General features: G+C 59.9%; 202 protein-coding genes, 1 pseudogene and 2 riboswitches (1 of these 205 cut by a window edge). Of the genes and pseudogenes, 108 read left to right on the forward strand and 95 right to left on the reverse strand.

Annotated elements, in window-relative coordinates; translation table 11 throughout:
* Nucleotides 1-362: 362 nt before the first annotated feature.
* The 3 genes from GA0061101_RS16490 to GA0061101_RS16500 form a co-directional block, all read right to left on the reverse strand.
* Nucleotides 363-1034: a Crp/Fnr family transcriptional regulator gene (locus GA0061101_RS16490; protein ID WP_051964317.1), complete on the reverse strand. Its 672-nt coding sequence runs from the start codon at nucleotides 1032-1034 to the stop codon at nucleotides 363-365.
* A 258-nt stretch (nucleotides 1035-1292) separates the two neighbouring features.
* On the reverse strand, nucleotides 1293-2513 hold the full coding sequence (locus tag GA0061101_RS16495) for a polysaccharide pyruvyl transferase family protein (RefSeq protein ID WP_092574203.1): 1221 nt from the start codon (nucleotides 2511-2513) through the stop codon (nucleotides 1293-1295).
* Nucleotides 2510-3934 carry an O-antigen ligase family protein gene (locus tag GA0061101_RS16500; RefSeq protein WP_063835658.1) on the reverse strand — a complete coding sequence of 475 codons (1425 nt, stop codon included), beginning with the start codon at nucleotides 3932-3934 and terminating at the stop codon, nucleotides 2510-2512. The genes GA0061101_RS16495 and GA0061101_RS16500 overlap by 4 nt, the downstream gene beginning before the upstream one ends.
* Before the next feature lie 149 nt (nucleotides 3935-4083).
* Between GA0061101_RS16500 and GA0061101_RS16505 the strand changes: the two genes are divergently transcribed.
* The 5 genes from GA0061101_RS16505 to GA0061101_RS16525 all read left to right on the forward strand — a co-directional run bounded on the left by GA0061101_RS16505 (nucleotide 4084) and on the right by GA0061101_RS16525 (nucleotide 19407).
* On the forward strand, nucleotides 4084-4926 hold the full coding sequence (locus tag GA0061101_RS16505; protein ID WP_037201156.1) for a glycoside hydrolase family 16 protein: 843 nt from the start codon (nucleotides 4084-4086) through the stop codon (nucleotides 4924-4926).
* A gap of 320 nt (nucleotides 4927-5246) precedes the next feature.
* Nucleotides 5247-7166: a non-ribosomal peptide synthetase gene (locus GA0061101_RS16510; RefSeq protein WP_037201159.1), complete on the forward strand. Its 1920-nt coding sequence runs from the start codon at nucleotides 5247-5249 to the stop codon at nucleotides 7164-7166.
* Complete coding sequence (locus GA0061101_RS16515; RefSeq protein WP_092574204.1) at nucleotides 7163-15274, forward strand: hybrid non-ribosomal peptide synthetase/type I polyketide synthase; 8112 nt, start codon at nucleotides 7163-7165, stop codon at nucleotides 15272-15274. Before GA0061101_RS16510 ends, GA0061101_RS16515 begins: the two co-directional genes overlap by 4 nt.
* On the forward strand, nucleotides 15271-17754 hold the full coding sequence (locus GA0061101_RS16520) for a condensation domain-containing protein (RefSeq protein WP_092574206.1): 2484 nt from the start codon (nucleotides 15271-15273) through the stop codon (nucleotides 17752-17754). Before GA0061101_RS16515 ends, GA0061101_RS16520 begins: the two co-directional genes overlap by 4 nt.
* Nucleotides 17755-17805: 51 nt before the next feature.
* A complete protein-coding gene (locus GA0061101_RS16525; RefSeq protein ID WP_047639133.1) occupies nucleotides 17806-19407 on the forward strand; it encodes a glucosamine inositolphosphorylceramide transferase family protein in 1602 nt (533 codons plus the stop codon).
* A gap of 102 nt (nucleotides 19408-19509) precedes the next feature.
* Here the strand turns inward: GA0061101_RS16525 and GA0061101_RS16530 are convergent, their stop codons facing one another.
* The gene (locus GA0061101_RS16530) at nucleotides 19510-20217 is read right to left on the reverse strand and encodes a 4'-phosphopantetheinyl transferase family protein (protein ID WP_047639066.1); all 708 of its coding nucleotides are present in this window, start codon (nucleotides 20215-20217) and stop codon (nucleotides 19510-19512) included.
* A 1-nt stretch (nucleotide 20218) separates the two neighbouring features.
* Nucleotides 20219-21403: a DegT/DnrJ/EryC1/StrS family aminotransferase gene (locus tag GA0061101_RS16535; RefSeq protein WP_037201170.1), complete on the reverse strand. Its 1185-nt coding sequence runs from the start codon at nucleotides 21401-21403 to the stop codon at nucleotides 20219-20221.
* Between the two features lie 266 nt (nucleotides 21404-21669).
* Between GA0061101_RS16535 and GA0061101_RS16540 the strand changes: the two genes are divergently transcribed.
* A complete protein-coding gene (locus tag GA0061101_RS16540; RefSeq protein WP_244655289.1) occupies nucleotides 21670-23343 on the forward strand; it encodes a GMC oxidoreductase in 1674 nt (557 codons plus the stop codon).
* A 118-nt stretch (nucleotides 23344-23461) separates the two neighbouring features.
* Here the strand turns inward: GA0061101_RS16540 and GA0061101_RS16545 are convergent, their stop codons facing one another.
* From GA0061101_RS16545 to GA0061101_RS16575, 7 genes are all read right to left on the reverse strand, one after another.
* Nucleotides 23462-24274, reverse strand: a complete 813-nt coding sequence (locus GA0061101_RS16545; RefSeq protein ID WP_047639065.1) for a class I SAM-dependent methyltransferase — start codon at nucleotides 24272-24274, stop codon at nucleotides 23462-23464.
* A gap of 233 nt (nucleotides 24275-24507) precedes the next feature.
* Nucleotides 24508-25329: a methyltransferase, TIGR04325 family gene (locus GA0061101_RS16550; RefSeq protein WP_080760668.1), complete on the reverse strand. Its 822-nt coding sequence runs from the start codon at nucleotides 25327-25329 to the stop codon at nucleotides 24508-24510.
* Nucleotides 25330-25342: 13 nt separating this feature from the next.
* Complete coding sequence (locus tag GA0061101_RS16555) at nucleotides 25343-26818, reverse strand: oligosaccharide flippase family protein (protein ID WP_245297490.1); 1476 nt, start codon at nucleotides 26816-26818, stop codon at nucleotides 25343-25345.
* 484 nt (nucleotides 26819-27302) lie between these two features.
* Nucleotides 27303-27995: a sugar transferase gene (locus GA0061101_RS16560; protein WP_047562002.1), complete on the reverse strand. Its 693-nt coding sequence runs from the start codon at nucleotides 27993-27995 to the stop codon at nucleotides 27303-27305.
* Between the two features lie 133 nt (nucleotides 27996-28128).
* A complete protein-coding gene (locus GA0061101_RS16565; RefSeq protein WP_092574207.1) occupies nucleotides 28129-29433 on the reverse strand; it encodes a glycosyltransferase family 4 protein in 1305 nt (434 codons plus the stop codon).
* Between the two features lie 4 nt (nucleotides 29434-29437).
* Nucleotides 29438-32698, reverse strand: a complete 3261-nt coding sequence (locus GA0061101_RS40100) for a nucleotide-binding protein (RefSeq protein WP_113102583.1) — start codon at nucleotides 32696-32698, stop codon at nucleotides 29438-29440.
* 36 nt (nucleotides 32699-32734) lie between these two features.
* Nucleotides 32735-34072 carry a polysaccharide biosynthesis/export family protein gene (locus GA0061101_RS16575; RefSeq protein ID WP_092574209.1) on the reverse strand — a complete coding sequence of 446 codons (1338 nt, stop codon included), beginning with the start codon at nucleotides 34070-34072 and terminating at the stop codon, nucleotides 32735-32737.
* Between the two features lie 315 nt (nucleotides 34073-34387).
* On the opposite strand from GA0061101_RS16575, the gene GA0061101_RS16580 reads away from it, so the two are divergent.
* The 14 genes from GA0061101_RS16580 (at nucleotide 34388) to GA0061101_RS16645 (ending at nucleotide 49175) form a co-directional block, all read left to right on the forward strand.
* Nucleotides 34388-35584 (forward strand): glycosyltransferase, encoded by a 1197-nt coding sequence (locus tag GA0061101_RS16580; RefSeq protein WP_081999545.1) that lies wholly within the window; start codon nucleotides 34388-34390, stop codon nucleotides 35582-35584.
* A 432-nt stretch (nucleotides 35585-36016) separates the two neighbouring features.
* Entirely contained in the window at nucleotides 36017-37057 is a 1041-nt protein-coding gene (locus tag GA0061101_RS16585) for a hypothetical protein (RefSeq protein ID WP_141694085.1), read from the forward strand.
* Between the two features lie 190 nt (nucleotides 37058-37247).
* Entirely contained in the window at nucleotides 37248-38378 is a 1131-nt protein-coding gene (locus GA0061101_RS16590) for a helix-turn-helix transcriptional regulator (RefSeq protein WP_092574213.1), read from the forward strand.
* Between the two features lie 191 nt (nucleotides 38379-38569).
* Nucleotides 38570-38929 (forward strand): hypothetical protein, encoded by a 360-nt coding sequence (locus GA0061101_RS16595; protein ID WP_047639060.1) that lies wholly within the window; start codon nucleotides 38570-38572, stop codon nucleotides 38927-38929.
* A 61-nt stretch (nucleotides 38930-38990) separates the two neighbouring features.
* The gene (gene csgH / locus GA0061101_RS16600) at nucleotides 38991-39305 is read left to right on the forward strand and encodes a curli-like amyloid fiber formation chaperone CsgH (RefSeq protein ID WP_092574215.1); all 315 of its coding nucleotides are present in this window, start codon (nucleotides 38991-38993) and stop codon (nucleotides 39303-39305) included.
* Nucleotides 39306-40019: 714 nt separating this feature from the next.
* The gene (locus GA0061101_RS16605; RefSeq protein ID WP_092574217.1) at nucleotides 40020-40370 is read left to right on the forward strand and encodes a hypothetical protein; all 351 of its coding nucleotides are present in this window, start codon (nucleotides 40020-40022) and stop codon (nucleotides 40368-40370) included.
* A 518-nt stretch (nucleotides 40371-40888) separates the two neighbouring features.
* Nucleotides 40889-42592: a putative bifunctional diguanylate cyclase/phosphodiesterase gene (locus GA0061101_RS16610; RefSeq protein WP_092574219.1), complete on the forward strand. Its 1704-nt coding sequence runs from the start codon at nucleotides 40889-40891 to the stop codon at nucleotides 42590-42592.
* A 35-nt stretch (nucleotides 42593-42627) separates the two neighbouring features.
* Nucleotides 42628-43143: a hypothetical protein gene (locus tag GA0061101_RS16615; RefSeq protein ID WP_047561709.1), complete on the forward strand. Its 516-nt coding sequence runs from the start codon at nucleotides 42628-42630 to the stop codon at nucleotides 43141-43143.
* On the forward strand, nucleotides 43140-44315 hold the full coding sequence (locus GA0061101_RS16620) for a class I SAM-dependent methyltransferase (RefSeq protein ID WP_047561708.1): 1176 nt from the start codon (nucleotides 43140-43142) through the stop codon (nucleotides 44313-44315). The genes GA0061101_RS16615 and GA0061101_RS16620 overlap by 4 nt, the downstream gene beginning before the upstream one ends.
* Entirely contained in the window at nucleotides 44312-46672 is a 2361-nt protein-coding gene (locus GA0061101_RS16625; RefSeq protein ID WP_092574221.1) for a SpoIIE family protein phosphatase, read from the forward strand. The genes GA0061101_RS16620 and GA0061101_RS16625 overlap by 4 nt, the downstream gene beginning before the upstream one ends.
* A gap of 4 nt (nucleotides 46673-46676) precedes the next feature.
* Complete coding sequence (locus GA0061101_RS39845; protein WP_037191840.1) at nucleotides 46677-47231, forward strand: slr1658 superfamily regulator; 555 nt, start codon at nucleotides 46677-46679, stop codon at nucleotides 47229-47231.
* A gap of 20 nt (nucleotides 47232-47251) precedes the next feature.
* Entirely contained in the window at nucleotides 47252-47590 is a 339-nt protein-coding gene (locus GA0061101_RS16635) for a slr1659 superfamily regulator (RefSeq protein WP_034512334.1), read from the forward strand.
* 200 nt (nucleotides 47591-47790) lie between these two features.
* Nucleotides 47791-48267 (forward strand): transposase, encoded by a 477-nt coding sequence (locus tag GA0061101_RS16640; protein ID WP_092574223.1) that lies wholly within the window; start codon nucleotides 47791-47793, stop codon nucleotides 48265-48267.
* Between the two features lie 362 nt (nucleotides 48268-48629).
* Nucleotides 48630-49175, forward strand: a complete 546-nt coding sequence (locus GA0061101_RS16645; protein WP_312865302.1) for a hypothetical protein — start codon at nucleotides 48630-48632, stop codon at nucleotides 49173-49175.
* A 325-nt stretch (nucleotides 49176-49500) separates the two neighbouring features.
* Here GA0061101_RS16645 and GA0061101_RS40105 read toward each other — a convergent pair whose 3' ends face one another.
* The 3 genes from GA0061101_RS40105 to GA0061101_RS16660 form a co-directional block, all read right to left on the reverse strand.
* Nucleotides 49501-49764, reverse strand: coding sequence for a hypothetical protein (locus tag GA0061101_RS40105; RefSeq protein WP_244655290.1), 264 nt, complete (start codon nucleotides 49762-49764; stop codon nucleotides 49501-49503).
* A gap of 448 nt (nucleotides 49765-50212) precedes the next feature.
* The gene (locus GA0061101_RS16655; protein ID WP_092574227.1) at nucleotides 50213-50470 is read right to left on the reverse strand and encodes a DUF2934 domain-containing protein; all 258 of its coding nucleotides are present in this window, start codon (nucleotides 50468-50470) and stop codon (nucleotides 50213-50215) included.
* A gap of 272 nt (nucleotides 50471-50742) precedes the next feature.
* The gene (locus GA0061101_RS16660; protein WP_051963258.1) at nucleotides 50743-51084 is read right to left on the reverse strand and encodes a hypothetical protein; all 342 of its coding nucleotides are present in this window, start codon (nucleotides 51082-51084) and stop codon (nucleotides 50743-50745) included.
* Between the two features lie 145 nt (nucleotides 51085-51229).
* On the opposite strand from GA0061101_RS16660, the gene GA0061101_RS16665 reads away from it, so the two are divergent.
* From GA0061101_RS16665 to GA0061101_RS16675, 3 genes are all read left to right on the forward strand, one after another.
* A complete protein-coding gene (locus GA0061101_RS16665; RefSeq protein ID WP_092574229.1) occupies nucleotides 51230-51880 on the forward strand; it encodes a UdgX family uracil-DNA binding protein in 651 nt (216 codons plus the stop codon).
* 63 nt (nucleotides 51881-51943) lie between these two features.
* Entirely contained in the window at nucleotides 51944-53086 is a 1143-nt protein-coding gene (locus GA0061101_RS16670) for an HlyD family secretion protein (protein ID WP_081999543.1), read from the forward strand.
* Between the two features lies 1 nt (nucleotide 53087).
* Nucleotides 53088-54695, forward strand: coding sequence for a DHA2 family efflux MFS transporter permease subunit (locus GA0061101_RS16675; RefSeq protein ID WP_092574231.1), 1608 nt, complete (start codon nucleotides 53088-53090; stop codon nucleotides 54693-54695).
* 10 nt (nucleotides 54696-54705) lie between these two features.
* On the opposite strand, the gene GA0061101_RS16680 is transcribed toward GA0061101_RS16675, so the two are convergent.
* The 6 genes from GA0061101_RS16680 to GA0061101_RS16705 form a co-directional block, all read right to left on the reverse strand.
* Complete coding sequence (locus GA0061101_RS16680) at nucleotides 54706-55584, reverse strand: NmrA family NAD(P)-binding protein (RefSeq protein ID WP_092574233.1); 879 nt, start codon at nucleotides 55582-55584, stop codon at nucleotides 54706-54708.
* Nucleotides 55585-55684: 100 nt separating this feature from the next.
* Nucleotides 55685-56548: a helix-turn-helix domain-containing protein gene (locus tag GA0061101_RS16685; protein ID WP_092574234.1), complete on the reverse strand. Its 864-nt coding sequence runs from the start codon at nucleotides 56546-56548 to the stop codon at nucleotides 55685-55687.
* A 425-nt stretch (nucleotides 56549-56973) separates the two neighbouring features.
* On the reverse strand, nucleotides 56974-58266 hold the full coding sequence (locus tag GA0061101_RS16690; protein ID WP_092574236.1) for a peptidoglycan L,D-endopeptidase MepK: 1293 nt from the start codon (nucleotides 58264-58266) through the stop codon (nucleotides 56974-56976).
* A 258-nt stretch (nucleotides 58267-58524) separates the two neighbouring features.
* On the reverse strand, nucleotides 58525-59520 hold the full coding sequence (locus GA0061101_RS16695; protein WP_092574237.1) for an ABC transporter permease: 996 nt from the start codon (nucleotides 59518-59520) through the stop codon (nucleotides 58525-58527).
* A 29-nt stretch (nucleotides 59521-59549) separates the two neighbouring features.
* On the reverse strand, nucleotides 59550-61091 hold the full coding sequence (locus GA0061101_RS16700) for a sugar ABC transporter ATP-binding protein (RefSeq protein ID WP_092574238.1): 1542 nt from the start codon (nucleotides 61089-61091) through the stop codon (nucleotides 59550-59552).
* A 117-nt stretch (nucleotides 61092-61208) separates the two neighbouring features.
* The gene (locus GA0061101_RS16705; RefSeq protein WP_037191814.1) at nucleotides 61209-62171 is read right to left on the reverse strand and encodes a sugar-binding protein; all 963 of its coding nucleotides are present in this window, start codon (nucleotides 62169-62171) and stop codon (nucleotides 61209-61211) included.
* A 464-nt stretch (nucleotides 62172-62635) separates the two neighbouring features.
* Here GA0061101_RS16705 and GA0061101_RS16710 point away from each other — a divergent pair, with 464 nt between their 5' ends.
* Together GA0061101_RS16710 and GA0061101_RS16715 are read left to right on the forward strand one after the other, a co-directional pair.
* Nucleotides 62636-63706 (forward strand): LacI family DNA-binding transcriptional regulator, encoded by a 1071-nt coding sequence (locus GA0061101_RS16710; RefSeq protein WP_244655298.1) that lies wholly within the window; start codon nucleotides 62636-62638, stop codon nucleotides 63704-63706.
* A gap of 315 nt (nucleotides 63707-64021) precedes the next feature.
* The gene (locus tag GA0061101_RS16715) at nucleotides 64022-64672 is read left to right on the forward strand and encodes an HD domain-containing protein (RefSeq protein WP_037191811.1); all 651 of its coding nucleotides are present in this window, start codon (nucleotides 64022-64024) and stop codon (nucleotides 64670-64672) included.
* Nucleotides 64673-64679: 7 nt separating this feature from the next.
* Here the strand turns inward: GA0061101_RS16715 and GA0061101_RS16720 are convergent, their stop codons facing one another.
* From GA0061101_RS16720 to GA0061101_RS16730, 3 genes are all read right to left on the reverse strand, one after another.
* On the reverse strand, nucleotides 64680-65642 hold the full coding sequence (locus GA0061101_RS16720; protein WP_037191810.1) for a GlxA family transcriptional regulator: 963 nt from the start codon (nucleotides 65640-65642) through the stop codon (nucleotides 64680-64682).
* Between the two features lie 260 nt (nucleotides 65643-65902).
* Nucleotides 65903-66463: a GNAT family N-acetyltransferase gene (locus GA0061101_RS16725; protein ID WP_037191807.1), complete on the reverse strand. Its 561-nt coding sequence runs from the start codon at nucleotides 66461-66463 to the stop codon at nucleotides 65903-65905.
* 22 nt (nucleotides 66464-66485) lie between these two features.
* A complete protein-coding gene (locus GA0061101_RS16730) occupies nucleotides 66486-68843 on the reverse strand; it encodes an Orn/Lys/Arg family decarboxylase (RefSeq protein WP_037191806.1) in 2358 nt (785 codons plus the stop codon).
* Nucleotides 68844-69295: 452 nt separating this feature from the next.
* On the opposite strand from GA0061101_RS16730, the gene blh reads away from it, so the two are divergent.
* From blh to GA0061101_RS16750, 4 genes are read left to right on the forward strand one after another with little or no spacing between them, the layout of a single operon-like run.
* Nucleotides 69296-70591 carry a bifunctional sulfur transferase/dioxygenase Blh gene (gene blh, locus GA0061101_RS16735; RefSeq protein ID WP_037191804.1) on the forward strand — a complete coding sequence of 432 codons (1296 nt, stop codon included), beginning with the start codon at nucleotides 69296-69298 and terminating at the stop codon, nucleotides 70589-70591.
* Nucleotides 70585-70929 carry a sulfite-sensing transcriptional repressor BigR gene (gene bigR / locus GA0061101_RS16740; protein ID WP_092574240.1) on the forward strand — a complete coding sequence of 115 codons (345 nt, stop codon included), beginning with the start codon at nucleotides 70585-70587 and terminating at the stop codon, nucleotides 70927-70929. The genes blh and bigR overlap by 7 nt, the downstream gene beginning before the upstream one ends.
* On the forward strand, nucleotides 70926-71333 hold the full coding sequence (locus GA0061101_RS16745) for a YeeE/YedE family protein (protein WP_047561672.1): 408 nt from the start codon (nucleotides 70926-70928) through the stop codon (nucleotides 71331-71333). The genes bigR and GA0061101_RS16745 overlap by 4 nt, the downstream gene beginning before the upstream one ends.
* Complete coding sequence (locus GA0061101_RS16750) at nucleotides 71330-71770, forward strand: YeeE/YedE family protein (protein WP_092574242.1); 441 nt, start codon at nucleotides 71330-71332, stop codon at nucleotides 71768-71770. The genes GA0061101_RS16745 and GA0061101_RS16750 overlap by 4 nt, the downstream gene beginning before the upstream one ends.
* Nucleotides 71771-71877: 107 nt before the next feature.
* On the opposite strand, the gene GA0061101_RS16755 is transcribed toward GA0061101_RS16750, so the two are convergent.
* The 3 genes from GA0061101_RS16755 to GA0061101_RS16765 form a co-directional block, all read right to left on the reverse strand.
* Nucleotides 71878-73512: an acyl-CoA synthetase gene (locus tag GA0061101_RS16755; RefSeq protein ID WP_280951430.1), complete on the reverse strand. Its 1635-nt coding sequence runs from the start codon at nucleotides 73510-73512 to the stop codon at nucleotides 71878-71880.
* Between the two features lie 493 nt (nucleotides 73513-74005).
* Nucleotides 74006-75331, reverse strand: a complete 1326-nt coding sequence (locus GA0061101_RS16760; RefSeq protein ID WP_037191794.1) for an MFS transporter — start codon at nucleotides 75329-75331, stop codon at nucleotides 74006-74008.
* A gap of 580 nt (nucleotides 75332-75911) precedes the next feature.
* On the reverse strand, nucleotides 75912-76499 hold the full coding sequence (locus GA0061101_RS16765; protein ID WP_037192058.1) for a helix-turn-helix transcriptional regulator: 588 nt from the start codon (nucleotides 76497-76499) through the stop codon (nucleotides 75912-75914).
* Nucleotides 76500-76855: 356 nt separating this feature from the next.
* Between GA0061101_RS16765 and GA0061101_RS16770 the strand changes: the two genes are divergently transcribed.
* On the forward strand, nucleotides 76856-77215 hold the full coding sequence (locus GA0061101_RS16770; protein ID WP_092574244.1) for a hypothetical protein: 360 nt from the start codon (nucleotides 76856-76858) through the stop codon (nucleotides 77213-77215).
* Here the strand turns inward: GA0061101_RS16770 and GA0061101_RS16775 are convergent.
* On the reverse strand, nucleotides 77188-77901 hold the full coding sequence (locus GA0061101_RS16775) for a methyltransferase (protein ID WP_092574245.1): 714 nt from the start codon (nucleotides 77899-77901) through the stop codon (nucleotides 77188-77190). The genes GA0061101_RS16770 and GA0061101_RS16775 overlap by 28 nt on opposite strands.
* A 257-nt stretch (nucleotides 77902-78158) precedes the next feature.
* Nucleotides 78159-78416, forward strand: a riboswitch (cobalamin riboswitch).
* Between the two features lie 165 nt (nucleotides 78417-78581).
* Between GA0061101_RS16775 and GA0061101_RS16780 the strand changes: the two genes are divergently transcribed.
* The 4 genes from GA0061101_RS16780 to GA0061101_RS16795 all read left to right on the forward strand — a co-directional run bounded on the left by GA0061101_RS16780 (nucleotide 78582) and on the right by GA0061101_RS16795 (nucleotide 82310).
* The gene (locus tag GA0061101_RS16780) at nucleotides 78582-79598 is read left to right on the forward strand and encodes an ABC transporter substrate-binding protein (RefSeq protein WP_037191788.1); all 1017 of its coding nucleotides are present in this window, start codon (nucleotides 78582-78584) and stop codon (nucleotides 79596-79598) included.
* Nucleotides 79599-80636 carry a FecCD family ABC transporter permease gene (locus GA0061101_RS16785; protein ID WP_037191785.1) on the forward strand — a complete coding sequence of 346 codons (1038 nt, stop codon included), beginning with the start codon at nucleotides 79599-79601 and terminating at the stop codon, nucleotides 80634-80636. It abuts the gene before it with no gap.
* On the forward strand, nucleotides 80633-81397 hold the full coding sequence (locus GA0061101_RS16790; RefSeq protein ID WP_037191782.1) for an ABC transporter ATP-binding protein: 765 nt from the start codon (nucleotides 80633-80635) through the stop codon (nucleotides 81395-81397). The genes GA0061101_RS16785 and GA0061101_RS16790 overlap by 4 nt, the downstream gene beginning before the upstream one ends.
* A 262-nt stretch (nucleotides 81398-81659) precedes the next feature.
* Nucleotides 81660-82310, forward strand: a complete 651-nt coding sequence (locus tag GA0061101_RS16795) for a glutathione S-transferase family protein (RefSeq protein ID WP_037191780.1) — start codon at nucleotides 81660-81662, stop codon at nucleotides 82308-82310.
* Between the two features lie 74 nt (nucleotides 82311-82384).
* Here GA0061101_RS16795 and GA0061101_RS16800 read toward each other — a convergent pair whose 3' ends face one another.
* Nucleotides 82385-83314: a LysR family transcriptional regulator gene (locus GA0061101_RS16800; RefSeq protein WP_037191777.1), complete on the reverse strand. Its 930-nt coding sequence runs from the start codon at nucleotides 83312-83314 to the stop codon at nucleotides 82385-82387.
* Nucleotides 83315-83400: 86 nt separating this feature from the next.
* Here GA0061101_RS16800 and GA0061101_RS16805 point away from each other — a divergent pair, with 86 nt between their 5' ends.
* The 3 genes from GA0061101_RS16805 to GA0061101_RS16815 all read left to right on the forward strand — a co-directional run bounded on the left by GA0061101_RS16805 (nucleotide 83401) and on the right by GA0061101_RS16815 (nucleotide 85713).
* A complete protein-coding gene (locus GA0061101_RS16805) occupies nucleotides 83401-84297 on the forward strand; it encodes a DMT family transporter (RefSeq protein WP_092574246.1) in 897 nt (298 codons plus the stop codon).
* Nucleotides 84298-84459: 162 nt separating this feature from the next.
* A complete protein-coding gene (gene fdxA, locus GA0061101_RS16810; protein ID WP_037191774.1) occupies nucleotides 84460-84801 on the forward strand; it encodes a ferredoxin in 342 nt (113 codons plus the stop codon).
* Nucleotides 84802-84822: 21 nt separating this feature from the next.
* Nucleotides 84823-85713 (forward strand): dihydrodipicolinate synthase family protein, encoded by an 891-nt coding sequence (locus GA0061101_RS16815; RefSeq protein WP_037191772.1) that lies wholly within the window; start codon nucleotides 84823-84825, stop codon nucleotides 85711-85713.
* Between the two features lie 18 nt (nucleotides 85714-85731).
* On the opposite strand, the gene GA0061101_RS16820 is transcribed toward GA0061101_RS16815, so the two are convergent.
* From GA0061101_RS16820 to GA0061101_RS16910, 19 genes are all read right to left on the reverse strand, one after another.
* Nucleotides 85732-87126 carry an amidohydrolase family protein gene (locus tag GA0061101_RS16820; RefSeq protein WP_037192055.1) on the reverse strand — a complete coding sequence of 465 codons (1395 nt, stop codon included), beginning with the start codon at nucleotides 87124-87126 and terminating at the stop codon, nucleotides 85732-85734.
* Between the two features lie 12 nt (nucleotides 87127-87138).
* A complete protein-coding gene (locus GA0061101_RS16825; RefSeq protein WP_037191769.1) occupies nucleotides 87139-88062 on the reverse strand; it encodes a LysR family transcriptional regulator in 924 nt (307 codons plus the stop codon).
* Nucleotides 88063-88097: 35 nt separating this feature from the next.
* Nucleotides 88098-88874 carry an enoyl-CoA hydratase-related protein gene (locus tag GA0061101_RS16830; protein ID WP_037191767.1) on the reverse strand — a complete coding sequence of 259 codons (777 nt, stop codon included), beginning with the start codon at nucleotides 88872-88874 and terminating at the stop codon, nucleotides 88098-88100.
* Nucleotides 88871-90028 carry a CaiB/BaiF CoA transferase family protein gene (locus GA0061101_RS16835; protein WP_037191763.1) on the reverse strand — a complete coding sequence of 386 codons (1158 nt, stop codon included), beginning with the start codon at nucleotides 90026-90028 and terminating at the stop codon, nucleotides 88871-88873. Before GA0061101_RS16835 ends, GA0061101_RS16830 begins: the two co-directional genes overlap by 4 nt.
* Nucleotides 90025-91383: an FAD-dependent oxidoreductase gene (locus tag GA0061101_RS16840; protein ID WP_037191761.1), complete on the reverse strand. Its 1359-nt coding sequence runs from the start codon at nucleotides 91381-91383 to the stop codon at nucleotides 90025-90027. Before GA0061101_RS16840 ends, GA0061101_RS16835 begins: the two co-directional genes overlap by 4 nt.
* A 30-nt stretch (nucleotides 91384-91413) precedes the next feature.
* A complete protein-coding gene (locus tag GA0061101_RS16845; protein ID WP_037191759.1) occupies nucleotides 91414-92247 on the reverse strand; it encodes an ABC transporter permease in 834 nt (277 codons plus the stop codon).
* Nucleotides 92244-93056, reverse strand: a complete 813-nt coding sequence (locus tag GA0061101_RS16850; protein WP_092574248.1) for an ABC transporter ATP-binding protein — start codon at nucleotides 93054-93056, stop codon at nucleotides 92244-92246. Before GA0061101_RS16850 ends, GA0061101_RS16845 begins: the two co-directional genes overlap by 4 nt.
* Before the next feature lie 4 nt (nucleotides 93057-93060).
* Nucleotides 93061-94095 carry an ABC transporter substrate-binding protein gene (locus GA0061101_RS16855; protein ID WP_037191755.1) on the reverse strand — a complete coding sequence of 345 codons (1035 nt, stop codon included), beginning with the start codon at nucleotides 94093-94095 and terminating at the stop codon, nucleotides 93061-93063.
* A gap of 249 nt (nucleotides 94096-94344) precedes the next feature.
* Nucleotides 94345-95064, reverse strand: coding sequence for a ParA family protein (locus GA0061101_RS16860; RefSeq protein WP_037191751.1), 720 nt, complete (start codon nucleotides 95062-95064; stop codon nucleotides 94345-94347).
* A gap of 150 nt (nucleotides 95065-95214) precedes the next feature.
* A complete protein-coding gene (locus GA0061101_RS16865) occupies nucleotides 95215-96297 on the reverse strand; it encodes a protein-glutamate methylesterase/protein-glutamine glutaminase (protein ID WP_037191748.1) in 1083 nt (360 codons plus the stop codon).
* Between the two features lie 3 nt (nucleotides 96298-96300).
* A complete protein-coding gene (locus GA0061101_RS16870; RefSeq protein WP_037191746.1) occupies nucleotides 96301-97152 on the reverse strand; it encodes a CheR family methyltransferase in 852 nt (283 codons plus the stop codon).
* Between the two features lie 12 nt (nucleotides 97153-97164).
* Nucleotides 97165-97674: a chemotaxis protein CheW gene (locus GA0061101_RS16875; protein WP_037191744.1), complete on the reverse strand. Its 510-nt coding sequence runs from the start codon at nucleotides 97672-97674 to the stop codon at nucleotides 97165-97167.
* Nucleotides 97675-99384 (reverse strand): methyl-accepting chemotaxis protein, encoded by a 1710-nt coding sequence (locus GA0061101_RS16880; RefSeq protein ID WP_037191742.1) that lies wholly within the window; start codon nucleotides 99382-99384, stop codon nucleotides 97675-97677.
* Between the two features lie 24 nt (nucleotides 99385-99408).
* Nucleotides 99409-99921, reverse strand: a complete 513-nt coding sequence (locus GA0061101_RS16885) for a chemotaxis protein CheW (protein WP_037191739.1) — start codon at nucleotides 99919-99921, stop codon at nucleotides 99409-99411.
* Nucleotides 99918-101951 carry a chemotaxis protein CheA gene (locus tag GA0061101_RS16890; protein WP_092574249.1) on the reverse strand — a complete coding sequence of 678 codons (2034 nt, stop codon included), beginning with the start codon at nucleotides 101949-101951 and terminating at the stop codon, nucleotides 99918-99920. The genes GA0061101_RS16885 and GA0061101_RS16890 overlap by 4 nt, the downstream gene beginning before the upstream one ends.
* Nucleotides 101948-102316 (reverse strand): response regulator, encoded by a 369-nt coding sequence (locus GA0061101_RS16895; protein ID WP_034509986.1) that lies wholly within the window; start codon nucleotides 102314-102316, stop codon nucleotides 101948-101950. The genes GA0061101_RS16890 and GA0061101_RS16895 overlap by 4 nt, the downstream gene beginning before the upstream one ends.
* A complete protein-coding gene (locus GA0061101_RS16900) occupies nucleotides 102313-102639 on the reverse strand; it encodes an STAS domain-containing protein (protein WP_092574250.1) in 327 nt (108 codons plus the stop codon). The genes GA0061101_RS16895 and GA0061101_RS16900 overlap by 4 nt, the downstream gene beginning before the upstream one ends.
* Nucleotides 102636-103739, reverse strand: coding sequence for an HD domain-containing phosphohydrolase (locus GA0061101_RS16905; RefSeq protein WP_037191729.1), 1104 nt, complete (start codon nucleotides 103737-103739; stop codon nucleotides 102636-102638). The genes GA0061101_RS16900 and GA0061101_RS16905 overlap by 4 nt, the downstream gene beginning before the upstream one ends.
* 245 nt (nucleotides 103740-103984) lie before the next feature.
* A complete protein-coding gene (locus GA0061101_RS16910) occupies nucleotides 103985-104947 on the reverse strand; it encodes an AraC family transcriptional regulator (protein WP_052224419.1) in 963 nt (320 codons plus the stop codon).
* Between the two features lie 243 nt (nucleotides 104948-105190).
* Between GA0061101_RS16910 and GA0061101_RS16915 the strand changes: the two genes are divergently transcribed.
* From GA0061101_RS16915 to nrdF, 6 genes are all read left to right on the forward strand, one after another.
* A complete protein-coding gene (locus tag GA0061101_RS16915; RefSeq protein WP_037191726.1) occupies nucleotides 105191-106927 on the forward strand; it encodes a hypothetical protein in 1737 nt (578 codons plus the stop codon).
* 580 nt (nucleotides 106928-107507) lie between these two features.
* Nucleotides 107508-108653 (forward strand): acyltransferase family protein, encoded by a 1146-nt coding sequence (locus tag GA0061101_RS16920; RefSeq protein WP_081938673.1) that lies wholly within the window; start codon nucleotides 107508-107510, stop codon nucleotides 108651-108653.
* A gap of 258 nt (nucleotides 108654-108911) precedes the next feature.
* Nucleotides 108912-109132: riboswitch (cobalamin riboswitch) on the forward strand.
* A 253-nt stretch (nucleotides 109133-109385) separates the two neighbouring features.
* Entirely contained in the window at nucleotides 109386-109607 is a 222-nt protein-coding gene (nrdH, locus tag GA0061101_RS16930; RefSeq protein WP_037191719.1) for a glutaredoxin-like protein NrdH, read from the forward strand.
* An 11-nt stretch (nucleotides 109608-109618) separates the two neighbouring features.
* Nucleotides 109619-110014 carry a class Ib ribonucleoside-diphosphate reductase assembly flavoprotein NrdI gene (nrdI, locus tag GA0061101_RS16935; RefSeq protein WP_037191717.1) on the forward strand — a complete coding sequence of 132 codons (396 nt, stop codon included), beginning with the start codon at nucleotides 109619-109621 and terminating at the stop codon, nucleotides 110012-110014.
* Entirely contained in the window at nucleotides 110002-112212 is a 2211-nt protein-coding gene (gene nrdE / locus GA0061101_RS16940; protein WP_092574251.1) for a class 1b ribonucleoside-diphosphate reductase subunit alpha, read from the forward strand. Before nrdI ends, nrdE begins: the two co-directional genes overlap by 13 nt.
* A gap of 32 nt (nucleotides 112213-112244) precedes the next feature.
* A complete protein-coding gene (gene nrdF, locus GA0061101_RS16945; protein ID WP_202032847.1) occupies nucleotides 112245-113213 on the forward strand; it encodes a class 1b ribonucleoside-diphosphate reductase subunit beta in 969 nt (322 codons plus the stop codon).
* A gap of 51 nt (nucleotides 113214-113264) precedes the next feature.
* Here nrdF and GA0061101_RS16950 read toward each other — a convergent pair whose 3' ends face one another.
* Nucleotides 113265-114191, reverse strand: a complete 927-nt coding sequence (locus GA0061101_RS16950) for a LysR family transcriptional regulator (RefSeq protein WP_037191712.1) — start codon at nucleotides 114189-114191, stop codon at nucleotides 113265-113267.
* Between the two features lie 281 nt (nucleotides 114192-114472).
* Here GA0061101_RS16950 and GA0061101_RS16955 point away from each other — a divergent pair, with 281 nt between their 5' ends.
* From GA0061101_RS16955 to GA0061101_RS16975, 5 genes are read left to right on the forward strand one after another with little or no spacing between them, the layout of a single operon-like run.
* Nucleotides 114473-115255, forward strand: coding sequence for a 5-oxoprolinase subunit PxpA (locus tag GA0061101_RS16955; RefSeq protein ID WP_037191711.1), 783 nt, complete (start codon nucleotides 114473-114475; stop codon nucleotides 115253-115255).
* A gap of 9 nt (nucleotides 115256-115264) precedes the next feature.
* Nucleotides 115265-115507 (forward strand): acetyl-CoA carboxylase, encoded by a 243-nt coding sequence (locus tag GA0061101_RS16960; protein ID WP_037191710.1) that lies wholly within the window; start codon nucleotides 115265-115267, stop codon nucleotides 115505-115507.
* Complete coding sequence (locus GA0061101_RS16965; RefSeq protein ID WP_037191709.1) at nucleotides 115504-116889, forward strand: acetyl-CoA carboxylase biotin carboxylase subunit; 1386 nt, start codon at nucleotides 115504-115506, stop codon at nucleotides 116887-116889. Before GA0061101_RS16960 ends, GA0061101_RS16965 begins: the two co-directional genes overlap by 4 nt.
* On the forward strand, nucleotides 116889-117764 hold the full coding sequence (locus GA0061101_RS16970; RefSeq protein WP_037191708.1) for a 5-oxoprolinase subunit B family protein: 876 nt from the start codon (nucleotides 116889-116891) through the stop codon (nucleotides 117762-117764). Before GA0061101_RS16965 ends, GA0061101_RS16970 begins: the two co-directional genes overlap by 1 nt.
* On the forward strand, nucleotides 117754-118725 hold the full coding sequence (locus tag GA0061101_RS16975; protein ID WP_037191706.1) for a 5-oxoprolinase subunit C family protein: 972 nt from the start codon (nucleotides 117754-117756) through the stop codon (nucleotides 118723-118725). The genes GA0061101_RS16970 and GA0061101_RS16975 overlap by 11 nt, the downstream gene beginning before the upstream one ends.
* Nucleotides 118726-118850: 125 nt before the next feature.
* Here GA0061101_RS16975 and GA0061101_RS16980 read toward each other — a convergent pair whose 3' ends face one another.
* Entirely contained in the window at nucleotides 118851-119129 is a 279-nt protein-coding gene (locus GA0061101_RS16980) for an HU family DNA-binding protein (protein WP_037192047.1), read from the reverse strand.
* Nucleotides 119130-119504: 375 nt separating this feature from the next.
* Here GA0061101_RS16980 and GA0061101_RS16985 point away from each other — a divergent pair, with 375 nt between their 5' ends.
* Entirely contained in the window at nucleotides 119505-119726 is a 222-nt protein-coding gene (locus tag GA0061101_RS16985; RefSeq protein ID WP_037191705.1) for a hypothetical protein, read from the forward strand.
* Nucleotides 119727-119775: 49 nt separating this feature from the next.
* On the opposite strand, the gene GA0061101_RS16990 is transcribed toward GA0061101_RS16985, so the two are convergent.
* Nucleotides 119776-120492 (reverse strand): hypothetical protein, encoded by a 717-nt coding sequence (locus GA0061101_RS16990; protein WP_037191703.1) that lies wholly within the window; start codon nucleotides 120490-120492, stop codon nucleotides 119776-119778.
* Between the two features lie 490 nt (nucleotides 120493-120982).
* On the opposite strand from GA0061101_RS16990, the gene GA0061101_RS16995 reads away from it, so the two are divergent.
* From GA0061101_RS16995 to GA0061101_RS17020, 6 genes are all read left to right on the forward strand, one after another.
* Nucleotides 120983-121975: a Tim44 domain-containing protein gene (locus tag GA0061101_RS16995; protein ID WP_037191701.1), complete on the forward strand. Its 993-nt coding sequence runs from the start codon at nucleotides 120983-120985 to the stop codon at nucleotides 121973-121975.
* A 308-nt stretch (nucleotides 121976-122283) separates the two neighbouring features.
* Nucleotides 122284-123108, forward strand: a complete 825-nt coding sequence (locus GA0061101_RS17000) for a class I fructose-bisphosphate aldolase (RefSeq protein ID WP_037191699.1) — start codon at nucleotides 122284-122286, stop codon at nucleotides 123106-123108.
* A gap of 21 nt (nucleotides 123109-123129) precedes the next feature.
* Nucleotides 123130-124284, forward strand: a complete 1155-nt coding sequence (locus tag GA0061101_RS17005; protein WP_037191696.1) for a Gfo/Idh/MocA family protein — start codon at nucleotides 123130-123132, stop codon at nucleotides 124282-124284.
* Entirely contained in the window at nucleotides 124284-124952 is a 669-nt protein-coding gene (locus GA0061101_RS17010) for a D-lyxose/D-mannose family sugar isomerase (RefSeq protein WP_092574253.1), read from the forward strand. Before GA0061101_RS17005 ends, GA0061101_RS17010 begins: the two co-directional genes overlap by 1 nt.
* Nucleotides 124953-124954: 2 nt before the next feature.
* Nucleotides 124955-126016, forward strand: coding sequence for a carbohydrate kinase family protein (locus GA0061101_RS17015; RefSeq protein ID WP_037192044.1), 1062 nt, complete (start codon nucleotides 124955-124957; stop codon nucleotides 126014-126016).
* A 110-nt stretch (nucleotides 126017-126126) separates the two neighbouring features.
* The gene (locus GA0061101_RS17020; protein ID WP_037191689.1) at nucleotides 126127-127137 is read left to right on the forward strand and encodes a zinc-dependent alcohol dehydrogenase family protein; all 1011 of its coding nucleotides are present in this window, start codon (nucleotides 126127-126129) and stop codon (nucleotides 127135-127137) included.
* A 50-nt stretch (nucleotides 127138-127187) separates the two neighbouring features.
* Here GA0061101_RS17020 and GA0061101_RS17025 read toward each other — a convergent pair whose 3' ends face one another.
* Nucleotides 127188-128207 (reverse strand): LacI family DNA-binding transcriptional regulator, encoded by a 1020-nt coding sequence (locus tag GA0061101_RS17025; protein WP_037192042.1) that lies wholly within the window; start codon nucleotides 128205-128207, stop codon nucleotides 127188-127190.
* Between the two features lie 242 nt (nucleotides 128208-128449).
* Between GA0061101_RS17025 and GA0061101_RS17030 the strand changes: the two genes are divergently transcribed.
* The 13 genes from GA0061101_RS17030 to GA0061101_RS17085 all read left to right on the forward strand — a co-directional run bounded on the left by GA0061101_RS17030 (nucleotide 128450) and on the right by GA0061101_RS17085 (nucleotide 142416).
* On the forward strand, nucleotides 128450-129358 hold the full coding sequence (locus GA0061101_RS17030) for a TIGR03571 family LLM class oxidoreductase (protein WP_197070349.1): 909 nt from the start codon (nucleotides 128450-128452) through the stop codon (nucleotides 129356-129358).
* 315 nt (nucleotides 129359-129673) lie between these two features.
* The gene (gene kdpF / locus GA0061101_RS17035) at nucleotides 129674-129763 is read left to right on the forward strand and encodes a K(+)-transporting ATPase subunit F (protein WP_007691771.1); all 90 of its coding nucleotides are present in this window, start codon (nucleotides 129674-129676) and stop codon (nucleotides 129761-129763) included.
* A gap of 32 nt (nucleotides 129764-129795) precedes the next feature.
* Nucleotides 129796-131499, forward strand: a complete 1704-nt coding sequence (gene kdpA / locus GA0061101_RS17040; RefSeq protein WP_037191684.1) for a potassium-transporting ATPase subunit KdpA — start codon at nucleotides 129796-129798, stop codon at nucleotides 131497-131499.
* Between the two features lie 12 nt (nucleotides 131500-131511).
* Complete coding sequence (locus GA0061101_RS39425) at nucleotides 131512-131673, forward strand: hypothetical protein (protein WP_156143622.1); 162 nt, start codon at nucleotides 131512-131514, stop codon at nucleotides 131671-131673.
* 47 nt (nucleotides 131674-131720) lie between these two features.
* Nucleotides 131721-133808 carry a potassium-transporting ATPase subunit KdpB gene (gene kdpB / locus GA0061101_RS17045; RefSeq protein WP_037191682.1) on the forward strand — a complete coding sequence of 696 codons (2088 nt, stop codon included), beginning with the start codon at nucleotides 131721-131723 and terminating at the stop codon, nucleotides 133806-133808.
* Nucleotides 133809-133819: 11 nt separating this feature from the next.
* On the forward strand, nucleotides 133820-134425 hold the full coding sequence (locus tag GA0061101_RS17050; RefSeq protein ID WP_037191680.1) for a K(+)-transporting ATPase subunit C: 606 nt from the start codon (nucleotides 133820-133822) through the stop codon (nucleotides 134423-134425).
* 59 nt (nucleotides 134426-134484) lie between these two features.
* Nucleotides 134485-137196 (forward strand): sensor histidine kinase, encoded by a 2712-nt coding sequence (locus GA0061101_RS17055; RefSeq protein WP_037191672.1) that lies wholly within the window; start codon nucleotides 134485-134487, stop codon nucleotides 137194-137196.
* On the forward strand, nucleotides 137193-137885 hold the full coding sequence (locus tag GA0061101_RS17060; RefSeq protein ID WP_037191670.1) for a response regulator: 693 nt from the start codon (nucleotides 137193-137195) through the stop codon (nucleotides 137883-137885). Before GA0061101_RS17055 ends, GA0061101_RS17060 begins: the two co-directional genes overlap by 4 nt.
* 101 nt (nucleotides 137886-137986) lie before the next feature.
* Entirely contained in the window at nucleotides 137987-138442 is a 456-nt protein-coding gene (locus GA0061101_RS17065) for a PTS sugar transporter subunit IIA (RefSeq protein ID WP_037191668.1), read from the forward strand.
* 161 nt (nucleotides 138443-138603) lie between these two features.
* A complete protein-coding gene (locus GA0061101_RS17070) occupies nucleotides 138604-139632 on the forward strand; it encodes a sulfate ABC transporter substrate-binding protein (protein WP_037191666.1) in 1029 nt (342 codons plus the stop codon).
* A 6-nt stretch (nucleotides 139633-139638) separates the two neighbouring features.
* Nucleotides 139639-140496 (forward strand): sulfate ABC transporter permease subunit CysT, encoded by an 858-nt coding sequence (gene cysT, locus GA0061101_RS17075; RefSeq protein WP_037191664.1) that lies wholly within the window; start codon nucleotides 139639-139641, stop codon nucleotides 140494-140496.
* Entirely contained in the window at nucleotides 140486-141358 is an 873-nt protein-coding gene (gene cysW, locus GA0061101_RS17080; protein ID WP_037191662.1) for a sulfate ABC transporter permease subunit CysW, read from the forward strand. The genes cysT and cysW overlap by 11 nt, the downstream gene beginning before the upstream one ends.
* A gap of 11 nt (nucleotides 141359-141369) precedes the next feature.
* Complete coding sequence (locus tag GA0061101_RS17085) at nucleotides 141370-142416, forward strand: sulfate/molybdate ABC transporter ATP-binding protein (protein WP_037191660.1); 1047 nt, start codon at nucleotides 141370-141372, stop codon at nucleotides 142414-142416.
* A gap of 28 nt (nucleotides 142417-142444) precedes the next feature.
* Here the strand turns inward: GA0061101_RS17085 and GA0061101_RS17090 are convergent, their stop codons facing one another.
* From GA0061101_RS17090 to GA0061101_RS17100, 3 genes are all read right to left on the reverse strand, one after another.
* Nucleotides 142445-143242, reverse strand: a complete 798-nt coding sequence (locus GA0061101_RS17090; RefSeq protein WP_037191658.1) for an NAD-dependent epimerase/dehydratase family protein — start codon at nucleotides 143240-143242, stop codon at nucleotides 142445-142447.
* A gap of 170 nt (nucleotides 143243-143412) precedes the next feature.
* Nucleotides 143413-144252 carry an endonuclease/exonuclease/phosphatase family protein gene (locus GA0061101_RS17095; protein WP_037191656.1) on the reverse strand — a complete coding sequence of 280 codons (840 nt, stop codon included), beginning with the start codon at nucleotides 144250-144252 and terminating at the stop codon, nucleotides 143413-143415.
* 124 nt (nucleotides 144253-144376) lie between these two features.
* Nucleotides 144377-145840 carry a phospholipase D-like domain-containing protein gene (locus tag GA0061101_RS17100; RefSeq protein WP_037191654.1) on the reverse strand — a complete coding sequence of 488 codons (1464 nt, stop codon included), beginning with the start codon at nucleotides 145838-145840 and terminating at the stop codon, nucleotides 144377-144379.
* A gap of 349 nt (nucleotides 145841-146189) precedes the next feature.
* On the opposite strand from GA0061101_RS17100, the gene GA0061101_RS17105 reads away from it, so the two are divergent.
* The 5 genes from GA0061101_RS17105 (at nucleotide 146190) to GA0061101_RS17120 (ending at nucleotide 148840) form a co-directional block, all read left to right on the forward strand.
* Nucleotides 146190-146462, forward strand: coding sequence for a DUF2934 domain-containing protein (locus GA0061101_RS17105; protein ID WP_037192035.1), 273 nt, complete (start codon nucleotides 146190-146192; stop codon nucleotides 146460-146462).
* A gap of 277 nt (nucleotides 146463-146739) precedes the next feature.
* Complete coding sequence (locus GA0061101_RS39430) at nucleotides 146740-146913, forward strand: hypothetical protein (RefSeq protein WP_167669566.1); 174 nt, start codon at nucleotides 146740-146742, stop codon at nucleotides 146911-146913.
* A gap of 60 nt (nucleotides 146914-146973) precedes the next feature.
* Entirely contained in the window at nucleotides 146974-147288 is a 315-nt protein-coding gene (locus GA0061101_RS17110; RefSeq protein WP_037191651.1) for a hypothetical protein, read from the forward strand.
* Between the two features lie 239 nt (nucleotides 147289-147527).
* The gene (locus tag GA0061101_RS17115) at nucleotides 147528-148265 is read left to right on the forward strand and encodes a glutathione S-transferase (RefSeq protein WP_037191650.1); all 738 of its coding nucleotides are present in this window, start codon (nucleotides 147528-147530) and stop codon (nucleotides 148263-148265) included.
* Nucleotides 148262-148840 (forward strand): methyltransferase family protein, encoded by a 579-nt coding sequence (locus GA0061101_RS17120; protein ID WP_037191649.1) that lies wholly within the window; start codon nucleotides 148262-148264, stop codon nucleotides 148838-148840. The genes GA0061101_RS17115 and GA0061101_RS17120 overlap by 4 nt, the downstream gene beginning before the upstream one ends.
* A 2-nt stretch (nucleotides 148841-148842) precedes the next feature.
* On the opposite strand, the pseudogene ligD reads toward GA0061101_RS17120, so the two are convergent.
* Nucleotides 148843-149729, reverse strand: a pseudogene (gene ligD, locus GA0061101_RS17125) (non-homologous end-joining DNA ligase).
* Between the two features lie 90 nt (nucleotides 149730-149819).
* Nucleotides 149820-150614 (reverse strand): SDR family NAD(P)-dependent oxidoreductase, encoded by a 795-nt coding sequence (locus GA0061101_RS17130; RefSeq protein ID WP_047555482.1) that lies wholly within the window; start codon nucleotides 150612-150614, stop codon nucleotides 149820-149822.
* Between the two features lie 231 nt (nucleotides 150615-150845).
* Here GA0061101_RS17130 and GA0061101_RS17135 point away from each other — a divergent pair, with 231 nt between their 5' ends.
* The 9 genes from GA0061101_RS17135 to GA0061101_RS17175 all read left to right on the forward strand — a co-directional run bounded on the left by GA0061101_RS17135 (nucleotide 150846) and on the right by GA0061101_RS17175 (nucleotide 161737).
* Entirely contained in the window at nucleotides 150846-152771 is a 1926-nt protein-coding gene (locus GA0061101_RS17135; protein ID WP_037191636.1) for a S9 family peptidase, read from the forward strand.
* A gap of 180 nt (nucleotides 152772-152951) precedes the next feature.
* Complete coding sequence (locus GA0061101_RS17140; protein WP_051963252.1) at nucleotides 152952-153347, forward strand: RidA family protein; 396 nt, start codon at nucleotides 152952-152954, stop codon at nucleotides 153345-153347.
* Nucleotides 153348-153870: 523 nt separating this feature from the next.
* Nucleotides 153871-155565 (forward strand): ABC transporter substrate-binding protein, encoded by a 1695-nt coding sequence (locus tag GA0061101_RS17145; RefSeq protein ID WP_037191634.1) that lies wholly within the window; start codon nucleotides 153871-153873, stop codon nucleotides 155563-155565.
* 22 nt (nucleotides 155566-155587) lie between these two features.
* Entirely contained in the window at nucleotides 155588-156568 is a 981-nt protein-coding gene (locus GA0061101_RS17150; RefSeq protein ID WP_037191631.1) for an ABC transporter permease, read from the forward strand.
* Nucleotides 156568-157470, forward strand: coding sequence for an ABC transporter permease (locus GA0061101_RS17155; protein WP_047555486.1), 903 nt, complete (start codon nucleotides 156568-156570; stop codon nucleotides 157468-157470). Before GA0061101_RS17150 ends, GA0061101_RS17155 begins: the two co-directional genes overlap by 1 nt.
* Complete coding sequence (locus GA0061101_RS17160; RefSeq protein WP_037191624.1) at nucleotides 157467-158282, forward strand: ABC transporter ATP-binding protein; 816 nt, start codon at nucleotides 157467-157469, stop codon at nucleotides 158280-158282. The genes GA0061101_RS17155 and GA0061101_RS17160 overlap by 4 nt, the downstream gene beginning before the upstream one ends.
* Complete coding sequence (locus GA0061101_RS17165) at nucleotides 158279-159205, forward strand: ABC transporter ATP-binding protein (RefSeq protein ID WP_037191621.1); 927 nt, start codon at nucleotides 158279-158281, stop codon at nucleotides 159203-159205. Before GA0061101_RS17160 ends, GA0061101_RS17165 begins: the two co-directional genes overlap by 4 nt.
* Before the next feature lie 12 nt (nucleotides 159206-159217).
* Complete coding sequence (locus GA0061101_RS17170) at nucleotides 159218-159688, forward strand: GNAT family N-acetyltransferase (RefSeq protein WP_037191618.1); 471 nt, start codon at nucleotides 159218-159220, stop codon at nucleotides 159686-159688.
* A gap of 27 nt (nucleotides 159689-159715) precedes the next feature.
* Nucleotides 159716-161737, forward strand: coding sequence for a beta-N-acetylhexosaminidase (locus GA0061101_RS17175; RefSeq protein WP_037191612.1), 2022 nt, complete (start codon nucleotides 159716-159718; stop codon nucleotides 161735-161737).
* 89 nt (nucleotides 161738-161826) lie between these two features.
* On the opposite strand, the gene GA0061101_RS17180 is transcribed toward GA0061101_RS17175, so the two are convergent.
* Nucleotides 161827-163050, reverse strand: coding sequence for an ROK family transcriptional regulator (locus GA0061101_RS17180; RefSeq protein WP_037191606.1), 1224 nt, complete (start codon nucleotides 163048-163050; stop codon nucleotides 161827-161829).
* Between the two features lie 293 nt (nucleotides 163051-163343).
* Between GA0061101_RS17180 and GA0061101_RS17190 the strand changes: the two genes are divergently transcribed.
* Nucleotides 163344-163592 carry a hypothetical protein gene (locus GA0061101_RS17190; RefSeq protein WP_037191599.1) on the forward strand — a complete coding sequence of 83 codons (249 nt, stop codon included), beginning with the start codon at nucleotides 163344-163346 and terminating at the stop codon, nucleotides 163590-163592.
* Nucleotides 163593-163752: 160 nt separating this feature from the next.
* Here the strand turns inward: GA0061101_RS17190 and GA0061101_RS17195 are convergent, their stop codons facing one another.
* The 6 genes from GA0061101_RS17195 to GA0061101_RS17220 all read right to left on the reverse strand — a co-directional run bounded on the left by GA0061101_RS17195 (nucleotide 163753) and on the right by GA0061101_RS17220 (nucleotide 170612).
* Complete coding sequence (locus GA0061101_RS17195; RefSeq protein ID WP_047555491.1) at nucleotides 163753-165405, reverse strand: GMC oxidoreductase; 1653 nt, start codon at nucleotides 165403-165405, stop codon at nucleotides 163753-163755.
* 30 nt (nucleotides 165406-165435) lie between these two features.
* Nucleotides 165436-166518, reverse strand: coding sequence for an ABC transporter ATP-binding protein (locus GA0061101_RS17200; protein ID WP_092574255.1), 1083 nt, complete (start codon nucleotides 166516-166518; stop codon nucleotides 165436-165438).
* A 4-nt stretch (nucleotides 166519-166522) separates the two neighbouring features.
* Nucleotides 166523-167407, reverse strand: a complete 885-nt coding sequence (locus tag GA0061101_RS17205; RefSeq protein WP_092574256.1) for a carbohydrate ABC transporter permease — start codon at nucleotides 167405-167407, stop codon at nucleotides 166523-166525.
* On the reverse strand, nucleotides 167407-168294 hold the full coding sequence (locus GA0061101_RS17210) for a carbohydrate ABC transporter permease (RefSeq protein WP_037191591.1): 888 nt from the start codon (nucleotides 168292-168294) through the stop codon (nucleotides 167407-167409). The genes GA0061101_RS17205 and GA0061101_RS17210 overlap by 1 nt, the downstream gene beginning before the upstream one ends.
* Before the next feature lie 71 nt (nucleotides 168295-168365).
* Nucleotides 168366-169598, reverse strand: a complete 1233-nt coding sequence (locus tag GA0061101_RS17215) for an ABC transporter substrate-binding protein (RefSeq protein WP_092574258.1) — start codon at nucleotides 169596-169598, stop codon at nucleotides 168366-168368.
* Between the two features lie 60 nt (nucleotides 169599-169658).
* On the reverse strand, nucleotides 169659-170612 hold the full coding sequence (locus tag GA0061101_RS17220) for a sugar phosphate isomerase/epimerase family protein (RefSeq protein WP_092574260.1): 954 nt from the start codon (nucleotides 170610-170612) through the stop codon (nucleotides 169659-169661).
* Between the two features lie 219 nt (nucleotides 170613-170831).
* Here GA0061101_RS17220 and GA0061101_RS17225 point away from each other — a divergent pair, with 219 nt between their 5' ends.
* The 3 genes from GA0061101_RS17225 to GA0061101_RS17235 all read left to right on the forward strand — a co-directional run bounded on the left by GA0061101_RS17225 (nucleotide 170832) and on the right by GA0061101_RS17235 (nucleotide 174745).
* On the forward strand, nucleotides 170832-171908 hold the full coding sequence (locus tag GA0061101_RS17225) for a LacI family DNA-binding transcriptional regulator (RefSeq protein ID WP_037191580.1): 1077 nt from the start codon (nucleotides 170832-170834) through the stop codon (nucleotides 171906-171908).
* Between the two features lie 139 nt (nucleotides 171909-172047).
* Nucleotides 172048-173628: a diguanylate cyclase domain-containing protein gene (locus GA0061101_RS17230; RefSeq protein ID WP_037191577.1), complete on the forward strand. Its 1581-nt coding sequence runs from the start codon at nucleotides 172048-172050 to the stop codon at nucleotides 173626-173628.
* Between the two features lie 154 nt (nucleotides 173629-173782).
* Nucleotides 173783-174745: a S1C family serine protease gene (locus GA0061101_RS17235; RefSeq protein ID WP_092574263.1), complete on the forward strand. Its 963-nt coding sequence runs from the start codon at nucleotides 173783-173785 to the stop codon at nucleotides 174743-174745.
* A 12-nt stretch (nucleotides 174746-174757) separates the two neighbouring features.
* Here the strand turns inward: GA0061101_RS17235 and GA0061101_RS17240 are convergent, their stop codons facing one another.
* From GA0061101_RS17240 to ltnD, 6 genes are all read right to left on the reverse strand, one after another.
* On the reverse strand, nucleotides 174758-175534 hold the full coding sequence (locus tag GA0061101_RS17240; protein ID WP_092574265.1) for an SDR family oxidoreductase: 777 nt from the start codon (nucleotides 175532-175534) through the stop codon (nucleotides 174758-174760).
* Nucleotides 175531-176517 (reverse strand): D-erythronate dehydrogenase, encoded by a 987-nt coding sequence (gene denD / locus GA0061101_RS17245; RefSeq protein ID WP_037191570.1) that lies wholly within the window; start codon nucleotides 176515-176517, stop codon nucleotides 175531-175533. Before denD ends, GA0061101_RS17240 begins: the two co-directional genes overlap by 4 nt.
* A gap of 124 nt (nucleotides 176518-176641) precedes the next feature.
* Nucleotides 176642-177406, reverse strand: coding sequence for a hydroxypyruvate isomerase family protein (locus GA0061101_RS17250; RefSeq protein WP_092574267.1), 765 nt, complete (start codon nucleotides 177404-177406; stop codon nucleotides 176642-176644).
* Between the two features lie 2 nt (nucleotides 177407-177408).
* A complete protein-coding gene (gene otnC, locus GA0061101_RS17255) occupies nucleotides 177409-178059 on the reverse strand; it encodes a 3-oxo-tetronate 4-phosphate decarboxylase (protein ID WP_047555501.1) in 651 nt (216 codons plus the stop codon).
* Nucleotides 178056-179330: a 3-oxo-tetronate kinase gene (gene otnK, locus GA0061101_RS17260; RefSeq protein ID WP_092574269.1), complete on the reverse strand. Its 1275-nt coding sequence runs from the start codon at nucleotides 179328-179330 to the stop codon at nucleotides 178056-178058. The genes otnC and otnK overlap by 4 nt, the downstream gene beginning before the upstream one ends.
* A 3-nt stretch (nucleotides 179331-179333) precedes the next feature.
* Entirely contained in the window at nucleotides 179334-180230 is an 897-nt protein-coding gene (gene ltnD / locus GA0061101_RS17265; protein ID WP_092574271.1) for an L-threonate dehydrogenase, read from the reverse strand.
* Nucleotides 180231-180409: 179 nt separating this feature from the next.
* Between ltnD and GA0061101_RS17270 the strand changes: the two genes are divergently transcribed.
* Together GA0061101_RS17270 and GA0061101_RS17275 are read left to right on the forward strand one after the other, a co-directional pair.
* The gene (locus GA0061101_RS17270; protein ID WP_092574366.1) at nucleotides 180410-181453 is read left to right on the forward strand and encodes a LacI family DNA-binding transcriptional regulator; all 1044 of its coding nucleotides are present in this window, start codon (nucleotides 180410-180412) and stop codon (nucleotides 181451-181453) included.
* A 100-nt stretch (nucleotides 181454-181553) separates the two neighbouring features.
* Nucleotides 181554-181967, forward strand: a complete 414-nt coding sequence (locus GA0061101_RS17275; RefSeq protein WP_092574272.1) for a hypothetical protein — start codon at nucleotides 181554-181556, stop codon at nucleotides 181965-181967.
* A gap of 12 nt (nucleotides 181968-181979) precedes the next feature.
* Here the strand turns inward: GA0061101_RS17275 and GA0061101_RS17280 are convergent, their stop codons facing one another.
* Complete coding sequence (locus tag GA0061101_RS17280) at nucleotides 181980-182621, reverse strand: GntR family transcriptional regulator (RefSeq protein WP_037191551.1); 642 nt, start codon at nucleotides 182619-182621, stop codon at nucleotides 181980-181982.
* A gap of 179 nt (nucleotides 182622-182800) precedes the next feature.
* Here GA0061101_RS17280 and GA0061101_RS17285 point away from each other — a divergent pair, with 179 nt between their 5' ends.
* The 9 genes from GA0061101_RS17285 to GA0061101_RS17325 all read left to right on the forward strand — a co-directional run bounded on the left by GA0061101_RS17285 (nucleotide 182801) and on the right by GA0061101_RS17325 (nucleotide 191617).
* A complete protein-coding gene (locus tag GA0061101_RS17285) occupies nucleotides 182801-184225 on the forward strand; it encodes a M20 family metallopeptidase (RefSeq protein WP_037191549.1) in 1425 nt (474 codons plus the stop codon).
* Complete coding sequence (locus tag GA0061101_RS17290) at nucleotides 184218-185894, forward strand: M28 family peptidase (RefSeq protein ID WP_047639718.1); 1677 nt, start codon at nucleotides 184218-184220, stop codon at nucleotides 185892-185894. Before GA0061101_RS17285 ends, GA0061101_RS17290 begins: the two co-directional genes overlap by 8 nt.
* 65 nt (nucleotides 185895-185959) lie before the next feature.
* A complete protein-coding gene (locus GA0061101_RS17295) occupies nucleotides 185960-186814 on the forward strand; it encodes a transporter substrate-binding domain-containing protein (protein ID WP_047639719.1) in 855 nt (284 codons plus the stop codon).
* 81 nt (nucleotides 186815-186895) lie between these two features.
* Nucleotides 186896-187615, forward strand: coding sequence for an ABC transporter permease (locus GA0061101_RS17300; RefSeq protein WP_092574274.1), 720 nt, complete (start codon nucleotides 186896-186898; stop codon nucleotides 187613-187615).
* A complete protein-coding gene (locus tag GA0061101_RS17305) occupies nucleotides 187615-188352 on the forward strand; it encodes an ABC transporter permease (protein WP_092574276.1) in 738 nt (245 codons plus the stop codon). Before GA0061101_RS17300 ends, GA0061101_RS17305 begins: the two co-directional genes overlap by 1 nt.
* Complete coding sequence (locus GA0061101_RS17310; RefSeq protein ID WP_092574278.1) at nucleotides 188349-189116, forward strand: ABC transporter ATP-binding protein; 768 nt, start codon at nucleotides 188349-188351, stop codon at nucleotides 189114-189116. The genes GA0061101_RS17305 and GA0061101_RS17310 overlap by 4 nt, the downstream gene beginning before the upstream one ends.
* A gap of 35 nt (nucleotides 189117-189151) precedes the next feature.
* Nucleotides 189152-190009, forward strand: coding sequence for a transporter substrate-binding domain-containing protein (locus GA0061101_RS17315; RefSeq protein ID WP_092574280.1), 858 nt, complete (start codon nucleotides 189152-189154; stop codon nucleotides 190007-190009).
* 226 nt (nucleotides 190010-190235) lie between these two features.
* Nucleotides 190236-191060 (forward strand): hypothetical protein, encoded by an 825-nt coding sequence (locus tag GA0061101_RS17320; RefSeq protein WP_037191520.1) that lies wholly within the window; start codon nucleotides 190236-190238, stop codon nucleotides 191058-191060.
* Between the two features lie 125 nt (nucleotides 191061-191185).
* Entirely contained in the window at nucleotides 191186-191617 is a 432-nt protein-coding gene (locus GA0061101_RS17325; RefSeq protein WP_047639722.1) for a hypothetical protein, read from the forward strand.
* 9 nt (nucleotides 191618-191626) lie between these two features.
* Here GA0061101_RS17325 and GA0061101_RS17330 read toward each other — a convergent pair whose 3' ends face one another.
* On the reverse strand, nucleotides 191627-191857 hold the full coding sequence (locus GA0061101_RS17330) for a hypothetical protein (RefSeq protein ID WP_092574282.1): 231 nt from the start codon (nucleotides 191855-191857) through the stop codon (nucleotides 191627-191629).
* Nucleotides 191858-192171: 314 nt separating this feature from the next.
* Here GA0061101_RS17330 and GA0061101_RS17335 point away from each other — a divergent pair, with 314 nt between their 5' ends.
* Nucleotides 192172-192528, forward strand: a complete 357-nt coding sequence (locus GA0061101_RS17335) for a hypothetical protein (protein WP_047555513.1) — start codon at nucleotides 192172-192174, stop codon at nucleotides 192526-192528.
* Nucleotides 192529-192821: 293 nt separating this feature from the next.
* On the opposite strand, the gene GA0061101_RS40110 is transcribed toward GA0061101_RS17335, so the two are convergent.
* The 3 genes from GA0061101_RS40110 to GA0061101_RS17350 form a co-directional block, all read right to left on the reverse strand.
* Nucleotides 192822-193070 (reverse strand): VOC family protein, encoded by a 249-nt coding sequence (locus GA0061101_RS40110; protein ID WP_244655292.1) that lies wholly within the window; start codon nucleotides 193068-193070, stop codon nucleotides 192822-192824.
* Between the two features lie 223 nt (nucleotides 193071-193293).
* A complete protein-coding gene (locus GA0061101_RS17345; RefSeq protein WP_037191508.1) occupies nucleotides 193294-193515 on the reverse strand; it encodes a hypothetical protein in 222 nt (73 codons plus the stop codon).
* Nucleotides 193516-193793: 278 nt separating this feature from the next.
* Complete coding sequence (locus GA0061101_RS17350; RefSeq protein WP_037191506.1) at nucleotides 193794-194945, reverse strand: helix-turn-helix domain-containing protein; 1152 nt, start codon at nucleotides 194943-194945, stop codon at nucleotides 193794-193796.
* Between the two features lie 457 nt (nucleotides 194946-195402).
* Between GA0061101_RS17350 and GA0061101_RS17355 the strand changes: the two genes are divergently transcribed.
* The 3 genes from GA0061101_RS17355 to GA0061101_RS17365 all read left to right on the forward strand — a co-directional run bounded on the left by GA0061101_RS17355 (nucleotide 195403) and on the right by GA0061101_RS17365 (nucleotide 198437).
* Nucleotides 195403-196326, forward strand: a complete 924-nt coding sequence (locus GA0061101_RS17355; RefSeq protein WP_092574367.1) for an alpha/beta hydrolase — start codon at nucleotides 195403-195405, stop codon at nucleotides 196324-196326.
* A gap of 161 nt (nucleotides 196327-196487) precedes the next feature.
* Nucleotides 196488-197531 (forward strand): P1 family peptidase, encoded by a 1044-nt coding sequence (locus GA0061101_RS17360; RefSeq protein ID WP_092574368.1) that lies wholly within the window; start codon nucleotides 196488-196490, stop codon nucleotides 197529-197531.
* Nucleotides 197532-197570: 39 nt separating this feature from the next.
* A complete protein-coding gene (locus GA0061101_RS17365) occupies nucleotides 197571-198437 on the forward strand; it encodes a D-amino-acid transaminase (RefSeq protein WP_092574284.1) in 867 nt (288 codons plus the stop codon).
* A gap of 25 nt (nucleotides 198438-198462) precedes the next feature.
* Here the strand turns inward: GA0061101_RS17365 and GA0061101_RS17370 are convergent, their stop codons facing one another.
* The 7 genes from GA0061101_RS17370 to GA0061101_RS17400 all read right to left on the reverse strand — a co-directional run bounded on the left by GA0061101_RS17370 (nucleotide 198463) and on the right by GA0061101_RS17400 (nucleotide 206029).
* Nucleotides 198463-199347 (reverse strand): LysR family transcriptional regulator, encoded by an 885-nt coding sequence (locus tag GA0061101_RS17370; protein WP_037191495.1) that lies wholly within the window; start codon nucleotides 199345-199347, stop codon nucleotides 198463-198465.
* Nucleotides 199348-199415: 68 nt separating this feature from the next.
* Nucleotides 199416-200924, reverse strand: a complete 1509-nt coding sequence (locus GA0061101_RS17375) for a serine hydrolase domain-containing protein (RefSeq protein ID WP_092574286.1) — start codon at nucleotides 200922-200924, stop codon at nucleotides 199416-199418.
* A 20-nt stretch (nucleotides 200925-200944) separates the two neighbouring features.
* A complete protein-coding gene (locus GA0061101_RS17380) occupies nucleotides 200945-201694 on the reverse strand; it encodes an ABC transporter ATP-binding protein (protein ID WP_092574288.1) in 750 nt (249 codons plus the stop codon).
* On the reverse strand, nucleotides 201691-202518 hold the full coding sequence (locus tag GA0061101_RS17385) for an ABC transporter ATP-binding protein (protein ID WP_092574289.1): 828 nt from the start codon (nucleotides 202516-202518) through the stop codon (nucleotides 201691-201693). Before GA0061101_RS17385 ends, GA0061101_RS17380 begins: the two co-directional genes overlap by 4 nt.
* A 3-nt stretch (nucleotides 202519-202521) precedes the next feature.
* Nucleotides 202522-203424 carry an ABC transporter permease gene (locus tag GA0061101_RS17390; protein ID WP_092574291.1) on the reverse strand — a complete coding sequence of 301 codons (903 nt, stop codon included), beginning with the start codon at nucleotides 203422-203424 and terminating at the stop codon, nucleotides 202522-202524.
* Nucleotides 203421-204434 carry an ABC transporter permease gene (locus GA0061101_RS17395; protein WP_092574293.1) on the reverse strand — a complete coding sequence of 338 codons (1014 nt, stop codon included), beginning with the start codon at nucleotides 204432-204434 and terminating at the stop codon, nucleotides 203421-203423. The genes GA0061101_RS17390 and GA0061101_RS17395 overlap by 4 nt, the downstream gene beginning before the upstream one ends.
* Nucleotides 204431-206029, reverse strand: coding sequence for an ABC transporter substrate-binding protein (locus GA0061101_RS17400; protein ID WP_092574295.1), 1599 nt, complete (start codon nucleotides 206027-206029; stop codon nucleotides 204431-204433). The genes GA0061101_RS17395 and GA0061101_RS17400 overlap by 4 nt, the downstream gene beginning before the upstream one ends.
* A 214-nt stretch (nucleotides 206030-206243) precedes the next feature.
* Between GA0061101_RS17400 and GA0061101_RS17405 the strand changes: the two genes are divergently transcribed.
* Nucleotides 206244-207281 (forward strand): dipeptidase, encoded by a 1038-nt coding sequence (locus tag GA0061101_RS17405; RefSeq protein ID WP_092574296.1) that lies wholly within the window; start codon nucleotides 206244-206246, stop codon nucleotides 207279-207281.
* A gap of 85 nt (nucleotides 207282-207366) precedes the next feature.
* On the opposite strand, the gene GA0061101_RS17410 is transcribed toward GA0061101_RS17405, so the two are convergent.
* Nucleotides 207367-208371: a glycoside hydrolase family 5 protein gene (locus GA0061101_RS17410; protein WP_092574298.1), complete on the reverse strand. Its 1005-nt coding sequence runs from the start codon at nucleotides 208369-208371 to the stop codon at nucleotides 207367-207369.
* A 67-nt stretch (nucleotides 208372-208438) separates the two neighbouring features.
* On the reverse strand, nucleotides 208439-209806 hold the full coding sequence (locus tag GA0061101_RS17415; RefSeq protein WP_047555521.1) for a cytochrome P450: 1368 nt from the start codon (nucleotides 209804-209806) through the stop codon (nucleotides 208439-208441).
* A 105-nt stretch (nucleotides 209807-209911) separates the two neighbouring features.
* Between GA0061101_RS17415 and GA0061101_RS17420 the strand changes: the two genes are divergently transcribed.
* On the forward strand, nucleotides 209912-210583 hold the full coding sequence (locus GA0061101_RS17420; RefSeq protein WP_092574301.1) for a TetR/AcrR family transcriptional regulator: 672 nt from the start codon (nucleotides 209912-209914) through the stop codon (nucleotides 210581-210583).
* Nucleotides 210584-210620: 37 nt separating this feature from the next.
* Here the strand turns inward: GA0061101_RS17420 and GA0061101_RS17425 are convergent, their stop codons facing one another.
* The 7 genes from GA0061101_RS17425 to GA0061101_RS17455 all read right to left on the reverse strand — a co-directional run bounded on the left by GA0061101_RS17425 (nucleotide 210621) and on the right by GA0061101_RS17455 (nucleotide 219301).
* A complete protein-coding gene (locus GA0061101_RS17425) occupies nucleotides 210621-212009 on the reverse strand; it encodes an LLM class flavin-dependent oxidoreductase (protein WP_092574303.1) in 1389 nt (462 codons plus the stop codon).
* A gap of 34 nt (nucleotides 212010-212043) precedes the next feature.
* Complete coding sequence (locus GA0061101_RS17430) at nucleotides 212044-213021, reverse strand: ABC transporter permease (RefSeq protein WP_092574305.1); 978 nt, start codon at nucleotides 213019-213021, stop codon at nucleotides 212044-212046.
* 2 nt (nucleotides 213022-213023) lie between these two features.
* Nucleotides 213024-214043: an ABC transporter permease gene (locus GA0061101_RS17435; RefSeq protein WP_092574307.1), complete on the reverse strand. Its 1020-nt coding sequence runs from the start codon at nucleotides 214041-214043 to the stop codon at nucleotides 213024-213026.
* Nucleotides 214033-215583 carry a sugar ABC transporter ATP-binding protein gene (locus GA0061101_RS17440; protein WP_092574309.1) on the reverse strand — a complete coding sequence of 517 codons (1551 nt, stop codon included), beginning with the start codon at nucleotides 215581-215583 and terminating at the stop codon, nucleotides 214033-214035. Before GA0061101_RS17440 ends, GA0061101_RS17435 begins: the two co-directional genes overlap by 11 nt.
* A 61-nt stretch (nucleotides 215584-215644) precedes the next feature.
* On the reverse strand, nucleotides 215645-216649 hold the full coding sequence (locus GA0061101_RS17445; protein WP_037191451.1) for a sugar ABC transporter substrate-binding protein: 1005 nt from the start codon (nucleotides 216647-216649) through the stop codon (nucleotides 215645-215647).
* A gap of 115 nt (nucleotides 216650-216764) precedes the next feature.
* Nucleotides 216765-217820, reverse strand: coding sequence for an ABC transporter permease (locus tag GA0061101_RS17450; protein WP_092574311.1), 1056 nt, complete (start codon nucleotides 217818-217820; stop codon nucleotides 216765-216767).
* Nucleotides 217817-219301: a sugar ABC transporter ATP-binding protein gene (locus GA0061101_RS17455; protein WP_092574313.1), complete on the reverse strand. Its 1485-nt coding sequence runs from the start codon at nucleotides 219299-219301 to the stop codon at nucleotides 217817-217819. The genes GA0061101_RS17450 and GA0061101_RS17455 overlap by 4 nt, the downstream gene beginning before the upstream one ends.
* Before the next feature lie 234 nt (nucleotides 219302-219535).
* Between GA0061101_RS17455 and GA0061101_RS17460 the strand changes: the two genes are divergently transcribed.
* The 4 genes from GA0061101_RS17460 to GA0061101_RS17475 all read left to right on the forward strand — a co-directional run bounded on the left by GA0061101_RS17460 (nucleotide 219536) and on the right by GA0061101_RS17475 (nucleotide 225144).
* Nucleotides 219536-220579, forward strand: a complete 1044-nt coding sequence (locus tag GA0061101_RS17460; RefSeq protein ID WP_092574315.1) for a substrate-binding domain-containing protein — start codon at nucleotides 219536-219538, stop codon at nucleotides 220577-220579.
* A 71-nt stretch (nucleotides 220580-220650) separates the two neighbouring features.
* The gene (locus GA0061101_RS17465; RefSeq protein WP_047639731.1) at nucleotides 220651-221856 is read left to right on the forward strand and encodes an acyl-CoA dehydrogenase family protein; all 1206 of its coding nucleotides are present in this window, start codon (nucleotides 220651-220653) and stop codon (nucleotides 221854-221856) included.
* A gap of 369 nt (nucleotides 221857-222225) precedes the next feature.
* Complete coding sequence (locus tag GA0061101_RS17470; RefSeq protein WP_037191433.1) at nucleotides 222226-222993, forward strand: SDR family NAD(P)-dependent oxidoreductase; 768 nt, start codon at nucleotides 222226-222228, stop codon at nucleotides 222991-222993.
* 180 nt (nucleotides 222994-223173) lie between these two features.
* Complete coding sequence (locus GA0061101_RS17475; RefSeq protein WP_047639732.1) at nucleotides 223174-225144, forward strand: ABC transporter ATP-binding protein/permease; 1971 nt, start codon at nucleotides 223174-223176, stop codon at nucleotides 225142-225144.
* Between the two features lie 304 nt (nucleotides 225145-225448).
* Here GA0061101_RS17475 and GA0061101_RS17480 read toward each other — a convergent pair whose 3' ends face one another.
* Together GA0061101_RS17480 and GA0061101_RS17485 are read right to left on the reverse strand one after the other, a co-directional pair.
* Nucleotides 225449-225847, reverse strand: coding sequence for a DUF1236 domain-containing protein (locus GA0061101_RS17480; protein ID WP_047639733.1), 399 nt, complete (start codon nucleotides 225845-225847; stop codon nucleotides 225449-225451).
* A 195-nt stretch (nucleotides 225848-226042) separates the two neighbouring features.
* Nucleotides 226043-227125: an extracellular catalytic domain type 1 short-chain-length polyhydroxyalkanoate depolymerase gene (locus tag GA0061101_RS17485; protein WP_092574317.1), complete on the reverse strand. Its 1083-nt coding sequence runs from the start codon at nucleotides 227123-227125 to the stop codon at nucleotides 226043-226045.
* A 521-nt stretch (nucleotides 227126-227646) separates the two neighbouring features.
* On the opposite strand from GA0061101_RS17485, the gene GA0061101_RS17490 reads away from it, so the two are divergent.
* Complete coding sequence (locus GA0061101_RS17490) at nucleotides 227647-228018, forward strand: COG4315 family predicted lipoprotein (protein WP_037191418.1); 372 nt, start codon at nucleotides 227647-227649, stop codon at nucleotides 228016-228018.
* 324 nt (nucleotides 228019-228342) lie between these two features.
* Here the strand turns inward: GA0061101_RS17490 and GA0061101_RS17495 are convergent, their stop codons facing one another.
* Together GA0061101_RS17495 and GA0061101_RS17500 are read right to left on the reverse strand one after the other, a co-directional pair.
* Nucleotides 228343-229854: an oligosaccharide flippase family protein gene (locus GA0061101_RS17495; RefSeq protein WP_092574319.1), complete on the reverse strand. Its 1512-nt coding sequence runs from the start codon at nucleotides 229852-229854 to the stop codon at nucleotides 228343-228345.
* Between the two features lie 78 nt (nucleotides 229855-229932).
* Nucleotides 229933-230686 carry the 3' portion of a CheR family methyltransferase gene (locus GA0061101_RS17500; protein WP_167669568.1) on the reverse strand. It continues 56 nt past the right edge of the window, so the window shows 754 of its 810 coding nt (coding positions 57-810); its start codon lies off the right edge, out of view — the gene reads right to left on this strand; the stop codon is at nucleotides 229933-229935.

Here is a 230686-nt window from a genome sequence, read left to right on the forward strand (position 1 = left end):
GAGGCAACAAACGGCCTCAATGAATCCGGTGTTCGAACTGAAATGATGCGAGCTGCTGTTTCTGAAGCGAATTTCTCATTCGTTAATGACTGTCCGTTCATGGTCGATACCCCCAACCTTTAGTGTGACCCTTATTCTTCTTGTGACCGCCCGAATATTTCTATTCTTTGGATAGCAAAGCCCTTGTCTAAATTTCAGCATTGCTTCTTGCTTCATATTGCTCCCCTCAATCTAGGTTTATCTTATTACAAACTAATACTATATATATTTTTGCGCGCATTAACATATGTTAATAAAAACTAGGAATATTGAGGTCACGAATTCTTACAACTCGAATACAACAATAATCTTGGCCGACTTGTTCACATCACATGCTTATCAAAATAGGACTCATCGAAATCGACGAGCTCCATGAGGCGTTGACGATCGAGAAACGCAACGACACCGTTGCGGAACGAAAGAAGGCCTGCCTCGCGCAGATCCCTGAGCACACGGTTTATATGTACGGTCGATAGACCGACGGCGTCGCCGATGTCGGCTTGCGTCAATGGGCAGTCGAAGCCGTCGGAATTCCGATGCTGCCGCGAGGCTCCAATCCGGGTCGCCAACTCGAGTAAAAGATAACCGGTTCTCTCCATTGCATCGCGCCGGCCGATATTGGCAAGCCCCTCGGACATACGGGCCTGGCGTCGCATTAATTCCGTGAGGACAACGCGATAGAAAGAGGCGGGCGCTTCGATCTTCGGAAGCGATGTGAAGTCCGGAAAGACTATGACGCTGACATTGGTGATCGCCTGTACCGTCTCGCGTGAGAGCACGGTCAGCGGGGTCGAAACCATGTCGCCGCGCAATACGAATTCGGTGACGATGCGCGTGCCATTCGGCATCATCTTGCTGGAGGCCGCCCATCCCTCCTGGATAAAGAGGAGGCGCGGCGCATCGCTCTCATAATCGCAGATGATGTTACCGGCAGCAAAGGTACGCGGAACGCCACCTAAACTCTGTATATGATCGATCGAGATCTGCGCTGCCATGATATCGGCCCCTCAAACCGAAAGCATATCCTGAACGTTCAAAAAGACCATTCGCAAATATAAATCTCGCTATCCGCGGCAATTTTATATCATATAAAATCAGATGTGTCTTTGATCGAAATCGATCTACAATCATGACCGCGCTGCACTATTATAAGTATATGAAATACACTTTCTGTAAAGAATAAAATAGGATGGTGAAATAGGAAAATCTGAGCGAAGAAACTCACATTAAAGTATTACATGTGGCTGCCTTGATTATACTTTGTGCATGGCCTGCAAGTCATCCCCGATCAGATGTCGGCGCATATTCATGATTCCGGCTTCGGCTTCGGCCACGGTGGTACGATGACGATTCGATTCGATTCCCTCGGACTCCGCGGCTTTCAACAACCAAGCGATATGAGGGGGGAACAATGCTGCGTTGCCGACGAAATATGCCTCTCGCCCGACCGAATTGAAGAAGCCTTCGACCTTCCCGTCCCAGCCCAATCCTACATGCGGAATCCTCAGAGCATAGGCGGCGATACAAGCATGCAGCCTGTGCGCCAGAATAACGTCGGTCGAATGAAGTATCCGGACCAAATCATCTGGAACCCGCGGGCGTTCAGCGAGATCCAACATTCCGGCTGCAATGACACGATGCATCGAGACTGAATTCCGAATCTGCTCGGCAAAGACTTGATCTTCTTTGGCGCCGTTACAGAACAGGATCACCCGATAACCATCATCAAGAAGTAGTCCGATCAGATCCCGATAATCTCCAATATTGCAGAATGGGATTTTCGACATGTTCCGGCTGGCGTGTCGCTGCAGGATCATAGGATCCGTCACGCAGAGGCCGACCGTCGGTTGGAGCCCTTGCGATGGCATGCGACGTTCATGGCCGGAAAATGCCTGGACCAACAATCCCGGATCGCGAACAATCTTGGCGGCTGGCCCTTCAGGAAAATGCTCGCGCCAATTATCTTGGGCGAAGCCGTCACGCACGGAAAGATGGACGAGCTGAGCCTGCTTCAGTCGAGCGAAGAGATCATACGCTTTCTTCGACCAGCGCTCGCTGACGCCCACTGCGTAGATCGCCAGTGGCCGATTGTGGCGACAGACGCAGTCAAGGACCTGGCCGACTTTCAATGGAAAATTGAGATCGTCATCCTGGAACAGATTACCGCCGCCGATCACCACCGCATCCGCCGCCGCAATCTTGGCGTCCCACTGGTCATGGAGTTTGCGCAACTTCCGCTCCAGCATGAAGCGAACCAACCGTTGCCGCGCGAAGACAGGTAGCCGCTGTAGCAGCTTGAGCGCATATCGGCGTTGCCCGCCGCGGCCTGTCCCGAAATCCTGTCGCCCCGCAAGATCGACGGTCTCGACTTCTATATGGTCCGCCCTGTTCCTCAATGCGGTCTCGACGCATTGCGCCAGAAGCCCGTCGCCCAGATTTTCGCTGTATTTGACGTTGAAGACGACAATCTTCATTGCAGTTCTCCGACAACACCGAACTGCGGCTTGCGCGCGATACTCATCTGGCTTGCTGTGGCTGTCAGGGCGGAAATACCGCCTGCAAGGATGTAGAACATCAATCCCAGATCATAGACGGTGCCGGAGGTTGCAGCCGAAATCAGGACGGTGATGAGCCCGGCTTTGGCTGCGCGCACAACCGCGGAAACCTTACGGGACGGCAAATGTCTGGATCGCGTGTCGGCTGCCATCAGCATGGCGACGAAGCTTGCAAAGATCAGTGTGCCGATGACCCCGATATTGGATAGGAGCACGAGGCCGAAACTCGACGCCCGGGCGCTGCCGAGGCCGGCGCCGAAGCCACTCGTGTCGAGGAATGCCTGGTAGGCCATGGCGTTCCACATAAAGCGTTCGCGCCCGGACTGGCTGTCGGCCTTCGAGAAGAGCATCTCGTCGAGAAAATCATGCAGGTTATGAGCAAGATCAGGCATGACGATCAAGACGAAAAATACGACGAGCGGCATCGCCGCCAGAATCGACACAATCATGACAGGTCGCCCCGCGCCCGGTTCGCGACGAGAAGCCAGAAAGGATTGCAGACAAAGGATCGGCAGCAAGACAGCGAGCCCAACCAGTGCTGTCGCCGACGTCGAAAGGATCAGCGCTGCAAGCAATAGCCCGGCGACAATGCCTGTCGTGGTGGAGCGGATACCGCTCAGCCACAGGCTGGTTGTCATAGCAAAGAGAACAAGCGTGAAGTCCGCAAAGGCGGAAGCTTCGGGAAACGTCCCTGAAATCCGCTTGAGGCCACCCTTCTCGGCGCCGGTCAACAGAGCGTAATTGGCCGTTCGGACGAAGCCGAGAAGAAAATCGGTGTGGGTGAAATGGGTGACGATATCGGCAAGCGCGAAGCCGAGGTTGACACTCGCCACAACCAAAATGCCGTTGATCAGGATTCCAGGGGTGCCGTTGCTTCGGAAGAAGGCAAAGGTCGCGGCGAAGCAGATGAGGCCCCCCACCGCATAGACGGATTGGGTAATATTGTTCGACGAGAATTTCAGCGGCACCAGCGCAATGAGATTACGTGCGCCGATTGACCGCTCGACCGACATAGTCTGCGTCACGCCCTGAAACAGGCGCGGAAAGAAAATGGCCGTTGCCAAGCCAAAGGCGGTCAGAAGCAGTAGGAGGAAGCCCGGACGCGGGGGTGCCAGGGCGGCAAGGAACGGCCCTTCTCCATGCGCCATGAACAACCGTGCCGTGAAAAATAACAGAAAGAGGCTCGGCACCAGAACCGATGCGCCGCCGAGGCCGGGCACGCTGAAGGCCGCGGCTGCGCCGAAGATCGTCGACAGTATCATGACAACGAACGACCACCGCACAGGTGCGGCCAGCATCGCAATGCCAACGATCAATGTCACCAGTCCCATTAAATTCATAGGTTGTAGCCCCGAGTTCCTGCCTCATTGTTGCCACAAGCTATCATGCCGGTATGCTGCTGTATTTCCGCCATGCCTAAGCCTTTTGGTGGACGCGCTAGCCGAAAAACGTTCTATGCCGGACGAGCTGCGCCGTTCATGCTGGCAACATGGATCACACCTCGCGCAGACATATCTGGCCATGCTCGAACGACCGCCGCACATTTCTCCGCGCCGGGCTCGTAGCGGCATTTGCCGCAATCGCAGGTATTCCGGCCGCACATGCCAGTGATACCGGAGATGGGCTCGACCTTGGCGCTATGGCGCTGACATTCGAGGACAATTTCGACAACCTGAGCGTTTCCGCTTGGGGGCCGGGCACTCGCTGGATTGCTCATACGCCCTGGAACGGCGACTTTGGCGGCGCGCGCTTCTCCGATCCGAACGGCGACTTTCCCTTCACGGTCGAAGACGGCATGTTGCGCATTACCGCGGCGCGTGATGGCAAGGGCGTCTGGCGCTCGGGCCTGCTTGCCTCTGTCGATAGCAAGGGCAATGGCTTTTCTCAGCAGTATGGCTATTTCGAAATGCGTGCCCGCTTGCCCGACGGCCCGGGTGTGTGGCCAGCCTTCTGGTTGATCGGCAAGGACCGATCGAAATCCACCGCCGAAATCGATGTCGTCGAATATTATGGCGACAAGCCGGGCGCTTACTCATCGACCGTTCACGTCTGGCACAAGGACGGCCGACACGATTCCGATTATGCCCGCATCAAGGTCTTTGGGGCGGCAAGCCCCTCGGAAATGCACAGCTATGGCGTGAAGATCGATTCCGACTTCATTCGCATGTATTTCGACGGCGCGCTGGTCTGGAAAACCAAGGTTCTGCCGGAACATCGCCAGCCCATGTATATTCTCGTCGATCTCGGCATTGTCGAGGGAGTGACGCGGATGGTCGCCTCCGATCCTTCCTTCATGTTCGTCGACTATGTCAGGGCCTACCAGTTCAAGTAGCTGTCGCCGCAACAATATCCCTCCCCAAACCGTCTCCTGGCCCGCGTGCGCTCCACATCGCGGCAACATCCACATCCCTGCCAGAAATTGGTGTGTTCCTCTTGCCGGCGCCGTCCATAATGCTTTCGGTCAGGTTGCAACTGCTCCTTCGATCTCTTTCGACGAAATGGCTACATCACCTAAGGCTTAAGACTTTTGTGGGTGGCAATGGTCATCCCAATGATCAACTGGTGATTTTCCGGCAGCGTGAAATTCTGCGGATGGCGATGAGGCACGCATGTCGTGCCAGCGCCGGCCGCAAGACAACCCGGAGGGTAGCAATGATCGATCGCGAGTCTCTTAAAAATGCAGTTGGTGCTGCAAGTATGCATTACGATCGCAACCGCTGCCTTCACGACATGGTGCACGCCCAGGCAGAGGCCGCGCCACAGGCAACGGCCCTGGTTTTCGGCGACACCACGGTGAGCTACCGCGACCTCGATCGGCTTTCCGACGCGCTTGCGACGTATCTTATAAAGCTCGGCGTCCGGAAGGCAGATATCGTTGGCCTGTTCCTTCCACGCAGCCTCAACGCCATCATCTGCAAGCTGGCCATTCTCAAGGCCGGCGGCGCGTACCTACCTCTCGATCCCGCCTTTCCAATCGAGCATCTCGACCATGTCATCGGCGAATGTCAGCCGAAGGTCATTTTTGCCGATGCAGCCCATGGCGAAACGCTCGGCTCGGTTCCCAGCATGGCCGCAAGGGTTATCGAGGCCGGCGCCATCATCGCGGAGATGGCAAATCGAGCCCATGCTCCCGCCCCAGCCGTCAAGGTCGGCGGCGACGATCTCGCCTATGTCATGTACACGTCCGGTTCGACCGGCAGGCCGAAAGGCACCATGATCTCCCACCGCAGCATTGCGCGGGTCGTGCTCGATCAGACCTATGTCGACTTTCGGCCTGAAGACGTCGTTCTTCACACCGCCACCATCGCCTTCGACGCCTCGACCTTCGAAATCTGGGGAGCCCTGCTCAACGGCTCCGCCTTGGCAATCATGCCGGACACCAGCTTCTCCGTCGCCCGCCTGTGCGATTTCATGCGGACGACCGGTGTCAGCATCACCTTCCTGACGACCGGGCTGTTCAACGTGTTCGCCGATCACGCCCGCGGACCTCTGCCGAAGCTTCGCCATGTTCTGTTCGGCGGCGACGTTGGGTCGGCGGTTCATGCCCGGCGCTTTCTTGAGCGTCATCCCGGCTGCAAGCTCACCAATGCCTATGGCCCGACGGAGACGACCGTCTTTGCGACCGCGTTCCAGGTGCTTCCGAACTTCTCCGACAAGGAACTGCCGATCGGCAAGGCGATCGCGCATACCGGTATTGCCGTCCTCAACGAGGAATTGCGCGAGGTTGGCCGGGGAATCGAAGGTCAATTGGCGATATCGGGCGACGGCCTGGCGATCGGCTATTTCAAGCGGCCCGAATTGACGGCCGAGAAGTTCGTGACGATCGACACGAAAAACGGCAGGACCCGCTACTATCTGACCGGTGACATCGCCTTCCTGCAGGCCGACGGCACGGTTGCCTTCAAGGGTCGCCGGGACCGTCAAGTCAAGATCAATGGCAAGCGCATCGAACTGGATGAGATCGAGGCGGCGCTGAGACGCGATCCGCGTCTTGCCGACGGCATTGTTCTTTGTCATGAGCAGGGTCCAAATCTGAAACGGATCGTCGCCTATCTGTGCCCGAAAGAGGATCGCGCGGGCGCGGGTCCCGATCTGGGGCCGAGCGTCATGGCGGCGCTGCGCGCGGTACTTCCGGCCTATATGATCCCGAGCGCCGCCGTTATCGTCGATGCTTTGCCATTGACGCCCGCCGGCAAGGTCGATCGCTCCAAGCTTACTCCGCCGGCAATTGAACCCATCGCGACGCCCATGGGCGCAATTGCCAAAAGCCGGACGGAAGAGCTGCTGACGACGCTGTGGCAGGACGCATTGGGCCTCGGCGCAGTTGAAATCGACAGGAACTTCTTCGATCTCGGCGGAACCTCCCTTCAGCTGATGGAGATCCACGCCGGCCTGGAAACGGAGCTCGACCATCCCATCGACGTGGTCGCGCTGTTCCGCCATCCGACAATCCGGGAATTGGCGCGTCACCTCGACGGTAAGGCTCCGGACCCGATACGAGCAGCGGCGGCCGCTCAGCGCGCTGCACTTCAGCAAAAGGCAATATCCCAATTCCGCAGGAGCTCCTCATGAAGGCAAGTCACCATGGCCAGGGCGAAGAGCCTGATTTCTTGGATAGTGAGGATCTGGTCGGGCAGGGTTCCGGGCACATAGCCATTATCGGCATGTCCGGTCGCTTCCCAGGCGCGCCTTCGGTGGACGAGCTATGGCAATTGGTTTGCGAAGGGCGGGACGTCTTTTCGCGTTTTTCGCCGGACGAGATCGAAGACGCCTTCACGGACGAAGAGCGGTCGCAGCCGAACTATGTTGCGGCAAGACCTCATCTTCCTGACGTCGGGATGTTCGATGCGGAGTTCTTCGGCATGTTTCCGCGGGAGGCGGCGGTGACCGATCCGCAACATCGGGTCTTCCTGGAAATCTGCTGGGAGGCGCTTGAAAGCGGCGGATACGATGCGCAGCGCTACAACGGCATGATCGGCGTCTTTGCCGGATGCTCCATGCCGACTTATCTCATCAACAATGTTCTGCGTGACCGCGCCAAGGCGGAGGAATTCACCTCCAATTACCAGATCGGCTGCTTCCATGAGCTTGTCGGCGCTCTCAATGATACGCTGGCAACGCGCGTCGCCTATAAGCTCGATCTTCGCGGCCCTGCTTTCACGGTACAATCGGCTTGCTCGACCTCGCTTCTGGCCGTGTCGCAGGCCTGCCAGAATCTGCTCACCTATAGCTGTGACATGGCGCTGGCCGGTGGGGTGTCGATCACCATTCCGCAAAGGCGGGGCTATATGTACCAGGATGGCGGCATGGCCTCTCCGGATGGAACATGCCGACCTTTCGACGCGAACGCTGCCGGAACGGTGTTTGCAAGCGGCGCCGGCGTCGTTCTTTTGAAGCGTCAGGAAGATGCACTGCGCGACGGCGACCATATCTATGCGGTCATTCGCGGCTATGGCATCAACAATGACGGCAGCGACAAGGTCGGCTTCGTCGCGCCGAGCGCCGAGGGGCAGGCCGAGGCAATCGCCGCAGCACTCGCCAATGCTGCCGTGGAGCCGTCGACAATCGGCTATGTCGAATGTCACGGCACTGCGACACCGCTTGGCGACCCCATCGAGTTCAACGGGCTGAAGAGGGCTTTTGCACAGAATCCGCCGACGGCCGCAAGTTGTGCACTTGGCTCGATCAAGGGCAATATCGGACACATGGACGCCGCCGCTGGCGTCACCGGCCTGATCAAGGCGGCGCTGGTGCTGGGCTCCGCCAAGATCCCGCCGATGGCCAACTACAAGCAACCCAATCCGCACATCGATCTCGACCACAGCCCCTTCTACATCCCGACAGCAATGATCGACTGGCCACAGGGGCAAGGTCCCCGGCGGGCCGGCGTCAGCTCTTTCGGCGTGGGCGGCACGAATGTCCATGTTGTCCTAGAAGAGCCGCCGCGCAGGCGCCTTCAAGCCGAAGAGCTTGGAAGACGATATATTCTGCCGCTCTCGGCGCGCAGCAAGCCCGCCCTCGCGACGATGCGGGCCGCTCTTGGCGATCATCTCGCCAAGAACCCGAAAATTTCCGTGATGCAGCTTGCCCATACGCTTCAGGAAGGGCGCCGCGAGTTCAGCCATCGCCTCGCTATCTCTGCCAGCAGTGTCGAAGACGCCATCGGTCGGCTGACAACGGAGAACTATCAGTCTTTCATTGCAGCGGACGAACCGCCCGTCGCCTTTATGTTTCCAGGGCAAGGCGCACAATATGTCGGCATGGGCGCTGGCCTTTATAGGTCGGAACCCGAATTCACCCGCTGGATCGATCGTGGCGCCGAGCTTCTGAAGATGACGCTCGGGCTCGATCTGCGCGACTACATCTGCCATACCGGGCCGGTAACCCAGGCGATCACCGATGAGCAGCGCGAGACGCGCATCGCCCAACCCTGCCTCTATCTTGTCGAATATGCGCTGGCACGGCTGTGGCTCAGTCGTGGCGTGAAGCCCTATGCCATGATCGGCCATAGCGTCGGCGAATTTGTTGCCGCCACGCTTGCCAACGTCATCTCGTTCGAAGACGGCTTGCGGCTGGTCGCCAATCGTGGGCGCCTGATGCAGCATCAGCCGCAGGGAGCCATGGTTTCGGTTCGCGCGGATGTCGAAACGACCAGCTCATACTTGCGGGGCGAAGTCGAAATCGCCGCAATCAACGCGCCGAAACTCTGCGTCATCTCGGGGCCGTTTGCCGATATCGATAGGGTTTGCGGCGAACTCGAATCCGCCAATATCGCCTTCAGCCGCCTGCACACATCGCATGCCTTCCATTCCGCGATGATGAACGACGCCGCCGAGGCACTGCGTCAGGAAACGGAGAAGGTTACCTATGGCACTGCCACCATGCCCTTCATCTCCTGCGTCACCGGCGACTGGCAGACAGGGGAACTAGGAACCTCGCCCGACTACTGGGCCATGCATTGCCGCGACACTGTCCGCTTCGCCGATGGTCTGGCGACGCTATGCCGTGACCGCAAGCCAATCCTTCTTGAAGTTGGCCCGGGGCGCACGCTTTCCGTCTTTGCCGCGCAGACAATCGCGCGTGACGATCTGGCGGCGGTGGTGCAATCACTGCCTGAACACGACCGCGCTTCCGCTGCGGCCGAAACGCTCGCCGAAGCACATGGCAAGCTCTGGATGGCGGGTTGTTCGCTCGTCTGGCCAGCTCTCCCGATCGCCGCCAAACAGCGACTGGTCTTGCCAACCTATCCTTTCCAACGCCAGCGCCATTGGATCGACGCCCCCGCATCGGCACGACGGGCGTCGGCACAGCAGATCAGCGCCATGCCAGGCAATCCCACCATCACCATCCCCGTCGCCTCAGACGTCAACCTCGCCGAGGAGAACAAATCAATGAATGTCGCAGCACCAATCTCCGCTTCCCACCGCGTTCTCACATTGGAAACCAGCCTCTTGACCCTGCTCAGCGACATGTCGGGAGAGACGCTCGGTCCGGATGAGCGGGCGGTGACATTCCTGGAGCTCGGCTTCGATTCACTCTTCGTCGGACAATTCGCGCAACGAATCGAGAAAGACTACAAGATCAAAGTTTCTTTCCGGGAGTTGCTCAGCGCGATACCCTCGGTCGCGGATCTGGCGCTCTATCTTGACGAGCAGATGCCACCGGACGCGGTAAAGGTGCCCGAGCCGCCGATGGTCGCGACACCTGTCGCAGTTGCACCGGCATCGGCTGCACCAATGCCCGTACAACTGCCGATACCAACGACGATTGCCGCCGCTCCAATACAGGCGATGCCGGGTGCTGGGTCGGATCTTGCCACGGTAATGCAATCGCAGCTCCAGATGGCGCAGTCCCTGTTCGCGCAACAATTGCTGATGCTGCAATCCATGCAGGGCGGCTCTCAACCCGTTGCCGCCCCCGTGCCCGAGCCGGTAGCCGTAAGCCCACAGGCGGCACCGCCCGCACCCATGCCGGCACCCGCAGCTGCTGAGCGCGTCCCTGCCGTTACCGTCGAAAGCGATTTCGGCACCGAACGCATCAAGCTGTATCGCCCGAACGCAAAGAGCCTGGCACCGGAGATCTCCGCGACCAAACAGGCCTTCATTGCCGACCTGACGGCGGCCTATGAAACCAAGAACGCCAAGTCGAAGACCTTCACGCAGGAACATCGCAGCCACCTGGCCGATCCACGCTCGGCTTCGGGCTTCCGGGCGGACTGGAAGGAAATGGTGTTCCCGATCGTCTGCGAGCATTCGAAAGGCGCTTACATCTGGGACGTCGACGGCAATAAATATGTCGATCTGGTCAACGGCTTCGGGCAGACGGCCTTCGGTCACGCGCCCGATTTCGTGATCGATGCCATCAAGGATCAGGCTGACCGCGGCTTTGCCATCGGCCCACAGACGCCGCTGGCCGGCGAGGTGGCGAAGATGATCGCCGAGGTCACGGGCCATGAGCGCGTCACCTTCTGCAATACCGGTTCGGAGGCTGTCATGGCTGCCATGCGGCTTGCCCGCGCCGTCACCGGCCGCGACCGTGTCGTGGTCTTTGCCAACGATTATCACGGCCAGTTCGACGAAGTGCTGGTCAAGGGCCGCAACCGCTCCGACAAGCCGATTGCCTTGCCGGTCGCCTCCGGCATCCCGATGGCGTCCGTCTCCAATATGACAGTGCTGCGCTATGGCGCGCCGGAAAGCCTCGATTTCATCCGCGCCAATGCCGACGAGATTGCCGCCGTCATCATCGAGCCGATCCAGAGCCGCCATCCGGAATTGCAGCCACGGGAATTCGTCCTCGAGCTGCGCGATATCGCCACCAAATCCGAATTCGCCCTGGTCTTCGATGAAGTCGTCACCGGCTTCCGCGTCGATCCCGGCGGCATGCAGAAGATCTGGGGGATCAAGGGCGACATGGCGACCTATGGCAAGGTTGTCGGCGGCGGAATGCCGATCGGCGTGCTGGTCGGAAGCCCACGCTTCATGGATGCGCTCGATGGAGGCTACTGGGCTTATGGCGACGAGTCCGTCCCCATGACCGCTCCGACCTTCTTCGCCGGTACCTTCGTGCGTCATCCATTGACGCTCGCAGCCGCCCACGCCGTCCTGCATCACATCAAGGGCGAAGGATCAGCCCTTTACGGTCGGGTCGTCGAGCGGACGGAAGCCTTGGTGGCAGAGATCAGGGCCGATCTTGCCCGGCGCGGCATGGCCGATGTCGTTCATGGTTACAAGAGCTGGTTCGCGACCGACTTCTCCAGCCAGGATGCGCTCGGGGCGCTCTTTTATGCCCAGATGCGCCTCAATGGCGTCCACATTCAGGACGGCTATCCCTGCTTCCTGACAACGGCGCATAGCGAGGAAGATTTCCGCGCGATTGCCAAGGCTTTCCGCGACAGTCTCGATGCCATGCAAGCAGTCGGGATCTTCACGCCCATCCAAGACCACATCGCCCCTCCGGAGCAGATCCGGGCTGCGGTCCCGGCACCCATCTCGCCACCTCAATCCGCGCCGCTGACGGAGGCGCAAACGGAGATCTGGCTGGCGGCCCAGGCAGGCGATGAGGCATCCTGTTCGTTCAATGAGTCCTTCTCATTGACGCTGGAAGGGGCTTTCGATGAGAACGCATTCCGCAAGGCCTTCGACACGGTCGTTGCCCGCCATGATGCGCTTCACATCCGCTTCGATCGGAGCGGCGAGCACTTTCAGTTCATCCCTGGTTTCAAGCTCGATCTGCCGTCTTTAGATGGTGTCGACCAGGCAGGCCTCGCTCAGATCCTCGATGATGAGGCTCATACACCCTTCGATCTGATCAACGGACCGCTGGCGCGCGCCTGCGTCGTCAAGCTTGCGGCCGATAAGCATGTGCTGGTCTTCACCGCCCATCACATCATCTGCGACGGCTGGTCGATCAACACTTTCGTCGATGAACTCTCAACCGCCTATGGCGCCTACCAGGCGGGCACCGCGCCGCAGTTCCAACCGGCTTTGTCCTTCGCCACCTACTCGACGGACCTCGCACCCAGACCGGAGAAATCACAGGTCACCGAACAATTCTGGCTCGATCAGTTCAAGACGGTTCCGGACTTGCCTGACCTGCCGCTCGACCGGCCTCGGCCGGAATATCGGAGTTTCGCTGGTGGAACCTGCACGGGCTACATCGACGCCGATGTCTACAAGGCTCTGAAGAAGAGAGGCGCGAAATCCGGGGCGACGCTGTTTTCCACGCTGCTCGCCACGCTGCAGGTGATGATCACGCGTCTGTCCGGTCAGGACGATATCGTGATCGCGATCCCCTCGGCCGGTCAGAGCCTGCTCGACGGGCAGATCCTTGTCGGCCATTGCGTCAATCTTCTGCCGCTGCGTCAGGCAGTGGCACAGGCAGAGCCCTTCCTGGCCCATCTGAAGGCAACGCAGCAGCTGGTTTTTCAGGCCTTCGAGCATCAGGACTACACCTACGGCACGCTGGTGCGCCGGCTGAACGTAAAACGCGACTCGCGGCGCCTGCCCCTCACCGAAATCCAGTTCAATCTGGAGCGCATCGCCGGTGGATCGGCCTTCGGCAACCTCAAGCCAACGATGGAGCCGAATGCCAAGGCGTTCTCCAACTTCGACCTGTTCTTCAACATGATCGAAGCTGCCGATCACATTCGTATCGATGTCGATTACAACGCCGACGTTTTCGACCGCACCACGGTTGAACGATGGATCGGCCATTTTTCGACGCTGGCTGCGGCTCTGGCAAAGGACATGGATCGGAAGATCTGCGAGCTGCCGTTGCTGTCGGCACAGGAGCAATCCTGGTTGATCGATGACCTCAACCATACGGCGGTGCCCTACGATCACGATCAGTTCATGTTCTCGCTCTTCGCCAGAAGGGCCGCCGAGAGCCCGAATGCCGTCGCCGTTCAACATGCTGGCCAGGCAATGACTTACGGAGAACTCGAGGCCCGCTCGAACCAGCTCGCCCTTTACCTGCAGATGGCAATTCCCGAGCCCGGCCGACGTGTTGCGCTTCTGGTCGAACGGTCGCTAAATATGATCGTCGCCCTTCTCGCCGTCATGAAGGCAGGGCATGTTTATGTGCCGATGGACCCGGGCCATCCCGAGGCGCGCCTGCGTCAGACGCTGGATGTCGCCCGCATCGGGGGCCTGATTTGCGACAGCGACGACATGGCTCGACTGGTCGCCGCCAACACCCCCGTCATCCGCCTTGACAAGGATGCCAAGGCGATCGGCTCGATGACCGGCGCGCCCTTGAAGACCTTATCCTTCGACACGTCGGGTCCGGCCTACGTCATCTTCACCTCCGGCTCCACCGGCATGCCGAAGGGGGTCGAGGTCTCTCACCGGGCGCTCACCAACTTCCTTCTCTCCATGGCAAAGGAACCCGGCTTCAGCGCCGAAGACACGCTCGTTGCGGTGACGACGATCTCCTTCGACATTGCTGGGTTGGAGCTCTACCTGCCGCTGATATCGGGCGGAAAGGTCGTCATCGCCGACCGCAACCAGGTTCAGGACGGCTTCGCACTTGTGAAGCTCATCGAGGAGCACGACGCCACGGTCTTGCAGGCGACGCCAACGCTTTGGCAGATGCTGGTGGAGGCCGGTCTCAAGGAGCGGAAGACGCTGAAAATGCTCTGCGGCGGGGAACCCTTGCCGCGGGAGTTGGCGAGATCGCTGTTGGCGATCGGAGGCCAGCTGTGGAACATGTATGGCCCGACGGAAACGACGATCTGGTCATCGTTGCAGCGCATCACGGATGCCGATCAGCCGATCACCATTGGCCACCCGATTGCCAACACGCAACTCTACATTCTCGATCGGAGCAATAGTGTTGCGCCGATTGGCGTCATCGGCGAGCTGCATATCGGCGGCGATGGATTGGCGGAAGGATATTTCGATCGCCTTGATCTCACCGAAAAGGCCTTCGTCCCGCATTGCTTTACCGTCGGCAAGCCGAAGCGGCTCTATAAGACCGGTGATGTCGGCCGGCGTCTTGCCGATGGATCCTTACAGTTGCTTGGCCGGCGCGACCAGCAGATCAAGCTGCGTGGCTTCCGCATCGAACTCGGCGATATAGAAGCCGTCGTCGCGAAAGCGGAAGGCGTGCGTCAATGCGCCGTCGTCCTGGCCGAAAACCAGAAAGGTGACCGCTCGCTCGTCTGCTACATTGTGCCGGCCGCCAACGGCAAGGATATCTCCTCTGCCGATATCGCCGCCCATGCGCAGTCCAGCCTCCCGGCTCATATGGTTCCGGCCTTCTGGGTGATGGAAAGCGAGCTGCCTCATACCGCCAACGGCAAGCTCGACCGCAAGACGCTGCAACAACGTGGGGTGCCGCAGCGTGAAGTGGCCCAGACCAAGGCCCCGCCAAAAACCGAGATGGAAGAGCGGCTGCTGACGATCTGGCAAGATGTGCTCGATCTCGGCGACATCGGTGTCGACGACAATCTCTACGCACTGGGCGCCGATTCACTTACCATCTTCCGCATCGCTGCCCGGATGCGCGACGATGGCCTGCCGCTGGAGGCAAAGCACTTGCTTCGCCATCCATCGATTGCGGCGCTGGCGGCCTTTGCCGGCAGCTTGGAAGAGGCTTCACCCGATCCTATTCAGCTCCACGTTCCATCCTTGCGAGATTTTCGTAACGGCGCACGCCGCGGCCTGGGGACAGCACTATGAGCATCTTTGACAACAGCCCCGACGGTTCGCGTACCGAACCGCAAATCATCGGCGAGTTTCCGTGCACGCAGACGCAATTGCGTTGCTGGATTATCGACCAGCTCAGCCCGGGCAATCCCGCACTCAATGTCGCGGTTCGCTGGGAAATCCGCGGCGCCTTCAAGGCGTCAACCCTTGAGGCGGCTTTCCGCAAGGTGGTTCAGCGCCATGAGATTCTCAGAACTCGCTTCGTCGAACGGAATGGCCATCCCTTCCAGCAGGCAGTCAGCGAGATCAATTTCAAGATGTCGGTGATCGATCTTCGAGGCATGGCGCCCGAGCAGCGCCAGGCAAGAATCCTGTCGATCGGCGAGGAGACGGCGCAAGCCCCGTTCGACCTGAGCACGCCCGGCCTGTTTCGCGTCACCTTGCTGATGGCCGAAAACGAGCGCGGTGTCTTGCTCATAACAGCTCATCAGAGCTGCTTCGACGGCTGGTCGATCCGCGTCCTCGGGCGGGAGGTTGGTGAAATCGCCGCGGCGATTGATGCCGGCAGGCAGCCGGTATTGCCCGAGCTGCCGTTGCAGTATGGCGACTACGCGCTCTGGCAGCAGGAGTACCTGCAAGGCTACGGCTTCGAGACGGAAAAAACGTTCTGGCGAGAGACGCTGAAGGATGCGCCCTATTTCGAGGTCGCTCCCGATCGCCCGCGCGGCGCCGTCAAGACCAGTCACGGCAATATCCTGTCGATCGCCCAGCCTCTCGCCTTCAGCGAGCGCATGGATGCCGCCGCCCGCGCACACCGTGTTTCGCAGTACAGTTACGGCGCGGCCATCGTCAGCGCTGTCCTCCATCGGCTGACGCAGGCCCCGACCGTCCTGTTCGGCTCGCAGGTCGCCGGCCGCGAGCACAGTGATCTGGAAGATCTGATCGGCGTCTTCATCAACAATCTGGTGCTGCGTTTCGATTTTGCTTCCGATGTTTCCTTCGCCGAGCATATCCACGCGGTCAGCGAAACGGTCGAAGGGGTTTTGAACCATCAGCGTATGCCGTTCAACAAGCTGGTCGAGCTGATCAACCCCGTTCGTGATCCCGCCCGCAATCCGCTGATCTCTGTGAATTTCAATCTGCAGAAAGCGTTTCTGGAGGATCGTCGCTATGGCGGCTTCGAGCTGATCAGCTCGGCCTCGCAATCGCCCGGCGTCATCTACGATCTCAGTTTCATCATGATCGGCCGACCGACCGGCTGGCGCATGTCGATCGAATACAATGCCGATCTCTTCGAGGTCGAGACGATAGAAAGCCTCTTACAGTTGTGGCGGCAAGCTTATGAAATTGCTCTCGAACACCCAGAGGCGCCGCTTTCTTCGCTCATTGCGCCTGAGCGGCAAACGGCGACCCACGTCAAGGATGCGTCGGTCGGCGGCTCCACCGCAAGCAGCCCGTCAACCGATACACAAATGGAAACGCTTGCTGCTCTCTGGAGAGACATCCTACAAGTTCAGCAGATACGACCGGAAGATGATTTCTTCGCGCTCGGCGGTCATTCGCTTCTGGCGCTACGGCTTCTTTCGGCAGTCCGAACTACGTTCAATGCTCCGGCGACACTGGAACTTCTATTCAAAAAGCCGACGTTTGCTGGCTTTGCTGCAGCGATCTTCGACCGCGGGGAAGCGCAGGCGTCCCGCGAAGAAGCCGCGAACCCGTGGGAGTTAGTCACCTGCAAGCAGGGTACCGGAACGGCGGCGGTTTATACGCTCAACCATCCGTTTCTCTATTACCGTTTGGCCAACGAATTGCCGGCTACGGTATCGGTCCACAACGTCAACATGTTTCATGCGGATCTCGAAAGCGGCCTGGCCGATCTCCCGATCGAAGATATCGCACGCCATGCGATAGACACCATGCAAATCGATGCGAGCGCCGGGCCCGTCGCGATCGTCGGCCTCTGCGTCAACGGCATCGTCGCGATGGAGGTAAGCCGGCAGTTACGCGAAAAGGGCATCGAGGTCGGCTTTACCGCAATGATCGATGCATGGGCGCCGGGCTATTTCGCCTCGCTGCCGAAACGGGAGCAGAAACGTTGGGGTCGGGAGCGGCGGAGCAAGCGCCTTGCCTATTTCACCAAGAAACTGCTGCTGGGACGCATTCGTCTGATCGACTATCTCAAGGAGTTCGAAATCTCTCTCGCTCTTCTGAGGCTGTTTGGCGTCAAGGCAGGTGAATATTCCCCTGAGGAGCAGGCCAACGACGCTGTCACCAAATTACTGGTGATAGCCGCACGTCGCTACAAGCCGGCACAAGTCAGGGACCCCAGCGTGATCCTGTTGCGCAGCCGCGCCAACCATCCCCGGGCTCGCAAGTTGTTGTTTGGCTGGGGCGAGGCCGTCGCGGCAGACACCATGGTCGTCGATATCGATGGCTGGCACGAGGATTCGCTTACCAGCAACGGTATTCGCGATCTGGCATCGATCTTCTCTCAAAAGCTCATCGGCAAGTAGATGTCAGTAGTTTGGGCGGCAACGGGCGAGGCCACGCAAGGAAACACAATTATGGATGTGACCAAGCCGTTGAGGATTGGCGTTCTCATTGCGCACGGGCGCGCGTTCGAGAATTGGGAACTCATGGTTCTCGATCGGATCCTTGCCGATCCGCGTTTGGAACTCGCGGCAGTGCTCATCCATCATTGCGCGTTCAATGAGCACAAGACCTCACGACTATTGTCGTGGGGTGCGTGGCTGGAGGCGAAAGCCTTCGCCAGACAGCCGGCCTATGTCTCAAAGCACTTCGACACCAGCCGCCATTTCATAGATTGCTACGACGCCGTCGCCAATCAAGACGGCACCGGCGGCAACATGACGCCGGCATTCCTGCAGCGCCTGAACCTCGATCTCGTCATACGCACGACGCCGGAAGGCATGCCCGATGACGCGATCCGCCTGCTGCCGTTCGGCGAATGGGCCTTCAATTTTTCCGACCAGCGGTCCGTAGATACAGACTGGTTCGGCTATGCCGACATTCTCGCCAAAGCTCCGACAACCAACCTGCTGCTCTATGCGAAATACGGCGGCGAGGCCACCAGGGTCGAGATCGCCAGAGCGGCATTCAACATCAAGCTCAGCGCCGCCAGGGGCAGTGCCGTCGTGCGCGAGCGAGGTGTAACGCTCCTGCTGCGTGAGCTCACGCGTCTGGCCGATACCCGTCAGTTCGACCTGCCTCGCGTCTACGGGCAGCCGGATGTTCCCGCCCCATCATTCAGCGATCTCCTTCGCTACGCCCGTATTTTGACAGGTTCGGTCTCAGCCAGAGCATTCAGAGCCATCAAGGCTCGACTTCGTTCCGATTCCGCCATCTGGACACTTTATACGGGTCGCGGGCACATCGGCGATTTCGATCCAAGCCAGGCGATCGAAATCCCTCCGTCCGAAAGCAGCATCAAGGCCGATCCGTTCCTGTTCCAGCATGAAGGCGAGTGCTATCTGTTCTACGAGGCCTACGCGCGCGGCGACCGCAAGGCGCATATCGCCGTCGGCCGCTTCAACGGTGATACAGTCGAACAGGTCGGCGTGGCGCTGGAGCGCCCGTATCATCTTTCCTATCCCTGCGTGTTCCGCGACGGTGATCAGATCTTCATGATACCGGAAACCCATCAGGCGCGGCGTCTCGAGGTTTGGCGCTGTAGCCAATTTCCCCTGAAATGGGAACTTCATGCTACCGCTCTCGAAGGACAATCGCCTGCCGACAGCGTCCTGACGCGGCACGACGGCAAATGGTGGCTGTTCACCAACCTCTCGGATTATCATGCCTATGAGGACCACTGCAGCGAGCTCTATGTGTTCGAGGTCGACGGTCCCGAACTGACGCGCATCGAACCGCATAAACACAATCCCGTCGTGATCGGCAGCACCGTGGCCCGGGGTGCGGGGCGCATCTTCGAACACGACGGCAGGCTCTTGCGGCCGTCGCAGCGCAATACAAACGGCGTTTACGGCTACGGGCTTAACATCATGGAAATTGAAGAGCTTACGCTCGACGATTATCGAGAGCGTTGCATTCGCACGATCACACCCGGATTCAAACCCGGATTGCGCGGCTGCCATCATTTCGATGCGACAAACGGCCGTTACATTCTGGACGCCAGATTAGGCACATAGAGCATTTCCAGAAAAAGTGTGAAGCGGTTTTCCGTGCGGAAATGCGCAAGAACAAAAGGATAGAGCGCTGCCGTGACCTTGTTTGGAACGGAAGCGCTGTAGCTACATGTCCGCGTCTCGATAACGCAGATGGACGGGATGCCCTTTTGTCGAGGCGACGACGGCACCGGCAAAATTGACCGGCGTCTCAAGCTCCAGGATGCTCCAGTTCGATGGCGCATCCGGATCGCCTTCCAGCCGCTCAAGTCTTGGCTCGCCGAACCCGTCGAACGTGACGTCGAAGCTGTCGAGCGGTAGCGACAATCCGCGTCCATGTGCCTTGACGAATGCCTCCTTGCGCGTCCAGCAGCGATAAAAGCCATCAAGGTAAGTTGCCGCCGGCAGGGCTCGCAGGGTCTGATATTCCTTACGCGAAAAGAAACGCCTTGCGATGTCCTCCTTCAGGAAGCGGATCTCCTCTATATCGACGCCAAGGTCATAGCAATCGGATATGGCAAGGACCGCAAGGTCGGCGCTGTGACTGAGATTGAAGTAGAAGGGCGGGGTACCGTCGATGGTAAGGTACGGCTTCCCATAATCGCCATAGGTGAAGCATATCGACTGTGGCGAGAGTCCGAGATATCGTCCCAGCACGGAACGCAGTTGCGCCCTTGCGGCGACGAAACGCCGCTTGTCGCGTTCACGGGCGAAGTGCATGGCTCTCGCGCATTCATCAACTGATAGCAGCACGGTGCAGGCGCCAAGTGCAGGCGGCGGCACGTCCAAGCTCCAGGTCCAGACGTCGATCGTATCGGGGCCAATGACTTCCATGCTAGGTCGTTGCGTAAAAGAGGCTGCCAGCGGTCGGTGGCGTCGATCTCGCCATGCGTCGCGCCATGTAGGCGACCAGGGTCACCGGGTAGTTCTCGCCAAGGCTGATGCGACAGGTGCGCTTCAAGATATCAAGCGTTTGCGCGCAGGACTCGGGCGTATATTCGATCCGGCGATCCGTCCAGAGAAAGGGATTCATCGCTGGGTGGCCGGTGCGCTGCTGCAAGACCGGCTGCCAGTTGGTGTAGACGTGACGGCTGGAATCATAGAGGCGATAGACGCCACGCTTGTTTTCCTCGGCAAATTGCTTGGCATCGTCAGACGTTTCGAAAATGACGTGCAGCCCGGCAGCGTTGCCGATGTCATTGTGCGGGCCAATGCGCAGCCGCTTGTTCTTCGAAAGAATTTCACTCATGACGTCGTAACGCTCGCGCATGCGCGCGATCATCGGGTCGAGCCGTTTCAATTGTACGTTCAACATGGCGCCCTGGATCTGGCTCGCCTTGAAATTCACGCCGAGCATGGGTGGCTCATTGGCATTGTCGAGATGGCCGCGAAACATCGAGCCGATGTCGTGATACATCCGCGCACGCGCAAACAAGCGCGTATCGTTCGTAACGACGGCGCCGCCCTCGCCACAATTTATATTCTTGAACTGATTGAAGCTGAACGCACCGAAATCGCCGATCGTGCCGACCCGCTTGGTCTTGTAGCGCAATCCCACAGCCTGACAGGCATCCTCGATAACAGCCAGATTGTGTTCTCGGGCAATGCGCATGATGGCGTCCATGTTGCAAACCATGTTCGACATATGGACCGGAATGATCGCGCGAGTCTGGGGTGTAATTTTTCGAAGGATGTCGGCGGGGTCCATGGTCAGCGTCTGGTCAACATCGACCAGGATCGGGACCGCGCCGGCAGCCAATGGGGCGGCGGCTGTTGCAATCCAGGTATAGGCCGGCACCAGCACTTCGTCGCCAGGGCCGACGCCGGCGGCGATCAGCGCCGAAATCAAGGCTCCCGTGCCGCTGCTCATCGTCAGCGCATGGCGCACGCCAAACTTGGCGCAGAAATCAGCTTCAAAGCGTCCGAGCGGGCCACCGGTCTCGTCGCTGTAACGCGCGAGCTTCCCGGAAGCAAATACCGGCGCAAGCGCCAACCATTCACGTAACCCCACTTTGGCCATAACTCTCACTCCCCAGGGAAATCGACATTTTCCTGAAGAGCCTAGCGCTTGTTCCCGCCGTTTTCAGCATGGCTTTCCGACTAAGAAGGGCGCGATGTTCGATGAATATACCTATCCGAAATCGGTAGTCGTCGTCGCCGCCTATGCCAATTGAACGATTATCCGGATCGCTGCGATGCTGGTAGAAAGTAAAATAACACGCGGGAATACACGGGAATACTATGATGGCGATCGTCGATCTCAGATCAATATTAGATAATATTCAGATGGCTGCGGATGTGGCTATCATCGGCGGTGGGCCGGCAGGTATCGCCATCGCTCGAGAGCTTGCCGACACACGGATTCGCGTCCTTGTCATCGAGAGCGGCGGTACCGACTACCAGGCAGAGACCCAGACATTGAGTGCGGTTGAGAATATCGGGGAACCTCGAGCCTCAAAAAGCGTCGAGCCGACGGGACGCGGCTATGCCGGCAACCTGGCATGGCTGAACGACGTAGCGGCCTTCGAGCTGCGCGACCGTATCCTGGGTGGCAGCAGCCATACCTGGATCGGCAAGTGCGCCGCCTTCGACGAGATCGACTTCGCCCACCGGCCCTGGCTCCCGCTTTCCGGTTGGCCGATTGCACGCTATCAACTGCTGACAGCCCTTGATCGGGCAGGGGAACTGCTCAACCTTGGCCCCAATTTCTATGATAAACGGCTCTTTGGCCTGCTCCATTCGCGCCCAAGCGAACTTGGCTTGGACGAACAGTTTCTGCGTCCCTTCTTCTGGCAATTCAGCCACACGTTGGATCGACACGGTGAGCCGACACGCTTCAACCGCCTCGCCTGCGATATCGCTGCGGCAAATGTAGATTTCTTGACGCACGCGACGGTGACTCAGATCAATCTCGACGATCAGGGCCTGAGGCCGACATCGCTGAGCGTGGAAAGCCTCGCCGGCAAAAAGGCGACCGTCCATGCGAACACGATCGTCCTTTGTGGCGGAGGTATCGAGAACGCGCGTCTGCTGCTGGCCTCAAATTCGGTGATGGGTGCAGGCATCGGCAATCAGCACGACGTTGTCGGCCGCTATCTTTGCGACCACCCGCGCACCTCGCTTTGCAGCTTCACCGGGCATGACATCGACGCCATCGCCGAGCATTTCAATTTCTACGGTCTGACGCATGAAGGCCGGACGCATTTCTATCTGAGGGGATTGTCCTTGAGCCCCGAAATGCAGGAGCGGGAGGGTCTTACCAATTGCGCTGCCTATCCCGTGCAGATCCACGCCGATCACGACCCCTGGGGGGCGCTCAAACGCTTGGCCCATGGTTCCAGCAGGGCATTCATGCAGGATCTTTTCGCGATCGGAACGTCTCCGGCCCTGATCACGTCCGGCCTCTACAACCGGCTGATCCGCAAGCGGGGTCTGCCGCATCGCTCCACAGAACTGCGTTTCGACGCGATGGCGGAACAACGGCTCGATCCTGAAAGCCGCGTTACGCTCTCGAAGCAACGGGATCGGCTTGGCCAGCCTTTGGCACGCGTCGATTGGAAGATCGGCTCCTGCGAAATCGAGAGCATCAAGCGGTTCGCGCAAATCATGGTGGACGAATTTGATCGCGTTGGTTTGCCGCGGCCGCAATTGGCGGACTGGATCGAAGCCGACGACGGTGGCGCTGCCGCCTTCATGGACATGGCCCATCCCTCATGCACGACCCGCATGGGTACCGATCCATTGACCAGCGTCGTCGATCCCAACGCCATGGTCCACGGTATCGACGGATTGTTTGTCGCCGGCAGTTCGGTGTTTCCCACACCCGGCCATGCCAATCCGACATTGATGCTGCTGACGCTGGCGATCCGGCTTGCCGATCATATCAAGCGCCGCCACGAGATCGAGCAGTCGCCTAAGGCGTCTATCCGCGACCGGCAGCTATCGACGCATCACACCTAGGGCTAGGGCTAGGGCGTGTACCCACAAACTCGGTTCATGTGCGCTTCATTCCGAAAGCGACGCAATTGCTGCTTGGCAGCGGAATGTCGCGAACTGCCGGAATGGCATATTGCAACACCTAGACCACGGCCACGATGACGTGGGCCTGGATCTTGGCAGCAACCTCGCCGGGACCGTGTCTAGCTGCGATCGCGGATGCAGCGCAGTCGGTCGCAGCCTCCAGGCTTCCCGCTTCCCTGGCCTCGATTTCGTTGCGAAGAACAGTTCCCTGACAATAAGCAACGGCCGGAACGCGGGGCGAGGATGCACGGCTTTGTTCGGCTCTCGTTTCGATCACCACACGGGAGAAACCCGCGTCCGCCAACTCGGTGCGGATCAGCTCCGTATCGTGGTAGCCGTGCGGCGTGCGTGCCAGAAAGCGCGGCGGATCGTTCGGAAAAATCTCTGCGAGAGCATTCGTCACCTCATCCGCAAATACATTCTCCTCGATGCGATCCCACACGTTGAACAAAAAACGTCCTCCGGGCTTTAGAACCCGCCTTGCCTCCCGGTAGGCAGCCGAGCGGTCGGGGAAGAACATCGCGCCGAATTGACAACAAACGAGGTCGAAGACCGCATTTTCAAACGGCAGCGCCAGAGCGTCCGCTTGGCGCCATTTGATGCGGGTGTCGGGAGCTTGCCGCGAAGCGGCGTAGTCGAGCATCGGTTGATTGAGGTCGGTGACGATATAGCTTGCGCCGGCGGACAGTTTTGGCGCCAACGCGCGCGTGACAACCCCGGTGCCCGCGGCGATTTCCAAAACAGCGTTTGGCGAAAAGGACGCTGCTCGTTGTGCAAGATCCGCGGCGAACGGCTCGAAAATCAACGGCACCATATAACGGTCGTAATTTTCCGGAATCGAGCCAGCGAATACCTTGTCCGTTTCCAACATTGGCACCACCCTCCGTCCGTTTGGTAGCTCGTGAGATTAGCACATAATCGTCCGCTTTTGTCGGTTTCGACCGAGAGGCGTCAAACGGCATATGCGGCTATAGCTCCGCGAACACGGAAGCAAAATCAGGCTATCGGTGCTGTCATCATGGATGCGGTGGGTTGATGATAGCGCCGGCGCGTTCGTCAGGCTCGTTTGCATCCGCCTATGGCTGCGCGTTGTGAGTCCGCGGCCTAGTCCAACCGAAAGTAGAAGCCGGCGCTTTCGCTGCGTCCCAGCTCCGGATGCGTGTCGATCACGTGCGACAGCGAGGGGATCGACCAGCGATCGACCAGCCGGTAGCCGAGCCGGGTTACATCATCGATAAAGGTAGCCTCGTCGCGCATATGATAAGGCACATGAGTCTTACCGATCCGCTCGAGCGTAACAACGGCTCCGCCCTTGCGAAGGGCAACCTTGTTGAGGATCAGGTGGGGCGGCAGACTTGGTAGGCGCTTCAGCAGATCGGATAGTGGCATATCAAGATATTGCATCAGCCCGGACCCTAGGAACAACGGCGTTGCGCCGGCGTCCTCGATCCGGTCGACAAAGGAAAGGCCGGTCAATCCGTCACGCTCGGCCAGGCTTCGGCCGGCTCGAACGATGGCTGCCAGATCGTAGACGATCCAGCGAAAGGAGCCATCCAGCGACAGCAACGGCCGAAAGGCGCGATATTTCGTTCCCATGTGCCCGCCGGCATCGATGAGACCATCCACTGTCGGCATCAGGCTCCGCATCCAGAACAGCACCGGATAGTCCCATGGCGCCACCTGGCACATTTTGGCAAAGGAGACGCTTGCGATTTCCTCGTGATCATAGCCGGCCATCGGCTGCCGGCGGGCGGCTGTCATGGCCGCCTCAAAGGTGCCGTAGGCGCCTGTAAATCGTCGTGGGAGAGGCGAAAGATAGTGCAGGCGCCCGACTGCCGCCCGCAGGGGTGAAAACGCGTGTGCAGCCCTCTGTGCCGCGCCCTTGAGAATAGAACGTGTGTTGCCGGACACGGATAGGGTTGTCATCGTGATCTCCTCGTTACGGTTGGCTGGGCGACAGGATCGAAGCCGTGTCCCCGATCAGCTTCTTTAGAGCCGCAAGCACCAGGACGTAGATCGCTCCTCCGATCAGCACTTGCAGCATGAGCGTCAGGATCCGCCGCATGTTCCAGACTTCGGCGCAGCAGCCGAGCCCATAGACTGTTGCCGCCATCAGTAGGATCGCCACGGCGATGTAGCCGCTTTTGCGCATGACGCGCCCCCAGCCAAGGCCGCCGTAGTTTCGCTGCAGATGCATCGACGTCAGAAAGGAAATCAGGGCGGCGGCACATTGGCCCCAGGCGGCCGCTTCGACACCGAAGGGCGCCAGAAGCAAGATGAGGCCAACCGAGGCCGCGGCATTGAGCAGCATGGTCGGAGGCATGCGGCGGATATTGCCCGATAGCGACAGGAGCGCCTCGGTGACGTAACCCGGCGTCAGCAGGACCTGCTTCATCGACAGGATCGTCACGAGAATTGCCGCCGGCGCCCATTTATCGCCAAGCACGATGTCGATCAGATTGGACGAGATGAGCGAGAGGCCGAGATAGATCGGCGCAGAAATCGCCATGAGGACTGTCATGAAAGCCGTTGCGGATGCGCCGATATCGCGCTTAGGCGTTCCGTTGGAATCCGGTATCATCGCGGAACGGCGAAACAGCGTCCAGGCAAGCATGCGCGCCGGCTCGCCTATGAGCTCGGAAAAGGCCGCAATGATGCGCTCGGCGACGCGGTAGTAGCCTGCCTCGGCAAGGCCTAGAAAACTGCCGATCGCCAGCGTGCCGGAATAGGAGCGCAGGAAGAGGATCAGCCGGTTCGACAGGATATGACCGGAGAATTCGAGAATCTCCCGCGCGAAAGGCCATGTCAGGTGGAGCTTTGGATACCATTTGAGCACAATGGCGGACGCGCCGAGGCAAACCAATTGCGCTGCAAGCCGGCCGGCTGCGAGCGAAAATACACTCCATCCCGCCCATAGGCCGAGCATGGTCACGCAAAGTCCGACCACTTCGCTCGCTATGCGGATGGCGGCCTGTTTGCGCAAAAGCCCTCGCGCAACCAATAGCCCGTCATAGACGACATAGAGTGATGACGGCAGGAACCAGCAGCTGAAGAGAACAAGGAGAAGCGCCTCGTCGGATCGTGGCAAAAGGAACCAGGCGAGAGCAGCAGCCGACAGGCCGGCAATCGTGACCAGCACGCCGGCGATGATCGATATCGTCCCGATCTGATCGAGTTCACGATCGGTGCAATCCCTCTTCATCACGAACTCGCCCCATCCGCCTTCCGCGATGACGACGAGCATGACCACGATGGCGGAACTGTAAGCGTAAAGACCGAATTCGGCCGATTCCAGCATGCGTGCGGCAACGAGGAAAACGAGCAGCTGCACGATCTGCGAGACGACCTTCGAGCCGAGCGTCGAAGCACCGTCCCCGACTATTGATGGCAGGCGGGAAAGAAGCCACCGCTGCACTCTGGTTCGGCTGGAAATTTTGGGATGCAACGGCAGGCCGTCCATCAGCGCACCGCCTGTCCCAGGTCGCGAAAGAACAATATGTCCCTCTCGACCCTTGGCCTCCCAATATTGGTACTATATTGAGTGAATATCGGTGGAATAATCCAGTTTTGCGTCAGAAAAAATTTGTAGGGTTCCCATTCAGGACATGATTCCATGCCATGGGGTGCTGCGTCTAAGAGGGAAAAGCCGAGACTATACGACTTTGTTTTATAGAAAATACCGCCTTGGGAGCCGCGACCGGATCGGGTTTGTCGGCCAGAGAGAATGGGCTTGTCGGTAACTATCATGAAACACCATGCAGAGCAGCGTATGAAAGACGACAACCAGGATCGCGATCGCATCATCGAAGGGCGGGCACGCCCATCACATCGGAAATACGCGGTTCGTTGGATGATCGTGATATTCTGCCTGATTGTATGGATCGCCGTTGCCATGTTCTTCATTTGGTAAGACGTTCTTTTTCATTGCGGGCAAGCAGCACGACGCCGACGGTTCTGATGAGAATAGCCAGGTCGATGCGCAGCGAGCGGCTGTGGTAATAATCCACATCGAATTGCACGCGCTCTTCATAGGTTGTCTCCGCGCGGCGATTGACCTGCCAGAGGCCGGTTATGCCCGGTTGCAGTGCCAGATAGCAGTAGAGGTGCGCGCCATAGCGTTCGAGTTCCGAGGCCACGACTGGACGGGGTCCGACCAGGCTCATCTCGCCGCGCTGAACGTTCAATAGCTGCGGCAGCTCGTCCGCGCTGCTCATGCGCAAATATTTCCCAAGCCAGTGCACGCGCGGATCGTTCATCAGTTTCTGTGTCGAAAGCCATTCCTGTTTTCGCTGCGCATCTCGTTCGAGCAGTTCCGCCAGCCGCCGGTCGGCGTCCTTGCGCATGGTGCGGAATTTCAGACATTCAAATGGTCGGCCGTCACGGCCGATGCGGGTGTGGCGATAGATGATGGGACGGCCGTCAACCAGGAGCAATGCGACTGCAATGACGAGAAACGCCGGTGCAAGAAACAGCAATCCCGCGCCCGAAAGAATAAGGTCGACAAGGCGTTTCGAACGGCTGCGCCGTACTGTCCGTTTCAAATCGCGAAGCGATTGCTCGCCATGGGCAAAGCCATCAAAAGCCGATAGCATGTTTCAGACCCCTTACCACCTGCTGAATCCTTTTCTCAAAGCTGGCAGTTGCCATCGCCCTTTACAATTGACCCTACGGGCATTGACCTAGTCCCATTGGCGTAGAGCCGCGAACACAAGGCTGACCGCCAGCTTAGCTTGTCTCGTCGACAACCTGACGGGCGACCGGAAAATCACTGAGCGCGGGCACATTTTCGCCCGTCCTGGTGGTGTTTGCCCGCTTCAGGATGTGCTCGTAGAGGACGAGCAGCGCATCGCGCCATGATGCCGGCGTGTGCGCCAGCTCGCCGGACTGGCGGATGCAATTGACGCTCATCCAACGAAGCAGCATGTCGTCATTGGCCAGCCGACGCATCCCGCTCGCGAGCGTTTCCACCTTGCCGCTCTGAAAGGTCAGCCCGCATCCAAGCGCCTCGAGCTCGTCGCCCAGGAGCGCTGCATCCGGAAGGATGACCGGGATGCCGCTGGTCACGGCCTCCAGCGCGGCAAGCCCGAAAGGTTCCGGAACGCGCGAGGACACGACGAGCGCGCGCGCTTGAGCAATGATGTCCCGAATCTCATCCTTGGTTTTCCAGCCGTGAATGACGACTTCGGGATAGTCTTTTTCCAGACGCGCGCGGCCGGCACCGTCCCCGATGACGTGGAGTTTCACGCCGGCAAGCCGGGCTGCGATCGCAGCGTCTTCAAATCCCTTTTCGGGCTCCAGCCGGCCGACAAAGAAGAAATCGCGTTTCTTCCAGGGATCCATGGGGTGTTTCAGAAACGGTTCGACGGGATTGCGGATTATTTCAATATTGGCTGTCCGCATCTGGCCGCGCTCGAAATAATCGAGCATGCGCTGGTGCACGACAACGATATTGGCGGGTATCTGCCGTGTGGGATAAAAATACTCCCGCAGCAGATGACGCGCCGACCGCCAGACTTTCTCATCGTATCCGCGCTTGTCGCAGTTCGTCGTCAGACATTGGACCGACATGGGCGTCAGCGGACAGACCTGATTCTTGCGATAGTTGGCAAATCCGCCATTCGGACAGGACAGGAAATAGTCATGGGCGTGCAGGATGACACGCTCGCGCACAGGCCACAGCGCTCGAAAGATCGAAGGCGACAGAATCTTCGTCCAGCCGTGCACATGGTAGATGGTGCCAGGTGTATCGACGCGGGCGATAAGGCCCTGGAGGGCGGCATAGGCATGCCGGCTGTATAGGCCGCTGACGAGGGCGTGCATACGTGCCTGTTGCATCAGCGGCTGGGCGTCGAGATTGATGGTATCGGCCGCCGGCGGATCGGAGCCGGCGGCATCTCCGGCAAAATAGGTTACCGGTATCCCTGCGTCCTGCAGCAAACCAGCCGAAAGGATTGCAAGGTTCGATGCCCCCCCTATCCTGGCGGAGCGATCGTTAATGATGACGACGCGATCGAGATTGGCGGGGCGCACGGGGCTATTCCAGCATTTCGATGTTTTGTGGCGCCAGCCTGCCCTTCAGCAGGTCGTGGAAAGCCATGATGTTACCCTTGAGCCGTCCCTTACGGTCGACCCAGGGCTCCGGCCGCCAGGTTTTGAAGAGATTGGCGACCAGGTTGCGGCCGATCTGCGCCGTTGCGTGCGGCACGCTCATGGTACGCTTGCGCATCAGGTAGAGGGGGTTGGCAATCTGAGAATAGCCAAGACGGACACCGGCCGACCGGCCGCTCTTGGTGCCGAGATGAACACCTTCGAGCTGCTTGGCACTGACCACCTGACCATAATGAGCGGCAAGCCGGCTGAAGTCGACGTCCTCGAGCCAGCCATAGGATGGCAGGTTCTCGTCAAAGCGCAGGCCGGTAGCGTTGATGATGGCCATCCGGATTGCCATGTTGCAACCATAGGCGTTGTAGACCGGCTGAACCTGCATCGTAGGCTCCGAGCGCCGTCGGCGCTTGGCTTCGACCAGCCGCAAGCCGTCCCGAACGGAAATGCCGGGGCCGGTGATACCGTCGGCCAATACTGTGCCCGTGCACATGACGACATCGGGCTGGAACTGAAACAGCCGTTCGGCTTCTTCGATATAGGTCGGCGTCATCAGGAAGTCGTCGTCGAGGAAGAGGACGATATCCGCATCCCGAATATTGTCGAGGATGCGATTGCGTTGACGGCAAAGGCCACGTTCGGAGATGAGCACCCGCACGGGGAAGTCGAGATTGCGAAGGCAGCTCGGATCGATATCCTCCGGCGACGAAAGGCAGACGACGACCTCGTCCGGCTTGCGGCTCTGGTTGGCGATATGGGGAAGGATGGACGACAGGATGTCCCGCCGGCCGGTGCTGGCGATGCCGACGACGACCTTGAGAGGGCGACCCGCCGTATAACCCACGAGGCGTCTGGTAGAAAAGCGCGTCTCGCGGCCCCGTGACTTGCGCCACCAACGGCGACGTTCGCCATGTTGCCGCTTCTCGTAGCTGCGGTTCGCGATGATGCCGAGGATGTTGATCGACGTGGTGCCGAAGCTTGCGAGCGCATCAGACAGCCGCTCGACCGTCATCTTGTTGGTCTGCCCGACGACAACGACGATACCTTCGAGATAGGCGCAGATGACCCGCGTATCGGCGGAGTCCTCGAAGGCGGACATGTCGACGATGACGACCTTGTATCGCCGCCGCAACAGGTCGATCTCAGCCTTCAAGGCAGGCAGGTGCCCGTACCGCTGGAAGGAGGCGACCGACTTCTCCGTCTCGTCGACGGTGACGACAGGAACACCGCCGTGGGCCTGCGCGGAGGACCTCTCGGCCTCGGGCTCATGATCGGTCTTCGCGACCAGCATGCCGCTTTCATGCGCTACGGCATAGCGGCGCGGCACATCATTTACGCTCAGCACCTCCATCCCGAAATCCATGCCGGATTCCATCGCCACGCAACTCAGCCGCGCGTTGAGAAAATCGGCATCGATCAGCACCACGGAGGCGCCTTCGTGCTGATAGAGTTGCGCAAGATTGGTCGCGACCGTCGTCTTGCCTTCGCCGGTGCCGACCGAGGTGATGCCGATCACCATGGGTGCATTGGGCGGGAAGGAGGAATCGATCGAGTGCTTGACGCCACGCAACGCTTCGGAGAATTGCGAATAGGGCGTGTCGAGCACGGACCTCAGCGGCAACATGGTTCGCCGCCATGAAGAGCCTCCTGCCACTATATTGCCGGGCACGAAAGATGGGCTGGTATAGACGGGGACATGACCAAGCAAACTGAGCCCCAGCTCCCGCCGGAGCTTCTCGCTTGAACTGACGCGTCGATCCAGGCCATCCCGCAGGAGTGCCGCCATCAGGCCGGCCGTAAGGCCCAGCATGGCGGAGAAGGGGATTACAAAGGACGATTTCGGCCAGGCCTTGGTCAGCGGTGCGGCGGCGGCCGTCACAACTCGGACGTTGCCGAGCGGGAAGGATTCCTTCTGCATGGCGCCGATCAATTGCTGGAGAATGCTTTCATACATGCGGCGATATGTCGTTGCCCGGCTTTCCATTTCGGACAGTTCCACGCGTGCGAGGTTCTTGTCCGTCCCGGTTTCCTTCAGCGAGGTCAATTCATCACCCAGAAGCCCTTCCCGGGTCTTGGCGACCTCAAGATTCGCGCTATAGACGGCTTGGATACGGGCAAATTCCTTGCGCATTTCGTTCTTCTGCCGGTCAATTTCCTGCTGCGCGGCGATAACGGCGGGATTGTCGGCGTCATATCGGCTGATAAGGTTGTTGAGCTTGGTGGTCGCCACACCGAGATCTTCCTGCAGCTTCTGGATGCGGGGATTGTTGATTGTCTCGTCGACGTCGCCCTCGACCTTGCCGCCCGCCAGCAGCTGGTTGAGCGTGGCAAGCTTGGCGGACTCAGCCGCTGTCTGCGCCTTCGCCGCGACTGCCTGGCTGCTGATCTCGGACAATTGTTGCTGATCGAGTGATGAAGAGTTGCTGATCTCCATAATGCCGTTCTTGGCGCGAAACTCTTCCACACTCATGGCCGCTTCGCGTGCCTGCCGACCGACCTCGATGAGCCGTGTTTCAAGCCATTTGGCACCACTTTGCGCCGCGGAGGCGCGTTCCGACAACCCCGTCTTGATATAGGCCTCGGCGATCGCGTTCGCCGCCAGCGCAGCCTTTTCCGGATCGATGGAACTATAGCCAATCTCAAGAATGTAGGATTGGCCGACCCGGGTGACGGAGACCCTTGAGAGAAAGGAGGCCATGGTGCGGCGCATCAAGTCATCGTCGCTCGGCACGGCCTTGGCGCTGGCATCGCCGTGCTTGAAAAAGCTGATGAAGGCGCGCAGCTTGTCGTGGAAGGCCGCTTGCCACGACACGCCTCCGACGATCTCCGGATCCTCGCTGAGATTGAGTTTCTCGACCACGGCGCGCGCGGTCGCTTCGGACTTGACGATCTCGACTTGGCTGGCAATTTCGGCTGCCTCGATGATGACAGTGCCCGTGAACGCATCCTGGGACACGATACGCCCCTGGTCCGGGTCCATGACGACGCGCGTTGTTGCCAGATAGACCGGCTGTGTCGTGGCCATATAGAAGCCACCGATGCCGAGTCCCGCCGAGGTGAAAATGGCGAAGATCAACCAATGACGCTGCAGAAAGCGCCAGATATCGCGAAACGAGATGTATTCGCTGCCCCCCGAGCGCTTGGTATCCGATGGCGTACCGCGCAAGCCCTTACCGATCTCGTGAACTGCCATAATTGTTCCCCAACCTTGGTTTGATTGTCTTGATTGTCATTGGGATTGCGTGGGATCGACCGAGGACAGCACCGTACCGTCCAGGTTTCCGGAAATGTTGTAGCGAACGTCCAGAACGTCTCCGGGCTGCAATTCCGTCGTTTCCGACACTTGGGTAGCGGCGGCGTCGCCGCCGCCTCGCGTAATCCAATATTCGCGCGGCTGAAGATCGAGCGACTGGATGCTCTGGCTGCGGGAGAGCGATGCGCCGGCGATCTGGAGCAGCTGCAGCGTCGTATTGCGCTTGAGTTTCGTGTCCTCGATATCTGTCTCGGTCGTCTGCAGTTGCTGCCCGGCTTCGGTCTTGCGCTGACCTTTGAGGTTCAGGGCGTCGCGTTCGGTTTCGCTCAGCTTCTGCTTGGCCTGCATCGACGCGACGACGAGGTCCAGCTTGCCGGCCTGCATCTCGGCAACGATCCGCTCCAGCGAGGTCTTGCGTGACGTCGTCAGGATCTTGGTATCGACCAGCTTCGTAATATCGCTCAACTCGTCCTGGGCGATCTTCACCTGCTCGTCCTGCGAGCTCATCTTCTCATCGAGAATGTTGATTTCGTTGTGCAGCAGCGTCTCGAGGTCCCCCGCGGATACGAGCTGCTGACGCAGGGCGTCGGCACGGGCATTGAACAGATCGATCTCGCTTATCATGATCTGCTTGATGACCGACCCATCCGGTGCGGCCTTGATCTCCGGCGGGAATGTGATGGTCGGCTGATCGTTGAGTTCGGCCATCAGACGAGCGCGCCGGGCACTGAGCTGCTTCAATTGCAGCTCCATGCGATTGATCTCGCCGGCATAGCTGATCTGCTGCGCCTCGGAATAGTCGCCCGTCTGACTGGAATGGCGCTGGCTACCACCGGCCATGGCGATGGCCTGTTTGACTGTCAGGCCCGGACGGAATTCCAGTTCGCTTGGCTTTTCGACAGCACCGGAGACGTAGATCATCGGATATTTGACCACCTCGACCGAGGCGGTGGGCGCGACGGCAAGACCGGTGATCTGCTTCAGCTTGTCGCCGATGTCGGCGCTGACGATGCTGGTCGTCTTGTCGTTGACCTGCATTTCCCCGATCATCGGAATAGAGATCATACCGGATTGCGAAACGACATATTCGCCGTTCAGCGCCGTCCATTCCTTGTATTCGCCTGTCGCGGCGATCCATTCGACGATCGCCACCTTGATCCGCGTCTGCGGTCTGATGTGGTAGGCCGTGTCGGCCGCAGCGCTGGCTGTGTCGAGCAAACCTGCCCCGGAAAGCGCCAATGCCAACACCCATGGCACCAGGGCTCCAGAGGGCTTGCGGCCGAATCGGGGAGAGAAAACGGAAGTTGAAAGCATGGGCGAGATCTCGTTGTTATGTCGCTTGCGTCGCCACAAACCGGGACAAGCGCTATGCAACGAGATCATCAGCTGAACGCATAACGTGTAAATACCCCGCGGCAGCGCTTGGGCTAATCACTTCTGGCAGGACATACAGGCGCCTCGAACATCCCTAGGCCGGCTTGCACATCCTTGCGTGCAGGCTTTCCTCGTCAGTTAACTCTTTCGGCTGCCCACTTCGGCCATTTGGATGCGATGGCGGACCGATATGGGTTCTGTCGCAAAGGTTGCCGCCCGCACAATGTTGTTGCGACCCAAGGAGGGAAAAGAACAATGCGGGTAGCAATCGTTCATTATTGGCTTGTGTCGATGCGCGGCGGCGAAAAGGTGGTCGAAGCCCTCTGCGACATGTACCCGGATGCCGACATCTTCACCCTTGTCTATGATGAAAGTCGCGTCTCGGAGAAAATCCGCAAGCATAAGGTCACCACATCCTTCCTGCAGCGTATCCCGGGCGCCATCAAAGCATACCAATCGCTCCTACCGCTGATGCCTTTTGCGCTGGAGAGCTTCGATCTCACCGACTACGATCTGATCATTTCGAGCGAATCGGGTCCGGCCAAGGGCATTATCCCCCCGCCACACGCAACACATGTCTGCTATTGCCATTCACCGATGCGCTACCTTTGGGATCACTATCACTTCTATCGGTCCCATGCCGGTCTGGCGTCGCGGCTGATGTTGCCCGTGCTGGCGCCGTTACTGCGGTCCTGGGATGTCAGCACAAGTTTGCGCGTGGATCGCTTCGTCGCCAATTCGCACCATGTCAGCGACCGCATCAGCAAGTATTATCGCCGCCCGGCAACCGTCCTTCATCCGCCCGTCAGCGTAGACGATTTTACGCCGTCAGCTGTCATCGACGACTTCTATCTCTGCGCTGGCCAATTGATCCCCTATAAACGTATCGACCTGGCGGTAGAGGCCTTCACCCGAATGAACCGCAAGCTGGTGGTGATCGGCGAAGGCAAGGAGATGGAGCGCCTGAAGCGAGCCGCAGGCCCCACCATCACCTTCCTCGGGCGCGCGCCGTTTGCGGTGTTGAAGGAAAAGCTTTCCCGCTGCCGTGCGTTGATCTTTCCGGGCGAGGAGGATTTCGGCATTGTTCCAGTCGAAGCCATGGCGAGCGGCAGGCCCGTCATCGCCTATGGCAGCGGCGGCGCACTGGAAACGGTCGTTCCGGGCCTCAGCGGCATGCTGTTTGGCGAGCAATCCGTCGAAGGCCTGATCAAGGCCGTGCGTGATTTCGAGGAGAATGAGCATCTTTTCCATCCCGAGGCGCTACGGGCGCATGCAGGTCAATTCAGTCTTCGCAATTTCATGGTGGGTATGCAGGCCATCATCGATGAGGAACTGATGATGCGAAAGACGGTCCAGCACCGCAGAGATTACAACATCGCCGCCATGCAACGCGCGTTCGAAGCGCAGTTGCCGGCGCTCGTCACCGAGCCACGTAGTGCAACGCTTCAATAGATCCGGTAGCCTCTCGATTGCGAGCGGTCATGCTGCTCTCATGTGTAAGCCGCAAGCTTGAAACCGCCGTCGGCAAGAAGAACAAGCGGGGAGCGAGTTCAGCGGATGGATCCGCATGGTCATTATACCTTTGGCGTAGGCGGTTGTTGTTCCCTATCCAAAAGGCGTACAAAGAAATAGCATGTTCACCGATATTTTATGATAGCTTGCGATAAGAGAATCTCGTTTTTCATACTGTGGGGGGATCAAACGCGTATTCTCACTTTGGGATCGAAGGCTTGTCTGGGCTCTTTGCTGGCCATTTTTGCTGTTTGCGCAAAACAGGCTTCGGCCCAGGACCAAGCCGTTTTCGCCGGCCAGGTCGACTTTTCCTGGCAACAATTCTCAATTCCGTCCGTAGGTTCCGGCACGCTTCCAATGGGAGAGAAGAGCGTGACGGCTTCCGGGCCGACAACGGGATTTTCGGCAGGCGTTCGTCTATCGCCTGACCCCGATGCCTTTTCCCTGATGTGGACCGGAAGCTATTTTGATCTTTCGGGGCATTCCAGTTCGACGAACGCTATTTCGAGCAACCCGTTCATTATCACGGTTGGCTCGCCGGGTTCCGGCGAAATCGATCTCTCTACGATTACGGACAGCTCCGGCGCATCAGCGCTTGCGAATGTCAATTTCACCGATAGCACCGGTGCGACGACCGCAATTTCCAGTTCCGCCTCCTCTCCGGCGGGTCCGAATTCCGTAACGCAATATGCGGTGAGCCCGACTGCCGCCGGCGCTGCGTTTGCGGCGCTGGTCACTGACGGCAGGGGACCGAGCGCTGCGTCCTACGGCGCCTTTGCGGATGGCCAGGGTTTGATTTTCGCGGGCGTCGGAGATTTCGGCGCGAGCACCGTCCGCACATGGTCTTTCGTCCATGCGACAGGCTATACCCAGACCGTCTGGCTTGCAAAGCCACTCGCGCCGGACAGGGATTTCACGCTCAAGGCTGGATTGACTTATCGCCGTAGCCGCGAAAGCTATGGAAACGGCATGGCCTTCGACCTGGCCAGCAGCGTTTCGGGTACGAGCATACCGACCGTAAGCCTGTCGGAGGCCGGCAAGTTTAACGTCGAAGCAGGCGGCCCCGTCGTTGGTTTCGACGCGCGTTTCCATCCGCCCGCTCCTTTCATGATCGGCGTCAGCGGTACGGCGGGAATGGCGTTCTTCGGAGCGCGATCGAGACTGACCCACACGGTCGTCCTGCCTCAGGTGGCTGCAATCGAAGATACGGCAAGCGTGCGGCGCGACAGCGGTGTGATGGGGCTCACCGGCATGGAAGTCAGCCTCATCTTCCCCTTGGAGGAGCGCGTTGAACTCCGCGTGTCCGGCAGCGTTCAGTCAACATTCGGCGCACCACGGCCGACAGCGGGCGATATCAAACGGTACAATACCAGCCAATATGGAGTAGGAGTGTCCTTGGCGGCGCGGTTCTGAAATAGAAGCGAGCGCTTTCGGACGCGCCGGCAATTTTGTCAGCAAAGACACACAGGAGACGAAGCAGATAGAGATAGCTGGTCTCGAATATCGCCCGATTTGCCGCCGGACGCATGCAGCAGCCCATATGATGACCGCGCTGCTGCCGTGTCCTTTTGGCAAATCGCCAGAATAATTCGGGGAGAGAAACATGGCCGAAGAATTCAAACGAAGGATGCATCTCTACATCATTCAAACGATCTATGAGGCCGTTTGCAACCCCGAGGGATGGAGCGATGTCGTTGGCGAAATCAGGAAGATCACAGGCGCAACCAGCGCCTTTTTCATGGGAATAGGCCCCGGCGCGGAACAGAATGCCAGTGTCGTCAGCAAGCACGTGGACAGGAATCTGCTCATCAGAGCCGATTTCGTCGACATCGTCCATACCGTAACAGCAAGTCTCGGCCAGGGTGGAACCGTCGCCCTTGATATCAAGCGGAATGGCTCCACCTGGCAGGCATATCTTGCCGACATGTTTGATTGCGAGGGGCAGCTGGTCATTGCCATTATTACCAAAGAAGGGCAGCGGCGTTTCATTCTCGGCCTGAACTTCAGCTACGAAGATCAAGCCGATGTCAGGCTTGCCAATGAATTACTCATGGCACTGACCCCACATCTTCAAATCGCAATGGGCATTCATCGACAAATGCTGAAGGATCGGGAGAAGGCTGAACGGCTCGACCACTTCTTTTCCCAGTCCGCGACGCCCCGCGTTATTGTCAGCGATGATTTCAGGATTATCGAAAGCAATAGGGCCTTCGAGCGTCTGATCGAGAAGAACGGTTCGTTCCTGAAAAGATCGGAAGGCTTTCTCACGGTGGCTTCATCGGCTCTGCGTCAGGAGATCGACAGGCTTCTGGCGCGATCGCAGCAGCATGCTGAAACGGGCCATGCCAATATCGCCTGGGTAAAGGAGGCGGAAGGTGGTTTTGGTTGGTTGTTGAAAGTTGAGCCTCTTGGATCCAAGTCGCTCAATGTGACGCCATTTGCGAATCTCGGTTTCGGCAACGACGCGAAGTCCATGCTGAGTTTCTGCAAGATGGGAGACCGCAACGGATTGACACCCGCCGTAGTCGGCAGCGTGCTTGGTTTGACCACGGCCGAGGCCAGCCTTGCCTGCGAACTTGCGCAGGGAAATGCCCCAGCAGAGATCGCTCATGCTCGCGGCGTCGCCAAGAACACGGTCCATAATCAGCTGACTTCGATCATGGCGCGGCATGGATTTCATCGACAGGGGCAACTGCTCTCTTTTCTGTCAACGCTGTCTCTCTTTATCGGATAGTCCATCTCCACCAGGCGGCAGGCTGTTTTACCTACGCTGCGAAGTGTTGAGGCAGCCCCTCATGAACGTCAGCCCAAGTCATCTCTTAAAACCGCTATTAGCTTAGCCTGATTGAGGCACTGCAGAACGCCGGGGACGTCGATAGCCTGCAATAACCGTCAATGGGGACGGATATTGAAAGGGGAACATCCATGTCCATGAAAACTCTGATTCTTTCCGCCGCTATCGTATTTGCCTCGACTGCGGCCTTTGCCGGCGGCAACGTGTCTGTAACGTCGCAGAGCGGCACAGGCAATATGGCTGCGACCGGACAAGTCGGCCACGGCAATTTTTCTGGCATCGGTCAGGTCGGCAAAGGAAATTACGCCCAATCGCTGCAGAGTGGCAAAAACAATATCTCGGCAACGGCTCAGTTCGGCAAGGCCAATCAGTCCTATACGAACCAGGCTGGCAAGGCCAACCTCTCGGCGACTGTCCAGTTCGGTCATTCCAACTATTCTGAAACGGATCAGTCTGGCAAGGGCAACATGTCCGTGACGGTCCAGCACTAATGCGCTTGGGAGAGCCGGCGCTTCGCCCGGCTCTCCCAAACTGTAAGGAGCTCGAAGTTCGATGGTAAACGCCCTACCGCCCGCAGACACTTGCAAGATCGAGTACCAGGATATCGGTGGCATGACGCATCTTGCCGCCGTGCTGATCCCCGCCAAGGCACGCGAGGGAAGCTACCAGTTTCAGGTCCAGTCGACTTCGGAGGGAGGCGTGTCCTCCAACATGCAAGGGGGAGAGTTTTCTGCCAAGGGAGGACATCGCGAGGATCTGTCCAAGACTATCGTCGGCAGCACACCCAGTAGCTGGGCCGCGGAGCTGCAGGTCTTCGATGCATCCGGAAATCTGATTTGCCGTTTTGCCTTGCCGGAAAAAAAATAAGCGAGACGCGATGAGGCACCGAGCCATGGTCCGAAGAAAATCGCGCAGATATTGTAACTTTCAAGACGCTCGCCAAAGCCCCCGGCTCGTTCGGGGGCTTTTTTTGTTGGGTGCATGATAATGGATCACACGCAAGCATAAGCTTGACCTGTACTGGCATTCCGCGCGCCGTCACCATCGATCTCCTCGGCAATGATGGGGTATCCGCGCCGTCTGACTTTCCACCTTTCATTCAGGCTATGCGGGGCGGAGGATATGCGGGCGGGTGGCAAGGTCGATGCGACCAGGCTCGACGAGCATTCCCGACGTGGAGCATCACATCAACAAGGACTAGAGCAGGCGGTTGGACGTACCTCCAAATCGATTAGATGCAACGTGCAATTCCGACCAAATATCCTGTCTTTGGAGGGGGCGTCGAATATGAACCTGCTGGATATAGTCTAAGTGATTAAGTTGCTTGCGCAATTGGTGTCATGCTCACGGCGCGTCCATCGCTCTCCCCCTTCCTTTTGCTGATTTGACAGGTCCGGCAGTGTCGTCGCTAAATTCGGATCAAGAGGCCCGATTTATTGAGGCAAGCGGGCTCACTCGCCGGCTTGCTTCGTATCTGAATAATGACTTGCAGATCGGCACTTTGTCATCCTGACAATCCGGCATGCGGTACTCAACCAAACAGCGGTCTCAATAATAACATTAAAAAAGGGAGCAATTGCAATGCAGGCACGAGACATCGGAACGCCCCGGATCCTCCCAGCCCGACGTGCCGGCATCGTTGAGCATCCAACTGCCATCGTCATGGCCGGCGACAAGACCGGCAGCCCCGGCATCAATCCCAGCCGAAGAGAAGTCCTTTGGGGTGTATTGGAGATAGGCGATATCGATCTCGGTTTCGATGACGGTTTGAGTTTCGAGATCTCCCAGCGATCACTGAGGGATGCAAATCGGAACCGGCCGGCCTCCACCGTCGGCACAAATGACACGAATAACTATGCTGACAGATCCTACCGGGCGGTCGATCAATCCGGCCGGCAACTTCTTCCCAACCGGCGTAATTCGAACAGTTAATTCCGATGCCCGTTAATGGCGACCTTGGTCGGTGGAGCAGCCATTGCGCGTTCAGCAGGGACAGGGCTGAGATAGGCAGGCGCAAGCAGCCAGATCATGCTATAGGAAGTGCCTGGAAGCACAGGCAACGCCTTTCGATTCTTTCGTGTTAAAATATACTAACGCTTTAAACTTGCACAAAAGCGCGCTGCACATGCTTGCAGAGTGACGCTTGCTTTCGGCGAGGTCGAGAAGGTTGCTTTTGACTATCGGTAAGGGTTCCGGCGAGCGTGGCTCCGTTAGCGATTTGTCAACAGCTTTTTCGCCCGTATATGTTGTAGCGCCAATTAGCTATTTTCTAATTAAACATCTGGTAATATGTTAATTTAAAATAGTCGCCAAGCGCCGATAAAGTTATGCCTGCGCCCGTACGATTGATGTGACTGCGATAATGGATGCATAAGCGCCGATGCGAACGGGCTAGTTCAAGTTGGATAACGGCCACACGCCGGGTGGCTGTTTTGGGAGGACTAGGCCCTATGCCCGAAAGCCGTGTGGATCGGTCGCAGCTCATTCCACAAGAGTCCGAATCTGAGAGCGGTTTCGACGCGTTGATCTCACTCTGGGACCTCGATCTCAAACTGGTCGATTCCTCCAAGAAGTTTAAGGAGCATGTTGGTCTTGGATCTCGGACAGGCATAACGTTGCGGCAGGCCTATCCTGCCTTGGCGAAGCCCGCCCTTGCGGCCATCGTCCAGCTGGTGATTGATACCGGCCAACCGCGAACCATCCGGCTCGACGCTTCAATGCCCAAGAAATGCGACCTGTTGTTGTTTTATATCCGGACCGGTCTTTTGGTCATCGAGATCGACGGTGCGGATGCCAAGAAGAAAACGTCGTCTGAAGACGGTGAACGGGCACGGCTCATTCATCAGGCAACACATGATGTTTTAACCGGATTGCCGAATCGCCGCCAATTCAGCGCGGAGTTGGAAAAGCTGCTGCCGGCCAGCGGAGAAGCAGGACCTGCCCTGATGCAGCTCGATCTGGACGACTTCAAGCCCGTCAACGATACGTTGGGGCACGGCGCCGGAGATGTCATCCTTCAACTTGCCGCCGAAAGAATAAAAAAAACCCTCGGTCGAAATGGGACGGTCTACCGCCTCGCCGGCGATGAGTTCGCCATCATACAGGTTGGTTCGCAACAACTCTTCGAGGCTGAAAGATTGGCGGACGCTCTGGTCGCCGAATTCAAGAAGCCGTTTGTCGTCAACGGTATCTCGTTGTTCGTCGGCGTCAGTATCGGGGTTGCCGTCGCGCCACGAGACGGCAATGAGGGAGAGCAGCTGATGAAAGCTGCCGACGTTGCCCTCTATGCGGCCAAGAAGGAAGGCCGGCGTAGGGCGCGAACATTCGATCCGAGCATGCTGGTCGTGGTGGAGCAAAGGGAGTTGCTGCGTCGCAGTCTGCGCGTGGCGCTCCAACACGATGAGTTCTTCATCGAGTACCAGCCGCTGGTCGAGCCTCCATTCACCGTCGTCGGCTTCGAGGCGCTGATGCGCTGGCGGCATCCCACCCTGGGGATCATTCCTCCGGCAGCCTTCATTCCCATGGCAGAGGCCGACGGCCTGATGAGTGAAATCGGCCAGTGGATGTTCGAGGAAGCATGTAGGGAGGCCCTTACGTGGCCCGTGAACTACAGCCTGGCCGTCAATCTTTCCCCTGCGGAATTCCTGACGCCGGGTTTCACCGATCGGGTCTCGCAAACACTCGACGTGGTCGGATTTCCCGCCGAGCGCGTCGAACTCGAAATCACTGAAGGAGTTTTATTGGAGCGCACCATCAACAATCTCGATACTCTGAACACGCTCAACGTGCTCGGAATCCAGATTTCACTAGACGACTTTGGGACCGAGTATTCTTCCCTGAGTTACCTCAAGAATTTCCCGTTCGATAACATCAAAGTCGACCGGTATTTTATCAGGGACCTTTTGCAGGACAAAAAGAGCCAGACCATTGTTCGCTCTGTGATCACTCTGGCACATGGCTTGAACATGCGCGTAACCGCGGAGGGGGTCGAGACGGCGCAACAGGCCGCCTGGCTCCAGGGCGAAGGCTGTGACCGATTGCAGGGATATTTTCTCAGTCCGCCGCTCGATGTCGACCGGCTTCATGACTTTATAAAGCAAAGGGCGCGCGTGCACCCGGCCGTGACCTTTGATGAGGTCGAGGCCAGACCCTGATTTTTCTGAGGCACATTTCATCTAGGAGGTTTCGCTTGAACACCACGGAAACGCCGGCAGATGCTGCCTTCGAGCCGATGCTCGAGCTGGAAATGAAGATGGCCGCCTTTACGGCGGATTGGCTGAACTGCGATCAATGCTCGACCTATGTCGCCGGTATGGTCAGTCTTGATCGTCACGATCCCATCCGCCACGCCAATGTGCTTTCGTCGGCCCTGAATGAGCTCTTCGAGATGTCGTTCCACGCTCGGGAGCGCGATGGTGCTTTTGTCTGTCGCTTCTACCGACGCGACGAAACGGAGCGGATAGAACTGACCTTTCCCTGTTCGCCTGAGAAACGTCGCTTCTACGATGCGGTCGTGACGGGCTTGAAGAGCGACGAGGCGCTTGCGAATTATCTCGATGTGATCACGAGTGGTGCCGCGCCAGCCGAGCATGCGATCCTTCTCGGTCTGGCCATCAACTACGACGCCGACATCACGCTCTTCTATAGGGATACCGGAATGTTGACCTTTGTCGTGGATCTGCCGCTCGAAAGGCTACTCAATTGAGCACCTATTCGTCCCACCGCTTCACGGCGCAATTCGACGTCAACAATCAGGAGTTCTCTCTCTGCGGAGTGCTCAGACCCCATTCGGTCTCGGAACTCGCCGATGATCTGGCCCTACTGCGAAACGGCGTCGAAACGGTGAAGGGCGTCTGCTATATCAATTTGAAGCGTGTCACCCATATGAACAACACGGCGTTCCGCGCCTTGGCGCATGTCCTCATCGACGCGACCCGCTCAAGGCCGGATATCAAGCTTACCGTGGTTGCGTCGAGCGTCGTCGCATGGGCGTCCCGGTTGTTCCGCCATCTAAACGATCTCTCGCCCAATATCACCGTCGAGATCTACGACTCTGCCTTCTATCCGGGTCAGACATTCGTCGAGAACCAGAGTTTCATCCCGATCCTCAGGACTCAAACCAAGATGACCTGGCGGCATGAGCGCGAGATATTGCCGCGCCACGGGCTTCGCGAGGGTATGCATATTGCCGATATTTGCTGCGGGATCGGCGATTTTGCGATGCTCTTGAGAAAGGACTTCAAACCGGCCCGGATCGTTGCACTCGACCACTCGATTCCAAGCCTCGCCTACGCCCGGACAGTGGCGGAAAATTTCGACGTCCAAGACATCGAATATACCTATGGTGACGCATCGCAGATGCTGTTCGAGAGCAACCAGTTCGACTTTGTGACCTGCCGGCACTCTTTGCAAATCTTCGACCGCCCGGATGTGCTGCTGCGGGAGCTCTATCGTATCTGCAAACCGGGTGGCAGGGTTTACATCACCAACGAGAAGAACTCCCATTGCCTTGGAGAGCCGAAAGCCGAGAGCATCCAGTGGACATATAACGAGGTTGCCAAGCTATTCGCTCATTTCGACATGGATGTCGAAATGGGACCGAAAGGTCGTCGCATGTTGTTGGATGCCGGTTTCAGGAACGTGCAGATGGAAAGTTTCATGGTGACCAATCTCGACGACGATCCCCAGGACTTCGCTGACATCATCACGGCATGGCGGAATGTCTATGCCGATGAGATGGCGGTCAGGAGAGGCGATTCACCTGAATTCATCGATCGGTTTAAACAGGGATTCGAGGACCACATCTTTGCCGCGCTTCACCCAAGAGGCTATGCCGGCTGGCCTATCTGGGCCTCATCGGGACAAAAGCCGCTATGACGATGCCACCAACCGCTAAACCGAGACTCGGTCTGCGTTCCTTTCGCGCCAAATTCCTCATCGTTGTCGGAGGTGCCGTCCTTTTCGACCTGCTGGTCAGCGGCGGTCTTGCACTTTGGAATGTGCAGCGTCTCTCCCGCAACGCGACCGCCCAAGTGGGCGAAGGCCTCGAAAAGGCGAGCCAGGATTATATCCGCTCCTATACCAATTCCACGGCCGCCCAGGTCGGTCTGCTTCTCGACCAGGTGCATTCCGATGTGAGCGCGCTGGCAGGGGTGCTCCAGGGTCAGATCGATCATCCCACAAGGAATGGAAATGTCGGCACAGCCTTGGCCAAAGCTGCCCCCGATGCCGTGACGGTGACCTACGATCCCGTTGGCCAGTGGGCGCAAAATCTTCCGGGAGGGCCCTCCGTCATCAGTGTTTGGGGTTACATGCTGGACAAGGACCACCATCCCTTTCCGCAGGTACAGGCCGACATTGAGACGAGCGCCATACTTGATCTTGTCGCTCCATCGCTGCTGCATAACGGCGCGTCGAAGCTGCAAATGTACTATATCGGTCCCAGGGAGCGCCCGATCTTCCGGACTGCGCCTTACACGACGCAGGCGCAGACTTTCGACCGGCTCTACCCAGGCCACAACAGTGCTGATTTCTGGACTTTCTTTTTTCCTGGCCTTTATGAATCCTGGCAGCAATGGGCTTTGTCTCCCTCGTCGCGGCCGGTTGCCAATTACATTACCCAGACCGCTCCCTACACGGACGCGATTACCGGAAAACTGATCGTCAGCTTCTTCCATCCGCTTTGGACAGCGGACAGGCATGGAGTGGCAGGTGCCGCCGGCGCCGATATCACCCTTACTCAGCTTGCCGAGATCGTCGAGAATGTGAAGGTTGCCCAAAGCGGCTTCGGCTTCTTGACCATGTCGAATGGAAATGTCGTCGCAATCAATCCGGTCGGAGAGAAGGCCATCGGTTTGCGAGCGGCGAATGACGCCGCCAACAAGGGCGTCACCGGTCTCGACCGCTCGCTGCGGAACAGCACGCAAAAGGCCATTGCGACCATGCCGCTTGATGCCGATGGTGCCATCCAGCACATCTCGCTCACCGAACACGGCGAAGAGGTTCCTTATCTCGTAGTCGTCAAGCAATTGCGTCCCACCAATCTCTGGGTGAGTGGGCCCATACAGCGCGAGGTCATGTCGCTTGGAATCGTCGTGCCAGAGCGCGAGATCTATGCTTCGCTGATTGCGGCCAAGGAGGAGATATCACGCGCGACCAACAGGATTTTGCTTTATCAGATCCTCGCGGTTCTCGTGTCGCTGATGATCGTCACCGCTGCGGTCTTTGCGGCGTCGAAGCGCATCACCGGCGGTATCAGCGCGCTGGCGGGTGCCGCCAAGCGCATCCAGGCAAAAGACTACTCCGTCAGGGTCGACATTCCAACCAGGGATGAGGTGGCTGAAGCCGGCGTCGCATTCAACCGGATGGCCGAGGAGATCAGCTTTCACACCGAAAATCTCGAGAAGCTGGTCGTGGAGCGGACGAAGGAGATAGAGGCGGCAAAGGAGGAGATCTCCACGCTCGCCAATCAGTTGAAGAGCGAGAACCTGCGCCTTGGTGCGGAACTCGATGTGGCGCGGCATATTCAGCGCATGGTTTTGCCGCGTGCCAAGGAGCTGACAGCCTTCAAGCATCTGGAAATCGCCGCCTACATGCGCCCGGCCGATGAGGTCGGCGGTGATTATTATGATGTCCTGCAGCATGGAAACAATCTGAAGATCGGTATTGGCGACGTGACCGGCCACGGGCTTGAGAGCGGCGTGCTGATGCTGATGGTTCAATCGATCGCTCGTGCGCTGCAGGAGGCCGGCGAAATGGATCCGGCAAAATTCCTGGCCGACCTCAACCGCACGATTTTCAAGAACATCGAACGAACGGAGACGGACAAGCACATCACCTTATCCTTCCTCGACTATGACGGTAAGAGATTGACGATATCGGGCCAACATGAGGATATGATCATTATCCGCCAGAACGGCGAGGTCGAGCGCATAGATACCGGCGACCTCGGTCTTCCGGTTGGCCTCGAAGCCGATATTACGCAGTTCATCGACACGCGGGAAGTATCGTTTGAGAAAGGTGATATGGTCGTCCTACATACGGATGGCGTCACCGAAGCTGAAAATCCCAGCGGCGAACTGTTCGGCTTCGAGCGGCTTTTGCAGGATGCGCGTCGCTTGCATGGCGGAACCGCGGAAGAGGTAGTCAAGGGGATACTCGACGATCTGATGGCCTACATCGGCACGCAAAAGATTCATGATGACATTACCCTCGTCGTCATGCGGCATAGGTGAGAGCATGACAGTCGTACTATATGGCCAAGAAAATCTCGTTTCTTTCGATACAAGCCAAGCTCTGCGGCTTCGCCTGCTTGACGGACCGCTACGGCTCGCGTGGCGGCATTCAGCTATAACCTCGGACTTTATCGCAGAAACGATAGCGCTCGGCTTTCGGTCTTCCGAACGCCACTACAAGACCATAAGGCATGACATAGGCTATCTTACGAATGAGCTGATCGAAAACGCCATCAAGTTTCGCACTTCCGGTGAGATCGTTATCGAGGCTCTGACGGATGCCCATAACTTTAGAATGCGGATAGCGAACTTCGTCGACGACGATACTACCGCTCGATTTCAACAATTGTTGTCGAGGGTGATAGCCGGCGATCCGAACGAGCTCCTCATAGAACAGATCGAGGCGGCTGCGCTTGAAGGTGGCAACACATCCGGATTGGGACTGTTGACTTTGATGAGCGATTACCAGGTTCATCTAGCCTGGCGTTTCGAGGAAGATCGGCCGCACAGGCGAACTAAGCTGGAAACCTATGCTGCGATGGCAATTGCGCTATCGTGAACCCGCGAGAGGCATGTTGTATGGAAATCAAAGAAGAAGCGTTCCGCGTCTGGTCCGAAGGCAGCACCTTGTATTTTGATGGAACCATGCGCCTGGCGGGTCCGGATGCCTATGCGCCGGTTTATGATCTGGCTAAAAAAGTGCTCGACGAGGGCGGTGGCAAGGCTACTTTCGATCTGACCGGCCTGCACTTCTTGAATTCTTCTGGTATCAACTTGCTTGCCAAACTGACGATCGAGGCGCGCAAGCATCCAGACATTCACCTTACCGTTTGCGGCTCTTCACAGATTCCATGGCAGATGAAGTCACTGCCAAATCTGAAGAAGCTTCATCCAAGCCTGGATCTACGTCTGACATAGTGGCCTCAAGCAATGAGCTAGGCCAAGTGATGTTGACGTCACATATTCTGACGTGCCCGGCACACATTTTATCCGCAAGGGCTGCATGACCACGCAGCATGGGTCCCGGATCAATCATCCGTAGAGCACCGGGCTGGCGGTTGAGTTGACTCTGTCGTTCACTCGGCAGACAACAGGCAATGGCTAAGGAGGAAACACTGATGGCTGACGAGACTAACACGGGACCGCTTGCTGCAGTTACGGGGATAGAGGCAGAGGTGAAAACGCCGAAGGTCAAGAAGCCGAGAGCGCCACGGCGCCAGAAGGCGGTTGCCACACCGGTTCAGGCTGAAGCAAAGGCGACTGATGCAACGTCGGCTGTGCCAGCTGCAAAGCCCAGGAGATATAGCGAGCAGGAAAGAGGCGAAAAGCTCAAGCTGATAGGAACGCAGGTCGCCGGGGGTACAAGTACGCTCAGGGACGCGATCAAGAACGCCGGCATATCGGAGCAAACCTACTATCAGTGGAAACGGACAGTGAAGGCCGTTGACCAAGGAGGGGATAAGCCTGTTTCGGTCGGCAACGGGTTGGCCGATCTCGTTCAACTCGAAGAAGAGAACCAAAGGCTTCGCAAGATTCTGGCGGAAAAGCTGCGCGCAGAAAATGCGGAGCTGCGCAAGAGGCTCGGACTGGACTAATCCAAGATCGGAATGGAGTGGGCGGTCAGTCTCTCCATTGAATGCCGGACATTGTTTGACGCCGGCATTTTGTAGGCTCGCCTCCAGCGAGCTCCATCAAGGTGGACAATCGAAAAGACAAATGTTTCGCTTGTGGAATCACGTCAGCTACGAGACTGTTGATGCGCTGGGCAAAACGTCGCCCTTGCGCTCCAACCAGTTGAAGCGCGCGGTGAGGAGCTATATTTGTCCGCCAGCAAAATACAGCGGCGCCGATCGGCGTCGGTTTTTCACCAGTTGCTTAAGGTTGGGAATATATGAGAACGCCACAACGGAGTTTCGTTGTTGAAGTCAAGTCGGGGCGACGACAGTCAAAGACACGGGTGAGCTCGATTTGGGGAGACACTGACCTCAAGGCTCTGGCCCGCGAAGTCCATGATAAGCCATCGCATCCGTTCAGCTCGAATGACGTATCCGGCACGCCGGATGCGGGTGAAGACAAGCTACCTGATCCGAGCAATGCGGGTTCTGTCGGCGAAGATGCGGAAGATCTCGATGTTGCACAAACGTTGATACCGTCGACCGTGGCTACGGAGTTTGACGCGCCGAAGCAGCAGGCGGATCGCCCGAACGTCGAAGCTGTCGCACAGATGCAGGAGAGCGAGCCGGCACCGCAGCCTCAAGCGGCTTCGGCGCGCGCTGCGAGGAAACGCACCAGGCACGGCTCCACTCATGCGAATGCGCAGGCTTCCACGGGTGCACACGAGAAGCAAAGCGCGCGATCCGCGACTTTCGAGGATCCGACTTCCTTGGACGAAGTGACCGCGCTTGAGGCAGAAAACAAGCGGCTCAAGAGGCTGCTGGCTGAACAGCTTCGAGCCGAGAATTTGCGGCTTAACAAGATGCTTGAGCGGTTTGATGTCACATGAGGAAACCGCGTCCTTCAATGGCCGTGGCGTTTACCCTGCTGATGTATCCTGAGTGTTCCTCAGCTTGATCGTATAGCAGCTGAGGGGCTTGGTTATGATCGGTATCAATAGCCGCTATCATGGACGACGCCCATAATCTCTCCGCGGCGGGATACGCTCACCAGGAGATTGTCGTCGCCTCGCGTTGCCTCGACCAGGTAGCGAATTTCGACGTGATTTACGTTTTTTACGCGATAGCCACGGCCCCCAGGAGACGGATCACATCGTCCGGACCGAAGTTGCCGCGGCGCTCTCCCCACCTGTTACGCGCATCGTGATGGTTGTTTCAGGCATGAAGGAAATTCTGCTCCGTGTCATCCTGGGCGGAATAGTCGTCCGACGACTGATCCTGGTGAATGACGACTTGAGCAAGTGCCGGGGTGATAGGGCCAATTATCGTGGCGGCAGCCAGGCCCAGCGTGATGAAGGCAGCCTTCATGGGTATAATGAAGGCTCGTAAGTCATGTCCGCGGCCACGGCAGGCACCGCGGAAGAGAGAGCCAAGGCGGCGATAGCGAATATCCTGAAATGCATTATTGAGATGCCTCATCTTTGTTCTGCAAAAGAGAGGGCACTTGCGAAACGCATCAGCCCGCCTCGTGACGAGTCACTATGTGCCGGGCCCATGTTGCGGAGAGGAATCCGAGGCCACTTCGTGTCCGCCTCATCAATCGCGTAAGGAAGACTCTGCGCTCGCAGTTTGATCCAGATTTTCGATCAGCCGCTTCCCAGATGGTTCCTGTGTAGCCTTCGTAAGCACGATGCAGCTACTCCGACCGTCGAGCCGACGGCGGAGGGATTGAAAATTGCGCCATCGAACGGCTCGGCTCCGACACCTATGCCTATGTCGTTCATGGTGGCTATCAACTGACGACCGTCCGGCTGCCGGGCAATGTTCAACTAAGCGTTGGCCAGTCTGTCAGTCTCACCATCGCTCGGGAGCAATTCCATCTTTTCGATAGAGACGCCCATTGCATTTCGGTGAGCCATTAGGCCGGCTATGAAATACGATCTGCCATGATGCGCTCGTCTCCGTCTTCTGGTTGCAAAGCTTGATCCGGATTGGGAGGAGTTGCCTTCTGTCGAAATCTAAGAAGCAACTCCTCTCCATCTACGGACGCTCGCGAACGCTCCATGATATCGCGCTCGGCAGCAGCTTGCTTCCAATGTTCCTGATCGCATCCAGACGGACGCCCGGCCGCTTCCCAGATGGCGTAAGCACGCTTGCTAATCCATGCAAATCTGTCGTCAGCCATGTTTGCTCTTCCTCTGGCAACGTGGAACCTTGATTGAAGGACAGCCGGTCCAATGGGCTGCGGCTTCATGATGCTATGCTTGATTTTTCCATCACATACGCATTGTGCGCGCCGACGACGAAGACATCGTGAACGTCCGTCTCTGTCATGATGTCTTTCGTCGGTCGGTTGCCCTCCGAACTCTGACCCGCACCAATTGTTCCCGAGTGTTCCGCCTGGAAGTGCACATGCCGGCTATGCCAGTGCCTGGACGGTCAACCAGGCTCTCTCCCTCACTCGCGCTCGTCGAGGTCGATCTGGCCTTTCTCAGCCAGGATCGGCAGGGCGATGTTGTGCTGCTGCTCGTTCACCTGCACGGTCACCAGCGTTCCGCCGCGTTCGAGAGCTGTGGCATAGGCGGCGCGCTGCTTCTCATGGAAGAAGATTCCCGTCAATGCGTCGAGAAAGCCGAGATGGTCGATAGGGTCCGTGTCAGGGCGGTTACCCGGCGTCATGGTGACGGCATCCTTGGGTATGCCGGCATCCATCAATGCTTCGGCCGCAGCCTCCGCATCATATTCATCGTCGAAGAACGCGGTCAGCGTGTAGGAGCCGGTCTTGCCTTCGCTGCTCATAGTATCTCCTCCATGTGCATGATTTCTTCGTCATAACGAAGATCGGAGGTGAGGGTTCCCGAGTAAAGAAATCGGCCGGCATGGAACAAAAAGAACCGCGATCAGTTCGTCTTGCGATAGCTTTTAAAACCGTTGCGAGCCCCCAATGCTCGAAAAACTTCCTTTGTCCATCACTGGCCCGTCGCTCGCGCGCGATCATGCCGAAGCGGCGACGCTCGATGATCTGCGCCGCGATGCAGATGCCTGTATGCGCTGCGATCTCTATCGCGATGCGACGCATCTTGTCTTCGGCGAGGGGCCGCAGAATGCGGAGATCGTACTTGTCGGCGAGCAGCCCGGCGACAAAGAGGATCTGGCAGGCAAACCGTTCGTCGGGCCGGCTGGCCGTCTTTTGGATCAATGTCTGGAAGAGGCTGATGTCGATCGGGGCCGCTGCTACGTCACCAACGCCGTCAAGCATTTCAAATACCAGATGCGCGGCAAGAAGCGTCTTCATGCAAGGCCCAATGCCGGGGAGGTGCAGCGTTGCGCCTGGTGGCTGGGGGCTGAACTTGAGCTCCTGAAGCCGAGGCTGGTGGTGGCGCTCGGTGCAACAGCGGTATCCTCGCTGCTCGGCTCGAAGATCAAGGTCATGCGCGACCGCGGTCACATTATTCGCCCAGCAGGGGAGGTTGATATTCTGGTGACCATTCATCCCTCGGCGCTTTTGCGGATCAGGGAGCCGGACGAGAAGGAAAGAAGTCGGCTCGCCTTCATTCGAGATCTGAAGAAGATCCGAAGTTTTCTGCGGCATTGACCACCGCCATCTGCCTATCAGCCGGGAACCGAACCGTGCAGGACAACAATCAAAGGTCATGTCATGGCTGACAATCAACCCAATATCATGGAAACCAAGCCAAATCGGCCCAAGCAGAAGATCCCCGCGAATGCGGATAGTCCAACCCCTGCGCCGGAAACGAAGCGGCCGTCTTTCATCCGTCGCCACCCCTTCTGGGTTTTGTGCGGCATTGTGGCGCTGGCGGCCTCGATCGTTGCGTCGTGGTTTGCCTGGCGGGTCTATTTCTATCCCTACGAATCGACGGATGACGCGTTCGTCGATGCACGCAGTTTTTCGGTTGCCGCCAAGGTCTCCGGCTATGTGGCGGTTGTTCCGGTGACCGATAACCAGCATATGCAAGCTGGCGACGTCATCCTGAAGATCGATCCGCGCGATTACCAGATCGCACTCGATCAGGCGAATGGGCAGATTGAAGTCGCCAATGCCTCGGTCCAAAGCACCAGCGCACAAATCGACGCGGCCGACGCTGCTATCGACGTGGCAAGAGCGCAACAAAATTCGGCAACCGCGGCCCTTCAATATGCGCAGCAGGAAGCCAATCGTCAGCAGCAGCTGGTCAAGAGTGGATCAGGCAGCGTGCAGTCGGTGCAACAGGCAACCGCGACTTTGCAGCAGGATCAGGCGAGCCTTGCACAGATGCAGGCGAACGTCACGTCGGCGCTGAAGAACAAGGCGGTCTCGGAGGCCCAGAAATCCAGTGCGCTTGCCAGCCTCAAGCAAGCCCAGTCGCAGGCCGAGGAGGCGCAACAAAACCTGAGCTATACGACGATCACCGCAGCCCAGCCGGGTCGCGTCGTTCGCCTCACCGGCGCCAAGGGTCAATATGTCGAGGCGGGGCAGGCGATCTCGATGTTCGTTCCCGACGAAATCTGGATCACCGCGAACTTCAAGGAGACACAGCTGACGGACATGCGGCCGGGCCAGCCGGTGGATGTGACGCTCGACGCCTATCCCGATCACACGCTGCACGGCAAGGTCGCCTCCGTCCAGCCCGGTTCCGGCACGGCGTTCTCGCTGCTACCCGCTGAAAACGCCACCGGCAACTATGTGAAGGTTACCCAGCGCGTGCCGGTCAAGATCATCGTCGACACATGGCCTGCCGATGTCGCCATCGGTCCCGGCATGTCCGTGGTCCCGACGGTTACGGTTCGCCCGAGGAACTGAGATGAGCGGGGCAAGCTCAGCCGCCGGCGGGACAGGAGTTGCCGCCCACGCCACCAATCCGTGGCTGATCGCGATCGTGGTGTCGCTTGCGACCTTCATGGAGGTGCTGGACACCACGATTGCCAATGTCGCGCTGCGCTATATCTCCGGCGGTCTTGCGGTTAGCTCCGACGAGGCATCCTGGGTGGTGACGACCTATCTGGTGTCCAACGCCATCGTGCTTGTTGCCAGCAGCTATCTTTCCGAGCGGTTCGGGCGGCGACGGTTCTACCTCCTGTGTCTCGCGACATTCACGATCGCCTCTATCCTGTGCGGTCTTTCCTGGAACCTGCAGACATTGCTGATTTTCCGGGTCATCCAGGGGTTTGCCGGTGGCGGTATGATCCCGACCTCGCAGGCCATCCTCGCCGATGCCTTTCCGCCGGCAAAGCGCGGCCAGGCCTTCGCGCTTTTCGGCGTGGCCGTCGTGGTCGCACCGGTCGTGGGTCCGACGCTTGGCGGCTATCTGTCGGACAACTTCTCCTGGCACTGGTGCTTCCTTATCAACGGTCCTGTCGGCGTTTTCGCCTTCGCCCTTGTCTACATCTTGTTGAAGGAGAGCCCCGAGACGGCGCAGAAACGTCAGGAGTTCCGAAAGAAGGGAGTCCGTTTCGATCTCGTCGGCTTTTTGCTGGTCGCGACCTTTCTAGGCTCGCTCGAACTTACCCTCGATCGTGGGCAGACGGAGGATTGGTTCGGTTCCGGCTTCATCATTGCGACGACGGCGATATGTATTTTGGCGTTTGCTCTCGCAATTCCCTGGGTGCTGACGAAGGCCAACCCGATCGTCGATGGATGGCTGCTTGGCACCCGGCAATTCGGATCCTGTTTCATCGTGATGATGGCAACCGGCGCGATCCTGATCGCTACCACACAGTTCATTCCGCAGGTCGTGCAGCAGAACTATGGATACACGGCAACCTGGGCCGGTTTGGCGCTGTCGCCCGGCGGCCTCGTCACCATGGTGATGATGTTCGTCACAGGTCGCCTGAATTCGTTGATCCAGCCGAAATATCTGATCGCCGTCGGCGCGGCGATTATCGCGATGTCGATGTGGCAGCTGACGCGGCTTTATCCCGGCCTGAACTTCGGTTTCTTCGTCTGGTCTCGCCTCTATATCGGCCTCGGCCTGCCGCTGATCTTTATCCCGATCACCTCGGCCTCCTACTATGGCCTCAGACGGGATCAGACCAATCAGGCGTCTGCCATGATCAATGCTGCCCGCAACATCGGCGGCTCTATCGGCGTCTGTATCGCTTCCAACGTGCTGGCGCATCGCCAGCAATGGCATCAAAGCCGGCTGGTGGAACATATCGTGCCGTCCTCGCCCGCCTACCACGAAACGCTGCAGACAATGTCGCGCTATTTCGCGGAAAGAGGAGCAACGACGGCGGATGCCACAGCCCAGGCGACTGCCTGGATCGGCCAGCAAGTGCAAACCCAGGCAAGCTTCCTGGCCTATATTGATGTGTTTCACGTGCTGATGCTGGTAGTGCTCTGCGCCATCCCGCTCGCTCTGATCCTCAGCAACGTCAACCTGAAGGAAGGCGGCGGTGGAGGAATGCATTGAGGCTGTAAGCTCACCTTTGTGCGCCGAGAAGCGGCCGCAGCGCGTCCACCAACTCAATCTTGCCGCGGCGGATCTCGCCTACATCGCTTTCCGCATCTATCCTGCCGGCATTGTGGGCGACATAAAGCTCGACCAGCAGCCGTGCATAGTCCTCGGAAAGACCCGCTCGTATCAGCACGGTCCGCCATTCCGTTTCGGGCAGCGGCTGGGCGACGACGTTGCGGCCGGCCAGAAGGCCAATGGCGGCGGCGACGTCATTTGGCGTGTAGCGTCTCGGACCCTCAGCGTGGACGATTCTGAGTTTTGCGTTACTGTTATCCAGCAGCAGTTCGGCTGATATCGCCCCCACATCGAAGGCAGAGACGGTGGGGAGCAGCTTGGTCAGCGGATGATAGAAGCTTGGCAATCGGCCACTTTCGGCGGCGGCTTTTGCAAGACGTGACCAATTCTCCATATGTTCGGCCGATCGCAGGAGGATAAGCCTGGAAGGCAGCTTTCGCAGCCGCGTCTCCAACGCGTGAAAGATCAAGGTGACGCCTGTGCCGGAGCTTTGCTCCGCGCCGTAGTCGGAGATGGCGAGGACGAGCTGAGGGTTGGCTGCCGCCAAAGCCTCGCCCAGTGAATCGATCAGTTGCAACATTCGCGATTGCGCATGCTCCGCACGAATATCGACCGGGCAGATGACCTGGACGGCGCGGGCGCCATTCATTGCCGTCGCCAGGGCCCGGCGATCATGCAGGTCGGCAATGGCGATCTCGCAGCCGAGGTCGGAAAACTCCCGCGCTTGCGAGGGATCGCGCAGCACGGCGCGGACCGGCGCCCCGGCTTTGCGCAGGGCGGCAATAGTCGTGCGGCCGATTTTCCCAGTGGCGCCTAGAATGACGTGCATCGTGTCTTCTCCTGTTCGTCTGCCAGCAAACCTATCCATTGACGCACGCTGGTTCGCGCAGGTTCGGACAGCCTATTGCAGGTTCGGACGACAATCGATGTCAGGAATGCATTCGGGTTATCATGCCGGGCGTGAGCCCGAGAATGCGCCGCATCCAGTGCGCCATGTGGCTTTGGTGGGCAAAGCCGGTCTCCAATGCGGCCTGAGCGACGGGTATGTTTGCAGCCATAAGAAGCAATCTGGCGCGCTCGACCCGGCGCGTCAGGACATATCTATGGACCGGCATGCCGAAGGTGGCGCGAAACAGTGGTTTCAAATGCGATACACTGAGCCCTGCGACCGCGGCGAGATCGGCAAGAGACAATGATTGATCGATATGATCCTCGATGAATTCCGCGAGACGTCGTTGTTGTCGGCTGGTCAATGTCGCGCGTGCGTCGGCAGGCTCGAACCGCTTTTGCCCGTCGCTTTCCACCAGGCGGATTGCGAGAGCCATGCCCAGCATGTCCGCATAAGTCCTGTCGGATGGTATGATCGCCTCGATCTCCGCCTTGATGGCCCAGGCTATCGACTCGATCCGTGGATCACGAAGCTGGAATTTAGGTGCCAGCGAAACGGTTTCCGGATCCCGGCCGAGCTCGCGGGCGGCGGCATTGAGGAGTTCCGGCCGGATGTTCAGCCGCAGAATGGTGCAATCGCGATCATCTTCCCACCAGCCATCCAGTCCCGCGGGAACGACGTCGATATCGCCGTGTTTCTGCTGCCGGCGATAATGCCGGCCGTCGCACTGGCAGTGGGCATTCACGGCGCGTCCAAAATGAATGCCCAGCCGGTGCGTTCGCGATCCGGGCACATGTGTGCGGCCGGCCTGAATATGCAGGAACTCTGCCTCCAGACCTGTCCAGCCGCGATCCCTGCTGGAAAGAAGGGTACTGGCGGCATTGGCGTTGCTGAACCGATCCATGATGTCGTCTTCCGGCTAGATCCGACGCCCACAGTCTGGGGCGACCTTATTTCTCGAATATAGGGACGCCCGCGCATCCGGTCGAGCCGTGTTCTAGCTCCTTATAGATCTGGGAGAGGTTGCCGATCGGATGGGTGAGAAGCTCGCCTGCCATTTCGTTGGCTATGGAGAGAAAGCGGAAAAATCTCCATATTCTTCGGTGCCATCGCGTCCGCTTGGCACGACCTGCAACCTCATGAGGCTAACGTCGGACTGAGCGCGATGTTCCGATTTGAGCATGTAGGGATCGGTGAGCTCATCCTTGGTGACGATCCAGGGCCCGAGCACATTGACACCGCCGAAGCTCTTGCCCTTGGAGCCGCGCCTTTACGAGGTAACGCGGGCACTCGGGTTTTCACGCGCAAAACCGCGGCCGCGAGCGAAGTTCAGCCCTCGAAGCCAAATCTTTCGCTGTCGAATTTATCCTCGGCAACCGCGGAAGCACTGTGCCCGGCGTCTGTTGCATCTGCTTCCATGGGGAGCGGCGCACCGACCAGATCGGGAAGCGTCATTTCCATCGCAGTGCCCGGAGGCTGCAAGGCCCATGCGACAAGGGCCCCTGTGGACATGGCACCGACCCCGGCCGATACCTCCTGTGCGGCGGTGGTCGGCAGATCCGCCATGGGCTGCATCCTCGCCATGGCATCGTTCAGCGAAGCTCCCGAGCGATCCGCAACGAGCAGGTTGCCCGCATCGTTGCGTCCCACCACCAGGCTCGCAAGGGCCGTGGGGACGGTTCTTTCAGGGGCGGATGTCGGGATCACCACGATGCTGTTCGGTCGCGAAGCCGGCAGTGGGACGGTATAGGATGCGAGGTCGGCGAAGGGTCGAATTTCATTCTCTTCCGCTATCCGTTTGCCGAGTTGAAGCTCCAGTCCATTGCCGGCCCGGCTTCGCGGCGTCGGCAGCATGGCGGTGACAAGGCTTCTGCCGGCCAGAGGGTCGGAGGAGGTCGCCGGGGTTTCGGCGTCATCGTCCTCATCCGCAATGGCCGCAATCCTGCTTCCCGCCAGGCGGACGCGTTTCTTTGATTCCGCGACCGCGACTTCGTAACCCGGCAGCGGCCTTCCATCTGCTGGCAGATGCATGGTCTGCCCCGTTGGAAAGAGCCGCGCGAGCTCCTGGCGCGACATTCTGGGCCAGGCACGGACATTGCCGACGTCCAGATGCACGAACGGCGATCCGGATGTCGGATAGAAGCCGACGCCGCCGACCTGCATCTGCATGGCCACTGCGCGCAGGGTCGCAAGCTTCACGCCCGGTATGTAGAAGTCCATCGCCTTGCCAAGCGTGTGCTGGCTGTGTTTCGCGACACCGGAACTCCGCGATCGGTTTCGCAGCATGCTGTTTGTCGAAGGCGAGCGATAGGCCGAGACGACGTGAATGGGTTCCCTTGCGCCACTGCGGCGATAGACTTCCCAGACCAGATCGAGCAAGTCCGGATCGATCCTGGTCGGCTCGTTCTTCCGCCAATCGCGCAGGAAGCGGTTGATCTGCGCCAGGCCCTTCGGATCGAATTTGCCGCCCCGCTTGAAGACGATGGTTGCCCGTTCGCCGGTATGCGTGAAGAAGAGCTTGAGTGCTCGGTCGTCTGCCGCTGCCTGCGCAGTTCCGGCTAAAGCGCCCAGCACCAGCACTGCAATCAGCGCCACTCGGCAAGCGACGAAGGACAGGGCCATTGCTAAAGTTGTCGTCGGAATGGAAAGGATCGCTAGGTGCACGGATACGACTTTCGCCCTTGGTAAAAGACACAGGAAATCAGAGGCGCCGCATCTGCGACATCGCTTTCGCTACAATTATGGTCAACAAATGCCTAACGGATGGTTTATGGCGCATAGACGCGACGTAAACCGTCGGCCTGGCGCTGCGGAAGCAGGCTGGTTCCGGTCCGAGCAGCATCGGCCTGCGCGGCTAATCGGGCCTAAAGGTGACTGCGCTTACTCGGCGAGCAGCCGCGCGTCAGGCCGGCGGGCGGCCGATATCAGGAGCCGCCTTGCGCGGATTGCGGTCCATTGCTGGTCGATCAGCACCCCAATCAGGATAACGCCGCCCATGACCGCGAAGTTGAGCGAGGAGGGGATGCCGAGAAGATTGACGAGGTTCTGCAGCTCCTGCAGCAGGATCGTGCCCAAGACCACGCCGATCAGAGATCCTTCGCCGCCGCGCAGCGAAAAGCCGCCCAGCACCGCCGCTGCAATGGCGTAGAGCTCGTAGAACTGCCCATGGCTCGCCGGCGAGATCGAACGGGTGTACATCGCGAAATAGATCGCGGAGAGCGCCGTCAGCACGCCGCATATGACATAGGCGATCATCACCATCTTGGCGGTGCGAATGCCGGAATATTTCGCGGCTTCCTCGTTCTTGCCGATGGCATAGAGATAGCGTCCATACACGGAGCGATGAAGGACGATCCACATGACGGCCGCGATAATCACCAGCGCGATGAAGGTGTTTGGCACGCCGTAAAATCGGCCGGCGGTCAGGAATTCCAAGTCGGGAAAGTTTTGGCCGAAGGCGAAACCTGCCGTGCCATCAGCCGTATAGAAACGCGCCGCCCCGCGATAGATCAACAAGCCGCAAAGAGTGACGACGAAGGGCTGGAGGTTGAGCCGCGTAATGAGCCAGCCGTGGATTGCACCGAAAATGCCACCAAGGATCAGGATCACTGGCAGCGCGATGGGCCAGGGCATGTTCTGGACGGCGACGAAATCGATGAAGAGTACGCCGAGGAAGGCAACGAGGGAGCCAACGGAGAGTTCGATCCCGCCGGTGATGATCACGAAGGCTTGCCCGATCGATAATATCCCGAAAAGGCCGATGAGATTTGACGTATTGGCCAGGTTGATCGGCAGAAGGAACCGCGGATTGATGATCGCGACGACAATGCCGACGGCGATGATCAACAGGAGCAAGCCCAGATCTTTCTTACTCATCGTATATCCATTCGATTTGGCCGCAGCCGTTAGTGTATCGCCTTGCCGACGGCCAGCAAAAGCACGTTTTCCTGACTGAACTTATCTTTCTCGAGTATCCCGGCGATTTGCCCCTCATGCATGACCGCGATACGGTCGGAGACGCCGATGACCTCCTCCATGTCGCTTGAGATCATCAGGATCGCCACGCCGGCGTCGGCGAGTTTGCGCATCAGGCCGTAGATTTCATTCTTTGCCCCGATATCGATGCCGCGGGTCGGTTCGTCGAAGATCATCACCTTCGGATTCATCGATAGCCACTTGGCCAGGACGACCTTTTGTTGGTTGCCGCCCGAAAGCGTGCCGGTGCGGGTCGACACGGAAGGCGCCTTGATACCAAGCCGCTTGCCCTGGATTTCCGCGGCGGCATTTTCCCGCTCCGACGAAACCATGAACCGAGACGCGTGAACGGGAAGATTGGGCAGGGATATGTTCTGCGAGATCGGCAGATCGAGAAGGATGCCGTTGAGCTTGCGGTCCTCCGGCACCAGGAAAATGCCATTGGCGACCGCTTTCGTCGAAGAGGTAAGCTTGACGTCTTTGCCATCAAGCGCCGTGGAGCCGCCATAGTTTTTGTCGATCCCGAAGAGCACACGAGCGAGCTCCGTTCGGCCCGATCCGACGAGGCCGGCCAGCCCAAGGATCTCTCCATAGTTGATGGCGAGATCGACCGGCCGGGTCGGATAAGCGGCGGTGCGAATGGCCGTGACCTTCAGCGCGACATTGCCCGGCGGCCGGTGGGCTTCCGCAACACGCGCGGTCAGTGCCCGGCCGATCATCAGCTTTACCATCCGGTCGTGATCGATCAGGTTTTTGGGGAGCGTCCCCGCGAGCGTTCCGTCTCTCAGAACGATGACGCGATCGGCGACGCGCTCGACCTCATGCAGGCGGTGGGAAATGAAGATGACGCTGATGCCATCTGCCTTGAGCGCCGAGATGACGGCAAGAAGCTTTTCGGTCTCGGCAAGCGGCAAGCTGGATGTCGGCTCGTCAAGGATCACAAGGCGAGCGTTGATGGACAGCGCCTTTGCGATCTCGACCATCTGCTGTTGAGCAAGCGACAGCGAGGCCACCGGCGTGTCCGCCGAAAAATTCGCGCCGACGCGCTTCAAGAGCGGCGCGACCATCATGCGCAGGCGGCGTCGGTCGACAAGCTTCAGGGGGCCGCCGCGCAGCGGCTCGCGGCCGAGGAAAATATTGGCTGCAACGTCGAGATTTTCGAACAGGTTGAGCTCTTGATGCACAAAGGCAATTCCAGACGCGATGCTGCTTTCAACGCTAAGGGCAGCATGTTCCGCTCCGTCGAGCAGAATGGTTCCGCGGTCGGGCTTTACGACGCCACCCAGGATCTTCATCAGCGTCGATTTGCCGGCGCCGTTCTCGCCGACGAGCCCGATCACTTCGCCGGGGCTGACATCCATCGAGAAGTCATCAAGCGCAACGACGCCAGGATAGGTCTTGCCGATGCCCGAGAGGCTGAGAAAGGGCGCCGTCGTTTCTGTTGATACCAGTGTGTCTGATCGTTGGTTCATAACGGATATAGAGCCTGCAGGATATGCGATGCGGCTTGAATGCCGATCTCAGCTTCGCGCGCGATCAAGGTGTAACAGCGCCGGATCAATGGCCGGCGCTGTTACAGGAGATGATCTTCAGTTGCCGGCCATCGCCTTCAAATTTGCGGCATAGGCGTCGACGTCATCCTTGCCGATAATCTTCGTCGGGATGATGATCAGCTTTCCAGCAGGAATACCCGATTTGTCGCCCTTCAGATAGGCGGCCATCAGTTTCATGCCCTGATAGGCCCACAGGTAGGGCTGCTGCACCACCGTGGCGGCAATCGTGCCTTCCTTGACACCGCCGAGCGTGATCGGATCGTCATCGAAGCCGACGACGGTGATCTGGCCGAGCTTGCCCGCTTCGCGCAGCGCCTCGTAGATGCGTGGCGTATTGTAGGAATAGAAGCCGACCATGCAGGTGACGTCAGGGCTGGCAACAAGTGCATCCTCGACGTTCTTCTTGGCTCTGGTCTGGTCGATATCGTCGCCGCGCACGTCTGTCAGCTCGATCTTCGTGCCGGCGATACCGTCCTTCATGCCCTTGATACGCTCCTTGGCATTGTCGGCACCGAGCAGGCCGACGAAGCCGATGCACTTGCCACCGTTCGGCATGGCCTTTTTGGCGATTTCGGCAGCTTGCTTGCCGGCATCGACATTCGACGAGCCGATATAAGCGACGCGGTTCGTATCCGGCGCATCGCTATCAGTCGTAAACAGGGCGGTCTGCGAGCCGATCTTGTTCAGGCCATCCGTCGAGGTCTTGGGATCGACAGCCGAAACCATGATGCCCTTGACGCCAGCTGAAACCAGGTCTTCCATCAATCGCTGCTGAATCGCGACGGAAGACTGCTCGGGATATTTCAGTTCCAAGTTGAAATCCGGCAGCTCGGCCTGTGCCTTCTTGACGCCGGCTTCGGCGGCCTTCCAGAAGTCGGACGCGCCGTTGACGACGAATGCCAGCGTCGGCTTGTCGGCAGCATAGGCGACCGTGGCCGTTGCATAGCTCAGCATCAGCCCTGCCGCAAAGGCGGCAGCACCACGTGTTACGTATTTCATGATAATCCTCCCATAGACCCGTTAGCAGGATCCAGTTGCAACTCGCGGCAGACCGGTCCTGAACCCCCTCCTAGGGCCTCTCGCAAGCGAGACACGGCACGTCCAACCACGCGGTCAACGGTATACAACTAATTTCAATTAGTAAATAGTATTACCTTAATGACCATGGGGCATTTCCTCCGACGTTGCGACACAAGTGTCGTTTTCCATCAAGCTTTTGGGCAAAGGACGGCTTTGATACGTTGACAATTCGCTATTCTACCCTTCGACAGTTGCCGAAATCCTCTCAACAGTGCTAATAAAAATTAGCGCGGGGCAAGGCGGTGGGGAAATGTCCGCCAGTTTCGCTTCAGGGGAGACGAGATATCGCTATGAAAAGAACAATCGCCGCAGACGGTGGGCAAGCGGCCGACGGCAACACGGCGCCGAAGCGGAAGGGCCGCCGTCTGGGCAGCAGGGTTACGATGACAGACATAGCCAAGGCTGCCGGATGTTCGCAGGCTGCCGTCTCTTTCGTCCTCAACAATACGCCCGGCATGCGCCTGTCACAACAGACCCGCGACAGGGTCATCGAAGCGGCCCGTCAGCTCGGTTATGTCGCCCCGGTGTTTACCACGCCGCCGGCGCTTGCATCCCAGTCGAAACTGGATGGCGTCATCGGCTTTGCGGTCGACCAGCTTGCAACCAGCCCGGAGGCGGTCGTTGCCATAGAAGGCGCGCGTCAGGCGTCGTGGAATGCCGGCAATGTCCTGCTCGTCGCCCAGACGATGAGCGATCCGGTCATGGAGCCGCGGGCAATAAAGGCGCTTACCAATAGCGGGATTTCGGCCCTTATCTACATGACGATATTCACCCGCGAGGTGGAACTCCCCGACTATTTGTACGACCTCAATATTCCGCTTGTTCTCCTTAATTGCTACACCTCGGACTATGCGTTTCCGGCGGTCATCCCGAGCGAAATCGCGGGCGGCCAGACGGCCACCCGGCATTTGATCTCGCACGGCCATCATCGGATCGCGACGATCACCGGCGAGCCATGGATGCAGGCGGCTCAGGACCGGCTGACGGGCTATCGCAGGGCTCTGGCAACGGCCGACATTCCATTCGACCCCGAACTGGTGATCGAGGGCGACTGGTCGGCGAGTGCCGGCTATTCCGCGACGATGAAGTTGCTCTCGCTTGCCGAGCGCCCGACTGCAATCTTCTGCCAGAACGACCGCACCGCCATCGGATGTTATGAGGCTCTCAAAGAGGCGGGGCTGCATATCCCGAAGGATATGTCAGTGATAGGTTACGATGACGAAGACATTTCCCGTCATCTCGTGCCTCCTCTGACGACCTCCGTCCTTCCGCACATGGCAATGGGCCAATGGGCGATCGAACATCTTGAGACAGCGATATTGCCGCGGGAGCGCCGTTATCAGATTACCAAGCTGGAATGTTCGCTTGTAAAACGGGCGTCCGTCGCTGCCCCCGCCGGTGTGCATGCGATTGCTGGCGCAAGGGCGGCCAATCGCAGAGCGCGAAAAGTCTGATGCATTGGCAGCTCGGCTTTCGCGGAAAGACGAGATCGCTCTCCACATCGGTGGATTGTCTAGGGGCTAAGCCCATTGGCCGCCAAGCCACAGCATCGCTTCATCGGCAATCCTGAACTGCACGGCGACTTCTTCAGCATATGCCATCGGCCGAAAACGGGCTCGAATTGGCAGGAACCGCCCCCTCGGATCGATTGCCGAGGGCGGGTGCCGACTGCCATGTTGCGGCCAACGAGACGGTTCGCCCCGCAGCCTTTTCAGCACCCGGCAACCTCGATCTCGGTATCGTTCAATCTTTCTCAAAGGAACCCATCGATGGCAGACGAACCGAAGATGATCGCGGGCATCGCTATCCCGGACAGCGCAATGACAAGGGCCGCAACCGAGCTGGTACGGGATACGGAAACGGATCTCCTCTACCACCACTCGCGTCGCGTTTTCCTCTTCGGCGCCCTGGCGGGCAATCGAAAGGGGCTCGGTTATGATCCGGAGCTTCTCTATATCGGCGCCATGTTCCATGACATGGGCATCATGGACGAATATGCCAGCGAGACGGACCGCTTCGAGGTCGACGGCGCAAATGCAGCCCGAGCGTTCCTGACCTCCTATGACGTCTCCGAGCGCGATGTCGATGACGTCTGGGATTCGATCGCGCTTCATACCACTCCCGGGATCCCGCAGCACAAGAGACCAACCGTGGCGCTCGTGACCGCCGGCGTGGAAATGGACGTGCTGGGCATCGGCTATCATGACGTCAGCGATGGCCAGCGCGAAGAAGTTTGCCGTTGCCATCCGCGCGGGCTGAAGTTCAAGCACGGCATCCTGACGTCCTTCTGCCTTGGCACGATCCGTAAGCCTGAAACGACGTTCGGCAACGTCAAGGCCGATGTGCTTTCCAAGATGGACCCGACCTACAAGCGCGGAGATTTTGTCGAGATGATCCTCAGCTCTCCGTGGGAAAGTTGATCGGGCTTCACTTCGGAGCCTTGAACTGATCTCGGTATTGCACCGGCGAGATGCCGAGATTTCGTGCAAAGACCTGACGCATGCGCTTCGGGTTGCCGAAGCCGCATTCGTACGCGATCACTTTGAGAGGGTCGTCCGTTCGCTCGAGCATGTTGCGCGCGGCGTCGATGCGGGCCTTTTCGAGGAATTCGGCTGGGGGATGTCCCGTGCCGGCAACGAATGCCCGCGCAAAGCTGCGGACGCTCATGGAGGCGGCAGTGGCAAGGTCCGCCACCGAGAGCCGCTCTCTCAGGTTGGACATGACAAACGCAGCCGCAACGGAGATCGGAGATTTCTCGTCCGAGAGCGTTTCCACATAGGGGCTGAACTGCGATTGGCCGCCCTGACGCTGGGCCACGACGACCAGTCGCTTTGCGACAGAAAGCGCCAATGCTGATCCGTGATCGTCGCGGATCAGCGACAGGGCAAGGTCGATGCCGGCCGTCACTCCGGCGGAGGTAATCATCGGCCCGTCGCGCAGATAGATCCGGTCGACTTCAACATCCGCCTTCGGAAAGGTGGATGCAAGACGCCGCGCATTTTGCCAGTGCGTGGTAACCTTGCGCCCATCGAGAAGCCCTGCCGCTCCCAGACAGAATGCCCCGGTGCAAACCGAACCGAAGATCCGACTGGCGGCGGACAGGCGGCGGACGCAATCGATCAGGTTTTGCGGGAACTCGGTATCCGGAAGGGCGGGGCCGCCCGCGATCAGGAACAGGTCGTAGGGCCCGGCTGCTTCGTCATAGGATAGATCCGCGACCAGCGTCATGCCATTCGATGCGCGAAGGGGAGCTCGGTCGGGACCAATCAATGTCACCTGGTATCCATCGTCGCCGGTGAGAAAGACGGTCGCCTCGGCGAAGACATCGAGAGGTCCGGCCACATCCAGCATCTGAACGCCGGGAAAAATCAACATTGCTACCGTACGCATCCGCATCCCCATCACGCCCCTTGGCCACTTTTGGGTGCGTAAAGCCAATGTAAAATCGGCCACGGCTAAAATGCCAGCATATTCATGATGGTCCGCTCAAGGCAGCCGCTTGCCGCGTACCGGCTCGAACAGATGCGCTTTCTTCACATCAATCTTGAGCGAGACGGACTGGCCTGGCGACACCGAGGGGCGGTCCCTGACGGCCGCGACTCCTGGGATAGAGATGTCAGCATACTCATCGCGCATCATTCCCGTTCGTTTCAGCGGGTTGAAAGCGCTGGCGGCGGCGGCGCAGCGGTTGTGCCGGAGCCGAGCGAGCGCTGGACCATCACGCTGTCGGCCCAGCGGCCGTAACGATAGGCGACGCCTGGCAATAAACCAACGCGCGCGAAGCCGAACCGTTCGTGCAGGGCGAGCGAAGCAACGTTATCGGCATCGATATAACCGATCATCTGCCGGAAACCGGCGGCTGCGCAGGCGTCGATCAGCCCGCGCATGAGCAGGCTCCCAACGCCCTGGCCGATATGGTCGTGATGCACATAGATCGAGTGCTTGACGGTGTAACGATAGGCCGGGCGTTTGCGGAACAGCACCACATAGGCGTAGCCTACCACCACTCCGCCTTTGATCGCGACGACATGGGGGAAGCGGCGGTTCTTCAAATTCTTGCGCCGCTCCCGCAGATCGTCCGGTTGCGGCGTGTCGCTATCGTCCACCCCATCCTCGATGCCGCGGCGAATATGGCGGCGATAGATCGCCAACATGGCATCAACGTCGGTTTCCCGGGACGGGCGAATGACGATTGTTTTGTCCTGCTCCATGATCGAACCCGAATTTCCCAGCCTATTCGGCAACGACATAGGTATAGAGCCGGACGCGGCCAGATGCATCGGTCTCGCGATAGAGCCCTTGAATCTCCACCTCAAATCCGGGGAAGGTGTTGAAGCTGGTCTCAAACATCTTGAGATAATCGATCATGGGTTGTGCCTTGTCCGTCAAGCGTTCGCCCGGCACAATGGTGGCGATGCCCGGGGGATAGACCACGAACGGCGTTGTCGCGATGCGGCCGGCGATGGCGTCGATCGGCAGATACTCCACATCATTGCGCACCAGGCAGCGCGCCGCATCATGGGGCGAGAGGACGATCGGCGGTAGGTGCGCAGCGGAAAACTGCATTGCCTGAAGCGCGCTGACATTGGCTTGGCGGAAGAAGCGGTGCATTTCTCCGCACAGATCGCGTAGCCGCACCCCTGCATAGCGGTCCGGCCGGCGGCGATAGAATTCGGGGATTGCCTCCTCCAGCAGCGCATTGTCGTCGTGGAGTTTTTTGAAGGCGACGAGGCCGCTGATCAACGTACCGGCTTTACTGGCTTCCACGCCGGGGGTGAGGAGGAACAGCAGGGAGTTGAGGTCGTTCTTCTCCGCCACGATACGGTTTTCCCGCAGATATTGCGCGACCACAGGCGCTGGGATGCCATGCTCGGCATAGGTGCCGTTCGCCCGATCAAAGCCCGGGGTGAGCAGGGTGAGCTTGTTGGGATCTGTCATGGCGAAGCCCGGTTCCATGCCGGAAAACCCGTGCCATGCCGCATCGGGAGTCAGGTGCCAGAAGGCAGGATTGGTGGCGAGTTGATCGGTGGTGACGCTCTCCCAAGGCACATCATGCGCCGCACCGGGGCTGGACACATCCGGGATCGCCACCCGGTCGGGCACGAAAGGTTCGAAGAACCAGCGACGCTCGGGGCGATGCTCCTTTTCCTCAAACTCGCGTCGCACGGCCCGGATCTTCTTGCGCAGCTCGATGCCGAGACGGATCGTGTCGTCCCACAACACCACGCCCGAGCGACCCTTCATCATCTGCGCGCCCACGTCGAGCGAGGCAAACAAGGGGTAGAAGGGCGAGGTCGAGGCGTGCTGCATGAAGCTCTCGTTGAACCGCCGATGCTCCACGCGGCGCTTCTGGCCGGAGATATGCCGATCCTTCATGTGTATCTGGGACGCCTGCGAGAAGCTCGCGAGCTGTTTATGGGTAGATTGCGTGGCGATGATGCCCGGCGCGTCGGGGCCAAGATCACCAAGGCCCATGGCAAAGCGTCCGGCATATAGCGGGTGAAATTTCATGAAGCCCGCCCATGCCTCGTCGAAGAGGATATAGTCGCACAGGTGCCCGATGCGCTTGAGGATCATCTCGGCATTGTGGATCGTGCCGTCATAGGTGCACTGCTCCACCACCGCGACGCGGAACGGACGCGGCTTCTTATAGGCATCGGGATCTTTCACCAGCGGATGAGTACGGATGCGCTCTCGCAGGGCCTCCTCGTCCAAGGCTGAGAAATCTATCGGACCGATCAGCCCATGGACGTTGCGTTTGGTCGGCAGGTAGACCGGAATGCCGCCGGAGATCATCAGAGCGCCATGATGGGCGGCTTTGTGGTTGTTGCGGTCGAACAGCACCAGATCGCCGTCGGTCACGAGTGCGGAGAGCGCAACCTTGTTGGAGGTGGAGGTGCCGTTCAGTACGAAATAGGTCTTCTCGGCGCCGAAGATCTTGGCTGCCTCCTTCTGTGCAGCAAGTGCCGGCCCCTCGTGGGTCAGCAGGTCGCCGAGGTCGAGCACCGAATTGTCGAGATCGTCGCGGAACACCGCTTCGCCCAGATGCTCCATGAACACCCGACCGATGGGGCTGCGGCTGTAGAACACGCCGCCATTGTGCCCAGGGCAGGTCCAAAGCTGGTTGCCTTCCTCGGCATAGTCTACCAGCGCGCCGAAAAACGGTGTCTTCAGCGTCTCGGCATATTGCTTGAGCCGGCTGATAAGGTTCTTGGCGATGAAGGCAGGCGTTTCCTCGGAGAGGAAGACATAGCCGTCGATGAAGTCGAGCACCTCCACCGGCACGTCCTCGAAGCGTTTACGGCGGATAAGCAGGATGATCGGGAATTCGAGGCCGCGGCGGCGCATCAAATTGATGAGAGAGGCAGTCTTGCCCTCGAGCCCCTTCTTGCCCCAATCGACCATCATGCAGCCGATGGCGGCGTCCGTCTGTACGGCGATCTCTGCGTCTTCCAGATTGCGCGCGCGCACAACCTCGAAACCTGAGCGTTCGATTTCCTCAACGATCTGGTTATAACGGGTTCCTTCCAAATCCTCGTTGTCGAAGGCCGGCGTCGCGAACAAAAAGTTAAAACGTCTGAAATATTCCATCTGGCCACCCGTTCTTGATTCGGCACGAGGTGTCGACGCATTTCATGACATGGTTGTGACAGGGTACCGAATGTCCGAGAGACCGCAACAGTCTTTTCGGAGACAGAGCCGTGAGGACTGCAAATCTCCGCACTTGGCGCGAAGGGACAGCTATCTCTGTGAAAAAGCATCGAAGAAAGACCCCGTCGAGAGGGCGCTTAAGCTATTGAAATAGATTCGGCTTTCCGGACTGATAGGGATCACGACAGGCGTCGGTCACGATCTCGCAGATGACCTGATTTTGCTGTCAATTTCAAATCGTTGTCGAGATTTTCAACGGGTCGGCGTTCCGAACCTGTTTACACTGATGTGTGGCGGGCAAGCGCTTTATGCTGGTCCGGGGCTATGAAGGGTCTTGTAAACAATCAATATATATTATATGAAATTATATAATGACTGTTTGGAGCCGTGTTATGAACCTTGTTAACGTCAACGACCTGGTGACTGTGTCGGATCAACCAGACCCAACTGCCTTCGTTTCCCTTGTCGAACAGGGGTTTGCCGCCGTCATTAACGCCAGGCCGGATGGTGAAGAGGCAGGCCAACCGGGCAATGCCTCGGAATCCGCCGCTGCGCGATCGGCCGGCCTTGGCTATGCGTTCGTGCCGGTCACGGGTCGGACCATCACCGAGGCCGATATCCGCGCCTTCCAGAAAGCGATAACCGATGCGAAAGGGCCAGTCCTGGCCCATTGCAAGAGCGGGACACGGGCGCTCACGCTCTACGCGCTTGGTGAGGTGCTCGATGGGCGGATGAAGAGCGAGGATATCGAACTTTTCGGCAAAGGCCACGGCTTTGACCTGTCCGGCGCGGCAGGCTGGCTTAAGCGGCAGGCCGGGAAAGCGCCGCGCGTCAGGGGTTTCTACGATGCACGCACCGGCAGCATCCAGTATGTCGTCACCGATCCGGCGACGAGAGCCTGCGCCATTATCGATCCCGTGCTCGACTTCGACGAGAAGTCCGGCACGACCGCGACCGTTCATGCCGATGCGATCCTGGACTATGTGCGGGCCGAGGGGCTTACGGTCGAATGGATTCTCGACACCCACCCCCATGCCGACCACTTCTCGGCTGCACACTATCTGAAGCAGAAGACCGAAGCGCCAACCGCGATCGGCTCCCGCGTGGTCGACGTGCAGAAGCTCTGGAAGGGCATCTACAACTGGCCGGAGTTGGCCACGGACGGCTCGCAATGGGACAGGCTTTTCGCCGATGGCGACACATTCAGTGTCGGTAGCCTTGAAGGCCGCGTGATGTTCTCGCCCGGCCACACACTCGCCTCCGTCACCTATGTCATCGGCGACGCCGCCTTCATCCACGATACGATCTTTATGCCAGATTCGGGTACGGCACGCGCGGATTTCCCAGGCGGCAGCGCCAAGGCTCTTTGGAACTCGATCCAGCGGATTCTGGCGCTTCCCGACGAAACGCGGCTTTTCACCGGCCACGATTACCAGCCGGGCGGGCGAAATGCGAAGTGGGAAAGCACGGTGGGCGAACAGAAGCGCGACAACGCGCATTTGTCTGGCATGACGGAGGACCGATTCGTCGCGCTTCGCGAAGCACGAGACCGGACGTTGCCGATGCCGAAGCTGATCCTCCATGCGCTTCAGGTGAATATTCGCGGCGGTCGGTTGCCGGAACCGGAGGATAACGGTCGGCGCTACCTCAAATTTCCGCTTGACGCGCTGGAGGGGGCCGCATGGTGACGGGAATCGAAAGATCGGCGCCCGCCGCTTTGGCGCCTGAGGAGATGGCAGGCCGGGCAGGCGAGGTCGCGAAACTTTTGAAGACGCTGGCGCATCCCGTGCGGCTGATGCTCGCCTGCGCGCTCGCCGAAGGCGAATATTCGGTTAGCGCGCTGGAGGAGAAACTTGGCATCCATCAGCCGACACTCTCCCAGCAACTCGGCGTGCTGCGTGAGGCGGGCATCGTCGAAACACGCCGGGAGGCCAAGCAGATCTTCTATCGTCTGACGGAAGAGAAGGCGGCGCAACTCATCCAAGCGCTCTACGCTATTTTCTGCGGACCGGAGGGGCGGAGATGACGCCTTATCTACCCTCACTTTTCGGCGGGATGCTCCTCGGTGCCTCCGCCGTTCTGCTGCTCGTTGTCAACGGTCGGATCGCCGGCATCAGTGGGATCGTCGGCCGTCTCCTCGGCGGATATCAGGTTCCAGCCAACATCGCGTTCGTCGTCGGTCTCATGGCCGGCCCGCTCCTTTACGCCGCAACCTATGATCGTTACCCCGCAGTGACGATCGCGGCCCCTTGGTACCTTGTGCTTGCCTCCGGGCTGCTTGTCGGCATCGGCACCCGCATGGGCTCAGGTTGCACCTCCGGTCATGGGATTCTCGGCCTCGCTCGTTTCTCGAAGCGCTCCTTCGCGGCGACCGCGACCTTCCTGGCCGCGGGAATCATCACGGCGACCACCATGGGGATACTGAGATGACAGGTCTATCCTACGCGCGCCTCGCTGTTGCCTTCCTTTCGGGGATGATCTTTGGCTTCGGCCTGTCGCTCTCCGGAATGGTCGACCCCGCGCGCGTCCTCGGCTTCCTCAATTTGGCCAGTGGCCATTGGGATCCGAGCCTGATGTTCGTGCTCGGCGGTGCGGTACTCATCGCGGTACCGGGCGTCATGCTCCAGCGCCGCATGAAAAAGCCCGCCCTGGACACGCGGTTCCACCTGCCTGAAAAGTCCGCCGTCGATACGCGCCTCATCGTCGGCTCTGCGATCTTTGGCATCGGCTGGGGAAGTGCCGGCTTCTGCCCGGGGCCGGCTGTCTCCGCGCTTTCGATCGGGCTGCCGTCCGTCCCGCTGTTCGTTGTCGCCATGGCGGCGGGCATGATCCTCCATGATCGGCTCTTGACGAGGAAGCGGCTGTGACGACCGTTTCCATTCTCGCAGCAATCGGCTCGGCCGGCTTCACCGCTCTTTGAGATCAGGCAAGGACGTCGCGCCGCTTTCTTCCGACCGACTGGACATCGATGAGGTCAGATCGGCATCCGACGCAGAAGGAACTTCTGAATCTTGCCGGTGGACGTCTTCGGTATCTCTGCAAACACGATGCGCGTGGGGCATTTGAAGCGGGCGATGATTGTTTTGCAGTGGTCTATCAGCTCCTGTTCGGTTGCTTGCTCGCCGGGCTTGAGCTCCACATAGGCAACCGGAGTTTCCCCCCATTTCTCGTGAGGCTTGGCCACAACAGCGGCTACCGCAACGGCCGGATGCTTGTAGAGAGCATCCTCGACCTCGATCGACGAGATGTTCTCGCCGCCGGAAATAATGATGTCCTTCGAGCGGTCCTTGATCTGGACATAGCCGTCCTCGTGCATCACGCCAAGATCGCCTGAGTGGAACCATCCACCGGCAAAGCACTCGTCATTCGCCGCCGGATTTTTGAGGTAGCCCTTCATCACCATGTTGCCGCGAAGCATGACTTCGCCAATGGTCGTTCCATCCGCCGGCACAGGGGTCATGGTTTCGGGATCGATGACATTCAGTTCGGAGAGGGCGATATAGGCAACTCCCTGCCGTGCTTTCTTGGCAGCCTGCTCGGCGCTGCTAAGGTTATCCCAGGCAGTGTTCCATTCATTGACCACGGCCGGACCATACGTTTCAGTCAGTCCGTAAAGGTGTGTCACTTCGAAGCCCGCATTGGCCATTGCTGCCAAAACTGCTTCCGGCGGCGGTGCCGCGGCCGTATTGAAAACGACCTTCTGGGAAAATGCGCGCCGATCGCTGTCCGGCGCGTTGACCAGCGAGGACATGACGATGGGTGCACCACACAGATGCGTAACGCCGTGATCGGCAATGGCATCGAATATCGGCTTGGCGCGCACCCATCGCAGGCAGATATGCGTGCCGGCCTGCACCGCGACCGTCCAAGTGAAGCACCAGCCATTGGCGTGAAACATCGGCAGTGTCCAGAGATAGACGGGATGCTTGCCCATGCCGGCGTGAATGACATTTCCGAGCGATGCAAGTGCGGCACCGCGGTGATGGTAGACTGCGCCTTTGGGATTTCCGGTGGTGCCGGATGTGTAATTCAGGGAAATGGCATCCCACTCGTCAACGGGCTCGGCCCATTCGAATGCCTCGTCACCACCAGCTCGAAACGCCTGATAATTCATGGTCCCTATTGGCGCACCCTTCTTGAACGGTGCGTCCGCAGGAAATTCGGCATCGTCGAAGCCGATCACCAGCGGGGTGACCGCGGCGTTCTCCAGCGCCTGCCGCATGACGTCGGAAAACTCGGTATCCACGATGACGACCCTGGATTCGGCATGGTCGAGCTGGAATGCGATCGAGTCCGCATCCAGCCTTGTGTTGATGGAGTGCAGCACGGCGCCGCCTGCCATCGGCACGCCGTAATGCGCTTCCAGCATCGGTGGCGTGTTGGACAGCATCACCGTCACCGTATCGCCTTTTCCAACGCCGTGACGTGATAGCGCGGAGGCGAGCTTCCGGCAATTCTTCCAGAATTGCGAGTAGCTTATTCGCTGGCTTCCGTGAATGACTGCCGTTCGCTCGGGAAATGTGCGGGCAGCCCGCTCCAGATAGGATATAGGCGTCATCGGGCTATGGTTTGCCTCGCGCCGACCCAGATTGTCGTCATATTTGTTCACTGTTGCGCTCCTCCCAGATTGCAATGAGACTAGACGGCCGCTGTACCCCTCATGATATTTTGTGATGGCGACCGTCGCCCCTCCACCCCCAATCATATGCAATATCTTCGCTTCGGGATGATATCTTCCGCAAGCATGTTACGATTGATTGTAGCGTCGATCTTAGTGATCACGCCCGAAGCCTTTTAAATCAAGGTTTTTCGTGAAAGATCGCCAAACGCTTCCGCTGCGGTCAATGCCATTCGAGGCCAGCGTCGAAAGCTCCGGCACGCTTTATCTGGGGGCTTCCGCAATCTCGCTCTAAGCGATGTCGATAGGTGCTGGCATTGCAGGCGCGGTCGGTGGCACCGTCCATTGCCGTAGGAGCGCTCCTGAGGCACCCTTGCTTGATCGCTCTCGATCCGTCGATCATCGATCCCTGCCTCATCCCGATGCGATCGGGATGAAGGCGACGGTGTCGGGTAAGGATAATCAGGCCGCCGCCATTGTCATCTCAGTGCGTGCTGCTGTTGCCGGCGGCCGGTTGGCTGTCGACGATCCAGCGGCGGTGCGGGCCGAGCGCCAGCAGGAGCACAACGGAGAGGAAGCAGCAGCCGGCGAGAATATAGAAGCCGATATCGCCATTGCCGGTCGCGGCATCGACATAGGCCTTGATCTGCGGCGAGGCGAAGCTGCCGAGATTGCCGAGCGAGACGATGAAGGCGATGCCGCTTGCGGCACCGACGCCACCGAGATAGCGGGTCGGCATGCTCCAGAACACCGGCTGCGATGAGGCGAGCCCCGGCACCGCGATGCAGGCGGCAATTACCATGACCCAGGGGTTCATGGTGAGCCCGATCATACCCAGTGCAATGGTCCCGACCGTCAGCATGGCGATGCAGACGATGCGGTGATTGTCGTGCCGGTCGGCATAAACAGTGAAGAAGCGCGTTGCGATCAGGGCGCAGAGCCACGGCAGACCCAGCAGCACGCCGACCCAGGTATTGACGCCGCCGCCCATGGCCTGCGCCAGCCGCGCCGGCAGGTAGAAGGTGATCGGGCCGACGCCCACCTGAATGAAGAGATAGATGCCGATGAAGGTTAGGACCCGCCAATCCCTAAGCACGCTGAAGACGGAATGCTTCACCTCGGAGAGCTTGCCGCGCTCTTCCGATTCGATAACGGTGACGAGCGCCTTTCTTTCCTCTGTGGTCAGCCATTTCGCTTCGCCGGGGCGGCTCGTCAGGAAGAACAGCGCCAGGATGCCGACGATCGTCGCCGACAGGCCTTCGACCGCAAACATCCATTGCCAGTTGGTAAGACCCAGCACGTCGTGATGGGTGAGAAGCCAGCCGGAAAGGGGCGCGCCGATCACCAGCGCCAGGGGCACGCCGAGATAGAAAAGACCGGTCGCCCGCGCCCGTTGCTTGGCAGGGAACCAGTAGGTCAGATAGAGCAACACGCCCGGATAGAAGCCGGCTTCGCAGACGCCGAGCAGGAAACGGACGATGTAGTAGCTCGTCGCCGTGTGGGCAAAGACCATGCAGGCCGAGACGATACCCCAGGTGATCATGATCCGACTGAGCCAGAGACGGGCGCCGACGCGCTGCATGATCAGGTTGCTCGGTACTTCGAAGGTGGCGTAGCCAAGATAGAGAATACCGGCCCCGAATGCATAGGCCGCATCCGAAAGACCAGTGTCGGCCTGGTAGGCCGTCTTGGCGAAGCCGACATTCGATCGATCGAGAAAATTAAGGATCAGCATCAAGCCCAGGAAGGGCAGAAGACGGATGGTCGCCTTGCGGACGGCGCTCTGCAGCGCCGGATTGTCGTCTGTCATGTCACTCCTCCCGGAACGCGGCGCCTCCTGCCCGAGACCGCTTTCCGTCCTCACACCGGACTTGACAGGTCCGGCACCTCCACATCGGCCCGCCATGGCGGTTTGCCAATTTGCATATACGCAGACTATATTCATCTGTGAAAAGGTCAATAGGAGTCGTTTCGCGTGATCGAAGCACCGGGGAAAGCCGTGAAACGAGGACGCAGCGCCGTTGCGATGCTCCCAAATCCACCAATGTTGCTTCTTGAGGGGGTGTGATTGACTGGTTTTGATCGTTCACATAGGGCTTGCGACGAGCGACCCGCATTCGCATGCGGGCAGGGTCAAAGTCCCGGAGCATACCATGCGTCCTGCCGGAATCGAACGCCCGCTGATGAAGGCGACGGTCGGCCGACTAGCCTATCAGCCACCAAAACAGCGTCCCGAATACACAAATGTACAACGCGATGCGGACGAGACCCTCGTTCACGTTGCCTTTTCCAACGATGAATGTGGAACAGTCTTCTTGCATAATTGTCCCGCCTTGCTTGACAACGCTCTAACGAAATTTCTGTCGTGGCGGTCGCGCCTCAGCCGGCGTCTAGTGCGGCGAAATGCGATAAGCGCAACGGCGAGCGCCGTGAAGAATGTGCTCCTCACGTTCTACCGTGCAGCCGTCGCCAAGGACATCGCGAAACACCGCCAGTTCCGATCTGCAGAAGCCCTGGCAGGTCGTTGCGGCCGCGCATATCGGACAGTGGTTCTCGATCAGGAGCCATGCGTCGCCTTCATTCGTCCGACGCCATTCGGCCATATAGCCTTCGGCGGATCGTTGCGCCGCAAGGGCTGCAATGCGCGCCTCGAGATCATCGACGCCTTCGAGGACGGCCGAATAGGTGGCTCGCGTCTCGCCTTCTCTTGCGGCAATCAATTGGTCAAGCGCGGCTTCACCGAGCGTGTTGCGAACCGCCTTGATCAGGCTGACGGCAAGCTCTCCATGCGTATCGGGAAAAAATCCGTGCCCGCGCTCCGTCAGCTCCCACTCCTGTTGCGGCCGGCCGACGCCCTTGGCTTGAGAACGAGCCTCGACGAGGCCATCCGCTGCCAGCTTGACAAGCTGCTGGCGCGCATTCTCCCCGGTTGTTCCAAGAGCAGTGCCAAGCGCCGCAGAGGTTTGCGAACCGCGCATCTTCAAAAGCGTGAGAATCCGCTCGGATGCGGGCCGCCCCTGGCGCTTCTCCGCTTCCGTGTCAGTCGAGCCAGCGAGGTAATATTCCAAAGCCATGCTTGGTATATAGTCGAGCCGCGAACAGCCATCAATCCCGATGGGCACCTCTAACTCGACTTTGGATGATGATTCAATTTCACCGCGCACAGATGCCTGACCGGATTGCCTCTCCATCAACTCGATATTCGAGCCGGAGCGATACCGTTATATGCGGAAAAATATAATGCTAGCGGTTAGGCCTCTTCCAGGAGAATCCCATACTCAGACTCCATCGCCCGATCCCCGTCGCGAAAATCGCTATTGCACTCGGCAGCATAGTGTTCTCGACGCCCGCCTGGGCTGACCGTGTGGTGACCGATCAGATCGGCCGTCAGGTGCATATTCCGGATGTCGTGAACCGCGTCATCATCCTGCAGCACCAGACCCTCAACATCGCCGTCCAGCTCGAACCGCTCTGCGGCATCGCGGTTCGTTCGGCGAAACTCGGCAGCGGCCGGTGGGAGGAAACCGCTTTCGCGCCGCTGTGCCGGCAAAGGGACAGGAAAGGAAGCTGTCGCGACAGGGGCAGGAGATATTGCGAGACGCCGGATTTGTTTCGATCGACTGATCCGAATAGCCTGCCTGTGCATCGAAATGCCCGCTGGTGGGATCAAGCCCTGACGATGTGGATCCCGTAACTCCTCACGCTCTCATCTCCCACGATGTCCCTCATATGCAAGGGCACGTCCGATTCCACCGACCAGCGGTCTTTTACAACAAGGTGCTCTGGAAGATGGTCGACGATGCCCGAGATGACCTTTTCGTAGTCTACAATGATCGCTTCGCGACCGATCAGGCGATCGATCAAACTGGCATCGCTCGCCACGTGGCCGTTTTCGCAAAACCAATAGGATATGAGGTCCAGCTCCGAATTCGACGGCAAATCGGGAGGCAGGGTCTGGTTGAGAAAGCTGAAATCGCCGGCGCAACCGGAATCCGTCAGCACCGTTTGCGCGATGTTCAAGTGTAAGGGCGATTGATCGACGAAGGTCAGGTGCAGCCTCGGGTTCGTAGCGAGAAATGCGAACGTCAATCCGAAGACGCCCGAGCCGCAGCCTAGGTCGCGCACGTTTTCGTATTTCACCGGTTCGATATTCGCGGAGAGCAAAGCTAGGCAGCATTTGAGAGCGTTTTTAATTCCATACGCTTTCGTAAAAGTCTCAGCCTGCGTCTCGTGGTCAAATATGAAAATTCTTGCTGCGCTTTCGACCTCTTCTCTGAGCGCCAAAGCCTCCTGATCGGCTTTGAAGATTCCCGACTTTGCCTGCAACGCCGCGGCCAATTCAGCCAGCTCGACCGGAAACGTCCCCTGTTGCATTTTCATCCATCATTTTGGTTAGGCTCACGCCGTCTGGTGAGCAGTGATAATGTCGATATATTGGCCCGCAGGGCGTTTTAGATATGAATTCTATTATGCAGATCGATAAATGAACTTCGCCGGATGTGAACGCATCCATTTCATTCTCATACAACGAGACGAGCGTGTTCTTCAATGTCGAGCAACTCGTCGTCGAGGTGGAGAAGAGAAGAAACATTGCGCGGCTTTTGTCGATGGATGTGCTTGACGGCGAGCGGTCGTCCGACATAACTGGATGCGACGGTTCCCCAAGGAAGACTCTACGGGGATTAATAGGGAACACGGTGAGGGCGACCCAAAGGGGACCTAGACCGTGGCTGCCCCCGCAACTGTAAGCGGATTGCCGGTCATCCCGGAGCGACCAGCTTGCTGGTCATCTCCCAGGGTCTTCGGACCATGCCACTGCGCGGAAACGGCGCGGGAAGGCAGATGATTGTCAGACATCCGCGAGCCAGGAGACCTGCCGTCAATCACGATCCAATCAGCCGGGCGGGGATGCCCGGAAAGGGACAGAGAATGATTGACCTGAGCCTTCGATATTACCCGGCACTCTTCGTTCTTGATTGGGATTTCCGCAACCGGCTGCGGTGTGCCTGAGCGCTGTTGCGCTGACGTCACTCAGTTTTTCATCCCTATCGAGATCTTTCATGCGCCATTTTCTGACGACCATTACATTTGCGCTCGGCCTTGCCGGCTTCGCAGCTCCCGGTTTTGCAGCGACCCAGTATCCCCTCACCATCAACAATTGCGGCCAGCAGGTCACCTTTAAAAAGGCTCCAGCTCGGATCCTGTCTATCGGTCAAGGCATGACCGAGATCCTGCTGTCGCTCGGCCTTGCCGACAAGATCGTCGGAACGGCCGTCTGGGTCGGGCCTGTTCTGCCACAATATGCGGAAGCCAACGGCAAGATCCCACGTCTTGCCGATAATGACCCGAGTTTCGAAGCGGTTGTCGGCAAGGAACCGGACCTCGTTGCCGCCGAATTCGAATGGCATGTCGGTCCGCAAGGTTCGGTCGGCAAGCGCGAGCAGTTCTCCGGGCTTGGCATCAACACCTACATCGCGCCGACCGACTGCGTTGCCAAGGTCAATGCCGACGGCGGTGACGGCGTGCGCAAGGAACTCTTCACGATGGACCTGATCTATCAGGAGATCGATGAACTCGCGCGGATTTTCGACGTCGGGGATCGCGGCGATGCGCTGATCGCTGACCTCAAGAAGCGTCAGGCGGAAGCAGTGGCTTCAATTGCCGGCGCACAGGCCAAGAACCTGCCGATCGTGTTCTGGTTCTCGAGCAAGGAAGTCAACGGCGATGCCTTCATCGCCGGCAAGAACAGTGCGCCGGCGTATATCCTCAAGACACTCGGCGCCAGGAACGTCGTGACGACGGAGGAGGAATGGCCGCTGGTTGGATGGGAGACGATCGCGCAGGCCAATCCGGCCGTGGTCGTCATCGCGACGATGGATCGCCGGCGCTACGCGGCCGACGATCCCAAGGTCAAGCTCGATTTCCTCGAGAAGGACCCGGTCACGAGCCAGCTCGATGCAGTCAAGAACAAGCACTTCGTGATGATGGACGCGCAGTCGATGAATCCCACCATCCGGACCATCGACGGCATCGAGACCCTGGCCAAGGGCATCAAGTCCTTCGGCCTGGCGCAATAAATGCGCGGGATCGCAAGACGGCAGAAGCGGTGGGCGCTATTGGCGCTCACCATCGCCGCAATCGTGCTTCTGGCGCTCATGATCAGCCTTGCCGTGTCGATCGGCGAGATTTCCATTCCGCTGGCCACCACAGCCAAGGCCGTTGCGAACCGGCTGCTGGGGACGGATTTCGAGTTGAGCCGTATCCATCAGGGTATCGTCTGGGACTACAGGCTCAGCCGGGCGCTTGTGGCCGCCAGCGCCGGCGCCTCATTGGCGCTGAGCGGCGTGATCCTGCAGGCCATGCTGCGCAATCCGCTCGCCGAACCCTATGTGCTCGGCATTTCAGCAGGCGCCTCGACCGGCGCGGTCTGCGTCATGATCCTCGGTCTCGGCTCGGGAATCCTGGGCCTTTCGGGCGGGGCCTTCCTCGGCGCGATCGCGGCCTTTCTCTTCGTCGGCCTCCTGGCTACGGGCGTCGGCGGCACAAGCGAGCGGATTATCCTGTGCGGCGTCGCCGGCTCGCAGCTCTTCAATGCACTCACCTCCTATATCGTCACCACATCGGCGAATGCCGAGCAGGCAAGGGGTGTCATGTTCTGGCTGCTCGGCTCGTTGAGCGGCGTGCGCTGGCCGGATGTCTATCTTTCGGGGCCGGTTGCCATTGTCGGCTTTGCAATCTGCATGGGACATGTCCGGGTTCTGGACGCCTTCGTCTTTGGCACCGATGCTGCGGCTTCGCTCGGCATTGCGGTGCGGCGTGCACAGATCGTCCTGCTTGGGACGACGGCGCTCATGACGGCTGCGGTCGTCAGCATCGTCGGCTCGATCGGCTTTGTCGGTCTCGTCATCCCGCATGCGGCCCGTTTTCTGGTCGGCCCCAGTCATGATCGGCTGCTGCCGGCGGCGGCGCTTGCCGGCGCGATCTTCATGGTCGGCGCCGATATCGTCTCGAGGATCATCATCCCTCAGCAGATCCTGCCGATCGGCGTGGTCACCGCCTTGTTCGGTGCCCCGGCCTTCGCAATCATTCTCTATCGCGCCCGGAGGACGGCATGAGCATCGCGGTCGACAAGGTAACCTTCGCGGCCGGCAACACGCTGATCGTCAACGGCATCAGCCTGACGGTGGAGAAGGGAAAGGTCCTCGGTCTGCTCGGACCGAACGGTTCCGGGAAGTCCAGCCTCCTGCGGCTGATCTGCCGCTTGAGAAAAGTACGCAGCGGCATCATCCGGCTCGGCGGCAACGATATCGCGGCCATCCCGCGCGGCGATATCGCCCGCCGGATCGCGCTGGTCGAGCAGCAGGCGACGACGGAGACGCAGGTGACCGTGATAGACGTGGTTCGCCTTGGTCGCACGCCGCATCGCGGCCCATTGTCGGCCTGGAGCGCTCGTGACGATGCGGTCGTCCTCGATGCGCTTGGGCGTGTGGGCATGCAGGGCAGGGCGGCGCAGTTCTGGCAGACCTTGTCGGGTGGCGAGCGTCAGCGCGTCCATATCGCCAGAGCCCTTGCGCAGACCCCCAGCGAACTGCTCCTGGACGAGCCGACGAACCATCTCGATATCCAGCATCAGCTCGATATTCTGGGACTGGTCTCGAAGCTCGACGTCACCTGCATCATTGCCCTGCACGATCTCAATCTGGCGGCCATGTTCTGTGACAGCCTGGCCGTGCTGCAGGAGGGCGAGGTGGTTGCGGCCGGAGCTCCCGAAGATGTTCTGACGGAGGAACTGATCGGCCGGGTCTTCGGCGTGCGCGCCCATGTCCAGAAATCTTTGGTCCACGGCCGCTGCAACATTCAATACATGACGGGTTGAATGTATTCGAACAGTCACGATACCGCGTGGTTCCACGCGAATGGAGTTCGGGCCAATGTTCGACTTTCGCAGTGTCGTCTTTGCACGCCGCCCATGTCGTTTTCACCGGCGCCGTGCGCGTGTAGAAGGATGCTGGCTGATGTGCATGGAGCGCATCCTTTGAGCTGCATTTGAACCGACCGTGACGGCTATCTCGAGCATGTCGTGTCGGAATCTCGTTTAGCCAATCGTCTTCAAGACAGACAAGCTATGGAGAACGGCGATGACGATTACTATTACCGCCTTTGAACGGTCGCCCGATCGCGGCAAGGGTCTGGCGCGTGACATGCGCGTTCGTTGGGCGCTCGAAGAAGTCGGTCAGCCTTACGACGTTCGTCTTCTTTCGTTCAAAGCGATGAAGGAACCCACACACCTCGCGCTTCATCCGTTCGGGCAGATTCCGACCTATGAAGAAGGCGATCTCGTCCTGTTCGAGTCGGGGGCGATCGTGCTCCATATCGCGGAGCACTATCAAGGCCTGCTGCCGGACGATGCCAAGGCCCGGGCGCGCGCCATCACATGGATGTTTGCCGCGCTTACCACGATGGAGGCGCCGATCGTCGATCGCGAAGTCGCCAAGCTCCTGGAGCGTGACGAGACCTGGTACGAGCAGCGCCTGCCCATGGTCGAGGAACGCATCCGCAAGCGGCTGAGCGAACTTTCCGGTCACCTCGGCGATGCCGACTGGCTCGACGGCAAGTTCAGCGCCGGTGACCTTCTGATGGTGTCGGTGCTGCTCAGGTTGAAAAGCTCGGGTCTACTGGACGAATATCGGAACCTCTCCGCCTATGTTGCTCGCGGTGAGGCGCGGCCCGCATACAAGCGTGCTTTCGAGGCTCAGTTGGCGGTTTTTACCGCCGTGTCGACCGGCTGACGAAGGTTCGCTCTGGGCCAGGTGTTGCCGTTAGCGGCACTTGCTGCATTGGATCGGAACAATATGGCGTCTTCCTATGCGCGCGCCCGCGTCGGTGCGGTGAAGGCTGCGATCGTCGCCTCGTCATGGCCCGCTTCGCCGAGGAGGCGCTTTGCAAGTTCCGTGGCGGGGCCGCTCAGGGCACTGTCGGGCCGGATCAGGTGAAACGAGACGTGGTAGTCTATCGCCCTGTCGGAAACCGGTACCAGCCTGCCGCTTTCAATTGCCGCATCCGATAGCGGCGGTCGTGCCAATGCAACGCCCACGCCCTGAACGCAGGCATCGATGACGAGATTGTAGTCCTCGAACCGCCGGTCCTGTCCACGCGGCAGGTATTCGACGCCCTCCGGAGCGAGCCAGCGCCGCCAGCCCTCGATGTTCGAATCGTGCAGGATCGGCATGGCGAGCAGCGATTGCGCATCGCGATTCTGCCCAAGCCTTTCCGCCAGCGAAGGCGCAGCGATCGGAAAGGATCTTTCGTGCCAGAGGGGCAGAGCGCGCACACCGGCCCACGGCCCCTTGCCGCAGCGGATGGCGAGATCCGTTCCCTCGCCAAAGTCCGCCAGACGATGTTCAAGGATCAGCTCGAGATGAATGTCGTTGCCTTCGAGCTTCGGCAGGCGGGAGAACAGCCATAACGACGCGACGGAAGGTGTGAGGGAAAGACGAACCGTCGCCTTGTTGCGCCGGGGAAGCCAGCGCTCGCCGCTGTCGCTGAGAAGGGCAAGGGCCTCCTCAGCGCGGGCAAAGAAGCGCATGCCCTCCGGAGTGAGGCTCACGCCGCGCGGCTGCCGCGCAAAGAGCCGCACACCGAGCCAGCGCTCCAACCGCGATATCTGTCTTGAGACGGCGCCATGGGTGATGCCGCCTTCTTCGGCAGCTGCCGAAAAGGAGCCAAGGCGGGCCGCGCGTGCAAAGGTTTCAAGTGTATCGAGCGGCGGCAGTGCTTGCGAGCTGTGAACCATAAACACAGCTGATCATTGATTGCGGTGCTTTTCAAGCACGTATTGGGGGCCTATTCCACTCCCATGCAAATGGATGGGAGTCGAGCATGAGCATGTTGACGAGCGACGTGGGGGTAAAGGGCAGGTTTGATCTGGTGGCCTTTTCGGCTGTTGTCGTCACGATCATCTTCTGGGCTTCTTCGTTCGTCGTCATCCGCATCTGTCTCGGGCCCCTGACGCCGATAGAACTTGCGACGGCCCGTTATGTGACGGCGGGCGTCGTCGCTCTTGGCTATCTGGCATTCAGATGGAGCGTCCCGACAAGAGGGGATCTCCTGCGGATCTCGATTGCCGCAATCCTTTTCATCGCCACCTATGCGGTGCTGCTGAATACAGGCGAACAGACCGTGCCGGCGGGGCCTGCGAGCTTCATCATCAACACCATGCCGGTGTTCACGGCATTGATCGCCATGTTTGCTCTCGGAGAGCGCTTCGGCTTCTGGGGGTGGATCGGCACGGCGGTTTCCTTCGGCGGCGTGGCGTTGATCGCTGCCGGAACGGGCGATGGGTTCAGCTTCGATCCAAACGCCATGCTGATCCTCGGCGCTGCTCTTTGCTCGGCAATCGCCAGCGTCCTGCAAAAGCCCGTTCTCGGGCGGCTGCCGGCATTGACGGTGACTGCCTGGGTGCTGTTCATCGGCTCCATTCCGCTTCTTCCGGCCGTGCCCGCCACCCTCAGAGCCTTGGCCGCCGCGCCGGCAGATGTGAACTGGGGCGTTGCCTATCTCGTGATCTTTCCGACCGCGGTCGGCTACGTTACCTGGGCCATCGCCCTGAAGCGGCTTTCGGCTGCACGGGCATCCAACTTCCTCTACGGGGTACCGCCGACAGCAACGCTTATCGGCTTCCTCTGGCTGGGAGAAACTCCCTCGACGATCGGCGCGATCGGCGGCGCCCTGGCGATCTTTGGGGTCGTCGTCGTCAACATGAGACGGCGGAAGTAGAGAGCGTGGCGTAGATGACAGCCGGCACCATGCTGCATGTCTGCCGTTTTACCGTTGCCGTTTCGGCAATGAAAGAGCCGCAAATCAGCGCTTCTTCAGAACGCCTTTGTTTGTCATAGTTTGGCTCAAGGCGGCCGCAGAGCGCGCCGCGAGGCGAATTTCATGGCTTATGTCATCACCGAACCCTGCATCGATATCAAGGATGGCGACTGCACCGTCGCCTGTCCTGTTGACTGCATCTACGAAGGCGGCCGGATGTTTTATATCCAGCCGCAGGAGTGCATCAATTGCGGGCTCTGTCTTTCCGTCTGTCCCGTCGACGCTATTCTGTGGGATCAGGAAATGCCGGCGGAGCGGCTGTTCCTCCGTGACGTCAACCGTGATTTCTTTGCCGACGAAGTGACCGGCTGGGGTGCCCCCGGCGGCTGGGACAAGAGCCGGACGACCAGCCAGGACCATCCCTTTGTCGCCGCCTATCGCGGACCTTCCGAAAACCGCTTGTGAGACCATGTGAGGAGCCTTCTCGTGACGCAGACCCGGATAGCCGGCGTGATTGCCGCCGTGCCAACTCCTTTTGACCATCACGGCGATATCGATGGCGATGCTTTCATCGAGCATGCTCGCTGGTGCCTGGATAATGGCTGCGATTTTTTGAACGTGCTGGGGACGACCGGGGAGGCCAATTCCCTCTCGGCCTCTCAGCGCAGTGCGCTGATGGCGACCGCGGCCCGTGGGCTGGACGGCGGCAGAATGATGGTCGGCACCGGTACACCGGATCTGGAAACCACGGTCGCGCTGACGAGGCGGGCCTTCGACCTCGGCTTTGCCGCCGCTCTCGTCCTGCCGCCCTATTATTATAAGCCCGTGGACGAGGATGGGCTGTTCGCCTGGTTTGCCGAACTCGCGAGGATGACGGCCGAGACGCCGATCGCGATCTATCTCTATAATTTTCCGCAATTGACCGGCATCGAATTCTCGCCAGCGCTTTCGGCGCGGCTCGCACAGGCCTTTCCGGAGCGGATCAATGGCGCAAAGGACAGCTCCGGCAATCTCGCCTATGCGCGCGAGCTTGCAAGGATCAGCGATTTTGCCGTCTTTCCCAGCAGCGAGGCGGCGCTTGCCGATGCCGATCGCGATGGCTATGCCGGCTGCATCTCGGCGACGGTCAATATCGACCCTCGCTCGTCGCAACGGCTATGGCGTGATCAGCAGGATGCGTTGCTCTCCGAACGCGTTCGCAATCTGCGGCAAGCCATTGCTTCCCACCCCCTTATTCCCGCCGTCAAATATCTCGTCGGCAAACGGAGCGGAAATGCGATTTGGAACAAGGTGCTTCCGCCGCAATTGCAGATCACCGATAGGGCCAGGCTCGAGAGCCTCGATGCATTGCGGATTGGAGCGTCGGTCGATGCATGAGGCTCCAGTGGAGCAACATCAGGAGACACCAGGCCAGGCCGCGTAATAGGCTCTCGTCGCTTCGGACAAGGCGCGGACGAGGGGGCGTTGCTGCTCGAGCCTAGGCAAATCGGTCTTCGCCTGTGCTTTCAACTCCCGCAGGGCGGCATCGAAATCGACGCCAGTCAATTTCCCGTCGCGCATCACCTCACGTCCCGAAACAATCAGTCCCTTGGCATATGCGGCGCTCATGCGCGTCAGCAGGACTTCCGCCTCGTCGATGTCGTCGAATAGCGCGTCAGCGATCATGGCCTGATAGTCGACGACGGTAAAATCATCGGCGTCTTGTGCATCGATGACCTGGGCACCGGTCCGGATGGCGGCGTCGAATAGCTGTCCTGCCGTCAGCCGGCGGATCAGTCCGCGGCCTCCATGCACGAGATGGAGCAGCCGCATCTCCCGCCAGAGGTCCTGATCGTCGTCAAACCCGGTGCCGTCGAGGCCGATGGCGAAGACAGGGCCGCCGGCTTCGGCGATCGCAGCGACCGGCGCCACCCCAGAACGCAGGCGCAGGTTCGCTGTAGGATTGCTGACAAGCTGGACGCCGCGCTCGGCCAACAACGCATATTCGTCGGGGCGCAATTGCACACCATGCGCGACTGCCAGGCGCGGCGACAGGAAGCCGATCCTGTCGAGATAGTTGACCACGCCTTCAGGAAAGCGTCGGTCGAGCCAGATACGTTGGCGCGGACTTTCCAGCAGATGCATGTGGATGCGCCTGTTGCTTACGGCGGACGCCTCCGCAATCGACTCAAGCAGCGCGTTTGAGCACCATTGCGGCCCGATGGGTCCATATTGCACATCGACCAGCGAGCTGGAGTTTGCTGCCGCAACTGCCTCGACCGCTGCAAGTTGCGTGCGGATCGGCGCATAGGCAGGAATGGTCGGCTCCAAGGCCTGCCAATCGCTTGCCGACAGGAAGGATTTGAGCCGTTGCGGCCCTCCGTCATAGGCCCAGGCATCACGGTCGAGCAGCGGGCAGGACAGCGCAAGCCGGATGCCGATATCGCTGGCGGCGCGCATGACATCCTTTGCCTCGTCGACAAGGCGGTCGACATTCAGTGAATTATGGCAATGCATGGTGGCGCCGACGCCGGTTCTGGCGAGCCGGCCGAAGGCGACGAGGGCCTCCAGATAAGGGTCCGTGCGCGGACGCAGTCTCAGACCCGGTATCCATACTTCCAAAGCATCGTCGAGGGCGCCGAAATCCATTGTGCGGATACCGTAGCCGTGATCATGCGCGTTGACCGGCGAGGGCAACACCAGATCGCCGGATCCGACGTTGGCGGCTTTCAGCGCCGGCGGTAGCTCCGCCTCGCTCTCGATCCTTCGGGCCGGCGCATGGCCGGGATTGAGCAGCAACCGCACCGATATCACCGCTTTCCTTTATCTTCCGACCACGGCATTGATCTTTTCGCCGAATTTCGCCAGCTCCTCGCCCATCGCCTTGGCGACGACCTCGGTCGCGTGGGTGAGCTGGCGCCTGCGCGACACGACGATGCCGACCTCAAGATTGTGCAGTTTCGAGCCGGCGATCGGGATCGCGACGGCCTCTCCCGCCTCCAGCTCGCGCAGGAGGCCGAGCGGCGTGAAGAAGGCGACGCCTTCGCCGGAGAGGATCAGGGGCTTGAGCATCATCTGATTGTTTGTGGCGACCAGCGTGCGGCCGACTCGGTTGAGCGCGCCGAGCTCAACCGCGATCATCGAGCTCATGACTTCGTTATCGAGCTGCAGCAGCATGTTGAACTGGGCGCATTCCTGCAAGGTCACCGACCTTTGCCGCGCGAGCGGATGGGTTCTGGAAACGATCACCATCAACGGCATGGGCACGCCATGGATGAGCTTCATGTCATGCGGACGGGCGAGATCGAAGGTCACGCCGATATCGACGTCTCCCTCGGCGAGGAAGCGGAAAATATTGTTGTAATTGTCGGTGCGGATCCGAAAATCCACTGCCGGATGCTTCTTGTGGAAGCTGGACACGAATTCCGGCAGGAACTGAATGGCGAGGCTGTCGAGCGCGGCGATGTGGACGCGGCCGGTGCTTTTGCCGTGGAGATCGCCGAGATTGGATTTCATGATCTCGTATTCATGCAGCGTTTCCTTGGCGTGCCGCAGCACGATTTCTCCTGCCGACGTCAACCGCAAGCCATCGGAGAAGCGCTCGAACAGCGGTGTGCCGAGCTCGTCCTCCAACTTCTTGATCTGGCGGCTGACGGCGGAGGTTGCGACATGCAACTCGTCGGATGCCTTGCGGATCGATCCGGAGCGCGCGACCTCGGCGAAATACTTCAGGATGCTGGCATGCATGAAAAGCCCTCGGCAATCTCGAAGCTATAGCATGCCTACTTGCCGCGCCAAATCGGAGCGCGCTTCTCCTTGAAGGCAGCGACACCCTCCATGGCATCCTCGCTTTTCAGTGCCTTGATCAGGGCCGGCGTTCGCAGGGCCTGGGCTTCCGCCGGGCTCAGATGGGCGGTGCGGTTCACCGTTTGCTTGATGGCGCGCAACGACAGCGGCGCGCAGGCGACGATATCCGAGATCCAGCGATCGACGGCGGCGTCAAGCTCTGCAGCCGGCACGACCTCGTTGACGATGCCGAAGCCCGCCATCTCGTCGGCGCTGAATTGCCGTCCGGTCAGCATGACGGCCATGGCGCGATTGAAGGCGATCTTGCGCTGCAACAGGATCATGCCGCCATCGAGCGGCATGCGGCCGACGCGCGCCTCAGGCAGGCCGAAGCGGGCGGTTTCCACGGCGACGACAATATCGCAGCCGAGCACCATCTCGAAGCCGCCGCCGAGCGCATAGCCGTTGACGCGGGCAATGACAGGCACGTCGAGCGAGCGGCGAAAAGCGAGGCCACCAAAGCCGTTCTCGCGTCCGACAGCCCAATAGTCGACCCCGGAACTGCCGCTGCCGCCTTTTAGGTCGGCGCCGGCGCAGAAGGCTCTCTCGCCTGCACCGGTCAGGACAACGCAGCTGATATCGTCGCGCCGTTCTATCTCGGACCAGATCGCCTCAAGCTCCGCCTCGGTCTCGGCGTCGACGGCGTTCATCCGGTCCGGCCGGTCGAGCGTCACGCGCGCAACCCGATCCTCGACTGAAAAGGCGACGCTCATGCCGCGTCTCCCTGGAGTTCGGAAAGCGAAGCCAGGATTTCGTCATTGTGCTGGCCAAGTCGCGGTGGCGCGATCCGCACGGTCACCTGCGCTGAAGACATATCGATCGGCGAGCCGATGAGGCGGATCGGACCGGCCGCCGTCTCGCCGGCCTCGAGGATCATCTTGTTGATGACGGTTTGTTCGTCCTTCAGCGCTTCCGGCAGTGAGCGCACCGGCGCGCAAAGGATATCGACACCCTCCAGCCGCTCGATCCAGTGCGCCGTACTGTTTTTGGCGAAATTGTCGCGGAAGATTGCCTGCAATTCCGGCCGCAGCGCCATCTGGGCGTCGAAATCCTTGTAGTGCGGATACTGCGACAGGTCCTCAATTTCAAGCGCCTCGCAGATATCGCGCAGCGGATTTGGCTTGAAGGCCCCGACCATGACGATGGCGCCATCCGTGGTTTCGAAAACGCCGGTCAGCGGGAAGGCGCCCCAGTTCAGGTCCTTCTGCCGCATCAGATGCGTCGTGCCTTCCTGCATCTGCATGGCGATCATGGAATTGTAGAGGCTGACGGCCACCTGCTGGCCTTCGCCTGATTTGTCGCGCTGCAGGAGAGCGAGCAGGATCCCCTGGACAAGATGCATGCCGGCCGAATAGTCGGCGAGCGGCGTCGCGTAGATTGACGTCGGATGGCTGCTGTCGGACTTGCGGCGCATGACGCCGGAGACGGCCTGCGCCAGCACGTCCTGGCCGCCCTTGTGCTGGTAGGGGCCGCTTAAGCCGAAGCCGGTGCCGACGGCATAGATCAGGCGCGGGTTGATCTTTTTCAGGTCTTCGTAGCCGAAGCCCATGCGTTCCATGACGCCAGGGCGGAAATTGTTGACGACGACATCGGCCGTCTCGATCAGCGTCAGCACGGACTTTTGTGCCGTCGGATCTTTCAGGTCCAGCGCCAGGCTCTTCTTGTTACGGTTCAACGAGCAGAAGACGGGATTGTTAAGGCCGTCCGGATCGGAGCCGAGCGACCAGCGGGAGAGATCGCCAATCTTGACCTTCTCGATCTTGATGACCTCGGCACCATAATCCGCCAGGACCTGCGTGCAGGATGGGCCAAGCATCACCTGCGTAAAATCGATCACGCGAATTCCGTCGAGTGGCAAAGTCGTCATTCTGCAGCCTCCAAATATGTCGCGTTCTCCGAGGGAATGTCGCCGGGATCGGCTCCCTGAGCCCGCATCTGCTTCTGTATTGCGCTGACATCGGCCTTGCGGACGGTCGTTCCCGCGTTGAGGGCGACTGTTGCCGCGACCCCTGCCGCCTCGCCCATCGCCATGCAGGGCGGGATTTCACGGCTGGCCTTCTGTGCTTGCGGGGTTGCCGAATAGTGCCGGCCGGCGACGATCAGTTGATCGATCTCCTTCGGCAGCATCGCCCGGTAGGGCGTGTAGTAGTCGCGGCCGCGGCAGACCGTATCGGCGAAGTGACGGCGCGACATGACGTCGTCCTTGGTGACGACGTAAGCGCCTTCCAGCTGTCGTGTCTGGCGCACGCCGGTCTGCGGTGCGAAATCGACGACATAGGCATTCTCGAAGCCCGGCATCTTCTGGCGGGCAAATTCGAGCAGCTTGGCTATGCGCGAGCGGCCTTCGATCTCGGCCTTGGTCAGATCCGCCACTTTCAGGCCGCTCAGTGTCGGCATATGCGGGCAGTTCAGCCAGACGATGCCCGGCAGCGGGGTTTTCAGCCACCAGAAGGACCAGCAACCGCCGATCAGCCGCTTGGCCTCATGATCGAGCGCCTTGAAGGCTTCGGGCTCCTGCCGCTCGAAGCGCTCGGCGGCCTCCGTATCGACGCCGCCCCAGCGCGAAACCGTCGTCAGGATGAAATTGGATTCGATATGTGCAGCGCCGGCGCTGGCGGCCACATCCAGATCGCCTGTCGTGTCAATGACGACGTCGCCGAGGATGGCCTGCATGCCTTCCTTCGTCTGGCAGATCACGCCCTTGATCGTCCCATCCTCGACGATAGCCGAGGAGAACCAGCTATGGGTTCTAAGCTTGATCTTGGCTTCACCGATCATGTCGTAGGCGGCGCGCTTGAATGCGTCGGGATCGAATGCCGCCGAAAAGCAGATCGGATGCGGCATCGCCTGGGTGTGGAAGTCGAATAGACCCCAACGCGCCCAGCGCTGCCAGGCCTCCGGCGTCTCCCTGAACTCGATCATGCGGTCGCGATCGGTCGGCGTGACGCAAAGGCCCCAGACCTTCATCCGCTCGATCATTTCCATGCAGATGCCGCGCACGGTAATCTCAAGCTCGTTGATCATGTCGTCGAGCACCAGCACCATGCCGCCGGCGGCAAGGCCGCCGACATAGGGATAGCGTTCGAGAAGCGTGACGCTTGCGCCGTTCCTGGCGGCTGATACCGCTGCTGCGATGCCGGCCGGGCCGCCGCCGACCACCACCACATCGGAGCGATCGACGACAGAGATATCCCGTGCAGGCTGATGAATAACCTGTGTCATTGGTGTTTCCTTGATGTTGTTCTTGAGCGCTCAGTGCTGGCCGGCCGGTTTCCAGCGGACCATCTTCGCCTCGGCGATCGACACGATGAAAAACAGGATCACGGCGAGCAGGGCGGCAATCACCACCGTTGCGTAGAGAAGCGGCGAGCGGAAATTATAGGTTGCCTCGATGATGAGCGCGCCGAGCCCGAAACTGGACCCGATCCATTCGGCCACGATCGCCCCCATGACGCTGCTGGTCGCCGCGATCTTCAGGGCGGCGAAGAGGAAGGGCAGCGAGCTTGGAAGACGAACCTTCCAGAGGATTTCGGAATTGCTGGCCGAAAGAACCCTCATGAGATCGAGCATTGCGGGGCTCGCCGAGCGAAGCCCCTGAACCATGTTGACCAGCGTCGGGAAGAAGCAGATGAGGCCGGCGATGATGATCTTGGGGGCGACGCCGTTGCCGAAGATCAGGACCAGGATCGGCGCGACGGCGATGATCGGGATCGCCTTGATGAAGACCGCAATTGGATAGAAGGCCTTCTCTGCGGTTGCGCTGTGAACGAACCAGATCGCCAGCAGGATCGCAACGAGATTGCCGAAGACGAAACCGAGGACGGCTTCGAGCAGCGTCGGCAGGAGGTTGCGCGTGAGAGTCGCGGCATTGTCGCGAAACGCATAGAGGACATCGACCGGCGCTGGCGCCATGAAGGTCGGGATCTTGAAGATCCAGATGACGGCCTGCCACAGCACGATGCAGCCGAGTGCGGCGAGGATCGCCGGCATGTTCGAAGACAGGACGCCGATGGTCGCGTCGAGGAGAGCCACCTTGCGCGGCGCCTTGGTGACCCCACGGATTTCGGAGTGCACGGCGTTGCTCATATGCATTCCTCCAGCAGGGCGCGCAGATGGGCTGTAACCCTGATGAAATCCACCGTGTCACGCATGGAAAGCGCACGGGGATAGGGCAGGTCGACCTTCATAAAATCCTTCACCCGGCCGGGATGGGCCTGCAGCATCAGCACATGCTGGCCGAGGAAGGCCGCTTCCGGGATGGAATGGGTCACGAAGATGATGGTGGTTCCCGTTTCCCGCCAGATGCGCAGCAGTTCCTCGTTGAGCTTGTCGCGGGTGATCTCGTCCAATGCGCCGAACGGCTCGTCCATCAGCAGGATGCGCGGCTTTGTCACCAATGCGCGGGCGATCGCCACACGCTGCCGCATGCCGCCCGACAGCTCATGCGGCAGGGCGTTCTCGCGTCCTTTCAGGCCGACCAACGCCAGCAATTCCATCGGATCGGCATAAGAGCTCTTGTCGTGCCTGCCGACTTCGAGCGGCAGGCGGACATTGTCGATGACGCTGCGCCATGGCAGCAGCGTCGCCTCCTGGAAAACGAAGGCGAAATCGCGGCCTTCGCGTGCCTGGCGCGGCTGCCGGCCGAACACCGAAACCGAGCCGTTGCTGATGTGAACGAGGTCGGCGATGCAGCGCAGCAGGGTCGACTTGCCGCAGCCCGATGGTCCCAGCATGGTGACGAACGAGCCCTCGGGAATATCGACTGAGACGTTGGACAGGGCGGTGACCTCATTGCCCCTGTCTCCGAAGCGGATGTCGAGATCGCGAACGGAGACCGCAAGCCGTGCGGTTTCGGCACGCGGCATCGGCTCCTTGATGGTGGCGGCACTCATCATCGTATCACCCGATCTGTTTGCGAATGTCGGTCGTCGCATCGAGGATCGCCATCGTGGCAACATCGTCGACGGTCGGAACCGTGCCGGCAAACTGTTTCAGGTCGGCATAGGCCTTGATCTGAGCCGTCCAATTATCCTTGTTCATCGCGCCCCAGCCAGTTTGCTTGGTGCTGTCGCCGAAGGAGAAGTCGATGACCGAATGGACTGCTTCCAGTTCGCTTGCCTTGTCGAGATTGGGATAGGCTTCCACCAGCATGCCGACGGCTTCTTCCGGATGGTCGCGAACATAGCCCCAACCCTTGGCGGCTGCCGTCGTGAAGCGGACCAGCACGTCGGAATGCTTGTCCAGCTGCTCGTCGGTCGTGTAGTAGACGTTGGCGTAGAGCTGCAGGCCGGCATCCCAGAGCATCATGTCGACGCGATCATCTCCCAGCACCTTCAGCGCATTGGTATTCGTCACCCAGCCGGTCACCGCATCGGCCTGGCCGGTGATCAGCTGGTTCATGTCGGAGCCCATGTTGACCATCTTCACCTTGTCCTCCGGAATGCCGTTCTTGGCGAGAAGGGCGCGCAGCAGGATGAAAGCGGTGGGCTGAGTGGCGATCGTCTTGCCGATCATGTCCTTCGGCTCGCGGATCGGCGCCTTTTTCAACGAGAAATAGGTAAAGGGGTGCTTGCGATAACCAGCAAGAAACGCCTTGACCGGCATGCCGGCCGAGCGCGCGAGCATGACAGAGGGGCTCGAAGAAATCTGGCCGATGGTGGATTGTCCAGCGGCCACGCCGGCCACTCCATCGACATTCGGGCCGCCGGGCACGATGGTGAGATCGATGCCCTGTTCGGTGAAGAAGCCCTTCTTCTGGGCCGCGACTTCACCGATCAGGCCGTTGGAAGCGAGCCAGCCGAGCTGCATGCGGACCTCGGCGACATCGGCAGCCTTGCCGGCGCGAATACCGATGAAAGTCTGCGTCGCGGCGAGACCCCCGACCAACGCAGCATTGGATAGGAAGCGGCGCCGATTCATCATGAATTGAGACATTCTGATAGTTCCCCTGTTGATCGGGCGATCGGACTTTTCGTCTCGTTATCCACCGATGGAGCGATGATGGGGGAATTCAGCGTTCTAATAAAGAACAATTATGCGGATTATTGATTGCCGAAAAGGCAACGCAAAGGGCAAGCGCGTCAGCCGGCGTTTTACGTGTACGAAGTCGGCAAGATGTCGCCAATGCGCTGCGTCACCACGCGCCGCGCAGGCGGCGAATAGGCCCATAAACCTGGGCGCTGGTCAGGCCGAGCGTTTGAGTTCGTCGGCCTTTGTCTGATCGACGCGGCCGCTATAGGGCAGAATGCGGCGCAGAACTTCCTGGGCGAGAGCCTGGGCATTTTGCCGGGCCTTGTCGAGATTGCTGACGCTTTCCGGGTCGATCGAATAGAGGGTTTGGCCATAGCCGAAGACTTCGCGATAAGCGGCGCGCTCGATGATGGGCGTGGAGAGCACATGGACCCGCCGGCTCGAGAGCAGTTCTTTCACCGACTGTAGTGCGCGCGTGGTGACCATCGGATTGACGCGGGTCAGCACGACCGAGTGCGGGATACGAATATCGGCGCGATCTTCCAGATACTGGAGAAGCTCGATGACATTGGTGGCGCCCTCCGCATCCATGGCGGATCCCTGGACGGGGATGAGCACATAGTTCGAATAGCCGAGCGCCTGTGCGAGCAGGGGGCTGCGGGCGCCGGGCAAATCGATGAGAAGGAAATCGACCTCGTCGCGCAGCTTGCGTGCATGCTGGCCGAGATTGGCGGCTGTCACATAGGGAATGACGGATAGCGAAGATGGCGCCCTGTCGCCCATCCGCTCATACCATTTGGAAATCCACAACTGCGGGTCGGCGTCCAGCACAGCCACCGAAAAGCCCATTCTGACGAGCTCGCAGGCGACGATGACGACGGCGGTGGTCTTGCCGGCGCCGCCTTTCGTATTGGCAAAGGTCAGAACGGCCATGGGCACTCCGTGGGGTGATCGGTCGGGCAACGCAATGGGATGGGCGAGGGGCTGTCATGGCTTGTGGAGATGGTTACGCATTTATGGTTAACAAACCATTTTGAATGAGGCTGCAATCCGCCCCGGCAGTGGCTTTGCGCACCGTTACCATCAATGCCGTTTATCGGCAGCCAGGATCTCGCGGGCGATCTGATCGAGCGCCACGGTCCTATCGACACCACCATGGGCGATCGCTTCCTTGGGCATGCCAAAAACGACGGATGTCTCCTCGTCCTGGGCGACGGTAAAGGCCCCGACCGCGTGCATTTCCTTCATGCCGCGGGCGCCGTCGTCACCCATGCCGGTCATGATGATGCCCATGGCGTTGGCCGCAGCCGATCGTGCAGCGGAGCGAAAGAGGACATCGACGGACGGCCGGTGCCGGGAGACGAGCGGACCTTCCTTAATGGAAACGACATAACGAGCGCCCTGCCGTTCCAGCAGCATGTGCTTGCCGCCGGGTGCGATCAGAACGTGGCCGCGCAGCACAGGGTCGCCGTGTTCGGCTTCCTTGACCTCGACTTCGCAAAGGCTGTTCAGGCGTTTGGCGAAGGCAGCGGTAAATTTCTCCGGCATATGCTGCACGATGACGATGCCGGGCGTGTTGGCCGGGAGTGCCACCAGCAGTTCGCGCAGCGCCTCCGTGCCGCCCGTGGACGCGCCCACGCAGACGATCATTTCCGTGGTCTTGGCCATGGCCCTGCCGCTCGGCGGCGGCAGCACCGCATCGGCTGTCAGCTTGGCAGTCGGTCCGCTTGCGGCAACCAGGCGCCGACGCGTGGTTCCAAGCCGGGCTGCTGCGGCGCCCTTGACGGTTTCCCGGATCATCGCGGCCGTCTCCGCCAGATGATCGGCGGCCGCGATCTTGGGTTTCAGGATGACGTCGACGGCGCCGGCCTCCAGCGCCTGCATCAGGGTTTCCGAACCGGCCTCGGTCAGGGAGGAGCACATGACGACCGGAATGGGGCGCTGCGCCATCAGCTTGCGCAGGAAGGTGATCCCATCCATGCGAGGCATTTCGACATCGAGCGTGATGACATCGGGAATTTCTTCCTGAATCTTCTTCGCGGCCACGAAGGGATCGGCGGCGACCCCCATGATCTCGATGTCCGGATCCGCCGAGAGCACCTGTGTCATCACTTGGCGCACGCTGGCGGAGTCGTCGACAATAAGCACGCGGATCTTTCTGGCCATGTGTCAGACCTTTCTGAAAACCGTGTTGGCGACCTGCTTCACCGGCAGGTTGAGCCCACTGATAGTTTCGGAATGACCGACATAGAGAAAGCCGCCCGGAACCAGCTTGTCGCAAAGCCGGGACAGCACCTTTTCCTGGGTCGGCTTGTCGAAATAGATCAGGACGTTGCGGCAGAAAACGATGTGAACCTTGTCGCCGATATCATAGGCCCGATCCATGAGGTTGAGACGGCCGAAGCCGATTCTTGCGCGTAATGTCGGATGGATGCGCACTTCGCCGCGTTGCGGGTCGCGGGCCTCCATCACATAGCGTTCGCGCCTTTGCGGATCGACCGGATCGACCATCGCGATCGGATAGACGCCCCTGCGGGCCGCCTTGAGGACATCTGTGGAAAGATCGGTGGCGAGAATGCTGTAGTCCGGCGCACCGTTGGCTTCGCGATAATCCTCTATCACCATGGCTATGGTGTAGGGCTCGGCTCCGATGGAGCAGGCTGCACTCCAGACGCGCAGCCGGCGGTGGCCGGCTGCCAGAAGCTCAGGCAAGGCGGAGCTTTCCAGATGCTCGAAATGCTTCGGCTCCCGGAAAAAATCGGTCTTGTTGGTCGTGACCGCATCGATGAGGTGTATGGCCTCGCGATCGATGCCGCCGCGCTTGAAGAGGTAGTCGCAATAGTCATCAAGATCGATGATGCCGGTTGCCCTCAACCGGCGCCTCAACCGCCCCTCCAGCATGGTGCGCTTGCCGGGTGGCATCTTGATGCCGCTATAGTCGTAAATGTAGCGGGCAAGCTGGTCGAAGTTCCGCCGGCTTAACCCGTTGTCACCGTAGTCTCTCAGATCCTGGGCTGGCACTTTAACTCTCACTCAAATGACGGCGGATCCGGCAACGGTCCGACCGGCGTCCGCGCTGACCAGCGAAACCGCGTCGGCCGGCGAAAAGAGTTTCGCCAGGTCGATGATGACAACGAATCCAGTTTCCCGGCGCACGACGCCCGCAATATATTCGGACGGCCAACGCACCCCGATATCGGGGGCGCTTTCGACCGATTGATGTTTGAAGGACGTGACCTCGAAGACCCGGTCGGCAACGAGGCCGAGCGTTAGCGCCTTGTCGGCGATTTTCACATCGATGACGAGGATGCGGGTATGCGGGGTCTTTGTCGTTCTGGACATGCCAAGGCGCAGGCGCAGGTCGATGACCGGTACGCCTTGGCCTCGCACGTCGCGCAGGCCGAGCAGATAGTCCGGCCCATGCGGAATGCGGAAGGCATCCTGATGATCCAGGATCTCTCTGACCACCTCGACGGGAACGGCAAAGCATTCGTCGTCGAGGCCGAAGGTCACATATTGGGCTTCTGAGTCGGGCACAGCCATTTACGCGCTCTCCTTGAATTCGGCATCATCGGCGTCAGGCCCACCCATGGACATGTCGAGGGAGAAGCCCTTGAGGCGGGCCTGCTGTGCGGCGACGCTGTTGTCGGCGCGGGCAGCCGGTGCCTTGGCAATCGGGGCCTTGGCAGCAGACCTGGACTTTGCCGGGCTGATCGCCTGATGGACAGGATGGTGCGCGGCCTGGGCCTTGCGTGCATTCGCCTGATCGACCTTGAAGAAGGCGATCGAGGCCTGCAGCTCCTCGGCCTGGGCGGCAAGCTCTTCGGAGGTTGCCGACATCTCTTCCGAAGCGCCGGCATTCTGCTGCGTTACCTTGTCGAGCTGCTGGATCGCTTCGTTGATCTGCGAGGCGCCGATATCCTGCTCGCGGCAGGCAGCCGAGATCTCGGCGACGAGTTCGGCCGTCTTGCGGATGTCGGGAACGAGACGCGAGAGCATTTCGCCGGCCTCGGTCGCGACCGTGACGGTTTCGCCCGAGAGGCTGGAGATTTCGGCGGCTGCGGCCTGGCTGCGTTCGGCAAGCTTGCGCACTTCGGAGGCGACGACGGCAAAGCCTCTGCCGTGCTCGCCGGCGCGGGCGGCTTCCACTGCCGCGTTGAGGGCGAGCAGGTCGGTCTGGCGCGCGATTTCCTGAACGATGGAAATCTTCTCGGCGATGGTGCGCATGGCGTTGACGGCGCGGTCGACGGCCTGGCCGCTGACCTCGGCATCCCTGGCGGACTGGCGGGCGATCTTTTCCGTCTGGGCGGCATTGTCGGCGTTCTGCTTGATGTTGGCGGCCATCTCCTCCATCGAGGCCGAGGCCTCTTCGGCAGAGGAGGCCTGTTCGGTGGCACCCTGCGAGAGCTGCTCGGACCCGGCCGATAGCTGCTGGCTGCCCGATGATACGTTGTCGGAGGCAGACAGCGCATCGGCGACGACACCACGCAGCCGCTCGATCATCGCGTTGACATGGCCAAGAAGCTCGCCGATTTCATCCCTGGTGGTGATTTTGGCGAATTCCGTCAGATCGCCCTCGGCAACCGTCTGAACCGTGTTGACGGCGCGGTTGATGCCCCTGTTGATCGAAAGAATAATCGCGATCGCCGAAACGAGCGCGATGATCGATGCCGCAGATGCTATGGCGATCAGGATGGACCGTGCGTTTGCATAATCGTTTGCAGCATCCTGGTCGGCCTGCTTCAGCCGGGCGCGTTCGGTTTCGAATGTCTGGGCCAACACACTGTCGATCTTGGCGCTCGTTTCACGCGCCGCGGTGGACGAAACGTGAAGCGCCCCGGCGCTGTCGCCGGCAAGCATCATGCTGCGAATGCGGTCGTCGGCATCACGCCAATTGGCGCTAAGATCCTTGATCTGCGACCAGAGAGGCATGTCCTGATCGGTGGTATTGTCAAGGATCTTGGCGAAATCGGCGTCAAAGGTCGTGCGTGCGGCATCGCTCTTTGCGATATAGTTCTTGGTCTCGTCGACCGAACCGGACGACAGCATGTTTTTCTGCTGCCTCAGCTGTTGGAGAACGGCGATATCCAGATTCTGGGCCAGCCGGAGACGTTCCGCGGGTCCTGACAGAGTATCGGACCAGTTATTGTTGACCTGGCCGAGGGTTGTGATGCTGTAGATGGCCGTGCCAACAAGCATGGCGATCACGACAGCAAAGGTTAGAAGCAGCTTGAGCTTTATCGTAAACCGCATTTGTTAGCTTCCTTGTTCCACAAATTATGCCGTTGCTCTGACCGCACTTGCCCGCTGCGAAGAGAAGATCGCCTGCAAGTTCGGGATGATGATGAATTCGCGTTCGCGCTTTACGAGGGCGTGGATGTAATCGGCGCGCCAGCGCATGCCGACGATGGGGGGCGGCTCGCTCGCGGATAGCGATAGCTGCGTGACTTCGTGAACCTTGTCGGTGCGGATGCCGATCAGCGTCGTCTCGCCGTCGAGCTCCAGCTCTGTCACCACGATGCGGCTGTCGATCGTGACATTGGCCGCTTCCATGCCGAAAGCGACACGAATGTCGGCCAGCGGGATTACCTTGCCGCGGAAATTGATGACGCTGCCGACGAAGGGCAGACTGCCGGGAACGTTGGTTTCGGGCAGCAGGTCCAGAATTTCCTGTACGACGACCGCGTCGATGGCGAAGGTTTCGCCATTGAGGCTGAACGTCAGAACCGAAAGCTCTTCAGCGTCTTTCCAGACAGCGCGATAGTCGGATTTCAAACCTGTCTCACTCATCCTGCTGCCCGCAATTGCGCCTCCTGATGTTGTCCGGCTGCGATCAGATGCGCGACATCGAGGATCAGAGCCACGTTGCCGTCACCGAGGATGGTCGCGCCTGAGAAAGTCGAGACTTGGTCGTGGAGCTTCGACATCGATTTGATGACGGTCTGATGGTCGCCGATGATTTGATCGACGACGAGGCCGACCTGCTCGCTGCCGGTCGAGATGACCACGACTTTTTGATAGGGGTCCGGCTCGGTGCCGGTGCGAAACAGTTCGCGCAGGCGAAGGAAGGGCACCAGCTTGTCGCGCAGCGAGATGAAGCTGCGGCCGCGCGACCGCAGATCCTGTTCTACCGAGAGCTCGAGGCATTCCTCGACAGCGGTAAGCGGGATGACGTAGCGCCCATTGCCCACCCGCACGAGAAGCCCGTCGATGATGGCGAGCGTCAGCGGGATCCGCAATGCGATATCGGAACCCTTGCCGAATTCGCTCGTAATGTCGATCGACCCGCGCAGCGTCTCGATCGTCTTCTTGACCACGTCCATGCCGACGCCGCGGCCGGAGAGGTTGGTGACTTTCTCCGCCGTGGAAAAGCCGGGCTGAAAGATGAGCTGCAGCAGGTCCTTGTCCGAAAGCTGGGCGCCGGGCTGGATGAGCCCGTTGGCCTCGGCCTTCGCACGCACCTTCTGGCGATCGATGCCGCGACCGTCATCCCTGATGGAGATCACCACTTCACTGCCGGTCTGGTGCGCAGAGAGGATGACTCGCCCGGTCATGGGCTTGCCGGCTGCGGCACGATCGTCCGGGCCTTCCAGCCCATGATCGATGGAGTTGCGCACAAGGTGAACGAGCGGGTCGGCGAGGCGATCGATGACCGTCTTGTCGACTTCCGTGGTTTCACCCTCGGTGACAAGCTCGATATCCTTGCCGGTCTCGCGTGCGAGATCGTGGACCAGGCGGCGGAAGCGGCTGAAGAGGCTTGCGACCGGCATCATGCGCAGGACCATCATCGTGTCCCGCAGCTCGCCGGCCAGACGCTCGATCTCTTCCGAGACCGAGCGAAGGCCGAGATCGGCGGCCGAATTTGCCATCTGGCTAAGGCGTGACTGGGCAATCACCAGCTCGCCGACCCGGTCCATCATCTCGTCGAGACGCAATGCGGGAATGCGGACATTGTCCGCCTGCTTTTGCGACTTTGTATCGGCAGGCTGAACCTTGCCTGCCTCCGTCGGCGGGATTGCGGCTTTGGGTGGCTCGCTCGCCGGCGACTGTCGTGGGCTCAGGGCGGCGGGCGTGGGATTGGGTTGTTTTGGAGCCGAATGCTCCGTGAGCTCCATCGTCATCTCGTCCATCACGAAGATGAATACGTCTTCGATCTCGGAGCGCGGCTTTTCGGTTGTCAGATGAATCGTCCAACCGATGTGGAGATCGCGCGGATCGAGGTCTTGAAGCGGCGGAATGGCCCCGATATCAGCCTCAATCCGGCACTCCCCGAGCTCGCGCAACTCGTCCAGAAGACCGAGCGGATTGGTGCCGTTGGCCATGGAGTTGGCTGGGAGGCTGAATTTCAGCTGCCATGCCTTGGCCCCGCCGGCGATGGAGCCAGAGCTGATCGAGGTCGAGGCCGGCGGCGTGATAACGGGCGCTGCGGGCGCATTTTGCGGGGCAGTGGCGCCAACTGCATTACGCAGGTTCTCCAACAGAATGGAGCTCATGGCTTCATGATCGCCGTTCGGATTTTCCAAGAGCGCCTGCATGTGGCCCTGCGCGTCGAGAACGGCGGCCACCAGCTCCTTGGTGGCCGCAGCCTCGCCCCTGCGAACCCGGTCGAAGGCCGTTTCGCAATGATGGGTGAAGGCGGCCAGTTGATCGAAGCCGAACATGGAGCCCGATCCTTTCAGGGTGTGAAGCCCCCTGAAGACCGCATCGATCTGAGCCCTGTCGCTCAAGTCGCGCATCAGATCGAGAAGTCCGGCCTCGATCAGTTCGAGCTGTTCGGCGGCCTCTGTCCTGAAGACGGCGATCGGATCGAGATCGTTCATCTGCCCAGCACCTTGCGCGCGATCTTGACGAGGGTATCGGGCTCGAAAGGCTTGGTCAGCCAGCCTGTCGCGCCGGCAGCCTTTGCCTGCTGTTTCAGGTCGCCGTCCGACTCGGTGGTCAGGAAGATCACCGGCGTTCCCATATAGGCCGGCAATTGCCGCAGGCCGCGGATCATGGTCAGCCCGTCCATATTGGGCATGTTGAGATCGGTGACGATCAGATCGAAATTGCCAGCCTTCAGCTTGTTGAGGCCGTCGGCGCCATCAACCGCTTCGGTGACCGAATATCCGGCGCCGGTGAGTGCAATGCGCGTGGTCAGCCGAATGCTGGCGGAATCATCGACGGTGAGAATATTGGCGCTCATGCTGCTTTTCCTTCTAGCCAGAAACTGTCTTGTTGCCGGTCCCCGCAAAGGAGACCCGCGCGCTGCAGGACGGCCAGAAAATTGCCGTCTGCCGGCTTGTTCAAAGCGATCGTCACACCCGCCCGCTCGGCCGTGTGTCGGGCGGAAAGAAGTAGTTGCGGCAGGGTGAGATCGATGTCCGCGTTGCCATCTATGTCGATGATCAGGGACCGGCTAAGCGATGCCGATTCCTGAAGGTAGACCTGGATGATGTCCCTTGCGTTTGTGATCGTCTTGATGGTCAGTGGACCGCGAAGATGCAGTATTTCCATTTGTCCGCTCATGCCGAACCTCGGGATAGTTGAAATGTGGGCGCGGTTTTCGACGTCTGCTGCGGCGTCACGGGATCGCCGTCGGACAGCTGCAGCTCGAAAAGACCCTTTATATCCGCCCAGCGGCGGCAGAAGGCCGCGACACAGGCGGGATCGAAATGCGTTCCGCTGCTGTTGACAATCTCGCGGAACGCTTCCGCGATCGGCCAGGCGGGCTTGTAGGAGCGCTTGGAGCAGAGTGCGTCGAAGACGTCGGCTATGGCGACGATACGGGCCTCAAGCGGGATGGAGGATCCTGAGATTCCCTTGGGATATCCGGTCCCATCCCATTTCTCGTGGTGGCTTTCGGCAATCCTTTGGGCGGTCTGGATCAATTCGCTTGAGCTGTCGTTCAATATCTCGCTGCCGAATTCGGCGTGCCGCTGCATTTGGCGGCGCTCCTCGGCGCTCAAGGGCCCGGGCTTTGAGAGGATGGCGTCCGGCAAGCCGATCTTGCCGACATCGTGCAGGGCGCTGCCAAGAAAGATCATGCGGGATTGGCGTGCGCCCACACCAAGTTCCTCGGCGATCATCCGCGCGACGATGGCGACCCGGTCCAGATGGTCCGCCGTCTCGCCGTGGCGGGCGGCGATCGCCTTGGAGAGGCGCCAGATGATTTCCTCCTCGTGCCGCTCTACCGTCTTCATCGCTGCGTCGAAATCGCGCTGCAGGCTTGCCGCCTTGGCTGCGAGTGCCAGCCGCTCCTCTCCGATGCTGAGAATGTTGCGAACGCGTATCGTCAGCTCCGTCTCGTCGATCGGCTTGGTGAGGAATTCGGTGGCTCCTGCCTGCATCGCAGCCAGCTTGATGTCAGTCTCCTTGCGGGATGTGATCATGATAGCGGGAACGTGGGCCGTAAGCGCATTCCTACGGACATGGGTGATTACTTCGATACCGTTCATGTCCGGCATCATATAGTCCACGAGAATGAGGTCGGGCGTTTGGTCATCAAGCCGCTTGAGAGCCTCTCTCGGCTGCAAGAACGACAGGACCTCGCTGCCGCTGATCGCTTCGACCGCTTGGCAAAGCTTGGCGACAACGGAAGGACTGTCGTCTATTACGAAGATGCGCATAGTGACCCCGCTAAGCGTCCGCGTTGTCACGCGCGGATCCGCTCACGATTATCGGCTTGGATGTTTGGATGACCTTTCGGATGAAAGGGCCGCGTCACAATGATTGTGAATCTTGGCTCAGGTAACGAAATCGTTAAATGGCTAACGGTGCGTTAAACTCGGCTTCAACCAGTGCGCGACTTTGCAATTAACTGCGATAAAGTGATAGCGTTGCGTTTTTCTGATATAAAATGCACGCTGGAGTATCAGCGATGACGACCAGTGCGTGTTGAAGACGGCGAAACGCCGTATAGGGCGCGATAGCGCGCAGCAAAATATCCCATGTGACTGAAGCCCCAGCGAGCAGCAATATCGGATATGTTCTCGTCTGCATTGCCATGAAGCAGATCATGGTGGATTTGCTGCAACCGCAATCGCTGCACATAGCTCAAGGGGTTCATGCCCAGGTTCTGCCGAAAGGACATCTGCAGTCCGCGGACGCTTTGTCCGGCGTTCCTTGCGATGTCAAGAACGGTGAACTCTTCCCCCAGGTGCGCCCGGATCCAATCCAGCGCCCGCTTCAAATTGCGAGGGCGCGCCGTCTGTGGCGCGGCTTTTGCCGCCGATCTCGGCCATGACTGCACGAAAGTGGCAACAATCGCCTCCTTGAAGAGGGAGGCACCAAGCGGCGAGCCGGCAAAGAGATGATCGTCCGGCTCCAGAAGCAGGTCTGCCATTCGATAGAGCGTTCGCACACCTTTGTCGGCGATGTCGGCCATTCTGTCGAAACGTCCGAAGAACAACTCAGGATCTTCGTCCGTCACATCTATCAGCGGCAGGCAGAGCGCGCGTGGTATTGCAAGTGCGATCTTGCGGGCGTCGCGCGAGGCTCTGAGCCGTATGAAGCCGTGAGACAGCAACATGAACGTCGTTCCGGCCGTTGCCGTGAACTCCTGATCCTCCGTTTCAACCTGAAATGTGCCGCTCTCGACGAAGTGCAGTTCTATGCGGTCGCTGTGACGAAACAGATAACGGATTTCATAACCCGTTTCGGAAAATATCTTCCAAGCCGTCATCTTCCGAATCATCGCGAGCGTCACGTCGATGTGAAAATCCGATGCTTCCGATCCCCGGTTCAGGGAAACCGATATGTTGGTTGCCCTCAGGCTTTCCTGTAGCTCCGCAGGCTCGCAGGACGACCATGCATATTTGTCGACGGCAACATTCATCTTCGTTCAATCAGCTTCGACGGGCTTGTTTGCGGGTAAATCGCAATCGGCACCGATGGCCTGAAAAAGGTACTGGCGCTCTCGAGCGTAATGTCTACTCCCCGGGTCTTGCCCAAAGCTTTAGCGCTCTCAGTCCGAAAGCTGAGGTTGCTGATCGGCCCATTTCACACGTCATGTTAACTCCGTATTTCTTTGTTCGCTTTAGTTTGCGGTAAGCGGTCTTAGGCGGAGTCCAAAAGAATTATGGTGCATGCAGCGACAAGCCGGCAATTTACTCTTCCCGAGGATGATGTCATCGGTCGGTTGGAAGGCGCCCGGCTGCAGATCGAGCAGCGTTTTCTGGACGGCGGCGCCGTCCTTCTCACGGTGACAGAAGTTCTGGCCAAGCTGGTCAATCTGCTGGAAGATATCGGCGGCTCGCTGAAGGAGGAAAACGCAGCCGAAGCGACCGCCCGGCTGCTTCAGACAGTCGATCTGCTCAACAAGTTGCCGCCCGCGGAAGTTCGTCGTCAGGAGTGCGTGGTCTCTATTGGTCAAACCGGGCGGCTTCTCGCCACGCAGGTCCTCTCCATGGAAGAAACCCTGCGGTACCTCAGAACCTTTGCTGCGACAGCGAAAATTGCGGGCGCGCGAATTCCGGATTTCTCCAGTTTTGCCAGCGAGATCGTCGAACGCATTGAGTTCGCCACCGGCGAGGTCAAAGCACTTTCGGGGCAGATCCGCGTGCTTGAAAACGGGATAAAATCAGCGGCGGCAAGCGAGGACGGCTCGCTCGGACAATATCTGGATGAGATACCGTCCATCGTCCAGCGCCTTCTGTCGAATGCACAGGAGATCCAGACCCAGCGCCGCGGTCTGTCGACATTGGCCGATACCGTTGCCGGGCTTGCGCGCCGGATTCAGAACAAGGTCGCCCACACCCTCTCCGCGATGCAGATCGGCGATATCACGCGGCAAAGGGTCGAGCATTGCCAGGCCGTCTATTCGATCACGGATGCCTATCTTGCCTCCCAGGCGTCCCTCAATCTTTCCGCGACTGATCGCAATCGCATCACGGCTCTGACGACGACCCTCGTCTTCGAGCTGCTCAGCGAGACAACGGACGGTTTCAACCGCGAGACCGCAAAAATCGTCGACAACATTCGTAGCTTCAGGGACGATATCGGCACCCTGCTCGACCTCTATCAAACCATGATGTCGCAGAGCGGGCAGGACGGGCGCAGCCCGATCAATTCGCTGCGCGGTGATCTTTCCGCCGCCCGGGCAGTCGTCGATCGCATTGATGTCGCCGCGGCTGGAGCAAATCGGCTCAGCGAAAAGACGAGCGAGATGGTCAAGGAGCTGACCACGAGCATTCTGACCATCCAGCTCGTGCGTCGGGACATCCAATACATGGCGCTCAACACCAATCTGCGCTGCGGCAAGCTTGGCGAAGAGGGGCGGGCAATTAACGTGGTCGCCGGAGAGCTGCGCTCGTTCGCATCGCTTCTCGATGAAGATGCGGAAAAAATCCTTATCGGGTTGGGCATGCTTGAGGGCCAGACTGCCGGCCTGAAGGACTGGCGGCAGAGCGATGACCAGGATAGTTCGTCGGGTTCCGGTGCGCATATCGATGCCGCTTTGCTGCACATTACCGAGGCTGGCGCATCCATGGATGTCAACGTGAAGGAGCTTCGCCGCTGTGGCGAGGATATGACCTCCAAGGTCGCCGAGGTCGTCAACAGCCTGGATTTCCGGGCGGGAATCGGCGAAACGCTCGCATCCTGCACGGAGGAAGCCGGTCGTGATTATTGCGCTGTCGAGGATTTGATCGGGCTCGAAGCGCCGCTAGCTGCCATTTCGGAGCGCATCGCGAAAATCTATACGATGGCGGCAGAGCGCGAGATACATGCGAGTGTTTTTGGCGTGGCGACAGCTCCGGCCAGTCACGGACCGACGACTGGCAATGATGAGGAGTTGTTTGCAGAGGCTCTCTTCTGATCAGTCAGGTCTGGAAATCACCGAATACGTCCTGCCGGTCAGGAGTTTGACGCGCTCGTCCACTTTGCCGCATAGCAGGACGATGATGTTGCGAAGAAGTAGATCCATCACCGCTGTTGTGGTTGGCGCGCAGTCCTAGAGGGGCGCGCGCGAACCCTGGGGGTGACGAGCGATCTTCCCGGAAGGCGATGGCGCTTGCAACTTGTAGAGCGCGCGGTTCGCCATATGCCGACAGCCCCGCAAGCAAATGCCACAATCTGCGGCCCTCAAATTCCGTCGTCCTTTTTAAGCTGTCGAAAATTATCGACTCTGATCGACCGTTTCATCAGATAGGTTGGCGTGCGCTCGAGGAGGCGGAAGATCCTGTCGCAGTGGCGGCGGAGCAGCTGTCACAATAAGAGCCAAACGAATTCGCTGTATGTTGATGGCCGGGTCGTGCCCAGAAGTCCCGCTTGGTGGTGGTTGCGAGCGGGCGTAGCAGCATCGCTGCAAAGCATTTGAGATCACTATCCTCTATAGGTTGAGTTTTTTAATCGACAACTCAACCTGATCTTAAAGATTATGCCTTATAGCGTGAACCATGGAGGCAACGTCACGTCGGCATGATCTGGATTTTATCAGGGTCGCAGCATTCATGCTGCTGATCGTCTATCATGTCAGCCTGATGTATAATTCCAGGGGCTTTCTTCTGAAGGCACCGGACAGCTCTCCCATCTTTGACATTATCCATCTGTGGACCCACCCTTGGCGCATGTCGCTGCTGTTTTTGATCTCAGGCGTCGTCACGGGGATATTGCTGACACGGCAAACTCCCGAGGTGCTGAGGAAGGCGCGAACGAGGCAGTTGCTGGTTCCGCTGCTGGTTGGAATGCTGTTTCTGATCCCTCCCCAAATGTATGTCTGCCTGAATACCAGCCTGGGGGTCGACATCAGCCTCCGAGACGTCTTCTGGCACTATCTGACCCTGACGCCCATTCCGCTGCCCGACGGACGTGAGGTCAATCTCTTCTGGATGCAGCACCTGTGGTACCTCGCCTATCTCTGGACCTATACCGCAATCCTGACGCTTGTCGTATCGGCCTGGCCGAAGTTGCTGCCCCTCGCGGGGGATCGGCTGACGCCCCGGCTGGCGGGCAAGTGGATACTGATATTTCCCGCCATACTGTTCATCTTGCTCAGGCTCACGCTGCGGCCGGCCTTCCCCCCGACACTCAATATCCTCACCGACTGGTACAGCCATAGTATCTATCTGATGTCATTTCTGCTCGGTGTCGTGATGGCCATGCGCAGCGAATGCTGGGAGGCGGTCGTCGACGCGCGAAAACCCGCCCTGATCCTGGCGCTGGGTTGTGCGGTGCTTCTGACGATGCTCTTCCCGGGCCTGCCTGCCGGCGAGCCTGACATGTGGCAGGCATTTGCGGGAAGGGTGCTTGCCGGCACGTTCCAATGGTGTGCGATCGTCGCAATTCTCGGATACGCAAAGGTCTGGCTGAATTCGGAGAACGCCGTTGTCCGCTATCTGAACAGGGCAGTGCTGACCTACTACGTGCTTCACCAGACGGTCATGTTGGTTATTGCCTACTGGTTGCGTGAGTTTGGGTTGATGTCCGCCTCGTCTTTCATCCCGATCGTGGTTGCGACGCTCGCCGTCTGTGCGTTGTGTTACGAACTGAAACGACGTTTGGAAATCTCCTGGAAAGCCAGGATCCGCGCTGGCATTGCCTAACGCATGGATATCTCGATGTTCACCCGGCATGGGCTCCCTGGAGCAATCTCTCTGGTTCAGGGTTAAGAGGGCGTCCGGTGCGCCGACACTCGGCCCCGGCTTTCACGATATCCACTCGCCGCACATTCCCGAGGTCGAGAAGATGACCGATCTTCTGTCCTTGCCGCGAAAGCGTCTTCGGGACTTAGCGCAGGCCTTATCAACATCTTAAATGAAGGATCGGTGATGGAACCTGTTGACGCAAATTTAACCTCGTCTACTATATATAGTGTTCGAGGTTCCTTCGATTCGCAAGGATTGGAGGCTAAGATGGGAATACGGTCGCCGAGCATGATGCTCGTCAAGCCGTAGCTGCCCCCGCAACTGTGAGCGGCGAGTATTTGTTCTGCATGTGCCACTGAGGAATATATGCCTCGGGAAGGCAAGAGCAAATACTTCGACCCGCAAGCCAGGAGACCTGCCTCGAGCAATAGCGTCCACGGGCGGGGTGTCCGGATGGCGAGCGATGGTTTGCGGCAGCTCGCCGTTGCCGTCGCTTTCCCCGAATGGCCCGCAAAGGTTACTTCGAGGTGTGAAGTCCATGTCTTTGAGTATCCTTATCTGCCTGCACGACTGACGGCCGCCTAAGCGTCCGGCAGTCGGTTGTGCCCGCCGCCATTTTTCAGATTGCCGAACGGGTGTCGCCCGACGCCCGGACGATCTCGCACGCCTGTCATATATACGAGGACATCCATGAGCATTACCGTCTACAGCAAGCCCGCTTGCGTCCAGTGCACCGCGACCACACGCGCCCTCGACCGCCAGGGTATCGATTACACCATCGTCGACGTGTCCACCGATACTGAAGCCTACGAGCTGGTGCAGGGTCTCGGCTATCGTCAGGTCCCGGTCGTTATCGCCGGCGAGCAGCATTGGGCTGGCTTCCGCCCCGACATGATCAGCGCGCTCGCCTGAGGAACCGGGCGGTGGGCGAGATCGTCTATTTCTCCAGCAGATCTGAGAACACCCATCGCTTCGTTGCCAAGCTTGCCTTGCCGGCCGCTCGCATTCCGCTCGGCGCGGGTGAAGAGCTTCGAGCGGCCCGTCCTTACGTTCTCATTGTCCCTACCTATTGTGGTGAAGGGGGCAAGGGTGCCGTGCCCAAGCAGGTGATCCGCTTCCTCAACGATGCGGATAACCGTTCAAACATCCGCGGGGTCATTGCCGCGGGCAACAGCAACTTCGGGGCGACGTTTGGTATCGCCGGCGACATCATCTCCACCAAATGCCGGGTACCGTATCTGTACCGGTTCGAGCTTTTGGGCACGGAAGAGGATGTCGTGAATGTCAGACACGGATTGGAACGATTTTGGACACGCTAAGCTCTTCTTTGTCGCGGCACGCGGCCGAAAAACCGCTTCACACTTTTTCTCATCCCGCGAGCGACCGGCCATCGAAGGTCACGGAAACGGCATTGGATTATCACGCCCTCAACGCCATGCTGAACCTCTACGACGAGCAGGGTGGTATCCAACTCGACAAGGACCGCTTGGCGGCCAAGCAGTATTTCCTCCAGCATGTCAACCAGAATACGGTGTTCTTCCATAACCTGCGGGAGAAGCTCGATTACCTGGTGACGGAGGGCTATTACGAACGGGAGGTGCTGGACCAATATTCCTTCAACTTCGTGCGCGATCTCTTCGATCATGCCTATGCGAAGAAGTTCCGCTTTCCGACGTTCCTCGGCGCTTTCAAATATTACACCAGCTATACGCTGAAGACCTTCGACGGAAAGCGCTATCTGGAGCGCTATGAAGACCGTGTCTGCATGGTAGCCTTGGCGCTGGCGCGCGGCAGCGAGCAGCTTGCCCATGACATGGTGGACGAGATCATTTCCGGCCGCTTCCAGCCGGCGACGCCCACCTTCCTCAATGCCGGCAAGAAGCAGCGCGGCGAACTGGTTTCCTGCTTCCTGCTGCGCGTAGAAGACAACATGGAATCGATCGGCCGCGCCATCAATTCCGCGCTGCAGCTTTCCAAGCGCGGCGGCGGCGTGGCGCTGTCGCTCACTAACATCCGCGAGGCCGGCGCGCCGATCAAGCACATCGAGAACCAGTCTTCCGGCATCATCCCGGTGATGAAGCTGCTCGAAGACTCCTTCTCCTACGCCAACCAGCTCGGAGCCAGGCAGGGCGCGGGCGCCGTTTATCTCAACGCCCATCACCCTGATATCATGCGCTTCCTCGACACCAAGCGCGAGAATGCCGACGAGAAGATCCGTATCAAGACGCTGTCGCTCGGTGTCGTCATTCCCGACATCACCTTCGAGCTCGCGAAGAACAATGACGACATGTATCTGTTCTCGCCTTATGACGTGGAGCGCGTCTATGGCGTGCCTTTCACGGAAATATCGGTGACGGAAAAGTACCGCGAGATGGTGGCCGACAGCCGCATCCGCAAGAAGAAGATCAAGGCGCGCGACTTCTTCCAGGTGATTGCCGAAATCCAGTTCGAGAGCGGCTATCCCTACATCATGTTCGAGGACACGGTGAACCGCGCCAACCCCATTGCCGGCCGCATTACCATGAGCAATCTCTGCTCGGAAATCCTGCAGGTGAGCGAAGCGAGCGAATACAGCGACGACCTTTCCTACACGCATATGGGCAAGGACATCTCCTGCAATCTTGGCTCCCTCAACATCGCAGCCGCGATGGACAGCCCCGATTTCGGCAAGACGATCGAAATGTCGATCCGCGCGCTGACGGCAGTCTCCGACATGAGCCATATCTCGTCGGTGCCTTCGATCGAAAAGGGTAATGACGACAGCCACGCCATCGGCCTCGGCCAGATGAACCTGCACGGCTATCTTGCCCGCGAGCGCATCTTCTACGGCTCCGAGGAAGGCGTCGATTTCACCAACATCTATTTCTATACTGTGACCTATCACGCCATCCGTGCCTCGAACCTCCTAGCGGTCGAGCGCGGGCAGAGCTTCAAGGGCTTCGAGAACTCGAAATACGCCTCCGGCGAATACTTCGCCAAATATACCGATCAGGCATGGGTGCCCGCGACCGAACGTGTGGCCGAACTGTTCGAAACGGCCGGCATCGCCATCCCGACGCAGGAAGATTGGGCGAAGTTGAAGCAGGCCGTGATGAAGGGCGGTCTATATAACCAGAACCTGCAGGCCGTGCCTCCCACAGGTTCGATCTCCTATATCAACCACTCGACCTCTTCGATCCATCCGATCGTCTCCAAGATCGAAATCCGCAAGGAAGGCAAGATCGGCCGCGTCTATTATCCGGCCGCCTTCATGACCAACGACAATCTCGATTATTATCAGGACGCCTACGAGATCGGGCCGGAAAAGATCATCGACACCTATGCGGCCGCCACCCAGCATGTCGATCAGGGCCTGTCCCTGACGCTGTTCTTCCGCGACACGGCAACCACGCGCGACATCAACAAGGCGCAGATCTACGCCTGGAAGAAGGGCATCAAGACCATCTATTACATCCGCCTTCGCCAGATGGCGCTGTCCGGCACCGAGGTGCAGGGCTGCGTTTCCTGCGCCCTCTGATTTCCGGTTTGAAAAAGGACATTCCCGTGAACATGCAATTCAAGCCGGTAAGCCGCATTCGCGCCATCAACTGGAACCGTATCGAGGACGACAAGGATCTCGAGGTCTGGAACCGCCTGACCGGAAATTTCTGGTTGCCCGAAAAGGTGCCATTGTCGAACGACATCCCGTCCTGGGCAACCCTGAAGCCGGAGGAGCAGCAGCTCACCATCCGCGTCTTCACTGGCCTGACCCTGCTGGACACAATCCAGAACGGCGTCGGTTCCGTGAGACTGATGGCCGATGCCGCCACGCCGCATGAAGAGGCGGTGCTGTCGAACATCTCCTTCATGGAGGCCGTGCACGCTCGATCCTACTCATCGATCTTCTCGACGCTCTGCTCGACGCCGGATGTCGACGATGCCTATCGCTGGTCGGAGGAGAACGAATTCCTGCAGTGCAAGTCGACGCTGATCATGGAGCAATATGCTTCCGGTGATCCGCTGAAGAAGAAGGTCGCCAGCGTCTTCCTCGAAAGTTTCCTGTTCTATTCGGGCTTCTACCTGCCGATGTTTTGGTCGAGCCGTGCCAAGCTCACCAACACCGCCGACATGATCCGCTTGATCATCCGCGATGAGGCGGTGCATGGCTACTACATCGGCTACAAGTTCCAGCGCGGGCTTGAACGGCTGCCGGAGGAGCGCCGGCAGGAGATCAAGGACTTCGCCTTCGACCTCCTGCTCGAACTCTATGATAACGAGGCTAGGTATACCGAGTCACTCTATGACGGTGTCGGCTTGACCGAAGACGTCAAGAAGTTCCTGCACTACAACGCCAACAAGGCGCTGATGAACCTTGGCTACGAGGCGCTCTTTCCCGCGGAGGCCTGCAAGGTCAATCCGGCGATCCTCTCGGCGCTGTCGCCGAATGCCGACGAGAACCATGACTTCTTCTCCGGCTCCGGCTCGTCCTATGTGATCGGGAAGGCAGTCGCGACCGAAGATGAAGATTGGAATTTCTAGGACTGGGTGATCCGTCCGCACGGCGTCGTGGGTCGCCCTGACGCCGTGGGCCTACTCGGGCGCCGGTTTTCCGCCGGCCACGCCCGGCAAGCCGAAAGCCTGTTGGAAGTAGTTCCGAAATGCCTGCATCGCAGGCGTCAAGGCGTTACCCGCACGCCATGCAAGTCCGACGTCCATGGCCGGTACGGTTTCCTGGATGTTGATCGTCTCGATGCGACGGCCTTCGAGCGACCACGGCCGATATACCATGTCGGAGAGGATGGCGACGCCCTGGTTGTTCGCGACCATGGACCGAACGGCTTCCACCGATGAAGTGCGAAGCGTGACATTCGGTTGGTAGGGGGTCTTGCTCCAATATTTGAGCGATGACTGGGCGGCTTCGTCCACCGTCAGCATGATGTAGGGCTCTTGCGATATTTCCTGCAGCCCCACGCCCTTTCGCCGCAGCAGGTGATGTTGCGCCGGAACCCAGAGCCTGCGCACCGAGCTCAACAGCGTCTCTGTCGTGATCATCGGGTTGAGAATGTTCGAGGTGAGCAGGACGGAAAGGTCGTAGCGGTTGGTCAGCAAACCTTCCTCGATCGATTCCCTGTTCAATTCATAGAGTTGCACCCGCAGTTTCGGGAAGAGCCGGCGTATCCGCTCGATGTGCATCGGCAGGAAATAGCCGATCACCGTGTAGGTGGCCGCGACGACCAGTTCGCCCTCGACATCGGTGTTGATGAAGTTGAGTTGCATCGCCTCGTCGATCTTGGCGAGGATCTCGTAGGCATGCGACAGGAACTGCCGTCCTGACGAGGTCAATTCCATCCCCTGCGCCGTGCGGGCGAAGAGGGGAACGCCGACGATCTGCTCGAGCTCCTTGATGGCGGCGGTTATGGCGGATTGAGAAATATTCTGGCTGATCGCCGCCTGGGAAACCTGCCCATATTCTGCGGTTGCGACGAAATAGCGAAGCTGGCGAATGCTGAGAGCCACCGAACCGTCCCTCCAATAAATTCAGACTACTGCACTGCAAAAATGAATAATGCTGGTCAAAACTGCATCATCTTCAAGAGCAATTTTTGAGCATGCCTTGTAACTATATATTTTATCGCGATTTTTTCCGCATCACTCCGACGCATCATTATCATATTTTCAGATATTACTGCTCAAAAGAATCTATTTTTCAAGCTGCCAATTAGACCCTACCGTACTGATGAGGAAGGCGCCCGCCGAGGGATGCCTTCGGTACCGATCTACCAGTGAGGATTGCGGGTTTGAAGCGAACGGTGGATATCAACTGTGATATGGGGGAGGCGTTCGGCCGGTGGCGTATCGGCGATACCAGCGATGAGCACCTCATAGCGCATATAAGCTCCGCCAACATAGCGGCGGGCTTTCATGCCGGCGATCCCAATCTCATCAATGACACGGTAAAACTAGCCGCCGAGCACGGCGTCGCGGTCGGCGCGCACCCGGGATACAACGACCTGCAAGGTTTCGGACGCCGAAAGATCTCGGGCAGCAACAAGGAAATCGTCAACGACATCGTCTACCAGGTCGGTGCGCTTCGCGAGTTCTGCAGGCGTCACGGCACCAGCATGCAGCATGTCAAGCCGCATGGCGCTCTCTACATGGAGCTTGCTGCCAATCCGGAGCTGTCGGACGCTTTCATCGAGTACATGCGCACGACCGCACCCAATGCGCCCATTTTCTGCATGTGGAACTCAGCGACCTACGAGGCCGCCAGGCTGCTCGGCCATCCGGTCGTCAGGGAACTCTACGCTGATCGCGATTACGACGACAATGGCTGGATCGTCTTTACCCGCGATGCCGGGCGGCCCGATCCCAAGGCGATCGCCAGGAAGGTCTTGCGCGCCTGCACCGAAGGAAAAGTGCGCACCGTCCAGGGAAGGGACATCCCAATCGAATTTGAATCCATCTGCTTCCATTCCGATACGCTCGGAGCGTTGGATATCGTCCGCGAGATGCGCGAGGCGTTGGTGGCCGAAGGAATTCGGATCGCGCCTGTTTCCCAGATATTAGAACAGCAAAAATGAGGGGCTATCATGAGCAAAGCTGAAATCAGATCACCGCTGCCTGGCACCTTCTACAGGGCCTCGTCGCCGGATGCTCCTCCATTCAAGGCCGATGGTCAGGACGTCGCGGAAAGTGACATCGTCGGCGTAATCGAAGTCATGAAGACCTTTCATGAGATCCCGGCGGGGCTTTCCGGAAGGAACATCACCTTCCTCATCGACAACGAAGAGCCGATCATGGCCGGCCAGGTCATCGCGGAGGTAGAACAGTGACGATCAGCTCCGTTCTCATCGCCAATCGCGGCGAAATCGCGGTTCGCATCATCAAGGCCGCCAAGGCCCTCGGTATCCGCACGGTGCAGGTGCACAGCGCCGCCGATGCCGATATGCTGGCGGTGCGGCTGGCGGACGAGGCGATCAATATCGGACCGCCGGCGCCGAAGAAATCCTATCTCAACATCGAGGCCGTCATCGCGGCTGCCAAGGCCGCGAATGTCGATGCGGTGCATCCCGGCTATGGCTTCCTATCGGAGAATGGCGATTTCGCCGATGCCGTCGCGGCGGCCGGTTTGACGTTCATTGGCCCGAGTGGCGATGCCATTCGCCTGCTCGGAGACAAGGTTGCGGCGCGCGAGGTTGCCAAGCGCGCCGGCGTGCCGACCGTGCCCGGCAGCGGCGGGCGCATTTTCGATCTCGCTGAGGCTCACGAGATTGCCGAGCGTATCGGCTTCCCGGTGATGATCAAGGCTGCCGCCGGCGGTGGCGGCCGCGGCATCCGCATCGTGGAATCGCTTGCGGATCTCGACAAGCAGTTTCCGCTTGCCGCGGCTGAAGCGCTGGCCGCTTTCGGCGATGGCGGTCTTTATATCGAGAAGGTCATTTCCCGTGCGCGTCATGTCGAGGTGCAGATCTTCGGCGATGGGGAGAATTTCATCCATCTCCATGAGCGTGAATGCTCGTTGCAGCGCCGCCGTCAAAAGGTCTGGGAGGAGGCGCCGTCGCTCCTGCTGCCGCAGATCGTGCGCCAGAAGCTCTGCGAGAGTGCCGTCGCGTTGGCAAGAGAGGTTGGGTACAAGGGCGCCGGCACGGTCGAATATCTCTACGACGAAGATAGCAGCGAATTCTATTTCATCGAGGTCAACACGCGCATCCAGGTCGAGCATCCGGTGACCGAGATGATCACAGGCGTCGATCTTGTCCAGGAGATGTTCAGGGTCGCCGGCGGCGCGCCGCTTTCCGTCACGCAGGACGATATCCGCCCGCGCGGACATGCCATCGAATGCCGCATCAACGCCGAGGATCCCTTCAAGGGTTTCGTGCCGGCCCCGGGGCTTGTCGAGCGCCTGGTGGTTCCCGAGGGAGACGGCATCCGCTTCGATACCATGCTCTACGAAGGCTATACCGTTCCGCCCTTCTATGATTCCCTGCTGGGCAAGCTCATTGTCTGGGGTGAGACAAGAGGCGAATGCCTGATAAGGCTTGGTCGAGCGCTCGACAACCTTGTGATCGAGGGGCTGGCGACGACCATTCCGCTGCATCAGGCACTCGTCCGCTCTTCGGCCGTGCAAATTGCGGCCTTCCATACGCGCTTCCTGGAAGGGTGGCTTGAAACCGAATTCTCTCCCAAAAATCATATTCGATCGGAGGTCGCCTGATGCCCGCGCGCTATAGTTTCGGAGGGGATGAACACCTCTTCATCGAATGCAGCGATGAGATGTCGCTGGAAGCCTTCTTCAAGAGCCTGTCGATGGCAACAGCCGTGCGGGAAAGCCAGATCAAGGGCGTCACCGAGATCTGCCCCGCCAATGCCTCGTTCCAGGTCAAGTTCAACCCGGATATCATCAAGCCCGACGACATGATGAAGGAAGTCAGGGCGATCGAGGTCGATGCCGAAAAGGCGGAACCCGTGCTCAAGACGCGGATCGTCGAAATCCCCGTCTTCTACAACGATCCCTGGACCCATGAGACCTTGATGCGCTTTCGCGAGCGGCACCAGGAGCCTGAGGGCACCGATCTCGACTACGCCGCCAGGATCAATGGCTACGATGCCGTCGGCAGCTTCATAGAGGCCCATCACGGCTCACCGTGGTTCGTTTCCATGGTCGGCTTCGTCGCCGGCCTTCCCTTCATGTATCAGATGGTCGAGCGGGAGCGGCAGATCGAGGTGCCGAAATATCTGCGCCCGAGAACCGATACGCCGCGGCTGACGGTCGGCCATGGCGGTTGCTTCGGCTGCATCTATTCGGTGCGCGGCGCCGGCGGCTATCAGATGTTCGGCATCACGCCCATGCCGATCTTCGATTCCAGCCAGACGACGAGCTATCTCCGCGATTTCATGGTCTTTTTCCGCCCGGGCGACATCGTGAAGTTCAAGCCTATCGATCGTGCCGCCTATGACCAGGCGGTCGAGGATGTCGACAGGGGCAGGTTTTCGCCGCCGATCCGCGAGGTCACTTTCGATCTTCGCGAATTCCAGAAGGACATCGACGGCTACAACACCAAGCTGGAGGGCACGCTCTATGCCCATTAAGGTCATACATCACGGCGTTTCCACCAGCGTTCAGGATCTCGGCCGCCCGGGCTATTTTCATCTGGGCATTCCCATGGGCGGCGCCATGGATCGCTACGCGTTTCGGGCAGCCAACCTTTTGGTCGGCAACGACGAGGGTGCGGCCGGCCTCGAGGCGGTCTTCATGGGGCCGAAGCTCGAGTTCACGCAAGATGCGCTCGTTGCTGTTACCGGTGCGGACATGCCCGCCAAGCTCGATGGCGAACCGGTCCCCGGCTGGACTGCTTTCAAAGTGAAGAGCGGTCAGGTCCTGACCTTCGATTTTCTGAAGTCCGGCGCCCGCATCTACATCGCGGTTGCCGGCGGCATCGATGTGCCGATCGCCCTTGGCAGCCGGTCGACCTATCCGATCGGCGCACTTGGCGGCTACAAAGGCAGGGCGCTTGCGCCGGGAGACGAACTGCCGGTCGGCCAAGGCGGCCTTGACGGCGAAGGGCGCACTATTGCTGAGGACCTGCGCCGCAAACCGGGAGCGCCGGCGGAACTTCGCGTGCTGCCGGGCCTCTACTGGGACAGGCTGACGGACGCGGCGAAGGCGAACTTCTTTGCCGACACCTGGAAGGTGGCGCCGGAGGCCGATCGCATGGGATATCGCTTTCGCGGCGGTCGCAAGATCGAGTTCGTCGAGCGCAAGCAGTCGTTCGGAGCCGGCTCCGATCCGTCCAACATCGTCGACAGCTGCTATCCCTATGGTTCCATCCAGATCCCGAGCGGCACGGAGCCAATCATCCTGCATCGTGATGCGGTCTCGGGCGGCGGCTATTTCATGGTCGGCACCGTGATTTCAGCCGACATGGATCTGATCGGGCAGCTTCAGCCGCATACGCCGACACGATTCATCGAGGTTTCGATGGACGAGGCCTTGGCTGCACGAAAGCACCGGGCTTCGCTGCTCGATAAGCTCAGATCCACGTTTAACTGAGCATCTGCCCGTTTCGGCTTCTAAACTGCCAATGGGTGCGTCATCCAAGAACTCGCAAGACAAATACACCGGCCCTTGATAGGGCCGGCATTTTCATCGTTGCACAACGAGGCCGTAACCCGCTCTTACTTGTTCAACGCATCCTTCAGCGCCTTGGCCGGCGTGAAGGTGAGCTTCTTTGCGGCGGCCACCTTGATGGTCGCGCCGGTCGATGGATTGCGTGCTTCCCGTGCCGGCGTGTCCTTGACCTTGAACTTGCCAAAGCCCGGGATCGATGTCTCGGCGCCGGAGGTTGCAGCTCCGGTGATGGCGGCGAAGACGGCTTCGACGACAGCCTTGCTCTGAGCCTTCGTCAGCTTGTGGTCTGCGGCAATTTTGTCTGCGATTTCGTTGGTGGTGGTCATCATGCTTCCCCCGGGTTGTTTACGGTTGAATCATTTCCATCGTAATCGCCCAATGTCACGCGCTGCCCGGGTCTCAGAGGGCTCATACACCGGCATTTCCACAATTTCCGATGGGAAGAGCCTCATTTTCGGGCTTTTCCCTACCGGTTCCAGGAGATGCGGTGCCGCTTGTTGTTCTGTCGCGACACCTCCTTCTTTCCACTTTTGCTGATTCTTCCCTCCGGGCACGCACCACGGCGGTCTCGCCAAAAGGCATAATCTGGATGGACAAAATGATGGATCCATCACGTCTCGAGCCGCGTTATGCCAGCGATGCTGGTCATGGGGCCGGTGACGGTATAGATGCCTCACGATGACAAATAACGGGAACAAGCAATGGAAGACGCGATCAAGATAGATAACCGCGGTGACTTCGGTCTGTGGGCCATCGAAGTTGCAAAGCAGATCGTCAGCGAGCAAGGTTTCGGCCTCGCCAAGGCAGCCCGAGACGGTACGGACGAAGATGTCCGCGTAGCCGGCGGCGCCCTCGGGCAGGCGATCACCAACGCGCTCATGGAAGTCTACGATGGTTTGCTCGATGGTGCGGATGAAGACTAGGCCGGAGCGCTGGCATCCCGCTGCCAGCGAGGGGCCGAATGCTCACGCATCATGGTCGATGCGCGGGCGGAGCCGGGAAATCCAGAACGCTGTTCGTGTAGGTTTCGACCAGCGTGCTGAATGGCGTACCATCCGGCAACTTCAGCACTGCGCGATGTTCGAGAAGAAACGGGGGCAGCGTCAGTTGCCCCGTGCCGGCGGACGGCAGATCGGCTTTCATCTCCCATCCTTCGGGAAGAGGTGACCAAAGCAATTTGGCTGACAGGTTCGTGCGGGTGAAGTTGAGTGACTGAACGGCTCGGCCAAAGGCGATATCGGATGTGTTCAGCGCCTCGTTCATGTCAGCCGTCAGTTTTGCCGGCACATACCAATTATCGGCTTCCGACAGGACGCGATCGCCACAGGCGAGACGAACGCGACGATAGGCAATCGGAACATCCGGCCCCACAGCCAGCAGCTCACGGATATGGGCATCGGCCGGCTTATCCTGCCCATGCACGCGCTGCGCCAGGATCTTGGAGCCCGCCGGCGCAAGCTTATGCGCGGCACACCAGCGGTCGAGCGTCAAGGTGGCGCTGGCATTGCTGAGGAGATTGGCATTCAGCGTCTGGAGGACCGCAAGGGCTTCCACCCGCGATGTCGGGGTGTCGGGCCATTGCGACGGAGCGGCTGAATCCTGAGCCATCAAAGCGTGGGCCGACAGCATGGCGGCCGCGGAGCCGGCAAGAGCTGCGACCCGGACGAATGTCGAAAGGCGAAAAGGCATGGGAAAGGAAATCCTCTATATGAATATGTCTTGTCGGTCAGAATTGACGCATCTAACCTCTTGAAAGGCCATGCTTGCAAGCTCAATGGCGGCATAGATGGAGAGGGCTTTCCCGGCGGCAAGGTCCAGAGCGAACAATGGTCTCGATCGTGGCAATGAGCGGAGCAGTGTAGCGAACGACCGGACCCACGACCATCGGCGTCGACCGAGGCACCGCCGGAAGCCGCCCTTGGCGATCTGCGCCGCCACAAGGGCAAGCGCGCTTCCGTACACCACCAACACTCAAAAGCGCCTGAATGCCAAAAGGCACGGGATCGCCATAGGTGGTGACGCACCGGACAAGGTTGCTTTTCGCGACTGTGATAACGACGCAGTCCTTATCGAAGGCGCGTATTTTCTGGCCGCTCTGTTCCAGTGCCAACTTACAATCGCCATTTGGCATCCCCATATGATCGACAGATTGTCTTTCTGCCCAATGACAGGAGAACCAATGTTCAGTGCAGTTCCGCGTTTCGCCAAGATCGCAGCCATCGTCGTCCTCGCTGCCGCATCGTCCTTTGCGAGCTTTAGCGATGCTGATGCTCGCCGTGCTGGCTCCAGCGGATTCGGCAGCCGCGGAACCAGGACTTTCGACACGCCTGCCATTACGCGGACAGCGCCAACCCAGGCCGCTCCGATCGACCGGACGATGACACCCCAGACGCAGACCGCGACGCAGCCGCCGATCAACGCGCAGCCTCGTCCCGGCCTTTTTGGCGGCTTCGGCGGGTCGATGATCGGCGGATTGATCGCCGGCGGCTTGCTTGGCATGCTGATCGGTCATGGTTTCGGCGGCGGCTTCGGCTTCCTCGGCATGCTGCTGCAGATCGGCCTGATCATCGCGGCGATAAGCTTTGCCATGCGCTTCTTCGCTAACCGCCAAAGAACGAACTATGCGGCATCGGCGCCGGGCACATCCTATAACACAAACAGCATGAATGCTTCGCAGCGTCCCTCCTTCTCGATCCCGCCGATCGGTGGCAGCGCGGCGAACGCGAAGCCGGCGGCGCGGCAGGCGAATGACGAGATCGGGCTGAAGCAGCCCGATCTCGAACGCTTCGAGCAGCTTCTCACCAAAATTCAAACGGCCTACGGGTCCGAGGATTACGCCACGCTGCGCCAGCTGAGCACACCCGAAGCCATGTCCTATCTTGCCGAGGAGCTTGGCGAGAACGCGACCAACGGCGTCCGCAACAGCGTTTCCGATGTTCGCCTGTTGCAGGGCGATATCGCCGAAGCCTGGCGCGAGGACAGTGCCGAATACGCGACGCTCGCCATGCGCTATTCGAGCATCGACGCGATGGTCGATCGCACGACTGGAAAGCTCGTGGATGGCGACGATCGCAATCCCTCGGAAACCACCGAGATCTGGACCTTCGTGCGCAGGCCGGGTTCGGACTGGAAGCTCTCCGCGATCCAGGGGACAGGGCCTCACGGCGCCTGAACCCGCATTCGGCAAAAATTGCCCTCGCGAAAGATCGAGGGCAATCGCTGACGCTTGTCGAAGAGATCTACGCACCCCCAAGGCGCTTCAGCAACTCCTCAATGAAGACCTTCAAGCGGGCGCTTTGATGTCTGCGTCGGGCTTGCTGCGAACCGAATGAGGGAAGACGAGCCCTATCGGGCTACCCTTTGGAATCTCCCAGGACACCCAAATGAGACGAATGTGGAAACGATACCGCATCCGTCTTGACTCATTGGATGAGTCCATTAATCTCAATGTGGAAACGTTACCATACTGGGAGGAACTGGATGAAATCCGCGCGGCTCAACCGCCTTTTCGGCGTGTCCGGCAATTGTTTCGACGTCGCCATCGATCATGGCATGTTCAATGAACGGACCTTCCTCGCCGGCATTGAGGACATGAAGACGGCCATCCATGTGATCGCCGACGCCGCCCCCGATGCCATCCAGCTTCCACCGGGGACCGCGCCACTCTTGCAGGCGATCCCCGGCAAGCATCGCCCGGCGTTGGTCCTGCGCACGGATATCGCCAACATCTATGGCAATCCCCTGCCATCAGCGCTGTTTTCCGAAATGATCGACCGCGCGGTGGAGCAGGGCGTGGCGCTCGACGCGGCCTGCGTCGTCGTCAATCTCCTGATGCTACCGAACCAGCCCGAAGTCTATCGCGCCTGCGTGCGCAACGTGAATAGCCTGAAGCGTGAATGCGAGATCTATGGCATGCCGCTGATGGTGGAGCCGCTGGTCATGCAGGATAATTCCAAGGGCGCTTACATGGTCGATGGTGCGATCGACAAAATCCTGCCTCTGGTGCGTCAGGCCGCCGAACTCGGCGCCGATATCATCAAGGCTGACCCGTGCGATAATGTCGAGGAATATCACCGTGTCATCGAGATCGCCCAGGGCCTTCCGGTGCTGGTGCGCGGCGGTGGGCGCGTTTCTGATCAGGAAATCCTGAGCCGCACCAAGCAGCTGATGGGGCAGGGCGCGCGCGGCATCGTCTATGGCCGCAACGTCATCCAACACCAAAATCCTGCGGGCATGACGCGCGCCTTGATGGCGATCGTCCATGACGGTGCTTCCGTAGAGGAAGCCTCGCGGCATCTCGCCTGACGCATTCTGGGAGGAATGGACATGACAAGGGTATTCCGTTTCGGCGTCATCGGTTGCGGCCTGATGGGGCGCGAATTCGCAAGTGCCGCGGCGCGCTGGCTGCATCTTGCCGACGTGAAGGCGCGACCGGAAATCGTCGCTGTCTGCGACACCAATACGACGCTGCTCGACTGGTTCAGGGATCACGTGCCGACCGTGCGGCAGTTTACCGGCGACTATAAGGAGCTTCTGGCCAATCCAGAGATCGATGCGATCTATTGCGCGGTGCCGCATGTGCTGCACCAGCAATTCTATATCGATATCTTGAAGGCCGGAAAGCATCTGCTCGGCGAAAAGCCCTTCGGCATGGATGCGGCCCAGAACCGCGAGATCATGACGGTTCTTGCCGAACACCCGGACCTTCTGGTTCGCTGCTCGTCGGAAATGCCTTTCTTCCCCGGTGCACAGAAGGTCATCGCGCTTGCGGAAAGCGGCGAGATGGGCAACCTCCTCGAGGTCGAGGCCGGTTTCCTGCACTCCTCTGACATTGACCGGCAGAAGCCGATTAATTGGAAGCGCATGGCTGAGATCAACGGCGAATATGGCTGCATGGGCGATCTTGGCATGCATGTCCTGCACGTGCCGTTGCGGCTCGGCTGGCGCCCGACGACCCTGCATGCGCAACTCGTCAAGAAGGTCACCGAGCGTCCTGACGGCAAGGGCGGAATGGTGCCTTGCACCACCTGGGACAATGCGACCATCAGCACGCGCGTGTGCGCTGGGGATCAGGATTTCCCGATGGTGCTCAAAACGTGGCGCATCGCGCCGGGCGAATCCAACACCTGGTACATCCGTATTCTCGGCATGAAGAAGAGCGCCTTCTTCAGCACCAAGTCACCGCGCCAGTGGCAATGGATGGATTATACCGGTGGCACGCAGGCCTGGAGCACCGAGGACCTTGGTTATGGCTCGCTGTTTCCGGCCATAACGGGCAAGATTTTCGAGTTCGGCTTTGCCGATGCCATCCAGCAGATGTGGGCTGCCTTCGTCGATGAGCTGGCAGGCGGGAACGCCAACGGCTTTGGCTGCGCCACCCCGGCCGAAGCGCAGGCACATCACGCGGTGCTGACCGCGGCTCTCAAATCCGGTCGCGAGAACATCGTGGTGCCGGTCGACTATGAGGGGACGGCGATCTGATGAAGCGCTCGGAGATCAATGCAGCCCTGCTGCGGGCAACCAAGACCCTCGAGCACTGGCGGTGGGCGCTGCCGGAGTGGGGATATTGGACTGCGGCGGAGTTCGCCGCCGATCCGCAGGCGACGGCCTATCTGCGCGCCCATCAACTGGGCTGGGACGTCACCGATTTCGGCTCGGGCCGGTTTGCCGAATGCGGTCTGGTGCTGTTCTGCCTGCGCAACGGCATCGTTAGCGTCGAGGGCGAGCGCACGTATGCGGAAAAACTCCTCTTCGTAGAGGAAGGCCAGGTAACGCCGACCCATCGTCATGCAGCGAAGATGGAAGACATCATCAATCGAGCCGGCGGCGATCTCGTCATCGAATTCGCCGCGGCCGACGCCGACAGCAATGTGCTGAAGGACGATGTCACCGTTCCGCTGGACGGACTGCCGCGCAAGCTCGCGGCATGGGAACCGCTGGTTCTTTCACCCGGCCAGAGCGTGACGATCCGCACCGGGCTCTATCATCGTTTCTACGGCAGAAGAGGCGGTGGCCCCGTCCTCGTCGGCGAGGTCAGCCAGGTCAACGACGACAATGGCGATAACTTCTTCCTGGATCCGATCGGGCGCTTTGCCGCGATCGAGGAGGATGAACCACCCCTCAGACCCTTGTGGAACGAGGCAGGCTGATGATGTGGACAGGGGAGGAGGTTCGCGGCAGCGAAAGGCAAGATAAGGGCGGCATCGTTTGCGCGGGAAATTTCATCGTCGACCGCGTTCACACACTGTCCTACTGGCCGAAACAGGGTAATCTCGCTCATATCCTGCATCAGGATCTGGGCGTGGGGGGCGGAGCCGCCAATGTCGTCACCGACCTCGCCTCGCTCGGTTTTCCCGGAAAGCTGGCGGCAGCGGGATGTGTCGGCGCCGATATTGACGGAGAGATCGTCAAGTCGCGCCTGGTCGATGCCGGCATCGATGTCGGCGGGTTGATGGTGCTGTCCGACCGGGCGACGGCGCACACCCATGTCATGAATGTGCCAGGTGAGAACCGCACTTTCTTCTATCACGGCGGTGCCAACGATGCGGTCACCGATGCGCTCGTCTTCCCCGAGGTCTTCGCGAGCGCCGGTTACCGGCTGTTCTATCTCGGTTATCTTATGCTGTTGCCCGGTCTCGACCGGCTCGGTCCGGACGGCCGCTCGGGAGCGTCGCGCCTGCTTGAAGCCGCCCGTCGAGCGGGCCTTACGACCTGTGTGGATTTCGTATCGAGCGAGGATCCGGAATTCGCCGCCAAGGTCGGCGCTTCGCTGCCATATTGCGATTTCCTGATCATCAATGAGGTCGAGGCGGGTCGTGCAACCGGCGTGGCTGTGCGCGATGCGCGGGGAGACCTGATCGAAGCGGGAATTCTGACTGCGGGCGAGCGTCTGCTTGCGGCGGGTGTGGCCAAGGGCGCCGTCATCCATGCGCCGGAGATCTGCTTCTGGTTTGCGCCTGGCGCTTCGCCTGTCGTCACACGTTCGCGGCCCGTCAATCCGAGCGACATCGTCAGTACCGTCGGCGCCGGCGACGCTTTTTGCGCCGCCGTGCTTTACGGCCTGCACGAGAACTGGCCGGTCGGGCGCATCTGTGCCGTTGCCCACGCCGCTGCCGCCCGCTGCCTGGGAGGCGCGACGGCGACGGATGGCATCCCCGACATGGCGGTCCTCGTTGACGACGCGAAGGAAATGCACCCGGCATTTACGGCATAGAGCATCGCTCATGAGGTCGTCAGCATTTTTGGCGATTGATGGTAGTGTACCGGGGGGATTGGCTCATCATGCGGCGATGATCAATGGAATCTGAGGGCTGGAGGAGAAGAATGAGGGCCGTACGCTTGGAATCGATCGGGTCCATAATCATGCGCATCGTTGAGAAACCGGTTGCCCGGCCCGGCGAGCTCATCGTCCGGGTTCTGGCTGCCGGCATCTGCGGCTCCGATCGTCACATGTACAAGGGCGAGTATCCGACAGCGATCCCCGTTACCTTGGGACATGAATTCTGCGGCATCGTGGAGGAGGTCGGCGATGGAATCCCATCATTTGCCGGCGGAGAACTCGTCACCGTGGACCCGAATATCGCCTGCGGCACCTGTGCGGCCTGCAGGCGCGGGCGGCCGAACCTGTGCGCAAGGCTGACAGCCATCGGGGTGACACGCGACGGCGGCTTTGCGGACTATGTGGCGGTGCCGTGCGGTCAGGCATTCACGCTGCCGTCCGATCTCGATCCCGTGCATGGCGCCTTCTGCGAACCGCTCGCGTGCTGCATTCACGCCATCGACAGGGCAGACATCCGACCGGGCGATAGCGTCGCCATCCTGGGCGGAGGTGTGATCGGCCTGCTCATGGTGCAATTGGCCCGCCTGGCCGGCGCCAGTCAGGTGATCCTGATCACGCGACAGCTATCGAGGCGCGAGGCTGCGCTGCGCCTGGGTGCCACGCACACCTTCGATCCAGCATCTTCGGACACGGTCGCTTCCGTTCGAGATGTTACCCAAGGCGGCGCCGACGTCGTCATCGAGTGTGCCGGTGTTGCCGACACCTTGCAGACCGGTCTCAGGATGGCGCGGCGCGGCGGCACTTTCGTGCTGTTCGGCGTGACGCCGGCCGGCATTGAAGTGCCCGTTCTGCCCTTTGACCTGCTCGTCAACGAGGTTGATGTCAGGCCGGCCTATCTCAACCCGTTCACGCATTCCCGGGCCGCGGCAATGGTCGCGAGCGGAGCGCTCGAACTGGACTCCCTGGTGACCAAAGCCATAGGCCTCGAAGAGGTTGCAGGCGTAGTCGGCAGCGCGCCATTGCCGGGCGAAATCAAGGTCATAGTACGACCCTAGCTTTAGGAAATCACCGGCCTATCTTGGCGGTCGGGTACATGCCGCTCGCCTCAGCCGCGGACAGGTCCCGTGGAATCGCGTTCGATCAGCGTCACGGGAATCTTGACGACCATGCCCTGTCGCGGCTCGTGCCCCGCTTGCTGCTCCTCGATCAACGCCTTCAATCGCTGCGCCGCCTGCTCACCGACCTCGCGGATCGGCTGCGCGACGGTGGTCAATCGCGGAAAGACATAGGCAGCTTCCGGCAAGTCGTCGAAGCCGATCACCGAATAGTCGCGCGGAACGGAAAAGCCGCGATCCTGGACGGCATGGATGACTGCGATCGCCGAAATATCGGTTGTGCCGACGATCGCCGTCACTTCCGGCCGGGACTTGAGCAATTCGCGCGCAAGCTCATAGGTTGCCGCAAAGCTATGCTCCTCCGCCATCGCCACCACGGCAGGCGTGATTCCGTCCTTCGCCATTTCCGCCCTCATGCCCTCAAGGCGAAGCTGGACGGGTTGGCTATGCGCGGGCGCGCCGACAATGGCGATCGACCGGTGGCCGAGACCGATCAGATGGCGCGCCATCAGCCGCCCGCCTTCCTCATGATCGGCCATGACGGCATCGTTTGCGATCCCGCCCAGTTCGCGGTCGATGGCGACGATCGGAATATCGGCATCGCGCAGCGCCTCGAAATGCTCGATGCTGCCGAAGGCGCTGGCCACGATGACGCCGTCGATGCGCTGGGACAGCAGCATGGAAATATAGCGCGCCTCGTGCTCCATGTTTTCCGCCGTGCTGCAGATCAGCGTCTGGTAGCCGTGCCGGAACAATTCCTGCTCGATGGCATGGGCGAGAATCCCAAAGAAAGGCACGTCGATCGACGGCAGCATCAGCCCGATCATTCGGCTCGGCGCACCCCGCAGCATGCGCGCGCCCTTGCTCGGTGTGTAGTTCAGCGTGCGGATCGCCGCTTCCACACGTTGCCTGAGCTCCGGGGAGGCGTAGCCGCTGTTGTTGAGCACGCGCGAGACGGAAGAGACCGATGTTCCTGCAAGCTTGGCGATATGTCTGATACTGGTCGTCACTTGCTCGCATTTCTTTGTCTGGCGGCCGATCATTCCGCAGATGGCTGTATATGTTCAACTCTATGTCGGCACCGACTAAATCACCGGCGGCACGTCGCATCAAGCGCAATAGGGGCGATCATTGACAGCGATCGGCAACGTCGGCGTCGATCCTATCAGGTATGCGCAAAGAGCCTCAGGCTCTTTTATCATCCGCAAACATCCTTATCTCAGCGCTACGGCAATATCTGTTGGGGCGCGATGTGCTTTTTCATCCAGATCGACTTTCATTCGGCATCGTCCTGCCGGCGCAACCGCGAACCTCTGCCGATGTCGAGTTCGATGCCCAGTTGAAGCTCGCAAGCCATGCGGACGAATTGGGTTTCGATGCGCTCTGGGTCCGGGATGTGCCGCTGAACAGCGAAAGCTATCCGGATCCGGTCGGACACGCCGATCCCTGGGTCTTCCTTGGAGCACTGGCGGCGGTCACTTCGAACATCGGCCTGGCGACAGGCGCGATCGTTCTGCCTTTGAGACATCCTCTGCACATTGCCAAGGCCGCGCTTTCTGTGGCGGTCCTTTCGCAAGGGCGGCTCGTTCTTGGTCTTGGGTCGGGAGACAGACCGACGGAATACGAGGTATTCGGGAAAGATCTGGAGAAGCGGAAGTCGATCTTTCAGGACAATTGGGAGCGTCTGGCTGCCGTGCTTTGCCCGGATCAGGAGATATTGGACGAGAACGGCCAGGTGCGAAGAGAATTCGCCGTCAGACCGAGGTTGCAACAAGCGCCTATTCCTTTGGTGGCTGTCGGTTCGTCGTCGCAGTCGCTCGAATGGATCGCCCGGCATGCGACCGCATGGATGACATATTACAGGCAATTGCCCGTCCAAAGGGACCGGCTGACGCTTTGGCATAACGCCCAGGCGAAAGTGACGACGGAATTCCGCGGCTTCGGCCAGTCGATGGTGCTGGAGCTCGTCGATAGGCCCGATGCGGCCTACGAAGAGATAAATCTCGGCGGCAGAACCGGCAGGCGAGGGCTGATCGGCGCGCTATCGGCCATGCGTGAAGCCGGTATCCATCACGTCGCGTTCAATCTCGTTTCGGGAGATAGGCCGCCACACGACGTCATGGACGAAATCGCCGGGGATGTGATGCCCGCTTTGAGCTAGGCCGCATCGCCGGCGCTACTGGCACCGGCATTTATAAGATTTTTATATCTTCCACATTCCCGCCGTCTCGAACCTTAATGCGGTTTGGGCGCATGTTATACGGCGAAGATACACACGAGGTGATCTTCTCTCTGTGCGGAAATAAAAGAGGCGCTCTCACCAAGCGCGCCCTGCATCGTTTTCGCAATCAACAAGAACAATCAAGGAATCGCGATCGATGATGGACATTATTCTTGTCGGGATCGGCGTTTTATTCTTCCTCCTCTGTGTCGCTTACACCAAGGCCTGCGACAGCCTCTAGTCGGAGAGACGGCAATGCTTCTCGATTACATTCTCGGTGGCGGCGTGACTATTTTTCTCACCGCCTACCTGATTTACGCTCTCATTCGCCCCGAGCGCTTCTAATTCCATAGCGCTGGATAGGGAAAGTTACCCCCATGACCTTCAACGGATGGCTTCAGATCCTCATTTACATCGGGATCCTTCTTCTGCTCGTCAAACCGCTCGGCGGTTACATGACGCGTGTCTTCACCGGCGAGCGCACATTTCTTTCTTATGTCCTCGGTCCGTTGGAACGGGGACTTTATCGTCTCGCCGGCACGAATGAGCGCGAAGAGCAGCACTGGACGACCTATTCGATCTCCATGATTCTGTTCAGCCTCGCCGGCTTCTTCGTGCTCTATATCCTGCAGCGCTTCCAGGCCAGCCTGCCTTATAACCCGGCAGGCATGACCTCGATCGGCCCGGAGCTTTCGTTCAACAACGCCGCGAGCTTCGTGACCAACACCAACTGGCAGAATTACGGCGGCGAAAGCACGATGTCCTATCTCGTGCAGATGGCCGGTTTCACTGTCCAGAATTTCGCCTCCGCCGCCACCGGTATTGCGCTCGCCATTGCGCTGATCCGCGCCTTCTCGCGCGCTTCCGGCAAGGCGATCGGCAATTTCTGGGTCGATTTGACCAGGGCGACGCTCTATGTGCTGCTGCCGATCTGCATCGTCCTGACGCTGGTGTTCGTCTATCTCGGCGTGCCGCAGACGCTCGGGCCCTATGTCAATGCCACGACGCTTGAGGGCGCGCAGCAGACAATTGCCGTCGGCCCGGTCGCCTCGCAGCTTGCCATCAAGATGCTCGGCACCAATGGCGGCGGCTTCTTCAATGCCAACTCCGCCCATCCTTTCGAAAACCCCGATGCGATCTCCAATCTGATCCAGATGCTGGCGATCTTCGCAATCGGCGCTGCGCTGACCAACGTCTTCGGACGCATGGTCGGCAATCAGCGTCAGGGCTGGGCAATCCTCGGTGCCATGGGCGTACTGTTCATCGCCGGCGTCATCGTCACCTATTGGGCTGAAGCTGCCGGCAATCCGCTGGTGCATGCGCTCGGCGTCCAGGGCGGCAATATGGAAGGCAAGGAAGTCCGCTTCGGCATCACACTGTCGTCGCTCTTCGCGGTCATTACCACGGCGGCGTCCTGCGGTGCGGTCAATGCCATGCATGGCAGCTTCACAGCGATCGGCGGCATGATCCCGTTGATCAACCTGCAGCTCGGCGAAGTCATCGTTGGCGGCGTCGGTGCCGGCTTCTACGGCATCCTGATGTTCGTCATCATCGCCATTTTCGTTGCCGGCCTGATGGTCGGGCGTACGCCGGAATATCTCGGCAAGAAGATCGAGGCCAAGGAAGTTAAGATGGCGATGCTTGCCGTCCTCTGCCTGCCCTTCGGCATGTTGATCTTCACGGCGATCTCGGTCGTGCTGCCGTCGGCCGTGGCCTCCATCGGCAATCCCGGTCCGCACGGCTTCTCGGAAATCCTCTATGCCTACAGCTCGGCGGCGGCAAACAACGGCTCGGCCTTCGGAGGTCTCTCCGGCAACACGCCCTGGTATAACGTCACCCTCGCTATCGTCATGCTGATCGGCCGCTTCTTCGTCATCGTGCCGGCGCTTGCGATTGCCGGTTCGTTGATCACCAAGAAGACGGTCCCGGCTTCCGCTGGCACCTTCCCGACGGATGGTCCGCTCTTCGTCGGCCTGCTGGTCGGCACGATCCTGATCGTCGGTGGCCTGACTTTCTTCCCGGCGCTCGCGCTCGGACCGATCGTCGAACATCTGTCGATGATCGCAGGCCAGGCCTTTTAAAGGATTGATGTCATGAGCGGTTCGCTTTTGACCAAGCTTAGAAAAGTTATCGATCCACGCCCCTTCGACAGGGGGCGTGGCCCAGCCGGGACGACCTGTGCCTCCGACGCCATTCTCTTGGCGATGGTCACCCTGTTCCTCGGCCTCGTTGTCTTCGGATTCTTAATCGGCTGATCGGTGCGTTCCGATCTGACGTTTTCCTCTTCACGCTGGAGCCTCTTATGAGCCAGTTAAAATCAGCGAGTATTCTGGATTCTCGCATCCTCGTTCCGGCGGTCGGCGCTGCTTTCAAGAAGCTGAACCCGCGCACGCTTGCCAAGAACCCCGTCATGTTCGTGGTCGCGGTCGTTTCGGCATTGACGACCGTTCTCTTTCTGCGCGACCTCCTCACCGGCGGCGACAATCTCGCCTTCTCCCTGCAGATCAATATCTGGCTGTGGTTCACGGTGTTGTTTGCCAACTTCGCCGAGGCCGTCGCCGAAGGCCGCGGCAAGGCGCAGGCGGATTCGCTGCGCAAATCGCGCACCGAAACCCAGGCAAAGCTTCTGGCCGGCAACAGCCGCTCCGACTACAAGATGGTGCCGGGCACCAGCCTGAAAGTCGGTGACGTTGTGCTCGTCGAAGCAGGCGACATCATCCCATCGGACGGCGAAGTCATCGAAGGCGTGGCCTCGGTCAACGAGGCGGCGATCACTGGTGAGTCGGCGCCGGTGATCCGCGAATCCGGCGGTGACCGTTCCGCGGTGACAGGCGGCACGCAAGTGCTGTCGGACGAGATCCGCGTGCGCATCACGGCAGCAGCAGGCTCGACCTTCATCGACCGCATGATCGCACTCGTAGAAGGCGCCGAACGGCAGAAAACGCCGAACGAGATCGCGCTCAACATCCTGCTCGCCGGCATGACACTGATCTTCGTGCTTGCCACGGTGACGATCCCGAGCTTTGCGGCCTATGCCGGCGGCTCCATCCAGACGGTCGTGCTCGTCGCCCTGTTCGTGACGCTGATCCCGACCACCATCGGCGCGCTGCTGTCGGCCATCGGTATCGCCGGCATGGACCGCCTGGTGCGCTTCAACGTGCTCGCCATGTCCGGCCGCGCCGTCGAGGCTGCCGGCGACGTCGACACGCTGCTGCTCGACAAAACAGGTACGATCACGCTCGGCAACCGCCAGGCAACCGCCTTTCGCCCGGTTCGGGGTGTGAGTGAACAGGATCTGGCCGACGCGGCGCAGCTCGCCTCGCTTGCCGACGAAACGCCTGAGGGACGCTCCATCGTCGTGCTCGCCAAGGAGAAGTATGCGATCCGTGGCCGTGATATGACGAGCCTGAAGGCAACCTTCGTGCCCTTCACGGCCCAGACGCGCATGAGCGGTGTCGACCTCGAAGGTTCGTCGATCCGCAAGGGTGCGGTCGATGCGGTGCTTGCCTATGTGGATGGTGCTGCCAATGGCGGCAGCGATGGCACCGCAGTGATCTCGCGCACTACCAGCGAGACGCTCCGTGAGCTGCAGTCGATCGCCGACGAGATCGCCAAGGCCGGCGGCACGCCGCTGGCGGTTGCCCGCGATGGTCGTCTCCTTGGCGTCATTCACCTCAAGGATATCATCAAGGGCGGCATCCGCGAGCGCTTTGCAGAATTGCGCCGCATGGGTATCCGCACCGTGATGATCACGGGCGACAATCCGCTGACGGCGGCCGCCATCGCCGCGGAAGCCGGCGTGGATGACTTCCTCGCCCAGGCGACGCCGGAAATGAAGCTGGCGTTGATGCGCGAAGAGCAAGCCAAGGGCAAGCTCGTCGCCATGTGCGGCGACGGCACGAACGACGCCCCGGCACTTGCCCAGGCCGACGTCGGTGTCGCCATGAACACCGGCACAGTCGCTGCACGCGAAGCCGGCAACATGGTCGACCTCGACAGCGATCCGACGAAGCTGATCGAGATCGTCGAAATCGGCAAGCAATTGCTGATGACCCGCGGCGCGCTCACCACCTTCTCGATCGCCAACGATATCGCGAAGTACTTCGCCATCATTCCGGCGATGTTCATCGCCTTCTATCCGCAGCTGAAGGCGCTGAACATCATGGGGCTGGCGACGCCGCAAAGCGCCATTCTTTCGGCCATTATCTTCAATGCCTTGATCATCGTTGCGCTGATCCCGCTGTCGCTGAAGGGTGTTCGCTATCGCCCGATCGGCGCCGGTGCGCTGCTCAGCCGTAACCTGCTGATCTACGGCGCTGGCGGTATCATCGTTCCCTTCATCGGCATCAAGGCCATCGACATGGCGATTACCGCCATGGGCCTCGTTTAAGGAGCTTTTCCATGCTGAATCAAATCAGACCGGCCATCGTCATGATCGTGGTCACCACCGCCGTGACAGGCCTTCTCTATCCGATCGCCATGACGGGCGCCGCCCAGGCGCTCTTCCCCAACCAGGCCAACGGCAGCCTGGTGGAGAAGGACGGCAAGGTGATCGGCTCGGCCCTCATCGGCCAGAGCTTCACCAGTGACCGCTACTTCCATGGCCGCCCGTCGGCGACAACCGGTGCAGACCCGAACGATGCAACCAAAACAGTTGCCGCACCCTACAACGCCGTCAATTCCATGGGCTCCAATCTCGGCCCGACCAGTGCGAGCCTGATCACCCGCATCAAGGGCGACGTAGCGACCTTGCAGGCGCAGAACCCGAACATGCCGGTTCCGATGGATCTGGTGACCACCTCCGGCAGCGGTCTCGATCCGGATATCTCGCCTGATGACGCCTACTTCCAGATCCCGCGCGTCGCCAAGGCTCGCAACATGGATGAGGCAAAGCTCCGCACGATCGTCGACGCCGCAGTCGAGGGGCGCGAGCTCGGTGTTCTCGGTGAGCCAGTCGTCAACGTCCTGGCATTGAACCGCGCGCTCGATGCTTCTATGAATCAATAAGTTGAGCAGGTTGAGACGGCGGCTGCCGTCTCAACCTCGTCAGGAAAGACGATCCGCATATGGCAGATGACAGCCGCGACACACTGAGCAGGCCTTCGCCCGATGCGCTTCTTGAAAAGGCGCGGGCCGAGGCACGCGGTCGGCTGAAAATCTTTCTGGGTGCGGCGCCGGGCGTGGGCAAGACCTATGAGATGCTGATCTCCGGCAAGGCGAAGATCGCCGATGGCGTGGATGTGGTTGTCGGCGTCGTCGAAACCCATGGCCGACGCGAGACGCAGGCACTGATCGAGGGCTTCGAAATCATCCCGCGTGTCAAGGTCGACTACAAGGGGCGGGCACTCGAGGAAATGGATCTCGACGCCATTCTGAAGCGCCGGCCGCAGCTGGTGCTGGTCGACGAGCTTGCCCATACCAATGCGCAGGGCAGCCGCCATCCGAAACGCTATCTCGATGTCAAGGAACTCCTGGACCGTGGCATCGACGTCTATACGACGTTGAATATCCAGCATGTCGAAAGCCTGAATGATGTTGTTTCCCAGATCACCCGTGTCCGTGTGCGCGAGACCGTACCGGATTCGATCATCGATCTGGCCGACGATGTCGAGATCATCGACCTGACGCCCGATGACCTGATCAAACGCCTGCATGATGGCAAGGTCTACGTGTCGAATACGGCCGAGCGGGCGCTGACCAACTATTTCACACCCGGCAATCTGACGGCGCTGCGCGAGCTGGCGCTCAGGCGCACGGCGCAACGCGTCGACGATCAGCTGCTCACCCATATGCAGGCGCATGCGATTTCGGGCCCTTGGGCTGCAGGCGAGCGCGTGCTGGTGTCCATCGATCATCACCCACGCTCGGCGTCGCTGGTGCGCTATGCCGCGCGCATGGCCTCCCGCCTGCGCGCGCCCTGGGCTGCTGTCTATGTCGAAACCAACCGCTCGATCAGCCTGACGGAGCCGCAGCGCGACACGATCGCCGCAACGCTGCGACTGGCCGAACAGCTCGGTGGCGAGGCCATCACCATTCCTGGACGGGAGGTCGCCGAGGAACTGATCCGTCATTCCGCCAGCAACAACGTCACCCATATCGTCATCGGCTCGCCGAAACTGGGGTCCTGGCGTGATTGGTCGCGCCGCTCGGTTTCCTATGACCTGATCCGCAAGGCCGGCGAGATTAGTGTCCATGTCATTTCCGGCAACGACGCGGATGCCCAGGCCGCGAGCCGCGGCGTCCGGTCAGCGCCTGCTCCTACCCCCTTCCAGTTGCGCGGCTATGTGCTGGCAACGCTCTATGTCGCCGTCGCGCTTGGTTTCTGCGTCATCCTCGATCAGGTGCTGGACGTCCGCAATCTGGCACTCGTCTTTCTGATGGCGGTGCTGGCGACCGCGGTGACGCAAGGGCTGCGTCCGGCGCTTTATTCTTGCATCCTCGGCGCACTCGCCTTCAATTTCTTCTTCCTGCCGCCGCGCTACACGCTGACGATCAGCGATCCGGAAAGCGTGCTCGCCTTCTTCTTCTTCCTCGGCGTCGCGGTCATCGCCAGCAATCTGACGGCGACCGTGCAGCGCCAAGCAGCCGCCGCGCGCCAGCGGGCGCGAACGACGGAAGATCTTTACCTGTTCTCCAAGAAGCTCGCCGGCACCGGCACGCTTGATGACGTATTGTGGGCGACGGCTTTCCAGCTGGCCTCGATGCTGAAGCTGCGGGTCGTGCTGCTTTTGCCCGAGAGCGGCACGATCGCGGTCAAAGCCGGCTATCCGCCAGACGATACGCTCGACGACGCCGACATCGCCGCGGCGCGTTGGGCCTGGGAGCATAATCATGCGGCCGGTCGCGGCGCCGACACCTTGCCCGGCGCCAAACGTCTATACGTTCCGCTGCGCACGGGCCGCACCGCTGTCGGCGTCATCGGTCTCGACAGCGATCGCCGCGACGGGCCGCTGCTGACGCCGGAACAGCAGCGGCTTCTCGATGCCCTGGCCGATCAGGCGGCGCTTGCCATCGAGCGCGTGCAGTTGGTGGCGGACGTCGACCGGGCAAAGCTCGCCGTCGAGGCAGACCGGCTGCGCTCGGCGCTGCTGACGTCGATTTCCCATGACCTGAAGACGCCGCTTGCCGCCATCCTGGGCGCTGCCGGAACGCTGCGCGATTATCTGGAGACGCTGCCGCATGAGGATCGCGTCGATCTACTGGCGACTGTCATCGATGAATCCGAACGGCTGAACCGCTTCATTGCCAATCTGCTCGACATGACGAAAATCGAGTCCGGCGCGATGGAGCCGAACTATGCCCTGCACTATGCCGGCGATATCGTCGGCAGCGCCCTTCGGCGCGCAGCGAAGATACTGGGCCGCCATCGCGTCGAGGCGCAGATGCCGGTCGACCTGCCGATGGTGCGGGTCGATCCCGTGTTGTTCGAGCAGGTGCTGTTCAATCTGCTCGACAATGCCGCCAAATATGCGCCTGAGACCTCGGCTATCCGCCTGGAGGCATGGGCCGACATCGACAACATCGTTTTCAGGGTCATGGACGAGGGTCCTGGCATCCCACCCGCTGATCTCGAGCGCGTCTTCGATACTTTCTACCGCGTGCGCAAGGGCGATCAGGTGCGGGCCGGCACCGGTCTTGGCCTTTCCATCTGCCGCGGCTTCATCGAGGCCATGGGCGGCACCATTGCCGCCGGCAACAGAACGGATCGTCAGGGGGCGGTCTTCACCATCCGCCTGCCAAGACCAACGGATATCCCGAAGCTGGATGAATTGAAATGAACACGACTGCCGTCAAGATTCTCGTTGTCGACGACGAGCCGCCGATCCGCAAGTTGCTGCGCGTCGGTCTCGGTGCCCAGGGCTACACCGTCAATGAGGCGCACAATGCCGCCGCAGCCCAGGCCTCCGTCGACGAGGACCGGCCTGACCTGATCGTGCTCGATCTCGGACTGCCCGACAAGTCCGGCCAGGATCTGCTGATCGGATGGCGTGAGGATGGCATGCAGATTCCGGTCGTCATTCTGTCGAGCCGCACGGATGAGGCAGGCATCGTCAAGGCATTGGAAAGCGGGGCGGACGACTACGTCACCAAGCCCTTCGGCGTCAACGAGCTTGCGGCGCGCATTCGCGTCGCGCTGCGCCACCGGCTGCAGCAGCAGGGCGAAAAGGCGATCTTCCAGACCGGCGGCCTTTCGATCGATCTCGTCAAGCGCATCGTCAAGGTCGAGGGCAAGGAGATCAAGCTGTCGCCGAAGGAATACGATATTCTGCGTGTGCTCGCCCAGCATGCCGGCAAGGTGCTGACCCACCAGTTCCTGTTGAAGCAGATCTGGGGGCCGGCGGCGGATGTGCAATATCTGCGCGTCTATGTCCGCCAGCTCAGGCAGAAGATCGAGCAGATTCCCGATCAGCCCCACTATATCACGACCGAGACCGGCGTCGGCTACCGCCTACGCGAACCGGAGTGAGGCGAAGGATTCGGTTCCTGTGATGAGGCGCTCCCATCCAAACGGGTGTCGCGATGAGTATCATGCCAGCATTATCGATTGTCCGACCCTCAAGAGCGACCATGGCCCTTTCCACCATCATCCTGCCCGAGCATGTCTTCATCGGAATGTCGGCCCCGACCAAATGGCGGGCGCTGCAGATGCTGTCGTCGAAGGCGGCCAGCTGTTTTGGCCTGGATGAAGCGACGGTCCTGCGGGCGCTGGAAACGCGCGAGAGGCTTGGAACAACCGGTATCGGCAATGGCGTAGCGGTTCCGCACGCCGCGATCGCCGGCATGACCAGGCCGCGTGGCCTGCTGGTCCGCTTCTCTCATCCCGTGGATTTCGAAGCTATCGACGATATCCCGACCGAATGGGCCTTTGTGCTGCTTTTCGGGGAAGGGGGGCGTAGCGACTATCTGAACGTGCTTTCCGCGATTGCGAGGAGACTGAGGACGGAGGGCGTTCTGACGGCAATGCGGCAGGCAAAAAGCGCCGACGAACTTTATTCCGTTTTCATGTCCGACTCCGTCGCCTGATACCAGTGATTGTGGAGTGTTGTAGCCAAGCGGGAATGTGATTTCACTTTTCTAGATTCTATGGGATGCTGTTCTCTGGAATTCCCCAAAACGGGAACGGTCTTCGTTACTTTATACGACCAAGTTGATAGGGTTTAGGGACAAACGAAGGGGGTCCATCCATGCAGACGATAAAGCTTTCCCGGCTGCTCGCCACCGCAGTTCTGATCGGCAGTTTCTCGATTGCGGCGGTTGCGCCGACATGGGCTGCGGACAAGACGCTTCTGAATGTGTCCTACGATCCGACGCGCGAGTTATATAAGGATTTCAACGCCGTCTTCGCGGCGAAGTGGAAGAAGGATACCGGCGAGACCATCAATATCAAGGCTTCGCACGGTGGTTCCGGCGCGCAGGCCCGCTCGGTCATCGACGGTCTCGATGCAGATGTCGTCACCCTGGCGCTCGAGGGCGATATCGATGCGATCGCCAAGGCGACGCATAAGATCCCCGCGGACTGGAAAACCAAGTTCCCGAACAATTCCGTTCCCTATACCTCGACCATCGTCTTCCTGGTGCGCAAGGGCAATCCGAAGGGCATCAAGGACTGGTCGGATCTGGTCAAGGATGGTGTCGAGGTCATCACGCCGAACCCGAAGACATCGGGTGGCGCGCGCTGGAATATTCTGGCGGCATGGGCATGGGCCAAGCACGCCAATGGCGGCGACGACGCAAAGGCGCAAGAGTATCTCACGCAACTTCTCAAGCATGTACCGGTTCTCGATACCGGTGCGCGCGGCGCAACGACGACCTTCGTCCAGCGCGGCCTCGGCGATGTCCTGCTTGCCTGGGAAAACGAAGCCTACCTCTCGATCGACGAACTCGGTCCTGATAAATTCGAGGTCGTGACCCCGTCTTTCTCGATCCGGGCTGATCCGCCGGTCGCAGTCGTCGACGGCAATGTCGACGCCAAGGGGACCCGCAAGATCGCGGAAGCCTATCTGAACTATCTCTACTCGGATGATGGTCAGAAGATCGCCGCCAAGCATTATTATCGGCCGATCAAGCCGGCAGCGGCCGATCCCAAGGATGTCGCCCGTTTCCCGGCTTTGAAGCTCGCAACGATTGACGATTTCGGTGGATGGGCTAAAGCTCAGCCGAAGTTCTTCGACGACGGTGGCGTCTTCGATCAGGTCTACAAGCCGGGAAAATAAGTCTGAATGCATTCCATAACCCGCAAACGGTGGCGGTTTCGGCAGCCGAGTGTCATTCCGGGCTTCGGATTGGCGCTCGGCGTTACCTTGGCTTGGCTCATCTTTATCGTTCTCATCCCGCTGTCGGGACTGCTGTGGAAGAGCAGCTCTCTTGGCTGGGAGAAATTCTGGGCCTTGGCTCTTGATCTGCGCACGCTTTACGCGCTGCGCATGAGCTTTGGCGGTGCCTTCATCGCGGCGCTCGTCAATGCAGTTCTCGGGCTCATTCTGGCCTGGGTGTTGGTGCGTTACCGTTTTCCCGGCAAGCGCATCATCGACGCCATGGTCGATCTGCCATTCGCGCTGCCGACAGCGGTTGCCGGTATCGCGCTGACGACGCTTTATGCACCGACCGGCTGGATCGGACAGTTTCTGACGCCGCTCGGCATCAAGATCGCCTTCACTCCGGTCGGCATCGTCATCGCGCTGATTTTCGTCGGCCTGCCCTTCGTGGTACGCACCGCCCAACCGGTCATGGAGGAAATCGACCGCGAAGTCGAAGAGGCGGCCGCGACCTTGGGAGCGACCCGTTTCCAGACGATCACCCGGGTTTTGTTGCCGGGACTGGCGCCTGCCGCGCTAACCGGTTTTGCGTTGGCTTTTGCGCGCGCTGCCGGCGAATACGGATCGGTCATCTTTATCGCCGGCAACAAGCCGTATGTCTCGGAAATTGCGCCTTTGCTTATCGTCATCCGCCTCGAGGAATATAATTACGCGGCGGCAACGGCGATCGCGACGGTGATGTTGTTCATCTCCTTCACCATGCTTTTGATCATCAATCTCATTCAGGCCTGGAGCAGGGGGAGGTACGGCTATGGCACATGATCTTTCCGCCGCCTCCGGTGTAGAGCATCCCGTCATTACCGAAAGCCGGGTCGCGCGCATTATTTTCGTGGTGATCTCGCTCGTCTTTCTGACGCTGATGGTGCTGCTGCCTCTGGCGGCCGTCTTCGTTGAGGCCTTCCGCAAGGGCATAGAGGCATTTTTCGATGCCCTGGTCGACGACGAGACTTTTGCCGCAATCAAGCTGACATTGATCGTTGCCGGCATCAGCGTGCCGCTTAATCTTGTCTGCGGCGTCGCGGCAGCCTGGGCGATCGCCAAGTTCGAGTTCAAGGGCAAGGCATTCCTGACGACCCTGATCGATCTGCCTTTCTCCGTCTCGCCGGTCATATCCGGTCTGGTGTTCGTGTTGCTGTTCAGTTCCAACAGCACACTCGGTCCCTGGCTGCAGAGCCACGGTATCCAGATCCTGTTTGCTGTTCCCGGTCTCGTCCTGGCGACGATGTTCGTGACTTTCCCCTTCGTCGCGCGCGAATTGATCCCGCTGATGCAGGAGCAAGGGAACGCGGACGAGGAGGCGGCCCTCTCGCTCGGGGCCAATGGCTGGCAGACCTTCTGGTACGTCACGCTGCCGAACATAAAATGGGGTCTGCTTTACGGCGTTCTGCTCTGCAACGCCCGTGCCATGGGTGAATTCGGCGCCGTCTCGGTCGTCTCCGGTCATATCCGCGGTGAAACCAACACCATGCCGCTGCAGGTCGAGATCCTTTATAACGACTATAATTTCTCGGGAGCGTTTGCCGTTGCCACGCTGCTGGCCATGCTTGCCCTTGTCACACTTATACTGAAGACGTTGCTGGAAATGCGCTATAGCGAAGAGATCGCAGCCAGCCGGCGTCACTGAAGGAATTTTTGATGGAAGTTCGCGTTCAAAATCTGCGCAAGGAATTCGGTCGCTTTCCCGCATTGCATGACGTCTCCCTGGATATTCGTTCGAGCGAACTGATTGCGCTTCTCGGGCCGTCCGGCTCCGGCAAGACAACGCTTCTGCGGCTGATCGCCGGGCTGGAGACGCCGACGGAAGGTCGGATTTTCTTTGGCGAAGAGGATGCTTCGCGAAAGACCGTGCAGCAGCGCAATATCGGCTTCGTGTTCCAGCATTATGCGCTGTTTCGGCATATGACCGTGCTGGAGAACATTTCATTCGGCCTCAAGGTCCGCTCTGCATCGCGTCGCCCGCCACGTGCCGAAATTCATCGGCGCGCTACGGAACTGTTGGAACTGGTGCAGCTCAACGGCCTGGAGAAGCGTTATCCGGCGCAGCTTTCGGGCGGCCAGCGCCAGCGCGTGGCTCTGGCGCGCGCCATGGCGGTCGAGCCGAACGTGCTGCTTCTGGACGAGCCTTTCGGCGCCCTGGACGCGCAGGTGCGCAAGGACTTGCGTAAGTGGCTCAGGGAAATTCACGATCGCACCGGTCATACGACGGTTTTCGTGACCCACGACCAGGAAGAGGCGCTGGAGCTTGCCGATCGGGTCGTGGTTCTCAACAAGGGCGCGATCGAGCAGGTCGGCACACCGGACGAGATCTACGATACGCCGAATTCCCCGTTCGTTTATGGCTTCATCGGTCAATCCAACCGCGTCAAGGTGCGCATCACCAGCGGCGAGATATGGTTCGAGGACAGGCCGCTCGGTTTGAGTACGCCGCATGAGCCGGATGGCGAGGCCTATCTCTATTTCCGTCCGCACGACATCGAGCTTCATGAAGGCGATGGTGGTGCGATCGCCGGCTTGCTCGTTGGAAGCAGGCGTGTCGCCGGCACGCGCCATCTCGAAATCAATATCGGCGCCAGCCACGATCCTATCGAGATCGAGCTGCCGCCGAACAAGGCGGATGCTCTCGACCGCAACCGCATCGCATTCAGGCCGACCCGCTGGAAGCTGTTTCGCAACGGCAGCTGAAATCGATCGCCGTGCTTATAACTGCGCCTCAGTCTTCGGGGTGAGCGGCTGAAGCAAAGCCACCGCCCTGAAAGATGACGGCCGGATCGTTCGGATCTTCCTCGGGTGTCCTCGCGAGAATTTCGGCCCGCCAATGGGCGGCGTTATCCTGCGGTTTCCAGCCGAGGAAGGCGGCATTGCCGTTATCCCACCATTGTTCGTCATTGTCGGAGACGCCGTAGACGATCGTATGTCCGAGCCTGGGGGCTTCGAAGGCGCGTCCGCAGAGGGAGAGAAAATCCCGGACGCTGAACCAGGTTGCCAGCATGCGGGTGTTGCGCGGCTCGGGAAAGCACGAGCCGATGCGCACGGACAGCGTTTCCTGGCCGAACTTGTCGAAATAGAGGCTCGCCACCGCCTCGCCGAACACCTTGGAAACGCCGTACAATGAATCGGGTCGTGTCGGCACCGTGTTGTCGATGCGCTCGTCGCGGCGATAAAAGCCGATCGTGTGGTTCGAACTGGCAAAGACGATGCGCGGTCTGCCGGCAGCACGGGCAGCCTCGTAGAGATTGTAGAGGCCGACGATGTTTCCCTGCAGGATCATGTCGAAGGGCTTTTCAAGCGAAATCCCACCGAGATGAATGATGCCGTCGACACCCCTGAGCAATTCCTCGACCCCGCTGCGGTCGGCAAGATCGCAGGCAACGAAGCGCTCGCTCGGGCGAAGGTCGTTTATGGGCTTGAGATCGGACAGCACGACAGTCTCGGCAATCTGCGACAGAAGCGGCCTGAGCGCCTGGCCGACGCCACCGGCAGCGCCAGTCAGCAGCAGAGTTTTCAGCATGATTATCTCCCGGATCGGTCTAGTCGGTGGGGACGTTATAAGATGGTCTTTCGGCAGTCACCATATATCTGCGGAGCGCCTATTTAAAAGCGAGGAAGTCCGGAATCTGGTGTTATATCAGGCCGTTCGGCGGGAATGTCTGATCAAGCAAGCCGCGACGCCGGCGATCTCTAGGCAGTGCGCGTATGCGCCTGGGCTTCACCGTCCAATGTTTCCAAACTGATCACGGCCTTGATGGGCAGATGATCGGACGCGACGCGCGCCAATGGCGAGTCGTGGACTTCGACCGCTGAGATCATGCCGCGCCGGTTGGCCATGATGCGATCCAATGCCAGAAGCGGCAGCGCCGCGGGGAAGCTCGGCACGGCCGGAGGCAATGGCCCAAAGGCGGCCTGGAAGGTACTGAGCGACGAACGGTCGCCGAGCCGCCATTCATTGAGGTCGCCAAGCAGGATTGTCGGGATTGAGCCGCCGTCATTCATCAGCTCGACGATCAGGCGCGTTTGCTGGGCACGCGAGCGATGCAACAGGCCGAGATGGGCGGCGATGATCCTGATGCTTCCGCCACGCGCCAGTTCTATCTCGGCAATCAAGGCGCCGCGCGGCTCCAGCCCGGGCAACTTTATCTGATGCACGTCACGCACCGTGCCCTGCTTGAACAGCACGACATTGCCGTGCCAGCCATGCGCCTTGGTGACGCCGGCGATCGGCACGGGAATGAGCCCGGTCTCGCGTTCGAGCCTGCGCAGATCGAGCAGGCCCGTGCGTTCGCCAAAACGCGTATCGGCCTCCTGCAGGCCGATGACGTCGGCATCGATTTCATGGATGACCCGGCTGGTCCTCTCCGGATCGAAGCGCCGGTCGGCGCCGACGCATTTGTGGACATTGTAGGAGGCGATCAGGGTGCCTTCTGGACGGGCAGGTTTGCCGGCTTGCTTGGGGCTCGATTTGCTTCTGCTCTTCAGGCTTTCCAGGATGCTCGCACGAAGACTTTCTTTCTTTTTCCGCATATGTCCGTCGACCGTTCCCTTGACCAGACCACGCCGGGCGTATCGGTATGAGTATAGGAAGCGAAGACCGGCCTTGTCATGTAAAAAGGCTGCGATGAACGCAGATTGGCCGAAGGAGCCTTTATTAGAGATAGGGCGAGCCGAGCCAGAGGATCTTCTCGATCAGCCTGACGACAAAAGGCCGAGCCCGGAGCTTTTCGAGGTCCACCGGTTGCGCCGTTTCGAGTATCGCGCCGATATGCGCGTCGATCGTGCCGGCAAAACCGCGGTCGATGACCTCCAGATCCACTTCGAAGTTCAGCCGCAACGAACGGGGATCGAGATTGGAGGAGCCGACATAGGCCCATGTGCCGTCGATCGCCAAAAGCTTGGAATGGTTGAACGGACCTTCGGCACGCCATATACGGCAGTAGCTCTTCAGCATCTGGTCGAACTGCGCCGTCATGGCGCGGTCCACGAGCACGAGATTGTTGGCTGTCGGCACGATGATATCGACTTCGACACCACGCCGTGCTGCCGTCACCAACGCGCTGATGAGCTCCCGATCCGGCAGAAAATAGGGCGACATGATGCGGATCGACTTGCGTGCGACCGAAAGCGCGCCGATGAGCATCTTGTGGTTGGTTTCGATGCTGCGATCGGGGCCGGACGTGACAACCCGCATGAAGACCGGCGCTCCCGGCTCGTTGGATGGCGCTGCAATCCGCCACTCGTTTCCACTCAAGACTTCGCCCGTCGTGAAGCGCCAGTCCTCGGCCGCCGTGTTGAAGAGATCGGCGACTGCAGGCCCCGTCACGCAGAAATGCATGTCGCGGGCGCAATGGTCGGTGGCGAATTCGCGCGTGAAGCCCTGCCGGATGTTCATGCCGCCGGTAAAGGCGATCCGTCCGTCGATGCTCAGGATCTTGCGGTGGGTGCGCAGATTGGCATAGGGCAATCTGAGCCCGATGATGACGTTGCCGTTGAAGACGTCGACGTCGACGCCTCCTTGGCTGAGATAGCCCATGATACTCGGCACGGAATAGCGGGCGCCGACGGCGTCGATCAGCACGCGAACGCTGACGCCGCGTTTGACCGCTTCAATCAGCGCGTCGGCCATGCGCAGGCCGATGGGGTCGCGGTCGAATATATAGGTTTCCATGAGAATGCTGCGTTCCGCGCCGTCTATGGCGGCCTTCATCGCCGCATAGGCCGCATCGCCGCTCGTCAGCATTTCGATCGTATTGCCGGTGCTCATCGTGTAGCGGGCGACACGGTCGCCGAGCGTCTTCATCGAGGCAAAGCGTTCGCCGAAATTACGCCGCACCTGGTCATCGTCTGCGTCGAAACTGGCAAGGTCGCCGCTCGCATCCTTGCGAAAGAGGGCGTCGCGCTGCGAACTCAGCGAAGCGCGACGGATGCGGTTGATGCCGGCGAACATGTAGAGCAATGCGCCGATGATCGGCGACAGGATGACGACGCCGACCCAGCCGATTGCCGCTCGCACATCCTCTTTCGTCATGGCCGCATGAATTGCGGCAGCCGCACCCATGGCAATGGACAGGACGGCAAGAATTTGGCCCCAATGGGCAACCAGAAGGTCAAACATGGCGCAAGTATATCTTTACCCGCGAAAGCTGCAATCTCGGCCGTCCTGCCAAACGGCTATGCCCGGCCGATAGCAGTGCGAAAACCCGTCGTATTAGATATTTTTAATTGAACAGCATTCTTGCTGCCTTCATATTGATGGTGCTTCGGCTGCTTCGCTACCGTCCCCCACGGTACCCATGTTTCTTGTGCGAGGCGCCACTGCGGTTCGAGTGCCGAGATTCGCGGAAACGTGCCATGGCGTTGTCACGGCCATGGTGTCTTGGCTGCTCGGGGGAGGCAAGAAGCCCGCATTTCAGAACGGGCATTGGTCATCAACCATGTTCAATGATGCGAACGGAGGACAGCGGATGTTGGAATCTCGGGACGAATGGATCAAGAAACGCGCATACGCGATCTGGGAGGAGGAGGGCTATCCTTCCGGTCGCGATACCATGCATTGGGAACAGGCGAGCAACGAGCGCATCGCGCTCGAAAAAAGCGACGGCAAGGATGTCAAGATCAGCGCCAAATCCAAGGCGAAGCGCAAGCCGACGGTTGCCGTGGTTGCTGTTGCAAGTGAACCTGCGCCCAAGCCTGCCGCGAAATTGACATCGAAGAAGGCGGCGGTAGCCAAGGTATAGAGCAGGCGTGCTCTTCTCAAGAATGTGGCGGGGACAAAAGCGGCTCGATGCTCAGCATCGGGCCGTTTGCTTCTTAACGCTGCGGCGGCAGAAATATCTGCAGCAATTTCGGCAGTTTGCGTGCCGGCGCGAAACAGATGTCACACATCGGTGCTAACGAGCGAGGAGGGAGCCTCGCGATGTGCAATAGCTATATCCTTTATCTGAAAGTCGTCGTTTCGACGATCGTCGTGGCGCGCTGTCCTTTATCCTCAGCGGATCGTGCCGAGGTGATGCGATGACATCGCTGCTCGTTCTCGCCAGCCTCTATCTTTTGGCGGCACTCGTGCTGATCCTGATCATCGACCGCTCTGTCGGTGTCTTCTTCCCTGCCTCGGCCAAGCACCGCGCCGAGCCGCAGCATGGCCGTCGGGTACGGTTATCGCCGACGAGCCACGATTCCTCGGGTTAGACAACGGAACCTTTTCCGTGATGATGGGTTGGTTTTTCATCCGCAACGAGGAGAAGAACCATGCCACGAGGAGACAAATCCGCCTACACCGACAAGCAGAAGCGCAAGGCCGAGCATATCGAGGAAGGCTATGAAGATCGCGGCGTTTCCGCGGATGAGGCCGAGCGCCGCGCGTGGGCGACCGTGAACAAGGAAAGCGGTGGCGGCAAGAAATCCGGCTCGGGCCGGGGGCATCCTGAAAATCATGAATCGTCGGAAAAGGGCGGCAAGCTCGGCGGACGTGCGGCCGCGAAACGTCCGGCTGCGGAGCGTTCAGCATCCGCAAAGAAGGCGGCCGCAACCCGCAAACGCAACGAACAGCGCGCTCATTCTTAAAGAACCGGCATGCGGGGTTCGCTTTTCCATAGAGGCGCCCTTGAAGCCCTGCTGTCAAGGTCGTTGATAGGCGGTGCAAATGCCGCAGGGGCCGCCCTTCCGTTCCGTTGCGCCGATGCTAAATTCGGCATGGAGAGAGTCGAAGCTGGACCGGCCGGTCGGCCGGGAAGGCAGATCAGCCAAAGGGCCAGACTCCTGCACGAGCCGGTGTATCGATGGTCCCATGGGAGGGAAACCGCATGCCTTATGAGCTTTACTACTGGGACGGCATCCAGGGCCGCGGCGAATTCGTGCGGCTGGCGCTGGAAGAGGCTGGCGCCGATTATGTCGATATTTGCCGCGGTCCGGCAAGCAAGGGGCAGGGTACACGCGCCATGTTGGCTATTATGGGCAGCAAGTCCGAGCCTGGCATCCCGTTCGCGCCGCCGTTTTTGAAGGATGGCGATCTGATCATTTCCCATGTGGCGAACATCCTGATGTATCTCGGGCCGACACTTGGTCTTGCCCCCAGGGATGAAGCGCAGCGTCATGAGCTGAACTCTCTGCAACTGACGATCACCGATCTCGTCGCGGAAGTGCACGACACACATCACCCAATCGCCACCTCGAAATATTATGAGGAGCAGAAGGAAGAGGCCAAGGCTCGCTCGGCTGAGTTCATCGACAATCGCATCCCAAAATACCTTGGCTATTTCGAGCGCGTCCTGCAGCAGAACCCGCATGGGCCGGCGCATGTTTTCGGCAACGGGCTTACCTATGTCGATCTGTCGCTATTTCAGGTCTATGAGGGATTGCGTTACGCATTTCCGCGCGCCACCGCGCATCTGGCGGACCGCTATCCCCATCTTGCAGCTCTGCACGCCGCTGTCATGAAACGGCCGAATATTGCTCGCTATCTTCAATCCGACCGTCGTATTCCCTTCAACGAGGATGGCATCTTCCGGCACTATCCGGAGCTGGACAGGAGCGAGGCGTGAGCGAAGGAAGACTGCTGACGTTATTCTTTCCAGTCTGCTGGGGCATATGGGCATTGATCTGGTTTGTGGCATCGTTCGGTGTCAAGAAGGCGACGCGCCACGAGGATCCATGGTCGCGACTGTCGAATACCGCCCCGATCTGGATCTGCGCCTTTCTGCTGGTGGTGCCTTCATCCTGGCTCGGTCCCCTGTCGCTCCGGCTCGTCCCGCGAAATCTGACCTATTACGGCATCGGCGCGGTGCTAACCGTCATCGGGCTCGGCTTCGCCGTCTGGGCGCGCTATCACATCGGCCGTAACTGGAGCGGGGTGATCACGGTCAAGGAGGATCACGCGCTGATCCGCACCGGCCCCTACGCCATCGTCCGCCATCCGATCTATTCCGGCCTGATACTGGCCATCCTCGGCGCAGTGCTGGCTCGAGGCGATATTGCTGCGTTGCTCGCATTCGCCTTCATGCTCTATGCCGTTCTGCGCCGTGTCGGCATCGAGGAACGCTGGATGAGCGAGACCTTCGGTCGCGACTATGCCGACTACAAGGCCAGCACGCCGGCACTGATCCCCTTTGTCGTGTGATATTAGGTCTTCAGCGGTGAAGCGGCATCGAAGAAGTCGGCCCAAGGATCGCCGCTGGCCTTGCTCAGTCGCGAGGTCGCGTTCCTTACCGTAAAGGAGGCGGGTCCGATCTTATTGGTCAACTCTTCCCAGGCTAACGGCATCGAAATCGGTGCACCCCGCCTTGCGCGCGTCGAATAAGGTGCGACCGCGGTGTTGCCGCGGCCGTTGCGCAGGTAATCGATGAAGATGTGGCCGGTCCGCTTTGCCTTGCTGGCGACCGACAATATGCGTCAGGACTATCGGCGCTCATAGAATGCGCAATCGCCTCGGCTATATCCTTGACCTGCGGCCAGTCCGCCTTGGGCTTGAGGGAGGCAACCACATGCAGACCCTTGCCGCCCGAGGTCTTGATGAAGGAGGTAAGCCCCAGGGCAGAAAAACGCTCCCGTATTTCCTTCGCAGCCGTGATGACCTTGGCCCAAGCGACATCCTCGCCGGGATCGAGATCCATGATGATCATGTCGGGTTTTTCCCAATGATCGGTGGTGGTGCCCCAGGGGTGTATTTCCAGCGCCGCGGATTGGACGAGTGCCGCAAGGCCGTCGAAATCCGCGATCTTCAGGAGCTTGGCGCCGTCCTTGTCCTCGGGATCGGCGATTTCTTCGATATGCGGATTGATGCCTTTCCAGGCATGTTTCTGGAAGAAGCGCGGCCCGCTTATGCCATCCGGGCAGCGCAGCAGCGCCAGGGGACGATTGACGACGAAAGGCGCCATGCGCGGCCAGGCCAATGCGTAATAATCGACGAGATCCTGCTTGCTGACACCGTCGTCAGGCCAGTAGATCCGCTCGGGGTGGGTCAATTGAACGGAGGTTTCGATCCGGTTCTCAATGGGCGTCTTTGCCATTCGCATGCGCTCCATCTTCTTTCGGCGCGATCGCCGCGCCGAGCAAAGATTACCATTGCCCGGCGCAAAAAGTCGATCACCTCTAGCGCCTTACGGCATGAGCTGGCCGCCATTGACCTCGATGATCTGGCCGGTGATATAGCCGGACAGTGTCGGTGACGCGAGGAACAGATAGGCGCCGACGCAATCCTCCGGAGTGCCGACGAAGCCCATGGGAATGGTCTTGCGCTGCAATTCCATCTGCTCGTCATTGGTATAGCGCTCGTGGAACGGCGTTGCGATAACGCCCGGCGCGACCGCATTGACACGGATCTTGTCGTTGACGAATTCCTTGGCGTGACCGTGGGTAATGGTCGAGACGAAGCCCTTGGAGGCGGCATAAAGGATCGCGCCATTGCCGCCGCCGTTGCGGGCGGCGATCGACGTGGTGTTGATGACGAAGCCGCCTTGCTTCTTGAGGTGAGGGTGGGCGGCGCGGGTCGCGGCGAGTACCGAGCGGGCGTTCAAGTTCATCACACGCTCATAGTGCTCGTCGGTCATGGCCGAGGTCGGCAGTCGTCCGAGCATACCGCCTGCATTGTTCACCAACCCATCGAGGCCGCCAAGAGCTTCGGCGGCTTCATTGACGACGCGTTCCGTCTCGCCATCCTGCGAGACATCGCCCTGGATCAGATGCACCGTACCGCCGCTGGCCTTGATCTCGGCAGCCAGCCGTTCGGCCGGTTCGCGGCTGGCATTGAAGTGAAGGCCGACCTTCATGCCCTGCGCGGCGAAGGCGAGTGCAAGCGCTGCTCCGATACCAGTCGAGGCGCCGGTGATCAGCACACGCTTGCCGGCAAGATCGGGAATACGAATGGACGCAAGGGACTGCGCAAGTTCTGTCATGACGACTCCTCCTGAACATCAATCAATCATATGACGAAATCGGTCCTGTCTTAGCAGGCACAGGCGCGGCAAGGCAATCGAGGCGTGACCGACAAAAAGACGCGGCTTCGGGAAGGGCAGGCAGGCAATCCCGTTGAACGAAAACTTCTCCCATTGATTGCTTCGAGCGGTATTGCCGGTTGCAGCTCCTGAACTACGTTCCCATCGGATCGCTGCGATAGGAGCCTCGCCTTGGACAACCCTCCCGAATTGATCTCTCGCCGTCGTCTTTTCTCCGACCCTGAGCGACGTGTGGTTCGCATCAGCCCCGACGGGACGCACGTTGCCTTCCAGGCGCCCTTGGACGGCATACTGAACATATGGATCGCACCGCTCGACGATGTGGGCAACGCCAGGCCGGTGACTGAAGTCAGGGACAGAAATATTGCGGCATGGCATCTGTGGACGCATGACAACCGCTATGTCGTCTATGCCCGCGACCAAGCAGGCGACGAGAACTGGCAGATCTGGAGGGTTGATGTCGAGACGGGAGAATCCAGATACCTAACGCCAAGCCCAGGAGTGACTGCCTACATCCAACAGAGGTCGCTGCATTTTCCGGCTGAGCTGCTTATTGCCCATAACGAGCGCGACAAGCGCTATGTCGATCTCTATCGCGTCGATATAGCCAGTGGTGACGCTGCTCCTGTGCACCTCAATGAAGAGTTCGGCGGCTTTTTCACCGACGATCAATTCCATGTTCGGTTCGCAAGTCGCCAGACCGAAAATGGTGCGACCGAATATCTTCAAAGGAATGGGAAAGGAGTGTGGGAACGGTTCACGCTGATCGACGTTGAGGACGCCCTCACCACCCGACCGATTGAATACAGCAGCGATGGCCGCGAGCTCTATTGGCTGGACAGCCGCGGGCGTAATACAGCGGCGGTTGTCGCTCAGGATCTGCGCGGCGGACAATCACGCGTCCTCGCTGAAGACCAGCAATCCGATTATGTGTCCGTTGTGCTGGATCCAATCACTCGGCGCCCGCTGGCCGCCGCACGCCAGTTCGAGCGGATCGAGTGGCAGGCCCTCGATCCGGAATTCGAAGAGACTTTGGCGTTCCTCACGCAGGATTCTCGCGGGGACTTACTGTTTGCAGGCATGTCGCAGGACCGGAGACATATCCTCTACGCCTACCAGTACGACGATGCGCCGCTTGAATATTTCCACTACGACCACGTCGCAAAGCACAAACGGCGGCTGTTCGGCTCGGTACCGGCTCTCGAAAACGCGCCGCTGGTTCCGATGACGCCGTCGACCATCCGCTCGCGCGACGGGCTGGACTTGCATTGCTACCTTTCACTGCCGGATGGAGCGGAGGCCGGCGCAAAGCTGCCGATGGTGCTGCTGGTTCACGGTGGCCCCTGGGGCCGGGATGCCTGGGGCCTTTCTGCAAATCATCAATGGCTTGCCAATCGCGGCTACGCGGTTCTGAGCGTCAATTTCCGCGGTTCGACCGGATTCGGAAAGGCCTTCGTCAATGCCGCGAATCTCGAATGGGCCGGGAAAATGCATGACGACCTGATCGATGCGGTCGACTGGGCGATCGCCGAAGGCATTGCCGATCCTTCCAGAATTGCGATCATGGGTGGGAGCTACGGCGGATATGCCGCGCTTGTCGGGCTGACGTTCACGCCGGAGAAATTCGCCTGCGCCATCGACCTCGTCGGAATATCCAGCCTGGTCACTTTCATCAACACGATCCCAGAATATTGGAAGCCCTGGAAATCGCTGTGGAAGACCCGGATGGGAGATTTCGATACGCCCGAGGGCCTTCAGTTTCTAGAGGAACGCTCGCCACTCAACAGAGCGGACCGGATCGTGCGACCGCTCCTGATCGCTCAGGGAGCCAACGACGTTCGCGTCAAGGCATCGGAATCCGATCAGATCGTCGCCGCGATGCAGAAGCACGGCATTCCCGTTACTTACATTTCCTATCCCGACGAAGGTCACGGCCTCGGGCACGCGGAAAACCGCCGGTCCTTTGCCGCAGTCGCCGAGGCGTTTCTCGCTGCGCATCTGGGCGGTCGGTTCGAGCCCTTAGGTGATGCCTTCGAGGGCTCGTCTCTCGAGTTCAAGGCGGGTCGGGGCCTCATACCTGGTTTGCAAGATCAATAAGACCGCCGCCATGATGCGCACGGCCATGCGTGAACCTCGACAAGGATCGGGAAGAGGCCTCTGGCGTCGCCGTGTCACGGCGGATAAGGAAGATGGCAATGGAGTCGAGCGCCTGGCCCTCATTGATAATGAAGCGATGGCGACTGCGGCTTTCGACAACAGAGAGAGACCGAATATATCATGAGCAAGAACAAGCTGATCCGTTTCGATATCGCCGATAGTCAGGCCGGCGGCCAGCGGCGTCCTTTCGCCAAGGCCGTGCGTGCCGGGGATTTCGTCTATGTTTCGGGTCAGGTTCCGACCGTCAACGGCGAGGTCGTGGTCGGCAATATCGTCGCGCAGACCGAGCAGGTCATCGCCAATATCAAGGAAGTTCTTGCCCTGGCCGATTGCACCCTCGAGCATGTGGTGAAGGTCAATGCCTGGCTGGACGACGCACGCGATTTTTCCAGTTTCAATGCGGTCTTCCAGAAGCATTTCATCGATCATCCGCCGGCGCGCTCGACGGTTCAGTCGCCGATGATGGTCGATGTAAAGGTCGAGATGGACGTCATCGCCTACAAGCCGCTCGACTGAACTGACGCTCCTTGATTATTTAGAAGCTCCGTTTTGAGGTGTCGCTTCCAAAGCGGAGCTGTCTTGCAGCGAAGGGATTGCGGTGCGCGCCTGCGGCGCCGCGATCCGTATTTTAGAGCGGTTACGCGTTTCACGGAATCGCCTGACCGCTCTATGCTATTGTTTTTACGCAATTCCGGACGGAAAACCGCTACGCACTTTTCCTGGAATTGCTCTAGCCACTCGTCCCGGCGGCGCTGCGGCCATTTCTCTGCGGACAACATCTGTTCCCGGGCGTTTCCCTGTTGAACAAGAGTCCAAACCGGCCAGCGCCCCGTTATCGGCATATGACCGGAGTGAGCCGGACAGCCCGCCAGTCTCTCCATAATTTCGATTGTGACAGATCGCCGCTCAGTCAGCAGCGGCTGCGCGTGATTGCTCACGCCAATGCTTGTTGATTTCCAATCAGCGGATTGACGTGTGCGCAAACTCAAGATTAAATCAATTTGATTGACTACTCGAAATAAACGAGAGGGAACTAAAAATGGGAATGAAGAAAAGCAGATTGCGTAATCTTTTGCACCGGGCTCCATGGCTTGCGACGGCGGCATTGGGCGCCACGCTGGCATTCGGTTCGGGTGTCGCCTCGGCCGCCGAATCAGTGCTGACGATGCACATTGAGGAGCAGACCAGCTGGGTCAGTAACTTCAATCCCTTCGATCTGGCCGGTCGCCGCCAGAGCACGATGGATTTCATCTATGAGCCGCTGGTCATCTTCAACGCCAATGACGGCGGCAAGCCGGTCTGGCGTCTGGCGACGAGCTACAAGTTCTCCGATGATCTGATGTCGATCACCTATGAGCTGCGTCCCGGCGTGAAGTGGTCGGATGGCCAGCCGCTGACCTCGGCCGACGTGAAATACACGATCGACCTGATGCTGAAGAACCCGGCTGTCGACACCGTCGGCGTTGGCCAGACTGTCGCTTCCGTCGAGACGCCTTCGCCGACCCAGGTAAAGATCAACCTCAAGGCCGTGAATTCGGAATTCCCCGAATCCCTGGCCGACCTTGCCGTCGTGCCGGAGCATATCTGGAAGAACATTGCCGATCCGGTCGCCTACAAGAATGAGAAGCCCATCGGGTCCGGGCCGATGACGGAGGTTCGCCGCTTTACTCCGCAGGTCTATGAGCAGTGCCGCAATCCGAATTATTGGGATGCGGCGTCGCTGCATGTCGATTGCCTGCGCCTGCCGCAGATCTCGGGCAACGACCAGATGTTGGCGCTGCTGCCGGAAGGCACGGTCGACTGGATCGGTTCTTTCCTGCCGCAGATAGACAAGACCTTCGTGGCACTTGATCCGCAGCATAACGGTTACTGGCAGCCGCCGGCGGAAACCGTCGCCTTCCAGATGAACTTCAAGTCCACGAATGTCGGCAATCTGGAGGCCTTCAAGGACCTGAACTTCCGTCACGCTTTCAGCCTGGCGATGGACCGCACGTCGATGGTCGATATTGCCGGCTTCGGCTATCCGGTCGTCAACCTGCATGCGAGCGGTCTGCCACCGCGTTTCGAATCCTGGCGCAACAAGGCTGCCGAAGGCGACAAGGATGCCTTCATGGGCTTCGACACCGACAAGGCGAACAAGATTCTCGATGACGCCGGTTACAAGAAGGGCGCCGACGGCTTCCGCACCACGCCAAGCGGCAAGCCGATCGCTTTCCCTGTCATCGTGCCGAATGGCTGGACGGATTGGATCGACGCCGTGCAGATCGCCGTTGAAGGGCTGCGGGCCATCGGCATCAATGCCTCGGTCGCCACGCCTGAATACGAGCAGTGGCGCAAGCAGCTTCTCGACGGCAGCTTCGATGTCGTCATGAACTCGCGCGCCGACAGCGCCACACCGTTCCAGGGCTATTACCAGAGCCTGTCGACGGACTATGCCGGTAAGCTCACCGTCGCCGCACCGCGCTACTCCAACCCGAAGCTCGACGCGCTCTTCGATCAGTATCGGAAGTCGTCCTCCGATGACGATCACAAGAAGATCTTCAACGATATCCAGGTTCTGATCGCCGATGACTTCCCGGTCGTGCCGGTCTTCAACGGACCGACCTGGTACCAGTATTCCAGCAAGCGGTTTACGGGCTGGGTCACCGACAAGGATCCGGTCATGAACCCGGAAAATCACGACAACAACCGCATGCGCCTCATGCATCTCTTGCGTCTGAAGCCGGTCCAATAAGACCTAAGCAAGGGAAGCGGACATGCGTATTTCCAGCCGACGCCTGGGCGTCTATGCGGTGGCTTTGGCCTTCGCGATCGTCGTGAACTTCATTCTTCCCCGGCTCATGCCGGGGAGTCCCGTCGACGCCATGGTGGCCCAGCTCGGGCCGCGGGCAACGCCCGCCGCCGTCGAGGCAATCAAGGCGCGCTTCGGCGAGATCGATCAGCCGATCATGATGCAGTTCGTCGATTATCTCAAAGGCCTCGCGACGCTCGATCTTGGCGTTTCGGTCAAATACTATCCGCAGACCGTGGTGCAGGTGTTGAGCCGTGCCACGCTCTGGACGATCTTCCTGGTGGTGACGGCGATCATCTTTTCGCTGTGCGTCGGCGTCGTGCTCGGGGCGATCTCGGCCTGGCGCCGCGGCGGGCGGTTCGACACTGTCGTATCGCCTCTCGCCGTGATCATGTTCTCGATACCGCCCGTGATCATCGCCCTGACGATCCTCTTCGTCTTTGCGGTATCGCTGCGCTGGTTCCCCGTGGGGTACGCCTATGATCCCAATCTCGATCCGGGCTTCAACTTCACATTCGCCGGCAGCGTCTTCATGCATGCCATCCTGCCGGTCCTGACGCTCTCGCCATTCCTCATCGGCGAATTCCAGACGACCATGCGCTCCTCCATGATCGTTATACTGGGGGAGGACTATGTGACCATGGGGCGGGCGAAAGGGCTCAGCAATCTCGCAGTCATGTTCAGCTATGGCGCCCGCAACGCCCTTCTGCCCGTATTGACCAACCTGGCGCTGATGCTCGGTGCGGTCTTTGGCGGCTCGATCGTCACGGAGATCGTTTTCAATTATCCGGGCCTTGGCCTGACGCTGTTCACCGCCAGCGTGGCCCGCGATTATCCCGTCATTCAGGGCCAGTTGCTTCTGATGACAATGGCGACCCTCGCAGCGAACTTCCTGGTCGACATCATCTACGGCCTGGTCGATCCGAGATTGAGGGAGGGGACGTAATGGGCTTCGCGTTGAAATCAATCTTCAGCCAGAAGAAGGCCCTCTTTGGCTTCGTCATCATTGCCGTCTTGTGCCTGATGGCCATTTTTGCGCCGGTCATCGCGCCGGGCGAGCCTGGTGCACGCGTCGGCCGTTCGCATCAGGCGCCATCGGTCGAGCATGTCTTCGGCACCACCAAGATGGGTCGCGACGTCTACCGGCAGTTCGTCTGGGGTGCCAGGAGCTCGCTTTCGGTGGGCTTTGCGACCGGCATCGCCATTACCGTGATCGGGACTGCCATCGGGCTTATCGCCGGCTACGCCGGCGGCAAGACGGACGCGGTGCTCGATCTCGCGACCAACGCCGTGCTCGTCATACCCAATATGCCGTTGCTCATCCTGCTTGCCTCCTTTGCAGGCACGGTCGGGCCGATGACGATCATGACGATCATCGCCTTGACCTCATGGCCCTGGGGTGCGCGGATGACGAGGTCGCAGACGATGGCGCTGCGCAATCGCGATTTCGTCACTGCCGCCAAGATGATCGGCGAGCCGGCCTGGCGCATTATCTTCGTTGAAATCCTGCCCAATCTGACGCCGCTGATCGGCATCAACCTCGTCGGCAGCATCATCTATGCCATCGTTGCGCAGACGACGCTCGAATATCTCGGCTTCGGCGATCCGCTGAAGGTCACGTGGGGCACTATGCTCTACAATGCCCAGAATGCCTCGGCGATCATGGTTGGCGCATGGTGGGATATCGCCGTTCCCGCCGCCGGTATTGCGCTCACGGGCCTCGGCTTAGCGCTGATCAACTTCACCTTCGACGAAATCGCCAATCCGCAATTGCGCTCAGGCCCGGCATTGACCCGGTGGTTCCGCCTGACCCGAGCCCGCAACCGCATGATGAGGGCTGGCCAATGAGCGACAATCTGCTGGAAATTGAAAACCTCAATATCGACTATCTGGTCGACAAGGGTGACTTCCGGGCGGTGAAGAATGTTTCCTTCAACATCGGCCGCGGCGAGATTTTCGGTCTCGCAGGCGAATCCGGTTGCGGCAAGAGCACCATCGCCTATGCCATAACCAGGCTTTCCAAGGCGCCGGCCTGGGTCAGCGGTGGAAGTATCCGCCTGGATGGGCAGGATCTGCTGCGGATGCCGGAGATCGACCTGCAGAAGATCCGCTGGAAGCGGATCGGCATGGTCTTCCAGAGCGCCATGAACTCGCTCAACCCGCTGATGCGGGTAGAAGCACAGTTTCATGATGTCCTGCACCGCCATACTGGCTGCTCCCGTCAGGAATCCCGCGCCCGCGCCGAGGAAATGTTCAAGCTGGTCGGCATTCCCGCGCATCGCGTCGGCGATTATCCACATCAGTTTTCCGGAGGCATGCGCCAGCGCATCGTCATCGCCATATGCCTGGCGCTCAGACCCGAACTCATCATCATGGACGAGCCGACGACCGCACTCGATGTCGTCGTTCAGCGCGAAATTCTCGAGCAGGTCCTCGACCTCCAGCAGACCTATGGTTTCTCGGTGCTGTTCATCACCCACGATCTGCATCTGATGGCCCAGCTTTGCGGGCGCATCGGCGTCATGCTGAAGGGTGAGCTCGTCGAGGTCGGTGACGTCACGCAGGTCAGCCAGGCGCCCGCTCATGACTACACGCGCAAGCTCTGGAACGCCATTCCGCAGCTTCCAGGCAACGTCCACCTTTCGGGAGCTTTGGTATGAAACCGCAGACACAGGCATCGATTGCCGAACCCGTCATCCAGCTCGAGAACATTCAGCGCGATTTCGGTCCCGTGCAGGCGCTCAAGAGCGTATCCTTCTCGTTGTTTGCGGGGCGTGCATTGGCTCTGGTCGGTGAATCCGGTTGCGGCAAGACTACCTGCGCCCGGATCATCGCGCGGCTCGACAGGCCGACCGGCGGCAAGCTTTTCTTTCGGGGACAGGATCGCACCGCGCGCGGCTCCGGCAACGACGAGCGGCCGTACCGCAAGGATGTCCAGATGGTCTTCCAGGACCCGTTCTCCTCGCTCAACCCGGCCTTTACCGTCAATCATCATCTGTCGCGGCCGCTGCAACTGCACGGGCAGGACAAGCCGAAAGCCGGGCGCGGCGAAGACATAATGCGGCTTCTGGAAAGTGTCGGCCTCGATCCGGCGCTGACGCGACAGAAGTTTCCGCATGAGCTATCGGGTGGTCAGCGCCAGCGCGTCAATATCGCCCGCGCGCTGGCTGTTTCGCCGAGCATTCTGGTGGCCGATGAGCCGACTTCGATGCTTGACGTCTCGATCCGCAAGGACATCCTGGAACTGCTGGCGCGTGTGAAGCGGGAGAACGACCTCGCCATGCTCTACATTACCCACGACATCGCCACGGCTGCCCATGTCGCCGAGGAGATCGTCGTGATGTTTGCCGGTCAGATGGTGGAATGGGGCGACACCGCTACGGTGCTCGCCGCTCCGAAGCATCCCTATACGCAGCTGCTGCTATCCGCGGTTCCGGACGGCGGCCGCCGGTTCGTGACCGGCGGCAGCGCCCGCTTCCTCGAGCAAGCGGAGAAAGTCCGCGCGCTCAGCCGGCCGATCTCGACCGTGGTCGAGCAGGTCGGCACCAATCATTTCATGCGTGCGCTAGCCACATCGAACTAGGGGGATTTCACCTTGGATTATCTGGTCAATCTATCGACCTTGCCGCCGGATACGCAGTCACCCGAGCGGATGACGCAAGCCGGCATCACCATCCGGCGTGCCCTGCCGCCGGAGCTGCGGCTGATCACCGGCTGGGTCGGTGACCATTTCAGCCAAGGTTGGGCGAGCGAGACGACCGTGGCGATGACGCGTCAGCCGCCGACCTGCTTCATTGCCACGCGCAATCAGGAGCTTGTCGGCTTTGCCTGCCACGAGGCGACGGCGCGCGGTTTCTTCGGCCCGACCGGCGTTGCGGAGGAGATGCGGGGTCTCGGCATCGGCCGGGCGCTGCTGTTTGCCTCCCTCACCGACATGAAGGCCATGGGTTATGCCTATGCTGTCATCGGCGATGTCGGTCCATCGGAGTTCTACGAGAAAGCGGTCGGCGCGATGCCGATCCCCAACTCCGCGCCCGGCATTTATGCCGGCATGCTCAAGCTTTGAACGATTTTAGATAAAGAGAGAATGTTCATGTCGATACCGCGATCCCTGGCTCTGCGGCTGGAAACAACCTGGAACCCGCCGGCCGACGGCAAGGAATTTTCCTATGTGTTGCGGCTCAAGAACCTTTCATCCGAGCAGCTTTCGGGCTTCTCGCTCTGCGTCAGCGGCCCCGGCCGCGTCGATCCGGCTGGTATCGTTGAAGGTGCCACGGTCTCCAAACGGCTGTCCAACTTCACCGAGTTCCAGCCGCCTGATGGTTTCGTACTGGCCGCCGGCGATACATGGACCATCACGGTCCGTGCGCTGAGCTGGCAGTTTCGCCACTGGAACGATGGGGCCAATAGCGCCTATCTCGCATTGCCCGATGGCACCACGGTTTCACTTGGTACGGAGCCGACGCGAACATCGTCAAGCAATGCGCCGTTGAAGCGCGGTGCGGAAATCTACCCGGTGCCGGCCAATCCGCCGGTGCCGCTGTCGATCATTCCCTGGCCGAACCGCGTTGCCGTTTCCTCCCGCCGCCCGCTGCCGGCAGGCTTTGCCTTGAAGGCTATTGCTCCGGAAGCGCAGGCTGCCGCTGCAAGTTTCACAGCTCTTGTCGAGCATCTCTTCTCGGCCGAAGGTCTCATCCGCTCCGAGGCGGAGGGGGCAGTGCCGGTGGACCTGCACCAGGTTGAAGGTCTCGGTGCTGAGGCCTACAGGCTGGCGTTCTCGCCGGAGGCCATCACGGTCGAAGCGAGTACACAGACCGGCTTCGTCTATGGTCTGGTCACTATCGGCCAGATCTGGCGCGGTGCGCGTCTGCATCCACAGGCATTTTATTTCCCGGCGGGTGGCGAGATCGTCGACGAGCCGGCCATGGGATGGCGCGGGCTGCATCTGGATGTCGCACGCCAATTCTATGGCACCGCCGAGATCAAGAAGCTGATGGCGGTGCTTGCCTGGAACAAGCTCAATCGCTTCCATTGGCATTTGTCGGATGACGAATCCTGGCGTGTCGAAATCGACGCTTATCCGGCATTGACCGAGATCGGAGCGTGGCGTGGTCACGGCCTGCCGCTGCCGCCGCTTCTCGGCTCCAGCCCGGCTCGCACCGGCGGTTACTATACCAAGGCAGCCGTGCGTGACATCGTCAGCTATGCTGGGGGTTTCGGCATCGAGGTCTTGCCCGAGATCGATATACCGGGCCATTGCTACGCCATGCTGCAGGCAATTCCCGAGCTTCGCGATCCCAATGAGGCTGGCAGCTATTATTCGGTTCAAGGTTTTCCGGATAACTGCATCAACCCGGCGCGCGAAAAGACCTATGAGGTGATCGAGACGATCCTCTCCGAACTGATCGAGCTCTTCCCGTTCAAGACGATCCATATCGGTGCCGACGAAGTGCCGCTGGGCGCCTGGTCCGGCTCGCCGGAGGCGCTGGCGCGGCTGCGCGAACTCGCTGGTGATGAAATTGCACAAGCACATGCCAAGCGATTGAACGTCATCACCAATACGCATGGAGCCGACGATATTCACGGCTCCGGCGCGGCCTTCCTGCAGGCGGAGTTCCTGGAGCGCATCCAGGCATTTCTGGCCTCAAAGGGCTGCGTGACGGGCGGTTGGGAAGAAGCTGCCCATGGCGACAGGATCGACAAGGACAAGAGCTATCTCTGCAGCTGGCGCAATGTCGAAGTCGCGGCCGAGCTTGCCGGTCGCGGATACGAGATCGTGGTTTGCCCGGGGCAGGTCTATTATCTCGACATGGCGATGCGCCCGGATTGGGACGAGCCCGGCGCAAGCTGGGCGGGCCATTCGGACCCGGAGAAACTCTACACCTTCGATCCCGTCGGTGGCTGGACGGACGCCCAGAAAGAAAAACTTCGAGGCATTCAGGCCTGCATCTGGTCGGAGTCGATGACGGATCGGGCCATCTTCGACCGGTTGGTCTTCCCGCGTCTCTCGGCGCTTGCCGAAACCGGCTGGACGAAACCATCGGCAAAATCCTGGGAGCGGTTCAAGGCGCTTGTCGGCACGATGCCGCTGCTATACGGCCTGTATCAATTCTGACAGCTTGATGCATGGCCCTCGGGCGCGGCACTTGTGCCGCGCCCGATTGCGTTTCAGTGATCTGCAAGCTCAATGGCCCTGACCGTTCGTCACAGTTGCTGGACAGTGCGGTGGATGATCGGCTTCTGCAGGACATCGAATTGCGGGTTCGTTTCCGAAAAGATCGGCAGGGCGGCGGCGCCGAGAATGGCGGTATCCTTGCCGGTCGCCCCAACCATCAGGCGAGGGATCGTGCGCTCTTCCTCGGGGTTCACGGGAATGTGCAGCGGTTCCAGACGCGCCGCAAGCTGTGTCATCAGGGTTGTCGGCGCACTGCCGCCAAGCACGATAGTCTGCGGATCGAAGGCAAGCTCGAGAAAATCGATCGTCTGGCGCAGCGGCTGCACCGCTTGTTCCAGCCAGACCTCGAGACCTCGGCTATTGGCCGCGATCATCGCATCGAGATCGTCAGGCAAAAGCTCCTGGGCGTTTTCGATGCCAAGACATTCGTAGGCGACGGATGGCGATACATAGCGATCGAGGCAGCCGCGCTTGCCGCAGCTGCACAGCCTGCCGTGCGGCTCGACGATGATATGGCCGATTTCACCGGCATTGGCGCGGCTGCCCTTGTAGAGATGGCCGTCAAGGAACATGCCGGCGCCGATGCCGCCATCGCCTGCCAGAAAGAGATAGACGAAGCTCCCAAGGCCACGCGCAACACCGTAAAGCCGTTCGCCGATCGCCGCTGCGGTCGCATCATTCTCGACAATGACAGGCACTTTGATATACCGCTGCAGTTCACGAGCGACCGGGAAATCCTGCCAACCCGGCAGGTTGAGCGGGCTGAGCGATGTAACGCCGCCATCCGCATAGCGTCCGGGCAAGGCAATGCCGGCGCCGAGCAATCGGTCACGATCAAAGGAAAAGGCCTCCAGCAGATCTCTAACGATGTCGGCAAGCACCGGCATCGCCTCGGTCGGGCCTGGTTTGTCGACATGGCGCTCGATGCGGGCGCGAACCGAGCCGGAAAGATCCGTCAGTACGCCGGCGGCCCGTTGGCGGCCGAGTTCGAGGCCGATGGAATAGGCCCCATTCGGGTTGATGGTATAGGGAATGATCGGCTGGCCGCGGGCAATTCTTTGCGCTTCCATCGGGATCAGCAGATGCGAACGCGCGAGTTCCTCGACGATGTTGGATACGGTTTGTGTCGTCAGCGCCGTGATGCGAGCAATGGCGGCTCGTGACATCGGCCCGTTGGTGCGAATGGCCTCGATCACGACACGCCGGTTATGCGATTTGGCCTGTTCGAGATTCGTGCCTGAAATTGTCTTCATGAGATGATCGGGAATTTCTGGATCAGCGTTCGAATAGCGTTGTTGCTTGTCACGGGCTGCTGTTGCGTGACGGGGAGGGCGGGGCGTAATTTGCCGTTGCTCGCCCGGTATATAACCACTTTCCATTCTTTTATCGATTGGTTCAATACGAGATGGATCAATGGGCGAAAGGTTGGCTCCCACAGGAGGTTTTTTTGCTCCATCGGCGATCGGAGAAGCCTTTACTACAGCCGCCGTTAGGTTAGAGTCGGGTTACCTCGGCGTTCTGCAGAGGGTTGCCCCGGAGGACTTCGATGATCAGGCTGCTCGGACTTGCGATTTTTTCAACCTGCCTTGCCACCGGAGCGATGGCCGCCGATGCCACTTGCAAGGCACAGGCAGCCGACAAGAAGCTGGCGGGAGCAGCCTTGACCAGTTTCAGCAACAAGTGCGCGAAGGATGCGGCAAGTTCTTGCGATGCCCAAGCGGCTACCAAGAAACTAGCCGGCGCCGCCAAGACGAGCTTTGTCAAGAAGTGCACCGCCGATGCCGTCGGCGGTTGATCACTGACATCAAGCTCTTGATCAGGGGTCCCCGGCCCGGTTGTTCTCTGGGCCGAGAGTGGATTGATGTTTGTGCACGACGATCTGATTGGTCACCCTTTCGACAGATGGCGGACCCGTTCTCCAGGTTCCGGCTGCCCCACCCTCCAAGAATGGATGGCTACAATCGTCCGGCTCGATATTGATCGACGAGGTTTCTGCAGGCCCGAATGGTCAATGCCATGACGGTCAGCGTGGTGCCGGCAATGCCGCTGCCCGGGAAGGCGGAGGCATCCGTCACGATCAGGTTGGGAACGTCCCAGCTTTGATTATGGGCATTGAGGACGGAGTCCTTGCTTGAGGCACCCATACGCGCGCCGCCGGTCTCGTGGATGGCGGCTCCCATGCACATGGTCTTCCGGAACCATTGTCGGAACATGAAACGGCTGAACGGATCGGCATTGGGAAAGGCGCCGCGGCCCATTTCCCTAAGGCCGGTGGGCGAACCGATGAATTCCAGCTCGCCGCCGACGCCGCGCACCATCTCGATCAGCATTTCTTCCTGCCGGCGCAGCAGGGCATGCTCCTCATCGCCCATGACGCAACGGATATGGGGAACCGGAATGCCCCAGGCATCCTTGCGCCTTGTATCGAGCGTGATGCGATTGTCGGCATAGGGCAGCATGCGGCCGAAGCCGAAGAAGGCGAGCCGTGCAGGCTCGTTATCCGGCGTCGGTGCCCGGCCGATGCTGCCCTGATAGTCGAAATCATCGCGGCCCGCATCGCCTTCCCCGAAGCGCGGAACGAAGATGCCGCCCGAGGGATTGTAGAATGGGTCCGTTGGGGCGGAGTCGTCGACTGCCCAGCCTTTTGCTTTCGAGAAGGAGCCGAAGGCCAGGCATGGCAGCTGGTCCATGAAAAAGCGCCCGAGCGTGCCCGAGCTATTCCCCAGTCCCTGGGGATGGCTGGCGGTCGCCGAATTGAGAAGCAGCCGCACGCTTTCGATCGGCGATGCCGAAAGCACCACGAGGGCCGCGCGCGCGGTCTCGACTTTGCCGGTGACACGATCGATGAATTCCGCACCCGTTGCCCGCTCGCCGAGATCATCGGTCGTGATGCGGCGCACGATGGCGTCATGACGGATGGTCAGCCGACCGGTTGCCAATGCCTCGCGTAGCGGCTTCGGCGTGCGCTCGGCATCAGGAGCGATATAGCGCCAGGAAACGACATGCCGCTTGGGCCAACGTCCCTCGACTTCCGTCTTGAAGGTCTCCTCGGCCGGTGTCAGCTTTGCCGGATGCGCGTAGACGCCGTCGGGCAGTGTCTTGATGCCGTCCGGATTGCCATATAGCCCGAGGCTGGATTCGATCTCGGCATAATAGGGCGCGAGTTCTTCGTACGAAACCGGCCAGTCCTCACCCTTGCCGGTTTTCGAGCGGATCTTGAAGTCATCGTCCGTCCAGCGCAACAGCACGCGGCCGAAGCTGTGCAGGCGGCCGCCGCCCTGACGGCCACGTATCCACAGGAATGGCGCATCCTTCGGCGTCGTATAGGGGTTCTTGCGATCGTTGACGAAGAAATGGCTGAAGCGCTCGGTAAAGAAGGCTGCGCGCGCCTGGATGGGCTGGCCCTTGAGCGTGGCGCGGGCTCGCTCCCAGATATTGATGCTGCTTGCAGGCGCCTTCTTTCGATTGGGATCGAAATCCTTCTGCGTGACGGCGGGACCGGCCTCCAGCAGCAATACCGACAGCCCTTGGGCGGTCAATTCCTTGGCGGCAAAGGAGCCGGCGGCGCCGGAGCCGATCACCAGCGCGTCATAGATAGTCTGAGACATGAGTCATTTCCGTATGCTGTGAAAGCGGGTTCAGAGGCGGGCGCCATCGGCGTCGAAAAGGGAGGCTTTGGCGATATCGAGCCGGGGTGCGATCGCCATGCCCGGCTGGAGCGCGGCGTCGCCCATGATGCGATAGGATAGGCTTTGGCCTGCCCAGTCGAACCACAGCACGGTGTCTGCTCCCATCGGTTCGACGACGGAGACGATGCCCGGAATGGTGGGCGAGCCGCTTGCCACACCATCCGGCGCGATATGTTCCGGCCGGATGCCGAGCGTGGCGGGACCCTCCTTGACGGCAGTCAAAAAGGGATAGCTGGCCAGATCAATGGCAAGCCCGTTGCTTTCGAAGACCGGCGTGCCTGACTTTAGAACAATCTCGCCCCTGATGAAGTTCATTGCCGGTGCGCCGATGAAGCCGGCAACAAAGAGGTTGACAGGGCGATGGTAGATTTCGGATGGGCTGGCAAGCTGCTGGATCACGCCATCCTTCATGATGGCAATGCGGTCGGCGAGCGTGAGCGCTTCCACTTGATCATGCGTCACATAGATCATCGTATTGCCCAGGCTCTGGTGCAGCTTCTTGATCTCGACGCGCAATTCGTTGCGCAGCTTGGCGTCGAGATTGGAAAGCGGCTCATCGAACAGGAAGACGTTCACTTCGCGCACCAGGGCACGGCCGATCGCGACGCGCTGGCGCTGGCCGCCCGACAGTTCCGAGGGTCGGCGGTCGAGCAGCTTGTCGAGGTGCAGCAGTGAAGCGGTGCGGGCGATACGCGCCTCGATCTCGGCCTTGGGAAGACCAGCGACGCGCAAGCCGAAGGACAGGTTCTTGCGTACCGACATGCGGGGATAGAGCGCATAGGACTGGAACACCATGCCGATGCCGCGATCCTTCGGTTCGGCCCAGGTGACGTTCTTGTCCGATATCCAGATCTCGCCGTCGCTGATGTCCTGCAGCCCGGCAATGGAGTTGAGCAGGGTCGACTTTCCGCAGCCGGACGGCCCCAGCAACACGAGAAATTCGCGCGGAGCGATGTCGATCGACAGTTTTTCGATGACGGTGTGATCGCCATAGGCGATCTTGAGGTCCTTGACTGACACGGCAGGCTGCATGGCATTACCCCTTCACGGCCCCGGCGGCGACACCACGCAGGAACCAGCGGCCGGAGAAGAAATAGATGGCGAGCGGAACGACGGCGGTCAGGATGGTGGCTGCCATGTTCACGTTGTAGGCGCGCTCGCCCATGGTGGTGTTGACGATGTTGTTCAGCTGCACCGTCATCGGCAGATTGTCGCGCCCGGCAAAGACCAGGCCGATCAGGAAGTCGTTCCAAATGCCGGTGAACTGGAAGATGGAAGCGACGACGACCATCGGCACGGACATGGGCAGCATGATCTCGAAGAAGATTCGCCAGAAGCCGGCGCCATCGACGCGCGCGGCCTTGCAGAGCTCTTCGGGGATGGCGACGAAATAATTGCGGAACAACAGCGTCACCAGCGGCAGGCCGAAGATGACATGGACCAGAACGACGCCGGCCACCGAATTATAGAGGCTCAGATTGGCGAGCAGCCGAACCAGCGGATAAAGGAAGATCTGGTATGGGATGAGGCCGCCGGCCATCAGCAGGCCGAATAGAAGGTTTGACCCCCTCGGCCGCCAGAAGGAGAGGGCATAGCCGTTGATCGCGCCGATGAAGACGGAAATCGCCACGGCCGGCACGGTGATCTTCACCGAGTTCCAGAAGCCGATGCGCACGCCCAGACATTGCGTGCCCATGCAGGCTCCCGACCAGGCCGTCTTCCACGCATCGAAGTTGATAATATCAGGCAGGGCGAAGATGCGACCCTGGCGGATCTCTTCCATCGTCTTCAGCGAGGTGACGAGCATCGTATAGAGCGGCAGCAGGAAGAACAGCGCTGCCAGGATCAGGAAGGCATAGAGCCCGATCTGGCCGGCCGTCGGTCGCGATGGTTTCGGGCCGCGGGGATGAAGAGCTGCCATCAGTGCGCTCCCCTTCTTCTGGCGCGCATATAAAGCGCGTATCGAAACGGTGCGACGGCCATGACGACCGAGAGCACGAGCACGGTGGCGCCGGCGCTGGCGAGGCCGAGGTTCTGGCGCTCGAATAGATTGTCCATGATGAATTTCGCCGGCACCTCGGTCGAATAACCGGGACCGCCGCCGGTCTGCGCCACGATGAGGTCGTAGGCCTTGATGACGCCCATGGAGAGCAACATGCCCGACGCAACGAGCGCTGGCCCAAGTTGCGGCAGGATGATCGAGAGATAGATGCGCCAGACTGGAATGCCGTCGATCTGGGCCGCCTTCCATTGCTCTTCGCCGATGCCGCGCATGCCGGAGAGCGCAATGACCATGACAAGGCCTGCTCCTTGCCAGACGCCGGCGAAGACGACCGTGTAGATCGCCATGTCGCGATTGACGATCCAGTCGAAGACGAAGCTTTGCCAACCGAGCGCCCTGACCGTCGCCTGAATGCCGAAGGTCGGGTTCAGCATCCATTGCCAGATGAGGCCGGTGACCACGAAGGACACGGCATAGGGATAGAGGAAGATGGTGCGGAACACGCTTTCGAAGCGGACCTTGCGGTCAAGTGCTGCCGCCAGCACAAAGCCGAGGGCGAGGCAACCTCCGACATAGAGCACGCCGAAAATCAGCACATTTTCCAGGGACGCGAGCCATCTCGACGTCCGGAACAGCCTGGCATACTGGGCAAAGCCGACATAGTTGGATGACGGAAAGATCGTCGAATCCGTAAAGGATAGGCGCACCGACCAGACCATCGTGCCGATGTAGATGAAGATCGCGGCTATCCACGTCGGCAGGAGGGCATAGGTCGCAGCAAGGGGACGTCTGCGCTTGGCTTGCATCAGCAAACCCTTTCAAAAGGAATGAGGAGAGCCGATCGGAGGGAAGCCTCCGATCGGCCCGTTGCGAGGCCCTATTCGAAGATCGCGAAGAACTTCTCGGCGCCGGAGGCGCTGTCCTCGGAAGGGTTGGTCCAGAACTCGTCGACGAAGTCGTTGAGCGCACCAGCCTGCTGCGGCGAGAGGATCAGGGCCTGGTCCGGCACGATCTTGCCCGCGCTCATCAGTTCCAGCCCCTTTTGCGCGCATATGTCGAGCTTCGACTTGTCGACATCGGTGCGCATCGGCACCGAGCCTTTCCTCAGGGAGAATTCGACCTGCACGGCCGGATCCATGGCGACCTCCGCGAGCAGCGTCTGGCCCTTCTGGGATGCCGCATCGGCGATCTTCGGGAAGGAGAAGGAGTCGGCGACATAGACCATCCCCGGCGATTGCGGCGCGAGCATGCAGCCATAGTCCTTGCCTGGCTGTTTGCCGGCCACAACGAATTCGCCCTTGGCCCAATCGCCCATAAATTGCACGCCGGCCTTGCCGGTGATGACCATGGCGGTCGCGTCGTTCCAGTTGCGTCCTGCAGCCCCTTCATCGACATAGGCGCGCAGCTTGCCGAGAATATCGAGCGTCTTCTTCACGCCTTCGACGGATGCATCGCCCTTTTCCTTGTCGACATAGATCTTGAGGAAGCCGTCGATGCCGACCTGGGTCAGCAGGATCATATTGAAAACCTTGGATTCCTGCCAGGATTGGCCACCCCAGGCGACCGGCAGCACACCGGCAGCCTTGAGCTTGTCGAGAGCGGCGAAGAATTCGTCCCAGCTCTTCGGCTCCTCGGTCACGCCGGCCTTGGCGAAGGCATCCTTGGAATAAAACACCCAGCTTTCGCCATGGGCATCGCTCGGCGAGAGATAGACCTTGCCGTTATAGGAGATGAGATCAAAAATCGATTTCGGCAGGACCTCTGCCCATTTGTCGGCTTTCGCCACGTCGTCGATGGAGTTCAGAAGGCCCTGATTGACGAAATCGGTATTGGCAAGGCCGATCACGGCCTGCTTGGCAGCCGGCGGATCGCCCGCGACCAGACGGTTCTGGAAGGCGGCGTCCGCCGCTCCGAAACCGGCAATGGAGGAATCCTTCCAGACACCGCCGCGCTTTTCGAATTCTTGGCTGATGACACTGAGGGCGGCGGCTTCGCTGCCGGAGGTCCATGAGGTCATTACCTCGGCCTTCGGCTTGTCTTCGGCATAGGTCGGGGTGGATGCCGCGACGAGGGCGGCTCCCACCAATAGCAGTTTCATTCTGTTTTTCATTGTTCCACCTCTTCAAGAAAGCCCTCTTGGCGGGGCCGTTTGGTCTTCAGATCATTGGCATCATCGATAGATCGGCAGAAGCGCCTGCTGTACGAGCGTCAACCCGTTTGCGATGTCGGCGACCGGATCGGGCGCAGCGTCGAGCTCGAGAATGGCCCAGCCTTGATATCCACGGTCGCGCAGGAGCCTGGCCCAGCCTGGCCAGTCGACGCGGCCAAGGCCGAAGCCGCAGAAATAGGGGCGATGGCGATCGTGGATATGCTCGTCGATCGGCGTGTCGGCGGGCATCGGCCCGAGCGCGTCCTTCCAGTGGGCGATGATGACGCGCTCATGGTGGCGGTCGACAAGCTGCAGCGGATCGGAGCCGGCAACGATGATATGCGCCGTGTCCGGGCACATATGTACGTAGGCCGGATCCGTCAGCAGCATCAGCAGATCGACATCGCGCGCGGCTGCAAAGATCGAGTGCGCCTCGGTGTGAAGCGCCAGCCGCACGCCCTTGGCGTAAAGGGTGGCGCCGAGGCGATTGAGGAAGTCGGCAATCTTGCGCGCCTGTTCGAAATCGAAGAATCGTGTCGGCTGGGCGCCAAGCGTCTGGCGAAGCGGCGCGCCGATGACCATGATGTCGCTGCCGCAGGCCTTGAGGAACTCGGCGTATTTCTCGGCCTTGTCGATGATGGCGGCTTGCGCGGATGCTTCGGTAAAATCGCCGGCGGCTTCGAGCTCGGCAAAAAAGCCGCTCGCCAGTGTCAGCCCACGCTTGGAAAGCTCGGCGGCGAAGGCTTCGACCGAGCCACAGGTCTTTGTCGCATCCTGCCAGTTGAACGGCGAGAAGGTAAGCTCCACGCCTGTGACGCCGGAGGCTTGCACGGCATCGAGAATCTTGTCCCAAAACGCGCGCGGCTCGCTGCGTGACAGGGCGATGATGCCGTCATAATCTCCAACGCCCCAAAATCCGGGGTGGAAGAAAGTGACAAGATCGACGCCAAAGCGAAGCCGTTCCGTTGAGGTCATGAGACTATCCGTTCCTAAGGCATGGAAGATCGTTCGCGGAGCTTGCTCCACAGCAAATAATCCATAATGATTTCAATGCACTGCAACTGGCAATCGTTTGCCGTGCTTAGATAGTAGACAAGTCGCTTTTATATGCAAGCAGTTTTTGGCAATCGTTTGCTAAACCTCTGGGATTGCCGTAGCATCCCGCGCAGCAGGCATCGGGAAGGACGTAAAAAAGTGAAAAATAACAAGGATCTGCCCGTGGAGGAGCATTCGGGACCTTTGATGGCGGATGTCGCCCGGCTGGCGGGGGTCGCCATCTCGACGGTCAGTCGGGCGCTGGCCAATCCGGGTCGGGTGAACGAGAAGACGCGCGCCAAGATCGATGCCGCTGCCAAGCAGCTCGGCTATACACCGAATGCCATGGCCCGAGGTCTTCGCGTCGGCAAATCCAACGTCGTCATGATTGTCCTGCCGGGTTCGCTCTACTATGGCGTCTCGCAGGTCATTCCGCAGGTCCTGCAGGGCATCAACCGGTCCCTGAGCCAGAATGGCTACCATCTGATGATCGCCAACCTCGATCGCGACGAGATCTCGGAGCGTCACATCCTCGATCTGGCCTTCGGCGGCACGGTTCGCGGCGCCATCATTCTCTCCTCCGATCTGCCCGTCGATGGCGGCCGGTCGCTCAAGGATTCGGCCCTGCCGATCGTCTCGCTCCTGTTCGACATGAGCCACGCGGCCCTGCCGAGCGTGGTCACGAATGATCGGCAGTCCGTTCGGGATGCGACGAGCGAACTGATCGCTCTCGGCCATAGGCGGTTTCTTTATCTTGCCGGGCCGGTGGGCAACTACCACGACAACGAGCGTTATCTTGGCGTTCTCGAAGCGCTCGCCGAGGCAGGACTGTCCGAAACGGCGGTCATCAGGTCCGGAGGCACCCTCGATTATCAGCACGGTTTCCAGATCGGCGTCGCTGCGGCCGCCGAATTTGCCGATCTCACGCAGAAGCCGACCGCCGTCATTGCCACGAGCGACGACATGGCTATTTCATTCATGAGTTGCGTCCAACGAATGGGCTGGAAAATTCCGGCGGATCTTTCCATCGTGTCGTTCGACGGGGCACCGGTATGCGAATATTCCTCTCCTCCGCTTTCGACGATCGAGCAGCCGGTCGAGGAGATGGGGCAGCTAGCCGTGAGCTTGCTGATGGAACGGATCGATGCGCCGGAAAGGGGAGCGGCGACACGTCACGTCATCTCGAGCAAGCTCATTCGGCGTGAAAGCTTCGGTCCGGCGCGGCCGAGTATCTGACGGCCGCATCTCGCTCCCCACGCGTAAATCGCCGATATTTGAGGGGCGAGATATCGGAATCCAGCTTAGGACATTCTTTTACCATCAGGTCTTACAATCAGGTATAGATGCTAACTTCGAAAGGCCTGTACTGGATAAGATGCTGGGCGCGGAAATCGTCGCATTCCTTGAAGCCTGTCCGATGGCGGCACTTGTGATCGACCCCACAGGTGCCATCGTCTTGGCGAATGCCGAAGCTCGTGATTTTTTTGGCCTTGGAGACCAGCCTTTCGCCACCGTCATCTCGGATCTGCTGCCTGACTGGCCGTTGGCCGCCCCGTCACAGCCGCTTGTCGTGGTCGGCAATCGCCATCGGCGAGACTGTCATGTCAAAGTCATCACCTGGCAATCGGCCTCTGACGTAATGACTGCGGTTCTTGTCGAACCGGAGAGCGAAGAGCGGCAGGCGGCTTTCGCGGCACGCGAGGCGAACCTGCGTCTTCGATACGTCATCGAGATGCTGCCGGAGGCTGTTTGCGTTTTCGACGCAAACGACCGTTACGTTCTCTGGAATGAGAGATATGCGGAACTCTACCCGGACATCGCGGATCATCTGAAACCCGGCGTCGCTTTTGAGGACATATTGAAGGTGAGCCTTGCGAGCAACCGAATGCGGGAGGTTGTCGAAGACAAGGATGCCTGGCTGCGACAGCGCATGCGGAAATTTCACCAGCCCGTTTCACAGGAAGAGCAGCAACTGCGCGACGGACGGTGGCTGCGGCATGACGATCGACGTACCCCCGATGGCGGCGCCATCGGCACGCGGGTAGACATCACCGATTTGAAACAGCGCGAGGAATGGCTGCGCCAGCTGTTCGACGCCAATCCGATGCCCATGCTCCTGTGCGACGGCAGCAGCCTTCAAATCCTGCAGGCGAACCGGGCCGCGCTGGATTTCTACGGCTTCGGGAAAGAGGCATTGCTTTCCTGGAAAGCATCCAACATGCATGTCGAAAGCGAGGCCGATCGATTTGCAAGAGCGCTTCTCGAACTCGGAGGCGACTGCGAGGCCAGAACGGTCTGGCGGCAGAGAATAGCTGATGGCACCGAGCGTCACGTGCTCATCTATGTTCGCGTGCTGCACGAAGGCAAGGAACGCCGTCTTCTGCTGACCATTGCCGATGTCAGCGACCGGATTCTCGCTGAAGCGGAAGCCAACCGTCTCGCCGCGCACGATATGCTGACTGGATTGCCAAACCGGATGTGCTTCTACAAGGCCCTTGGCGAAGCGTTGAGAGCGAATAATGGAAAGCGTGTCGCCGTTTTCTGCCTTGATCTCGATGGCTTCAAGCCGGTCAACGACACCTTCGGGCACGCCGCGGGTGACGATGTGCTCAAGATGGTCGCCGAGCGCCTGCGAGGGGCCGCGAGGGGTCATATGGTGGCGCGGCTGGGTGGCGACGAATTCGCCATCCTGATGGAGGCTGACGAGGGAGATGTAGCCGAGCTGGCACAGGGCTGCATAGCTGCCTTCAAGTCATCCTTCCTCATCGAAGGTGTCCCGGTCGATATCGGCATCAGTGTCGGTGTTTCGGCGGCACCTGCGGAGGGTCAGGATGGGCAAGCCCTCGTTCTGGAGGCCGACCACGCCCTCTACAGGGCGAAAGCCAATGGGCGGAATACCTGGCAGATGGCGTCCGACAGCTATCGACATCGCAATGTTCCGAGACGTCGAAGGTGAGGCTGGCGGCGCTTGCGCGCGGCTCTTGAACTTGGCCCGGCGACCCCTCATCTGATTATCAACTGTTTCAATCTGTCGAACTGACAGCCTCTCGCTTTTTCACAGTTGCTGCCGGTCCTCGTAGCGACGCGCGTCCGCGTCGCAGGAGTTTTTTATGGGATTCATTGATCGCGACATCCAGCCGTCATCTGATGCCGGGCTGCTGGATGCTTATTCTCAATCGGTATCGAGCGCCGTCGATGTCGTCGGACCGGCTGTCAGCCGGATCGAGCGGTTGGGCGGCCGCGCCGGGCATGGTTCCGGCTTCGCCATCTCGCCGGATGGTCTCGTCGTCACCAACAACCATGTCGTCGACGATGCGAAAGCCGTGCGTATCAAGACGCCCGAGGGCGCGACCGTCGAGGGCAGGGCGCTTGGCCGCGATCCGGACACCGACCTTGCGCTGATCCGCGCCAATGACTGGCCCGGTGCATGGGCAAGGCTCGGCGATTCCAAGACGCTGAAGCGCGGTCATATCGCGATTGCCATCGGCAATCCGCTCGGCTTCGAATGGACCGTCACGGCCGGTATCGTGTCGGCGCTCGGCAGGTCAATGCGCGCGGCCAGTGGCCGGCTGATGGAAGACATTATCCAGACGGATGCAGCGCTCAATCCGGGTAATTCGGGCGGGCCGCTGGTGTCCTCGGCGGGCGAGGTGATCGGCGTCAACACCGCTGTCATCCAGGGCGCCCAGAGTATCGCCTTTTCGGTCGCCTCGAATACGGCGAAGCATGTCGTGTCCGAGATCCTGCGGTTCGGTCATGTCAGGCGCGCCTATATCGGCATTGCTGCCGACACGGTGGAACTGCATCGCCGTATTGCCCTGGAAGCCGGCGTCACGCACTCGACCGCCGTGCGCCTGCGCCGCGTCGAAAAGGACAGCCCGGCCGAAAAGGGTGGCTTGCAGGAGGGCGACTATCTGCTCGCCATCGATGGGTATGCCGTGTCAGGCATAGATGATGTCGTCAGGCTGCTTGATGGCGATAAGATCGATACCGAGATCGAGGTTCTGATCTTCAGCGTCGGCGGCCTGATCGAGCGACGGCAAGTGAAGCCGTCGGCTCGCCCGGCAACATAGGGTCGCCGATTGCTACCCTCTGCCGACCAATGGCATTTTCGTCGCCATGACGGTCATCGAAAGCACGTTGGCATCCAGCGGCAAGGTGGCCATGTAGACAACGGCGCGCGCCACGTGCTCGGCCGAAATCGTCGGCTCTGCGGCGATTTCCCCATTCGCCTGCAGCACGCCGGCGCTCATTCGTGCCGTCATGTCGGTTGCGGCATTGCCGATATCGATCTGGCCGCAGGCGATGTCGAAAGGCCGGCCATCGAGCGCCGTCGATTTCGTCAGGCCGGTGATGGCGTGCTTTGTGGCCGTATAGGGTGCTGAAAGCGGGCGCGGCGTCGTCGCCGAAATCGAACCGTTGTTGATGATGCGGCCGCCGTGCGGCACCTGGTTCTTCATCAGCCGGAAGGCTTGCTGCGTGCAGAGGAATGCACCGGTCAAATTCGCTCCGACGATGGCGTTCCACTGTTCGAAGGTCAGTTCCTCCATCGGAACTGCGGGCAGGCCCATGCCGGCATTGTTGACCAGAAGATCGAGACGGCCGTATCGGCTGGAAATGGCATCGAAAAGAGTGCGGACGGATACCGGATCGCTGACATCGGCAGCAACCGCGAAAAATTCCGCGCCGGTCTCCTCCGTAAGCTCCTTGGCGGATTTTTCAAGAACATCCGTCCGCCGCCCGGAGATCACGACCTTGTAGCCGGCTGCACCGAGCGCTTTCGCCATGGCGCGCCCGAGACCCGTGCCGCCGCCGGTCACCAATGCTATTCCATTGTGTGTGCTGGATGAAACCTCGCTCATGCAAGCCTCCCGCCCAGTTCATCCTCGATATGCACCTGCAAGATCTCGTCGAAGCTCTGTTCCGCCTTGAAGCCGAGATCGCGAGCCCTTTGCGCATCGAACTGCGTCGCCCAGCCGGCGACGATCCGCTCGATCACCGGATCCGGTTCCCGCCGGATAAGGGCGACAGCCTTGTCGCCGGCCACCCGACGCAGCGCGTCGATTTCATCCGAAACGAGCGCCGATAACCCCGGCATGGTGAGATTGCGTCGCGGCCCGATCTTCGCAGTATCGAGCGTTGCGGCATGTACAAAGAAGCCGACTGCAGAGCGTGGGCTGGCAAACCAATGCCGCACCGTATCGCTAACCGGCAGAATGGCCTCCTTGCCGACCAGCGGCTCGCGCAGGATGTTCGAGAAGAAGCCTGAGGCGGCCTTGTTCGGGGCGCCAGGGCGGACACAGATGGTGGGCAGCCTGATGCCAATGCCTTCGAAAATGCCGCGCCTGGAATAGTCGGCGAGCAGCAGCTCGGCGATCGCCTTCTGCGTGCCGTAGCTTGTAAGCGGTGCCGTCAGGAATTCATCGCCGATAATTTCGGGGAAAGGCGTGCCGAATACGGCGATGGACGACGCAAAGATCACGCGCGGTGTGTACGCAGTCTTCAGTCCCTGCTGCCGGATGGCCTCGAACAGTGCCCGTGTGCCATCAAGGTTGACGGTGTAGCCCTTATCGAAGTCCGCTTCCGCTTCGCCCGAGACGATGGCGGCAAGATGGAAGATGACATCGGGACGGTCTTCGATGAGCTTGTCTGCGATGCCGGCATTCGCGAGATCCACCGTGACAGCCTTCGAAACGTCCTTGAGAGCCTCCGGCACCGGCGGCTGCACCGCATCCGCGAGCGTCAAGCGATCGATCGACTGTCCGAGAGTCTTCGGCTCGGCTGCGATCCTGTCGACAAGCTTGCGGCCGATCATGCCCGCAGCGCCCAATATCAATACATGCATTTCGGCTCTTCCTCCCAAGGACTGGCGTCGGTCTTCAAAGATAGTTGCCGCCTTCTCCTCGCCAATCCCCTTGCTTCGGCCCAATCGACGGCGGTCAAAACGGTTCAGATATGAATTGCTGCTCTCATCGATACGCCTGTAGCCAGGCCAGGCCAGCTTCCGTAGTGGTTGCCGGCCGATATTCGGCCCCGATGGGCCTGTCATAACCGAGCTTTTCGATAAAGCGCAGGATATAGCGGTAGTCGATTTCTCCGTGATCCGGTTCACGCCGGTCCGGGACGGCCGCGATCTGAATGTGGCCGATGGCGTCCAGATGCTCTTGCAGTCTATGCGTCAAGTCGCCCTGCATGATCTGGATATGATAGCAATCGAACATCAGCTTGATGTTCTGCGCTCCGACCGCGGAGATGATGCCGAGCGCCTGATCCATCGTCTGCAGGAAGTATCCCGGTGCATCGCGGTGGTTCAGCGGCTCAATCAGCACGTTCGCTCCGACCTTGTCTGCACGCTCGCAGGCATAGCGCAGATTGTGAATAAAGGTGCTGCGCCCTTCTTCGCCATTGCTCTTTCCGGCCATCACATGCACGTTTCGCGTGCCGGTGGCGGCGGCATAGTCGAATGCCTGATCGATCGCCCGGCGTGCCTCGTCCTCGCGTCCCGGCACGGCAGCCAGCCCATTGTCGCCGTCCTCGACACGTCCACGTGTCGTGTTGAGACCAAGCATGTGAAGGCCGGTTTCGGTGAGCGCCTGACGCACGACTTCGGCCGAAATGTCATAGGGATAATGGCATTCCACCGCATCGAAGCCGGCTGCCTTGGCGGCCCGGATCGCGTCGGGAAGCGAAAGCTCCTGCCAAAGGAAGCCGAGATTGGCGGAAAAGCGCAGCATGTTCAGTCCCACTCCACATCATAGGTGCGAACCAGATCGGCAATTTGTGCGTCGGTCAGCAGGGAGGGATTGGCCCCTCGCGTCAGGATGGCAAGTTTTGCCGTCTCTTCCAACTCCTCGATGGCATAGATCGCCGCTTCCAGATCCTTTGCCGAGACGACCGGTCCGTGTGCCGCCAGCATCACGGCGCTGCGTTTGCCGGCAAGGCCACGGATCGCATCGCCCATGGCGGGATCACCGGGCATGAAATAGGGCAGGAGTTTCACCTTGCCGAGCTTCATGATCGAATAGGCCGTGAGCGGCGGCAGCATATTGTCGCTATCGATATCGGGCAGAACAGACAGCGCGACCGAATGGCTGGAATGGAGATGCACGACGGCACCTGTCTTCTCCGGTCTTGTCTCGTAGAAGGCGGCATGCAGCGGCATTTCCTTCGTCGGCTTGTCTCCGCCGATCAGGCGTCCATTGGCGTCGAACAGAGACAAGCGTGAAGGATCCAAACGGCCGAAGGAACTGCCTGTCGGCGTCACCAGCAGGCGCCCATCGCTGAGACGGGCGGAGATATTTCCGGACGAGCCCGCGGTCAGGCCCCTGTCGTAGAGCGATTTGGCCATCTGGCATATCTGCTCGCGCAGCTTGGCTTCCTCGCTCATGCCGTCTCCAGCCGGGTAAAGGCATCCGCGAAGAAGGTCTCGCCGCCGAAATTGCCCGATTTCAGCGCAAGTGCAATCGTCTCGCCCTTCACCTCCGCGAAGGTCCAGGGAACGCCGGGTGCTATTTCCGGGCCGATCGTCAGATGGGTAACCCCGAGCGCCTGGGTGATCGCACCTGATGTCTCACCGCCGGCAACGACGAAGCGGCGTGTGCCGAGGCGGAAGGCTTCCTGCGCGAGCTCTGAAAGCGCTTGTTCGACCACTTGGCCCGCCTTGTCTCGCCTCAATCGCTCCTGCGCCCGGCGCACGTCGTCGGGTTCGGCGGTGGCGTAGATGATTTTCGCAGCGTCGGCGGGTTGTTTCTGCAGCCACCGGCAGGCTGCTGCCGCACCTTGCTCCGCGAGGGCGAGAGGATCAAGCCTCAGGCTGATACTGCGCCCCGCATAGTCGGCGACTTGTTTGCGTGTCATGGCAGAGCAGCTTCCAGACAGGACGATCTGGCTGCCCGCGACGTTTGGCAATGTTTGGCGGACCTTGGGTGGCGCCGCAAGGCCTTGCTCCATGTACAGCCGAGGAAGCTGGCCGGCGATCGCGCTGCCGCCCGTCAACAGGAGAAAATCGACCGTGGCGGTGGCGATCGTGCGCAGGTCATCGTCGCAAACGGCATCGACGATCACATGCTGTACACCGTCTTCCGTGAGCTTTTGCAGTCTCGCTTTCAGCGCCGCCGGCCCTTCGGAAACCGCGATGCGGTTGGCAAGACCGACCGTGCCGCGCACCTGTGGCGCCAGAAGCCGCACCAGGCTCGAATCGCGCATCGGCGTCAACGGATGGTCCTTCATTGAGCTTTCCGAAAGCAGCTGCTCGCCGACGAACAGATGGCCCATGAATATGTTGCGGCCGTTTTCGGGAAAGGCCGGGCAGTAGATCGTTTGCCGGGCGCCGATCTCTGCCATCAGCATTTCCGCGATCGAACCGATATTGCCCTCCGGGGTGCTGTCAAAGGTCGAGCAGTATTTCCAGAAGAACCGGGTCGCGCCCGCGTCTTTCAGCCATTCCAGCGCCTGTCGCGCTTGCTCCACGGCAGTCTGGACCGGCGCTGTCCGGCATTTCAGGGCGATGACTTCGATGACGGCTGCATCGGTGTCGTCGCGTTTCCTCTGCGGCACGCCGATCCGCAGCGACACTGGCAGCCCGCTGCGTGAGAGCAGCGCGGCAAGGTCCGTCGCCCCGGTAAAATCATCGGCGATGCAGCCGAGCAGGAGTGCCATCCTCTAGCCCTCCATGCCCGGCAGGATGGCGCCGCTCTTGCGAGCGAGGATCTTTGCGACGGCAGCGTCATCCTCGAGGCCGAGACCTGCTTCGGAAGCCTCGACGAAGAGGCTGAGTGCGGTTGCTGTAAGCGGCGTGAGGGCTCCCGCCCTTTCGGCTTCGGAGGCGACGATGCCAAGGTCCTTGACGAAGATGTTGACCGCCGAGCGTGGGGTGTAATCACCCGAAACGATGTGTTCGCCCCGGTTCTCGAACATCCATGACGAGCCCGCCGAAACGCGGATCACCTCATAAAGCGTCTTCAGGTCGATGCCCGCCTTGGCAGCTAGCGTCATGGCTTCGGCAGTTGCCGCAATGTGCACGCCTGCGAGAAGTTGATTGATCATTTTCACCTGGGAGCCGGCGCCGAGCCGATCCCCCAGGCGGAACACCTTTGCCGAAATGGCGTCGAGGACGGCGGATGCCCGGTCGAAGGCCTCTTGCGGGCCGGATGCCATGACGGTGATCTCGCCCGCCAGCGCGCGAACATGGCCTCCGGAAACCGGTGCGTCGATGACCTGCATGCCGGCTGCTTCCAATCTTTCGGCAATGGCCGTCGTGGCGCTCGGTGCCATGGTCGTGCAAAGCAGAAAGACAGTCGAGGGGCGCGCGGTCTCCAGCGCACCGTTCTGCCCGAAGAGAACGTCTTCGACCTGCTTGCTGTTGATGACGTAGATGAGGACGACATCGGCCGTGTCCACCGCCGAGGCCGGCGTGGTGCAGGCGTCCCCGCCCGCTTCCGTGAAGCGCGTCAGGACATCGCTGCGAACATCGCATCCTTGGACAGCAAAACCTGCTTTGAGAAGCGATATCGCTGCGCCCCAACCCATCGATCCCAGCCCGATGACGGCTGTCTTCATTGCGTCCTGCACGGCGCTACCTCTGCAAATATCAATGATGTTACCGGTACCGGTATCGATACCATGGTCAATTTCCCTTCTGATTGTCAAGGGACGGCAGTTTGCATTTTGGTGGAAACATCCTATGAAGAAGAGCGGCGCCAGCCAAGGTGCGGCTTGTCATCGAGGGCTGCTTGGGAATGCGCAAACCCACTCTGGAAGAAGTCGCGATCGAGGCAGGCGTCAGCAAAATGACGGCGTCGCGCGCCCTTCGCGGTTCCGCCGATGTCTCCAAGGAAACCCGTGAGAGGGTCATCGAGGCGGCGACGCGGATGAGCTATGTGGGCAACCGGCTGGCGCTCTCGCTTTCCTCTCAGCGTACCAATCTGGTCGCCGTCGTCGTGCCCAGCATGTCGAACATCGTTTTTCCCGAAGTTCTGGCCGGCATTTCCGCCGGGCTGGATGGCTCCGGCATGCAGGCCGTGTTCGGCATATCCGACTATGACGTCGCCAAGGAGCGCGACATCATCCGCGACATGCTCTCCTGGCAGCCTTGCGCCATCATCGTTACCGGTCTGGATCAGCCGGAGGAGACGGTGAAATTGCTACAGCACGCGAATATTCCGGTCATCCAGCTCATGGATCTAGATGGCACGCCCATCGATCTCAATGTCGGGCTATCGCATGGCGGGGCGGGTGAGGACATGGCAAGGGCGCTCGTTGGGGCCGGCCGCAGACGGTTCGGCTATGTCGGCAGCGCACTCGAGAAGGATCTGCGCGCGGGCAAGCGCAAGGCCGGCTTCGAGCGGGTGTTGCACTCCTACGGCCTGCACTTCGTAAACCAGTCGGTCGATGACGCCTTTTCCTCGATCGCCTTGGGGAAGCGGCTGACGCTCGCCATGCTCGCGGCCGTTCCCGATCTCGATTGCATTTATTATTCCAACGACGATATGGCGAGCGGCGGATTGTTCGCCTGCATGGAGCTGGGGGTTGCTGTACCCGAAAAGATCCTGATTGCAGGCTTCAACGGGCTGGATCTCGTCAACTCCCTGCCGGCGCCGATCGCGACCTCTCGTTCGCCAAGGCGCGCCATGGGTGAGGTTGCGGCGCAGTTGGTCCGTCAGGCGGTGGCGGGCGCTCAGGATGCCCGCCAGAAAACGGTTGTGTTCAAGCCGGTAATTACAGGAATTGACGGCTACGATGATGCGCCGGACGAGCCGGAGACGGCGCGCTTGCGTCCATGACCAGCATCATGTGGGTCCGGCGCGGTTGTTGCTTCAGCCTTTGTTAGATCGATGGTGATATTGGCACTACATCATCTTCTCAAACCGAGGATATTTGAGAATGCATCGCCCCCAACAATTGCTTTTTGCCCTTACCTTCACTGCCATGACAGCCGTTTCATCAAGCGTATGGGCCGCCGGCTTTGAGAACATTATCGTCTCGACGGAGAAAGATGCCGACACGACGCAGGATAGCTTTGCCCCGGATACACCGAAAATCTTTGTTTCGGCTGACCTCACCGAGGACGTCCCCGCCGGAAGCAAGGTGAACATCGCCTGGATTTCCGTCGATTCCGGAGGCGCCGCTCCACCGAACTACAAGATCGATGAGGTCAATCTCGACATCACATCGACAATCAATCACGTCGATTCCGCGTTGACCAAGCCGAACAGTGGCTGGCCGGTCGGGACATACAAGATCGAATTCTCTGTCGACGGCAAGCCGATGGAGTCGGTCGGTTTCGCCGTCAAATAGGGCCTGGGCTGTTTACGCCTGCAGTATATGCCTGCGCGTCAGCTCCTTGAGCATGTCCACGTCGCGTTTCTCTATCGCGTCGACCATCAGCTGATGTTCGTGGCCCGACTGCTCGATGCGGGCGCGGGTGCGCCATTGCGATACGGGCGCCGATGACGTCCGCTGCCGGATCTCCGTGATCAGCTCGACGAGTTCCTGATTGCCGGCGAGCGCCAGCAAATGCCGGTGAAAGGCAAGATTGGCTTCGTAGAGCTCAAGCATGGTGCCCGTCAGTACCAGCTCGTCGAAGCGCGAGGCGAGCGCCCGCAAATTCGCGACATCGTCCTCGCCGGCGTTTGCGACGATGCGGTCGCTGACCGCCGTTTCAAGGATGACGCGGATGTCGCTGACTTCCTGAGCGCGGCGCCCGTCCTGCTCGTGCACATGATAGCCGCGATTGGGAACATGCTCCACCAGCCGCTTCTGCACCAGCCTGTCGAGCGCGCGGCGCACTTCCGGCCGCGTACAGTTGTATCGTCGTTCGAGATCGATCTGCTTCAGCCACGTTCCGGGCGGAAGCCTGCCGGCGAGGATATCCTGGAGAATGAGCTCGGTCACATCCGGCGTCTCCGCCTCTTTTGCTCGCGCTGTCGCTTCAGCTTCCAGCGAATTCATGTAGCTCTCCCAAGCCTCCGGATTTCCGCGATGACTATCATAGGTTCCGGCTCATCAACAACGACGTGCCCGTTGTCCCTGCCGAAAAAATATTCATGCACATCTCTTGCGCACCCATTTCAATTGGCACATAAATTGGTGCCAATTTGATATCCATTACACGAGGCGGATGCAAGTCCATGCAAAATTCTGATGCGGTCTGGGAAATCGTCGAGAGAAAACGCGCGGCGTTCTTTGCGCTCAGCGATCGGATTTGGGATATCCCAGAGACGAACTATCTCGAATATCAATCCGCCGAAGAACATGCTCGCATGCTTGAGAGCGAGGGCTTCCGGGTCGAGCGCGGACTTGCCGGCTTGCCGACAGCAGTCATGGGAGAGGCAGGCGAGGGTGGACCGGTCATCGCGATATTGGGTGAATTCGACGCGCTGCCGGGATTGAGCCAGGAGGCCGGGATCGCCGAAGAGCGCCCCTTGATCAGCGGCGGCAACGGCCATGGTTGCGGTCATAACATGCTCGGCTCCGGATCGATGCTGGCGGCTGCCGCCGTCAAGGATTTTCTTGCCGAAAACGGTCTGAAGGGCCGGGTGCGCTATTACGGTTGCCCCGCCGAAGAGGGCGGTTCTTCCAAGGGCTTCATGGTGCGGGCCGGCGTCTTCGATGACGTAGATATCGCGATTTCCTGGCATCCGGCAGCCTTTGCCGGCGTCAACAATCCGATCTCGCTCGCCTGCAATGAAATCAATTTCCACTTCTCCGGCCGCGCCTCGCATGCCTCGGCCACGCCCCATCTCGGTCGCAGCGCGCTCGATGCCGTCGAATTGATGAATGTCGGCGTCAACTACATGCGTGAGCACATGCCCTCGACGGCGCGTATTCATTACGCCATCACCGATGCGGGCGGTGCGGCGCCGAATGTCGTGCAGGCGCGGGCGACGGTCCGCTATCTGGTTCGCGCGCGGACCTTGCCGGAGCTTCTGGTGCTGGTTGCGCGGGTCAAGAAAGTAGCGGAGGGCGCCGCGCTGATGACCGAGACGACCGTTCGCAGCGAGATCATCAGCGGCGATGCCAATCTGGTCGGGAACACGCCGCTCGAGGAGTGCATGTTCTCTCACCTCGAACGTCTTGGGCCGCCGGTGTTCGATGACGAGGACCGCGAGACGGCGCGCAAATTCCAGCAGACCTTCAGTGCTGAGGATATCGCGGCCTCCTATGGTCGTTTCGCGCTGAAGCCGAAGAAGGGCCAAGCGCTTTGCGAGGAGATTTTTCCGCTGAATGCCGGTGATGGCACGCTGGTCGGCTCCACGGATGTCGGAACCGTCAGCTGGGTCGTCCCGACCGTCCAGATGCGCGGCGCCACTTATGCGATCGGCACGCCGGGGCATTCCTGGCAGCTTGTCGCCCAGGGTAAGTTGCCTGTGGCGCACAAGGGAACCGAGCATGCAGCCAAGGTGATGGCGAGCACGGCTACCGATCTCATCCGCAATCCGCAGCTCATCGAGGCCGCCAAGGCTGACCACAAGGCGCGGCTTGAGGGCACGCCTTTCGTCAATCCGATCCCGGACGACGTCAAGCCGCCGCTCCCGGAGACGGCCAATGGCTGAGCTGGCCCTGAAGCCCGATCGCGAGCGCCTGATGGCGCATATCACAGAGTTTGCCCGCCGGGTGAAGCTCTCGGGGACGCCTGAGGAACTCGAAAGCTTTCGCTATCTTCAGGCGCAGATGGATAGCTATGGCTATCGCACGCAGCTCTTGTCGCACGACGCCTACATCAGTCTGCCTGGCGCGGCGAAAGTGGAGATCGACGGCAAGAGCTTCCGCTGCATCACGCATTCCATGTCGGTGCCGACATCCGCGGCCGGAGTAACCGGCGTTCTCGTCTATGTCGGCGAGGGTAGCAAGGCGGATTTCGCGGGCAAGGACGTCGCCGGGAAAATTCTTTTGGTAGATGGGATCGCGACCGAGGAAGTGGCAGCACTTGCAAGTGCTGCCGGTGCTCTCGGCCAGCTTCATGTCAGTCCGAACGAGCATCTCTACGAAATGTGCGTGTCGCCGGTCTGGGGCAGCCCGTCGCAGCATACACTGATCAATCTGCCGACCACGGTCATCTGCACCATAGCCAAGGAAGACGGCGATCGCTTGCGCATGAGGCTTGCGAACGGCGAAAAAGTGCAGGCGACGCTGACGGCGGAGGTGGATACCGGGTGGCGCAAGACGCCGCTGCTGGTGGCCGAACTTCAGCCGACCGGCGAGGATGCGCCATTCGTCCTCTTTTCTGGGCATCACGACACCTGGCATTTCGGCGTCATGGACAATGGCGGCGCCAATGCGACGATGTTGGAAGCTGCCCGCCTGCTTGCCCTTCACGCGGCTGATTGGCGGCGAGGGCTGCGCATATGCTTCTGGTCCGGCCATTCGCATGGCCGTTATTCGGGCTCGGCCTGGTATGTGGACGAATATTTCGACGATCTCGATCGTCGTTGCGCGGTGCATGTAAATGTCGACTCCACCGGCGGCGAGGGGGCAACAGTGCTCACCAATTCCGGCGTGATCGACGAGTTGCGGCCCCTCGCTTCGGACGTGATCGAACGTGTCGCGGGGCAGAAGCATGCCGGCAGGAGGCATGGACGGGCTGCGGACCAATCCTTCTGGGGTGTCGGCATCCCCTCGATGTTCGGCAGCCTCAGCCATCAGCCGCCCGGTCCGGTCAAGATGCTGACGGCGCTCGGATGGTGGTGGCATACGCCGCATGACACGGCCGCACATATCGACCCCGATAATCTGATCCGCGACACACAAATCGCCCTCGAGGTCCTGTGGCGGCTCTTGGCGTCGCCCGTCCTGCCGCTGGACTACACCGTCTATGCCGCAGCGCTCGGTGAACAGATCGCGCGCCTGCAGACAGGGCTTGGGGGCCGGATCGACATTTCCGTTTTGGTAAAGGCGGTTGATGAGCTGAACGCCAATGCGAAGGCCATTCTTGAGGCGGGCCATGTCTCCGTCGACAGGGCGGAGCACATCAATGCTTCGATGATGCGCGCCGCGCGCCATCTGGTGCCGCTGAATTATACGAGCGGCGAGCGCTTTCACCACGATTCCGCCCTGCCGCACCCTGCCTGGCCTTCACTGGAGGGGCTGCGTGCGCTGGCCTCGTTGCCGAAGGGGGCGCCGGAGACGGCCTTCTATGCCGTTCATGCGCGCCAGGTCAGAAATCGTGTTGCTCACGCGCTGAGAGAGGCCAATGCGGCGCTCGGATCGGCTCTGAACGACTGATCGCGACAGGCCGCCGAATCTAACAAACGGCTGCGCAAAGTGGCTGTAAAAAAAGGGAACTGAAAATGAAGAACAAAAGCCTGCTTGCCGCCGTGTTCGGGGCTATTGCCGTTCTGGCACCGCTTGCCGCCGGCGCCAAGGATTGGACGCATGTCAAAGTCGGCATCGAGGGCGCTTTTCCGCCCTGGAACCTGATGGACTCCAGCGGCAAGCTCGCCGGTTTCGATGTCGATCTGATCAACAATCTCTGCAGCCGCGCCAAGGTCGACTGCGAGCTGATCGCCGGCGAATGGAATGCGATGATCCCGAGCCTCAATGCCGGCAAGTTCGATCTTGTCATGACGCTCGGCATCAACGAGAAGCGCAAGCAGGTCGTCGACTTCACCGTTCCCTATGCCAGCGGCGTCGCGAGCTTTTTCCTCTTGAAGGATGGCCCGGTTTCCCCGCTGCCGATGACGGGCGAACGGCTGAACCTGAACGACAAGGCCAAGGCCGATCCGGTAATGGCTGAAATCGGCAAGTCCTTGAAGGGCAAGACGATCGGCGTGGTCCAATCGACCAGCCAGGAACAGTTGATCACCGCCTATTTCGGTTCCGATGTCACCGTGCGTGCCTATAAGAGCTCCGGCGAGCGCGATCTCGACTTGAAGGCAGGACGTGTCGATGCCGGTTTCGACAGCGGCGTCTATGAGACCTCCGTTCTGGGCAAACCGGGCAACGAGGACCTGATGATGTCGGGGCCGATGGTCAAGGGCGCGATGCTTGCGACGGAAGTGGCGCTCGGCATGCGCAAGGGCGAAACGGATCTGAAGGCCAAATTCGATGAGGCCATCAAGCAAGCCGCTAAGGATGGGACGATCAAGCAGCTCTCGGAAAAATGGAGCAAGATCGACCTTACGCCCACGTTTGACGCCAATTGAATGCCCTCGCGAGACATCGTCCCTAGCTGAGGCTTAGACAATGATACGATTTGCCAGAATCTGCTCCACTCGGGCAGCACCATGAACCAGCCAGGCATATTCGAACTTGCCGGCTTCGGCCCGGACGGCTGGGGGCATGCCCTTCTCGCCGGGGCGTGGATGACCATCCTTGTCGCGATTGCCGGCTATGCGGTCGGCGCCCTCATCGGGACCTTCGGTGCCTGGGCGAAGATTGCCGGCAATCGCTTTGCGCGCACGGTGGCCGATGCCTACACGACCGTATTGCGCGGCATTCCCGATCTGCTGGTCATCTACCTCTTCTATTTCGGCGGAAGCGCCGTCGTCACGGCGATCGGCAAGCTTTTCGGGGCGGAAGGCTTTCTTGGTTTTCCCGGATTTCTTGCCGGCTCGCTTGCCGTGGGCGTCACCTCGGGAGCCCAGTTCACGGAGGTGCTGCGGGGCGGGTTCAAGGCGGTGCATCCCGGTGAAATCGAGGCGGCTATTGCCTGCGGCATGTCGCGCGGCTTGCGCCTGCGCCGCATCATTGCGCCGCTGACGCTGCGGCATGCGCTTCCCGGCCTCGGGAATGTCTGGCAGGTCGTCCTGAAGGAATCGGCGCTGGTGTCGATCACCGGCGTCGCCGAACTCCTGCGTCAGGCCCAGGTCGGTGCCGGCTCGACCGGGCTTCCATTCGATTTCTACCTGATTGCCGGCGTCATCTACCTGATGATCTCGACCCTTTCGAGCCTCATCCTTCAACAGGCCGAGCGGCGTTTGTCGCGCGGTGTGAGGAGGCGCTGATGGATTGGCAATTCCTTGAAGAGACGTTCGTAAGTCTCATCGGCGCGCTCCCTTTGACGATCGAGCTTGCCGTGACATCGATCTGCCTCGGCGCCATCCTGGCGCTGCTGCTGGCGCTGGCGCGTCTTTCCGGCATCGCTGTCCTCGATTGGTTCGCGCGCCTCTATGTCTTCGTCTTCCGCGGTACGCCGCTGCTGGTTCAGATCTTCCTGATCTACTATGGCCTCGGCCAGTTTCCCGCCATACGCCATAGTATCCTCTGGCCATTCCTGCGCGAGCCCTATTGGTGTGCGGTCCTGGCATTGACCTTGAACACCGCTGCCTATGCCAGTGAGATCATTCGCGGCGGCCTGCTCTCGGTACCGCACGGGCAGGTCGAGGCCGCTCGTGCCTGCGGCATGCATCGCATTATGCTGTTTCGCCGCATCGTGCTGCCGCTCGCCGTTCGTCAGGCCTTGCCGGGCTATGGCAACGAGATGATCTCGATGGTCAAGGCGACCTCGCTTGCCTCGATCATTACGCTGATGGAGGTGACCGGTGTTGCCGCCAAGATCATCTCGGAGACCTATCGCGCGATCGAAGTCTTCGTCGTCTCCGGCGCCATCTATCTTCTGATCAATTTCGTGCTGACGCGTCTCATCCAGCTTGCCGAATACAGGTTGAGCCCGCATCTGCGTCCCCCTCCCTCCAGTACCCGCTCCACCACCGAGGCAGTTGCCGCAGGAGATCCGCAATGATCGCCATACCAGTCGCACTCAGCGTGCGCGACATGCATAAGAGCTTCGGGCCGGTCGAAGTCCTGAAAGGCATTTCACTCGATGCTCTCGAGGGTGACGTCGTCTCCATTCTCGGCTCTTCCGGTTCAGGCAAATCCACCTTCCTGCGCTGCATCAACCTTCTGGAGATGCCCGATTCCGGCGAAGTGAGGGTGGCTGGCGAAACGATCCGCATGCAGCGCAACGCCCGCGGTGCGCATCGTCCGGCGGATGGCCGGCAGGTCGATCGCATTCGCTCCCAGCTTGGAATGGTGTTCCAGAGCTTCAATCTCTGGTCTCACAAGACCATCCTCGAAAATGTCATCGAGGCGCCGATTCACGTTCAGCGGCGCTCGCGGGCCGAGTGCGTCGAGGAAGCGGAAGCCTTGCTTGCCAAGGTCGGCATTGCCGACAAGCGCGACTTCTATCCGGGGCATCTTTCGGGTGGTCAGCAGCAGCGCGCCGCCATTGCGCGGGCGCTCGCCATGCGGCCGAAGGTCATGCTCTTTGACGAACCGACCTCTGCTCTCGATCCGGAGCTCGTCGGGGAAGTCCTGCGCGTGATGCGGGCGCTGGCCGAAGAGGGGCGCACCATGCTCGTCGTCACGCATGAGATGGGCTTTGCGCGTGATGTCTCCAGCCGCGTCATCTTCCTGCATAAGGGCGTCGTCGAGGAAGACGGCAGGCCACAGGATGTCTTTGCCGGCTCGCGCTCCGAGCGCTTCCGCCAGTTCATCAGCAAATGACCAGTCAAGCTCAATCAGAAAAGGGGAACTCGATAATGAAATACCTTACCGGAATTCTCGCGGCCGTGATGATGGTCGCCACATTCGCCGTCTCGACGGTCGTGCGCGCGGAGGAAAAGAAATGGACGCATGTGACGATTGCGACCGAAGGCGCTTTCCGGCCATGGAACTTCACCAAGGCCGACGGAAGCCTGGATGGCTATGAAATCGAGCTGATCAAATATTTCTGCGACCATATGAAGGTCGAATGCACGACTGTCATCCAGCCCTTCGACGGCATGATTCCCGCGCTCAATGCCGGCAAGTTCGATGCCATCATTTCGGGCATGTCGGCAACCGCCAAGCGCGAGGAAGTCATCGCCTTCAGCGATTCCTACGGCACGACCGGCCAGACTTTTGCGACGCTGAAAGATTCCCCGCTTGTCGGCCTGCCGCTGAAGGGCGAAGTCTTTTCACTGGCGACGGACGAGGCCGGAGCGGCTGCGGCGGTAAAGCAGCTCGAGCCGATGCTCAAGGGCAAGACGATTGGTGTGCAGACGGCATCGATCGCAGCGACCTTTCTCGACAAATACCTCAAGGGCGTGGCCGATATCCGCGAATACAAGACCACCGAGCAGCACGATCTCGATCTGAAGGCCGGTCGCGTCGATATCATCATGGCGTCGATGGCCTATCTCTCGACGGCGGCGGCAAAGCCGGGCAACGAGGACATGATTGTTGCCGGGCCGCGCTTCCAGGGCGGTCTTCTCGGCCGTGGCAGCTCCGTCGGCTTGCGCAAGGAGGATACGCAGCTGAAAGCGATGTTCAATGATGCGATCGCGGCTGCCAAGGCCGATGGCACGATCGCCAAGCTGTCGGCGAAATGGTTCGGCTTCGACGTCACGCCGAAGTGAGGCTTTCCATGGTGGGGTGAATGTGATGGACCTGACGGCCGGTTACCGCCGTCGGGCCGTTACTCCGGTGACCTTTTCAGCAATGTACCGGTTGCTCCGCCCTACATTCTGCAACAAGATTTCCCATAAATTTCACCGGTTAGAAACATTCGGAAACAATCGGAGCCAAATGATCGGATAATTACTCACGCAGAGAAATCACCTTTGTTGCGGAGTCCGATCGCCGATGCTTCTTCTAAATCCATGGCGGCGAGAAAAGCTGAGCCATATCGTTGTGACGACCTTTCACGAGGAGGGTTATCGCGATTACGGCAAAAAATGCATAGAGACATTCCTCACTCACTGGCCGAAGGACATCTCCCTCGTTGTCTATGCCGAGAATGTTGTGATCGAGGAGAAGGATCGCCGCCTTCTGGTGTTCGACCACAATGAAACCTTGCCGCGGCTGCGTGATTTTCGCAAAGCCTACGGTGAAAATCCGCAAGCCAACGGACTGCGCCCCTCGGCCAATGGCTTGAAACGCGATTTTCGCTGGGACGCCGTTCGGTTTTCCAACAAGGTTTTTGCGGTCGCCGATGCCATCAGGCGCTATCATACCATGGTCGATCAACTGATATGGCTCGATGCCGATACGATCACCCATAGGGACATTCCAAGAAACTTCGTCGACAAGATCGCGCCGCGTGGAAACCAGCTTGCCGCCTATTTGAACCGGAGAATATATCCGGAGTGCGGATGGGTGGGGTACAATTTGCGCCATCGCGAGATATTGACCTTCGTCGAACGTTTCGAAGGCGCCTACACGTTGGGCTATTTTCTGACCCTGAAGGAAAGCCACGACAGCTTCGTCTTCTGGAAGGTGCTCCAGCAGATGGAGGGCGATGGGGAAGCTCGTTTCAAGCGGCTCGGCTCGAACTTGACGAAGACCCACGTCTTCATCAATAGCGTTCTGGGCAGCTACATGGATCACCTCAAGGGAGACAGGAAGCAGGCCGGAAAGAGCCGCAGGAGCGATCTGAAATGGAACCGGCGCGAGGCCTGGTGGCGATAATGACGGATAATCGCGCTAGCGACGGACTCCGCATCCGCATTTTGTAGGTAGCTACTGCATATAGGCGAGTTGTCATTATCTCGCGCAAGCGGCTAATCTGGATGGGACAAAGAATTCGGAGATTCATGTACACCAATTCGATTCTGCCTGCAGATGTCGCCGTGGTGCTGGGGTTGATGTGGAACATCATCGCCTCGCTCGCCGCCTTTTGGGCCACGGGAAAATATCCACGCATGCGTTTGGTTTTTCATGGGCTCGCCTGCTTCGTTATCCTGCTCTCCCCCTTGACGGCGATGATTCTCGGTTTGCCCGGTCTGCTTCCCGAGGAGGAAGAAAGCCCAGGAGCGCGTTTTGTGTTTTTGCCGCTTATCTTTGAGGCGGCAATCGTCCTGCTGCTATATTGTTTGGCTGGAGCAATGCTGCTTCAAAATCGGTTCATTCGGCGATGGCGGACTGGCGCCGTAGCGATCAATCCCGTTAAGCCACCGCGGAAGTCATCGCGCGCATCTTCAAGCCCCGTCGCATGGTCGCGCCACCGGGGCAAGGGTCTCGGATAAAGCGAGTGCCTATTCTCGATGTGATTTGGGTTGGATCGGTTCTCTTGCCGCCCCGTCCGTTATGTCGGCATGAGGGATCGTCAGAAAGGCCTCCAGCGTCTGTACGATGCTGGTCGACCTGTAAGATATCGAGTCGACCTCGGAGCTTTGCAGGATCAGCGAGCGGATACGATCCATGAGAGCGGCATCCGGTGGTTGGCCGTCACCCACCATTTCGACCTTGATATAGACTGAAGACATAGACCCCCCGTCGCTGTCCCATTGTTTATTTCCAGCCACTCGCAAAGTGTCCATCAGGCGCGGACTGTTGTCATATCAGCAATTTATCATATTGCGAATAGACCCCAGTATGCCATGCTACGGTGCGGCGATTAAGCGACGCTGAATTGCATACTCATGCCGGCGGCAATTCTGTCGAGATCGGTTGATGTGACGCTGGGGCCATGATGCGCCCCGTTTAAAACTCTGCACAGCCGCGGTCGCGTTCAGGCAGAGTTCAGGCGAACCGTCGTATTGCTACCTGTGTCCAATAGATAGGAAATGGGGGTAAGGGAATGTTTGAACGTTTGGTACGACTCTCTCGCGTCGCCTTGGTAGGGCTGGCCGCGATGCAATTGATGACCTCGGTCGCAATGGCGCAATACTACGGCGGCGACGATGATTACGGACCGCCGCGATGGCAGCGTGACCAGGGCCGGGATTGGAATCGCCCGCCAAGAGGCTGGGATCGCGATCGCGAGCGGGGCGGCTGTGACCGCGGCGAACTCATGCGGGCCGCGCGTGCGGAAGGTTTTCGGCGCATCGATTCGGTCCAAAGCGACGGCCGACGCATAGTCGTTCGCGGCTGGAATGATGGCGGCCCCGACCGCATGGTCTTCGCCAACCGGCGCGGTTGCCCGTCTCTCAACTGATGCTCAAAGTGTGCTGTAAGCTGGAGCCGATGGTAAATCGGCTTCCGCTTACCTCCGCACATACACCCCTTCCATTGGCTGGAAGGATGGGCTTGGCCCCAGCTCTTCAGTTATGCTTGTTCGTGGCGCGGACAAAGCTTACGCAATGGCGAATTTTGTTTTCGCGGGGTCCGTGCTGGGGTCATGCCGGGATTTGACCGGCGCGTCGATGCCGTCGGCCTGCCGCTTGATCATGAAATGCCAAGAGACACCCCAGGCATCCCGCACCCGGCCGTATGGCTCCGTCGAACGGCCTATGTGAGCGCATCCCGTAGCCGGTCTGCTTCAGCCTGCGCCTCGCATTCGACGGTAATCTGGGAGTTGTGGTCGAAGCAATCGAATGGCCCCGCCTCGAAGCCCATATATGCTCGATCGCCGAGCGTAAAGCCTGCGAACTTGACGCTACCGGCCGGTCCGTTTGGATCGCTGTCCAGAATGTTCGACACCCACCCGATCGATGAGCCAGGGATCAGCGACGTATAGAATGCGATCGCCGCTTCCATATCCTGCCGAAACCAGAGATGTTGTCATCGGAGGCTTTCTCCTTCGTGACCCGGCCTGGATGGGCACACGGGCTGAGGGAAAGCGGTCGTTTAATTATAATTCATGCCGCCGACGGGCCGCTTTCTTGTTGGTTTTGTTGAGCGGCGGCGCCGGCGGCATGACAGAAGAGTTACCGGAACCCGTACGCGCTCACCCCTGCGACGCGCGGACGGCTATGCAGAACTAATTTCCCGTAACTCTTCCAGCAAGCGCCATGACGTAGTCGTCTGCTATATCTGCCAAGGTCAGAGCGACCTCCGGCTCGTTCCAGCCTGCGGCAAGCACCACCTGCACGAAGTCTCGAAATGCTACTGCAAGGACTTCCTCCCGCTCGACAGCGCGGTAGGCGTCGGTGGTGGAATGTTGCGGCCTGCTGATCTGTATTGTCTGACGGGCGGATACCATTAATATGCTCCCCAAAGATCGTTTTACTGGACGCAGAGTACATTCGTCATGTACTCAGCCTTTTTAGCTGCACGGTTATTCTGCTTCTTTTTTAATGGGTTACGCGTAGCCTGTCGTTAGCCACGCATCCGGAAACTTGCAGCAGCGTACATTTTCGCAATCACTTAACTATGATCCGGAGGCTTTGGAGGGGAGCGGTCGTCAATGCATGCGCTCATGCCGCGCGAAACATCGGCGCGTCCGGCGAATTGATGATTTATGTGAGATGCCCGCAGCGTTCAGCGGCTGTGACCAAGCGTTCTCAGCCATTCTTCGAAAGAATGAGCCCCCTCATCGTCTTGCGATAGCGGGAATGGGCGCCCGAGATAGGGCTGCGAGATAAGATTCCTGGCCTCACGCGGGCTGTAGCCGAACTCCTTGCTGAAGGCGCGGCTGAAATGTGCGGCGGACGAAAAGCCGACTGCATAGGCGATGTCGAGGATCTGTTGCCGATTGGAGGGGTCGCTGAGCGCGGCATGCGCGGATAGAAGGCGGCGCCGCTGAATATAGTGATGCACACCGCCATCCTGTTCGAAGATCTGATACAGTCTGGTGCGGGACATGCCGAGCTCGCGGCATATCTGCTCCACCGTCAGATCGCTCGCGGCAAGATTGCGCTCGACGAACCGCCGCACCCGCTCCATCAGGGCAAGGGTGCTATGGTGTTCAGTGTCGGCAGACTGTGCCGCCGAAGCTGCAGCGCCGGCCCAAATTATCCCGCGCACGGTTTGGACAACATGGGGCAAATCCGTCGCTACAAAGTTTGGAAGATTGGCTACGATACTATCGAGATACTCGATCAGCAATCTGGTGAAGGTCCCCGAAAGGGCAGTATTGTTTTTGATCTCGACTGCGGCAGGGGCGTCGGACAGCAATGCACGCGGCAAAAAGAGCGACAGAGTTTCGGCGTCGGTGGAACGCCCCCGAAAGGGGTGTCCTAGCGATCGCAGTTCGACCTTGCCCGGCTCGCCTTCGCTGACATACCCATCCACCTCCGTCCATGTCCGGCCGCTGCGCAGCACGGAAACATGCCAGTGATCGATGAGATCCGCTTTTACCTTCGCTTGCGAGCGCATGTAGCTGTGTGCTGGCGCACTCTGCTCAACGATCAGCATGCCCCCCAAATTCCATGCCGTGTGGTCGGCGACAAATCCGGTTTCCCGCGGGGCGTTGTCTGGAAGCCGAGTGTCTACGAGGGGCGCCACATACGCCTGCCATGCAGCAAATTGTGTTTCCGGTTCAAGATCATGTGTGGAGAACAGCAACGGCTTCAGTATTGAAGGTGCTTGTGACTCTTCGCCGCCAACTTTCGGCGGACGCGGAAAGCGACGCCTATCGCGCGGCGAGGTCTTCGTCTCCTCGCTCCGCGCATCTTTCTTGGTTTCGACCACGGGAGATTCTTCTTCGCGTCGAAAGTCAGGCAATCTGGCCTCCCCAAATGGCGTCAGGACAGAACAGAATCGTCATCGTGAATCCGCATCCATTGTTAGCGCAAAATCGCACTCTGTTAAATCGGAGGTCGTCCAAGCCTGTTCCGGGTCGTCGTTTTCGCAGAGATAGCCTGCCGTAAGTTGTGCTGAGGCCTCGCATATTACGCCTCCCACACATTCATTTGTTGCGGACTTTAAAAAAAACAAGGCTGGAGGGAATGTTAGCCTATCGCTCCCACGGGGATTACCCGAAGGTTTCGATAGGTCGGCCCGATTCGTTGCCGTTTGCCGCCAGCTAAAGAATACTAACATGTCGACCATATTGCCGCCAAACGGGAGTGATGCATTCACAGGCGCGCTTGTCGTTAAGGCCGACATGCCGGCTACCTGCATCTGACGCGAAGGCATCTGACATATGATGATAGATAGGCGCTCCTTCCTGATCGCAACAACCCTTGCGATGATGTCCACGAGGGTACGGGCGGCACCATCGGATACCAGCATCCCGCTATGGCCAGGCCTGCCTCCGGGCGGCGGCGGACCATCGGGGCCTTTCGAAAGCGATGGCAAGGGCGCCGTCAGCAATATAGCCGTGCCAAGTCTCGAGGTTTTCTCGCCTGCGCAAGCGAACGGAGCCAGCATCCTCATTGCCGCCGGCGGTGGCTATAAGCGTATCGAGATGGAGAAGGAGGCTTATCCGGCTGCCCGCTGGCTGACGAACCGCGGCATCACCGCTTTTGTTCTGACCTATCGCCTGCCGAGAGAAGGATGGAATGACGGCCCGCTGGCGCCGCTTCAGGATGCACAACGCGCCCTGCGCATCATTCGAACCCAGGCGGAGCGCCGTCGGCTGGATCCCTCGCGCATAGGGGCTCTCGGTTTCTCGGCCGGCGGTCATCTGATCGGTCTGGCGGCGGCGCGGTCGGCCTTCGCGTCCTACCAGCCGATCGATACGATCGATCGCCAATCCGCGCGTCCCGATCTGGCAACGCTGATCTATCCGGTCATCACGCTTGAGCCACCCTATGACCACACCTCCGCCCGCCGTTCAATGATCGGCAGTCATCCGGATGCGGAAGCCAGCGCGGAGTGGTCGGTCGAGACGCATGTCCGCTCCGGCTGTCCGCCAGTCTTCCTGGTGCAGGCCGAGGATGATCCGATCTCCAATCCGGCAAATACGCTGATCATGGCGGATGCCTGCCGAAAAGCGGGTGTTCCGGTCGAGCTGCATCGGCTTCCGAGCGGCGGCCACGGCTTCGGCATGGGAAGACCGGGGACGCCAAGTGCCGCTTGGCCCGATTGGTGGGAGCAGTGGCTGCGCGCCAATCGTCTTCTGTCATGAGGAACCGCACGGAAGGCGTTTGCGCTGTCGATGTTTCTCGATGCAGCAAAGGGCGCCTTTCGCGGCCCTTTGCAAAGCCGGTCTGAAACTATTCCGTTTTTGTTGTGCCTTCGAGCGGGCTGGCGGAGTAAGGTCGCCATCATCTTCTTGAGGCATGGATGATGGACCACAAGCGCCACAGAATACGCGAGCTCGGTTTCGCGCCCGGTCATTTCGAACCCGGCCCCCTCAACGCGATCACCGATGTTGCCGGTGTGCATGTGGGGCATGTCACATGCCGGGAAGGCGAGCGCACACGCACCGGAGCGACCGCGATCCTGCCGCATGGCGGCAATCTTTTCCAGGACAAGGTCCCTGCCGGACTTGCCGTCTTCAACGGCTTCGGCAAGTTTGCCGGCGTCACACAGATCATCGAACTCGGCGAGATCGAGACGCCGATCGTCCTGACCAATACGCTGGCCGTCGGGCGAGGCGTAGAGGCTATCATCCGCCACACCCTCGCGCAGCCGGGTAACGAAAAGGTCGTGTCGGTCAATGCGGTGGTCGGCGAGACCAACGATTCGCGTCTCAACGATATTCGCGCCGCTCGCCCGAGCGTCGATGAAGTTCTACTTGCGATCGATACCGCGACATCAGGGCCGGTAGAAGAGGGTGCGGTCGGTGCCGGAACCGGAACGGTCGCTTTCGGCCTGAAAGGCGGAATCGGAACGAGTTCGCGCCTCGTGCCTGTCGGCGCGGAGGCCTATCGGCTGGGCGTGCTTGTCCAATCCAACTACGGCGGCCGCCTTATTGTCGCCGGACGTGATTATGCTGCGCTGGCGGAGCACGACAAGGACGGTTCCATCGTCATCGTACTAGCGACCGACGCGCCGCTCTGTCCGCGCAATCTCGAAAGGCTGGCGCGCCGTTGTTTCGGCGGGCTTGCCCGCACCGGCGCGGCTTTGAGCAATGGCTCGGGTGACTACGCGCTCGCCTTTTCGACGGCAGAGGCGGTGCGGCGTACTCCCGAACGCCGCAAGGGCGTGAGTTTGATCCCTACATTGGGCAATGATGCCGTCTCGCCGCTGTTCGAAGCCGCGATCGAAGCTACCGAGGAAGCAATCCTCAACTCTCTCGCCATGGCGACGGAGACCAAAGGTTTCAACGCCGCGACCGGCAAAGGCTCGGTTGTCGGTACGATCAGCCTTCCCCATCCAGGTCATTGATGACCGTAATTTTCTGATTTCGCATCATACGGAGTTTTCATGTCTGCCGCGACAATCCGCACCGTCTATCTCAACGGTGCCTTCCTGCCCGAGAACGAGGCGCGTCTTTCCATCTTCGACCGGGGATTCCTGTTCGGCGATGGCATTTACGAGGTCACTGCCGTGCTGGGCGGCAAGCTGATCGACAGCGCCATGCACATGGCGCGGCTCCAGCGCAGCGTAGGTGAGATCGGCGGCCGTCTGCCTATCACGACTGACGAGATCGTGGCGATCGAGAAGCGTCTCGTGGAAGCAAACCACCTCACTGAGGGGCTCGTCTATCTCCAGTACACGCGCGGTGTCGAAGACCGAAATTTCTTCTACTCCGAGGATCTGGAGCCGACGCTGGTGCTCTTCACGCAGGCAAAGACGCTCGAACATGTCGCAGCCGTCGAAAAGGGTCTCAAGGTGAAGTCCATGCCGGATCAGCGCTGGGCGCGGCGCGACATCAAGAGCGTCTGCCTGCTGCCGCAGGTGCTGGCCAAGCGCGCCGCCAAGGCGGAAGGCTTCGACGAGGCCTGGCTGGTCGAGGATGGCATGGTGACGGAGGGTGCGTCGTCGACGGCCTATGTCGTGACGCGTGACGGCCGCATCGTGACGCGCGCCAACAGCCACGCGACTTTGCCCGGCTGCACCAGGCTTGCCGTGCTGGACCTCGCGCGCGAGGCGGGATTGGTGCTGGAGGAGCGGCCCTTCTCCGTCGAAGAGGCCAAGACCGCCGCCGAAGCCTGGCTGACGAGCGCCTCCAACTTCATCGTCTCGATCACCAATATCGATGGCGTTGCCGTCGGTGACGGGATGCCTGGCCCGATGTTCAAGCGCCTTCGCACGCTCTATATGGAAAACGCCCGGCGCACCGCGATCTAAGCCTGCCGCAAGGATCGTCCGATCGTCAGGGCTTGTCGAGCATCGACCAGACACGCCCGACGATCGGACGGCGGTTCTCGCGCGAGCGATAGAGGCGGATTTCCACCTCGATATTCCATTCGGGATCGGCGGCACGCACCAACCGGCCATCGGCAAGCTCGGTATTGACCAGGCTTTCGGGGATCCACGCGAGCCCGAAGCCGGCTGCGGCCATGCCCTTCAACCCCACGGACATGCTGCCGACATGTACCCGGTTTTCCGCGGGCAGCCGCTCCCCGAAGGCGCCGGCCACCAGTTGCCCGAAGAAGGACGTCTTCTGATAGCTGACATGGCAGAAGCCGGGCTCCAGGCGATGCAGCGGCACCCCTCCGGCGCCCGCGGCGCTCACCGGCAGGATGGTTTCCCGGCCGAGCGTGTGATGTTCGAATTGTGGATCGAGCAGCATCGGCACATGCGGGTGCTGATAGGTGAGCAGGAAATCGCAGTCCCCGTCGATGAGGGAGTTCAGATTCTCTTCCATGGTGCCGGAGTCCGGGCGCAGATGCGAGACCACGGGTCCGATGCGCGTGTTGAGCCGGCTTAGCCAATCAGGGAAGAAGGTGAAGGAGAGGGTATGCAGCGCGGTCAAGGTCACGGTACGCGCATCCGTGCCATCCTCGTGCTGAAGGTTGCGTCGCGCCTGATAGAGCGCCTGCAGCGTCTGCTCCGCCACGGGTACGAAACGCTCGCCTGCGGCCGTCAGCCGCGAAGGATAGGTGGCTCGATCGATCATGCTCGTCCCGACCCAGCCCTCCAGTTGCCGGATGCGGCGGCTGAAGGCGGATTGCGTCACATGGCGCTCGTCGGCCGCTTTGGAAAAGTTCAGCGTCCGCGCCAGCGCCAGAAAATCTTCAAGCCATTTGACTTCCACTCGAAGCTCCCAAAGAAACCGGCTGTCAAAGCCCGCCTCTCCTTGGCCCGAAAGGGCGGGGAATGCAATCAGCCGGCGCGGCGATATTCAATCATTCGTGCTCGAGCGAGCACCAGTTCGAGCCTGTCCTCGCCTAGAAGGTGGAGGCAGACCCGCTTGGTCCAAGGCCCATCCGTCAGCGTGAACAGATAGCGTCCGGCACCCAGCGCGCGCAGCGGCATGCGCTGGCGCACCGGGCCGACGCCCATGACGACATTGCCGCCTTCGATCTCGAGACGCGCGCCCTCCGGCGAGTCCCAGGCACCGCGTAGCGAGGCCGACACTTGGTGCTCTCCGACACGCAGGAAGCGGCGCTGGGCATGTCCGATTTCCCCGACGATCGCGTCGCCCTCCATCGTCAGGCGCATCGGCGACGAGGCCGAGCGGGAGGAGACCGAGGATCCCTCATCCTCGTAGACGGTTTCGTCGGCATCGAGATAGGTCACCGTGCTGCCGGCGACCTTGATCCACCATGGCCCGTTCTCCGTCACATAGGTGCCATCGCGAAGGGCGGTCGAGGGACGCGGCAAGGCCTCACCCGTCAATGCCGCCATGCACTCGAGTGCGATCTTGTAGCCGTTGGTATCCTCGCGGTTCGATACGACCGCAAAGCCGCCTTTTCGAACCGGATCGAGCAGGAAATAGCTTTTGTAGCCGGGATGGGAACCGCCGTGACCGATAAGAGAGCGGTTGCCGAGCATGGTGCGGCGCAGGCCGAGGCCGTATCCGCTCGGCCTGCCATCGGCGAGCTGCCGTGGTGCAGACAACTCGTCGAGTACTCCGGCAAAAGCCCCTTCGCCGCGAAGTAATCCCATCAACCATTTGGCGAGGCTTTCACCGCTGCCGGTCATGCTGCCGGAGGCGGAAATATGCAGGCCGGCGGCCGAAAGCTGCCAGCGCTCGCCGTCGCGCCAATAGCCTGGAACCAGGCCGGCAACGGGGTCGTTCCAGACATCCGGCGCGTCCAATACGGCATCTGTTTGCGCACCCAGCCGTCGAACGAAGTCTCGAAAGAATACCCCGTGACGCTCGAATGCGGCTTCCACGAGCCGGTAGCCGGTATTGGAATAGGAGATCTCCGTGCCCGCCTCGTAGTTCAACCGCGTCTGGCGCGCCAGGAAATCGAGCAACGGGCCGGCTTTCGTCTCCGTATAGACAGACAGGCCAAGCAACGTCAGGCATTCGCGCGTGTCAGGCAAGCCTCCGCTCATGTCGAGAGCGCGGCCAACGGTGACATCGCGAAGAGGTGCCTGCAGTTCAGGCAGATGCTGTCCGAGCGGGTCGCCGAGACCGATCTTGTCGGAATGGGCGAGCACCATGGCGCAAAAGGCGTGCTTCGTCACCGAGGCATAGCGGACGACGCTTGCCGCGGTGAAGGGGGCGAGCGTCGAAAGGCTTTCCACGCCGCCATATTCGGCAAAGCGAATGCCATGCGCATCGAAGCCGATGACGGCGCCGCCCGGCTCATCGCTTCCCCAATTTTGCGCGAATTGGGCTGCGCAGGACTGCGCCGCCTTCCAGGTTCCCGTTTCGGACATGCATGCCTCGCAAATGCAGATTAGACCGGTTCCGCTTCCTCGAACTCGATGCTCAGACGGCGCAGTTCCTGCGTATGGGGGTGGGTGACGTTGCCGCGCCGCAAATCGTCGGCCGTGACCTGCTCCACCATCTGGCCATCGATCATAACGCCGACGTCGGTGCAGAGATGGGCGATCACGCCGAGATTGTGGCTGACCATCACATAGGTGAGCTTTCGCTCAGCGCGCAGATCGGACAGCAGGTTGAGGATCTCGGCCTGAACCGACACGTCGAGCGCGCTTGTCGGCTCATCGAGCAACAGGATCCTGGGGTCGGCGATCAGCGCGCGGGCGATGGCGACACGCTGGCGCTGGCCGCCGGAGAGCTGGTGCGGATAGCGGAAGCGCGAGCTCTGCGGCAGCGCCACGTCCGAAAGCGCCCTGGCAATACGCTGGTCGACGTCGCCCATGCGGTGAACCAGCGGCAGCTCGCTCAGAATGCGGTCGATCGTTTGGCGCGGATGCAGGGAACCGTAGGGATCCTGGAAAACCATCTGCACCTTGCGGAAGAAATCCGGCGTGCGGTGTTGCGGAGCTGCTTCGTCATTGAAGGCGATGCGCCCCATCCAGCTGGTGTTCAGGCCGGCCATGGCGCGCAATACGGTCGATTTGCCGGAGCCGCTTTCGCCGACGATGCCGAAGCTGCCGCCTTCCTCGACCTTGAAGGAAACGCCCTTGACGACTTCACGCTCGCCGAAACGGATGCGTAGATTGTGGATCTCTATCGTCATTTCAGCCACTCCGGATCACGCTCGAGAATGGGCAACCGCTCTTTCGGGTGGGTGAGCGAAGGAATGCAGTTCAGCAGGCCGCGCGTATAGGGATGAGCAGCAGACAACAGTTCCGATGCCTTCAGCTCCTCGACAACGCGCCCGGAATACATGACCGCCACCCGGTCGCAGAAATGCGAGACGAGCGGCAGGTCATGACTGATCAGCATCAATCCCATCGAGCGCTCGGAGACAAGCTCCTCGATCAGCCGCAGGATTTCCGCCTGCACCGTCGCGTCCAGCGCGCTTGTGGGTTCGTCGGCGATCAGCAGTTCCGGATCGGGAGCCAGCATCATGGCGATCATGACGCGCTGGCCCATGCCGCCTGAGACTTCATGCGGATAGGAGGCGGCAACCGCCTTCGGGTTGCGGATCTTGACCTGCTCCAGCAGATTTACTGCCGCTTCCGCCGCCTCCCGGCGGCTGCCGCCCTTGTGCGTGCGCCATGACTCGGCAACCTGATTGCCAATGGTCTTAACGGGGTTTAGCGAGTATTTCGGGTCCTGCAGGATAAAGCCTGCCCGTTTGCCGCGGATGGTGCGCATCTGCTTTTCGCTGGCCGACACGATGTCGATGCCATCGAAGGAAAGCTTGTCGGCTTCGATGCGGGTTTGCCTTGGCAGGAGTTTCATCAGCGCGCGTGCCGTCAGGCTCTTGCCCGAGCCGCTTTCGCCGACGATGCCGAGCTTCTCGGCACTGAGGCGCAGCGACACACCCTTGACCGCAGGTGCGAAGCCCGTGCGCGTCTTGAAGCCGATGCGCAGATTGTCGATCTCGACCAGCATGGATCAGTTCTCCTTCGGATCGAGCACGTCGCGCAGCGCATCGCCAAGGAAATTGAAGGCGAGCGAGACGAGGAAGATGGCGATGCCGGGGATCGTTGCGACCCACCACTGTTCGAAGATAAAGCGCTTTGCGGTTGCGATCATCGCCCCCCATTCCGGCGACGGCGGCTGTGCACCCATGCCGAGGAAGCCGAGGCTTGCGGCCGTGATGATGATGGAGCTCATGTCGAGCGTGACGCGAACGATCAGGCTCGGCATGCACAACGGCGCGATATGCCGCATGATGATGCGCCAGGAGGAAGCGCCGGTCAGGCGATAGGCGGCGATGAAATCGGCGCCGCGCACGGTCAGGGTTTCGGCGCGCGCGAGCCGAGCGTAGGGCGGCCAGGCGGTGAGCGCGATCGCCAGCACAGCGCTTTCGACACCCGGCTTCAGGGCGGCCACGAAGGCAAGCGCCAGCACCAGTCGGGGAAAGGCGAGGAAGATGTCGGTCAGCCGCATCAGCGCCGTGTCGACCACGCCGCCGAAATAGCCGGCGATGCAGCCGATGGCGAGGCCGATCGGCGCCACGAGCACCACCACGGCGATGACCATGCCAAGCGTCACGCGGCCGCCAAAGAGCAGGCGCGCGTAGATGTCACGGCCGAGCTCGTCGGTGCCAAGCCAATGAGCCGCGCTCGGTTTGGCAAGTCGATTGGCGAGATCCTGGGTGGCCGGATCATGCGTGGCGAGCCATGGCGCGAGAAGCGCAAGCAGGATGAAAAGCAGGATGATCGACAGGCCGATCATGCCGAGAGCGTTGCCCTTCAACCCCAGCCAGATGCGATAGCGATTGCCCCAGGCGGCCTGGCGCCGGGAAGTGGGGGACTCGTCGAGCGCCCAATTGCGGAAGGTTGCCAGCATCATCGCACCCTCGGGTCCAGCAGACGATAAAGGAGATCGGCAACGAGGTTGAGCCCCACATAGATAATGCCGATCAGGAGTGTGGTGCCGATGACCGGGTTCATGTCGCCGTTCATCAGGGAGGCGGTCAGATACTGGCCGATGCCGGGCCAGGAAAAGACCGTTTCGGTGACGACGGCGCCCTCCAGCAGGCCAGCATAGGTCAGCGCCAGCACGGTCACCAACTGCACGGCGACGGTCGGGAAGGCATGTCCCCAGATCACCCTGCTGAGCGAGAGGCCTTTGGCGCGCGCGGTGATCACGAATTCGCCCTTCAGGGCATCGATCATGAAGGCGCGCGTCATGCGGGCGATATAGGCCATGCTGAAATAGGCGAGGATGCAGACCGGCTGCGCCATGTGGGCAAGCGCATCCCGGAAGGCATCGAGATCGCCGGCAAGCAGCGTGTCCACGGAGAGCAGTCCCGTGACCGGCGCGATCATTCCGTCATAGTTAATGTCCTGCCGCCCAGGCCCAGGCGCGATGCCGAGCGCCGAATAGAAGACGAGCAGCGAGATGAGGGACAGCATGAAAACCGGAATGGAATGGCCGGCGAGGCAGACGACGCGGATCGCCTGATCCGTGAGGGTCCCCTGCCGCACGGCTGCCCAGACGCCAAGCGGAATGCCGATGATCGCGGCGAGAATGAGCGCTGCGGTCGCCAGTTCGAAGGTCGCCGGAAAGAAGCGGGCAATATCCTGCGACACCGGGTTTTTCGTCAACACCGACATGCCTAGATCGCCATGCAGAAGCTGATTCAGGTAATGGAGAAACTGTACCGGAAGAGGCTGGTCGAGGCCCATTTCGGCCCGCACGCGAATGACCACCGCCTCCGGCGCATTGTCGCCGACGGCAGCAATGACCGGATCGACCGGCATGACGCGGCCTATAAGGAAGGTGACGACCGTCAGCCCGAGCAGCGTCAATACGATGCTGCTCAGGATGGCGGAGAAGGATTTGAGCCGTCGGGTCAAGCCTTGCTGGTCCCCTGATAGGAATTGGCTTCTGAGAGAGCACCGAGCTGGAAGCCGGAGACGGCTTTGCTGCACGCCGCGGTTTTCATCCATTGGAACATGAAGATGAAGGGGCTGTTCTGCATGTGCTCGCGCTGGAGCTCTTCATAGAGGGCGATGCGCTTGGCCGGGTCCTTCTCGTCGCGGGCGGCTTCGGCCTTGGCGGCGAAATCGTCGTTCTTGTAGCGTGAACGCCACAGGAAGGGCTTGCTCTTGGCGTCGTCGGAATTGTCCTTGTTGATGGTGAAGACTTCGCCGTTGGAGTTCGGATCGAAATAATCGGTGCCCCATGCGGAGAGCGCCATCTCGTGCTGGCGGCCGCGCATCTTCGTCAGCACCTGCCGGTTTTCCGCCGATTGCAACTTCACGCGAATGCCGATCTCGGCAAGGTTCGCCTGGATGGCCTGGGCGAGGTCAGGATAGGGCTGTGCGGCGTAGTGATCCATCGTCACGTCGAAACCGTCGGCAAGCCCGGCTTCGGCCATCAGCGCCTTCGCCTTTGCCGCATCCTTCTGGAACGGCGTGTCGCTGATCGCTGCCGGGAAACCTTCCGGCTCGAAGCTCTGGTGGACCTTATGGGTCAAGGGCACGATGTTTTCCTGCATGCCCTTGTAGTCGAGCGCCCATTTGACGGCCTGCCAGACCTGAGGCTTTGCCAGGTTCGGCACACCCTGATTAAGGGAGATGAGAACCAGCGAGGCGATGCTCTTGGTGACCAGCGTGAAATCGGCATCGTTCTGAATGGTGCGGAGCTGCTCGGAGGTCAGATCGCGGGCGATATCGGCATCACCCTTCTTCAGCATCAAAAGCTGCGAGGCGGGGTCGGTGACATGGCGGAGGATGACGCGCTTCAGATTGCCCTTGTAGGGGCCATGCGGGTTGAGCGTGAGCGACACGGATTCGCTCGCCTTCCAGGCCTGAAGCTGGAAACTGCCCGAGCCGGCGCTGTTCTTCTGCAGCCAGGCATTGCCCATGTCGCCATTTGCCTCATTGGCGAGCACGACCTTCTTTTCGACCACGGCGGCGATGTTGGCCGAGAGGCAATAAAGCAGGAAGGCGATCGCGGTGGGCTTCTCGGTCGTCAGGGTCAGCGTCTCGGCATCCTTGGCGACGATACGGCTTTCGACGTTCTCGGCGGTGAAGCCGAACTGATTGATGATGAAGGCTGCACCCTTGTTCATCTTGATCGCGCGCTGCAGCGAGAAGGCGACATCCTCTGCCGTCACCGGCGCGCCGCTTGCAAAGCTTGCCTTGGCGAGCTTGAAGGTGAAGACCTTGCTGTCCGCATCGGCCTGCCAGGATTGAGCGAGCACAGGATCGACCTTGGAGGGATCATCGGTGTTGGGACGCACCAGCTTCTGATACATGTTGCTGATCACTTCGCCGCCAACGGCCTCGAAGCTTTCATGAGGGTCGAGGCTCGTCATGTTGTCGAGCTGCTGGGCAACGACAAGCACATCTTTCGGCGTCGCGGCAAATGCGGTCTGTGCTAGATCGAGATAGGACAGGAAGGGCAGCGTACCGCTGCCGATGAGAAACTGGCGTCTAGAAACCATGCGAAATCCCCTTTCACTCTTTTGGCAACAGCTCTATGCCAAGCATGGCGAGACTTGGTACGGTTCTGTCGCTATCGTATTTTCGCCAGCTTCTCTAACAGCGCGTCTTGCGAGCGACTAATTCCGTTTTTCGCAGACCCTATGCGCGGTTTGCATTTGCCCACCCCTCCGAGCTTGCCTAGGCAGGCATCCACTACAATTTTTGGAATGAGACATGACAGAATCCTCGATAATTCCAGTATTCGACGGCCACAATGATGTGTTGCTGCGGCTGCGGCGCGATGGCCTCAATTCCGTCAACGCCTTTCTGAATGGCGAGGCTGCGGGGCATATCGATCTGCCGCGCGCGCGTCGCGGCGGGCTTGCAGGCGGGCTTTGCGCAGTGTTCATTCCGTCTCCGGATCAACCCCGCGATGGGAATGGTGACTTTCCGGCTCCCTCGCAGCCCCAGGCGCTGAACGAGACTTTGGCGATGTTTCGCCTTCTTCTCGCAATCGAGGCTCAGTCCGATGGCGCAGTAAAGGTTTGCCGGTCGGCCAACGACATCCGTAGTTCCATCGCCGATGGCCGGTTCGCCGCTGTTTTCCATATCGAAGGGGCAGAAGCGATCGCGGCCGATCTCGATGCGCTCCATGTCCTTCATCAAGCCGGGCTGCGTACGCTCGGTCCGGTATGGAGCCGGCCGAACGTCTTCGCTTATGGCGTGCCTTTCCGCTTTCCCTCGACGCCGGATATCGGGCCCGGCCTGACCGATGCCGGCAAAGATCTGATCCGCGCCTGCAATGAACTGCGGATCATGATCGATCTCTCGCACATGAACGAGCAGGGCTTCTGGGATATCGCGAAATTGTCGAAGGCGCCGCTTGTCGCCTCGCATTCCAACGCACACGCGATTTCGCCCCACAGCCGCAATCTGACGGACAAGCAGCTCGATGCGATCCGCGATACCGGCGGTCTGGTCGGCATCAATTTCGGCGTGCTGTTCCTGCGTGATGATGGCGTCAGAAATGCCGATACGCCGATTGAGCTCCTCGTCCGTCATATCGCTTACATCGCCGAGCGGATCGGCATCGAGCATGTGGCGCTCGGCTCCGATTTCGATGGCACGACCATCCCGCAGTCGCTTGGCGATGCCAGCGGCCTGCCGAAGCTCATCGACGCCCTGCGCGCCCATGGTTTTGACGATCAGGCGCTCGGAATGATTGCCCATGAAAACTGGATCCGCGTGCTCGAACGCACTTGGGGCGCCTGAAACCCGCGGCGGCGCCGCGCGTAGAGCTTTGAACTTGCGAGACGCTGCACCTTATCCAAGCGGGAGTAGCGCCTTGCCCTTCGGCTCAGTTCTGCTGGCTCGACATCAGCGCCTGATGGATCGGCGCCACCCATTTGTCGGTAGCGATATCGTAGGCGCCGAAGCTGCCTTCGAACTGCCAGTAGCTCCAGGCAAAATGGTTGCTTTCCGCTGCCCGCGCCACGCTTGCGGTCCATGCCGCCCGCGATGCGATATCGCCTTTGTCGTAGGCGCCGAACTCGCCGAGCAGGATCGGCCGATCATGGTTGCCCGACCACGCGGCGATCGTTGAAAAGTCCCGGACGATCTGTTCGTGCTCGGCTGGACTGCCCCATTTTACGCCGATCAGCTTTTCGCGGCTTGGATTTGTCCAGGTCGCACCCTGGTGCGTGAAGGCGAAGGGATCGTAATAGTGAACAGTCACGATGATATTGCGGTCGTCTTCGGGAAGCGACAACTTGTCGAGTGAATGGAAGTTGTTGGAATTTGCCGGTCCGATCACCACGCTGCGATCGGGATTCGTCTTGCGAATGACAGTGAGCGCTTCGCGCAGCAACCCGTTCCAGATATCCGGGGTTATCGCCTTGTTCGGCTCGTTCAAGATCTCGAAGAGAACGCTATCAGGTTCATCCTTATAGCGTGGTGCGATCTGGTTCCAGAAGGCAATCAGCTTCGATCTGCAATCCTCGGCGTTCTCAGCGCAGGCACGATAGTCGTGCTCGTCGAGGATGACTTTCAGACCCGCTCCGGTCGCCTGTTTCACCACGTCATCAAGCTTTGCGAGCCATTGCGCGTCGAGGTGGCCGGACTGATCCATATGCGAGAAGGCTTGCAGATTGACGCGGATGTTCTGAAAGCCGCTGTCATGCAGCATCTTGTAATAGGCGGGCTTGAAGCGAGCCTTCCCGGCATCGGTCCAGAGAGGGTCATAGCCGAGAACGTTGACGCCTCGGCCGAGTTTTGTTGCGGCCTGGCCTGCTTTTGTCGAAGGTGCGGCAACGGCGGCGGTGATGGCAAGCAGCGTAAAAAGGCCAGACAGGAACAGGCGCATGCTCACCTCCATGACATCTGAAGCGAACTTCAGCCCGCCTTGTGTCCGAAATAGGGTGCTCCAGCGCCTATCGTTCGACCAGATGGATCGGCAAAGGGTGCATCGGCCGCAGCGTGACCTTCATGATCGGCTTTGGCGAAGGTTCGTTCGGACCGGTGACGCGGAACCTTTGCAGCAGGACGGCAAGGATCGCAACGGCTTCCATCATGGCAAAGCCATTGCCGATGCAGACACGCGGGCCGGCACCGAACGGCATGAAGGCAAAGCGATGGCGGCTCTTGGCAGTCTCGGGTTCGAAGCGCTCGGGATCGAAAACCAGCGGGTCCTCCCAGATGGAGGCGTGACGATGCACGGCATAGATCGGCACATAGAGGATCGTTCCGGCCGGAATCGTATAGGCGCCAAGGGTAAATTCGCGCAGTGCCGCGCGCGAGATGATCGGGGCCGGCGGGTAGAGCCGCATGGCCTCGGAAAAGACCTGTCGGGCATAGGTGAGTTTGCCGACATGTTCGGCAAGAAGCGGGCCGCCATCTGTGGCAGCGGCGATCTCGTCGAAGAGCCTGGCCTGACAGTCCGAATGGCGGGCCAGGAGATGGAGCGTCCAGGCAAGGCCGAGCGCCGTCGTCTCGTGTCCGGCGGTGATGAAGGTCATCAGATTGTCGATGATCTCTTCGTCGTTCATCGTGCGACCCGTTTCCGGGTCGGCTGCACCAAGCAGCATGGACACGAGGTCGCTGCGCTCGATACCACTGCGCCGCCGTTCGGCAATCACTTTAGCAAGGGTCGCCCGCAGGAAGGTCACGGCCGCTTTTGCTTTTTCCTTGCCTGGATGCGGCATCCACTCCGGCGCGCCGAGCAGGCCCAGCGCAAATTTCCAGCCAGTCGGCTTCAGATAGTCGGTGATGTTACGCTCGACTCTGTCGACATCGATGCCTTCGCCGCCAGACATCATCGTCTCGACGATAATGTCGAAGGTGGTGCGCATCATTTCCTGGCAGAGGTCGAGAGCGCCGTCTTTATGCGTGAGCCAAAGATCGCGTCTGCGCTGGGCGGCTGCGATCATGGCTGGCTGAAGTTCGAGAAGCTTTTCGTGGCGAAAGGCACCGGCCACGGATTGACGCTGCCATTTCCAATGAGCGCCATCCGAGGTCAGGATGCCATCGCCAAGTGCTGGGCCGAGCAGGCGGCGAACATCCTCGCCCTTGCCGAGCGCATCGGAATTCCTCACGAGAGCCTGGTAGATAAGTTCTGGATCGGCGAGATAGACCCGTAATTTTCCGCCTAACCGCGTAAAGACGACTGGCTCATCGAAGATCTCGGGTGGCAGCGCATCAAGGGGATTGCGGATCAGTGAAAGGAGCACATGCGGCATCGACCGTGGCGTCAGGGGAAATGCGCCCGGCGATGGATCGGCCGTGTTTACGCGTGCATTCATCCTTCCGCCTCCTTGTTCAGTTCCACGAATGCCTGTAGATCAGGATTAAGGCATTTACCTTAGAACAGGTAAGGTGAATACCTTAGGCATTCAAGAGGAAAAAGCGTGGCGGAAAACAAAGGCAAAAGAACGGAGCCGACAGCACGACCCAGTACGCGCGAACGGATCCTTGTCTCGACATTATCGCTCTTCAACCAAAAAGGCCCCGAGGCAGTGACAACGGCGGAAATCGCAGAGGCTGTCCGTATCAATCAGGGCAATCTCTACTACCATTTCCGCACCAAGGAGTCCCTGGTAGTGGCTCTGTTTTCCCGGTTCGAGGCCGATGCGCTGGCGCTCGTCGCCGAGGCGGACGCCGTGCCCGCGCCCGACTCGAAAGCCTATGCCGGCTTTCTGCGCAAATGGTTCTCCCTCGTCTGGACCTATCGCTTCCTCTTTCGCGACCTTCCGGGCCTATTGGCGACCGCGCCGGGATTGAGGGGGCCGATTCTGGCTGTCAGTGCCGGCATGCGTCTTTCGGTCGATGTCATTTTTCAGCGCATGGAAACAGCCGGTCTCATTAGCGTCGCTGCGGATGACCGGAAGCCGCTATTGGCCAATGTTTGGATCGTCTCAACCTATTGGGCCGTTTATCTCGGGCTGCAGGAAGGCGTTCGCGACCTCAGCCCGCAGCACGTCCATTGGGGGCTGAGCCAGGTCGCGAGCCTCTTGCGTCCCTATCTTTCACCTCAGGCAAAGGCCGATCTCGAGGAGATGCTTTCAGAGCCCCTTGCCTGAACTCTGAATACCGGCATAGCTGGGTGGCCTCGCGAGGTTAAGATGCGCGCGCAACAGCATCGCGAAGATTGCGATAGCCTGTCGCCGGATGCGGTGCGACAAGCCTCGGTCCGCTGCCGCCGAGTTTTTCCCGCAGTGTTCCCGAGCGGTAGTCGGTCTTGTAGACGCCGCGCTTCTGCAGCTCGGGAACCAGAAGATCGACGGCATCCTCAAAGCTTTCGGGCGTCACGGCATAGGCCAGATTGAAGCCGTCGACATCGGTATCCTCTATCCATTCCTGCATCAGGTCGGCAACCGTTTGCGGCGAGCCGACAAAGACCGGGCCGAAACCGCCGATGCCGACCCAATCGGCCATTTCGCGCACCGTCCACTCCTTGTTTGGGTCGATGGTCGTGAAGGTCTCGACGGCGGATTGCACGGCATTGGTATGGCGATGGCGAAGTACCTCGTCAGGCGAGAACTGGCCGAAGTCGATGCCGGTCCAGCCTGATATCAGCGTCTGCGCGCCTTCGAAGGAGGCGTATTGCCGGTATTCGTTGAACTTGCGCTGCGCTTCCGCGTCGGTCTCGCCAAGGATCACGGTCTGGAGGTTGAAGGCAAGAATTTCGCGTGGGTTGCGCCCGACACGCTCGGCCGCTTCGCGAACATTGGCGACATAGCGCTTCAGCACCGGCTTGGAGGGCGCAGCCACGAAGATGCATTCGGCATGCGCGCCGGCGAAATCCTTGCCGCGGCTGGAGGCGCCTGCCTGATAAAGCACCGGTGTGCGCTGCGGCGACGGTTCGCTCAAATGAATGCCGGGAACGGTGAAATGCTTGCCGGAATGGCGGATGGGATGCACTTTCTCGGGCCGCGTGAAGATGCCTTTTTCCCGGTCGCGGATAACCGCATCGTCCTCCCAACTGCCTTCCCAGAGCTTGTAGCAGACTTCAAGATATTCTTCCGCCAAGCCGTAGCGGTCATCGTGCTGCGTCTGCGCAGACTGGCCTATATTCAGCGCGCCGCTGTTCAAATACGAGGTGACGATGTTCCAGCCGACACGCCCCTTGGTCAGGTGATCGAGCGTCGAGATGCGTCGCGCGAAGGTGTAGGGATGCTCGAAGGAGAGCGAGGCGGTCAGCCCGAAGCCAAGATGCTCCGTCTCATAGGCCATGGTCGGGATAAGCTGCAGCGGATCGTTGACCGGCACCTGCGCGGAGTGGCGCAGCGCCGCGTCGACATTGCCGTTCAGCACGTCATAGACGCCGAGCACGTCGGCGATGAACAGCCCGTCGAACTTGCCGCGCTCCAGCGTCTTTGCCAGATGGACCCAATAGTCCATATCCTTGTAGGTCCAGGACTTGTCGCGCGGATGCCGCCACAGGCCTGGTGACTGGTGTCCGACGCAGTTCATGTCGAAGGCGTTGAGCCTGATTTCGCGGGTCATGTTGTTATTCCTGCATGATATGGATCGGCGGCATTCAGGCGCCGACGGCTTTCTTGTTGACGAAGCTGAAGGCGAGCACCGCGAAGATCAGGAGACCGGTGCCGACCTGCTGCCAGTAGAAGTTCAGGCCTGTAAGCAGCAGGCCATTGGCGACGATGCTCAAAAGCAGCACGCCGAGCACCGTGCCGGCGACATTCGGCCGGCCGAGCGGCGAAAAGGTCGTGCCGATGAAGGTGGCGCCTATGGCGTTCAGCATGAAGCCGTTGCCGGAGGAGGGGATATAGACGGTCACCGTGGCCGTCAGGATCAGCCCGGCAAAGGCGGCGATAATGCCGGCGAGAATGAAGGTTGCAGCGACATGGGCTCGGAGCCCGATCCCCGAATAGCGCACCGTCCGCGGCCGGATGCCGATCGCCAGAACCACGCGCCCGAAGCGCATCCTGGCAAAGAGCAATGCGGCACCGACGATGATGACGGCCGCGATCAGCAGCGGCACGGGAATAGTGCCAAGCGTTCCATGGCCGATAAAACGAAATGCCTCGGGCACACCGGATGGCGGCAGATAGACCGGATTGCCGCCATCCGTCAGCAGCTGCTGGATGCTGCGGCCGATGAACAGCGTTCCAAGCGTTGCCAGGAATGGCGATACGCCGATTCCGGAAATCAGCACCGCGTTGAACGCCCCGACCAGTGCCCCGGCGCCAAGGCCCGCCAGAGCAGCCAAAGGCACGGGCACGCCAGCCAGAATGCTGGAAACGAAGGCAAAGCTCGCAAAGTCGACGGATGTCCCCACAGAAAGATCGATGCCACCGGCCGCAACGGCAAAGGTCATGGCGATCGAGACGATGGCGAGCAGCGTGAAATTGTTGACGAGAATGCTCTGCAGATTGCCGGCGCTGAGGAATGTCGGCGCGACCGTCGAGAAGAGCGAGAAGACGGCGATGAGCGCGACGATGAGGCCATATCGGGCAACACCTGCGAACGGTCGTGCTGAAACAGCGGTAGCGGACATGATCAGATCTCCCGTTTGCGCAGCAGGGTTGTCGCCGAAACGACAATCAGGATCAGCAGCCCCTGAACACCGCTCACCAGCGTGCTCGGCAGGTTCAGAAGCTGGAAGCCGTTGATGAGGAAGCCGACGAACAGGGTTGAGATCAGCGTGCCGCCGATCGTCGGCACGAGCCGGCGCGAGAAGACCGAGCCAAGCAGGGCCGTTACGACGACCGGAAGCAGCATCTCGCCGGAACCGGTCGTGCTGCCGCTGAGATAGGATACCGATAGGATGCCGGCGATCCCGCCGCAAAGTCCGCTGGCGACGAAGGCGCCCGCGACCAGCTTTTTCAACGGCAGGCCGGCCGCGCGCGCGGCTTCGGGAAACTCGCCGACGGCGTAGAGCCGCAAGCCGAGCGGCGTATATTGCACGATGGCCGCGGCGATGATCGTAAAACCGATCAGGACATAGGCGAGAATCGGTATGCCGAAGCCATCCGAGGCCGAAAGGATTGTCAGAAAATCGGTCGCCGCCGGAAGAACTGTATTCTGGGTCAGAACCAGTTCCAGGCCGGCGACGACATTCATGACAGCCAGTGTTGCCAGCAAGGGCACGATGCCCGCCAGCACGATCGCCAGCGCGTTGACGGCACCGATCGCCAATCCGGTGGCAAGTGCACCCGCGCCGGCAGTAAGATCATTGAAACCCAGCTGGATGAGCGTTGCATAGACCGCGGCGCTCAGGCCCATATTGGCCGCAAGCGAAAGGTCGATACCGCCGGTGACGACGTTGGAACCGCCAGCGATGAGGACGATCGTCAAGCCGATGGCGAGAACGCCCGAGATGGCCGATTGGCCGAGCACGTTGCCGATATTGCCGACGGTCAGGAAGTAGGGTGCCGTCAACGCGAAGATCACCAGGATCGAGGCGAATGCGAGCAGCGAGCCGAAGCGCAGGGTTGCGGCTGCAAGCTTGCTGCCCGATGGCAGCGATCGCCCGGCCGGAGCCTCGGGAAGGGAGGCAAATTGGACATCAGCCGACATGGCGCAATCCTTCCACGGCGCCGGTCGATGCCGACAGCACTTCATCCGTTGTGGTCTGTGAGGAAACGAGCTCGCGCGTCAGCCGGCCGCGGAACAGCACGAGGATCCTGTCGGTAATGCCCACGAGCTCAGGCAGGTCCGACGACAGCACGATCACGCCGGCGCCGCGTGCGGCAAGCTCGCCGATGAGCGAGTAGATCTCCACCTTGGAGCCGATATCGACACCGACGGTCGGCTCATCCAGCAGATAGATTTCCGACTGGCGGCTTAGCCATTTGGCGATCGCGACCTTCTGCTGGTTGCCGCCCGAGAGCGTGCGCACCAACGCTTCGCGGCCTGCCGTCTTGATCTGCAGGCGCTTGATTAGCTCGTCGGTATCGCTGCCCTCGCGTTTACGGTCGAGAAAGCCGAAGCGCGTGTAGCGGGAAAGGCTCGATAGCGTGATATTCTCGCGCACGCTGAGATCGAGGCCGACGCCGTGGCCGCGACGATCCTCAGGCACCAGCGCCAGCTGATGGTTGACAGCCTCGGCTGGACTGCGCGGCTTCAGGGCCTGCGTCTCGATATCGATCTCTCCGCTCGTCGCCGCCTGCAGTCCGAAGAGGGTGCGCACCAGATCCTTCGCCCCGGAGCCGAGCAAGCCGGTGATTCCGAGGATCTCGCCGCGGCGCAGGGTGAAACTGACATCGTGGAAGCGATTGGCTGCCGAGAGATGACGAACCTTAAGAATTTCGGCGCCGAATTCCACCTGCCGCTTCGGGAACATCTCTCCGATATCGCGCTCGACCATCAGGGTCGCGATCCCGTTGGCCGAGGTCTCGCTCATGGGCAGGGAGGCGACATCGACGCCGTTGCGGAGCACCGTGACATCGTCGCATAAAGCCTCGATCTCGTTAAGATAGTGCGAGATGTAGATGATGGTCACTCCTTCGCTGCGCAGACGGCGGATCAGGCGAAAAAGGATGTCCGCCTCCTGCCGGACCAAAGCAGCGGTCGGCTCGTCGAAGACGAGAAGTTTCGGTTGGTGCAACAGCGCTCGCGTGAGCTGAACGATCTGCTGCTCGGCTGTCGAGAGCTCGCTGATCAGCGCGTTCTTCGGCAAATCCACGCCGAAATAATTGGCAAGGATCTCCCGGGCGCGACGTTGCATCGCGCTACGGTCGATAAAGGGCGTGCCGCCGAGGCGCAGCTCCCTGCCGAGGAACAGCGTCTCGCCCACGGTGAAAGTCGGAACCAGCAGCCGGTCCTGGTGGATAAAGTGAATGCCGAGTTCTTCGCACAGATGCGGCGTCAGCCGATCATAGCCTCGGCCTTCGATTTCGATGCGGCCTTCATCCGGCTTGTGCAGGCCGGCAAGAAGCTTGATCAGTGTCGATTTGCCGGCGCCATTCTGCCCGACCAGCCCATGCACGGTACCGCGGCGTACGGTCAGCGACGCGCCGGCCAGTGCCTGCGCACCGCCGAAGCGCTTCACGATGCCGTCAAAACGGACGACGTGGTCCCGGCTGTCGGCCGCAGGCGCAGGCTCGGTTGCTGTCATTGGAAAAGGCCCTCGCATTATGCGGGGCGATGCGGCGAAAGCCGCATCGCCGGTTCATATGTCAGCCGATGCCAAGCTTCTTGACGACGTCGGAGACGTTGCTCTTATTGGCCAGAAGAGCAGGCACGTAGGTTTCGTGCGCCAGGGTCTGCCCTGCCAGCAGCTTGGCGACGTTGCGGATGGCGGTGCGGCCGATTTCTGCCGGTTGCTGGGCCGCATCGGCACCAGCAGGCGAGTTCGGATCGGCGACCAGCTGCAGCACTTCCGGGCTGCCGTCGACGCCATAGGTGCGGATTTCCGTGCGGCCTGCGGCGGCAAGAGCCTGCGTGGCGCCGAGCTGGGGAATATCCCAGGCGGACCAGATGGCCTTGATCGAACCCTTCTCCGGATACTTGTTGAGGATCGCGGTGATCTGGGCGAAGGCGTCCTGAACCGTGTTGGGAATGACGTCCCGTAGCTCGGGTTGAATGATCTTCACCTTCGGGAAATACTTGACGACATTGACGAGCTGGTCATAGCGGATCGCGCAGGGCGTAACGCCATAGAAGCCGTTGAAAGCGATGATATTGCCTTCGCCGCCGATATCGGAGACGAGCTGCAGCGCCAGATCTTTGCCGATGCCCCAGTTGTCGGATGTGGTGTTGTTGATCGAATTGGTGGACCCGACATCGACGGTCAGGACGGGAATACCCGCGTCCCGTGCCTTTTTCAGCCAGGGATCGATGACGCTCAAGGTGCCGAGAATCTGGACGATCGCGTCCGGCCGCTGTGCGATCAGTGTCTGCAATTGCGACACCAGCTTGCCGTCGTTACGACCGGCATCGACGGCGATCGGCGTGCCGCCGAGCTTCTTCACTTCGTCGATCTGGGCATTATAGGCCTGCAGATCGAAATAGTGGTCGGTTCCCGTTGCGCTGATGGCGATACGCTTGCCTTTTAGAGACAAGGCATCGTCGGCTGCTGCTGCCTTGCTTGAGATCAGCCCAGCGGTCGCCAGGGCTGCGCCGGCAGCGGTCAGTTTCAAAATGTCCCGGCGCCCAAGGCCGGTCGTTTGCTTATTGTCCATTAAAGAATCCTCTCGAGCAATAGAGCATAAAATAGATAGATTTAGGCGCATTACAGAGGAATGGTTTTCCAAAACACGAGCGGCCGGGGAAATTTCCGTGGGCCGCTTCCGGGGCTCAGCGATCAGGGTTTCTGCCGAGCCCATAGGTTAGCGCCAGTGCACCTACGAGAACTGCGCCCTTGACGAAATCCTGCGTATAGTAAGGGGCATTCAGCATGGTGAGCCCGTTCAGCAATACGCCGACGAATACTGCTCCGACGATCGTGCCAAGCACGTTCGGGCGGCGCAGATTGAGGACGGCGTAGCCGATCAACGCGGCCGCGACGGAATCCATCAGCAGGGAGCCCCCGGAGGAGACGTCGCCGCGCCCGACGCGGGCGGCAATGACGATGCCGCCGAGGGCTGCGAGCACGCCGGAAATCACATAAGCAAATGTCTTCAGCCGCGTTGTCGAAGCGCCGGCGAGCCGGGTGGCGAGTTCGTTGCCGCCGGTGGCGAAGAGCAGCCGGCCGATGCGGGTCCGCTCGGTCAGTACGAAAAGCACGATGGCGACGACCGCCATCAACACGACGGCGACTGGCAGGATGGAAAAGAGATTGTAGCGGCCGATCAGAAGGAAGGATGGATCAAAGGCGCCCGTCGCCTTCGAGCCGTCCGGCAGCACCATGCCGGTCGAAATCGAGCGTCCAGCCGTCGGGATCAATTGCAGGCCCGAAAGAAGGAACATCACTGCGAGCGTGGCGAGCAGATCCGGCACGCGCAGGCGCACGATGAGGAAGGCGTTGACGAGGCCGATCACGGCGCCGAAGGTCAGCACCAGAGGCACGGTTGCGAGAGCGTCCAGGTGCCAGACGATCATGGCATAGCTTGCCGCCATGACGCTGGAGGCGGCAATCGCGCCGATGGACAGGTCGAAACCGCCGACGGCAAGGGTGACCGTGACGCCGGCGGCGAGGACCGCAACAACAGACACGGCCTGCAGGATACTCATGAGATTTGCGATCGTGATGAAGGCGGGCTGTGCCGCGGTAAAGCCGACCAGCATGGCCAGGAGCAGGAGGAACACTGCGCCCGCGCGGAGATGGTGGCCGACTACAGCAAGGCGGCCTTTGACGCCGCGGCCGTCCTGTGCGGCCGCAGCCGCAAATCTGTCGTCATCGATCGTTGTCATGCGGAAATGCCCTCAATGGCTGCGGAAATTGTTTTGTTGCCAGCGATGGGGCGCAGCACGTGGTGATCCATCGTGAGAATGCGATCGGCGACCTCGTAGGCTTCCTCCGGGTCGGAGGTGGCAATCAACGTCGCGCGGTCGCTGCGCGCACGGATCGCCTTTATGATGTCCTGCCGCGCGCCGACATCGACCCCCTGAAAGGGTTCGTCGAGCAGCAGGAGCGGGCATGGTTCCGCCTCCCAGCGCGCGATGACGGCCTTTTGCTGGTTGCCGCCGGACAAGGTCCAGATAGAGGCTTGCGGACCCGCTGCCTTGATGCCAAGGCGCGAAATCGCCTTTTCCGCCTCGCGCCGCTCACGGCCGCCGAGCAGGAAGCCATGGGGATACCATTTGTCGAGATGCGGCAGGCTGATCGTCGCCGCCAGGGAGGAGCCCGGCCAGGCATCCGGCATGAGCGAAGAGCGATGGCGATCCTCTCCTGCCATGGCGACGCCGGCTGCGACTGCCTCGCCAGGCGAGCGAGGCCGATAAGGTCGTCCGTTGAGCAGCATATCGCCCCCGGCCAACCGGGTGGTGCCGAAGATCGCCGCCAGCAACCGGCTTTTTCCGGCCCCGAGTACGCCGGTCACGGCAACCACTTCGCCGGCATGAAGGCTGAGGTCGAAGGCTTCGCTTTGCGAAAATAGCCGCGTGCCGCGCATTTCAAAGACCGCCGGGCCCGTGGCCTGCCGCACATCGGGGCGCGCGCTATCCAGCCTGCGGCCGATCATCGCTTCGATAGCGGCAGAAAAGTCGATCGGCCGGGAAACGCTGCCGACCACCCGTCCGCCGCGCATGACCAGCGCGCGATCGGCTATAGCCTCCAGATCCGCCGTCCGATGCGAGATATAGAGGATCGCCAGACCCTGAGCACGCAGCCGCAGGAGGACATCGAAGAGCCTCCGGCTTTCGGTTCCCGATAGACTGGCTGTGGGTTCGTCGAGGATCAGCAGTTCTGCCTTGTTGGCCAAGGCGCGCGCGATTGCCACGAGCTGGCGGTCGGCTGCCGAGATATCGCCGAAATCACGATCGAGCGGCAGTGAGAAGCCGGCTGCGTCCAGCATTGCCTTGGCCTCGCGCCGAACGCTCTTGCGCGAGACGAAGAAGGGTGTTCCGCGCTCGGCGAACCGGTTGAGCAGCAGAACATCGGCGACGGTCAGTCCGGCAGGACCGATGAGATCCGTCGATTGATGGACGGTGACGACACCCGCCCGAGCCGCTTCAGAAGGGCTTCTGGGCAAGAACGGTTGCCCGTTGAGCCGGATCGTGCCGCCGTCTGCGGCAAACACGCCCGACAGAATCTTGACCAGCGTCGATTTTCCAGCGCCGTTGGCACCCATCAGCGCGACGATCTCTCCGCGCTCGATCGCAAAGCGCGCGGCATCGACGGCGCGTGTCGAGCCGAAGCTATGCGTAATATTGGAGACGTCAAGAAGCGCCATTCAGAGGGATCCGGGTTCCTGTTCGAGCGCTGATAGTGCGCAGCATGGCCACCGGATTTCCAGGCAAGCCCTTGCCCTGAAGGCCTGCCGAGGCGAACAAAGAATCTCAGAAGGCCGCGAAATTCGGATGATTTACTCTACTAAAAACATAGAGATTATATCTAATAATTTCATGCGTCGCAGGGTTGGCATTCCGTCAGACGACGCTTCCGATTGATCACGAGGATCGCGACGATGAAATCCCTTCCGCGGCTTGCCCTGTCAGCCGCCATTCCGCTCTTTTTCACGCAAGCAGCAATGGCCGGCGGCGTGAGCGGCGCTCCTGCTCCCTTCGACAAGGGCGGCGTCAAGATCGCTCTCATCAGCTACATTTCCGCCGGCGACTTCTTTCAGGCCTATCAGGCCGGCGCCGAAGCCCAGGCCAAGGCGCTCGACATCGATCTGCGCGTCTTCCCGGGACGTCAGGATGCCGCCGAACAGCGTGAGCAGATCCTGCAGGCGATCAACCTCGGTGTCTCGGGCATCGTCATCGATCACGGCCTGCCGGAATCGCTCGGTGACGTCGTGGAACAGGCGCTCGACAAGGGCATCAAGGTCGTCGCCTTCGACGTCAATCTCAACAATCCGAAGATCCCGCAGGTCGAGCAGAGCGACCACGAGCTTGCCGATCTCGCCTTGAAGCAGGTCGTCAAGGATAATGGCAGCAGCTTCAAGGCGGGCTATGTCTATGTCGCAGGCTTTGCGCCGCTCGACCGCCGCAATGAAGTCTGGGAGACGTTCAAGTCACAAAATACTGGTGTGGTCGAAAAGGCCAGCTTCGGCAATGTCAGCGATACGACGGCAACCTCCACGGCCGACCAGGCAAAGGCGGCGTTGATAGCAAATCCCGACATCACTGTCGTCTTCGCCCCCTATGACGAATTTGCCCGTGGCGTGAAGCTTGCGGCCAACGATCTCGGCATCGGGAGCAAGCTGAAGATCTATTCGGCTGACGTTTCCACCGCCGACATTCAGGAGATCATCGAGCCGGGCAGCCCCTGGGTTGCGACCGTCGCGACCAATCCGGCCGTTGTCGGCGCCGTCTCCATTCGCGCCGCCGCCCTGCAGGTCGCCGGTCAGGATGTTCCGCATCAGATCACCGTCAAGCCGACGCTCCTGACCCAGGAGGGACTGCGCACCGCCGGTGTCAAGACGATCGAGGAGCTGGCGCAGAAGGTTCCGGCGTTCAGCACGAGCGACGCGGTGACCGCCACCTGGATCCCGGACAAGCTTTTCTAAGCTGCCTGCCTCGATTTGCCGGCGGGATCACGAGACCCCGCCGGCTCATGTCATAGAATCGGAGTGATATCATGAGCCAGTCCAACGTCGTCTTCGCGAGCAATCGGAATACCACGCGAGAGGATCTCTTTGCCAGGGCCGAGGAAATTGCAGCTGACCTTTCGAAACGCGCCGCCGAGCTGGACCGTGAAGGCCAGCCGCCGCTTGGCGAAATCGTCAAGCTCAAGAATGCGGGATTGCTGAATGCGCTGCATGCGCCGCAGATCGGCGGCGGTGGTCTCGATTGGGTTGATGGCCTGCGTTTGACCCGCATCCTCGCCCGCGGCGAAAGCTCCATCGGCCAGCTTCTCGGCTATCATTTCGTCAACAGCCAATATGTCTACTGGGCCTTCGACGAGGCGCGCGCACAGGAGCTCGGCAGCAAGACGGTGGCTAACAGCCTCTATTGGGGCGCGGCCGTCAATCCGCGCGATCCCGGCCTCGTGCTGACGCGGCGCGGCAACGGCTATGTCCTGAACGGCCGCAAATCCTTCTCCACGGCGGCGCACGTCTCCGACTATATCAACGCCAATGCCGCCCTCGACGACAAGATCGTCGGCTTTGCCGTTCCGACCAATCGCGCGGGTTACAAGGCCAATGACGATTGGGATAATTTCGGCCAGCGCCTTTCCGATAGCGGCAGCGTCGAATTCCATGATTTCCCTGTTTATGAGGAGGATCTGGACAAGGTCGCAACGACCGGCGATGCCGCTCCCGTCTTGGCTACGTTCAACACGCCGCTCATTCAGCTTGTTTTCGTGAACTTTTATCTCGGGACCGCCGAAGGCGCGTTGCGCGAGGCGGTCGATTATGTCCGCACGACGACGCGGCCTTGGGTGACCTCAGGCGTCGAGCGGGCGGCCGACGATCCTTATATCCTCGAGCGCGTTGGCGAGCTGACCGCCGCCTTGAAGGCGTCTGCGGCCCTAGCCGATAGCGCCGCCGCTGTCGTTCAGGCCAATCTTGCCAAGGGTCATAAGGCGACCGCGCGAGAACGCGGCGAGGCTGCGGCCGAAGCCTATGCGGCGAAGGTCCATGCCACGCATGTTTCTCTTGATGTGACTGCCCGCGTTTTCGAGCTCACCGGCGCGCGTTCGACAGCTGAGAAATATCGCTTCGACCGTTTCTGGCGTAATGTGCGGACCCACACGCTGCACGATCCGGTCTTCTACAAGGCAAGGGAAGTCGGAGAATTCGTTCTCAACGACACGATCCCCGAGGTCAGTCTCTACAGCTGAATACACATGGTTATGGGGTATTTCCCCGTGTGAGCGAAGCGCTGTTTACAGAGAGTTTTACAGTGCTTTGTTTGTTTCTCGCATATCTCTGATGCGGCCTGCTTACGTCGGCAGGCCTCATTCGGCTGGCGAATGGCTTCGCATGTGCCAGACCCGCGATTCCACCGTCGGACGATCTCCGATCCGATTCTCTCATGTCATCCAAATAGAGCCGAATTCGGCAAGTCAGGCCACGCGGCTACAGAGCCGCGAATGTGCTTGCTTTGAATCCGCGGGCTCTGTTGAGGATCAGTCCGATTCCGGATGAGATCGTGATATCGTTGACGTCCGCAACAACGTGACGAAAATCGTGGTAAGTGAGACAAGGACATGACTGACAGGCTAAAAGGCAAGATCGCGATTATTTCCGGAGGGGCGACCGGTATGGGAGGAGCGGCCTCCCGGCTGTTCGCACGGGAAGGCGCAAGGGTCGCAATCATCGACCGGAACGGCGATGCAGCGGCGCAAACCGTCAGCGATATTCGCGCTGCCGGAGGAACCGCCGAGCATTGGATCGCGGATGTCTCCGACGAGACGGCGGTTACAGACGCGGTGAAGGGCGTGGAAGCCCTATTCGGCGCGGTCACCGTGCTGTTCAACCATGCGGGAACGATCGTCATCAAGCCATTCCTGGAAACGACAGTTCAGGAGTGGGATTGGCTTCATGCCGTCAATGTCCGTTCCATGTTTCTAATGACCCGGGCAGTGCTGCCGGGCATGATCGCTGCGGGCGGTGGCTCGATCGTTTGCACATCGTCGATTTCTGCCGTAGCTGCAACGCCGATGGAAGTCCTGTATGACACCACGAAGGGTGCGGTTCATATGTTCGCCCGTGCGGTCGGCGTTGAATTTCGAGACCGAAACATTCGCTGCAATGCCGTATGCCCCGGATTCATCCGAACGCCGCATGGCCTGCGGGAGGTTTCCGAGTTGCAGGCTCTGGGTGTCGACGTGTCGGATGCCGCTATCGCCGCGCAGCAGGGCCGCATCGGCGAACCCGAGGATGTGGCCCAGGCCGCGCTTTATCTCGCCAGCGACGAATCGCGTTTTGTCAACGGCGCCCACTTGTTTGTCGACAACGGCTTCACCGCGATCTAATTGCGGAGAGGCTACGTGGCTGTCGAGCAGATCGATGGCTGAAAAATGGTTGGGGTAACATGCCCTTTTGAGGCGCTGTGCGTTCGAGCGGTGGATGCCTCATTTTTTCGACACGCCTGCGATGCCGTGTTCGACAACGGCACCATGAAACCTTTTGATTTTTAAGCCGTTATCGTGCTTATGACCCACGCTAAATTCAATCCGAAATCGGGCGGCGGTACCAAACCGCGCGGCCTTAAGAAGTCGCGCCAGGAAAAGGCGTCGACTGTCGAGGTCGCGCCGCCGCCAAATGTCATCGAGCCCGATCCAGAGTTGACGCCTGAGGAGGCCGAGCGGGCGCGCAAGAGGTATTTGCTGACGCGTTTCTGGATCAGTGCGCGCGGTTACTGGGGCAGCAGTGGCGACAGCCTCGCTTGGCCGTGCTCAATGGCACTATTGACCCTGATCGGCATCAATGTCGGCTTCCAGTATGGAATCAATATCTGGAATCGCGCGATTTTTGACGCCATAGAACAGCGTAATGCCAGCACCGTATATTTCCTAAGTGCCGTGTTCCTGCCACTCGTGCTCGGAAGCGTAGTCCTTGTCGCTGCCCAAGTCTCCCTTCGTATGGCGATCCAGCGCCGCTGGCGCTCCTGGCTCACTACCGCGGTGATCGCGCGCTGGCTCGCAAACGGCCGGTACTATCAACTGAATCTCATCGGCGGCGACCACAAGAACCCCGAAGCGCGCATCACGGAGGATTTGCGGATTGCCACTGAATCACCTGTTGATTTCACCGCTGGTGTCATTTCCGCATTTCTGTCGGCCTCGACCTTCATTGTGGTGCTCTGGACGATCGGCGGGGCCTTGACTCTGACGATCGGGGGTTCGAGCGTCACTGTTCCCGGCTTCCTCGTCATCACTGCGGTACTCTACGCCGCGATTACGTCCAGCTCGATGGCGCTTATCGGCCGCCATTTCGTCCACATCTCGGAGGTCAAAAATCAGGCGGAAGCCGAATTTCGCTACACGCTGACGCACGTGCGGGAAAACGGCGAGAGTATCGCATTGCTCGGCGGTGAAGAGGAGGAGCGTAACGACGTCGACAAGACGTTCGCCAACGTGCTCAGGCAATGGGCGCTTCTTGCACGCCAGCATATGCGCACCTCGCTTGTGTCGCAGGGGTCGAGCCTGTTTGCGCCAGTCGTACCGATTTTGCTTTGCGCTCCAAAGTTTCTCGAAGGCAGCATGACTCTTGGGCAGATAATGCAGGCTGCCTCCGCCTTCGCCATCGTTCAGAGCGCGTTCGGATGGCTGGTCGACAACTATCCCCGGCTTGCCGATTGGAACGCCTGTGCCCGGCGCATTGCTTCGCTGATGATGTCGCTCGACGGGCTCGAGCGCGCGGAACAGAGCAACGCCCTGGGACGCATCAAGCGCGGTGAAACTGAAGGCGATGCGATGCTCAGCCTGAACGATCTGTCGGTGTCGCTTGACGACGGCACCGCTGTGGTCAAGGAAACCCAGGTCGTGATCGAACCAGGCGAGCGGGTGCTCGTGGCCGGAGAATCCGGTTCAGGCAAGAGCACGCTGGTGCGGGCCATCGCAGGTCTTTGGCCGTGGGGCAACGGCAGCGTCAATTTCCACGCCGACAGACGATTGTTCATGTTACCGCAACGGCCTTATATCCCTTCCGGGACGCTTCGCCGTGCAGTCGCCTATCCGCGTGCCGCCGATGACTGGACGCTGGATACGATCAAGGCAGCCCTCGACAGGGTGGGGCTCGATTATTTGAACGATAAGATCGAGGAGGATGCGCCATGGGACCAGACGCTGTCGGGTGGCGAAAAGCAGCGGCTCGCGTTTGCGCGTCTCTTGCTGCACGATCCCGATATCATCGTGCTGGATGAAGCAACGTCAGCGCTCGACGAGAAGAGCCAGGACAAGATGATGGAGACGGTGATCCGTGAATTGCCGAAGGTCACGATCATAAGCGTAGCGCATCGAGCCGAGCTGGAAGCCTTCCATAGCCGCAAGATCACATTGGAGCGGCGCGAAGGCGGTGCAAAGCTTGTCAGTGATATTGATCTTGTCCACCGTAAGAGAAAGCGGAATTTGCTTTTGCGCCTTTTAGAGAACCGGCCCTCCGCGGAGCGGGACCGCGAGTGAAACGGCACCGTCCCAGAATGGAAATTGAAGTCTGCCTGGTCGGCGTTCCCGGAGGCGCCTGGGCAAGCCTGCACTGTGGAGAGGGCTGTCGTATTGCGCCACCAAGTGGCTCAAAAAACTTCTTGGGCCCGCTATCACGAGGCGAACCATTCTATCCAGAGGAATTGAGCTTCCGCTCGGGCGCAGATCAGAACTCGAAAATGCGTATGCCTGAGTTCACAAACGCCATACGCACGAAGAACGCGCCATCGGCTGCCCGCCTCCCCGGTGGGAAGGGCCTTTGGAAAAGGCCCTTCCGGCAGCATTATTCCAGGATTTTCACAACCTTACGGGTCTTCGGCTGGACGATAACCCGCTCGTGGTTAACGTAGGCGTAGGCGTAGGTTGGATTGTCGGGGACCGGTGTGACAACAACGGTCTCAGGGAGCGGCTGGCCGACAACTATCCTATCTTGCACGACAGTCTCACGGGAAGGCATTGGCTGCTCTTCCACGTAGGTGACGACCTTCTGGGGCGGAGGGTCGATGGCCGTTCCGACGATAGCTCCGGTCACGCCGCCGACTGCCGCGCCCACAGGGCCGCCAACAACTGCTCCGGTAACCGCGCCACCCGCAGCCCCGGTAACTGTCGAGGATTGTGCGAAGGCTGAACCAGCAAGAAGGCCAAAGGCGGCCGCTGCTGAAACGATGACTTTCGTATTCATAGCATTTTCCTTTCCTTTTCCTTTCCTTTTTGGCTCGTACGAGCTTAAAGGGGAATGCCCGTCGCACCAGAATGTTCCTCCTCACAAGCTGCTTGGCGTCATCACGAGTTGCGCCGTAGCGACAAAATCCGTGAAGGGTGACGCGCACGACATAGGCTCAAGGTCTTGTCCCGATTGCCATATTCATCAGATCATTCAGCGCATGAGGCCGGCGGAACGAAGGGCATTTTCGATGACACCCCGGATACCGTCGGCGGACGCAGGTATTGGTCGTTCCGGCAGCGCGTCGTTTTGATGGGGCTCGGGATAGCTTCGTTTGCCAAAGGACGGCGTCAGGCCCCAGGATCGGGCGATATGCGCGGTTGAAGAGACGCCGACATCAAGCATGAACGGACCAGTAACGCCGAGACCGCTCTTGGTGTCGATCGGCGTTCCGTGACCCATACCGTCGATTCTATGGAGTTCGATCGAGACGAAACCGTCCTCCATTTCCCATCCGGTGATGCGATGGTTGGCTTCCGAAACCGAGGATGTGGGCGAAGAGGAAGACACGCCGTGAATGCTTCGCCATTGCTCGACGAGTCCACGGGCGTTCGCCTCGGCGACAATGTGGTCCCGGGTGCCCTGCCAGACAGAGACAATGGGCCACGGCCCTCGATGTGGTGATGCCTCGGTGATCTTGGCGGAAAGGATTGACGCGGATGGAAGGCCGTTACCGCGCATCCGCTCAAAGGCTTCCGGAACGGTAGAGGCGACGTTGTAGGGCAGGCCCGCGATGATTGCGCCGCCCGCGAATACTTCCGGATAGGTCGCGAGCATGACGTTGGCCATCGCGCCGCCGGCTGAAAGTCCGGTGATGAAAACCCGCTTGCGATCTATCTGCTGCTCACGGCATGCCATTTCAATCATCTGAACGATCGACATGGCCTCCCCTTCGCCGCGGCGCGTATCGCCCGGCTCGAACCAGTTGAAACAGAGATTGATATTGTTCTCCCGGCGCTGCTCCGGATAAAGAAGAATGAAGCCATGTTCGTCGGCAAGGCGGGACCACCCAGAACCATGATCGTAGATTTCAGCTGTTTGGGTACAACCGTGCAATACGACGACGAGGGCAGGGGGCTGCTCCGGCGAAGAAGGAACATATATCTTTGCGGCCAGTGCCCCAGGGTTTGAACCGAAGGCTCCGAGATCTCCGAGCCGAGACGTCGCAGCACTATTGCCGAGGTGTCCAACTCGCTGCTCTGCGAGGCGTTTGATCGTATCGGAAAGGGATGTCATTGCATGCTCCAACTATCAAAGCCGGAATGGCAGTGACAAAAGCAAACGCGCACTGCTCCATTTTGTTGCACTGCACAAAACGATTTACAGGATGAAACAGGGTAGGGGGCGAGCTTTCCGGGAATACCCGGCAGTTTTGAAGCCGCCATACTTGCGACAAACCGTTGCGATGGCCAGGAAAGGGGAGCTTGGAAACATTGATCACCAATTCCGTGACGATCGCTCCGAGGCTGGCAGCAGCGGCGGGTGGGCGGTCATGGTTGATGTCCTCAGGGGCTGCAGGTTTGCGGTGCGAAAGCCTTCCCCGGTATGGACGTCGTCGCTCAAGGCAGGAAAGAGAATCCGTTATTCGTGCTCCTTATGAACCGGTTTTTTCACGCAATGTCATTGCGATAGGAAGGCAATTGCCGTTGTGCGGTTTGCCGGCCGCTCAATGGAACCACGTCGACGGCCGAGCGTTTCTCTATGGCTATATCGGGCACTGCTGACATTTCGTCAGGAACCCCGAATGGGAGGAAAATATGAAAACGCTGCTGATCGCGATCGGCCTTTTAGCCGCAACAACTTTGCCGGCTCTGGCAGCCGAACCTGTCAAGATGGTCGACACCAAAATGGGCAAGGTCATGGCTACGGAAAAGGGCATGACCCTCTACACATTCGACAAGGATACCAAAGGTAAATCAAACTGCGACAAGGATTGCCTCAAGAAGTGGCCAGCCTTCCATGCTGCCGACAAAGCCAAGGCAGAGGGTGAGTGGTCGTTGGTCAAGGATGCCGATGGCAAGCAAATGTGGGCTTATGGCGGCAAGCCGCTTTATACCTTTACTGGAGATAAAAAGTCAGGCGACATGAACGGCGACGGCGTTGCCAACCTCTGGCACGTGGCTAAATAGCCGGATAGGCATGGAGTTGCAGAGGGCGGCCCTCGGATCGCCCTCTATTTCGTACTGCAAATTCCCGTACAATGTCTTCGAGGTCCGAAACCCGAACGCAAAGCCCTGCCTTGCGGTTGATGTCGATATGGGGTCCGGCAAGAGAACACGACCCGTTAGCGCGATACGAATGTCGAGGAAATCCGGATACTTCATCGTCCTGGCGCCCAGGAAAAGGCATTGCGGTCGCGCAGGCGACAGAGTTGTGGAATCCGCCCGCGATTTCTTGCCGACGGAAAATGAATACCCGTCAAGCTCCGCAGAACGCGAAGCCCCAGGTTCATTCTATTCTAAGGTTAGCCAGCGCAGGCGCCTGCTTAGACCTACCAATGCCATCAGCGCGGTAGCGTAGGTCAAAGCGCCGGTAGTGATCTGAAGAAAAAGACCGACCCGCCAGGACATGTCTCCCGACAGATTGTGGACCACCATCACAGTCGCGATCATCATTATGCTCGCAGGCAGGATCAGCAGGATAACTCCTTTCGAAATCTCCACCCAATCCACCTTCGCAATCTTCGACTGCAGTCCGATGCAGGTCGCCAGCGCGAAAGCGGCCGTAAAGCATTGAACGATCGCCAACTCTCTCAGCCCAAACCGTGCAAACACGACGACGGCCGCAAGCGATACAGCAACGTTCAACACGGTAACGGGGAGCCGGTACCGGATTCGATCGATGACGGATAGCGACGCCTCGTTGATGTAGCCAGGTGAAAGCAGCAATTGGCGCACACAAAGAAAGGGTATTATGGAGGCTGCAGGCATCCATGCATCGCCAAGTAGAAGACGTACGACAGGTTCGCATACCTGCGCAAGACCGAGGTACATGGGCGCTGCAATGGCAAACAGAATGAGAAGGAATCTCACGCCGGCGTGGCCGATCGAGCGCGCCGATGCGCCAGGCTGCCCGTGCGCACGCCGGAAAACCACCCAGCTCAACGACCGCGCCGGTTCGCCCATCAATTCCGACACGACTGAGACGACGCGCTCTGCCGCACGATAGAATCCCGCATCCGCTACCCCTAGAAAACTCCCCACGACCAGGGTACCCGAATATGATCCGAGAAAGACGACCAGACGATTTCCGACGATCTGGCGCGAGAATGTTACGACTTCGACAAACACAGGTGCCGTAAGCCGTAGACGCGGTAGCCGCATCGTAACGATCATGGATCCTGTCAGCAAAACAAATTGGCAAACTATTTTGGCCGCCGCCAGAGCCGATGCATGGGCATCAAGGTGGAGCAACGCCACTGCCGTGAGCAGGCCTACGACCTCTCCAACGACTCTGACGAGTGCACGTTGATGCAGACGACCGGAAGCGACCAACACGCCGTCGAAAGTGGCGGTTAGCGCCGCGGGCAACATCCAGCAACTTAGAAGAGCGAGAAGCCAACTTTGCGCGACGTTGGCTGTAAGGGCGTAGAAGACCGTGGTACCGATGAGGCCGACGATCGTAAATATTCCGCCACTGCAAAGCGAGATAGTGGCGACTTGATCGAAGCAATCGCCGCTATCTCGCGATTTCATCATGAATTCCGCCCAGCCACCCTCCGCTATCACCACCAGCAGCATGGCAATGGCCGAAACGAAAGCGAAAAGCCCGAATTCGGCGGGGCTCAGCATGCGTGCCGCAAGGAAGAACATCGCGATTTGCGAAACCTGTGAAACGATCTTCGCTACGACGATCCAAACGCCGCCGGACACGATCGCCCGTATAAACTGACGTCTTGTGGGTCCGTCCCAATGCGGTGCTTCGCTGTCCGTGCGGGGTCCAGCGTCCTTGGTCGGTGAAAACATGTGAAGCGTTCCAGATTGATAGATCACCGGTCGCCTCGCCTCGATTGACGATCTCGGCGGCCGGTGCAAATTCGCGAGTTAGTGGTCGTCACGACGAAAGATGACCGAATATCGCCGAGCCCAATCAGCCTCGCTGCGATCGATCGGCTCACGGCCCCAGCGAAGCCACGGCCAGCCGGTTTTTAATCCCTCCGCTTCCCATATCTCTTCCTGGTTCATCAGCACGGGCCGAAACCCGAATTCCGTCAACACTCTCGTTTTAACGTCGAGATCGATCCCGTCGACGACCAGATATCCGTCGCGGGCGACAAGCCTTACCATGTTCCGTAGGCATCGTTCGGCCAAGTGGTCGTCCATCGGCCCCATGAAATTGTTTGCCAGCAGGAAATCCTGCGGCTCGAAAAGCTCCGGAAGCTTATCGTCAGTCGCATCGGCGGTCCGCCAGGTAACGCCTTCCGTCACCCAGTCCCTTACCCGCAACGATCCATCCGCAAGAGGCTCCAGGAGTTTGACGAGTGATGGCACATCAGCGCCGGCGACTTCCGCCCTGCCTGCAGCGTAAAGACCTCCCTCGGCAGCCGGAACATCGGGAAAGTAGACGCCTCGCCGTGCGGCCTCCACCACCGCATCCGATATGTCTGCGCCCTGCGCGGTGACATGCAAATCGCTCCGGAGGCTTTTGATCGTGTAGAGAACGGAATAGAGTTCGGCCCCGGTACTGCACCCAATAGACGCGATCTTTAGGTGGCTGCTACGCGGATAGTGGGACGCGAGTGTTGCGATAGTCGACAACAGCGGCGGGTTGCGCATGAACTGGGTATAGTGCGACTGA

This window comes from Martinezella lusitana (assembly GCF_900094565.1).
GTDB lineage: Bacteria > Pseudomonadota > Alphaproteobacteria > Rhizobiales > Rhizobiaceae > Rhizobium > Rhizobium lusitanum.

What these genes read in the sequence shown, in the direction of transcription:
- GA0061101_RS16490 (WP_051964317.1), bottom strand. Translation starts at nt 1,034, where the DNA reads ATGGCAGCGCAGATCTCGATCGATCATATACAGAGTTTAGGTGGCGTT.
- GA0061101_RS16495 (WP_092574203.1), bottom strand. Translation starts at nt 2,513, where the DNA reads ATGAAGATTGTCGTCTTCAACGTCAAATACAGCGAAAATCTGGGCGAC.
- GA0061101_RS16500 (WP_063835658.1), bottom strand. Translation starts at nt 3,934, where the DNA reads ATGAATTTAATGGGACTGGTGACATTGATCGTTGGCATTGCGATGCTG.
- GA0061101_RS16505 (WP_037201156.1), top strand. Translation starts at nt 4,084, where the DNA reads ATGGATCACACCTCGCGCAGACATATCTGGCCATGCTCGAACGACCGC.
- GA0061101_RS16510 (WP_037201159.1), top strand. Translation starts at nt 5,247, where the DNA reads ATGATCGATCGCGAGTCTCTTAAAAATGCAGTTGGTGCTGCAAGTATG.
- GA0061101_RS16515 (WP_092574204.1), top strand. Translation starts at nt 7,163, where the DNA reads ATGAAGGCAAGTCACCATGGCCAGGGCGAAGAGCCTGATTTCTTGGAT.
- GA0061101_RS16520 (WP_092574206.1), top strand. Translation starts at nt 15,271, where the DNA reads ATGAGCATCTTTGACAACAGCCCCGACGGTTCGCGTACCGAACCGCAA.
- GA0061101_RS16525 (WP_047639133.1), top strand. Translation starts at nt 17,806, where the DNA reads ATGGATGTGACCAAGCCGTTGAGGATTGGCGTTCTCATTGCGCACGGG.
- GA0061101_RS16530 (WP_047639066.1), bottom strand. Translation starts at nt 20,217, where the DNA reads ATGGAAGTCATTGGCCCCGATACGATCGACGTCTGGACCTGGAGCTTG.
- GA0061101_RS16535 (WP_037201170.1), bottom strand. Translation starts at nt 21,403, where the DNA reads ATGGCCAAAGTGGGGTTACGTGAATGGTTGGCGCTTGCGCCGGTATTT.
- GA0061101_RS16540 (WP_244655289.1), top strand. Translation starts at nt 21,670, where the DNA reads ATGGCTGCGGATGTGGCTATCATCGGCGGTGGGCCGGCAGGTATCGCC.
- GA0061101_RS16545 (WP_047639065.1), bottom strand. Translation starts at nt 24,274, where the DNA reads ATGTTGGAAACGGACAAGGTATTCGCTGGCTCGATTCCGGAAAATTAC.
- GA0061101_RS16550 (WP_080760668.1), bottom strand. Translation starts at nt 25,329, where the DNA reads ATGACAACCCTATCCGTGTCCGGCAACACACGTTCTATTCTCAAGGGC.
- GA0061101_RS16560 (WP_047562002.1), bottom strand. Translation starts at nt 27,995, where the DNA reads ATGCTATCGGCTTTTGATGGCTTTGCCCATGGCGAGCAATCGCTTCGC.
- GA0061101_RS40100 (WP_113102583.1), bottom strand. Translation starts at nt 32,698, where the DNA reads ATGGCAGTTCACGAGATCGGTAAGGGCTTGCGCGGTACGCCATCGGAT.
- GA0061101_RS16575 (WP_092574209.1), bottom strand. Translation starts at nt 34,072, where the DNA reads ATGCTTTCAACTTCCGTTTTCTCTCCCCGATTCGGCCGCAAGCCCTCT.
- GA0061101_RS16580 (WP_081999545.1), top strand. Translation starts at nt 34,388, where the DNA reads ATGCGGGTAGCAATCGTTCATTATTGGCTTGTGTCGATGCGCGGCGGC.
- GA0061101_RS16590 (WP_092574213.1), top strand. Translation starts at nt 37,248, where the DNA reads ATGGCCGAAGAATTCAAACGAAGGATGCATCTCTACATCATTCAAACG.
- GA0061101_RS16595 (WP_047639060.1), top strand. Translation starts at nt 38,570, where the DNA reads ATGTCCATGAAAACTCTGATTCTTTCCGCCGCTATCGTATTTGCCTCG.
- csgH (WP_092574215.1), top strand. Translation starts at nt 38,991, where the DNA reads ATGGTAAACGCCCTACCGCCCGCAGACACTTGCAAGATCGAGTACCAG.
- GA0061101_RS16605 (WP_092574217.1), top strand. Translation starts at nt 40,020, where the DNA reads ATGCAGGCACGAGACATCGGAACGCCCCGGATCCTCCCAGCCCGACGT.
- GA0061101_RS16610 (WP_092574219.1), top strand. Translation starts at nt 40,889, where the DNA reads ATGCCCGAAAGCCGTGTGGATCGGTCGCAGCTCATTCCACAAGAGTCC.
- GA0061101_RS16625 (WP_092574221.1), top strand. Translation starts at nt 44,312, where the DNA reads ATGACGATGCCACCAACCGCTAAACCGAGACTCGGTCTGCGTTCCTTT.
- GA0061101_RS39845 (WP_037191840.1), top strand. Translation starts at nt 46,677, where the DNA reads ATGACAGTCGTACTATATGGCCAAGAAAATCTCGTTTCTTTCGATACA.
- GA0061101_RS16635 (WP_034512334.1), top strand. Translation starts at nt 47,252, where the DNA reads ATGGAAATCAAAGAAGAAGCGTTCCGCGTCTGGTCCGAAGGCAGCACC.
- GA0061101_RS16640 (WP_092574223.1), top strand. Translation starts at nt 47,791, where the DNA reads ATGGCTGACGAGACTAACACGGGACCGCTTGCTGCAGTTACGGGGATA.
- GA0061101_RS40105 (WP_244655290.1), bottom strand. Translation starts at nt 49,764, where the DNA reads ATGAGGCATCTCAATAATGCATTTCAGGATATTCGCTATCGCCGCCTT.
- GA0061101_RS16655 (WP_092574227.1), bottom strand. Translation starts at nt 50,470, where the DNA reads ATGGCTGACGACAGATTTGCATGGATTAGCAAGCGTGCTTACGCCATC.
- GA0061101_RS16660 (WP_051963258.1), bottom strand. Translation starts at nt 51,084, where the DNA reads ATGAGCAGCGAAGGCAAGACCGGCTCCTACACGCTGACCGCGTTCTTC.
- GA0061101_RS16665 (WP_092574229.1), top strand. Translation starts at nt 51,230, where the DNA reads ATGCTCGAAAAACTTCCTTTGTCCATCACTGGCCCGTCGCTCGCGCGC.
- GA0061101_RS16670 (WP_081999543.1), top strand. Translation starts at nt 51,944, where the DNA reads ATGGCTGACAATCAACCCAATATCATGGAAACCAAGCCAAATCGGCCC.
- GA0061101_RS16675 (WP_092574231.1), top strand. Translation starts at nt 53,088, where the DNA reads ATGAGCGGGGCAAGCTCAGCCGCCGGCGGGACAGGAGTTGCCGCCCAC.
- GA0061101_RS16680 (WP_092574233.1), bottom strand. Translation starts at nt 55,584, where the DNA reads ATGCACGTCATTCTAGGCGCCACTGGGAAAATCGGCCGCACGACTATT.
- GA0061101_RS16685 (WP_092574234.1), bottom strand. Translation starts at nt 56,548, where the DNA reads ATGGATCGGTTCAGCAACGCCAATGCCGCCAGTACCCTTCTTTCCAGC.
- GA0061101_RS16690 (WP_092574236.1), bottom strand. Translation starts at nt 58,266, where the DNA reads ATGGCCCTGTCCTTCGTCGCTTGCCGAGTGGCGCTGATTGCAGTGCTG.
- GA0061101_RS16695 (WP_092574237.1), bottom strand. Translation starts at nt 59,520, where the DNA reads ATGAGTAAGAAAGATCTGGGCTTGCTCCTGTTGATCATCGCCGTCGGC.
- GA0061101_RS16700 (WP_092574238.1), bottom strand. Translation starts at nt 61,091, where the DNA reads ATGAACCAACGATCAGACACACTGGTATCAACAGAAACGACGGCGCCC.
- GA0061101_RS16705 (WP_037191814.1), bottom strand. Translation starts at nt 62,171, where the DNA reads ATGAAATACGTAACACGTGGTGCTGCCGCCTTTGCGGCAGGGCTGATG.
- GA0061101_RS16710 (WP_244655298.1), top strand. Translation starts at nt 62,636, where the DNA reads ATGACAGACATAGCCAAGGCTGCCGGATGTTCGCAGGCTGCCGTCTCT.
- GA0061101_RS16715 (WP_037191811.1), top strand. Translation starts at nt 64,022, where the DNA reads ATGGCAGACGAACCGAAGATGATCGCGGGCATCGCTATCCCGGACAGC.
- GA0061101_RS16720 (WP_037191810.1), bottom strand. Translation starts at nt 65,642, where the DNA reads ATGCGTACGGTAGCAATGTTGATTTTTCCCGGCGTTCAGATGCTGGAT.
- GA0061101_RS16725 (WP_037191807.1), bottom strand. Translation starts at nt 66,463, where the DNA reads ATGGAGCAGGACAAAACAATCGTCATTCGCCCGTCCCGGGAAACCGAC.
- GA0061101_RS16730 (WP_037191806.1), bottom strand. Translation starts at nt 68,843, where the DNA reads ATGGAATATTTCAGACGTTTTAACTTTTTGTTCGCGACGCCGGCCTTC.
- blh (WP_037191804.1), top strand. Translation starts at nt 69,296, where the DNA reads ATGAACCTTGTTAACGTCAACGACCTGGTGACTGTGTCGGATCAACCA.
- bigR (WP_092574240.1), top strand. Translation starts at nt 70,585, where the DNA reads ATGGTGACGGGAATCGAAAGATCGGCGCCCGCCGCTTTGGCGCCTGAG.
- GA0061101_RS16745 (WP_047561672.1), top strand. Translation starts at nt 70,926, where the DNA reads ATGACGCCTTATCTACCCTCACTTTTCGGCGGGATGCTCCTCGGTGCC.
- GA0061101_RS16750 (WP_092574242.1), top strand. Translation starts at nt 71,330, where the DNA reads ATGACAGGTCTATCCTACGCGCGCCTCGCTGTTGCCTTCCTTTCGGGG.
- GA0061101_RS16760 (WP_037191794.1), bottom strand. Translation starts at nt 75,331, where the DNA reads ATGACAGACGACAATCCGGCGCTGCAGAGCGCCGTCCGCAAGGCGACC.
- GA0061101_RS16765 (WP_037192058.1), bottom strand. Translation starts at nt 76,499, where the DNA reads ATGCGCGGTTCGCAAACCTCTGCGGCGCTTGGCACTGCTCTTGGAACA.
- GA0061101_RS16775 (WP_092574245.1), bottom strand. Translation starts at nt 77,901, where the DNA reads ATGAAAATGCAACAGGGGACGTTTCCGGTCGAGCTGGCTGAATTGGCC.
- GA0061101_RS16780 (WP_037191788.1), top strand. Translation starts at nt 78,582, where the DNA reads ATGCGCCATTTTCTGACGACCATTACATTTGCGCTCGGCCTTGCCGGC.
- GA0061101_RS16785 (WP_037191785.1), top strand. Translation starts at nt 79,599, where the DNA reads ATGCGCGGGATCGCAAGACGGCAGAAGCGGTGGGCGCTATTGGCGCTC.
- GA0061101_RS16790 (WP_037191782.1), top strand. Translation starts at nt 80,633, where the DNA reads ATGAGCATCGCGGTCGACAAGGTAACCTTCGCGGCCGGCAACACGCTG.
- GA0061101_RS16795 (WP_037191780.1), top strand. Translation starts at nt 81,660, where the DNA reads ATGACGATTACTATTACCGCCTTTGAACGGTCGCCCGATCGCGGCAAG.
- GA0061101_RS16800 (WP_037191777.1), bottom strand. Translation starts at nt 83,314, where the DNA reads ATGGTTCACAGCTCGCAAGCACTGCCGCCGCTCGATACACTTGAAACC.
- GA0061101_RS16805 (WP_092574246.1), top strand. Translation starts at nt 83,401, where the DNA reads ATGAGCATGTTGACGAGCGACGTGGGGGTAAAGGGCAGGTTTGATCTG.
- fdxA (WP_037191774.1), top strand. Translation starts at nt 84,460, where the DNA reads ATGGCTTATGTCATCACCGAACCCTGCATCGATATCAAGGATGGCGAC.
- GA0061101_RS16825 (WP_037191769.1), bottom strand. Translation starts at nt 88,062, where the DNA reads ATGCATGCCAGCATCCTGAAGTATTTCGCCGAGGTCGCGCGCTCCGGA.
- GA0061101_RS16830 (WP_037191767.1), bottom strand. Translation starts at nt 88,874, where the DNA reads ATGAGCGTCGCCTTTTCAGTCGAGGATCGGGTTGCGCGCGTGACGCTC.
- GA0061101_RS16835 (WP_037191763.1), bottom strand. Translation starts at nt 90,028, where the DNA reads ATGACGACTTTGCCACTCGACGGAATTCGCGTGATCGATTTTACGCAG.
- GA0061101_RS16840 (WP_037191761.1), bottom strand. Translation starts at nt 91,383, where the DNA reads ATGACACAGGTTATTCATCAGCCTGCACGGGATATCTCTGTCGTCGAT.
- GA0061101_RS16845 (WP_037191759.1), bottom strand. Translation starts at nt 92,247, where the DNA reads ATGAGCAACGCCGTGCACTCCGAAATCCGTGGGGTCACCAAGGCGCCG.
- GA0061101_RS16850 (WP_092574248.1), bottom strand. Translation starts at nt 93,056, where the DNA reads ATGATGAGTGCCGCCACCATCAAGGAGCCGATGCCGCGTGCCGAAACC.
- GA0061101_RS16855 (WP_037191755.1), bottom strand. Translation starts at nt 94,095, where the DNA reads ATGTCTCAATTCATGATGAATCGGCGCCGCTTCCTATCCAATGCTGCG.
- GA0061101_RS16860 (WP_037191751.1), bottom strand. Translation starts at nt 95,064, where the DNA reads ATGGCCGTTCTGACCTTTGCCAATACGAAAGGCGGCGCCGGCAAGACC.
- GA0061101_RS16865 (WP_037191748.1), bottom strand. Translation starts at nt 96,297, where the DNA reads ATGGCCAGAAAGATCCGCGTGCTTATTGTCGACGACTCCGCCAGCGTG.
- GA0061101_RS16875 (WP_037191744.1), bottom strand. Translation starts at nt 97,674, where the DNA reads ATGGCTGTGCCCGACTCAGAAGCCCAATATGTGACCTTCGGCCTCGAC.
- GA0061101_RS16880 (WP_037191742.1), bottom strand. Translation starts at nt 99,384, where the DNA reads ATGCGGTTTACGATAAAGCTCAAGCTGCTTCTAACCTTTGCTGTCGTG.
- GA0061101_RS16885 (WP_037191739.1), bottom strand. Translation starts at nt 99,921, where the DNA reads ATGAGTGAGACAGGTTTGAAATCCGACTATCGCGCTGTCTGGAAAGAC.
- GA0061101_RS16890 (WP_092574249.1), bottom strand. Translation starts at nt 101,951, where the DNA reads ATGAACGATCTCGATCCGATCGCCGTCTTCAGGACAGAGGCCGCCGAA.
- GA0061101_RS16895 (WP_034509986.1), bottom strand. Translation starts at nt 102,316, where the DNA reads ATGAGCGCCAATATTCTCACCGTCGATGATTCCGCCAGCATTCGGCTG.
- GA0061101_RS16900 (WP_092574250.1), bottom strand. Translation starts at nt 102,639, where the DNA reads ATGAGCGGACAAATGGAAATACTGCATCTTCGCGGTCCACTGACCATC.
- GA0061101_RS16905 (WP_037191729.1), bottom strand. Translation starts at nt 103,739, where the DNA reads ATGCGCATCTTCGTAATAGACGACAGTCCTTCCGTTGTCGCCAAGCTT.
- GA0061101_RS16910 (WP_052224419.1), bottom strand. Translation starts at nt 104,947, where the DNA reads ATGAATGTTGCCGTCGACAAATATGCATGGTCGTCCTGCGAGCCTGCG.
- GA0061101_RS16915 (WP_037191726.1), top strand. Translation starts at nt 105,191, where the DNA reads ATGGTGCATGCAGCGACAAGCCGGCAATTTACTCTTCCCGAGGATGAT.
- GA0061101_RS16920 (WP_081938673.1), top strand. Translation starts at nt 107,508, where the DNA reads ATGGAGGCAACGTCACGTCGGCATGATCTGGATTTTATCAGGGTCGCA.
- nrdH (WP_037191719.1), top strand. Translation starts at nt 109,386, where the DNA reads ATGAGCATTACCGTCTACAGCAAGCCCGCTTGCGTCCAGTGCACCGCG.
- nrdF (WP_202032847.1), top strand. Translation starts at nt 112,245, where the DNA reads ATGCAATTCAAGCCGGTAAGCCGCATTCGCGCCATCAACTGGAACCGT.
- GA0061101_RS16960 (WP_037191710.1), top strand. Translation starts at nt 115,265, where the DNA reads ATGAGCAAAGCTGAAATCAGATCACCGCTGCCTGGCACCTTCTACAGG.
- GA0061101_RS16970 (WP_037191708.1), top strand. Translation starts at nt 116,889, where the DNA reads ATGCCCGCGCGCTATAGTTTCGGAGGGGATGAACACCTCTTCATCGAA.
- GA0061101_RS16975 (WP_037191706.1), top strand. Translation starts at nt 117,754, where the DNA reads ATGCCCATTAAGGTCATACATCACGGCGTTTCCACCAGCGTTCAGGAT.
- GA0061101_RS16980 (WP_037192047.1), bottom strand. Translation starts at nt 119,129, where the DNA reads ATGACCACCACCAACGAAATCGCAGACAAAATTGCCGCAGACCACAAG.
- GA0061101_RS16985 (WP_037191705.1), top strand. Translation starts at nt 119,505, where the DNA reads ATGGAAGACGCGATCAAGATAGATAACCGCGGTGACTTCGGTCTGTGG.
- GA0061101_RS16990 (WP_037191703.1), bottom strand. Translation starts at nt 120,492, where the DNA reads ATGCCTTTTCGCCTTTCGACATTCGTCCGGGTCGCAGCTCTTGCCGGC.
- GA0061101_RS16995 (WP_037191701.1), top strand. Translation starts at nt 120,983, where the DNA reads ATGTTCAGTGCAGTTCCGCGTTTCGCCAAGATCGCAGCCATCGTCGTC.
- GA0061101_RS17000 (WP_037191699.1), top strand. Translation starts at nt 122,284, where the DNA reads ATGAAATCCGCGCGGCTCAACCGCCTTTTCGGCGTGTCCGGCAATTGT.
- GA0061101_RS17005 (WP_037191696.1), top strand. Translation starts at nt 123,130, where the DNA reads ATGACAAGGGTATTCCGTTTCGGCGTCATCGGTTGCGGCCTGATGGGG.
- GA0061101_RS17010 (WP_092574253.1), top strand. Translation starts at nt 124,284, where the DNA reads ATGAAGCGCTCGGAGATCAATGCAGCCCTGCTGCGGGCAACCAAGACC.
- GA0061101_RS17015 (WP_037192044.1), top strand. Translation starts at nt 124,955, where the DNA reads ATGTGGACAGGGGAGGAGGTTCGCGGCAGCGAAAGGCAAGATAAGGGC.
- GA0061101_RS17020 (WP_037191689.1), top strand. Translation starts at nt 126,127, where the DNA reads ATGAGGGCCGTACGCTTGGAATCGATCGGGTCCATAATCATGCGCATC.
- kdpF (WP_007691771.1), top strand. Translation starts at nt 129,674, where the DNA reads ATGCTTCTCGATTACATTCTCGGTGGCGGCGTGACTATTTTTCTCACC.
- kdpA (WP_037191684.1), top strand. Translation starts at nt 129,796, where the DNA reads ATGACCTTCAACGGATGGCTTCAGATCCTCATTTACATCGGGATCCTT.
- GA0061101_RS39425 (WP_156143622.1), top strand. Translation starts at nt 131,512, where the DNA reads ATGAGCGGTTCGCTTTTGACCAAGCTTAGAAAAGTTATCGATCCACGC.
- kdpB (WP_037191682.1), top strand. Translation starts at nt 131,721, where the DNA reads ATGAGCCAGTTAAAATCAGCGAGTATTCTGGATTCTCGCATCCTCGTT.
- GA0061101_RS17050 (WP_037191680.1), top strand. Translation starts at nt 133,820, where the DNA reads ATGCTGAATCAAATCAGACCGGCCATCGTCATGATCGTGGTCACCACC.
- GA0061101_RS17055 (WP_037191672.1), top strand. Translation starts at nt 134,485, where the DNA reads ATGGCAGATGACAGCCGCGACACACTGAGCAGGCCTTCGCCCGATGCG.
- GA0061101_RS17060 (WP_037191670.1), top strand. Translation starts at nt 137,193, where the DNA reads ATGAACACGACTGCCGTCAAGATTCTCGTTGTCGACGACGAGCCGCCG.
- GA0061101_RS17065 (WP_037191668.1), top strand. Translation starts at nt 137,987, where the DNA reads ATGGCCCTTTCCACCATCATCCTGCCCGAGCATGTCTTCATCGGAATG.
- GA0061101_RS17070 (WP_037191666.1), top strand. Translation starts at nt 138,604, where the DNA reads ATGCAGACGATAAAGCTTTCCCGGCTGCTCGCCACCGCAGTTCTGATC.
- cysT (WP_037191664.1), top strand. Translation starts at nt 139,639, where the DNA reads ATGCATTCCATAACCCGCAAACGGTGGCGGTTTCGGCAGCCGAGTGTC.
- cysW (WP_037191662.1), top strand. Translation starts at nt 140,486, where the DNA reads ATGGCACATGATCTTTCCGCCGCCTCCGGTGTAGAGCATCCCGTCATT.
- GA0061101_RS17085 (WP_037191660.1), top strand. Translation starts at nt 141,370, where the DNA reads ATGGAAGTTCGCGTTCAAAATCTGCGCAAGGAATTCGGTCGCTTTCCC.
- GA0061101_RS17090 (WP_037191658.1), bottom strand. Translation starts at nt 143,242, where the DNA reads ATGCTGAAAACTCTGCTGCTGACTGGCGCTGCCGGTGGCGTCGGCCAG.
- GA0061101_RS17095 (WP_037191656.1), bottom strand. Translation starts at nt 144,252, where the DNA reads ATGCGGAAAAAGAAAGAAAGTCTTCGTGCGAGCATCCTGGAAAGCCTG.
- GA0061101_RS17100 (WP_037191654.1), bottom strand. Translation starts at nt 145,840, where the DNA reads ATGTTTGACCTTCTGGTTGCCCATTGGGGCCAAATTCTTGCCGTCCTG.
- GA0061101_RS17105 (WP_037192035.1), top strand. Translation starts at nt 146,190, where the DNA reads ATGTTGGAATCTCGGGACGAATGGATCAAGAAACGCGCATACGCGATC.
- GA0061101_RS39430 (WP_167669566.1), top strand. Translation starts at nt 146,740, where the DNA reads ATGACATCGCTGCTCGTTCTCGCCAGCCTCTATCTTTTGGCGGCACTC.
- GA0061101_RS17110 (WP_037191651.1), top strand. Translation starts at nt 146,974, where the DNA reads ATGCCACGAGGAGACAAATCCGCCTACACCGACAAGCAGAAGCGCAAG.
- GA0061101_RS17115 (WP_037191650.1), top strand. Translation starts at nt 147,528, where the DNA reads ATGCCTTATGAGCTTTACTACTGGGACGGCATCCAGGGCCGCGGCGAA.
- GA0061101_RS17130 (WP_047555482.1), bottom strand. Translation starts at nt 150,614, where the DNA reads ATGACAGAACTTGCGCAGTCCCTTGCGTCCATTCGTATTCCCGATCTT.
- GA0061101_RS17140 (WP_051963252.1), top strand. Translation starts at nt 152,952, where the DNA reads ATGAGCAAGAACAAGCTGATCCGTTTCGATATCGCCGATAGTCAGGCC.
- GA0061101_RS17145 (WP_037191634.1), top strand. Translation starts at nt 153,871, where the DNA reads ATGGGAATGAAGAAAAGCAGATTGCGTAATCTTTTGCACCGGGCTCCA.
- GA0061101_RS17150 (WP_037191631.1), top strand. Translation starts at nt 155,588, where the DNA reads ATGCGTATTTCCAGCCGACGCCTGGGCGTCTATGCGGTGGCTTTGGCC.
- GA0061101_RS17155 (WP_047555486.1), top strand. Translation starts at nt 156,568, where the DNA reads ATGGGCTTCGCGTTGAAATCAATCTTCAGCCAGAAGAAGGCCCTCTTT.
- GA0061101_RS17160 (WP_037191624.1), top strand. Translation starts at nt 157,467, where the DNA reads ATGAGCGACAATCTGCTGGAAATTGAAAACCTCAATATCGACTATCTG.
- GA0061101_RS17165 (WP_037191621.1), top strand. Translation starts at nt 158,279, where the DNA reads ATGAAACCGCAGACACAGGCATCGATTGCCGAACCCGTCATCCAGCTC.
- GA0061101_RS17175 (WP_037191612.1), top strand. Translation starts at nt 159,716, where the DNA reads ATGTCGATACCGCGATCCCTGGCTCTGCGGCTGGAAACAACCTGGAAC.
- GA0061101_RS17180 (WP_037191606.1), bottom strand. Translation starts at nt 163,050, where the DNA reads ATGAAGACAATTTCAGGCACGAATCTCGAACAGGCCAAATCGCATAAC.
- GA0061101_RS17190 (WP_037191599.1), top strand. Translation starts at nt 163,344, where the DNA reads ATGATCAGGCTGCTCGGACTTGCGATTTTTTCAACCTGCCTTGCCACC.
- GA0061101_RS17195 (WP_047555491.1), bottom strand. Translation starts at nt 165,405, where the DNA reads ATGTCTCAGACTATCTATGACGCGCTGGTGATCGGCTCCGGCGCCGCC.
- GA0061101_RS17200 (WP_092574255.1), bottom strand. Translation starts at nt 166,518, where the DNA reads ATGCAGCCTGCCGTGTCAGTCAAGGACCTCAAGATCGCCTATGGCGAT.
- GA0061101_RS17205 (WP_092574256.1), bottom strand. Translation starts at nt 167,407, where the DNA reads ATGGCAGCTCTTCATCCCCGCGGCCCGAAACCATCGCGACCGACGGCC.
- GA0061101_RS17210 (WP_037191591.1), bottom strand. Translation starts at nt 168,294, where the DNA reads ATGCAAGCCAAGCGCAGACGTCCCCTTGCTGCGACCTATGCCCTCCTG.
- GA0061101_RS17215 (WP_092574258.1), bottom strand. Translation starts at nt 169,598, where the DNA reads ATGAAAAACAGAATGAAACTGCTATTGGTGGGAGCCGCCCTCGTCGCG.
- GA0061101_RS17220 (WP_092574260.1), bottom strand. Translation starts at nt 170,612, where the DNA reads ATGACCTCAACGGAACGGCTTCGCTTTGGCGTCGATCTTGTCACTTTC.
- GA0061101_RS17230 (WP_037191577.1), top strand. Translation starts at nt 172,048, where the DNA reads ATGCTGGGCGCGGAAATCGTCGCATTCCTTGAAGCCTGTCCGATGGCG.
- GA0061101_RS17235 (WP_092574263.1), top strand. Translation starts at nt 173,783, where the DNA reads ATGGGATTCATTGATCGCGACATCCAGCCGTCATCTGATGCCGGGCTG.
- GA0061101_RS17240 (WP_092574265.1), bottom strand. Translation starts at nt 175,534, where the DNA reads ATGAGCGAGGTTTCATCCAGCACACACAATGGAATAGCATTGGTGACC.
- denD (WP_037191570.1), bottom strand. Translation starts at nt 176,517, where the DNA reads ATGCATGTATTGATATTGGGCGCTGCGGGCATGATCGGCCGCAAGCTT.
- GA0061101_RS17250 (WP_092574267.1), bottom strand. Translation starts at nt 177,406, where the DNA reads ATGCTGCGCTTTTCCGCCAATCTCGGCTTCCTTTGGCAGGAGCTTTCG.
- otnC (WP_047555501.1), bottom strand. Translation starts at nt 178,059, where the DNA reads ATGAGCGAGGAAGCCAAGCTGCGCGAGCAGATATGCCAGATGGCCAAA.
- otnK (WP_092574269.1), bottom strand. Translation starts at nt 179,330, where the DNA reads ATGGCACTCCTGCTCGGCTGCATCGCCGATGATTTTACCGGGGCGACG.
- ltnD (WP_092574271.1), bottom strand. Translation starts at nt 180,230, where the DNA reads ATGAAGACAGCCGTCATCGGGCTGGGATCGATGGGTTGGGGCGCAGCG.
- GA0061101_RS17270 (WP_092574366.1), top strand. Translation starts at nt 180,410, where the DNA reads ATGCGCAAACCCACTCTGGAAGAAGTCGCGATCGAGGCAGGCGTCAGC.
- GA0061101_RS17275 (WP_092574272.1), top strand. Translation starts at nt 181,554, where the DNA reads ATGCATCGCCCCCAACAATTGCTTTTTGCCCTTACCTTCACTGCCATG.
- GA0061101_RS17280 (WP_037191551.1), bottom strand. Translation starts at nt 182,621, where the DNA reads ATGAATTCGCTGGAAGCTGAAGCGACAGCGCGAGCAAAAGAGGCGGAG.
- GA0061101_RS17285 (WP_037191549.1), top strand. Translation starts at nt 182,801, where the DNA reads ATGCAAAATTCTGATGCGGTCTGGGAAATCGTCGAGAGAAAACGCGCG.
- GA0061101_RS17290 (WP_047639718.1), top strand. Translation starts at nt 184,218, where the DNA reads ATGGCTGAGCTGGCCCTGAAGCCCGATCGCGAGCGCCTGATGGCGCAT.
- GA0061101_RS17295 (WP_047639719.1), top strand. Translation starts at nt 185,960, where the DNA reads ATGAAGAACAAAAGCCTGCTTGCCGCCGTGTTCGGGGCTATTGCCGTT.
- GA0061101_RS17300 (WP_092574274.1), top strand. Translation starts at nt 186,896, where the DNA reads ATGAACCAGCCAGGCATATTCGAACTTGCCGGCTTCGGCCCGGACGGC.
- GA0061101_RS17305 (WP_092574276.1), top strand. Translation starts at nt 187,615, where the DNA reads ATGGATTGGCAATTCCTTGAAGAGACGTTCGTAAGTCTCATCGGCGCG.
- GA0061101_RS17310 (WP_092574278.1), top strand. Translation starts at nt 188,349, where the DNA reads ATGATCGCCATACCAGTCGCACTCAGCGTGCGCGACATGCATAAGAGC.
- GA0061101_RS17315 (WP_092574280.1), top strand. Translation starts at nt 189,152, where the DNA reads ATGAAATACCTTACCGGAATTCTCGCGGCCGTGATGATGGTCGCCACA.
- GA0061101_RS17320 (WP_037191520.1), top strand. Translation starts at nt 190,236, where the DNA reads ATGCTTCTTCTAAATCCATGGCGGCGAGAAAAGCTGAGCCATATCGTT.
- GA0061101_RS17325 (WP_047639722.1), top strand. Translation starts at nt 191,186, where the DNA reads ATGTACACCAATTCGATTCTGCCTGCAGATGTCGCCGTGGTGCTGGGG.
- GA0061101_RS17330 (WP_092574282.1), bottom strand. Translation starts at nt 191,857, where the DNA reads ATGTCTTCAGTCTATATCAAGGTCGAAATGGTGGGTGACGGCCAACCA.
- GA0061101_RS17335 (WP_047555513.1), top strand. Translation starts at nt 192,172, where the DNA reads ATGTTTGAACGTTTGGTACGACTCTCTCGCGTCGCCTTGGTAGGGCTG.
- GA0061101_RS40110 (WP_244655292.1), bottom strand. Translation starts at nt 193,070, where the DNA reads ATGGAAGCGGCGATCGCATTCTATACGTCGCTGATCCCTGGCTCATCG.
- GA0061101_RS17345 (WP_037191508.1), bottom strand. Translation starts at nt 193,515, where the DNA reads ATGGTATCCGCCCGTCAGACAATACAGATCAGCAGGCCGCAACATTCC.
- GA0061101_RS17355 (WP_092574367.1), top strand. Translation starts at nt 195,403, where the DNA reads ATGATAGATAGGCGCTCCTTCCTGATCGCAACAACCCTTGCGATGATG.
- GA0061101_RS17360 (WP_092574368.1), top strand. Translation starts at nt 196,488, where the DNA reads ATGGACCACAAGCGCCACAGAATACGCGAGCTCGGTTTCGCGCCCGGT.
- GA0061101_RS17365 (WP_092574284.1), top strand. Translation starts at nt 197,571, where the DNA reads ATGTCTGCCGCGACAATCCGCACCGTCTATCTCAACGGTGCCTTCCTG.
- GA0061101_RS17375 (WP_092574286.1), bottom strand. Translation starts at nt 200,924, where the DNA reads ATGTCCGAAACGGGAACCTGGAAGGCGGCGCAGTCCTGCGCAGCCCAA.
- GA0061101_RS17380 (WP_092574288.1), bottom strand. Translation starts at nt 201,694, where the DNA reads ATGACGATAGAGATCCACAATCTACGCATCCGTTTCGGCGAGCGTGAA.
- GA0061101_RS17385 (WP_092574289.1), bottom strand. Translation starts at nt 202,518, where the DNA reads ATGCTGGTCGAGATCGACAATCTGCGCATCGGCTTCAAGACGCGCACG.
- GA0061101_RS17390 (WP_092574291.1), bottom strand. Translation starts at nt 203,424, where the DNA reads ATGATGCTGGCAACCTTCCGCAATTGGGCGCTCGACGAGTCCCCCACT.
- GA0061101_RS17400 (WP_092574295.1), bottom strand. Translation starts at nt 206,029, where the DNA reads ATGGTTTCTAGACGCCAGTTTCTCATCGGCAGCGGTACGCTGCCCTTC.
- GA0061101_RS17405 (WP_092574296.1), top strand. Translation starts at nt 206,244, where the DNA reads ATGACAGAATCCTCGATAATTCCAGTATTCGACGGCCACAATGATGTG.
- GA0061101_RS17410 (WP_092574298.1), bottom strand. Translation starts at nt 208,371, where the DNA reads ATGCGCCTGTTCCTGTCTGGCCTTTTTACGCTGCTTGCCATCACCGCC.
- GA0061101_RS17415 (WP_047555521.1), bottom strand. Translation starts at nt 209,806, where the DNA reads ATGAATGCACGCGTAAACACGGCCGATCCATCGCCGGGCGCATTTCCC.
- GA0061101_RS17425 (WP_092574303.1), bottom strand. Translation starts at nt 212,009, where the DNA reads ATGACCCGCGAAATCAGGCTCAACGCCTTCGACATGAACTGCGTCGGA.
- GA0061101_RS17430 (WP_092574305.1), bottom strand. Translation starts at nt 213,021, where the DNA reads ATGTCCGCTACCGCTGTTTCAGCACGACCGTTCGCAGGTGTTGCCCGA.
- GA0061101_RS17435 (WP_092574307.1), bottom strand. Translation starts at nt 214,043, where the DNA reads ATGTCGGCTGATGTCCAATTTGCCTCCCTTCCCGAGGCTCCGGCCGGG.
- GA0061101_RS17440 (WP_092574309.1), bottom strand. Translation starts at nt 215,583, where the DNA reads ATGACAGCAACCGAGCCTGCGCCTGCGGCCGACAGCCGGGACCACGTC.
- GA0061101_RS17445 (WP_037191451.1), bottom strand. Translation starts at nt 216,649, where the DNA reads ATGGACAATAAGCAAACGACCGGCCTTGGGCGCCGGGACATTTTGAAA.
- GA0061101_RS17450 (WP_092574311.1), bottom strand. Translation starts at nt 217,820, where the DNA reads ATGACAACGATCGATGACGACAGATTTGCGGCTGCGGCCGCACAGGAC.
- GA0061101_RS17455 (WP_092574313.1), bottom strand. Translation starts at nt 219,301, where the DNA reads ATGGCGCTTCTTGACGTCTCCAATATTACGCATAGCTTCGGCTCGACA.
- GA0061101_RS17460 (WP_092574315.1), top strand. Translation starts at nt 219,536, where the DNA reads ATGAAATCCCTTCCGCGGCTTGCCCTGTCAGCCGCCATTCCGCTCTTT.
- GA0061101_RS17465 (WP_047639731.1), top strand. Translation starts at nt 220,651, where the DNA reads ATGAGCCAGTCCAACGTCGTCTTCGCGAGCAATCGGAATACCACGCGA.
- GA0061101_RS17470 (WP_037191433.1), top strand. Translation starts at nt 222,226, where the DNA reads ATGACTGACAGGCTAAAAGGCAAGATCGCGATTATTTCCGGAGGGGCG.
- GA0061101_RS17475 (WP_047639732.1), top strand. Translation starts at nt 223,174, where the DNA reads ATGACCCACGCTAAATTCAATCCGAAATCGGGCGGCGGTACCAAACCG.
- GA0061101_RS17480 (WP_047639733.1), bottom strand. Translation starts at nt 225,847, where the DNA reads ATGAATACGAAAGTCATCGTTTCAGCAGCGGCCGCCTTTGGCCTTCTT.
- GA0061101_RS17485 (WP_092574317.1), bottom strand. Translation starts at nt 227,125, where the DNA reads ATGACATCCCTTTCCGATACGATCAAACGCCTCGCAGAGCAGCGAGTT.
- GA0061101_RS17490 (WP_037191418.1), top strand. Translation starts at nt 227,647, where the DNA reads ATGAAAACGCTGCTGATCGCGATCGGCCTTTTAGCCGCAACAACTTTG.
- GA0061101_RS17495 (WP_092574319.1), bottom strand. Translation starts at nt 229,854, where the DNA reads ATGTTTTCACCGACCAAGGACGCTGGACCCCGCACGGACAGCGAAGCA.